Here is a 230,686-nt window from a genome sequence, read left to right on the forward strand (position 1 = left end):
TGGCCGGAGCGGCTCAACCTGAAGATCCTCGCCAAGGACCCCGTCGTGGCGAACCCGCTCGGCGCGGAGTTCGACTACGCCGCGGCGTTCGAGGCTCTCGACCTGGCGGCCGTCAAGCAGGACATCGCCGAGGTGCTGACCAACTCGCAGGACTGGTGGCCCGCCGACTTCGGCAACTACGGCCCGCTGATGATCCGCATGGCCTGGCACAGCGCCGGCACCTACCGCATCAGCGACGGCCGGGGCGGCGGCGGCCGCGGACAGCAGCGCTTCGCGCCGCTGAACAGCTGGCCGGACAACGGCAACCTCGACAAGGCCCGCCGTCTGCTGTGGCCGGTCAAGAAGAAGTACGGCCAGTCCATCTCCTGGGCCGACCTCATGATCCTCACGGGCAACGTCGCGCTGGAGACGATGGGCTTCGAGACCTTCGGCTTCGGCGGCGGCCGCGCGGACGTCTGGGAGGCCGACGAGGACGTGTACTGGGGTCCCGAGACCACCTGGCTCGACGACCAGCGCTACACCGGCGACCGCGAGCTGGAGAACCCGCTCGGCGCCGTCCAGATGGGCCTCATCTACGTCAACCCCGAGGGCCCCAACGGCAACCCGGACCCGCTGGCCGCGGCCCGCGACATCCGTGAGACGTTCCGCCGGATGGCGATGAACGACGAGGAGACCGTCGCGCTGATCGCCGGTGGCCACACCTTCGGCAAGACCCACGGCGCGGGCCCGGCGGACAACGTCGGCGACGACCCCGAGGCCGCCTCCCTGGAGCAGCAGGGCCTCGGCTGGAAGTCCACCTACGGCACCGGCAAGGGCGGCGACGCCATCACCAGTGGTCTGGAGGTCACCTGGACCACCAAGCCCACCCAGTGGAGCAACGACTTCTTCGACATCCTCTTCGGCTACGAGTGGGAGCTGACCGAGTCCCCGGCCGGCGCCAAGCAGTGGGTGGCCAAGGACGCCGAGGCGATCGTCCCCGACGCCCACGACCCGTCGAAGAAGCGTCTGCCCACGATGCTCACCACCGACCTCTCGCTGCGCTTCGACCCGATCTACGGTGAGATCTCGCGCCGCTTCCACGAGAACCCGGCCGAGTTCGCGGACGCCTTCGCCCGCGCCTGGTACAAGCTGACCCACCGTGACCTGGGCCCGAAGTCCCTGTACCTCGGCCCGGAGGTCCCGGCGGAGACCCTGCTGTGGCAGGACCCGCTGCCGGAGGCCACGGGCGAGGTCATCGGCGCCGAGGACATCGCGGCCCTCAAGGCCAAGCTCCTCGACTCGGGTCTGACCGTCGCGCAGCTGGTGTCCACGGCGTGGGCGTCGGCATCCTCCTTCCGCGGCAGCGACAAGCGCGGCGGCGCCAACGGCGCCCGCATCCGCCTGGAGCCGCAGCGCGGCTGGGAGGTCAACAACCCCGACGATCTGGCGCAGGTGCTGCGCGTCCTGGAGGGCGTCCAGGCCGAGTTCAACTCCGGTGGCAAGCAGGTCTCCCTGGCCGACCTGATCGTCCTCGGTGGCGCCGCCGCCGTGGAGAAGGCCGCCAAGGACGCCGGTCACGACGTGGAGGTCCCCTTCACCCCGGGCCGCGTCGACGCCTCGCAGGAGCAGACGGACGTCGAGTCGTTCGCCGCGCTCGAGCCGACCGCCGACGGGTTCCGCAACTACCTCGGCAAGGGCAACCGTCTGCCGGCCGAGTTCCTGCTGCTCGACAAGGCCAACCTGCTGAACCTGAGCGCGCCGGAGCTGACGGTCCTCGTCGGCGGCCTGCGCGTCCTGGGCGCGAACCACGCCCAGTCCTCGCACGGCGTCTTCACCGACGCCCCGGGCACGCTGACGAACGACTTCTTCGTCAACCTGCTCGACCTGGGGACGACCTGGTCGTCGACGTCCTCGGACCAGAGCACCTTCGAGGGCCGCGACGCCTCCGGCGAGGTCAAGTGGACCGGCACCCGCGCCGACCTGGTCTTCGGCTCGAACTCCGAGCTGCGCGCAGTCGCCGAGGTCTACGCGAGCGACGACGCGAAGGAGAAGTTCGTGAACGACTTCGTCGCCGCGTGGGTCAAGGTCTCCAACCTCGACCGGTTCGACCTGATCTGAGCCCGACCGGTCGGCTCACGCCTCGCGTGATCCGGCCGGCGCACCCAGCACCGTCCGGGGCGTCCGGCCCGGCCTGCACAGGCCGAGCCGGGCGCCCCGGCGCGTTCCCCACCGGAACGGCTCGGGGTGGTTCGGCACCGTGTTCGTCGTCCTAGACGCGCGCCGCCAGCCGGGGCAGCCGGGGCGCCGTCCCCGGGATGGTCGTGCGCTCAGCACGTCGTCGGCGGGCTCCCGGCGCCGCTCTGTCCAGCAGGCGCAGGACGGTGTCGACCACGGCCGGCGAGGACTCCCGCAGCCGGCCGGGTTCCATCACCAGGATGTCGTCTGTGATGTCGGCACCATGGGCGGCCTGACGACAGCGTGGCAGCGGCACGACACCGGGACTATACATAGCGCGTATACGCTCTATGTATAGTCTTGGCATGCCTACTCTGACCAGGAAGATGAAGAACACGGGGGCCTGGTTGCGTGCCGCCGCCATCTCCACGGCGGCCGCTTGCCTGACGGTCACGCTGACCGGCTGCGGCGGTGCCGACACCACCCACCCGAGCGCCGCCCGCGCCCATCCCGCGGCCACCACCCAGGCCGCCCGCTTCGGCACCGTTGACTGCCGGGAGGCGAAGTGCATCGCGCTCACCTTCGACGCGGGCCCCAGCGAGAACTCAGCCCGGCTGCTGGACATCCTGAAGGAGAAACAGGTTCCGGCGACCTTCTTCCTGCTGGGTGCGCGGCACATAGAGAAGTACCCGGAGCTCGTCAGACGCATGGCCGCCGAGGGACACGAGGTGGCCAGCCACACCTGGGACCACAAGATCCTCACGCAGATCACGCCGACGGAGATACGCGAGGAGCTGCAGCGCCCCAACGACGCGATAGAGCGCCTCACGGGGCGCCGTCCCACCCTGATGCGCCCGCCGCAGGGCCGCACGAACGAGACCGTGCACAAGATCTCCCGCGAGCTGGGCCTCGCCGAGGTGCTGTGGTCGGTGACCGCCAAGGACTACACGACGACCGACCCCGCGCTGATCCAGCGCCGGGTCCTCGCACAGGCCGACCGGGACGGCATCATCCTGCTGCACGACATCTACGACGGGACCGTACCGGCCGTGCCCGGGATCATCGACGCGCTGAAAGAGCGCGGATACGTTTTCGTGACGGTGCCCCAGCTGCTGGCGCCCGGGGCGGCTCAGCCGGGGCGGGTCTACCGCTGACCTGTGAGCCGGAGGGTCATCCTCCGCTGAACAGTCCTGACTGCCTACGATCTCCGCGTGGTCACTTTCCGGCTGGAACGCACGGTACCGCTCTCCCTGGACGACGCCTGGCGTCGACTGACCGAGTGGTCCCGGCACGGCGACGTGGTACCGCTCACCCGCGTGTCCGTGCTCACTGCCTCGCCGACCCGCGAGGGCACGGTCTTCGTGGCGCGAACGGGTTTCGGCCCGGTCGCCTTCGCCGACCGGATGGAGGTGACCGTCTGGCAGCCGCCGACCCACGACGAGCCGGGCCGGTGCCGGCTGGAGAAGCAGGGCCGGGTCGTCCTGGGCTGGGCCGAGATCGAGGTACGGCCGGGGCCGGGCGGGCGGGCCCGCGTGTTCTGGCGCGAAGAGTTGCGGGTGCGGTTTCTGCCGGCTTTCGTCGATCCGCTGCTCGGGGCCACCGCCCGCACGGTGTTCGGCCGGGCGGTCAACCAGCTGCTCCGCAGACCATGACTGTTCGGGTGCCCCGCGCCCATGTCAGGGTGAGGGCAGGTCGGGAGCGGACCAGGTCGAGCCGATGCTCTACCGGCCGGACCAGCCGGCCGTGCGCGAGGCGGTGACTCAGGCCACCGAGCCGATCCGCCGTGCGGGCTCCGACGTCACGTCGTGATGGATCGGCGTGCGCGCCCCGGTGAGGGAGACCCCGCTGCCGCCCCGGCGGTTGGCGACGATCTCCGCGGCGATCGACAGCGCCGTCTCCTCAGGCGTACGGGCTCCCAGGTCGAGGCCGATGGGTGAGCGCAGGCGTGCCAACTCCAGCTCGGTGACGCCCACTTCGCGCAGCCGGTCGTTGCGGTCGAGGTGGGTGCGGCGGGAGCCCATCGCGCCGACATAGGCGACCGGGAGGCGCAGCGCCAACCGGAGCAGGGGGACGTCGAACTTGGCGTCGTGCGTGAGGACGCACAGGACGGTCCGCGCATCCACCTCGGTGCGCTCCAGGTACCGGTGCGGCCACTCGACGACGATCTCGTCGGCCTCCGGGAAGCGGGCTTCCGTCGCGAAGACGGGTCGCGCGTCGCACACCGTCACGTGGTAGTTCAGGAACTTGCCGACCCGTACCAGCGCCGACGCGAAGTCGATCGCGCCGAACACGATCATCCGGGGCGCGGGCACGGACGACTCGACGAGGACGGTGAGCGGGGCCCCGCAGCGGGAGCCCCGCTCGTCGATCTCCAGGGTGCCGGTGCGACCGGCGTCGAGGAAGGCGGCGGCCTCGGCCGCGACCGTGCGGTCCAGCTCGGGATGGGCCCCGAAGCCACCGGTGCAGTCACCGCTGTCGTAGGAGACGTTGTCGTAGGAGATGTTGTCGTCGCTTTCGTCGGTGCGGACGAGCAGTGCGCGGCCGACCAGGTCCGCCGGGCCGGTCACGATCCGTGCCAGCGCGGCCGCCCGGCCGGAGGCGGCCGCCTGGAGGGCGGCCGTGATCACCGGGCGGCCGGGGTCGCCGGCCCGCACCGGCGTGACGAGGATGTCGATGATCCCGCCGCAGGTGAGCCCGACGGCGAAGGCGTCGTCGTCGCTGTAGCCGAAGCGTTCGAGGACCGGCTTCCCGTCCTGAAGGGCCTGCCGGCACAGCTCGTAGACCGCGCCCTCCACGCAGCCGCCGGACACCGAGCCGATCGCCGTGCCGTCGGCGTCCACCGCGAGGGCGGCGCCCGGCCGGCGGGGCGCGCTGCCGCCGACGGCCACCACGGTGGCGACGGCGAAGTCACGGCCCTGCTCGACCCACCGGTTCAGTTCCTCGGCGATGTCCAGCATCTCTCGGTCTCCTTGACTGCGGTTGCGTGGAGGGGCGTTGCTCGTTCAACGGAGCGGCTGGGACCTGTGCTAGTGCACGCCCAGCCAGCTCTCGATGGGGTGGAGGGCGAAGTACACGAGGAAGATCACCGTCAGGCCCCACATGAAGGCCCCGATCTCCCGCGCCCTGCCCTGCGCGGCCTTGATGGCGACGTAGGAGATGACGCCCGCGGCGACACCGGTGGTGATGGTGTACGTGAACGGCATCAGGACGACGGTCAGGAACACGGGGACTGCGGTTGCCCGGTCGGCCCAGTCGACGTGGCGGGCGTTCATCAGCATCATCGCGCCGATGACGACGAGGGCGGCGGAGGCGACCTCCTGCGGCACGATCGCGGTGAGCGGGGTGAAGAACCGACAGGCCGCGAAGAAGATACCGGTGACGACCGAGGCGAGGCCGGTACGGGCGCCCTCGCCCACGCCCGTCGCCGACTCGATGAACACGGTCTGGCCGGAGCCGCCCGCCACCCCGCCGATCGCTCCGCCGGCGCCGTCGATGAACAGGGCCTTGGACAGGCCCGGCATCCGGCCCTTGTCGTCGGCGAGTCCGGCCTCGGTGCCGACGCCGATGATGGTGGCCATCGCGTCGAAGAACCCGGCGAGGACGAGCGTGAAGACGATCACGCCGACGGTCATCACGCCGACGTCGCCCCAGCCGCCGAACCGCACGTCCCCGCAGAGCGAGAAGTCGGGCATCGAGACGGCGCTGCCGTGCAGTTCGGGGGCGCCGCCCGCCCACTGCTTCGGGTCGACGACCCCGGCGGCGTTGAGGACGGCGGCGACGACTGTGCCGCCGACGATGCCGATGAGGATGGCGCTGTGTGGCCAGGTCGCACAGGGAACTGGCCTCCTGGGACCGGAGCACGCACGGGATGCGTGTCGCCGCCCCGGGGTCGAGTACGCCGGGGACCAGTGCGCCCAAAACCGTTCGGGGCGTGCCAGTGGGCGGCCTCATCCCCGTCCACTGCCAAGGAACGGTTGAGCAGAAGGGTGTACACCATCGCCATGAAGATGGTGACACCGCTGCATACCTCGCGCCCAACGGTGGATCCGGGTCGAGCGAGGTGGAAGTAGCGGTCGGACCAAGACCGTCCAGCCGGGGCGCGGGCCCCCGCGCCCGCGCCCCCGGCGAGAGGCTTCGGCTCCAGTGACTGCTGGGTCATGTGCGCCTCCTCCCAACGTTCATAGGACACCCGTGCGCTGCCTGCGGCGAGCCCGCGGGATTTGGGAATGGACGACCCGGGGGACGGCCCGAGACGAACAGTTGAGGGTCCGGGGGCGGCGCCCCCGGACGTCAGCGGCTCAGACCCCGTGGGGTCACGTTCCGGTGAGGTGTTCCGGACGTACCGGAGTGCGGTTGAGCTCCAGCCCGGTCGCGTTGCGGATCGCCGCGAGGACGGCCGGGGTCGAGGACAGGGTGGGCGCCTCGCCGACGCCACGGAGCCCGTAGGGGGCGTGCTCGTCGGCGAGTTCGAGCACGTCGACGGGGATGGTCGGCGTGTCGAGAATCGTGGGGATCAGATAGTCCGTGAAGGACGGGTTCCTGACCTTCGCCGTCTTCGGGTCGACGATGATCTCCTCCATAACCGCCACGCCCAGCCCCTGGGCCGTGCCGCCCTGGATCTGACCGATCACGGAAAGCGGATTCAGCGCTTTTCCGACGTCCTGCGCGCAGGCCAGCTCGATGACCTTGACCAGGCCGAGCTCGGTGTCGACCTCGACGACGGCGCGGTGCGCGGCGAAGGAGTACTGGACATGTCCGAAGCCCTGTCCGGTGCGCAGGTCGAAGGGTTCGGTCGGCCGGTGCCGCCATTCCGCCTCGACCTCGACGGCCTCCCCCTCGAGCACGTCGACCAGGCCGGCGAGAACCTCACCGCCGTCGGTGACGACCTTGCCGCCCTCCAGGAGCAGTTCGGCGGTGGCCCAGGCCGGGTGGTAGGAGCCGAACTTGCGGCGCCCGAGCTCCAGGACCTTCTCCCGGACGAGCTCGCAGGAGTTCTTGACCGCACCGCCGGTGACGTACGTCTGCCGGGAGGCCGACGTCGAGCCGGCGCTGCCCACCCGGGTGTCCGCCGGGTGGATGGTCACCTGCGCGACGCCCAGCTCGGTGCGGGCGATCTGCGCGTGGACGGTGACACCCCCCTGGCCGACCTCGGCCATGGCCGTGTGGACGGTCGCGACGGGCTCGCCCGCGATGACCTCTATGCGGACCTTGGCGGTCGAGTAGTCGTCGAAGCCCTCGGAGAAGCCGACGTTCTTGATGCCGACGGCGTAACCGATTCCGCGAACGACACCCTCGCCGTGCGTGGTGTTGGACAGACCGCCGGGCAGCTGCCGGACGTCCGCTCCCTCGCTGCTCTCCCACTGGCGCTCCGGCGGCAGCGGCATCGCCTTGACGCGGCGCAGGAGTTCGGCGACCGGCGCCGGGGAGTCGACCGCCTGCCCGGTCGGCAGCAGACTGCCCTGCTCCATCGCGTTGAGCCGACGGAACTCGACCGGGTCCATGCCGAGTTCCGCCGCCACCTTGTCCATCTGTGCCTCGTAGGCGAAGCACGCCTGGACCGCGCCGAAGCCGCGCATCGCGCCGCAGGGCGGGTTGTTGGTGTAGAGGGCGATGGCCTCGATCTCGACGTCGTCGACGACGTACGGGCCGATACCGAGCGAGGAGGCGTTTCCCACGACGGCCGGGCTGGCGGAGGCGTACGCGCCGCCGTCCAGGACGATCCGGCACTTCACATGGGTCAGCTTGCCCTCGCGGGTGGCCCCGTGCTCGTAGTACAGCTTGGCCGGGTGGCGGTGGACGTGGCCGAAGAAGGACTCGAAACGGTTGTAAACGATTTTGACGGGTTTGCCGGTGCGCAGGGCCAGCAGGCAGGCGTGGATCTGCATGGACAGGTCCTCGCGGCCGCCGAACGCGCCGCCGACGCCGGCCAGCGTCATCCGCACCTTGCTCTCGGGCAGGCCGAGGACGGGTGCGATCTGGCGCAGGTCGGAATGGAGCCACTGGGTGGCGATGTAGAGGTGGACGCCGCCGTCCTCCTCCGGCACGGCGAGGCCGGACTCCGGGCCGAGGAAGGCCTGGTCCTGCATGCCGAAGGTGTACTCGCCCTTGACGATCACATCGGCGCGCCCGGCCGCCTCGCTCGCGTCGCCGCGGATGATCGGCTGGCGGTGGAGGATGTTCGGGTGCGGGACGTGACCGATGTGGTGGTCGTCGCGGCCTTCGTGGACGAGGATCGCGTCCGGGGCGGTCGCGGAGGCCTCGTCCGTGATGACCGGCAGTTCCCGGTACTCCACCTTGATCTTGGCGGCGGCGCGGCGGGCGGTCTCGGGGTGGTCGGCGGCGACGATCGCGACGGGTTCGCCGTGGTGGCGCACCTTGCCGTGGGCCAGGACCGGCGTGTCCTGGATCTCCAGACCGTAGTTCTTCACGTCGGAGGGCAGGTCGTCGTACGTCATCACGGCGTAGACGCCGGGGGTCGCGAGGGCCTCTGACGTGTCGATGGACACGATCTCGGCGTGGGCGACCGTGGAGCGCAGGATCTGACCCCAGAGCATGTCCTCGTGCCACATGTCGGAGGAGTACGCGAACTCTCCGGTGACCTTGAGGGTGCCGTCGGGGCGGAGCGTGGATTCCCCGATGCCGCCCTTGGTCCGTGACCCCTGGGTGATCTTGGTGGGAGCGCCGTTGGCCGGCATCGTCAGACCACCTCTCCCTGCCGGGCGGCCGCCAGGCGGACCGCGTCCATGATCTTCTCGTACCCGGTGCAGCGGCACAGGTTGCCGGAGAGCGCCTCGCGGATGTCCGCGTCGGTCGGGTTCGGGTTGCGTTCCAGCATCTCGTCGGCGGCGACCAGCAGCCCCGGGGTGCAGAAGCCGCACTGGACGGCACCGGCGTCGATGAACGCCTGCTGGATCGGGGCGAGTTCGGTGCCCTCCCCGGTCTGGGAGTCGTGGCCCTTGGGCTGCCATCCCCTGGCCTCGTCGAGCGAGGTCCCCGAGACACCCGACGCGCCCGCCTCGACCGGTCCGCCCGCCGTTCCACAGGAACCGGTTCCACAACCGCCGTGTTCGGCACGCTGCTTGGCGTACTCGGCGAGCCCTTCGACGGTGACCACGTCACGCCCCTCCGCCTGACCGGCGGCGACCAGGCAGGAGCAGACCGGGACGCCGTCGAGCCGGACCGTGCACGAGCCGCACTCGCCCTGCTCGCAGGCGTTCTTGGAACCGGGAAGGCCGAGCCGCTCCCGCAGCACGTACAGCAGGCTCTCGCCCTCCCATACGTCGTCGGCTTCCTGCGGACGTCCGTTGACAGTGAAGTTGACGCGCATCACGCAGCTCCCTCGGTGGTGCGGCGGGCGCCGCGGTACGACTCCCAGGTCCAGGTCAGCGTGCGGCGGGCCATCACGCCCACCGCGTGCCGGCGGTAACTGGCCGTTCCCCGTACGTCGTCGATCGGGTTGCAGGCGGCGGAACACAGGTCCGCGAACTGCTTGGCGACCGACGGGGCGATGATTTTCCCGTTGTCCCAGAAACCGCCTTCTTCGAGCGCCGCGTTGAGGAAGTCCTCCGCGGCTGCGGCCCGGACGGGGGTGGGCGCGGCGGAACCGATGCCGGTGCGGACGGTCCGGGTCTCGGGGTGCAACGCCAGACCGAAGGCGCAGACGGCGATGACCATGGCGTTGCGGGTGCCGACCTTGGAGTACTGCTGCGGTCCGTCGGCCTTCTTGATGTGGACGGCGCGGATCAGTTCGTCGGGGGCGAGGGCGTTGCGCTTGACGCCGGTGTAGAACGCGTCGATCGGGATCCGGCGTGAGCCGCGCACCGACTCGGCCTCGACCTCGGCACCGGCCGCCAGCAGGGCGGGGTGGGCGTCGCCGGCCGGGGAGGCGGTGCCGAGGTTGCCGCCGACGCCGCCGCGGTTGCGGATCTGCGGAGAGGCCACGGTGTGCGAGGCGAGGGCGAGGCCCGGCAGTTCGGCGCGCAGGTTCTCCATGATCCGGGTGTACGGGACGGAGGCGCCCAGCCGCACACTCTCCTCGCCGACCTCCCACTCGTAGAGGTCACCGACACGGTTGAGGTCGAGCAGGTACTCGGGCCTCCGGTGGTCGAAGTTGATCTCGACCATCACATCGGTGCCACCCGCAATAGGCACAGCGGTGGGGTGCTCGGCCTTGGCGGCGAGCGCCTCCTCCCAGCTGGCGGGGCGAAGGAAGTCCATGACCGGCTCTCTTCTTCGTCTCGTGCGTCTCGGAGTCGTATCGGCTGTCGGTGGCGACCGACGGCCGAATCGATCGAGCCAGAATCGGGTGCGGCGGGCCCGGCTCGTTCATGTGCTGTTCACGTGGAGTGAGGCCAGTACACAGCGCCTTGCTCCAGCCCGGTCAGTCACCGAAACCATGAAGGAGTTGGCTGGTCGACCGGGGCATCTTGTAGATTCGTATGAACGGAGGTCATCAGTAACCTCCTCGTTTTCCTGTGGAAACGTAGGAAACAGCCTGGCAATCAAAGAATGCGGTGCGTGACTGTCCGCCGCAGCGGTCCGGCCCCGGTGGGCAGGACCGGCGGCGGGTGCCTTCCCGCCACATCCTTCAAGATTCATCGTAGATTTCGAGACACAGAACGGCGGCGACGAGATGCGGCTGCGCGCCCTGCTGGACACCGATGCGCTGGGCCTGAGGCTCCTCGGCGGCGAGGACGAGCTGGACCGCGCGGTGCGGGGTGTCATGACCACCGACCTGCGGGACCCCAGCCGCTACCTCTCCGGCGGTGAGCTGGTGCTGACGGGCCTGGCGTGGCGCCGGGACGCGGCGGACTCCGAGCCGTTCGTGCGGATCCTGGTGCAGGCCGGGGTGGCCGCGCTCGCGGCGGGTGAGGCGGAACTGGGCGACATCCCGGAGGACCTGGTCGTGGCCTGTGCCCGGCACCGTCTGCCGCTGTTCGCGGTGCACGAGTCGGTGGCCTTCGCGACGATCACCGAGCACGTGGTGCGGCAGGTGTCCGGCGAGCGCGCCGGGGATCTCGCGGCCGTCGTGGACCGGCACCGCCGGATGATGACCTCGGGCCCGGCGGGCGGCGGCCCGGACGTGGTCCTGGACCTGCTCGGCTCGGACCTGGACCTGCGCGCCTGGGTGCTGTCCCCCACCGGTCGGCTGATCGCGGGCCCGAAGGGGGCGGGCCCCGGCCTGCCCGCCGAGGTGTGCGCGAAGCTCGCGGCGGAGCAGCTGGCGGCCGTCCGAACGGGCCGGCGCGGACCGCACCGGGTGCTGGTCGGCCAGGCGACGTACTCGCTGTTCCCGATCCGCAGCAGTGGCCGCGCCCCGCAGACCGCCCAGGGCCCGAAGGCCGGCCGGGACGTGCGCGAGAGCGTGCTGTCGGACTGGCTGCTGGCCGTCGAGGCCGACGCCGGGGACTGGGCGGACGAGCGCCTCGACCTGCTGCAGGGCGTCACCCAGCTGATCGCGGTGGAGCGGGACCGCCGGGACGCCGCGCGCACGGTGCGCAGGCGCCTGGCGCAGGAGGTGCTGGAGCTGGTCCAGACGGGCGCGGCCCCGGCGGAGATCGCGGCCCGGCTGCGGGTGGCCGCGCCGGTGCTGCTGCCGGGACTGGGGGCCGCGCCGCAGTGGCAGGTGGTCGTGGCCCGCGTCGAGTGGGAGGACGGCGGCCCGCAGGCCGGCCCGGTCGCCCAGTCGCTCCTGGAGGAGATCCTGGTCGACCCGCTCGCCACCGGCCCGGAGCCCTCCGACCGCATCGCCGTCGCCCACACAGGTGCGGAGGCCATCGCCCTCGTGCCGCTGCCTGCGGTGTCGAGCGAGCACGACGGCTCCGAGAGCGGCGTCCTCGCCGACGCGCTGCTGACGACCGTACGGGAACCGTTGTCGGCGGGTCTCGACGGCGACGGCCGGCTCACGCTGGGCGTCAGCGCGGCCGTGCATTCGGCGGAGGGGCTGCGCGGGGCGCTGGAGGAGGCGCGGCACGCGCGACGGGTGGCCGCCGCCCGGCCGGGGCGGGTGTGCGCGGCCGGGCACCAGGAACTGGCCTCGCACGTGCTGCTGCTCCCGTTCGTCCCGGACGACGTCCGCAGAGCGTTCACCGCGCGTCTCCTGGATCCCCTGCGCGACTACGACCGACGCCACCGCGCCGAGCTGATCCCGACGCTGGAGGCGTTCCTCGACTGCGACGGCTCATGGACCCGTTGCGCCTCCCGCCTGCATCTGCATGTCAACACATTGCGTTACCGAGTGGGGCGGATCGAGCAGTTGACGAGCCGTGACCTTTCGCGCCTGGAGGACAAGCTGGACTTCTTCCTGGCCCTGCGCATGAGCTGACAACAAGCAGACAAGAAACAGAGGCCGGTTACCGCCCGTCTTGCTGTCCTTCGGCCGGCCGTCCGTCGAAACCTTCGGGGACGGAGAGTCCCACGACTTTGTGAAATCTTTCACCCGCCCCCTTGGCTCGGTGCCGCGATTCGTGCTGAGATGCGGCCACCACTCAAAGCTCGACGGCGCGCTCGGGGAGGGCAACGTGGCGTACACCGCCATGTCCGGTACCGGAACGACCTCAGGTGACGACCCCCTCCAGACGGCGGTATGGCGGCTGCGCTCGCGGGCCTGCTGGTCCGACGCGGCGGCTCTGATCCCGCCCGAAACGGCGCAGGGCGCCATCCAGCGGGCCGCACTGCTCGTGGAGCGGTGCCTGTACACCGAGCAGGGCTGGCAGGACGCCGAGGACGCACTGCGGGCGGCGGAGGCGCTGGCCCACGACGACGAGGAGCGGGGCGCCGCCGCTTGTGAACGGGGGCACCTTGCGTACGCCGCCACGGTGCACGGGGTGCGCGACCGGGTGGACGAGGCGCGGGCCGCGCTCGGCCGGGCGGCGGCGCTGATCCCGCCGGACGCGGTCGGCCGGGCGCTGCTGGACTTCCGCCGGGGCCTGCTCGCGGAGAACATCGCCCGTTCCCCGCAGGCCGCGAGGGCCGCCTACCGCCGCGCCCACACGGCGGCCGCGACGCACTCGGACTCGCTGCTGCTGTCCTTCACCTGGCGCCACCTCGCCGGACTCGCCCTGCGCGACGGCGAGATGGCGGAGGCCCGCCACGGCTTCGCCGAATCCCTGCGCATCCGGGAGGAGTTGGGCTACTTGGTGGGCACAGCACCGGCGCTCGCCTCACTCGCGGACGCGGAAACCGAACCGGAGGCCTCCCGACTACGCGAGGAGGCACGACGCCTGTTCCGCCTCCTCGGAGGCGTCCCCACCTGGCTGGCAAGACAGTTGACACCCCCGGCAGCGACGGCGTAGGGACGAGGGGCTCAGGGGGGCCGAGAGCCGCCAGGCTTGTCAGTGGCGGGCGGCGGCTTCAGCCCGTCCGGCGTTTGAGGACGAGGCCCTTTCGGGGCCGAAGCGGGGGTCCGGGGGCGGCAGCCCCCAGCAGGCCGGCACGCACACGGCACGCACCACGAACCGTCCGCTCAGGCCGCGCCGGCGAAGTGCTCTCGCACCACCGCCTGCACCACGTCCAGATCCCGTGCCGTCAACGCCTCCAGCAGCGTCAGGTGCTCCGTCGCGTCCGCCATGAGGTCGGCCCGTGCGCGCGAGACGGGCCCGCCGACCAACGGCCACTGCGAGCGCCGGTGCAGATCCTCGGCGACCCCGACCAACTGCTCGTTGCCGGTGAGGGTGAGCATCGCCCGGTGGAAGACCCGGTCGGCCTCCGCGTACGTGACCCGGCAGCCGGAGGCCGCCGCGCGCACGCCCGCCTCGGCGAGGGGCCGCAGCTCCGCCCACCGCTCGGCAGGCACCGTACGGGCGAGTCGCAGCATCACGGGAATCTCGATCAGCGCCCGCACCTCGGCCAGCTCGGCGAGCTCGCGCGTACCCCGCACGATCACCCGGAACCCCCGGTTGGGAACGACCTCGACGGCGCCCTCCATCGCGAGCTGCTGCATCGCCTCCCGGACCGGCGTCGCGGAGACCCCGAAACGTTCCCCGAGGACCGGCGCCGAGTACACCTCGCCCGGCCGCAGGTCCCCGGCGACCAGCGCGGTGCGCAGCGCGTCGAGGATCTGGCCGCGCACCGAGGCTCGCTGGACAACCGGGCGGGGACGCGGGATCGGGGTCTCGCTGTGCGTGTGCTCACCGCGCGCGGCGCCCGCCGGGCCGCACGGCTCACGGCCCGCGCCCTCGCCGAACTCACCCGTCTCACCGAACTGTCCGTACTCGGCAGCCGCTCCGCGCGACTGCGCCGGCACCCGAGCCCGGTCCTCGGCCTCCTGCGCGGCCGGATTTCCGGTACCGATGGAGCCCTGCGCACTCTGCTCCACGGGGCCTCCTCCGGCGTTGTCGGTACTTGGGGTCATTGCGGCGGGTTGTTACTCGTCCGTCAAGCACCTTAGGCGCACTGGCCGCCAGTTCAAATCCTAACGATACCGGATAAGGTAAGGCTTACCTTTAATCACTCTCAAAACGGAGGCCTCCAGAGCCTGCCCCCTGGTTCCCGCACCGCCGAGCGCCTCTGCCGGACCGGGCGACAGCCACACCTTCTGCACGGTGCGCCCCGAGGACACCTGCGACGCCTGCCCGAGCATCTGCGACACCCGCCCGCGCGCCCACGACGCCGACAGCGCCCCCAAGCTCACCGGCACCCCAGCGAGTTGAGGCACGCTCAGGCATACTCGCCACCCCCCGGCGACGGGACACGCCCGCAGGTCCCGTAAGATCACCCGGACGAGACTCCCTTTCGGTTACAGGCGATTCACAACTTTCTCACTTGTCACGGGAACTTTCCGTGGAACCACCCGTACGGGTAGTCTTATTCGAACTCAACTCCCGCCCCTCAAGCGGCAGTTCGAGCAGAACGTCGCCCTGGGCATCCCCTTGCACCTCCTTGGCGGCCTCTTGCCCCGAAACCCCCTGAGGGACGGCGGGATTGGGCCACTATGGCGGGCGTTACGCCCTATCCCAATGCAAGGGACCCCCAGATGAGACTGACCGACATATCGCTGAATTGGCTGCTTCCCGGCGCCGTACTGCTCCTGGGCATGCTGGCGGCGGTTGCGGTGCTCGCGCGCGGCAAGCGCTCCTCCGGGGCCAACGCGAGCGCGGACGACTCGTGGGAGCGCACCGAAGAGCGCCGCAGGCGCAAGGAAGCCATATATGGAACCGCTTCCTATGTGCTTCTGTTCTGCTGTGCGGCCGTCGCCGCCGCACTCTCCTTCCACGGCCTGGTCGGCTTCGGCCAGCAGAACCTCGGCCTCACCAACGGCTGGGAGTACCTCGTCCCGTTCGGCCTGGACGGCGCGGCGATGTTCTGCTCCGTGCTCGCGGTGCGCGAGGCCAGCCACGGTGACGCGGCGCTCGGCTCCCGGATACTCGTGTGGACGTTCGCGGGCGCCGCGGCCTGGTTCAACTGGGTGCACGCGCCCAGGGGCCTCGGCCACGACGGCGCACCGCAGTTCTTCTCCGGCATGTCTCTGTCGGCGGCCGTTCTCTTCGACCGGGCCCTGAAGCAGACCCGCCGGGCCGCGCTGCGCGAGCAGGGGCTGGTGCCCCGTCCGCTGCCGCAGATCCGCGTCGTGCGCTGGCTGCGGGCTCCTCGTGAGACCTACAAGGCGTGGTCGCTGATGCTCCTGGAAAACGTGCGCAGCCTGGACGAGGCCGTCGAGGAGGTCCGCGACGACAAGGTCCGCAAGGAGGAGACCAAGCTGCGCCGTCGCGAGCAGCAGCGGGTCGAGCGGGCCCAGTTGAAGGCGATCAGCCGAGGTCACGGTCGTTTCCCCGGCCGCGGTGGCGGCGGTGGCCGTCAGGTGGAGGCCCAGGCCGCCCTGGAGCGCGCGACGGCCGAGCGAGTTTCCGCGGAGCCTGCCATAGCGAACTCTGCGGAGCAGCTGCCCGTACGGTCACGGCCCTCCCTGCAGCCCGTTCGCCACGGCTCCGACTCGTCGATCACCGTCGATCTCACCGCGGAGGACGACACGATGGCCCTGCCGCGTCTTGACTCCCTGGAGCGCAAGCTCAAGGACCTGGAGCAGCAGTTCGGCTGACGGACAGGTAGGCACCACCGGGAAGGGGGCGCGACCACGACGGTCGCGCCCCCTTCCCGTTGCGTATCGCCCCTCGCCCATGGCCGGTCTTTCAGGCGGCTTCGGCTCCCAGCTCGAACCAGACGACCTTTCCGCCGCCCTGCGCCCGCACGCCCCAGGTGTCCGCGAGGGACTCCACCAGGACCAGGCCCCGACCGTGCGTGCCCTCGTCGGGGCTGGGCATGCTCGGCCGGGGGTGGCGGGCCACGAAGTCCCGTACCTCCACCCGCAGGCCGGACGGTGAGACGGTGGCCGTCAGCACCGCGTCGTCGTCGGTGTGCACGAGTGCGTTGGTGACGAGCTCGCTGGTGAGCAGTTCCGCCGTCTCCGACCGGCCGGGCCTTCCCCAGCCCCGCAGCAGTTCCCGCAAGGCCCGGCGCGCCTCGGGCACCGCCCGCAGGTCCGCCCGTCCGAGCCTGCGGCTGAGCTGCGACGCCCCGTCCTGCTCCGCCACGTCCTCGGCCGTGCCCTCCCCTGTCCGTCTCGTCGCCGAGGTGCCCGCGATCGCCGTCGGACCGCTTCCCCAAGCCTGCCTCTCCATGACCCCCGCCCGCGTGTCGATGTCGGTTCCCCTCCTGCTCGAACACGTTCACGGGGATCCTTGCCCGGTCGACACCGGGCCAGTCATGTCGAATCATCAACGACCGGGTGTTCGGCCATGTTCGGGCGGGCCACGGGGTCGCTCCCCCACGCTCCCGGGCCCTCCCCAAGTCCCCCTGAGTCCTCCCCGAGTTTTCCCACGGGCTGCCCAGGGACCGGCGACGCCCGTCCGAAGCACCGAGGAGGCGCGTCGAGACAACCGACCGGACCCTGTTTCCAGTGCGTGCGGAGCGCGCGATGCGACGGTTCGTGTGTCGTGCGCCGCAAGGGGTCTGTGTGCCGTCGGCCCGGTCCGTCGGGCACACGCCGGGCGAACCGGTGCCGGGAGATCGGGACCCGCGGGCCCCGTACGAGCCGTCCGATACCGGCACCGGGCGGGAAAGGCCCTGCTCGACAAGGTGATTCCGGTTGGCGGGGCGGGCCCCCGAGGAGCGGGCGGGCGGCTGCGGAAAGGCGGTGATCGGCCCCGGGCCCGGCGGCGACGAACTCGGCTTCCAGGCCGAGGGGACGGCGTACGACGGCGCGGTCGTACCCCTGGAGGGCGCGCGCCGGCGCAACCGGCACCCGACGATCGCCTCCCCGGTGAGCGGAGGTGAGCCGGGGCATCCGCTCTGCGAGGCGGACGCCGACCCGGCCGCCCTCGCCCCCTTCCCACCTACGCACCCGAGCGACCTGCTGACCGTCCGGGCTCGCACCGACTACGGATTCGTCCCTGCCGACCTGGCCGTACCCGAGGAAGGGGTGGGGCAGCTGATGCCGGACGGCCGACGCGCTTTCCCGTTGCCGACGACATTGGCCGGAATGCACTGCCCCTCACACGGAAACGCAACGGAAACCGTGTCCGCTGTTTGCCCACGCATACTCGAACTGCCGCAGCACGAGGCCCAAGGGCCTTTCGCACTACGGCAGTTCGAGATCCGACCGATACCCGGCTGCGGTGCCCGGGCAAGAATGCCCCCCGTGACCGAGCGCCTGACTACGCAGCAGCCCTAACTGCCTGCGACTCCCGTCGTGCCGATGTGGAAGATCTTGTGGCCGCGGGTCATGTCGACGACCAGCTTGGTCGCTGTGTTGCTGCTCCAGGTGAGGGTGACGACCGCCTCCGTGTAGTTCGCCGTGCCGTTGTCGGTGACCTTCCATGCGAGCGGCACGTTCTGGGCCCGCAGGACACCGTTGGCGTGGTTCTTGTCCTCCCAGGCGTTCAGTTCCTTCTGGAAGGCCGGGGTGAGGTAGTGCTTGCGGAGTTCGTCCGCGAGCTTTCCGCCGCCCTCGTCGGTCACCGCGTCGATGTAGGCACCGTAGAAGTCGGCGATGCGGGTGATGTTGTCGGACGACTTGCCGCTGACGCTGCGCGGGCTGCCGGCGGAGGCCTGGGCCGTCACGCCCAGACCGAGCGTCAGGGCGAGGGCCGCGGCCACGGCGGCCCGGCGGCGAGTGGTACGAAGGCGGCTCGTGCTCTTGCCGGCCTTGCCGGCCTTGCCGGTCTCGCTGGGCTTGCCGGTCTCGCTGGGCTTGCCGGTCAAGCTGATCATGCTCATCATGTGCGTGTTCCCCGTATGTCTCGTGCGTCGGATCTGGCTGGACTTGTGGTCTGTCCGGTGACCAAGTGGTCGTACGGGGCCGCCGCCCTCCCGACCCCCGTGACAGGAGGACGGCGGCCCCGGCTCTTCTCAGTGGTCGTACGGCTGTGGGGGTCGTGCGGTCAGCGAAGCTTGTTGACGGCCGTGACGGTCGTCCTCTTGAAGGCCTTCACCGGCGCGTCGTCGAAGTCGCCCAGCTGGCCCCAGTCCACGACCGTCACCCGCGTGCCGTCCCGGCCCACGGAGAGGAGGCGGATGTCGGTCGCGCCCCAGGACGTCTCGGTGTGCAGTCCGTAGACATGGGCGCCCTCCTCCACGTTCAGCTTCCCGTAGTCCTTGAGCGTGGCCGTGACCTCCGGGTCGGCCTGCTCGATCCGCGTGGCGCAGGACTTGATGTGCTCGTTGACCAACGAGAACCGCCACTTCGCCGCGCTGACGCTCGACAGTTCGAGGCTGACCTGACGGGCGCTGGTGTCGAGGTCGGTCCGGAAGTCCCGGTACCAGGAGTCCCATCCGTCGCCCAGCACCGTGCCGAGACAGCGGTCCGCCTCCACCTCCGGCGATGCGCCGGCGGTGATCTCACCGGCCGTCCAGGACGAGCTGGGGTGCGGCGGAAGGTCGGCGGCGGAGAGGAAGCCGGGCGGCTGCGGCGCGGCCGCACCCACCGGTGCGGCACTGGCGGGTACGGCGAGCAGGGTGCCGAGGGCGAGGCCCACGGCCGTGAGTGCGGTGAGCCCGGTGAGCGTGGCGGCTCGGATGCGCTTGGGCATGGGTGTCCCCCGTGAGTGAGTGCATGGGTGTGGATCGTCGCCGCGACGCCGGTTGGTCGATCCGGCCCTGGTCGGGGCGGCACCAAGAGCATCGGCCGACGGAGCGGCCCGGTGCAACGGTCTTCGCCCGATCTGCCGTGGTGGAACCATCCCAGCCCATGTGACGTGCAGGTATATGGGTGCCTGGGATGACCGCCCGGGCCGGACGAGCACGGGGGAACGGTGTCGACCGACGACGGTGTGGGCGATGTGACGGAGTTCGCGGCGCTGCTGACGGAACTGAAGGGGCGCACGGAGCGCAGCTACGGCTCTCTCGCACGCCGACTGGGCATGAACACCTCGACGCTGCACCGGTACTGCGCGGGGGAAGCGGTTCCGCAGGATTTCGCCCCGGTGGAACGGCTCGCGGAGTTCTGCGGAGCGGCATCCGAGGAACGCCTCGAACTGCACCGGCGGTGGCTGCGCGCAGTGGCGGCCCGTCAGCAGCGGGCGGCGCGGAGCGTTAGTGCCCCGGACGCACCGGACGCACCGGACGCACCGGACGCACGGAAAGCACCGACGCTCCGGGAGACGCGCAGGACCTCAGAAGCCTTAGAAACACTCGTAACGCCGGAACCGCCGGGCGCATCGCCGGAAGCAGACACCCGGCCTTCGGCGGAAACAGAGCCTCGGCAACCCGGCGGACCACAGGCACCGTCTCGCCGTTGGTACCGCCGTCGGCGCGTCACAGTCCTCGTCGGTGTCGCCTGCGCGGTCCTCGCCACCCTGGGCAGCCTGTCCGCACTGCCCGGCGGCAACCACCCGTCGGCTTCCGGCGACGCCGCCCGGGCCCCCGGATCCACCGCCGACCCGTACCGGACGGCGTCCCCGCACCCTTCCCCCACGCCCACCACCAGCACGACCGCCTCCCCCACGCCCCGCTCCGCCACGCCCTCCCTTTCGACCGGCCCCAGCAGGACCTCCCCCTCCGCGGACAGCGCCCCGGCCGGCGGCAGGGCCTCGGCCCCCGCGACGGGCGTACCGCTGCTGTGGACCGCCGACTCCCAGGTCTGGGCGCTCGGCTGCGGTCACGACTACGTCATCGACAAACCTCCGGCGCAGGTTCCACCGCCACCGGCTGAGCAGGACGCCGGTCAGTGGGCGTCGGCCCAGGGCGCCCTGCACGGGCGGGAGACCAACGTGGAGATCTCGGTGCAGGGCCGCGACTCGACGGCCGTCGTCCTGACGGCGTTGCGTGTGCGGGTCGTCGGCCGCGCCTCACCCGCGCAGGGCACTGTGTACGCCATGGACCAGGGCTGCGGCGGCTCGCTCAGCAAGCGCTACTTCGCGGTCGACCTGGACAAGGACCGTCCCGTCGCGCACTCGGTCGCCGGGAACGACGCGGGCACTCCGATCCCGGCGGTGAGCCTGCCCTACCGCGTGTCCAGCACGGACCCGGAGGTTCTGCTGGTCACGGCACGGACCGAGAGCTGCGACTGCAACTGGTACCTCGAACTCGACTGGTCGTCCGAGGGGCGTACCGGCACGGTCCGCGTCGACGATCACGGCCGCCCGTTCCGCACGAGCGGCATCAAGGGCCTGCCCCGCTACTGGTACGGCTCGGACAACGGCGAGCGCCAGTGGGTCCCCGCCACCACCTGACCGCAGGCTGGCCACGGCCTGGCGGCCCACTGTCCACCCGGGCTGACCGACGCCGACCCGCGGGACCAGCGGTGACCGGCCGGGCTCCCGGCGTCCTCACGGGCGAGGCACGTTGCGCAGGTTGGAGCGGGCCATCTGCAGCATCCGGCGGCAACGTACTCGGGGTGGACAGGAACGTGTTTCTTCACGTTCCGCGTGTACGCCTTCACCACCCCCTCCAGCGCGTCGGCGTGTTTCTTCAGCATCCGGTCGAGGAAACGCCGGTTGTCCTTGGCCGCGGGGGCCCTGTCACTCCTCCCAGACGGCCGCCGCCGTGCGGTCGTCGGAGTAACCCTTCACCCTCACCCGGGTGTCGGCGAGGAAGGCGGCGAGCCCGGGCGGAGTGCGACCCGACCAGCGTCCCGTCAGGTACGCGGACAGTTCCGGCTCGCCGCGCAGCGGTTCGGCCAGGCCGCCGGTGCACATCAGGAGCGTGTCACCCGGGCGGGCTACGGAGGCACGGAAGCGGAAGGGATCGCGGGGCGGCTCGGGGGCCGGGTCGTAGGGGTTCGGCGGGGTCGTGATGCCGAGGTCCATGGTGAGGCGGTCGCCCTCGGGCGTCTCGGCCGGCAGGGACCCGAACCCGACGACCGGCTCCCCGGCGACCTCGCCCACCTGCGGCTCGATGTCTTGCCACACGCCGCCGCGCAGCCGGAACAGTCCGCCGGAGCCGACACCGAAGAAGACGCGCGTGCGGCAGTCGGGGTCGGCGGGCAGGAGCAGACAGCGCAGGGTGGCCGCGTACTCCTCCGGTGCCAGGCCTTGTTCCGCGGCGCTGGCGCGGAGCCGGCCGAGGCTGCGGTCGGTGAGCCGGTGCAGGCCGGACTTCAGGTCGCCACGCCGGGCCGCCCTTATGTCCTCGGCGAGCCGGACGTGACTGCGGCCCACGGCCCGTCCGATCCACCGGCACGCCTCGGCGGCCGCCCGGTGGGCTCCCGGGGTCGCCCGGGCGCCGGTCGCCATCGCGACGAGGATCAGCGCATGCTCGCCCGCGCCGAAACGGGCGGTGAGCAGTGAGTCACGGCGCGGCTCGCCCCGGTACCGCGCTGAGTCCCCCCGCACGGAAACGGCCCGCAACGCCCAGGCCCCGTACCGGGCCCCGTCCAGCACGGTGTCGGCGACGAGATCGTCCAACTCGTCCGGGTCAGCGAGCGGGAGGGCGGTGGGCTCGGCGTCGTAGGTGGGCGGCCCGGAACCGACGTAGTCCTTTTGAGGGTCGGGAGCACCCTCAGGTGCCGGTGAAGGCGCCGGAGATGCTGGAGATGCCGGGGAGTTGGGGGCGTGCGCCGGGAGTGGAGCGAGAGGGGCTGCCGTGCCGCTGGCGGAGACGGTGGGGGCCGAGGGCGCGGTTGGGACGGTAGGGGCGGTCGGAGGTGGCGGCGCGTGGGCCGGAATGGGCGGCAGCGCGGGCGGGGGCGGCGGCACAGTTGGCGCGGCTGGTGCGGTGGACGGCGCAGGTGGGGAGGGCGGTGCCGGGGGTGCGAAGGGGGCGGACGGTGTCTCCGCCGGCGTAGGGCCGTCGGGCTTGGAGGATGCGGGACCGTGGGGCGCCCGCTCGTCGAATCCGGGCGGCAGCGGGCCGGGCAGGAAGTTCGCGGGACCTGGAGGTGTGGCCGAGGGCGGTTCCCAGGGAGCGCGGTACCGCTCGGGGGGACGGGTGCCCGGAGCGGCCTCGACCCCGCGTGCGCCGACGTCGGCGCCTTGACCGGCGGCCGAAGAGGCGTTCGGATCAGCGGCCCAGCCGACGCCTCGGCCCGCGTGGCGGCCGACGTCCCGACCGGTGCCGCGGCCCGCATCGTCCCGGGCGTCACGCTCATCGGCGAGCCCGCTGTCGGGGTACCGGGCGGCGTCGGAGTCGGCCATGTGGCCGCGCCGGGGCGGCGGAACAGTGGCCTCCGGTGAGGGCGGCGGCCCTGTCGGCGTCCCGACCTGCGAGGCCCACCAATCGGTCCGGCCGCGAGGACCGGGCCGCTCGGCCCGTGGTGCCGGCACCGAGCCGACGGGACCCGAAGGGTCGGCGCCGTCCACGCCGTCCACGTGTTCCAAGTCGTCCGAGTCGTCCGAGTGTTCCGCGTGGTCCGAGTCGTCCGCGTGGTCCGCGAGGTGCGTCTCGTCGTCCGCACCGCTCGCCGGGGCGCGCGGGCCCGCCGCAGTCCCCGTGCCGGCCGTCGCACCCTCGGAGTGCGCCGCCGTACCCGCGGAGCGGACCGCTCCGGAGGCCGAGGCGAAGCGGTCGTCCAGGGAGTCGGCGGCGGGCGTGGGCCCCGTGTCCTCGGCGAAGTCGTCGTACAACTGCCCCCACCAGTCGTCCTCGTGACCGGTGGACCTTCCCCCCTGCTGGCTCATGCCCCCAATTGTCCACCGCACGGGCCGTATGAAAACGGGGCATCCGGAAAATGCTTCACCGCACGGGTGTCGAACAGTATGTCGAGCGACGTCCGGAACAGCAGTGCGACGGAAGTGCTTCCTGAGGCGACAGAGGTCGCCGGGCGGTTCCACCCCCACCGGCGGTACGGCGATGATGTGCGGCGGCGGGTTTACGCCGTGGCTGTTTCCCGCCACGCACCGGACACGACGTGGGCGGGCGGGACATCGGATGGAGGGACGACACCCGATGCTGGGAGCGACAGGGCTCGACGACACGCACGAGTCGGCGTACCGGGCGCTGGTGTCGGTGGGCGCCGCCGACGTGCCCGATCTCGCGCGCCGGCTGCCCCTCGGCGAGCACGACACGGAACGCGCGCTGCGTCGGCTGGAACGGCACGGCCTCGCCGAGGAGTACCAGGCCGCCGCGGCCGAGCCGGCGGTGCACGAACTGGTCGAGGTCGTGACGGGCGCCGCCGCCGTCGCCCAGCGTTTCCTGCAGATCCAGCTCGGGGCGAGCGAGGAGGTGTGCGCGCTGGTCACCGGCACCCCGGTGACCGTGACCGGCGGCGAGAACGACGCGGAGGAACGAGCCGCCGCCCGCGGGGTGCGCTACCGCGCCGTACTGGAGCGGGCGGTGTTCGACCAGCCGCACGGCATGGCGGAGCTGACCGCCGCACTGGGCCGGGACGAGCAGGTCCGGGTGGTGGATGAGGTGCCGACGCAGCTGGTCGTCGCCGACCGTTCACTCGCCCTGGTGCCGCTGACGGGACGTTCGGCGGAGCCCGCCGCGTTGGTGGTGCAGGCCGGCGGGCTGTTGGAGCTGCTGTGCGGCCTGTTCGAGTCGGTGTGGCGGGAAGCTCTGCCCCTGCGCCTCGGTACAGCCGGTGTCGTCGAGCAGGCGCCGGCCGCTCCCGACGCGGTCGACCTGGAGATCCTGTCCCTGCTGCTGGCCGGGATGACCGACGCGAGCGTGGCCAAGCAACTCGACCTGGGGCTGCGCACCGTGCAGCGCCGGGTGAAGGGACTGATGGAGCTGGCCGGGGTGACGACCCGGCTGCAGCTGGGCTGGCACGCGTACGAGCGCGGCTGGGTGACGCGAGACCGGTGAGCCCGCCTTGACCTGCGTCTTCTTCTCGATTCGGGCACCCTGAGCAGATGGGAGTGTGGGAACTCCTGCTGGTCGGACTGGTCATTCTGCTCGGCCTGTGCGGAGTGCTGGTGCCCGGTGTACCGGGATCGTGGCTGGTGTGGGCCGCGGTCCTGTGGTGGGCACTGGAGGACCCGCAGCCGGTCGCCTGGGCCGTGCTGATGGGAGCCACGCTGGCGCTGTTCCTGTCCCACGTGGTGCGCTGGGCCCTGCCGCCCCGTCGGCTGCGCGCGAGCGGCGCGACACCCCGGATGGCGGTGTACGCGGGACTCGGCGCGTTCCTCGGCTTCTTCCTGCTTCCCGTGCTCGGCGCGATCCCCGGATTCATGGGCGGCATCTACCTCTGCGAACGGCTCCGCCTGGGCCGCCACGGCGAGGCACGGGCGGCCCTGCGCACCGCGATGCGCTCCGGCGGCTCCAGCATCCTCGCCGAGCTGTTCACCTGTCTGCTCATCATGGGCGCGTGGCTGGGTACGGTGCTGTGGGGATGAAGCACCACCAGGGTGGCCCTAGACCGGTGCCGGGAAGGAACCCTCCAGCGTGAGCAGCCGAACCTTGCGCTCCAGTCCGCCCGCGTATCCCGTCAGCGAGCCGTCGGCGCCGATCACCCGATGGCAGGGCCGCAGGATCAGCAGCGGATTCGCCCCGATCGCTCCGCCGACCGCTCGTACGGCCATCCGCGAGGCACCGACGCGGGCGGCGATCTCGCCGTACGTCGTGGTCGCCCCGTAGGGGACGGAGTCGAGGGCGGCCCACACCCGCTCACGGAACTCGGTGCCGTCGCCACGCAGGGGAAGCCGGAACTCCTTCAGTTCGGCGGCGAAGTAGGCGGCGAGTTGTTCCCCGGCGGAGCGGAACGGCCCGGGGTCGTGCCGCCAGCCGTCCTGGACCGTCCGCCCGCCCTTCTGTCCGGGCACGGAGAGGGACGTCAGCACGCCGGACGGGTCGGCGGTGAGGAGCAGGGGGCCGAGCGGGCTGTCCACGCTGGTGTAGTACGTCAGGTCGGTCGGGGTGTTCATCGTTCCTCCGCGGCGCGCAGGTGGTGCAGGGCGTAGGTGCGCCAGGGGCGCCAGCTGTCGGGCACGTCCGCGCCGGGCGGCGCGACGTCGGGATCGCCGAGAGCGCGGGCGCGGATCGCCGCCACCGTACGGGCGTCCAGGCCGGGCAGCGCGAGCAGCGCCTCCTGGGCGTCGTCCCGGTCGATGCCCGGGTCGAGGCGTACGGTGCCGTCCGCGAGGGCGGCGGCGAGAGCGCCGAGGGGCCCGCCGACATCGGATCCGGTCGGGGACTCGGCCCCGGATCCGGACTCATGTTTGACTCCGGAGTCGGCGTCGGCGTCGGCCAGGACGGCCGGTTCGGGGAAGAGGTGGGTGAGGGTTCCGCAGGGTGCGTCGAGGACCTTGCCGTAGGCGCGGACCAGGCGTTCCGCTGCCGTCCGCCCCACCAGCGCCCGTACGGCGTACTCCTCGGGGTCGGCGGCCCCCGGCGCGCGTAGTCCGGGCCGGGCGGCGACCAGCGGAGCGAGCCGTGGATCGGCGCCGAGCCTGTCGTCCACGGCGAACGGGTCGGCGTCGAGGTCGAACAGCCGCCGCAGCCGCTGGACGGCGGTGGTGAGGTCGCGCAGGTCGGTGAGGTGCAGCCGGGCGTCGAGCCAGCCGCCGGGATGGACGGCCGTGGCCTGGCCGGTGTCGCCCGGCCGCTCGTCCACGGCGACGATCCCGGTGCCGTAGGGCAGCCGCAGCGTACGACGGTACGTGCGTGCGCCGAGCGGCCCGCTCACCTCCTCCACGCCGGCCACGGCCTCTCGTTCCAGCAGGTCGAACACGGTGCCCGCGTGATACGGGCCGCGGTGGGCGAGCCGCAGCGGGATCCCTGCGGACGGGGTGGCGCTGCGGCGACTCGCGCGGACGGTGGCCCGCAGCTCGGTCGGGGTGGCCGCGTACACGGCCCGGACGGTGTCGTTGAACTGCCGCACGCTGGCGAACCCGGACGCGAAGGCGATCTCGGTGACCGGCAGGCCGGTCGTCTGCAGCAGGACCCGCGCGGTGTGGGCGCGCTGCGCCCGGGCGAGGGCGACCGGACCCGCGCCGAGTTCGGCGGTGAGCTGGCGCTGTACCTGGCGGGAGCTGTAGCCGAGTCGGTCGGCCAGCCCGGTGACGCCCTCGCGGTCGACGACGCCGTCGCCGATCAGCCGCATGGCGCGGCCTACGACGTCGGCGCGCACGTTCCAGTCGGCCGATCCGGGGACAGCGTCCGGGCGGCACCGCCGGCAGGCCCGGAAGCCGGAGCCCTGCGCGGCGGCGGCCGTCGCGAAGAAACGCACGTTGTGGCGTTTCGGTGTCACGGCGGGGCAGCTGGGCCTGCAGTAGATGCCGGTCGTCTCGACGGCGAAGAAGAACTCGCCGTCGAACCGGGCGTCCCTGCTGCGGACCGCCTCGTAGCGGGTTTCCTGGTCCGTCATGGGTTCCAGTCTTAGCCCACGACGGAAACCGTGCTAGCGGAAATCGGACGTGACGTTACGGCGGCGCAGGCCAGTAACCGGACACGTGCACGCCTAGCTGGTTCAGCGAGGCGGAGCAGGTCGCCATGACGCCCGCCCGCGTTTCGCCTCCCACGCCGCCCGGCCCTCGGCCTGCTTGCGCTTCCAGTCCTGGCGGACGTCGGCACGCCTGCGGGCGTCGGACTTGGCGACGATCCACTGGTTCTCCCGGACGAGCTTGCGATAGCTCTCCAGGCGTCGCAGGGGCAGCTCCCCGTCGTCGACGGCCGCCCGCACCGCGCACCCCGGCTCGACCTCGTGGGTGCAGTCGTGGAACCGGCAGCCCCGGGCGAACTCCTCGATCTCCGAGAAGACCTGGCCCACCCCGCCGCCCGCGTCCCAGAGGCCGACGCCGCGCAGCCCGGGCGTGTCGATGAGGACGCCTCCGCCGGGCAGCGGCAGCAGGTTACGCGTGGTGGTGGTGTGCCGCCCCTTGCCGTCCATGTCGCGGGTGGCCTGAACGTCCATCACGTCCTCGCCGACGAGCGCGTTCGCGAGCGTCGACTTGCCCGCTCCGGACGCCCCGAGCAGCACGGAGGTGCCCCGGCCGAGGAGTGCGGCGAGTTCCTCGACGCCCTCGCCGTCGCGGGCGCGGACGGTGAGCACGGGCACGCCGGGCGCACTGGTCTCCACGTCCTTCACGAAGTAGGAGAGCGCGACCGGGTCGGGCACCAGGTCGGCCTTGGTGAGCACGACGACGGGCTGCGCGCCGGACTCCCAGGCCAGGGCCAGGAACCGCTCGACTCGACCGAGGTCCAGTTCGACGGCCAGGGACATCGCGACGACGGCGTGGTCGACGTTGGCCGCGAGGATCTGCCCCTCGGACCGCTTGGAAGAGGTGGAACGCACGAAGGCGGTTCGGCGGGGCAGGAGTGTCCGCACATACCGGGGGTCGCTGCCGTCGGGATCGACGGCGACCCAGTCCCCCGTGCACACGACCTTCATCGGGTCACGGGGAACGACGAACTCGGTGTCGGCGCGGACCGTGCCGGTCGGGGTGACGACGTCGCACAGTCCGCGGTCGACCCGTACGACACGGCCGGGCACGAGGCCCTGCTCGGCATGCGGAGCGAACTCTGCTTCCCAGCCCTCGTCCCAGCCGATGGAAGTGAGGGGGCGCGACGAACCCGAAGGACGAGAAGAAGGAGAAGAAGGAGAAGAAGGAGAAGGTGAGGGAGAAGGAGAAGAGAGAGTCAAGGGAAACCCTTCACAGGGCGGCCCCGGCCACGCGCACTCGCGATGGGGTGTGCGACGTGAGAAAGGTCAGCCGGAGGCCACGGAGGTGGAGTGGATGATCTTCTGGTTGCGGGCAACGGCCCTCGCGAAGACAGTCATCGGTCACACCTCCCGTTTCTCACTCGGCCGACCACGGCAGCCGACGGCTGCCGTGTGAAGCGATCCTCACCTTAGATGCGGCCCGCATCCCGGTGCCACCTGTTTTCCATCCCGAATCAGTGACGGTACGTCAGGACGCCGTGCATGGCTTCCCGTTGAGGGCGAACGCGTACGGGGCGCTGTTCTTGTCGTGCCAGGAGGCGAGGAAGCCGAAGCTGAGGGTGCCGTTGGCCGCGACGGACCGGTTGTAGTCCGCCGCGGTCGCGGTGACCCGGGAGCCGTTCTGGGCGAGGCTCGCGTCCCACATCTGGTCGACCCGCTGGCCGTCGCGGAAGGACCAGGCCACCCGCCAGTCGTCGAGGGTGGCGGAGGTCGTGACGGTGACGGTGGCCTGGAAGCCGTCCGGCCACTGGTTGACGAGGTCGTAGCGGACCTCGCAGGCCGCCTTGTCCGCACTCCCCCCGGCGCCCGCGCCGGTACCGGCGGTGGCCGAGGAGGTGCCCTGGGGCTCCGGGTCGGGCCTGCCGGTGTCGTCGCCGTCCGTCGCCGACGCCGTACTGCCGGCGGGCGGCTTGGGGGCGGACGAGGACGGCGGGGCGGAGGTGTCGGGCGTGGCGGACGGCAGGGAGGGGCCGGGTCCGGCCACCGGGCTGCTGTCCGTGGGCCCGCCCTGGGCAACGCTGTCACCGCCGCTGTCGCCGGGCATCATCGACACGGCGAGCGCCAGCCCGGAGACGAGGACGGCGGCGACGAGAAGCGCGTTGCGCCGCACGCGCGCCCTGCCGGCAGCGGCCCGTACGGCCGCGCCCTCGGGGTCGGGTGTCTCGGGGCGCCCGGGGCCGAGGCGCACCTCGGAGGCGCGGCGGCGGCGCTCCAGGTAGGCGAGGCCGCCCCAACCGATGACGCCCTGGGCGAGCGCCGCGGGCAGCCCGCCGCCGTGCAGCCGCAGACAGGCCGCGGCTTCGGCGCATTCGACGCAGGTGGCGAGGTGCCGGGAGAGGTCCGGCGGCGTGTCGGCCGCGGGCGAGCGGGTGACCGCGTCCAGGAGCCGGACGTAACTGCGGCACTCCGCGTCCATCGGCGTGTCGAGGTGGTTGCGGTGGCAGCGGTCCCGGAACAGGCCGCGGACCTGGTTCAGCTCCTCCACCGCGGCGGTCGGGTCCAGGCCCTGCCGGCGGACCACGGCGTGCAGCGGAAGCGCCTCCACCTCCGCCAGCCACAGCAGGGCGGCGTCCGCTTCCTGCATGTCCCGCAGGCCGCGTAGGGCGATGGGACGGCTCAGGGGCGGTCCGACGTACCGCGCCGCCTTGCCGGAGTTCAGCCACAGGCGCAGGTCCGGGTCGAGTTTGTGGCCGTGGCCCTGGGCCTCCCAGTGGGCCGCCGTGGCACGTACGGCGGTCAGCAGCAGGGGGATCCGGGGCAGCCGGGACGAGCGTCGGCCGGCGCCTCGCGCGGTCCCGTCCTCGGCGGCGCGGGCCTCGCGTATGCCCAGCGCGAACGCCTCACGGGCCAACTGGTTCGCCGCGGTCGAGCCGGACGTGCACAGGTCGGCGTACGACAGGACGGCGTCCCAGCACTCGGAGAACAGCGCGGCCTCGGCGGCGTCCTTCGGGGTCGGCAGGTCGGGCATGGGTCTCCTGCATCCACAAGCGAGGTCAACTCACCATGACGGCAATGGAGTTGGGGGGAACCTCGCGGCAGAGGCAGAGCTTTTCACGTTTCCAACACAACTGACAAGCGCCCTGTTCAGATGTCATGTCAGGACACCAGGACAGGACAGCAGAGGGCGGCCGCGCCCGTTACTCCGACCTGTTGTACGGACGCGAACCGCCGTGTGCTCAATGCCGGCGCCAAGTTTCGACACCGATTTCGGGGACTATACGGTCGCCGCGTCCTGCGCCGGAAGACTGTCCATGAAGGAACTCACGGAGAACACCGCACGGCCGGGTCCGGGCGGGCCGTAGCCGGGAGGCGAGGAGAGCCCGAACTCGTCCATGGTGGCGCGGTAGGCCTCCAGCAACCGGATGTGGTACTCGAGCGGCGCGCCCTGCGGGTTGGCCTTGCCGAGCGGGGTCGTGGGCTCCGGGCACCAGGTGGTGAAGCGCGGCGTGATGCCCTGCGACATGAAGAAACGCAGCCCCTCCGTGGTGGAGGCGATGGCCTCGTCAACGGTGGTGAAACCGAACGGCTCCGCCATCTCGACTCCCGCGACGAAGTTGGGGATGACGTTGCGCGCGCCGAAGATCTCCGCCGAGTCGAGGATCCGCTTGTGCCACTCGTCGCGGCCGACGTAGCGCTCCTTGCCCGGGCAGTACAGCTCGAACAGCCGGCGGTCCCACACCTCGTAGTTGGGGTGGTAGATCTGCACCCCGTAGTCCTTGAAGCGCTGCACGTCGTCGCGGGGCAGTGCCTGGGCCACGACCTTGCCGATCCAGCGGCCCGGGAAGCGCTCCTCGATGGCCTTGGCGTAGTGGCCGTAGAAGTCGGCCTCGTCGCGCCCGGCAACCGTTTTCGTGATCGCGCCGCCGGTGAGCGTGTAGGCGGTGGACGTCTTCTGGGTGTCATAGCGGTCGATGATCTCGAGGGCCTCCAGGACCTCCTCCACGTCCTTGACGCCCGTGTACGGCCGGCCGGCCGCCTTGTGCTGGCGCCAGTTGTGGTTGATGTCGCAGTACTGGCACTCCTCCTTGGCGCCGAAGTACTGACACACCCGGAAAACGGTCAGATAGATGAGGTAGCCCCACTGGATGGTGGGGGCGACCTCCATGACGGACTTCCCGTTGGAGAGCTTGTGCCGGTAGTACTCCGGCATCGGCGGCACCCCGACGTCGGCGATGCGCGTTCCGTCGAGGTAGAGCCCGAGCAGGCCGTCGTCGTCAGCCGCGACACGGTACGGCGAGGCCGGGTTCACGCGCACCGACACGACGGTCCGCCGCAGGTCGTACGGTCCACCGGTGAGGATGATCTCCTCCGGCGGGCGGCGCAGCGCGGCCTCGCCGAGCTCGGGCAGCGTGCCGTGGTCGAACGAGAAGATGAAGTACGACTTCGGCTTGACCTCGCCCGACTCGTTGTCACTCAGGGCGGAGGGGTCGAAGGCCACGCCTCCGCGCAGCAGGTCTTCCTTGAAGACGGCCTCCCGCGGAACATGCGGAAACCGCTCCATCAGATCCTCGACCAGCGCGGTACGGCTGCCCATCCGTCTCTCCTCCCGGCTCAGGCGTACGAATTCCTCACGGTATGCCCCCGCCCTCCCGGCCGTCGTACCGGGGCCCCGCTCCGCGCGCCGAAGGGGTCGGCGTCGGCGTCGAAGGTCGGGATCCGGCATATCGGTTATACGTACCGGATCTACCTAATTGCGGCTGCGGCTTCCCGATTTCCGTTTCCTCAGGAAGGATCACGGCATGACCGAAACCGTTACCAACTGGGCCGGCAACATCACCTTCGCCGCCGGTGAGCTGCACCGCCCCGACTCCCTCGAGGCGCTCCGCTCGCTCGTGGCGAAGAGCGAGCGGGTGCGGGTGCTGGGCAGTGGGCACTCGTTCAACGAGATCGCCGAGCCGGGCGGCGACGGAGTGCTCCTGTCACTGGACACCCTGGCCGGAGAGGTCGAGGTCGACACCGCGGCCCGGACCGTACGGGTCGGGGGCGGGGTCCGGTACGCGGAACTGGCGCGCCGGGTGCACGAGCACGGGCTGGCGCTGGCGAACATGGCCTCCTTGCCGCACATCTCGGTCGCGGGGTCGGTCGCGACCGGTACGCACGGGTCCGGGATCCGTAACGGCCCGCTCGCCGCCGCCGTACGGGAGGTGGAGATCGTCACCGCCGACGGGTCCACCGTCGTCATCGGGCGTGGCGACCGGCGCTTCGGCGGAGCCGTCACCTCGCTGGGCGCCCTCGGGGTGGTCACCGCGCTCGTCCTCGACCTGGAGCCCGGCTACGAGGTCGAGCAGCATCTGTTCACCGAACTGCCCCTGGAGGGGCTGGACTTCGAGACGGTGGCGGGGGCGGCGTACAGCGTCAGCCTGTTCACCGACTGGGGTGCGCCCGGCTTCCGGCAGGTGTGGGTGAAGCGGCGCACGGACGAGCCCCTGGCCGACTTCCCGTGGGCGACGCCCGCTGTCCGGGCGTTGCACCCGGTGCCGGGTATGCCGGCGATCAACTGCACCGAGCAGTTCGGGGTGCCGGGGCCGTGGCACGAGCGGCTGCCGCACTTCCGGGCGGAGTTCACTCCGAGCAGCGGAAGCGAGTTGCAGAGCGAGTATCTGCTGCCGCGCGGACATGCCGTCGAGGCTCTGCACGCGATCGACGGGATACGGCAGACGGTCGCCCCCGTGCTGCAGACCTGCGAGGTGCGGACCGTGGCCGCCGACGAACAGTGGCTGAGCCCCTCCTACGGCCGGGACACCGTGGCGTTCCACTTCACCTGGATCGAGGACACGAGGGCCGTGCTGCCGGTGGTGCGGGCGGTGGAAACCGCGCTGGATCCCTTTGAGCCGAGGCCGCACTGGGGCAAGGTGTTTCAGCTGCCGGCCGGCGTGGTGCGCGGCCGGTACGCCCGGGCAGCCGACTTCACGGCCCTGGCCCGGGTACTGGATCCGGCCGGGAAGTTCACCAACGCCTTCGTACGGGACGTCCTGGAAGGCTGACTTCCGGCTGACTTCCACCGACTTAATAAAGCCCCTTTCCTAACCCCTTGTCGAACCGTGGGGCACCCCATAACCTGACGCGGCGCCGGTGCCGTCGCCGTACCGGCCCGGCCGGCACGGAAGGGGACGGAAGGGATGAGAGGGCACGTTCCATGAAGCGCGGCACATCACGTGACATCCGCACCGCGAACCGCTACGAGGTGCTGCGTCAGATCATCGCCGCCTCACCCACCTCCCGGCAGGAGCTCGCGGCCGCGACCGGTCTCTCGCTCGCCACCGTCGCCACTCTCGTCGGCGAACTGCTCGACCTCCGCATGATCACGGAGGTCGGGTTCGAGGACTCGGCGGGTGGCCGCCCCCGGGGCCTCGTGGCCGTCAACGCGTCGGGGGGCGCGTTGATCGGCGTGGACATCGCGGAAACGTACGTCCATGTCGAGCTGTTCGACCTCGCGCTGAACGTGCTGGCGCGCGCCGAGGAGAACATGCGGCCCGGCGAGAGCCGCCCGCACCAGGTGGTCGGCCATGTCGCCGCGGCCGCCGGCTCGGTGGTCGCGCAGGCCGGGGTCGAGGCCGCCCGGGTGCTCGGCGTCGGGGTGAGCGTGCCGGGGCAGGTGGACCGCGCCACCGGCATCTCCGAGTACGCGCCCAACTGGGACTGGCACGACGTGCCGTTGCTCGACCTGCTCTCCGAACACATCGCGTATCCGCTGTACTTGGACAATCCGCTGCGTGCCGGGGCGGTCGCCGAACTGTGGTTCGGGGCAGCGCGCGGGCACGGGGACGCCGTGGTGGTCAACCTCGGCACCGGCGTCGGCGCCGGACTGGTGCTGGGCGGCGCGCTGCACCGGGGGGTCAGCAACAGCGCCGGCGAGTGGGGGCACACGACGCTCGTGCTCGACGGCCGGCTGTGCCGGTGCGGCAACCACGGCTGCGTGGAGACCTACGTCGGCGCGCCCGGGATCATGCAGAACCTGCGTGAACTCAGCCCGCAGAGCCCGCTGTTGCATCCCGAGGACCAGACCGCCACCGTCGACGCCCTGGCTGCCGGGGTCGCCGCGGGCGATCCGATCGCCGTCAAGGTCGTGCGCGACACCGCCCGTTACCTCGGCGCCGGCATCGCCAACCTGGTCAATGTCCTCAACCCCGAGGTGGTCGTGCTGAGCAGCTGGGTCGCCGCCCGGCTCGGCGAACCCCTCCTCGACGAGGTCCGCGAGGCCGTCGCCCGGCACGCGCTGAAACGGCCGCTGGCCGCCAACCGGATCGTCCTCTCCACGATCCCCAGCGACCCGGCCTGTCTGGGTGCGGCGACGTTCGCGCTCGAAGGGGCGTTGCAGTCCGTCGGCCAGCGGAACGCGAAGCGAACCGTCCCCACCCGAGCCAGGAGCCGTATCGCACCCTCTGCATGAGCAGCCGCCTCAGCGGAAGCGGTCACGGGGGCCCTTCCGGCTGCCCCGGCGAGGCCCACGCCCGCCTGGGCCGGGCGGTGATCCGGCGACAGCCAAAACGGCAGCTGTAGGGGAAAACCACCCACTGACCGAGGGCCGCCGGCCCTGACACCGGCGGCCCTCAACCCCCCTTCGGACCAGCCGCGTTACCCGTTCCGGATCCGCCCCACACCCACCTTTCCCACCCCACCGTTCGCCATTCCGAACCGATCACAACGCTTCGAACAGGCTTCGTCCAACCCCTTGCCGAAGCCTTAGCCGAAGGTTAACGTCCCGCTCCGCAACGCCATTCGAGCCATCTGGCGCTGAAGCCGTTGAGCCGCAGCCGTACTCGAGACAAGGACGTCACCATGTCGGCAATGAGCAACAGCAACTGGTCCCGCCGATCACTCTTCCGGGCCGCCGCGGGCATGGCGGCGGCCGGCACGCTCGCCGCGTGCGGCAGCAACAACGGCAGAAGCGGCGGATCCGGTTCGGGCGTCGATCTGACGCAGTTCTTCCACGCGTACGGCGAGCAGGGCACCGAGCAGGCCATCAAGAAGTACGCGAAGGCCTACGACAAGGCCAACGTGTCCACGCAGTGGATCACCAGCGCCGACTTCGAGAGCAAGCTCTTCGCCACGCTGCTCACCAAGAGCGCGCCCGACCTCTTCGAGTTCCACCCGCAGATCCAGATGATCAAGAGCGGGCAGGTGGCGGACCTGACCGACATCATCGACCCGGTCAAGAGCGACTTCAACCCGGCTGACATCAAGTCGCACACGGTCGACGGCAAGATCTACGGCGTCCGGATGATCGACGACCCGCAGTTCTTCTTCTACCGCAAGTCGATGCTGGAGAAGGCCAAGGTCCAGGTGCCGACCACGCTGGACGAGCTGGCGGAGGCCGCCGCCAAGCTCACCACCGGCAAGGTCAAGGGCCTGTACATGGGCGACGACCTGCACAGTGTCATCAACCCGATGATCTGGTCGGCCGGTGCGGACACCCTGAACGAGAAGAACGAGATCGCCTACCACACCCCGGGTGTCATCGAGGGCATCAAGAAGATGCGCAAGCTGTTCACCAGCGGCCACCTTCTCCTCGGCGCGCCGACCGCGTCCTGGGACCCCTCCTCGCTCAACCAGGGCCTGTGCGCCATCCAGTTCTGCGGCATGTGGGCGATGCCGGCGATCCAGAAGGCGCTCGGTGACGACTGGGGAGTCTTCCCCTTCCCGAAGACCATCGACTCCGGCAAGCAGTCGGTGTACAACGGCGGTTGGTCGATGTTCGTGAACGCCAAGGGCAAGAACGTCGAGGCCGCCAAGGAGTACGTCAAGTGGCTGTGGATCGACCAGAAGGAGTACCAGGAGGAGTGGGCCACGTCCTTCGGCTTCCACATTCCGCCGCGTACCTCGATCGCGCAGACCGCCACCAAGCTCAAGTCGGGCAACGCCGCTGAGGGCGTCCGGCTCTTCAACGAGTTCGGCCACTTCGACAACATCGGCTGGACCCAGGCCATGATCACCTCGCTCGAGGACGTCTTCGCCAACTCCGTCCGCAAGGACATGGACCCGGAGGCCGCGCTCGACAAGGCCGACGCGGCTGTCAACCGCGAGCTCAAGAAGCTGTTCGGATAGGCCGCGGGACGGACCACGACATGTCGACGACCAAGACGCGCGACCTCGCGCGCCCCGCCCCGGCAAAGGCCTCACCGGCCAAACCGCGGCGGGGTCTGCGGGGCAGCCCCACCTTCAACTTCTGGCTCTTCTGCGGGCCGTTCCTCATCGGTCTGGCGATCTTCGTCTACGCGCCGATCCTGTGGAGCCTCTGGCTGAGCTTCTTCGAGGCCCGCTTCACCGTCACACCCGACAAGTTCGTCGGCTTCGAGAACTACAAGTACATGCTGACGAACGACGACTTCGTCGGCTCGCTCGGCACCTTCACCGCTTTCGCCGCGTTCATCGTGCCCACCACCTGGGCGCTCTCGCTGGGCCTGGCCCTGCTGGTGAACCGGCTGCGCTTCATGCGGGCCTTCTTCCGCTCGGTCTTCTTCCTGCCGACCGCGTGCAGCTACGTGGCCGCCTCGCTGATCTGGAAGATGTCCATCTTCAGCGGAGTCCGCTTCGGCCTGATGAACACGGTCCTCGGCTGGTTCGGGATCGAGAACATCGCCTGGCTGGTCGACCCCAACCCGCCCTGGTACTGGGTGGTCATCGTCTCCGCGCGCCTGTGGCTGCAGTCCGGTTTCTACATGATCCTCTTCCTGGCGGCGCTGCAGAACATCCCGGGCGAGCTGTACGAGGCCGCCGCCATCGACGGCGCCAAGCCGGGCTGGCAGACCTTCCGTTACATCACGTTGCCCCAACTGCGTGCCACGTCCACCGCGGTGATCCTGCTGCTGCTCATCGCGGCGTATCAAGCCTTCGACGAGTTCTTCAACCTCCTGTCGAAGACCACCTGGGGTCGTCCGCCCCTCGTCGAGCTGTACTACAAGGCCCTGGGCGAGAGTCAGGACTACGGTTCCGGCAGCGCCGGCGCGGTCATCCTGACCGTGTTGATCTGCGCCGTGACCCTGCTCCAGGGCAAGTTCCTGGGCTTCGGAAGGGGGGATGAGTCCAAGTGACCACCACGATGCCCGAGGTGCAGGAACCCGTTCCGTCCACGGACAAGCCCCGTCGCACCAGGCGCGGTGGCGGCGTGATGAGCTCCACCGGCCTCTACATCGCCACCGGGACCGCCGCCTTCTTCTTCCTGGTGCCGTTCTATCTCCTGCTGCGCAACGCCCTCTCCACCGACGCCGAGATCACCGGAGAGAACTGGAAGTTCTTCCCCACGGACATCCAGTGGGGAAACATCAGCGAACTGTTCACCGACGAGACGGTGCCGTTCGGCCAGTCCCTGTGGAACTCGGCGGTCGTGGCCACCCTGCACACCATCGGCGTCCTGCTGGTGTGCTCGCTGGCGGGTTACGCTCTCGCCCGTATCCCGTACAAGCACGCCAACAAGGTCTTCTACGCCGTCCTGGGCACCCTGATGGTGCCGACGGCGGTCACCTTCGTCCCGAGCTTCGTGCTGGTGTCGTCGCTCGGCTGGGTGGACACCTACCGGGGTCTCATCATCCCGGGCCTGTTCAGTGGTTTCACCTGCTTCCTGTTCCGGCAGTACTTCCTGGGGTTCCCCAAGGAGCTGGAGGAGGCGGCGCGCGTGGACGGACTGGGCTACTGGGGTGCGTACTGGCGCATCGTGGTGCCCAACTCGCTGAACTTCTTCGCGGCGATGGCGACCATCACCTTCATCAACGGCTGGAACTCCTTCCTGTGGCCGCTGGTCATCGGCCAGGACCCGGGGTCGTGGACCGTGCAGGTCGCGCTCTCCAACTACATGACCAACCAGACCGTGATCTTCCATTTGATCTTCATGGCCACCGCCTTTTCCATCCTGCCCCTGGTGTTCGTGTTCCTCTTCCTCCAGCGCTGGCTGGTGCAGGGGATCGCACAGACCGGCATCAAGGGCTGAGCTAGGAGACAGATGTCTTTCCGCACCACCACTGACATCAGTTACGTAGAGGACGTCTCGCCGGGCGCCGGGGCCCTTCCGCCCCGCGCCTGGTACGCGTCCTCGGACGCGAAGTCGCTGTCGCTGAACGGGCGTTGGCGACTTCGTGTGTCGGCGACGGCCGACGCCGAGGACGACTCGTTCGCCGAGGAGGGGTACGACGCCGGGGACTGGGCCGAGGTCACGGTCCCGGGACACTGGGTGCTGCAGGGCGAAGGCGCTTTCGGCTCGCCCGTCTACACCAACCACCTCTACCCCTTCCCGGTGGACCCGCCCCGCGTCCCGACCGAGAACCCGACCGGCGACCACCTGCGGGTCTTCGATCTGCCGGAGGGGTGGCCCGATGTTTCCGAAGGCGGTTTCGTTCTCCGTTTCGACGGTGTCGAGTCCTGCGCCCGCATCTGGCTGAACGGCACGGACATCGGCGAGTTCAAGGGCTCGCGGCTGGCGCACGAGTTCGCGGTCGGGCATCTGCTCAGGCCGAGCGGGAACGTCCTCGCCGTCCGGGTCCACCAGTGGTCGGCGGGCTCGTATCTGGAGGACCAGGATCAGTGGTGGCTGCCGGGCATCTTCCGTGATGTCACGCTGCTGCACCGCCCGGCGGGCAGCGTGCTCGACTTCTTCGTGCACGCCTCCTACGACCACGTCTCGGCCGAGGGCACCCTGCGTGTCGAGTCCGACGTCGACGGGCGGGTGACCGTCCCCGCGCTGGGCATCGACGTCCCGACGGGGGAAGCGGTCACGGTACCGGTTCAGCCGTGGACGGCGGAGACGCCCACGCTGTACGACGGCGAGCTGGTGACTGAGAGCGAGCGGGTTCCGCTGCGCATCGGTTTCCGTACGGTCGAGCTGGCGGACGGCCTGATCAAGGTCAACGGCCGGCCGATCCTCTTCAAAGGCGTCAACCGGCACGAGTGGCACCCGGAAACGGGCCGCGCCCTCGATCTGGAGACGATGCGCGAGGACGTGCTGCTGATGAAGCGGCACAACGTCAACGCCGTGCGCACCTCGCACTACCCGCCCCACCCGGCCTTCCTCGACCTGTGCGACGAGTACGGGCTGTGGGTGATCGACGAGTGCGACCTGGAGACCCACGGCTTCGTCGAGCAGGACTGGCGGGACAACCCGGTCGACGACGACCGTTGGACGCCTGCCCTCCTCGACCGTGCCGCCCGCATGGTCGAACGGGACAAGAACCATCCGTCGGTGGTCATCTGGTCCCTCGGCAACGAGGCCGGCACCGGGCGCGGTCTGACCGCGATGGCCGACTGGATCCACGGCCGCGACGCCTCACGCCTCGTGCACTACGAGGGTGACCTCAACTGCCGTGACACGGACGTCTATTCACGCATGTACGCCTTCCACGAGGAGGTGGAGCGGATAGGCCGTGGGCTGGACGGCGGCGCCCTGCGTCGACGCCAACTGCCCTTCATCCTCTGCGAGTACGCCCACGCCATGGGCAACGGTCCCGGTGGACTGGCCGATTACCAGCGGATCTTCGAGGCGCACGACAGGCTCCAGGGCGCGTTCGTCTGGGAGTGGATCGACCACGGCATCAAGCACCCCGAGCTGGGTTACGCCTACGGCGGGGACTTCGGCGAGGAACTGCACGACGGAAACTTCGTCTGCGACGGCCTGGTCCTGCCCGATCGCACTCCGTCTCCCGGCCTCGTCGAGTTCAAGAAGGTGATCGAGCCGGTCGCCCTCACCGGGTCCGAGGACGGCACCTTCCGCGTCACCAACAAGCAGGACTTTGCCGACCTGTCGGCCCTGGCCTTCACCTGGGCGTTCCAGGTGGACGGCGAGACCGTCGCGTCGGGCGACCTGACGGTGCCGGCGCTGGCGGCGGGCGAGTCGGCCGACGTCAAGCTGCCGCAGCCGCCCGCCGACACCCCGGCCGACGCGGAGACGGGCTGGACCGTCCGGGCGCTGCTGGCCGAGGACACCCCTTGGGCGTCCGAAGGGCATGTGGTGGCGTGGGGCCAAGTCCCCGTCACGGCACGCCCATCGCCGTCGGTCACCGCGACCGCCGCGCCGGTGGTCGGCGAACGGCTCATCACCGTGGGCCCGGCCTCGTTCGACGCCCGCACCGGCGAGCTGCGGACCATCGGCTCGGTGGAGGTGACCGGGCTGCGTCTGGACGTGTGGCGGGCGACCACCGACAACGACGACGGCGCGCCCTGGCAGTCGGACGTCCGGCACGGCGTGCTGTGGCGCAAGCTGGGTCTGCACCGGATGCGGCACCGGCTGGACGCGGTCGAGGTCGGCCCGGACGCGCTGACGGTACGGACCCGGGTGGCGCCGGCCGGCTGGGAGGTAGGCCTGGCGACGGTGTACAGATGGTCGTCGGACGGCGACCGTGTCCAGCTGACCGTATCCCTGGCCCCCGAAGGCGACTGGACGGTGCCGCTGCCCCGCCTCGGAGTCCGCTTCGGGCTCTCCGAGGCCGACCGGGTGACGTGGTTCGGCGGCGGCCCCGGCGAGGCGTATCCGGACAGCAGGGCAGCGTCGACGGTCGGCCGCTGGCAGTCGACGGTCGACGGTATGCAGACGCCGTATGTCCGCCCCCAGGAGAACGGTGCCCGCGGCGACGTCCGCTGGGCGGAGCTCGGCGGACTGCGCGTCGAAGGCGACCCGGAGTTCTGGTTCACGGCACGACGCTGGACGAGCGAGCAGCTGGACGCCGCCCGGCATCGGTCCGACCTCGTGCCGGGCGGAACGGTGTGGGTCAACCTCGACCACGGTCAGCACGGTCTCGGCTCCCAGTCCTGCGGGCCGGGCCCGCTGCCCCGGTACTTCCTGAACGCGGCGCCCGCCGAGTTCTCGTTCGTCTTCACGGCGACCGGCTGACCGGCCGGCCGATCGACACCGATCGGCCGAATAGATCGATTAATCGATTGACCTTTTGATCCAGATTCCGACACGGTGATGACGTCTCCCGCGGCCGGCCGGCTCCCAGTCGGCCGGCCGCGCTTCATTGGAGGTTGAACGAGTGATCGGCAGCATCGAGGTGCGCGGCCTGTCCCGCACCTTCCACACCACCGTCCGCCGGCCAGGCCTCGTGGGAGGCCTGCGTTCCCTGGTCAACCCGGAGCGGGTCGCCAAGCACGCCGTCTGCGACATCACCTTCGACGTGGCCGCGGGCGAGCTCCTCGCCCTGCTCGGCCCGAACGGCGCCGGAAAGTCCACCACCATCAAGATGCTCACCGGCATCCTCACCCCCACGTCCGGCGAGGCACGCGTCGCGGGCGTGGCGCCGTACCGGGAGCGGGAACGCAACGCCCGAAACATCGGGGCCGTGTTCGGGCAGCGCACCCAGTTGTGGTGGGACCTGCCGGTGCGCGAGTCGTTCGCGATCCTGCGCGACATCTACGAGGTGCCGAAGGCCGAACACGCCGCGCGCCTCAAGGAGTTCGACGACCTTCTGGAGCTCTCCTCCTTCTGGGACACCCGGGTGCGCCACCTCTCCCTCGGCCAGCGCGTGCGCTGCGACCTCGCCGCGGCGCTGCTGCACGACCCGCCGGTCGTCTTCCTCGACGAGCCGACGATCGGGATGGACGTGGTGGTGAAGGAGCAGGTCCGCGAGTTTCTTCGGCATCAGGTCGAACAGCGCGGCCGCACCGTCCTGTTGACCACGCACGACATGACGGAGGTGGAACGGCTCGCCGAGCGCGTGGTGCTGATCAACCACGGACGGCTGGTTCTGGACGGCACCCTGGACGAGATCCGCCGCACGTTCGGCTCCACCTGGCAGGTGCGGGCCACCCTTGCCGACCCGCACGCCGAGGTCGTGGCGCTGCCGGGGATCACGGTTGTGCGGCACGAGGGCTCACGGGTGGTCTTCGGCCCGGACGGATCCGGTGCGCCGACCGTGCACCAGGCGCTGAAGTCGGTCATCGAGCGGTACGAGGTGACGGACGTCGCCCTGGACGAGGCCGAGTTGGAGGACGTGATGCGGGCCGCGTACGTGCAGGCCGGGGACATGTGATGGCGGTCCTGCACGCCTGGCGTGCCGCGCGGGTCACCCCGCTGGGTGAGCTGCACACCCCGCCCCGGATGACCGCCGTCCTGCTCCGTCTGGCCGTCCAGGTGGTGCTGGTGGCGTCCCTGTGGCACGGTCTGTACGCCCACACCGGCACCACCGCCGGAATGACCCGCGACCAGGCCGTCACCTACGCCGTACTGGCCGTACTCGCCTCCCGGCTTCGGGAGTTGGACCAGTACGCGGGCCGGGACAGCGTGATCCAGCACATGCACTTCGGCACCATCGTCTACTGGTACCTGCGCCCGCTGTCACCCCAGCGCTACTACGCCCTGCGTGCCCTCGGCGAGCAACTGTACGGTCTGGCCTGGGCGTTGACCGGGTATGCGGTCTGCCTCGCGGCCAAAGCGGTGGAACCGCCCGGGTCGGCCGCCGTGGCGGGGGTGTTCGCGCTGAGTCTGCTGCTCGGCCAGTGGATCCTGTACTACGTCATGCTGGTCATCGACCAGCTGTGCTTCTTCACCCTGCGCAACAGCGCCGCGATGCTCATCCTGATCTTCGCGCAGAACCTGTTGTCGGGGGTGTACGCGCCGTTGTGGTTCTTCCCCGACTGGTTCGTCACGCTGAGCGGTTTCCTGCCGTTCCAGGCCACGCTGAGCGTGCCGTTGTCGCTCTACGTGGGCCGCATCCCGCTGTCGGACGCCGGGGCCGCCCTGCTGGTGCAGGCCGCGTGGGCGGTGGCGCTGGCCCTGTTCACCCGGCTGGTGTGGCGACTCGCCGCCCGGCAGGTCATCTCGCAAGGGGGTTGACGCGCTTGAAAGCCATACGTCTCGCGTGGCGGATCACGCGTCTCAACTTCCGCGCTCAGCTGGAGTACCGTTCCGAGTTTCTGATGATGGTCGCGATCGGCGCCGTCTGGCAGGTCTCGGTGATCGTTTTCGCAACCGTGCTGCTGACCCGTTTCAGCGGGATGGGCGGCTGGGACAGCTCGGACGTGCTGCTCATCCCGGCGACCCGGATGCTCGCCCACGGTCTGTTCGTCCTCTTCCTGGGACGGATGCACGGAATCGGTCACTTCATCCAGGAAGGCAGGATCGACGTCTGCCTGGTGCGGCCCATGCCGGTACATCTCCAGGTGCAGTTGCGCGTGTTTCCCACCAATGCCATCGGTGATCTGACCGTTGCGGTGGCCCTGATGGTGGGCGCGCTCAGTCGCAGTCACCTCGACTGGACGGCGGGCCGGACCTCTTACCTGATCGTGGCCGTGCTCGGCGGCATGCTCCTGGAGGCCGCCTTGTTCACGGCGGTGGCCTCCGCCGCCCTGCGCTTCCCGGCCGCCGACTACTGGGGCGGTTGGCTCGAGGAACTGCTCGGCACGTTCGGCAGCTACCCGCTCAACGTGCTGCCCAAGGCAGTGGGCGGCTTGCTGACCTACGGCCTTCCCCTCGCCTTCGTCGCGTACTTCCCGGCCGCCATCCTGACCGGCCACGGCCACGACACCGGCGTCCCCTACTGGCTGGCGGCGGCATCCCCGCTGGTGGGCCTGCTGGCGTACATCGGCTCACGGCTGCTGTGGCGGTGGAGCCTCGGCCACTACACGGGGGTGAACGGATGACGCCCGCGGCAGGAAGGTCCGCGGGCCACTGATGATCCCGCTCCTCGTCCGTACCGCTTGGATCACGTGGCACGGTACGCCCGCAGAAAAGCCGCGACACCGCCACTCATCAAACGCTCGGTCTCCTCCTTCGGCAGTGGCACCACCCCGTAGTGGGAGCGCTCCGTGATCGCGTGGGAGACCAACGCCGTGAAGTGCGTCGCCGCGAGGGTCGCGTCGCCGTGCACGTCGAGCAGACCGGCGGCGGCGAGGCTCTCCATGGCCTCGGCCAGGGCGCGGCCGACGGGGCCCGGCCCCGCGTCCCGCCAGGCGTCGAGCACCTCGCGTGGGACGTGGTCGGCCTCGGCGTGGATGTGGCGGACGAGGGCGAAGTGATTCGGGTACTCCGCCATGAGGCCGACGAAGCCGCGGGCGAGGGTGACGAGGTCATGCTCCAGATCCTGCGGCCGAGGTGGCCGATCCGGGTCCAACACGCCGTGCAGGCAGGCGAGTTGGGCGTCCTTTACCTCGCCTGACGTCCAGGTGACGACCGCACCGAAGAGCTGCGCCTTGCCGCCGGGGAAGTGGTTGTAGAGCGTGCGCGTCGAGACGCCGGCCTCGGCCGCGAGGGCATCCACGGAGGCGCGCGCGTACCCCTCTCGACCGAAGACGGTGCAGGCCGTGCTTGCGATCGCCATCTGCTTTTCCAGTTTGCGGGGCGAGACCGAGCGCCGCGCCTCGTCAACCCAGCTCTCGTTGGTTGTGCCCACCCTCGACCCCTCGCCGATTACAACGAGCGTTGTACTTTTTACAACGCTCGTTGTAGCTTACCGAAGGTGAGGCCGCATCGCGCGGCCGTCCCGCCCCGCAAGGGCCGTGAGGAAGAAACAGGGGGACACCCATGCCTGCCGGTAACCCGCCCACCGCCGAAACAGCCGTCACAACCGCTGTCGAGAACGACGCCCCGCTGCGCGTGGCCGTCGTCATCGGCAGCGTCCGCGAGGGTCGTCAGGGCCGCGCCGTAGCGGACTGGTTCCTCGACACCGCCACCGGACACGACAGCCTGGACCTGGACGTCATCGACCTCGCCGACACCGACCTGCCCCTGGTCATGCCCGGCTGGGGCGGCTCGCCGAGCCCCGAGACCGCGGCCGTACTGGCGGACGTCTCACCACGGCTGGCCGCCGCGGACGCCTTCGTCGTCGTCACCCCCGAGTACAACCACAGCTTCCCTGCCGCACTGAAGAACTTCATCGACTGGCACCACTCGCAGTGGCAGGCCAAGCCGGTCGGATTCGTCTCCTACGGCGGTCTCGCCGGCGGCATCCGAGCGGTGGAGCAACTGCGGCTGGTATTCGCCGAGTTGCACGCCATGACCGTGCGGGACGCCGTGAGCCTGCACGGCCCTTGGTCAGGGCTCGGGGAGGACGGCACACCGCGCGACGCGGCCGTCTGCGAGGGCGCCGCAAAGGGCATGATCGGCCAACTCACTTGGTGGGGGCGGACGTTGCGGAGCGCCCGCGCGAGCCACCCCTACCAGGGCTGAGGTCGCGATCACCGGCTCGGTGATATCGGTCCTCGACATCACGACGTGAACGCCGCTCCGCACTGGAGCGCCCAAGCACCGCAAACAGCACAAGCAGAACAAGCGGCGGTAAGCGTTTTCCCCCCGGCACTCACTGTTTCCTCAACAGACCTTGTGTGTCACACCGGTCGGCCTCAATCTGAGCTCTGTTCACCTTCTCGCCGCCACCTCCCCGACCGGAGACACCCCCACATGAGACGACTCATCGGCACCCTGGCAGCCGGCGTCCTGGCCATCACCGGCCTCACCGCGACCGCCGCCCTGCCCGCCCAGGCCGCGCCCGCCGCCGCGTCCGGCAGCTTCAACGTCCTGACGTACAACGTCGCGGGCCTGCCCGAGGGACTCAGCTCCGGCCACCCGGCCACCAACACCCCGCTGATCTCACCGAAGTTGGCGGCGTACGACATCGTCAACGTGCAGGAGGACTTCAACTATCACGCCGCGCTCTACGCGGGCGACAACCACCCGTACCGCACCGCGACGAGTGGCGGCGCGGCCATAGGCGACGGCCTCAACACCCTCTCGAACTACGCCTTCGAGGACTTCGAGCGGGTGCGGTGGAACAACTGCACCGGGACCAACTGCCTTACGCCGAAGGGCTTCACGCTGTCCCGGGTCCGCCTGGCCGAGGGCGTCTTCGTGGACCTCTACAACGTCCACACCAACGCCGACGACTCCGCTGACGCGCTGGCCGCCCGACGCGCCAACATCAAGCAACTGTCGGACTTCATCCAGGCGAACTCGTCAGGCAACGCGGTGCTCGTGATGGGCGACACCAACACGCGCTACACCCGAGCCGGAGACAACATCCGCACCCTCGCCGACGAGAACGGCCTGACCGACGCGTGGGTGAAGCTGGTGAAGGGCGGCACCCGGCCCACCCAGGGCGCCGACCCGCTGCTGTGCCCGACGACCGCGCCGACGAACGACTGCGAGGTCGTGGACAAGGTCTTGTACCGGAGCAGCAAGCTCCTGACCCTGAACGCGACCCGTTACAAGAACGAATGGGCGTCGTTCCTGGACTCCGCGGGAGGCAACCTCTCGGACCACTTCCCGCACACGGTCGACTTCTCCTACACCCTCAACCCGAGCGTGCGCGCGAGTGACTTCTTCGGCGGTCCGCACGGCACGGCGTTCAACGACGCGGACGACCTGCCCGCCGCCCCGGCCCCGCGGGCGCTGACCCTGCGTGGCAGCGCCCGCTTGGACGCGGTGGCGCTGACGTACGACGGTGGTACGACGGTCACCCACGGAGGCACGGGCGGTACGGCGACGTCGCTGACGCTGGCGACGGGCGAGCACCTCACCTCGGTGAAGCTGACGCAGGGCCAGAAGGACGGCCGTACAAGGATCTTCTCCGCGGCGTTCACCACGGACAAGGGCCGCACGCTGTCCTCGGGCACCGCGACGGCCGACACGACCACGTTCACGGCCCCGTCCGGCTGGCAGATCGTCGGCTTCACGGGCCGCGCGGGCGACGAGATGGACAAGCTGGGCGTGCTGTACGCGCCGATCAGCTGAACCTCGTCACGCCAGGACGCTTCCGCCGAGGACCCCGCCCAGGCTCCGCCAGGCCTGCGGCGGGCCGGCCGTCCCCTCGCGTGGAAGCGTCCGGGTAGGCGGTTTCGGGCGCGCGGGACCTTTAAGATCCTGCCCAGTAGCCCTAGGCCCGAGCGCACACAAGGCGGTCCCCTCCATGCCACGAGTCGGCCTCACCACCGACCGCCTCGTCGAAGGCGCCGCCGAGCTGGCCGACGAGGTCGGCTTCGACAACGTCAGCATCTCGGCGCTGGCCCGGCGCTTCGGGGTCAAGGACGCGAGCCTGTACTCGCACGTCAAGAACCTCCGGGAGCTGCGAACCAGGCTCGCGCTGCTCGTCGGCGGCGAGATGATCGACCAGATCGCCGCAGCCGTCGTAGGACTCGCCGGCAAGGACGCGTTGGTCGCTTTCGCGGGGGCCTATCGGGAGTACGCCCTGCGGCACCCGGGACGGTACGCCGCCACCCAGATCCGTATCGACGACGAACTCGACCAGGAGCTGGCCGCCGAATCCCCCGTCCTGCGCCGCACCGTCGACATCACCTACGGGATGCTCCGCGCCTACCGCCTTGACGAACCCGACATCACCGACGCGGTCCGCCTGTTGCGCAGCACGTTTCACGGGTACTGCGTGCTGGAGGCCGGCGGAGGCTTCGGTGCACCCCGGGATGTGCAGCGGTCATGGAACAAGGCGATCGACGCCCTGCACCTGGCACTCACCCACTGGCCGCGGGAGGACGCCACCGTAGGCTGACGTCGCGTCAGTCTCCCTGCCCGGAGACCGCCTTCTCAGCCGGCGGCCCGCTCTCCCTCACTGCGCTCCACGCAGAACTCGTTCCCTTCCGGGTCCACGAGGACCGCCCACCCGGTGCCGTCGGGCCGGCGGCGGTCGTCGACCAGGGTGGCGCCGAGGGCCAGCAGCCGCTCGACCTCCTCCTCACGGGTGCGGTCCTGCGGCTGGAGGTCGAAGTGGACGCGGTTCTTCTTGCTCTTGGGCTCCGGGACGGTGACGAAGAGCAGGCCCGCGCCCTCGATCAGCACCTCGGGGTCACCCGGCTCGTCGTCCTCGGCGAGGGGCTGGCCGAGAACCTCGGCCCAGAAACTCCCGAGGGCGTAGGCGTCGGAACTGTCGATCGTCACATGGTGGATGGCAGAAGTCATGCGCGGATTCTTGTGGACACCGCTTGTCCGCGACAACGGAGTTTTCCTGGCACGGCAACCGATTCCTCCCCCGCGGCCACCACGGGCCATGACAGTTGCACGACACACGATACCTACGCGACGGCTCTCAACGGGGCTTCACCGACCACGACGACGCTTCGGATCGCTCGCTTGAAACCGTGAAGGAGAACCGGTTCTCCGAGCCCGTCGGCCAGCGGACGATCAGGTCGTATGTCCCATGGGGCCGGCCGGTGCCCGCCCCCCGCACCTCCACGGCCACCAGTTCCCGGAGGGGCAGGGGGGCGGGCTCGGCAGTGAGGCGGGCCAGCGCGACGAAGAGAGTCCCGGGGCCGTCCCCCAGCACGCCCGACAGCACCGACGTGCCCGTCAGGCCGTGCACGGGAACCAGGTCGGCTCGCTCACCCGCGCCCTCCACCGGCGCCCAGCCCGTGACCTGCACCTGCGTCCCCGGCGCCGCGCCGGCCACCAGATGGACCCGCACCTCCAGCGCGCCGTCGGCCACCACCAGACTGGTGACCTCGGCGCCGGAGTCCAGCACGTACCTGGAGGCCGCCCAGCCCTCTCCCACCCCGAGCGGGACGATGCCCTCACGGTGCGCGTCACCGCCGACCACGACGACGTTGTCCGGTGGCGAGTCAAGCGGCCGGGTGACCGTGGAGTACGCGAACCGTGTGTAGTAGGGGTCGTAGCGGACGTCCTCGCTGCCGTGGTTGTGCAGGCGCACCAGGCCGTCCGAACTCGTCGACTGCACCAGCCAGTTGGGGGCAGAAAGTGGGGTGACCGCGTCTCCTTGTTCCACCGGTCCGGCCGCTTCCCGCGCCGTCCACACCTCGTGTTCCGGTGGAAGCAGCAGACCGAGGAAACCCTTGCTCGCCCAGTAGGGGGAGGCGGGTCCCGAATAGCCCTGCAGGACCGACTCGTCGGGGCCGTGCCAGCCGAGGGTCAGCAGGCCGCGCTCGTCGACCGCGTCCCGTTCCAGAAAGTACTTCAGCGTGCCCGAGGCAAGGCGGCGGGTCTCTCCGGGGGGCAGCGGGGTATGGCCGGTCAGGGCGCCCAGCCACAGGGGGGCGGTGGTGGCGAAGCGGTAGGTGAGGGAGCGGCCCTGGTGCATCGGCGCCCCGTCGCCGCCGAACAGGCGGGCGTAGTCGGCGAGATGGGCCCTGAGCCGTCCGCCGTAGAGGGCGAGGAGGTCCGGGTCGTCGGCCAGCCAGGCGTGCAGGACCGGGTAGAGGTGCATCGCCCAGCCGTTGTAGTAGTCGAAGGCGCGGCCGGGTCCGTCGGTGTACCAGCCGTCGCCGACGTACCACTGCTCGATGCGTTCCAGGCCGCGGTCGACGGCCTTGCGGGAGGCCTCCGGCTCGTGGCCGATCGACTCCAGGAAGCCGCCCACGGTGACCGGGAACAGTTCCCAGTTGCAGGGCCAGGGTTCGGCGGTCAGCGCGTCGCCGAGCCAGGCCGCCGCGCGCTGTCGGACGCCGTCGTCGAGGCGGTCCCAGAGCAGCGGACGGGTCAGTCGCAGCGCGAGGGCGATCGACGCGGCCTCGACGAGCGGCTGGCTCCGGTCTGCGATGCTGGGCCAGACGCCGAGGACTCCGGCTTCGAGACCGGTCGCGTAACGCTCCAGCGCGTTCTCGTCGCGGCGGAAGGCGGCCAGCAGCAGGGTGCGGGCGTAGCCCTCCAGGCCGTCGGAGAGGCGGCCCGACCAGCTCTCTCGGCTGCCGGGAAAGTGGTAGAGGGCGCGATCTTCGGTGGCGTACGGCTCCACTGCGGCGAGCAGGGCGTCCGCGGCCGCCTCCCAGTGGGCGCGGGTGTAGCCCGTTCGGGGGCTGCGGGCGGGGTCGGGCGGGGGCAGGTGCATGTGCTGTTTCTTTCCTTCGCGGCCGGGTCGGGACCCAGGTCGTGGCCTGGGGATGCCAGGACCTGGGGGCGTCCCGGTTCCGGTCGGGGCGCCCCCAGGCGTTCATCCCGCCCGCACGGTGCCCCTCGGCACCAGATGCCGGGCGACGAGTTCGTCGCGGACCAGGCCCGCGTAGACCGTGGCTCCGTGCACGGAGGTGTGCGTGTTGTCGCGTCTTTCGTTGTAGAGGTAGAGCGCCTTGGAGCCCTCGACGCCGAGGGACTCCACGAGAGCCTTGGTCTTGGCGGTGAGGTCGATCAGCGGAATGTCCTGCGCGGCCGCGACCGAGCGGATCACCGCCGGGTGATCGACGCCAAGTCCGTTGACCAGCAGGGCTGTTCCATTGTTCAGAGTGCCGTCGGCGCTGAACCAGCGGCGCACGATGGGGGTGACGAGGACCGGCCGGCCGCCCTTCTCCCGCGCTCCCGCCACCAGTGTCTCGAGGTTCGCCCGGTACGTCGCCTCGTCGGTCGTCTTGTCGTTGTGGGCGAGCTGGACCAGGACGAGGTCGCCGGGGCGGATCAGCGGCTGGACCGTGGCCCACAGCTGCGGGTTCCCCAGATAGGTGACCGTACTCTCCCCGGAATCGGCGTAGTTGGCGACCGAGACGCCCTTGCGCAGATACTGCGGCAGCTGCTGGCCCCAGCCGGTGTACGGGTCGGCGGGTTGGTCGCAGACCGTGGAGTCGCCGATGAGGAAGATCTGCCGGGCGTGCCGGGAGGGGGTGACCCTGATGTCGGCCAGGGCCGGCGCCGAGCCGCCGAGTGTCAGGTCCAGGCCGGGAGTTCCGTCGGCGCCGGTGGGCTCGCCCTCGGGGGTGCGGACGTCGACCGTGAAACTGCGGGAGACGCGTTCACCGGCGGGGGCAGCGGTTTCGGGGAGGAGGGCGCGCCGCGTCTCTCCGGTGATGGCGGTGCTCGAGTCGATGTCGCCGCCGAGGACGACCTTCACGTCGTAGGTGCCGGGCGGGACGTCGAAGTGACATGCGGTGGCGGTGCAGTTGTCGATGCCGAGGGGTGCGCGGCCGCCGTGGGCGTGGGCGGCGGGTGCGGCCGTCAGACCCGCGGTCAGGGTGAGCGCCGCCAGCACGGCCATGTTGAAACGTCTCACTTGCAGCTCCTCCGGCGCGGCAACAGGGTTGGCGGCAGGACCGTACCGCCTCTGGCAAGCGCTTTCTAGACCTTGGACCGATTTCACAAGATTGCCAACCTCACACCAGCGAAAGCCCTTTCGCGAAATCGATTCAACTGTCACTCTCTCAGGCACCCGCACCCCACACCTCCCGAAGGAGGCACCCCCATGTCCGGATCCGAGAGCCACAGGCCGGTCCGACGCCGCACCTTCGTCCTCGGCACCGCGGCCGCCGCCGGCTCGGCCGCCCTCACCGGCCCGCTCGCCCTCCCGGCCGCCGCGGCGGCCTTCGGCTACACCGACGACGGCTCGAACTACGTCGTCGACACCGGCGCCAACCTGGTCTTCAAGGTCAGCAAGACGACCGGCGACCTGACCTCCCTGGTCTACCGGGGCACCGAGTACCAGGGCTACGGCGGCATGAACTCGCACATTGAGTCGGGGCTCGGCAGCTCCACCGTGACGATTCGGCAGTCCGGCTCGACGATCCTGATCTCGGTCACCCACGGCACGCTCAGGCACTACTACGCGGCCCGCAGCGGCGAGAACAACGTCTATCTGTGGACCAACAAGGCCGACACGTCCGTTTCGGCAACCCGCTACATCGTGCGCGTCAAGGCCGGCCTGTTCCTCAACGACGAGCCCGACTCCTACACGTACACGACCAGGACCATCGAGGCCTCCGACGTCTTCGCGAAGTCCGACGGTCAGACCCGCTCCAAGCACTACTCCAGGCTGCGCGTCATGGACTACAGCCACATCGGCTGGACGACGGGCAGCAGGGGCCTGTGGATCGTGCGCAGCAACCACGAGAAGGCCTCCGGCGGCCCCTTCTACCGCTCTCTCCTTCGCCACCAGAGCGCCGACGGCGGCGGCCTCTACGAGATCCTCTACTACGGCCAGAACCAGACGGAGGAACAGCGCTTCGGCCTCCAGGGCCCGTACGTCATCGCCTTCACGGACGGCGGCGCCCCCTCCTCGTCGCTGTTCCCGGGCACCCTGACCACGCCCTGGGCCGACTCGCTCGGCATCGCCGGATACGTCGGGGCGAGCGGCCGGGGCCGGGTCGCCGGGGTGGGCATCACCGGGCGCGACACGGCGTACCCGTACACGGTCGGACTCGCCAACTCGGCTGCCCAGTACTGGGGTCCGGCGCGCTCCTCCGACGGCTACTTCTCGATCACGGGTGTGCTGCCGGGGACGTACACGCTGACCGTTCACAAGGCCGAGCTCGCCGTGTACAGCACCCAGGTGACGGTGTCCGCGGGCGGGACGACCACCCTCAACTCGATCGCGATCCCGTCCTCGAACGACCCGAGCAACGCGAGCGCGATCTGGCGGATCAACGACTGGACCGGTACGCCGAGCGGCTTCAAGAACGCCGACCTCATGACGTACGCGCATCCGTCGGACGTACGGGCCGGCGCCTGGACCGGCAACGTGGTGATCGGCAGCGGCAGCGAGACCTCGGCGTTCCCCTGCTATCTCTGGAAGGACGTCAACAGCGGTCTGCTCGTCTACTTCAAACTGACCCCCGCCCAGGCCGCCGCCGCGCACACCCTGCGCATCGGCGTGACGACGGCCTACGCCAACGGCCGGCCGCAGGTCGTCGTGAACGACACCTGGACCTCGGCCATCCCCTCCCCGCCCACCCAGCCGAGCACCCGGTCCCTGACCAACGGGTCCTACCGGGGCAACAACCACACATTCACCTACAGCATCCCGGCGAGTGCGTGGCTCACGGACACCGGCCAGTACAACGTACTGAAGATCAACGTGGTGAGCGGTTCGGGGACGACCTCCTACCTCAGTGCGGGCACCTCGATCGACGCGATCGACCTGCTTGCCTGACCTGACGTCAGGTTCCACGCGTCCACTGCTGGTTGGTCCCACCGTTGCACGTGTAGGTGATGACGGCGGCCGAGTTGGCGGTGGACGCGCCGTTCACGTCCAGGCACTTGCCGCTCGCCCGGGAGGTGACGTTGACGTAGCTGCCCGAGGTCGTCAGCGACCACTGCTGGCCGGCGGCCGTCGCGTTGCAGTTCTCCTGGCTGACCGTGCTCGCGTTCTCCTGCACGCACAGGGAACTGTTTCTGACGACCAACTGGTAGTAACCGCTTCCGACGGACTTGAACCAGTATTTCTGGTTGTTGCCGCCGTTGCAGTCGTACTGCTTGATCTGGGCCCCGGCCCAGAGGGACTGGCTCGTGACATCCGCGCACTTGCCGCTGTGCCGGGCGATCAGCGTGTTGTACGTGGCGCTCGTGCCGGTAACCGTTCCCGCGGCCGTGTCGACGGTGACCTCGGGGGACCAGGACATCGACAGCGAGGTGGATGTGGGGAAGGTCAGCGGCAGCCAGACGTAACGGGAGTCATTGACGGTCCCGCCGAAGGAGTTGCCCCAGCGATCGCCCAGGTAGAGGTAGGAGGTGCCCGACGTGCCCTGGACGGGAAGGACGTACGCGGTCTGCGAGCCGTACGCCGTGGAGTCGCCGACGTTCGTCATCGCCGTCCAGGGCCCGGCGAGGGAGGTCGCCGTGGCGTACTGCTGCTGGTTGGGGTTCCAGCCCGTCGCGGCCGAGGTGAGCATGAAGTAGACGCCGCCCCGCTTGAACAGCGCCGGGGCCTCGCGGTGGCCGTCGTGCCAGGGGTCGGCGACGAGGCTCGCGATGCCGGTGTAGTCGGCCGTGAGCCGGTAGATCTGCAGGTCGTAGTTCTCACGGGCGGCCGAGACCATGTAGCCGGCGCCGTCGCTGTCCACGAAGACCGTGATGTCCCGGGACATGTACTGGCCGAGCGGGCGGAAACTGCCCTGCCAGGTGTAGTTTCCGTCGACGGTGTCCGACACGGCCACGGCGGCCCGCGCCTCGCTGTAGTCGGTGCCGTTCTCCTTGTGCATCCACATGACGAACTTGCCGGTGGACGCGTTGTACATGACCTTCGGACGTTCGATGTTGGCGGTGGCCAGCTCGGAATCGCTCGACTGGGTCAGGACGTGGTTACGGAACTCCCAGTTCTTCAGGTCGGTGGAGCGGTAGGCGTCCACGTACCGAAACGTGTTGTCGGCGTTGCGGTCCTCGCCGAACCAGTAGTAGTAGGAGCCGACCTTGAGGACCCCGCCGCCGTGGGCGTGCACGGGAGCGCCCGAAGTGTCGGTGAACTGTGTGCCGTTGGCGATCGTCTGCGGCGCCGCCTGAGCCGTTCCCGCGGTGGCGAAGGCTCCGATCAGCGCCAGACAGAGGGCGAGCAGGGTCGCGTACGCACGTCTCATCGGGGCTCCTTCATAGGCCTCTCGAAAGAGGGGCGTTCGGAACTGCGAACGGCATGTGGAATGGCGAACGCCGAAAAGGTAAGGGTGTGTTACGAGCAGGTCAACGGGTCGGACGAGACTTGATGGAAAGCCCTTTCCGGAGGTTTCCGGGCAGGACATCGGTTTTCCGGCCCGGCGGCCCGAGCCATCCTTCGAGGCGAGCAAGTTTCTGTTATCGCTCTCGCTCCACCGCGTCTCCGATCCGTGCACAGCCCTCTCCACACCTCAAGCGCGATCGCCGGCGCCCTCGCGGCCGTCGCGGCCCTCCTGGCCGCCGCTCCCCCGGCCGTGGCCGCCGGCGCCCGTGACGTCACCGCCGACGTCCTGGCGAACCGGGACGTGACGCTCACCGGCGACACAGTGGTCACGGTGCCCTCGGGGACGACCACGTACGACGGCGTTTTCCGCGGCCAGGGAAGCCTCACGGTGCGCGGTGGCGGCACGCTCGTGCTGAGCAAGGACAGCGACTTCACGCTGCCCGAGGCACGCCGTCGACAGGTGGTGCGCACACAGGGTGGAAACCACCCGTTCACGACCGTCAGCAACCCCGACCCGCCCGCGATCACGGTGGAGCGCGGAACGACCCTGCAGTACGGCACCGGTGGGGGCACGGGTCTGATCGGGCACTTCCCCTACGACACCCCCGGGTACCGGCTCAACCAGCTCAACGTCCGCGTCGACGGCACGCTCCGGCTGTCGCTGACCCGCACCTTCAACATCGGCACCATCAGCGGATCGGGCCTGGTCACCCAGCCCCGCAACATGTGGGGCACCCTCGATCTCGCGGGCACGCACCCCTTCTCCGGGGTCATCGACAACGGCACCGGGATGGCCGTCGGGCGCCCCGAGTATCCGGTTTCGCTGCCCGATGCCCGGGCGATCCTCAACCAGGGTTCCTGGATCATCGACACCCCGCTGTACCAGACGATCACGCTGCGGCAGAACTTCTACCAGCGGGAGTACGGAAGTGACGTCAACGTGCACACCCGGCCGGGCAGCAAGGTCGTCCTCACGGGGCAGTACAGCTACAGCGACCAGGGCGGCGATACCAACCCCTCGCTCAGCGACCCGGGCATCAACTGGCGGCCGATAGCGCACCAGTTGAACAAGCGCGGCACCAACGTCGAGGGCGCGAACGTGCAGTGGGGCGACGGCACCACGCACACGATCTTCATGCCGGGAACGAAGGACACCGTCTACATCAATCTGCACGAGGCGAGCGGACGGCGCTCCCTGCTGACGTTCGACTACAACGGCCCGGTCACCCTGGGCGCACCGATCGGCGGCGGCAGGTACCACGACACCCTTGCCGCACCCGGCGCCGGGGACCTCGTCATCGCCGGGACCAAGGGAAACGACGTCACCTTCGCGGCCGCGCAGTACTACGACGGTTCGACCACCGTGGAGAAGGGGGCGGTCCTGCGACTGGGATCGCCGCAGGGCGACGGCTCCCTGCTCACCGGCACCGACCGGCGGCGGATCGTGAACGACGGCACGCTCGTCGTGCGCAACACGAAGACCGCGATCTCCCTGTCCCGGCTCGGTGGCAGCGGATCGCTCGTGCAGTCAGGTACGGCGACGACGACGCTCACGGGCCCCTCCGTGACGTACACCGGGACGACGACGGTCAAGCAGGGCACCCTCGCGCTCAAGGGCGGGGCGACCCTCGTCAACAGCAGGGCGATCCGGCTGACGGCCGCGGGAGCACGGCTGGACACCGGCGGCTCGGCTCTGCGCGTGACGAGCACGCTCAGCGGCACGGGCATCGTGACGGGCGCCGTGGCGAACGAGGGCGTGGTCACGAGCGGGCTGACAGTGACCGGCGCCTACACGCAGCGCGACAAGGGCCAACTGGTGCTGGGAGGAACCCCCTTGAAGGTGGCGGGCAAGGTCTCGCTGGGTGGCGGCCTCGACCTGTCCGCCGCGACCGGCACGACGCCCCGCCGGGAGATCACCGTCCTGAGCAACACCGGTAGGGCCGCCACCTCCGGCACCTTCGAGGGGCTGCGGGAAGGAGCCGACGTGAAACTCGGCGACACCGTTTACCGGATCAGTTACAAGGGCGGCGACGGCAATGACGTCGTCCTCGCTGCCACGGCCGCGAGCCCCTCGGCGAGCGCGCGCGGACGGGCGTCGTCGGGCGCCGTGACGGCCGGGCCGCGCAGCGCGAGCGCGGCCGACAGCGGCGCGTTCGGCTGGTGGCCGTATGTCCTGGCGGCCGGGCTGCTCGGCGCCCTCCTCATCCCGGCGAGCAAGCGCACGCGGGGCGGCGGTCGACGTCGGGGCGGACGGCACTCGGCGCAGGGACGATGAGCCCTCGCGTGACCTCGTCGAGGGCATCCCGCATTGTGGGCAAGCTGTTCATGTATTGGACGGACCGAGCTGTCCGGCGTCCCTTCGACTAGCGTCGTGACATGACCAGCGACACCCCTTCCCCTCGCGCGCAGACGTCCCTCACCGCGGCTCTCGCCGCCGGAACCGTCGTCCTGGACGGCGGTATGTCCAATCAGCTGGAGTCCGCCGGGCACGACCTGAGCGACGAGCTGTGGTCGGCGCGGCTGCTCGCCGAGCGGCCCGAGGCGATCACTCAGGCGCATCTCGCGTACTTCGAGGCGGGCGCGAACGTGGCGATCACCTCCAGTTACCAGGCCACGTTCGAGGGTTTCGCGAAGCGTGGCATCGACCACGAGGAGGCCGCCCGGCTGCTCGCGCAGAGCGTGGACCTGGCCCGGGAAGCGGCCCGGCAGGCGCGGAGCAACGGGGTGGCCCACCCACTGTGGGTGGCCGCGTCGGTCGGCCCGTACGGGGCGATGCTCGCCGACGGCTCCGAGTACCGGGGGCGCTACGGGCTGAGCGTCGCGGAGCTGGAGCGTTTCCATCGTCCTCGACTCGAAGTGCTGGCCGCCGCGGAGCCCGACGTGTTGGCGCTGGAAACGGTCCCCGACGCCGACGAGGCCGAGGCGCTGCTGCGCGCCGTGCGCGGTCTCGGCGTGCCGGCCTGGCTGTCGTACTCGATCGCCGACGACCGTACCCGCGCCGGGCAGCCGCTGGAGGAGGCGTTCGCCCTGGCTGCCGACGTGGACGAGGTGATCGCGGTCGGTGTGAACTGCTGTGCCCCTGAGGACGTCGAGGCCGCCGTGGCGACCGCGGCGCGGGTGACGGGCAAGCCGGTGGTCGTCTACCCGAACAGCGGCGAGGCCTGGGACGCCGAGGCCCGCGCCTGGAACGGCCGCTCCACGTTCACCCCCGAGCAGGTCCTGGGCTGGCGGGAGTCGGGGGCACGGCTCATCGGCGGCTGCTGCCGGGTCGGCCCGGAGGCGGTCGCCTCGATCGCCCGCACGCTGACCTCGGTATAGAAGGGCCGGCGCGGAGACCACCCGAGGCCTCTTCTCTCAGCGGCCCCGCACTCCCCCTGCGCGGCGCAGCCTGCGCACTGCAGACCTGAGCTCCGAGCCGCGCAGGGGCCTGCTGAGCAGCGGGTCCGGCGCTGCCGTGCCGTCGGCGGATTCTCCCGGTGCGGCGGTCGCGCCCGCCGTCCACAGGGCCAGCTCACGGTCGCGCGGACCGTATGCGGTGTACGCCATGCCGTGCGCCATGTCGTCGCCTGTGTACGGTCCGCCGTCGACCTCGCCAAAGATCCGCACGGGGTGGGCCGCGTCCCAGGCCTCCCAGCCGGGGTCGCCCGTCGCCGCGAACCGTGTCCATGCCCCGTGCATCGCGTCGGCGAGCTCCTGCGGCGCGTCGTCCCCCGCGAGCTTCGCGGACTCGGACGTATGTCCGGTGTCGAAGACGAACCCGAGTTCGAGCGCGTGGCAGGCGCCGAGGGCGGGCCTGAGCGACGGCCAGGCGAACTCGTACACGTACGACGAGCCGGGGCGGGCGTCGGCGAGCCGTTGCAGGGGCAGGCGCAGCAGGTTGTCGGTGACCATCTGGCCCACGATCTCGGCGATGCCGGCCTCGGGGTGCAGGGCCCGGTAGCCGCGCGGCACCTCGTGGCCGCAGCGACAGCGGGCCATGGCGCCGGCGAGGGCGACGGGGCCCATTCGGTCGACGCGCTCCAGCAGACCGCCCGGGGCCAGCCACAGTCGGTACTCGTCGCGGGTCCAGCCGAGAAGGAGATCGATGCCGCAGGCCGCTGCCCCGTCGACGAGGGCCCGCAGGGGGTCGCGTGGGACGAGGTCGCCGTCGACGACGATGCCGAAGGCGGGCCCGCCCAGGACGGGGCTGCTGAGCCTGCCGACCTCGGCCTGGGTACGCAGCAGCAGGTCCCGGTCGACGGCGGCGAAGGCCTCGGCGGTGGCGGGGACCTTCAGCCTGGCGGCCATACGGCGCACCATGCGCCGGACCTTGTCCCGTTCGAAGGCCTCCGGCGGTCCGCTCTGCAGAACGGCCCGGTGGAACAGGCCCTGCGCCTGCGGGGCCGCGATCAGGGCGCCGGCGCTGATCGCTCCGGCGGACTGTCCGGCCAGGGTGACCCGGTCGGGGTCGCCGCCGAAGGCCCTGATGGAGCGATGGACCCATGCCAGCGCGGCGAGCTGGTCGCGCAGTCCGCGGTTGGCGGGGGCGTCCGGGAACAGTCCGTAGCCCTCGACTCCGAGCCGGTAGTTGACCGAGACGAGGACGACGCCGTCGCGGGCGAAGGCGTGCCCGTCGTACACGGGCACGGCCGACGAGCCACGGGTCAGGGCGCCGCCGTGCAGCCACACCATGACCGGGAGCCGGGCGCCCGGTCCCGGCGTCCACACGTTGAGGTTGAGACAGTCGTCACCGGGCAGGTCCGGGTCGGACAGGTACTGCGCGAAGGCGTCGGAGTACGGCGGTTTCGGCGCCGTGGGCCCGAAGGCGCCCGCGTCGCGCACGCCCTCCCAGGGCTCCGGCGGCGCGGGGGACCGAAAGCGCCCGGGACCGAACGGCGGGGCGGCGTACGGGATGCCCCTGAAGACCGCGACGCCGTTCTCGTACCTGCCGCGTACGGCCCCGTACGGCGTCCTGACCACGGGGTTCGCCTGGTCTGCTGTCATGTGCCCACCAGCCCTTCGCGTGCTCGCGCACCGGTAGTACCAGAGCACCACAAGGTCGCGTGGTATTCCGGTGCACGAGCCTGCGGCAGGCTATTTGGCGTACATCAGGGTGCCGAAACCGAGCTGGTCGTAGCCGCCGCTGGTGGACCCGTAGTCCCCGCCGCCGCCCTCGGGGGCCACCGACCGGGCGGACCTGGCCGCGGGAACCGGAGCCGATCACCGTCTGCGACTGCCGGCTGCAGGTGGGTGGTGCCGGTGCCCCAGGTGTAGGTGGTGTAGGGGACGTCCTGGCCCAGGTTGTACTTGGCGACGTACTGGGCGGCCTTCATGAAGCGGCGGCTGTCGTAGAGTCGGTGTACAGGTACGGGACCGCGTGCGCGATGGAGCCGTTGCCTGCGCCGGTCTTGAAGTAGTTCACGGCCTGGTCGTACGTGGCCGCGTTGTCGGTGAGGATCCCGAGGGCCATGAGGCGGCCGCCCGCAGGTGCCCGCCGAGCGGGCCCGGCGAGCACCGAGGCCATGTTGCACAGGTCCCAGTTCGCCCAGTAGTTGGTGATGCAGGCGCCGTTGTGCTGGGTGAGGAACTGGTTGTTGAGCGGGTAGAAGACGTTGAGCATCATCTGCTGGAACTTCGCCAGGTCGAACCCGGCGTAGCCGCGCATGAGTTCGGCGGCCTGGTCGAACGGTGACAGCGACTTGGCCATCAGCAGGCCCACCCGGTCGGCGGTGGCTCCGCTGCGGGAGACCGGCCGGGCGGTGACGGAAGCGGGTAGGTGACCAGCTTCGGCGCGGCGTTGTCGTCGTCGGCGTGGGCGGCCGTCGCGGTCAGACCGCCGGACAGCCCGGCGGCGAGCACCGTGGCACCGGCCGCCTGCAGGGCGGTACGGCGGGACAAGGCCGTGATCATCGGGTCTCCTTCGTGGATACCCCGGCCTTCAGGCCGGGGTGGGGGTACCTCCCACTTGCGGGGGAGAAAGGAAGCTCCCGCGTCGCGGGGCACGGAAAGGCGAATCGCCTCCAGGGCGATTCGGCGTCTGCGGCCACCGGCCGACTCCCGCCGCTCACACGGAATCCGCGAACACGGGATCGCGACAGACTCGCCGTAGTAACAGGTAGCAACCGGTTACTACGAGCGGATCGCCAGAGCTTGTGCCGGTCTCGATGGCGCGTCAAGAGCCTGCGCAGACTTTCGAAAACTCTGCGCACGGCTCGACAGCCGCCGCGCAGTCACCGCAGAGCGATCGCGATCAACCAGAAATTCCCGCCTGACCTGCGGTGATACGCAAATCGGCATCGAGGTCCGCACCGGGGAGGGACCCTTCGAAGATTTCGCCGACTCGCATCCGCGAACGCCGCCTCCGCGCACCTTCGGCACCGGTGGTGCCCGCGGCTCCGCCTTCGCGCCTCACTTCCCGCCTTCACACCGGAAACATGTTTCACACTCCCGCGGAGCCGACCCGCACGCCCCGCCGCGCCCCACGAACTCCCGCTCTGAAGTGCGTCTTTACTCCAAAAGCGCGGCCCGAAAGGATTTCCGCTTCGGCGATCCGCCCCACTGATTGACCGTGACTCCGGAGCAGACCTACCGTAGAAGGCGCTTTCGGAAAATGTTTCCTACGCACTCAGGAGTGTCATGCCCAGCGCCCAGCCGCCCAGGGCCGTGTTCGCCATGGATCCGGTGCATCTCCCCCTGCTGTTCCCCGCGCCGCTCCTGGCTCGCCTGCGGCAAACGGCCGACCTCGACCCCACGCTCGTCGTCCGGGACTTCGCCGATCCGGCCGCCGCGCCCGCACTGGCCGGCGCCGAGGTCCTGATCACCGGATGGGGCTGCCCCCACCTCGACGCGGACGCGCTCACCGCGGCACCGGGGCTGCGCGCGGTCCTGCATGCGGCTGGCTCGGTCCGCTCCCTCGTCGGCGACGCCCTGTGGCAGCACGGCGTCGCCGTCTCCAGCGCGGTCACCGGCAACGCGGTACCCGTCGCCGAATACACCCTGGCCATGATCCTGCTCGCCGGAAAGGACGCCTTCGCCCACCGCGAGCGCTTCCGCCGCACCCACGCCTACCCCACGCCCGCCGAGACCGCGACCACCGGCAACCTCGGCCGCCGCGTCGGCGTCATCGGCGCCTCACGGGTGGGCCGCCGCCTGCTGGAACTGTTGCGCCCGTACGACTTCGAGGCCTTCCTCCACGATCCGTACGTCGACGCGGCCGAGGCCGCCGAGCTCGGCGCCCAGCTCCTCTCCCTGGAGGATCTGCTGCGCCACAGCGACATCGTCAGCCTGCACGCGCCCGACATCCCCGAGACCCACCACATGCTCGACCGCGCCCGGCTCGCGCTGGTCCGGGACGGCGGCCTGCTGATCAACACCTCCCGGGGCGCCCTGGTGGACCACGCCGCCCTCACCGAAGAGCTGCTCTCCGGTCGGCTGAACGCGGTCCTGGACGTCACCGAGCCCGAACCGCTGCCCGCCGACTCCCCCCTGTACCGGCTGCCCAACGTCTTCCTCACCCCGCACATCGCGGGCTCCCTCGGCAACGAGCTGGAGCGGCTCGGCCGCATCGTCGTCGAGGAACTGGAGCGCCTGGCGCAGGGCCTGCCCCTGGCCCACGAGGTACGGCACGCGGACCTGGCCCGGGTCGCGTGATGCCGGTGCCGGCCGGGCGCCCCGGCCCGCGTCGCGACGGGCCCGCCCCTTCGGCCCACCGATGGCCCGCGGGTGGGGAAAAGCCCTGTTCAGCGGCGCTCGCCGTACCCTGTCCACAGGCTCCCCCACCTGGGGGAACGATGGGATACCGTTTCCGCACCGACGAGGAGCCCGGCGGCCCGGGCATCCCCCGCGGGCGGACCACGACGGCGAAGGAGCCAGCACCGTGAGTCAGCGCAGGACGAGCTCGGGCGCCGGACGGTCGACCATCCGTGACGTGGCGGAGCGCGCGGGCGTGTCCGTGGCGAGCGTGTCGCGCGTGCTGTCCGGCAACTACCCGGTCTCGGAAGAGCTGCGCCGCCGGGTGATGAAGGTGGTCCGGGACCTGGACTACGTCACCAACGCCCATGCCCGCTCCCTGGCCGGCGGCGGCACGCCGACGGTCGCGATCCTCCTCAACAACATCACCGGCGCCGCCTTCGTCCACGTGGCCAAGGGCGTCGAGGGCGCCGCCACGATGCGCGGATGGCTCTCCCTGGTGGGCACCACCGGCGACGACCCGGAACGCGAGCTCGCCCTGGTGAACATGATGCGCCAGCAGGGTGTCGCCGCAGTGGTCCTGCTCGGCGGCGCCTACGACTACGAGGAGTACCAGCTGCGCATGGCCCGCTTCGCCCGCTCCCTGGACGCGGCCGGCTCGCACCTGGTCCTGGTCGGCAGGCCGCCGCTGGAGGGCGACGTACCGGCCACGACCGTCGACTACGACAACGAGTCCGGCGCCTACGCCATGGCCAGCCATCTGCTGTCCGCGGGCCACCGACGGGTCCTGATCCTGCCCGGCCCCGCCCCTCTCACCACGGCGCAGAGCAGGCTGAAGGGCGCCCGGCGGGCCTTCGAGGCGTACGGGGCGCCGTTCGACCCGGGCCTGGTGCGGCACGGTCCGTACGACGACGAGCACGGGTACTCGGCCGTCGAGACGGCCCTGCGCGAGACGCCCGACTTCACCGCCGTGCTCGCCGGGACCGACATCGTCGCGGCCGGAGCCATGCAGGCGCTGCGCTCGGCGGGCCTGCGCGTCCCGGAGGACGTGTCGATCGTCGGCTACGACGACATCCCGCTGGCCTCCCAGCTCACCCCGCAGCTGACCACCGTGCACGTCCCGTACGAGGAGATGGGCCGCGTCGCGCTGCGGGCGGTCGCCGACCGGCGCGAAGGCGGCGCGGGCGGCCGCAAGGGCGGCGACGGGGAGCACCTCGTACTGGGCACCCATGTCGTCGTACGCGACTCGGTGCGGCCTCCGTCTCGCCGGTGAGCGAGTGCGTTGTGACCACGTTACGAAACCGTTTACCGAAGGTTTCTGCCGACCTCGCCGAGCTCTTGAGTCATGCCTTCCGGGAGTCCTGAAAACCTCCGCTCAGCACCTCTGACCTGCACTCCCCGTGTGGTGGCTGATCGTCGCCGCCACCAAGGACCGCGTCGGCCTCTACCAAAGCAACGGACTGTGGTTCTCCGGCTGGCACCTCTGGGACAACCTGCACCAGCTGTTCACGTAACGCTGAACGGGTTGATCAGGACCCGCCTGAGCTCCGGCGGGTTTCGAAAGTCACCGCCACAAGATCCCGTGTTTCCCGGTGTCTTCACGTCAGGCCTGTGACACACCTAGGATAGCAAGCGCTTTCTGCGAGCCGCCTGTTGCCGGATCGGCTCCGAAAGGGTGCTGGTCGAACTTTCGCTGACCCTCGGGCGGGCCGGAGAGGTGGTTCCCAATGGTGCACACGGCGAGCGCGAGCGTGACCGCCGGGCCGACCCTGGCGGTCGTGGCCCGCGAGGCGGGGGTGTCCGTACCGACCGCTTCCAAGGTGGTCAACGGCCGGGAGGACGTCGCCCCCGAGACCCGACGCCGGGTCACGGAGGCGCTGGACCGGCTCGGCTATGTACGCAGACCGCGCTTCGACGCGACGAAGCCGCCCCGGCTGGTCGACCTCGTCGTGCACTCGCTGGACAGTTCCTGGTCGGGTGCGGTGCTGCACGGCGTGGAGGAGGCGGCGTACGACGCGGGTCTGGACGTGGTCGTCTCGGCCGCCTTGTCCCGCACCCGCGCCGGCCGCCCGCAGCGCGGCTGGCTGGACAAGCTGACCGTGCGAGGTTCGGCTGGAGTCCTGTTCAATCTCGCCGAGTTGACGGGCTCTCAGTTCGCCTGGCTGGAGCAGCACCGCACACCGTTCGTGATGATCGACCCGGTGGTCGAGCCGCCGCCCGGGGCGGTGTCGGTGGGGGCGGCGAACTGGCAGGGCGGAGTGACGGCGACCGAGCATCTGCTGGCGCTCGGCCACGAACACATCGCCGTGATCGCCGGCCCGCGCCGCAGGATGTGCAGCAGCGCCCGGGTCGCCGGCTACCGCTCGGCGCTGGCCTCGGCCGGGCTCGCACAGCGCCCCGAATACCTGCGCAACGGAGACTTCGACGAGTCCGTCGCGCACCGACGCATGCATGAACTGCTCGATCTGCCCGAGCCGCCGACGGCCGTCTTCGTCTGCTCCGACCGCATGGCCCTCGGGGTCTACCAGGCCCTGGCGGAACGGGGGTTGAGGATTCCGTACGACGTCAGCGTGGTCGGGTTCGACGACCTGCCGGAGTCCCGGTGGACCACGCCCGCCCTCACCACCGTCCGTCAGCCGTTGGCGGAGATGGCGGCGACGGCCCTGCGGCTGCTGGTGCGGATGATGGACGGAGAGCGTCCGGAGGGAACGCGGACGGAGCTGTCGACGCGGCTCGTACAGCGGGCGAGCACGGCACCACCGCGGAGCTGACGACCTGTGAGAGCCCAATGCCCTTGTGGGAAAGCCGAGTTCGGTCAGAGTCTCTGAGTCTCCGTTTCCATGCGGTTTCACAGCCGTACAGGGACGCAAAGGGCAGCGGCACCGGCCGGGCGCGTACGCTCGGACGGGATGAACACCATTCCGGCACACCTCGATCACATCGTCCTCGCAACGCCCGACCTGGCGACGACGGTCGCCGAGTTCGCCCGGCGCACGGGACTGACCCCGGCGCCGGGCGGAGTGCACGTCGGGCTGGGCACCCGCAACTACCTGGTGGGGCTGGGTGGTTGCGCCTACCTGGAGATCATCGGCCCGGATCCGGAGCAGCCCGTGCCGTCCCATGCGCGCCCCTTCGGGGTCGACGTGTTGGCGGCGGCACGGACGACCACCTGGGCGATCAGCCCACCCGATCTGGACGCGGCAGTCGCGACCGCCCGCGCCCGGGGCTACGACACCGGCGAGGTACGGGAGATGAGCCGACGCCGTCCGGACGGCACCCTGCTTCGATGGCGGCTGACCGACGGCGGCTCCCCGCACCCGTCCGGTGTGGTGCCCTTCCTCATCGACTGGGGCGCCACGCCCCACCCTTCCACATCGGGCCTGCCCGTCAGTCCCCTGCTGGAGCTGACCGCGACCGCCCCGGACCCCGAGGACGTACGCCCTCTGCTGAGCGCCGTCGGCACCGACCTCACCCTCACCGAGGGCCCGGCGGGTTTCTCGTTCACGGTGGACACGCCCAACGGCCCGGTGACATTCACCTGACCTGCGAGGCCGCTCTTTTCCGGGCCGGACGTCCGTTTCCTTCAAGACCGGCTGCGCCGGTCCTGCCTACCGTGGCCGTATGAGTCCACGATTCGATGCCATCGGCCTGGTCGTCTCCGACATGGCCGCCTCCGTTTCCTTCTACCGTCGGCTCGGGTTCGCCTTCCCTGAAGGTGCGGAGCGAGCGCCGCACACCGAGGCCGAACTGCCCGGCGGGCTGCGGCTGTTGCTGGACACCGAAGAAACCGTCCGTTCGTTCCACCCGACGTGGCGGCCGCCGTCCGGAGGCGGCCGGGCGTCGCTCGCGCTGCGCTGCGCCACACCCGAGGAGGTGGACGCCGTGTACGAGGAGCTGGTGAGCGCCGGCCACCCGGGCGAGCTGAAGCCGTGGGACGCCTTCTGGGGCCAGCGGTACGCCGTCGTGCACGATCCCGACGGCAACGGCGTCGACCTCTTCGCGCCGCTGGCCCAGTAGGTCGGGGCCCTGACGCGGCACGTCGCCGTCAGGACGCCGCGGGTGCCCTTCCTCGCGTGCTGGACAGGTCGGCCCCTTGACGCAGCAGGTCGCCCAGTGTCCGGCCGGTGAACTCCCGTACGTCTCGGGAGAGATGGGCCTGGTCGGCGTAACCGGCGCGGGCCGCCGTGTCCGCGTACGGCACGCCCTTGCGGACCAGTGCGAGTGCGCGCTGCAGGCGCAGGATCCGGGCCAGCGTCTTGGGCCCGTAGCCGAAGCATGCCAGCGAGCGGCGGTGCAACTGGCGGGCGCCGAGGCCGAGTTCGTCCGCTGTGGCGGCCACCGGACGGCCCGCCGCGAGCGCGGCGACCAGTCGACGCAGTGCGGGGTCGGGCGCAGCGGCCCGCTCCAGCGCCAGTGCCTCCAGTGCCGTCGCCGGGTGCGCCGCCGCAGCGACTCGGGCACTCAGGCGCCGTACCTCCGACGCCGGCCAGAGATCGGCCAACTCCACGCGGCGGTCGCGCAGTTCGTGGGCGGGTACGCCGAGGAGGGTAGGCGCCGTGCCGGGGTAGAGGCGGATGCCCGCCCAGGGCGCGGGCGGGCCGTCGGGGGTGTGAGCCCGGGTGTCCGGTCCGGCGACCAGTAGCCTGCCCTCGCTCCACAACAGGTCCATGCACCCATCGGGCAGTACGGGAAGCATGAGGAACGCCGCCGACGGCGTGTTCGTCCACACCACCGCCCCGGCCAGCCGGGAGGCCCTCTCCTCGTACACGTGCGCCAGGTTACGCCGCCACGAACCGAGCCCACGGTACGAAGTCACACCTCCTCCCACACAGCGGGAAAGCGCTTACCCCTCCGGGGGCTGTTCCTGCCCGTTACCGCTGTTTCCAGTGCCCCCGCTGTTACTGCCGTTTCCGCCGCTGCCAGTGCTGCCACCGTGCTCTCCGTGGCCCCCGTGCCCCCCGTGGCCTTTCAAAGAGCTCTTCACATGTGTCCGGAACCGTCCCGTCACGTCCTCCGGCGGAAGGAAACGGGACCATCTTTCGGGGAACTCGGACGGCATGTCGGGGTCGTCGGGGTCGTCCTCCTCGTGAGAGCGGATCGCCGCCATGCGGGCGACGTACTCCTCTGCCTCCTCCTGCCGCAGCCGTTCGTTGGCGGCGCGGGCCGCGGCCGTCGCGGCGGCCGGCCAGACGCGGTCGATCGCGGCGTTGACGGCGGCGCCGACCAGCACGGCGAAGGCGGACACCCCGATCCACAGCAGTACGGCGACGGCGGCGGCGAGGGAGCCGTAGATGGTGGCACCCTCGATCGTGTTCGTCAGGTAGATGCGCAGCAGGAAACTGCCCAGCACCCACATGGCGAGGGCGACGAGGGCGCCGGGCACATCCTCGATCCACGGGGAGCGCACCGGCACGGAGACGTGGTAGAGCGTGGTCAGGAACGCGACGGACAGGACGATCACGACCGGCCAGTACAGGACCTGCACCACGGTCGTCGACCAGGGCACGATCCCCACCACCGCGTCCGGGCCTGCCACCATCAGCGGCAGCGCGATGGAGCCGATCAGCAGGGCCGCCACGAACAGCAGGAACGCCACCAGCCGCGTCTTGACGATGCCGCGCACGCCGTCGAGGCCGTACATCACGGTGATCGTGTCGATGAAAACGTTTACCGCACGCGAGCCCGACCACAGTGCGAACAGGAACCCGATGGAGATGACGTCGGGACGGCCGCCCTTCATCACGTCGTCGAGGATCGGCTGGGCGATCTGTCGGACGCCCTTGTCGGACAGGACCGTGCGCGAGGCCTCGAGGAGGTTGTTCTCCAGGCTGCTGATGCTGTCGGTGCCGGTCCAGTCGTCGACGTAGCCGAGCAGACCGATGAGGCTGAGCAGCAGGGGCGGCACGGACAGCAACGTGAAGAAGGCTGCTTCGGCGGCGAGGCCGAGGATGCGGTACTCGATGCAGGAGTTGACGGTGTCCTTCAACAGCAGCCAGGCGGTCCGGCGCTTGGAAACGTTCCGGTAAAGGGCGCGCGCCCGGTGGAGACGCCCGGTGGGGCTCCCGGGTTGCTCGGGTGACTGACTTGCTGGCTGCACGCCCTAAAGGTATCCGCCGTTCGGGGCTGCACTCACCTCCGGCAAGGCCGCGTCCCGGGTCGGGAAGCGGCCGCGCGGGCTCCGGATGGCCATGACCGTCGTACCCGGGGGTTCTGAACTGCTGGCGATTGGGTGCGCACGGGGGTGTTCTGGCGCGCATGGGTGAGTCTTGCTGCCGCGGCAGGTCCGGTGACCTTGGAGGGGAACAGGAGTTTCCCTGTCGAATGGGTGACCTTTGCCGGTGGTGGTCGTTGGGTGCGGTGAGGGGTTCTCAGGACGACGTGGGGAGGGGGCGAAAGGGATGGGCGGGTTGCGGAAGACGGCGGCGCCGTTCGTCGCCCTGGGGGCCTTCGGGTGTGGCGGTCCGTGACCGGCACCGAGGTGAGCAGTGGCGCGACCGGGTGGCCGCGAACCGGGCCGTCGCCCACCGCATCCACGAAGACGTCCAGCGGGGTCGCTGGTGCCTGACCGCGTCGTGGACGATCGCCCCGGTCCGAACCGTCCCCCTGGCCACGGCCCGCGCGAACGGCGTGGTCGGCGTGGTCGGCGTGGACACCAACGCCGACCACCTGGCGGCCTGGCGCCCGGACCGACACGGCAACCCCGTCGGCGAGCCCCGCCGGTTCGGCTACGACCTCACCGGCACCGCCGAATACCGCGACGCCCAGTTCCGCCACGCCCTCATCCGCCTGCTGCTCCCCCACTCTCGGCTTCGCTCGAGCGGGAGGTGCCCCCATGGCGAAACGCCACGGCCTGGCGATCGCGGTCGAGGACCTGGACTTCACCGCCGAGACCACCCGCGAGAAGCACGGCCGCCGCAAACAGTTCCGCAAGCTGATCTCCGGCATGCCCGTGGCCGGACTCCGCGCCCGCCTCGTCGCCATGGCCGTCGAACTCGGCATCACGGTCGTCGCCGTGGACCCGGCCTACACCAGCCGATGGGGCGCCCAGCACTGGCAGAAACCCCTCACCACCACGACCAGGAAGACCACCCGCCACAACGCGGCCGCCGTGGCGATCGAAAGGCGCGCCCTGGGACACCCGATCCGGCGACGGACGCCACCGCCCCCACAGCACCGGAGTGATGCTGTGGGGCATCGGAGCGTCCAGGCCCGACCGGGAGCCCTGGGGCGTGAGGAAAGCCGCCCCCGCATTCCCGGACCACGGACACGATCCGTGCGCGCCGGACGCGGAGCGAACACGGCAGACCAGGACGCCCAACACCGTTCGGGGCGCCCGGCTGAGCACAAGCCCTGGCAACAGGACGTGACGACCCGCTCAGTCTCCAGGAACGGTAGGTTCGGGCTATGGCAGGCAGCACGCACACCGTGACCAACCAGCCCCCGCCCCTGACCGGGTACGACGTCTACGGCACCGACCAGGCACTGGTGGCTGCCGTGGAGCGGCACCTGGATCCGGAGCTGCTCGACGAGGCGCGCGGCGAGTTGTCGGCGCTCGGGCGGGCGGCCGGATCGGCGCAGTTGCAGGAGTGGGCGGTGCAGGCCAACGAGTATCCGCCGAAACTGCGCACGCACGACCGTTACGGCCATCGCGTCGACGAGGTCGACTTTCATCCGGCGTGGCACCGGCTGCTCGGCAAGGGTGTCGGGGCGGAGCTGACGAATGCCTGGGGGCGGCCGGGCGGGCATGTGCGGCGGGCGGCGGGGTTCCTGGTGTGGACGCAGGTCGAGGCGGGCAACGGCTGTCCGTTGTCGATGACCCATGCGGCGGTGCCCGCGCTGCGCACCGATCCGGAGCTGGCGGCCGAGTGGGAGCCCCGGCTGACGTCCACGATCTACGACCGTGAGCTGCGCCCGGCGCGTCTGAAGGCGGGGGCGCTGTTCGGGATGGGGATGACGGAGAAACAGGGTGGCAGCGACGTACGGGCGAGCACGACCCTCGCCACTCCTCTCGCCGAGGACGGGACGTACGAGCTGACCGGGCACAAGTGGTTCTGTTCGGCGCCGATGTCGGACGGTTTCCTGGTTCTTGCCCGGACGGCGCCGGTCCGGGAGGGAGGCGGGCTCACGTGTTTCCTTGTGCCGCGCGTTCTCGAAGACGGTACCCGTAACGTTTTCCGCCTCCAGCGGCTCAAGGAGAAGCTGGGGAACCGGTCCAACGCCTCCAGTGAGGTCGAGTTCGACGGGACGTGGGCGCGACGGGTCGGTGAGGAGGGGCGCGGGGTGCGCACGATCATCGACATGGTCGCGGCGACGCGGCTGGACTGTGTGCTGGGTTCGGCGGGGTTGATGCGGCAGGCGGTGGCGCAGGCGATCCATCACTGCACCTACCGTGAGGCGTTCGGCGGGAAACTCGTCGACAAACCGTTGATGCGCAATGTCCTGGCCGACCTCGCGCTGGAGTCGGAAGCGGCGACCGCGCTCGCGCTGCGGCTGGCGGCGGCCTACGACGACGGGGGTGAGCAGGAGCGGGCGCTGTTGCGGATCGCGGTTCCGGCGGCCAAGTACTGGGTGACCAAGCGCTGTGCGCCGGTGGCGGTGGAGGCGTCGGAATGCCTGGGTGGAAACGGTTACGTGGAGGAGTCGGGGATGCCCCGGCTGGTGCGTGAGTCGCCGCTCAACTCGGTGTGGGAGGGCGCCGGCAATGTCCAGGCGCTGGATGTCCTGCGGGCGCTGCAGCGGGAGCCGCAGGCGCTGAACGCGTATCTCCAGGAGGTGGGCCGGGCGCGTGGGGCCGATCACCGGCTGGACGGGGCGATCAAGGGCCTGCTGACGGAACTGGCGGATCTGGACGGCGTCGAGGGGCGGGCCCGGCGGCTGGCGGAGCGTTTCGCTCTGGTGCTTCAGGGTGCGCTGCTCGTTCGATTCGCGCCGCCGGAGGTCGCCGACGCGTTCTGCGCCTCGCGGCTGGGCGGGGATGGGGGTGCGGCCTTCGGTACGCTGCCCCACAGCCTGGACCTGGCGGCGGTCGTCGATCGGGCACAGCCCCGGCTTTGACCGCTCCGGGCTGAGGAAACGTGGGGAAACAGGAAGCGGGGGTGGTGCTGCGCCGACACGGCACCACCCCCGCCGCAATGGCCCTGCGAGGCCAGAATCGCCGCTCGGGGCGACGTGGCTCAAGTTTCAAACACCCCGTGGATGTCCACCAGGGTTGCAGGGGGTTGCAACGTGTCGGTGGTTGTGTCCGGACTCTGCCCCTCGGTCCCGCGTGAGCGGCAAGATGGGGGCCTTCACCAAGACCGGAAACAGGCGGTTGCACAAGCTTGACATCCGGTTGTCCGCCTGTGTGCTCCCCGGGAGGCCCAGTGGCGATGCCACCGATGAACATGCCGCAGCTCGCGGCCGTCGACGCCGCGCGGGCGGCGCGGGTGCTCAACGAGGTGCGCGACGCCCGGCTGGCCGGTCAGCCGGCGCGCCTCGCGCCGCGCCCCGTGATCGAGCAGTCCTGGGAGCGGCTGCTGCGCAGCGGTGTCGATCCCGAACATGATGTCAGAGCGGGGCTGCTCAGCACCGACGAGGTGCGGCGACGGCGGGAGGAGTCGCCGTTGCGGGAAGTGTTGCCGGTGTTGCGGGAAGGGTTGCTGTCGGTCGCGGACGCCGCCCACCACATCATGGTCGTCGCCGATGACGAGGGCCGGGTGCTGTGGCGCGAGGGCTGCAACCCGGTGCTGCGCAAGGCCGACGGGCTCGGTTTCGAACTGGGCGCGGACTGGGGCGAGGCCGTGGTCGGCACCAACGGGGTGGGCACGCCGGCAGTGGTGCGCCGGCCCGTACAGGTGTTCGCCGCCGAGCACTTCGTGCGCTCGCACGCGGCCTGGACCTGCGCGGGCGCCCCGATCACCGACCCGCGCAACGGCCGGCTCCTCGGCGTGGTCGATGTCAGCGGGCCGCTGGAAACGATGCATCCGGCCACCCTCGCCTGGGTCGACTCGGTGGCGAAGCTCGCCGAGTCCAGGCTGCGGGAGAAGCACCTGGACTCGCTGGAACGGCTGCGCGCGGTGGCGGCGCCGGTGCTGGCCCGGCTCGGCGGCCGGGCGGCGGCGGTGGACGGGGACGGCTGGACGGCCGCGGTGACCGGGATGCCGTATGCGAGCCGGATCGCACTGCCCAAGTCGCCGTCCCCGGGCCGCCGCTGGTTGCCGACGCTGGGGTTGTGCTCGATCGAGCCGCTGGCCGGGGGTTGGCTGGTGCGGTCCGTGGCCGATGCCACCGAGCCGCTGCCGGGCGGCGCGACGCGGATCGTGCTGGACCTGACCCGGCCCCGGCGCTGGTCGGTGACGGTGTCGGGGGGTGCGGGGTCGTGGTCGCACGAGCTGAGTCCCCGACACGCCGAGTTGCTCTACCTGCTGGCGACGCACCGTGGCGGGCGCAGCGCGGCGGGCCTGGCCGAGGACGTGTTCGGCGACTCGGGCCGTACGGTGACGGTACGGGCCGAGATGTCTCGGGTGCGGCGGTATCTGGGGGGTTTTCTGGAACACCAACCGTATCGTTTCTGCGAGGATGCCGAGGTCGAGGTGCTCCTTCCGGCCGATCCGATGGGCCTGTTGCCCCATTCGACCGCGCCCGCCGTGGTGAGGAACCGGGCGTCGGCCCCGTAGGGCCTGTCCGGCCCTGGCACTATGGCCCACCGGAGTTCTTCCGATGGCATCTTCCGCATATTTGCGGGGTCTTCGTCCTACACGGTGGCCGACTGCCGTAGCATCCCTCTACGGGTCACCCCACCTGCTCCTCGGTCAACGTACGGATCATCAGGCGCAGTTGGCCCGCCTCGGGAGGACGAATGAAGCATCGCGGCCGACACCGCCGGCGCAGGCGAGGCAGGGCACTGCGCGCGTTCCTGTCCGGAACGGCTCTCGCGCTCACCGCTGCCGCCACCATGATCAGTGCTTCCCAGGCGACGGTGACCGCCGACGGTCCCGGCGCTCTGAAACCGCTTACCGCCACGGCCGACACGGGGAAACTGCGGCTGACGGAGAACCTGGTGTCGCAGGCTTCCCTGAACCGCCTCGCCGCGGGAATGGGCCGGCCGGTCGGCGTCAGCGCGGTGCTTGAGGGTGCCGACCGCACGTTGCGGGACGCGATCGACTGCTCGCCCGCCGAACGCAGGGCCCTGCCGGTCTCCCCCGTGGCCACCCGTGCGTACTGCTGGAACACGGACGACACCGAGGGCTGGCAGCCGGGCGCGGTCACCACGTCGGGGGACGCGGACGACGACGGCACCTGGGGTGCGAACCGGGTGATCCTCTCCGGCTGGTCGCGCAGCGCCGGCACGGCTGCCGACCGGGGCCTGGCCCGGGTCGGTTTCGTGAACGCGGGAGACCTCAACCACCTCTCCTACAACTGGGCCCTGCTCGCCGTCCCGGTCGCCGACGGGCGCGACTACCGAGGTCTGGTCTCCCATGTCTCCGGGATGGTCTGGTACCAGGACAAGTTGCTGGTCACGGCCGACGACGGGCAGCGGACCGCGCTGTACGTCTACGACATGAACCGCGTCCAGCGCGCCACCGTCGTGAGCGATGCGGTCGGCCGGGTCCCGGGCGGCTGGTCGGCAAACGGTTACCGCTTCGTCCTGCCGGCCATCGGCTCCTATGAGCTGAGCGGCGGTTCCGGGGCCCCGCACCCCGCAACCGTTTCCCTCGACCGCAGCACGGCGCCGGACAGCCTGGTGGCCGGGGAGTGGACCCTGGACGACGGCGACCGGGGCGCCCGCCTGTGGCGCTACCCCTTCAGCACCGCCCCTGGGCACGCGGGGCTGCTCGCCGTCGGCGCCACGGGGCGGGTAGGGGCCTCGGAGGCGTACGAGACGAAGGTGACGGGCGTACGGGGGGTGCTGTCGTACGGATCCCAGTGGTACGTGACCCGCGCCGCCGGCCCGCAGGACGAACACGGGACGCTGTGGCGGCAGACCGCCGGCAGGGCGCACGGCGAGGTGGACAGCAAGGCGGACCGGGCACGGGCCGCGAAGTGCGGTACCGCGGAAACACACAGCTGCTGGAGTCCCCACCCGGAATCCCTTTCCTACTGGGCGGAGACCGGTGAGGTCTGGACCCAGTCGGGGCGGGTGCTCTTCGCGCTGCCCTTGGCCTCGATCGACAGAACAAGCAGGTAGATGATTCCCTGGCGGGCATGACCAACATTCCCGTGACCACATGGTCCCTGGAGCAGACCGACCCGACCGACCGCCTCCCGGCCGCCGCGCCCGAGGACGACGTCCGGATCGTCCGCTCCGAGGTCCCCTCCCCCGAGTTCAGCCGTTTCCTTTACGCGTCCGTCGGCGGGGACATCCGCTGGATCGACCGGCTGCGCTGGACGTACGCGCAGTGGCAGGAGCATCTGGCGCGCCCGGGGGTCGAGACATGGGTCGCGTACGACCGGGGCACTCCGGCCGGATACGTGGAGTTGGAGCCGCAGGACGACGGAGTCGTGGAGATCGTCTACTTCGGTCTGATCCCGGCTTTCCGGGGGCGGCGGATCGGCGGCCATCTGCTGGCGTACGGCGCCGCCCGCGCATGGGAGCTCGCGGACCGCTGGCCCGGACTACCGCAGACCAAGCGGGTGTGGCTGCATACGTGCAGCCTGGACGGTGAGCACGCCATGGACAACTACCAGCGGCGCGGTTTCAAACTGTTCGACACCAGGGTCGAGGAGAAGCCCGAGGCGTCCGCGCCGGGCCCCTGGCCGGGCGCGTTCCCGGCCTGACCTGCCGCTCATACCCGCTGCGACCTGCGCGGACAAGAGCTCGCGCACGGCATGTGATCGACGCCACCCTTGTCTCACACTTCGGGACAAGGGTGTCCGCATCGCGGACGAAGCTGGACTGTGTCCAGATCGCCGTGACACGCTTTCGTCATGTCCGGAACTGGAATTGCCTTGGTGAGTCGGCGACACGTCGACCTCGGCCGCATGTCCAGCGCCATCTGTCCGGCGAGCTGAGCCGCACCGCCGCCGCTTTCCGCACGTTTTACGCCTCCTCCCTGCGCAATGACGCGCACGTATGTCTTCGTGCGCCCGTACGCGCAGGTCAGAGACCCTCCCGCCTGTCCCGAAGGACGTATCAACCATGGCCGCCACCCCGCAGAACCCTGCCGCCGCGACTCCCCGCCGCAAGGTGAGCCGTCACCGCGGTGAGGGCCAGTGGGCCGCGGGGCACCACACCCCGCTGAACGGCAACGAGCAGTTCAAGAAGGACGACGACGGTCTCAATGTGCGGACACGCATTGAGACGATCTACTCCAAGCGGGGCTTCGACTCGATCGACCCCAACGACCTTCGTGGACGTATGCGCTGGTGGGGCCTGTACACCCAGCGCAAGCCCGGGATCGACGGCGGCAAGACCGCGATCCTGGAGCCGGAGGAGCTGGACGACAAGTACTTCATGCTGCGGGTGCGGATCGACGGCGGACGCCTCACCACCCAGCAGCTGCGCGTGATCGGCGAGATCTCGCAGGAGTTCGCGCGCGGCAGCGCGGACGTCACCGACCGGCAGAACATCCAGCTGCACTGGATCCGCATCGAGGACGTGCCGGAGATCTGGAACCGGCTGGAGGCCGTCGGGCTGTCCACCACCGAGGCCTGCGGCGACTGCCCGCGTGTGGTCATCGGCTCGCCGGTCGCCGGCATCGCCGAGGACGAGATCATCGACGGCACGTCCGCCATCGACGAGATCCACGAGCGGTACATCGGCAGCAAGGAGTTCTCCAACCTGCCGCGCAAGTTCAAGACGGCGATCTCCGGCTCCCCGCTCCTGGACGTCGTCCACGAGATCAACGACATCGCGTTCGTCGGCGTCGAGCACCCCGAGCACGGCCCCGGCTTCGACCTGTGGGTCGGCGGCGGCCTGTCCACCAACCCGAAGCTCGGCGTCCGGCTCGGCGCCTGGGTGCCGCTGGACGAGGTGCCCGAGGTGTGGGCCGGTGTGGTCGGCATCTTCCGCGACTGGGGCTACCGCCGCCTGCGTACCCGCGCCCGTTTGAAGTTCCTGGTCGCCGACTGGGGCGCGGAGAAGTTCCGCCAGGTCCTGGAGGACGACTACCTGAAGCGGAAGCTGGTCGACGGCCCCGCGCCCGCCGAGCCCGCGGGCCGCTGGCGCGACCACGTCGGCGTGCACCGCCAGAAGGACGGCCGGTTCTACGTCGGTTTCGCCCCGCGCGTCGGCCGCGTCGACGGCGCCACGCTCACGAAGATCGCCGAGGTCGCGGAGGCCCACGGCTCGGGCCGGGTCCGTACCACCGTCGAGCAGAAGATGATCGTCCTCGATGTCGAGGAGGCGCAGGTCGAGCCGCTGGTCGAGGCGCTGGAGGCGCTGGACCTGACGGCCAAGCCGTCCCCCTTCAGGCGCGGCACCATGGCCTGCACCGGCATCGAGTACTGCAAGCTCGCCATCGTCGAGACCAAGGCGCGGGGCTCCCAGCTGATCGACGAACTGGAGCGCCGCATCCCGGAGTTCGACGAGCCGATCACCATCAACCTCAACGGCTGCCCGAACGCCTGCGCCCGTATCCAGGTCGCGGACATCGGTCTCAAGGGCCAGCTGGTCCTCAACGACCAGGGCGAGCAGGTCGAGGGCTATCAGGTGCACCTGGGCGGCGCGCTCGGCCTGGAGGCCGGGTTCGGCCGCAAGGTGCGTGGCCTGAAGGTCACCTCCGCGGAGCTGCCCGACTACGTCGAGCGCGTCCTCAAGCGGTTCCAGGCCGAGCGCACGGAGGGCGAGCGGTTCGCCGCCTGGGCCTCGCGTGCCAGCGAGGAGGCCCTCTCATGAGCGAGCGGGCCGCCCCCTTCTACTGCCCCTACTGCGGCGACGAGGACCTGCGTCCGTCCGAGCAGGGCCACGGCGCGTGGGAATGCGCCGCGTGCAACCGGGCCTTTCAGCTGAAGTTCCTCGGGCTGCTCGCCCGGGGTCTTCAGCACTCCGAAGCAGGGGGAGACACGATATGACCGCGGTTCAGGAAGAGAAGGCGACCGAGGACCTCAAGGCGCTCGCCGAGCAGGCCGGCCGTGACCTGGAGGACGCCTCCGCGCTGGAGATCCTCCAGTGGGCGGCCGAGACCTTCGGCAAGCGTTTCTGCGTGACCTCGTCCATGGAGGACGCGGTGGTCGCCCACCTCGCCTCGCGCGCCATGCCCGGCGTGGACGTGGTGTTCCTCGACACCGGCTACCACTTCCCCGAGACCATCGGCACCCGCGACGCGGTCGAGGCCGTGATGGACGTCAACGTCATCACGCTCACCCCGCGTCAGACGGTCGCCGAGCAGGACGCCGAGTACGGGCCGAAGCTGCACGACCGCGACCCCGACCTGTGCTGCAAGCTGCGCAAGGTGCAGCCGCTGGAACAGGGGCTGACCAACTACGTGGCCTGGGCGACCGGCCTGCGTCGCGACGAGTCCCCGACCCGGGCGAACACTGCGGTCGTCGGCTGGGACGAGAAGCGCCAGAAGGTCAAGATCTCCCCCATCGCCCGCTGGACCCAGGACGACGTGGACGCGTACGTCACCGAGCACGGCGTGCTGACCAACCCCCTGCTGATGGACGGTTACGCGTCCGTCGGGTGCGCCCCCTGCACCCGACGGGTCCTGGAGGGCGAGGACGCGCGCGCCGGCCGCTGGGCGGGCCGCGCCAAGACCGAGTGCGGGCTGCACGGATGACGACGACGATTCAGGAGACGAACGTGACGACCGGAGCCACCGTCTGGCTCACGGGTCTGCCGAGTGCCGGCAAGACCACCATCGCGCAGGAGCTGGCCGGCCGGCTGCGCGAGGAGGGCCACCTCGTCGAGGTGCTCGACGGCGACGAGATCCGCGAGTTCATCTCCGCGGGCCTCGGCTTCAGCCGCGAGGACCGGCACACCAACGTGCAGCGCATCGGCTTCCTCGCCGAACTGCTCGCCCGCAACGGCGTCAAGGCGCTCGTCCCGGTGATCGCGCCCTACGCGGACAGCCGAGAGGCGGTGCGCAAGCGCCACCAGGAGGGCGGGGCGGCGTACATCGAGGTCCACGTGGCGACCCCGGTCGAGGTGTGCTCCGTGCGTGATGTGAAGGGTCTGTACGCCAAGCAGGCGGCGGGCGAGCTGTCCGGGCTCACCGGGGTCGACGACCCCTACGAGGAGCCGGAGACGCCCGATCTGCGCATCGAGTCGCAGCACCAGAGTGTCCAGGAGTCCGCGGCCGCGGTCCACGCGCTGCTCACCGAAAGGGGACTGGCATGACGACGACCGTCGCTGCGGTCGAGGAGGGTACGGCCACCCCGTACGCCCTCTCGCACCTGGACGCGCTGGAGTCCGAGGCGGTGCACATCTTCCGCGAGGTGGCGGGCGAGTTCGAACGGCCGGTGATCCTGTTCTCCGGCGGCAAGGACTCCATCGTCATGCTGCACCTGGCGCTGAAGGCCTTCGCGCCGGCCGCGGTTCCCTTCTCGCTGCTGCACGTGGACACCGGGCACAACTTCCCCGAGGTCCTGGAGTACCGCGACCGGACGGTGGCGGAGCACGGGCTGCGGCTGCACGTGGCCTCCGTGCAGGACTACATCGACCGCGGCGTGCTCAAGGAGCGCCCGGACGGGACCCGCAACCCGCTGCAGACGCTGCCGCTGACGGAGAAGATCCAGGCGGAGAAGTTCGACGCGGTCTTCGGCGGAGGACGCCGGGACGAGGAGAAGGCCCGCGCCAAGGAGCGGGTGTTCTCCCTCCGGGACGAGTTCTCGCAGTGGGACCCGCGCCGCCAGCGCCCCGAGCTGTGGAACCTGTACAACGGCCGCCACGCACCCGGCGAGCACGTCCGCGTCTTCCCGCTGTCCAACTGGACCGAGCTGGACGTGTGGCAGTACATCGCCCGCGAGGGCATCGAGCTGCCGGAGATCTACTTCGCGCACGAGCGCGAGGTGTTCGCCCGCAGCGGCATGTGGCTCACCGCGGGCGAGTGGGGCGGACCCAAGGCCGGCGAGACCGTCGAGAAGCGGCTCGTGCGGTACCGGACCGTCGGTGACATGTCCTGCACGGGTGCCGTCGACTCGGACGCCGTGACGCTGGAGCAGGTCATCACGGAGATCGCCGCCTCCCGGCTCACCGAGCGCGGCGCCACCCGCGCCGACGACAAGATGTCCGAGGCCGCGATGGAAGACCGTAAGCGCGAGGGGTACTTCTAAGCATGAGCACGACCACGGAACTCTCCGAGACGACCCTTCTGCGGTTCGCGACCGCCGGTTCGGTCGACGACGGCAAGTCCACGCTCGTCGGCCGGCTGCTGCACGACTCCAAGTCGGTGCTCGTCGACCAGCTGGAGGCCGTCGAGCGTGCCTCCGCGAGCCGCGGCCAGGAGGCCCCCGACCTGGCGCTGCTGACGGACGGTCTGCGCGCCGAGCGCGAGCAGGGCATCACCATCGACGTGGCGTACCGCTACTTCGCCACGCCTCAGCGGCGGTTCATCCTCGCCGACACCCCCGGCCATGTGCAGTACACCCGCAACATGGTGACGGGTGCCTCCACGGCCGAGCTGACGGTGATCCTGGTCGACGCCCGCAACGGCGTGGTCGAGCAGACCCGCCGGCACGCCGCGATCGCCGCGCTGCTGCGCGTCCCGCACGTGGTCCTCGCCGTCAACAAGATGGACCTGGTCGAGTACCGGGAGTCCGTCTTCGCCGCGATCGCCGAGGAGTTCACGGCGTACGCGCTGGAGCTGGGCGTCCCGGAGATCACCGCGATCCCGATCTCGGCGCTGGCCGGCGACAACGTGGTGGAACCCTCCGCGAACATGGACTGGTACGGCGGCCCGACCTTCCTGGAGCACCTGGAGACGGTCCCGGTCACCCACGACCTGAGCCACTGCCACGCGCGGCTTCCCGTGCAGTACGTGATCCGCCCGCAGACCGCCGAGCACCCGGACTACCGGGGTTACGCGGGCCAGATCGCCGCGGGTTCGTTCCGCGTCGGCGAGGCAGTGACCGTGCTGCCGTCCGGCCGCACGTCGAAGATCTCCGGCATCGACCTGCTCGGCGAGCCGGTCGACGTCGCCTGGACCACCCAGTCGGTGACCGTCCTCCTGGAGGACGACATCGACATCTCACGCGGCGACCTGATCGTGCCGACCAAGGACGCGCCGCCCACCACGCAGGACGTCGAGGCGACCGTGTGTCATGTGGCCGACCAGCCGCTGACGGTGGGGCACCGGGTGCTGATCAAGCACGGCACCCGTACCGTCAAGGCGATCGTCAGGGACATCCCGTCCCGTCTCACGCTCGACGACCTGTCCCTGCACCCGCACCCGGGACAGCTCGTCGCCAATGACATCGGCCGGGTGAAGATCCGCACGGCACAGCCGCTTCCGGTGGACTCCTACGCGGACTCGCGCCGTACGGGCTCGTTCATCCTGATCGACCCGGCCGACGGCACCACGCTCACCGCGGGCATGGTCGGCGAGTCGTTCGCGTCGCCGGTGCCGGTCAAGGACGAGTCCGACGACGACGGTTGGGACTTCTGAAGCCATGAACTCCACCGATTTCTACTCGACGTTCGCGAAGGAGGGCGGCCGCATCGGCAGCGGCGCCCTCGGCAGCGGGCAGGGCGGAGTGGCGCGATGTGCGGGCTGACGTACGCGCACTGCCTGCGCGCCCTCTCCCCCCACCCGACGTCCCGGAAGCGACGAAGACCCTTTGCCGATTTCCCGGCCACGACCTGAAAGACCGTGACCGCCGGGCCAACGAGAGGAACCCCTCCCGTGCCTGCCAACCGCTCAATGTTCCTCCGCCGCGGCGCCGCCGTGGCCGCCGCACTCCCCCTTCTCGCCCTCGCCGCCTGCGGTTACGGTTCCGAGGCCAAGGACGACAACAGCAACGAGAAGGTCGCCGCCGGGGCGGAGAAGATCGACGGGCTCGACACCGTCAAGATCGGCTATTTCGGCAACCTGACGCACGGGACCGCGCTGGTCGGCCGTGAGCAGGGCATCTTCCAGAAGGCGCTGGGCGCCACCAAGGCGTCGTACGCGACCTTCAACGCCGGTCCTTCCGAGATCGAGGCGTTGAACGCCGGTTCCATCGACATCGGCTGGATCGGTCCCTCGCCGGCGATCAACGGTTACACGAAGTCCGACGGAAAGAGCCTGCGCATCATCAGCGGTTCGGCGTCCGGCGGGGTGAAGCTCGTCGTCAACCCGGACAAGGTCAAGTCCCTGAAGGACGTCAAGGGCAAGAAGATCGCGACCCCTCAGCTCGGAAACACGCAGGACGTGGCGTTTCTGAACTGGATCGCGGAGCAGGGCTGGAAGGTCGACGCGCAGAGCGGCAAGGGTGATGTCACCGTTGTGCGCAGTGACAACAAGGTGACTCCGGACGCCTTCAAGGCCGGTTCGATCGACGGCGCCTGGGTGCCGGAGCCGACCGCGTCCAAGCTGGTCGCCGAGGGCGGCAAGGTGCTGCTCGACGAGGCGTCGCTGTGGCCCGACAAGAAGTTCGTGATCACGAACATCATCGTGTCGCAGAAGTTCCTCACGGCGCACCCGAAGGTCGTCGAGGCCGTGCTGAAGGGCTCGGTCGAGACCAACAAGTGGATCAACGCCAACCCGGCGGAGGCCAAGGCCGCGGCGAACAAGCAGCTGGAGGCGGACTCCGGCAAGGCGCTGCCCACCAAGGTCCTGGACCCGGCGTGGACGTCGATCCAGTTCATCAACGACCCGCTGGCCTCCACCCTCAACACCGAGGCGACGCACGCGGTCAAGGCAGGCCTGCTGAAGCAGCCCGACCTCAAGGGCATCTACGACCTGACGATCCTGAACAAGGTCCTCAAGGCCGAGGGCGAGCCCGCGGTCGACGACGCTGGTCTCGGCGTCGGCTGATCGAGTCCGATGAGTTCCCAGGAGGTGACGACCATGGCCACGACCCTCGCCAAGGCCGCAGAGTCCACCGAGTCCGTGGAGTACGCGGCACGCCTTGAGCACGTCTCGAAGTCCTTCGCGGGACCGGGTGGGCAGCAGCTCGTCCTGGACGACATCACCCTCGATGTCGCTCCCGGCGAGTTCGTCACCCTCCTGGGGGCCTCGGGCTGCGGCAAGTCCACGCTGCTGAACCTGGTGGCGGGGCTCGACGAGCCCACCGCCGGGTCCATCACGACCGACGGCCGCCCGGCGCTGATGTTCCAGGAGCACGCCCTCTTCCCGTGGCTGACCGCGGGCAAGAACATCGAACTCGCCCTGAAGCTCAGGGGGGTCGCGAAGCCCGAGCGGCGCGGCAAGGCCGAGGAGCTGCTGGAACTGGTCCGGTTGAAGGGCGCGTACAGCAAGCGTGTACACGAGCTTTCCGGCGGTATGCGGCAGCGGGTGGCGATGGCCCGCGCGCTCGCGCAGGAGAGCCAACTGCTGTTGATGGACGAGCCGTTCGCGGCGCTGGACGCCATCACGCGGGATGTGCTGCACGACGAGCTGACCCGGATCTGGGAGGAGACCGGGCTGTCCGTCATGTTCGTCACGCACAACGTGCGCGAGGCGGTACGGCTCGCACAGCGTGTCGTTCTGCTGTCCTCCCGGCCCGGCCGGGTGGCGCGCGAGTGGACGGTCGACATCCCGCAGCCGCGCCGGATCGAGGACGCCCCCGTGGCGGAACTGTCCATCGAGATCACCGAAGTCCTGCGTGGGGAGATCCGCCGTCATGGCCAGCACTGAGACGAGGACGACGGTGACGAAGACGGTTTCCACCGAGCTGGCCGGGGTGGAGGCGGGCCTCGACGCGCTCGACGTGGTCGCGCCGACCGGCCGTACGCCCTTCCGGCGGACCTTCGTCGACAAGATCCTGCCGCCGATCATCGCGACCGCGCTGCTGTTGGTCGTCTGGCAGATCACCTTCAAGGTGGTCGACGACCCGACGAAGCTGGTCTCGCCGCTGGACGTCTGGCACACGCTCCGGGACGCCTGGCTCGAGGGCAAGCTGCTCGGTTACATCTGGACCAGTGTGTCGCGCGGTCTGCTCGGCTTCCTCTTCGCGCTGGCGATCGGCACCCCGCTGGGTCTGCTGGTGGCGCGGGTGAAGTTCGTGCGGGCGGCGATCGGCCCGATCCTGTCCGGTCTGCAGTCGCTGCCGTCGGTGGCGTGGGTGCCGCCGGCCGTGCTGTGGCTGGGTCTGAACAACTCCATGATGTACGCGGTGATCCTGCTCGGGGCGGTGCCCTCCATCGCGAACGGGCTGGTGTCGGGCGTCGACCAGGTGCCGCCGCTGTTCCTGCGGGCGGGCCGCACGATGGGCGCCACGGGTCTGCGGGGAACCGTTTACATCACGTTGCCGGCCGCGCTGCCGGGCTATGTGGCGGGTCTGAAGCAGGGCTGGGCGTTCTCGTGGCGCTCACTGATGGCGGCGGAGATCATCGCGTCCTTCCCGGATCTCGGCGTCGGTCTCGGTCAGCTGCTGGAGAACGGCCGCAACGCCAGTGACATGTCGATGGTGTTCGAGGCGATCCTGCTCATCCTGTTCGTCGGCATCGCCATCGACCTGCTGATCTTCAGCCCGCTGGAGCGGTGGGTGCTGCGCAGCCGCGGTCTGCTGGTGAAGGGCTGAGCCGAAGTCCCATGCACAGGAAACCGTTTCCCCCCGCGCTGGTGGTGATCGCCCACGGCAGCCGCGATCCGCGGCATGCCAAGGCCGTCCATGCCCTGGTGCGGCGGGTACGGTCGCTGCGGCCGGGGCTGCGGGCGGAGACCGGTTTCCTGGACTTCACCCTCCCGTCCGTGCACGGGGTGCTGGAGTCGCTTGCGGCGCAGGGCGTGCGGGACGTCGTGGCGCTGCCGCTGCTGCTGACCCGCGCGTTCCATGCCAAGGCGGACATCCCGGCGGTCCTGCGCGAGGCGCCGGCGCAGCTGCGCATCAGGCAGGCCGAGGTCCTCGGTCCCTCGCCGCTGCTGCTCGCCGCCCTGGAACGGCGGTTGTACGAGGCGGGGTTGACGCCCGCCGACAAGTCCTCGACCGGGGTCGTACTGGCCTCGGCGGGGTCCACGGACCCGGAGGCGATCGCAGTGATCGCAGAAATCGCGCGGGAGTGGCGGCGCACCGGTTGGTGTGCCGTGCGGCCTGCGTTCGCCTCCGCGTCTCTCCCGCGCACCGAGGACGCGGTCCGCGAACTGCGGGCACTGGGCTGCTCGCGGGTCGCCGTCGCACCGTACGTCCTGGCCCCCGGCTTTCTGCCGGACCGCATCGCGCGCGGCGCGGCGGAGGCGGACGTCCTGGCCGAGGTGCTGGGCCCGGCGCCGGAGGTGGCGCGGGTGCTGCTGGAGCGGTACGACGCGGCACGGACGCCGGCGCTGACGGCCGTCGGCGCCTGACCGGCGGCGGAACGCCGTCAGCAACGCGGGCCCCCGCCGGCCCTCCCTGCAGCAGAGGTTCCGATCAGGGGCATGCCGCCGTTCCGGTATCACCCGGCCGTGCGGCGGCGTCCGTCTCGTCGACCAGTCGGATCAGCTCCCCCACCGGCAGTGACCCCGGTGCCCGGCGTTCCCGTGCGAACCTGTTCGCAAGCCGTTGCAGCAACTCGTTCAACGGGGTCGGCACGCCGTGCAGGCGGCCGAGAAGCGCGATCTCGCCGTTGAGGTGGTCGGCCTTGATGCTGCCGGCGCCGCGGCTGAGGGACTGCCAGGACGAGCCGCCGCCGCGCGGGGCGCCGTCGAGCGGGACGAGGGTGACCTTGTCTCCGCGTACCGCCTGCTGTTCCTCGGCGCCCGCGTACGCGATCCCGGCGGCGTGCAGCACGGCCTCGCCCTCGGCCCGCACGCGTTCGAACAGGGCCAGGGCCTCGGGGTCGCCGATCGGGCCGCTCACCGCTTCCAGGGCGTTGCCGAGGTTGGACAGCAGTTTCGCGTACTGCCAGCGGGAGACGTCCGCTACGACCGGCGCCTCGAAGCGCGCCTTCTCCAGGTCGGCGGCGATACGGCGGGCCGTGTCGTCGGTGCCGTGCGGATACCGGCCGAGGTGGAGGATGCCGGTGAGCGGGGTGTCGGCGGCGGAGACGACGCCGGGTTCGACATGAGTGGCAGGCAGCCAGACGCAGACGCCGTAGACGTGCCGGAAGCGCCGGAGGGCCAGGCGCGGGCTCTCCACGCCGTTCTGCGCACAGACCAGCGGCAGCCGCTCGGCGGCCGTGCCGCCGCCCGCCGAACGTGCCCCCGACCGCCCCTGCTCCGATGATGATTTGACGCCCTCGCCTGCGTGCACGCAGACGATTCCGGTCCGCACCTCCCCCAACTCTCGGCTTCGCTCGAGCCGGGGGGACCCCCATCGCGGTGCCACCGTGGGTTCCTGCTTCACAGGCCCTTGCCCGCTCCCTGCGGGAGCTGGTCTTACATGGGCCTCCACAAGCGTTACTTTCCACCCGTCCGGCGGTAGGTCGGACAACTCCGTTGTCCGACAAGGCGTTCCTAGCCCTGGTGCCGCGCCCCTCCGGGCCGCTATGGCGAGGATGCCCTACACCTCCACCCTGAAGGGTGGAGCACTGGGCAAGCGTTCGGTAGCGCATGGGACGAGCCTCGCACAGTCGTGCGCGGGGTCAGGCTCGGGTCATCTCCACCAGTTTGACAACGGTGTTCCAGTTCCGGGTCGTGGCGATGAGCCCCTTGGTGAGGCGGGGCCTGGACAGTTGCTCGGCGAGCTTGGAGCGGCCGAGACCGTCGGGGGCGTACAGGTACAGGACGCGGTCGCCGAGGCGGAACTCCTCGGGGAGATGGGCGTCGCGGTCGATGCCGGCGTAGCGCTCCTCGTCGACGGGGGCGGAGAAGTAGGTGACGTGAAGCTGCTTGGCCTCGAGTTCGGCGGCCGGGAACGGACAGGCGTCGACAACCGCTTTCAGGAACGTGTGGTCGCGCACGACGACGTCGACACCGAACCCGAAGTGTTTCTCGATGGCTGCCGTGATCTCGGCGGCGAGGCTTTCCTCGTTTCCGTGGGCGCTGGAGAAGACGGCCTGGCCGCTCTGGAGGTAGGTGCGCACATCGCCGAGGTCGAGGCCCTCCAGCAGGGTGCGCAGTTCGGCCATCGGGACCTTCTTGCTGCCGCCCACGTTGATGCCGCGCAGCAGGGCCGCGTACGTCGTCGTCATCCGCACACGATAAACGGCCGTGGCGCCCCATGGGGGTGGGCGCCTTCGCCGTCGGCCGGGACCCTGATCAGCAGCCCCGAGATCTCCGGATAGATGTAGGGGGCCACTGTCCTCCCCAGCGGTGAGACGGCGGGGTCCGACGGGAGGAGTCGGGGGACCTGCAGGTCACCGGGCAGTACGACGAGAAGGCCTTATCCAGCCCATACCTTCGAATCAAAAGGTGGCGGCAGGGGGCTGTCACCGCATCACAAGGGGGCAGGCCCGTCATGGGGAACGGAGACACACGGGTGCGGGGCATCGCCGCGCGGGCCGGCGGCTGGAGCGCCCGGCACCGATGGGCCGCCGTCGGGATCTGGGTACTGTTCGTCGTCCTGGCCATGGGGATCGGCTCGGCGGCGGGCACGGTCAAGGTCAAGGACAGTGACCAGTTGTCGGGCGAGACCCACACGGCCGCCCGGATCATCGAGGACGCCGGGATCGAGGAGCCGGCCAGTGAGACCGTCCTCATCCAGTCGAAGGACGGTTCCGTCAAGGCCACGGACGCCGAGTTCAAGGCGGCCGTCGCCGCAGTCGTCAAGGCCGTCGACGGGACGGGCGCGGTCACCGACGTGACCTCGCCGTACGACTCGCACACGATCTCCAAGGACGGCCGCAGTGCGCTCGTCCAGTTCGACATGCGGGGCGACTCCGACACCGCGGGCGACCGGGTCGAGCCGGTGCTCAAGGCCGTCGAGGGTGTCGGGAAGGAGCACTCCTCGCTGCGGATCGAGGAGATCGGCGGCGCCAGCATGATGAAGACCTTCAACGACGCGTTCGGCGACGACTTCCAGCAGGCCGAGTACTCCGCCGTGCCGGTGGCGCTGGGCATCCTGCTGATCGCCTTCGGCGCGCTGGTGGCGGCGCTGCTGCCGGTGGCGCTCGCGATGACCGCGATCATGGCGACGATGGGTCTGATGAGCATCGTCAGCCACATCCAGCCGATGGACGACCAGGCGAGCTCCGTGATGCTGCTGGTCGGTCTGGCCGTGGGCGTCGACTACTGCCTGTTCTACCTGCGCCGGGAGCGCGAGGAGCGGGCCGCGGGACGTGATCCGGAAACCGCTCTCAGGATCGCCGCGGCGACCAGCGGCCGGGCTGTGATCGTCTCCGGTGTCACAGTGTGCGTGGCCATGGCGGGCATGATGTTCACCGGGCTCGCCACGTTCCAGGCGATGGGTCTGGCCTCTTTGATGGTGGTCGCCGTCGCCATGGTCGGTTCGGTGACCGTTCTCCCGGCGTTGCTGTCGCTGCTCGGCGAGCGGGTGGAGAAGGGGCGCATTCCGTTTCTGCACCCGGACAAGCGCCGCAAGAAGGCGGGTGGCCGGCGGGCCGCGGAGGGCAGCCGGTTCTGGAGCGCCGTCCTCAAGGTCGTCCTCGCCAAGCCGGCCGTCTCGCTGGTCGTCGCGGCCGGTGCGTTGCTCGCGATCGCCGCTCCGGCAGTGGGCATGAAGACGCAGAACCTGACGCTGGACCAGGAGTTCGGCGACTCGCTGCCCATCGTGCAGACCTACAACCGGGTCAACGACGCCTTCCCGGGCGGTTCCGAGCCCGCCGAAGTGATCGTCAAGGCGGCCGACATCAACGCCGCCGAGGTGAAGACCGCGCTGGAACAGTTCAAGGAGCAGGCGGTCAGCTCGGGCGCCTCCCGGGGCCCCGTCGAGATCAAGCTGCACGACGCGCAGAACGTCGCCTACGTGTACGTTCCGCTGGTCGGCGGCTCCGACCTGGACAAGGCGGGTGCCAGCCTGGACAAGTTGCGCGACGAGGTGCGGCCCGCGACGCTCGGCAAGGTCGAGGGCCTGCAGGCGCCGATCACCGGACAGGTGGCGGGTTCGCAGGACTTCAACGACCAGTTGGGCGGAGCCGTCGCCCCCGTCTTCGCGTTCGTCGTGGTCTTCGCCTTCCTGCTGATGCTGCTGTCGTTCAGGTCGCTGACGATCGCGGTCACCTCGATCGCGCTCAACCTGCTGTCGGTGGGCGCGGCGTACGGCATCCTCGTGGCCGTCTTCCAGCACGGCTGGGGCGCGTCGCTGGTGGGCGCGGAGGGCGTCGGCGCCATCATCACCTGGCTGCCGCTCTTCCTCTTCGTGATCCTGTTCGGCCTGTCGATGGACTACCACGTGTTCGTCGTCTCGCGGATCCGCGAGGCGCGGATGCGGGGCCGTACGACGAACGAGGCCATCGAGCACGGTGTCGTGACCACGGCGGGTGTGGTGACCAGTGCCGCCGTCATCATGGTGGCCGTGTTCGCGATCTTCGGGACGCTGTCCATGCAGTCCATGAAGCAGATGGGTGTCGGTCTGGCGGCCGCGGTCCTGATCGACGCGACGATCATTCGGGGTGTGCTGCTCCCGGCCGTCATGGCACTGCTCGGCGAGCGCAACTGGTACCTGCCGAAGTGGCTGCATCGGATGCCCGACCTCACGCACGACGAGTCGCCGGAGACGCTCACGCCGGTGGCCCGGGACGACGAGGGCGAGCCGCTGAGGGTCTGACGGTCAGAGAACCAACCCGCTTGATCGATCGCCAGCGGCAGCCGAACCGCCTGGAACCGAGGGCCCGTTGACTATTGGGGTAGTCGACGGGCCCTCATTTTCCATTCTCAGCCGGGCAGTTCGGCCTCGATGAGGTCCGCCGCCCGACAGGTGCCGCCCTCGTCGGCCATCTCCGCCCGGATCCCCTGGAGCCGGACGGTGACCTCCGGGTCGTCGACGAGGGCGAGGGCGGCCTCCCGCAGGGTCTCGGCCGTCGCGTCCGAGGTGGCGATGTGCCGGGCCACCCCGAGCCCCTGCAGCACGTCCGCGTTGCCGAACTGGTCGACGGCCTGCGGTACGGCGATCATCGGTGTGGCCGTGGCGAGCCCCTCCTGACTGCCGCCGGCGCCGGCGTGCGTGACGAACAGGTCGGCCTGCCTCAGCACCGCCAACTGCGGTACCCAGGACCGTACTTCGACGTTGTCGGGTACGACGCCCAGCGCGGCGGGGTCGACGTGCCGGCCGATCTGGAGCACGAGGTGCCAGCCGGGCAGTCCGCCGAAGGCCCGCACGCACTCCCGGTAGAAGTCCGGCCGGTCGGTGAAGGTCGAGCCCAGCGAGACGAGTACGACCTTCTCCGCGCCGGCGGGCCGGGGCCAGTCGCCCTCGGACACGCGGTCGCCCTGGCAGGCGCCGACGAACGTGTACACGCTTTCGTCGACCCGATCGGCGTGCGGCTGCAACGCTCGGGGGATCAGCACGAGGGAGCGGGCGGGGTGGCCGGCGAAGTCGTCGGGGTGCTCGGTGATCCCGTTCTCCTCCAGCCAGGCGTGGAAACGGGCGTAGTAAGCCTTTCCGCGCTCTGTCTTCCTCGGCTCGGCCCACAGCGGTTCGGCGACCTCCTTCTCATAGCCCTTCCAGGCGACGAGGTTGGGCGAGAGGGAGATCGCCGGGACGTCCCAGCGGCGGGCGAGGACGCGGGCCGGGTAGGAGGTGATGTCGTACAGGACGAGGTCCGGCTCGTCCCCGTCGTAGGTCTCGATCAGCTGGGGCAGTGCCTGGATCGCGTCGGCGAGGAAGGGTTCCACGTTGTCCAGGAGGGTGTCTCCCCAGGCGGAGGGGTCGTCGTCGGGTGAGGGCAGGGTCGAGTGCCACGGCTTGACCTCGGCACCGGTTCCGGCGACCTTGTCGGCGAGGACGGGCGGGATCGCGTACGTCACCCGGTGCCCACGCGCGACGAGTTCGCGGATCACCTCGAGGCTCGGGTTCACGTGACCGTGGGCGGCGATGGAGAACATGGCGATATGGGCGGGGCGACTGGTCATGTCGACGACCGTAGGCGAGACGATACGTCTCGTGCAATTCAATTGAGCGGGTCGGCGACCTGCCCGGTCGAGAGGCCGGGGCAAGGGGCGCGGTTCACAGGCCGGGGCAACCCGCGCCGGATCCCTCGACGCTGTGGCCGGCCGCGGTCGTCACGGTCACGGTCACCGTCTTGATCTCGGGGCCGACGGTGCGGCGGGCGTCGACGGCCGTGCAGATCAGCTGTGCCGCGGCGAGTTCGGTCAACTCGTCGGTGACGGAGGTCAGTTGGATCGCCACTTTGTCCTCACGCGTGGTCACCCGCACGGAGGCCGACTCCGCGCCCTCGGTGGCGGGGGCCACGGACGGATCCGTGGTGGGTACTCCGGGCTGCTCGGTGGCAGGGGCAGCATTCAGGAAGCCCGACCAGGAGTACATCTGTGGCAGCAGCGTGGTCAGGCTCTTCGCCCGTTCCACGTCCGTCGGTCCCGAAAGGAGCGCCTCCACGGCCGACTCGACGTCGACCTGTCCGGCGACCTTGCGGGGGACGGCGACCAGGGCGCCGTCGGCGACGAGGTAGACCCGTACCGTCGGCACGATCCCGTGGGCGGGTCCGCCCGCCTCCACCACGCCGGTCGAGGGAATGCCGCAGGAGACCAGCGTGCACAGGCCCGGGACGCACAGGAGCACGGCTCGGGACACCACTCGGGACGCAGCTCGGCGTACGGCTCTCACGGTCGCGCCTCCTCGGTCGACTCGTCCCGCCGCAGCGGGAGTTCCACGATGAAGACGGCGCCGCCCTCCGGCCGGTTCGCCGCCCGGACGGTGCCGCCGTGCATCCGGACGTTCTCCTCGGTGATCGCCAGTCCCAGGCCGCTGCCCTCGGTCCGGGAGCGTGCGGCGTCCGACTTGTAGAAGCGTTCGAAGACATACGGCAGCACGCTGTCGGGGATGCCGGGCCCGCTGTCCGCCACCTCGATGACTGCCCGCCGCCCGCCCCCGGGCACCTCGTCCCCGGACAGGCGCAACCGGACCGGCCGGGCGCCGTGCCGCAGGGCGTTGCCGACCAGGTTGGCGACGACGACGTCGAGGCGGCGCGGGTCGACGCGTCCGCGCAGCGCGTCCGGCGCCGGCAGCACGGCGTCCACCGTGTCGGTCCAGCCGCGGGAGGCGAGGGTGCGCCGGAGGGATTCGGCGAGGTCGATCTCGTCCAGGTGCAGGACCGCCGCGCCCGCGTCGAAGCGGGAGATCTCCATCAGGTCGTCGACCAGTCGGGCCAGTTTCACGGTCTCCTCGCTGATCAGCCGGACCGCGGTGGCGGTGTCCGGGTCGAGGCGGACGGCGTCCTCGTCGAGGACGTCGGTGACGGCCGACATGGCGGCCAGCGGAGTGCGCAACTCGTGCGAGACGTCGGCGGCGAAACGACGGGCCCGGGCTTCCATGCCGCGCAGTTCGGCCACCGACTCCTCCAGGGCGGCGGCCGTCTCGTTGAACGTGTACGACAGTTCGGCGAGTTCGTCGGAGCCGTCGACGGCGAGCCGGGTGTCCAGCCGGCCCTCGGCGATGCTGCGGGTGGCGTGCCGCAGCGCGCGCACCGGCCGCAGCACCCCGCGGGCAGCGAGCAGCGCGAGCAGGACGGCGAGGACCAGCGCGGGGACGGCGGCCCGCTCCACGGCGGTGACCAGGGCGTCGACGTAGGCCTTTTCGGTGGTCTGCGGCACCGTCAGGAACACCTTCACGCCGGAGAGGGGAGCTGCGCCCGAGGGGTCGGCGTGGGCGAAGGCGACCGACATGCCGACGAGGAGCGCCGTGTGGTCCGCGCGGTTGACGCGCTGGAAGACGGTGGCCGAGCTGGAGTTCACGGCCTCCCGCACGGCGGGCGTCAGCTCCTCGAACGGGTCGTCGGGCACGGAGGTGGCCTGAAGGCCACGGTAGGCGACCAGCACCCGCCAGGAACCCGACTGTTCGGCGCCGGCCACGTCGGCCGCGAACCGACGCAGTTCGGCCTTGTCGGGCGGGAAGGCGAGGTCGGGGGCGAGCCGGGTCACCTGGGTGCGCAGCAGTTTGATCACGGTGTCCTGGCTCTGCTGGAGCACGCCGGTGCGCGCCTCCCTGAAGGTGAGCGCGCCGGTGGTGGTGGCGCTGACGGCGGCCACGAGCGCGAACGCCACCACCAACCGCACCCGCAGGCCGCGCAGTCGGTGGGTGCGGAAACGTGTTCCCAGGGCTCTCACCGGGCGGCGAACCGGTAGCCGAAACCGCGTACGGTCTGGATGTGCCGGGGCTCGCGCGGGGGTTCGCCCAGCTTGGCGCGCAGTCGCTTCACGCAGGCGTCCACCAGCCGCGCGTCGCCGTGGTAGCTGTGTTGCCAGACGGCTTCCAGGAGCTGCTGCCTGCTGAACACCTGGCCGGGCGAGGCGGACAGGGTCAGCAACAGCCGCAGTTCGGAGGGGGCGAGGGCGACCGGCGTCCCCTGCCAGGTGACCGACAGTCCGGCGCGGTCGATGGCGAGGTCGCCGTAGGTGTCGATCTTCGGGATGCCGGCCTCGGCGGGTGCGCCGCCGCCCGCCCGGCGCAGGACGGCGCGGATACGGGCCTGGAGCACCTGGGCCCGCACGGGCTTGACCACATAGTCGTCGGCCCCCGCCTCCAGACCGACAACGATGTCCTCGTCGTCGCCCCGCGCGGTCGCCATGATGATCGGCAGCGTCTGGTCCAGGTCGCGCATCCGCCGGCACACGTCCAGGCCGGTCATGCCGGGCAGCATCAGGTCCAGCACCACGACGTCCGGCCGGAAGGAGCGCAGCCGGTTCAGGCCGTCCTCCCCGGTCTCGGCGGCGGCGACCTCGTGGCCCTGACGGCGCAGCGCGAGGCCGACGCCGTTCCGCACGGCGCGGTCGTCCTCGATCAGCAGTACTCGTGGCATGAGCACAGTATCGATAGACCGTCGGCCCCTTCGGGCCACTGTTACCGGATGATCACATAAACCCATGCCGGTCACGTCGTTATCTTTTCGTTATCTCTTGCGCCAGATCCGATCACATTGCGATCACAATCTGAACAACCATGAGCGTGCACCGAGCAGATTCCTCCTCCGCCCGTCGTCGTCGGAGCGGCCCCGCGCACTCCGCCGGGCCCGGGCGGAGAAGACCGCTGTGGGGAGGGCTCGCCGCGCTGGCCCTCCTGGGCGCGGCCGGTTTCGCGGCCGTGGGATGGACGTCCGCGGGGGCGGGCGGCACGTCGGCCGAGGGCCGATCGACCACGTCCGCCGAGCCCGGCGCGTCCGGCGAGTCCGGCGAGTCCGGCGGGGCGGCGGGATCCGGTTCGGCGCCCCCGCGGACGGCGACGCCGAGCTCAACGGCCTCGCCCCGCACCTCCGCCGGCCCGTCGGGCGGTTCGTCGGCGGGTTCGTCCGACGGTTCCGGCGGTAAGTCCGCGGGGACGTCCGAGGGCAACATCCCGGCCTCGGGACCGGGCACGTTCACGACCGCGTCCGGTTCGAGTGCCAAGGTCGGCAAGGGCACCGCCCTGCGCTACCGGGTGGACGTCGAGGACGGCATCGAGCTGTCCGCCACGGACGTGGCCCGGCAGGTGGAGCTGATCCTGGCCGACCGGCGCGGCTGGACGGCGGACGGTCGATCGGCGTTCCGGCGGGTCTCCGTCGGTGCCGTCGACTTCGTCGTACGGGTCGCGACGCCCCTCACCGTGGACAAGATCTGCGGTCAGTACGGGCTGGACACCGGCGGCGAGGTCAACTGCAACGTCGACGACAACGTCATGGTGAACCTCAAACGCTGGCTGCTGGCCACCCCCGTCTACGCCAAGGACGTCACCGCCTACCGCGCGCTGATCATCAATCACGAGGTCGGCCACTTCCTCCATCACAACCACGTCGGCTGCCCCGGTCCCGGCCGACCGGCCCCGGCGATGATGCAGCAGATCAAGGGCATGAACGGCTGTGTCCCCAACGTCTGGCCGTACGACGAGCAGGGACGGCTCATCACCGGTCCGTCCGTCCCCTGAACCGGCCGGCGGTGGTGCGCGCTGTACGCCGTCAAGTCACCATGCGCATGCTCCGATCTGTGCGAATGCGACACTGACCGTCGGATGGCCGGATCCCGGCGCCGTGCGGTGGGGCCGGGCGGGGCAACGCGCATAACGACACGGAGGCGGGCGATGGACGAGGCACGGGCGCGGGACGTACTGGCCGCGGCGGGGGCCCTGCCCGGCCCGGCGGCGGATGCGCGGCTGCTCGCCCTGGGCGAGAACGCGGTGTTCGCGGCCGGTGACCTGGTGGTGAAGGTGGGCCGGGACGCCGAACTCCTCGACCGGGCCCGGCGCGAGCTGGACGTCGCTGCCTGGCTCGCGGAGGCGGGCGTGCCCGCGGTGCGGGCGGCCGAGCCGAAGCCGCTGCTGGTGGAGGGGCACCCGGTGACCGTGTGGCAGCGGCTGCCCGATCCGATACGGCCTGCCGAGCCGCGGGATCTGGCCGAACTCCTGCGCCTCGTGCACGCCCTGCCCGTCCCCTCCTTCGGTCTGCCCCCGCGCGACCTGCTGTCGGGAGTGGAACGCTGGCTGCGGCTCGCGGGCGACGCGATCGACCCGGCGGACGCGGCGTTTCTGCGTGAGCGCCGCGACGGCTTCACCGCGGCCGCCGCCGCGCTCACCCCGCAGCTGCCGCCCGGCCCGATCCACGGCGACGCGCTGCCCCGCAATGTGCACATAGGCCCCGAAGGGCCGGTCCTGGTCGACCTGGAGACCGTCTCCGCCGATCTGCGCGAGCACGACCTGGTGGTCATGGCGCTCTCGCGTGACCGCTACGGCCTGCCCGCCGAGGCGTACGACTCCTTCACCGCGGCGTACGGCTGGGACGTGCGGGAGTGGGCAGGCTGCGCGGTCCTGCGGGGCGCCCGTGAGACCGCGAGCTGCGCCTGGGTCGCCCAGCACGCGCCCACCAGTGCGCCTGCGCTGGTGGAGTTCCGGCGCCGGGTGGCGTCGCTGCGGGACGGGGACGAGGAGGTGCGGTGGTATCCGTTCTGATCCGGCTGCTGCGGGCATGGCGGGCCGAGGCCCGGCTGGAGAGAGACGCCGGCGTATCCCCCGGGCGGTGAAGCCGACGGGCGCGACGCCCCGGCCGATGACGACGAGCGGGTGAATGCGGGCAGAGAGCGAGGTGCTCGCGGCGACGGTGGCGAGCTTCGTCAGGCCTGGTTCCTCAAGGGCGGGGTGGACGGGCGCCGTTCCGCATCCTCCTCACCCACAAGGACGTCACACGGTCTCTCCCGCGACCTCTCGTACGGGCCAGGCCCCGTCGATCACCGCGTCCGCCTCTCCCTTGCGGCGCAGGAAGTTCTGGAAGTCCGCCGCCCACTCGGCGTACCACTCGATCTGGCGGCGGTGCAGCTCCGCCGGGCCGAGGGCCGCGACCTTGGGGTGGCGGGCGGCTATCGCGCAGGCCAGTCGCGCCGCGGCGAGGGCGTCGGCGGAGGCGTCGTGGGCGGAGTCGAGCGGGACGCCGTATTCGGCGCAGACCGCTTCGAGGTTGCGCTTGCCGCGCCGGTAGCGGTCGACCGAGCGGTCGATGGTGTACGGGTCGACGACCGGCGCCGGATCCACGCCGCCCAGACGCTCGCGCAGCGACGGCAGGCCGTGGCGGCGCAGTTCGGCGGAGAGGAGGGTGAGATCGAAGGCGGCGTTGTAGGCGACGACCGGGACGCCGGTGCGCCAGTACCCCACGAGGACCTCGGCGATCGCGTCCGCGACCCGGTCGGCGGGGGCGCCCTCGGCGGCCGCCCGCTCGTTGCTGATCCCGTGCACCGCCACCGCGTCCGCCGGGATCTGGACGCCCGGGTCCGCCAGCCACTCGCGGTGCCCCAGGACCTGCCCGTCCCTGACCTCGATCACGGCTGCCGTGACGATGCGCGCCTCGCGCGGGTCCGTCCCGGTCGTCTCCAGGTCGAAGCCGATCAGCAGCTCCCGGTACCAGGCCATGATGGCCCCCCTTCTTGGCGGTGCTTCCCCCAGTGGTCTCCACCCTCGCATGCGCCACTGACAATCAGAGGACCGCGTTCCGCTTACCGGCGGGCGCAAAGGGATCATTCAGGACACGGGTCGTGAATCCGCCCAGGCCAGCTCGAACTCCTCGCGATAGGCCGGGAAAAGACCGCTTTCGTCCACCTCGCCCGACTTGACCACCCGGTTGCCTCCTCGCAGCACCAGCACCGGCGCCTCCATGCCGCGCATGCGCCGCAGATAGGACTGGATCACCGCGATGCCGTCGGTGCCGTCACCGTCGACGAGGTAGGCGGTGAAGCGGGGCGTCTCGTCGTAGACCTGGATCTGGAAGGCGCCGGGATCGCGCAGCCGGGCGCGCACCCGGCGCATGTGCAGGATGTTCATCTCCACCGCCCGGCTCAACTCGCCCCGCTTCATGCCGAGTTCACGCTCACGGCGCTTGACGGCGCTGGAGGCGGGGTTGAGGAACAGCAGCCGGACACGGGCCCCGGCCTCGGCGAGGCGGACCAGCCGTCGGCCGGAGAAGTTCTGCACGAGCAGATTGAGGCCGATGCCGATGGCGTCGAGGCGGCGGGCGCCGTCGAAGATGTCCTCGGCGGGAAACTGGCGCAGCAGCCGCACCCGGTCGGTGTGGACGGCGACCACGTCCGCGTACCGGTCGCCGACGAGGTCCTCGACGGCGTCGACGGGCAGCCGGCGCGCCGAGGGGACGTCGCCGCCGGTGCCGAGCATCTCCAGCAGGCGTGCGGAGGCCCGTTCGGCCTGGTTCAGGACGGCCTCGGACAGGGCCCGGTTGCGGGAGACGACGTTGCGGGTCACCTCCAGCTCGTCCAGGGCGAGTTCGACGTCGCGGCGGTCGTCGAAGTATGGCTCGAAGCAGGGCCAGTGCTGCACCATCAACTCGCGCAGCTGCGGCAGTGTGAGGAAGGAGATCACGTTGTCGTCGGCCGGGTCGAGCAGATAGCCCTTGCGGCGGCTGACCTCGCGGACGGCGACCGCCCGCTGCACCCACTCCTGTCCGGCGGGTCCGGCCGCGGCGACCACCCACTCGTCGCCGTGGACGGGCTCATAGATGGGCCGCAGCACGGCGGCCACCACGGCGCGCAGCCGCTGTTCCACGAGGTTCAGCCAGATGTAGGCCCGGCCGGCCCGCTGGGCGCGGGTGCGTACCTCCCGCCAGGCGTCGGCGTCCCAGTCCAGCTCCGGTCCGATGGCGTTCGTCTCCATCGGCCGGGCCAGGGACACCGTGCCGGGCGGGACGTCTGCGGAGCCCCCCTCGTGACCCTCGTCACCAGGGGGCAGCTCCAGCCCTCCCGAGCCCACCCAAGCACCGCCTTCCGCTCCCCCGAGCACTCCCCGTCCCAACGATCAAGGAAGGGTACTCCGGGAGCGGCGGGCGGTGCAGCCGGATGGGCAGGTCGTTTCTCAACTACCGCTGTTCGTCTGTCCGTTCTCCCCCGCGAGGGCGGGCGGAGTGAGCGGATTCATAGCGGTGACGTCCCGGGGGACGAGGGAGAAGCCCTGCCAGTGGACCGGCATGGGCTGCTGGTCCTCGTCCCGGGCGATGTGGTGGAAGCCCACGTTCACCCAGGCCACGGGGTGGGTGAGGGTCTGCCCGTTCACCCACTTGTCGACGGATGTGCCGTGCAGCGGACTGCCGCAGCTGCGCACGTTGTTGCTGGCGTACTGCTCGCACTTGTTGTACTGCGTGAAGTAGATGTCGTGCTGGGTGAAGGGGCGCCCGCCGTACTTCGTGGTGGCGCCGGGGACGAACTCGTAGGAGCGCGCGTGGCCGTCCTTGTTCTTGCCGGTGGCGCTGACCACCCGCCACCAGCGCATGTTCTTGGCGTCGCCCGCGAGTTCCTTGGTGACGGGCGTGCGGGTGGTCTTGGCGGTCGGGCCCTGCTCTCCGCCGGCGGGCGGGCTGACCACCGAGTCGTACTGCTCCACCTTGGTGTTCGAGGAGCCGTCGAGGCCGAAGTCGAGCCGCCAGAAGACGTTGTGGCTGTGGCTGGTGGCGTAGGACTTGGCGCCCTTGCCTATGGGCCAGCCGCGGCCGTCGCCGGCGTCGTAGTCGAAGGGCGAGAGGCTGCCGGTGGCGCCGACGTTCATGTTGATCGCGCCGTCGTCGGAGAAGCGCCACTCGGTGATGTACTCGTACCAGCCGACCTTGTTGACGGTGTAGATCAGCAGGTCCTTGCCCTGGGTCTGGAAGACCTTGTTGCCGTCGGCCTGCATGCGGTAGGCGTGACCCCGCGCGCGGGTCGTGGTGCACAGGCCCTTGACGTTGGGGTTCTCGGACGTGAACGGGTCGGGGACCTTCACCGACTTGATGGTGCCGCCGGGGCACTCGGCGGGCGCCAGGTTGACCAGGCCCGAGCCGAAGTTGTAGTCGGTGATGTCGTTGTACTCGTTCTTGCCGTCGTCGTACGGCACATGGATCTGGGCGAGCTTGGCGCTGTTGAGGACTCTGATCGGCTTGGTCTCGCCGGGCGGCTGGTAGGAGACCTTCTCCAGGACGAGACCGGACTTGGCCTCGAAGCGCCAGCACATGCGCCAGGTCGTGCCCGTGGAGAGCTTCTGTTCGATGCGGTAGGCAGCGCTGCAGTCGGCGGCCGGCGCGGGGGCCGCCTTGGGCCGGGCGACGGCCGGACCGGCGCCCGCGGTCACACCGGCGGCCAGCGCGGCCACGGAGACCCCGAGGACCGCCCCTTTGCGGGCGCGGCTCATTCCCCGCGGCCGGACGTCGCTTTTCAGATACGGAACGCGCATGACGACATGACTCCCTTTGCGTCCCTCTACGGGAGGCAAGTTGGAAAAACGGACTGAGGGGAGGACGTGCGAGACGGTTCAGCCGGCGAGCCGGGCGACCTTGCGGGCGCTGAGGTCGATGACCAGGGACCGGGCGTCGATCCATGGACCGTTCTTGGCCTTCGGCAGCAGCCGTACGCAGCGGTGCTCGCCGCACTTGTCGAGGACGGCGGGCTCGGCGCCCGGCACCGCCCGGTACACCATGGCGGCGAGCTGCAGCTGGTCCGGGGAGGTGAGCTGCTTGCCGGTGGCGTCCTTGAAGTCGGCCTTGAGGCCCGCGCCCAGCGGGTCGGCGATCAGCAGCCTGGCCGCCTCGGTCTGCTCGGCGGCGCTGAGCGGCGGCTGGACGCCGTGCTCGGTGCCGGTGGCCTCGACCTTTCCGGTGTCGAGGTTGACGGTCTTGGTGACGAGCGAGTCGGTCCCGTAGTCGTAGAACGACACCTCCGCGCGGCGGGGCGCGTCGGGGTCGTCCACCTCGTCGGCCTCGGGCTCGGCGAGGTCCACGCCGAGGCGCTGCGGACCGCGGTCGCCGTCCACGTCCTTCCCGGCGGTGAGCATCTGCCGGTTGAGCGCGATCTTCTCGACGCGCTTGATCTCGTCGTCGGTCAGCGGGTCGCGGCCCTGGCCCTTCGCGCCCTCGGCCGGCGCGTCCTCGACGACGCCGGGCTGCACGGCCGCCGCGGCGTCACCCTGTTGCTGCCCGGCCGCCTGCCCGGTGCTCCGGCCGGCCTTGCCGCCTGACGTGTCGTCCGCCCCCGCCGTCCCCGGCAGCGTGATCCCCACCATCACGGCCGTCGCGGCCACCGCGATGGCCGTACCTGCCACCACCTTGCCCAGGTGGCGGCGCACTGTCGTGCGCACAATCTCCCCCTGCTCCCCCTGTTGACGGGAGTACGTGTCTTCCCCCACTGGTTCGGCATACGACGAACTGCGAGGTACTGCGAGGTACCGCGAGGTACCACTGCAGATGTCGTCGTATGCGCTGGTCGCATGGTAAGAGGGACGTAAGTCACTGGTGGTTCCCTCACTTTCCGGGAGACTCGACGCCAAGGCGCCCCCGACGGGGCGGCACACCTGGAAGAGTCGTGTCCATGCAGGTCTGGCCTGGAGAGGCGTATCCCCTCGGTGCCACGTACGACGGCGCCGGCACGAACTTCGCGGTCTTCACGGAGGCCGCGGACCGAGTAGAGCTGTGTCTGCTGCACGACGACGGCTCGGAGACGGCGGTGGAACTGCGGGAGAGCGACGCGTTCGTGCGGCACGCGTACGTGCCGGGCATCATGCCGGGGCAGCGCTACGGCTTCCGGATGCACGGCCCGTACGATCCCGCGCGCGGGCTGCGCTGCAACTCGGCGAAGCTGCTCCTCGACCCGTACGCGAAGGCGATCAGCGGTGCGGTCCGGTGGGGCGAGGAGGTGTACGGCTACCACTTCGACGCCCCCGAGCGGCGCAACGACCTCGACTCGGCGCCGCACACGATGACGTCGGTCGTGGTCAACCCCTACTTCGACTGGGGCGATGATCGCAGGCCACGCACCGAATACCACCACACGGTGATCTACGAGGCCCATGTGAAGGGCCTGACGATGCGCCACCCGGGGCTGCCGGAGGAGCTGCGCGGCACCTACGCGGCCCTGGCGCACCCGGCGCTCATCGAGCATCTGACGGAGCTCGGGGTGACAGCCCTGGAGCTGATGCCGGTGCACCAGTTCGTCAACGACCACCGGCTGGTCGACATGGGCCTGAACAACTACTGGGGCTACAACACGATCGGCTTCTTCGCCCCGCACAACGCCTACGCCTCCTGGGGCGACCGCGGTCAGCAGGTGCTGGAGTTCAAGTCGGCGGTGCGGGCGCTGCACGAGGCGGGCATCGAGGTCATCCTCGACGTGGTCTACAACCACACCGCAGAGGGCAACCACCTGGGCCCGACGCTGTCCTTCCGAGGGATCGACAACCAGTCGTACTACCGGCTGACGGACGACCCCCGCTACTACATGGACACCACGGGCACCGGCAACTCCCTGCTCATGCGATCCCCGCACGTCCTACAGATGATCATGGACTCGTTGCGGTACTGGGTCCTGGAGATGCATGTCGACGGGTTCCGGTTCGACCTCGCGGCGACGCTGGCCCGTCAGTTCCACGAGGTGGACCGGCTGTCGTCGTTCTTCGACCTGGTCCAGCAGGACCCGGTGGTGTCCCAGGTGAAGCTGATCGCGGAGCCCTGGGACGTCGGCGAGGGCGGCTACCAGGTCGGGAACTTCCCGCCGCTGTGGACCGAGTGGAACGGCAAGTACCGCGACACCGTGCGGGATGTGTGGCGGGGGGAGTCGCGCGCGGTCGGCGAGTTCGCCTCCCGGCTGACCGGCTCCTCCGACCTCTACCAGGACGACGGCCGCCGGCCGCTGGCCTCCATCAACTTCGTGACCTGCCACGACGGGTTCACCCTGCACGACCTGGTCTCCTACGACACCAAGCACAACCAGGCCAACGGGGAGGACAACCGGGACGGCGAGAGCCACAACCGGTCGTGGAACTGCGGCGCGGAGGGCGAGAGCGACGACCCGGAGGTGCTGCGGCTGCGGGCGCGGCAGATGCGCAATTTCGTCGCCACGCTGATGCTGTCCCAGGGCGTGCCCATGATCAGCCATGGGGATGAGTTCGGCCGCACCCAGAAGGGCAACAACAACGCCTACTGCCAGGACAGCGAGCTGTCCTGGGTCGAGTGGCCCGAGGCCGACGAAGGCGGAGCGGGGGAAGCCGGAGCAGGGGGAACCGGAGCGGACCTGCTGGAGTTCACGCGCGCGTTGGTGTGGCTGCGCAAGGAGCACCCCGTCTTCCGGCGGCGCCGCTTCTTCCACGGCCGGCCCGTGGAGGGCACCCACGACGAGCTGTCGGACATCGCCTGGTTCACGCCCGAGGGGACGGAGATGACACCGCGGGACTGGGACCGGGCGCAGGCGTCCGCTCTGTCGGTGTTCCTCAACGGCAACGCGATCTCCGAGCCGGGCGCGCGCGGCGAACGGATCACCGACGACTCCTTCCTGCTGATGTTCAACGCCTCGGCCAAACCACTGGAGTTCGTGGTTCCGGTCGACCACGGCCGTCAGTGGCAGGTCGTCGTGGACACGGCGAACCCGGAGGCGGTGGCGCAGGGTGCGGGCACGAAGGTGCAGGCCGGGGCACGGCTGACACTGGTCGACCGCAGCATGACGGTGCTGCAACGGCCCACCCGGCCCCTGTGAGGGGCTCTGAAGGGCTCTGAGGAGGGATCTGAAGAGGGGTGACCCGACTCGCCCGGAGGGGGTGTGACAGGAAACGCGGCGGGGCGGGTACGTAGGTGGTCATGACCCCTGAGCGACGTGCCGCCCCTGTTCCCGTGCCGCCCACGGCGACCTACCGGCTGCAGCTGCAGCCCGCGTTCCCGTTCCGGGCCGCCGCGGCGGCCGTGCCGTACCTGGCCTCGCTCGGCGTCTCACATCTGCATCTGTCCCCCGTCCTGGAGGCCGTGCCCGGATCCCCGCACGGCTACGACGTCGTCGACCCCACGCGCGTGCGTACGGAACTGGGCGGCGAGGAGGGGCTGCGGGAGCTGGCGCGCACCGCGCGCGAGCACGGGCTCGGCCTGGTGGTGGACATCGTGCCCAACCACATGGCGATGGCCCCGCGCCACAACCGCGCCCTGTGGGAGGTGCTGCGCGAGGGGCCGGGCTCGCCGTACGCGCGCTGGTTCGACATCGACTGGGAGGCGCAGGGCGGCCAGGTGCTGCTGCCGGTGCTGGGCGGTCCGGTGGGGGCGGAGCTGGCGCACCTGCGGGTGGACGGCGACGTCCTGCGCTACCACGACCACGTCTTCCCGCTGCGCGAGGGCACCGCGGACCTGCCGCTGCCGCGGCTGCTGGACGCCCAGTGGTACCGGCCGGCGTGGTGGCGGCTGGCCCGCACCGAACTGAACTACCGGCGCTTCTTCAGCATCTCGGAGCTCATCGGGGTGCGGGTGGAGGATCCGGAGGTGTTCGAGGCCACCCACGGCACGATCCTGCGGCTGCTGCACGAGGGCGTGGTGGACGGGCTGCGCGTCGACCACCCCGACGGCCTCGCCGACCCCGACGGCTACCTGGAGCGGCTGCACGGGGCGAGCCGCGGCCGCTGGACGGTCGTCGAGAAGATCCTGGCCGACGGGGAGCGGCTGCCGGACTCCTGGCCGGTCGCCGGCACCACCGGCTACGACGCCCTGCGCCGCGTCGACGGCCTCTTCACCGACCCCGCGGGCGCCGGGGAGCTCCTGGGCCACTACCGGCGCTTCGCGGCCCCGCAGACGGACCGGGGCGGCGACTGGGCGGCGACGGTGCGGCGGGCGGCGTACGGGGTGCTCGGCCACGAGTTGGCGGCCGAGACGGAGCGGCTGACCCGGGCGGCGTCCCGGGTGTGCGCCACGTCGGCCGACCCCGCGCTGCGGGACCGGGCGCCCTGGGCCCTGCGCACGGCCCTGGAGGAACTGCTCGTCCGTCTGGAGGTGTACCGGCCGTACGCCTCGGGCGACCCGGCGGCTGTCGTCACCGAGGAGGCCGCCGAAGCGGCCCGGCAGGCGTTCGTGGTGCCGCAGGAGGCGGGCGCTGTCGACGTGGTGCGGGGCCTGGTGCTGGGCGGGGAGGGGCCGTCGGGGGCGGAGTTCCGGGCGCGGTTCGCGCAGACGTCGTCCGCGCTGCGGGCCAAGTCGGTGGAGGACACGGCGTTCTACCGGTATGTGCCGCTGCTGTCGGCGAACGAGGTGGGCGGCGACCCGGGTGCCCCGGGTGTGTCCCCGGCCGGCTTCCACACGTACTGCGCGCGCGTGCAGCGCGACTGGCCGGCCACCGGGACGGTCGTGTCGACGCACGACACCAAGCGCAGCGCCGACGTGCGCGCCGCGCTCGCCGTGCTCACCGAGTGCCCGCAGCGCTGGGCGGACGTCCTGGAGCAGGCCATGCGCACGCGGGAGGACGCGACGGACGGCGCGGCGGACGGCCCGGCGGACGCCATGGCGGACGCGCAGCTGGCGTGGGCGGCCTGGCAGACGGTCTTCGGGCTCGGCCCGGCGGCCCCGGAGCGCGTCCAGGAGGCACTGCTGAAGCATGTGCGCGAGGCGGGGCTGTACACGAGCTGGACGGAGCAGGAGCCGCCGTACGAGGAGGCGGTGGCCGCGTTCGTGGCGGCGGGGCCGTGCGGGGCGCCGGGCGAGGGGGTGGCCGCGCTGCGCGCCGCCCTGGAGCCGTACGTCCGGGCGAACGTGCTCGGCACGGCGCTGGTGCATCTGACGATGCCGGGGGTGCCGGACCTCTACCAGGGCACGGAGAGCGAGTACCGGGCGCTGGTGGACCCGGACAACCGGCGCCCGGTGCGGTTCCCTCCGGCGGATCCCGGCGTCAAGGACGCGGTCACGGCGGCCGCGCTGCGGCTGCGCCGACGGCGGCCGGACGCCTTCGGGGAGAGGGCGACCTACGAGCCGCTGCCGGCCGAGGGAGCGGCCGCGGAGCACTGTCTGGCGTTCGCGCGCTCCGGCCGGGTCGTCACGGCCGTGACGCGGCTGTCGCTGCGGCTGGCGGGGACGGGGGGCTGGCGCGAGACCCGGCTGACGCTGCCGCCGGGGCGATGGGTCGACGTCCTGGCCGAGGAACGGGAGCCCGCCCGCGCGTTCACGGGGCACGCGCGCGTGGCGGACCTCTTCGAGCGGCTGCCGGTGGCGCTGCTGGAGCGGGCGGACTGAGCGGGTACGCGCATCCGAGCGCCCCCCGGAGCCTCCCGAAGGCTCCCGAAGGCTCCCCCCGGGCGTCCTTGACAGTTCACAGAGACCGTGGGGTACTGCGGATGCGAAGGCCGGGCGGACGAATACGGGGGTGAGTCTCCTGCCGGAGCTGCGCTACCCCACGGTGACCGAACTGACCACTTTTGCCCGGATGTTGGCCACACACCAGCCCGGTATGTGCGCGCTGCGGCAGGTGGGGGTCTCCCGGGCGGGCCGGCCACTGCACCTGTTGTCCGTGGGACATGCCCGGCGGGCCGTGCTCGTCGTGGCGGGCGCCCACGCCAACGAGCCGACCGGGGGTTCGACGCTGCTGGCGCTCGCCGAACGGGTGCTGTACGAGCGGGAGTTGCGGGACGGGACGTCGTGGCACTTTCTGCTCTGCGCGGACCCCGACGGGGCGAGTCTGCATGTGACCCCGGCGCCGCGCAGTCTGCTGGAGTACCACCTCGGCTTCTTCCGGCCCGCCGGTCCGGAACAGCCGGAGTGGTCCCCCGCCGTGCTGCCGCCGGACCGGCTGCCGCCCGAGACGCGCGCGTTGACCCAGGTCATCGACGAGGTGCGGCCCTATCTCCAGGTGACCCTGCACGGCACCGATCTGGGCGGCAGCTGGGTGCAGTTGACGAAGGACATCCCCGGACTCGCCGAGCCCTTCGCCAAGTCCGCGGCCCAACTGCACATCCCGGTGGAGACGGGCGCCTCCGACGCGGCGGGCTGGCCGGCGTCGGGGCCCGGGGTGCATGTGATGCCGGCCGCCGGGGCGGACGCGGCGTACCCGAGCATGCCGGACGACGCACGGCACAGCACCTGGTACCACGCCCACCGCTACGGCGGTCTGACCGCGGTGGTGGAGGTGCCGATGTGGGCGAGCGACATGGTGGACGACCCCGCCCCGCATCCCGCCCCGGCCGCGGCGATCCGGCGGTTGGCGCGGCGGCTGCTGCGGGACACGACGGAGGTCGAGCGGGTCCTCGTAGAGGCGCTGCCGCGGCTCGAGGGCGTCGACGGGCCTCTGCTGCGGGCGGCCAGATGGTCGCTGGAGCTGGTGCCGGGGCTGGCCGCGGACTGGACTGACACCCCGCCCGCGGCCACGACGATGGCGTACGTCGGCAGCGTCGACGCCTTCGCCCGCCGGCTGCCGTTGCGGGCGGCGGCGATGCTGTGGCGGGTGTTGCAGGAGAGCGACGACTGTGCGGCCCCGCGCCTGCAGCAGCTCGTTCAGCTGTGGAGCGACGCCTTCGCCGACCGCTTCCGGGCCCGCTGGGTGCCGTTGGAGCACCAGGTCGAGCACCAGTCCCGCACGGTCGTCGCGGCGGCCCTGCACGCCCGGGAGCGGGCGGCGTAGGGCCGCCCGCGCCCGTCCGGGTCAGACCTCGGGGGTCTGGTCGTCGTCCAGGGCGAACACCGCTCCCGTCATGGCCTCCCGTTCGCAGTCGTTGCCGAAGGTGTGCCGGTAGTCGACCGGGCGTCCGTTCCACCGCCCCTGCGCGCGGACGGTCACCGGGGCGTACATGAGCGTGCAGACGCGGCTGCTGTCCCCGGCGACGGCGTTCATGTCCCCGCCGGCCCGGGCCAGGACGTCGCAGGCCTCGGCGGCGCGGGAGTGGCCCTGCGGCGGGTCGCACAGCAGCAGGGTGCCGCGGGTGTCGCTGGAGCGGGAGTCGCCCCGGGTGACGGTGAGCTCGAGCCAGTTGCCCGGCAGGGAGTCGGCGGCGTCGCGGGAGGCCGCCAGGGCGGGGGCGGCGCCGACGGCGAGGAGGAGGGCGGCCGCGGCCGGCAGGGCGCGTCGGACGGCTTTCGCTGGACAGAGATCGTTGAGGAAGTGCGTCATTCCCGGTGCATCGGCACGGCGGGACGGCTACCCCAGTCCGACTCACCCGAACGGCCAGGGGCGGGTTCGGCGGCGCGCCGGCCGGCCAGCTCGAACGCGGCGAGCACGACCCGCGCCTGGTACTCCGCCTGGCGGGCGACGGGGATCCAGCGCGCCCCGCAGTCCTCCTGGTAGCCGGCGCACCAGGCGTCGATGAGCCGGTCCAGCTCGGGCAGCACGCCCGAGGGGTCGCGGCCGGCGCCGCGGACGAGCTGGTGCAGCAGGCCCGCCGTCCGCACGGCGATCCGGCGGCCGGCGATGCGCAGCGCGGTCAGATGGCCGGTGCTGAGCGGCGGGAGCGGGCGAGCGGGGTCGGCGGTGTCGGGGTCCCAGGCGTTCGCGAGGCCGGGGCAGACCAGGAGGTGGTCGTTCACCGGGGCGAGCAGCCGCGCCGTGTCCGGGGTGCCGGCGAGGTGGGGCCGCACGCGCGCGAGGATGCGTTCCAGCACCTGGACGTCGTGGCGCAGGGCGCCGCTCACGGCCCGCAGCACCGCGTCCCGGGCGGCGGGCGGCGAGCCGTCCTCGACGGCGGCGACGCCCCACATGGGGGCCTCGACGACCGCGGTGAGCGTGCCGTGCCGGTGCGGGTGGTACCAGGTCGACTCGACGGCGGCCTCGGTGATGGCGGCGGCCAGATCGCGCGGGCGCGGCGGCGGGATTTGGTAGACGGCGGGACCCAGCCGCGACCAGTACAGGGTGTCGTAGGGGCCGAGTTCTCGGGGGATGCCGAGGCGGGCGGCGGCGTGGGCGACCCGCTGGGCGAGTAAGGGCAGGTCACGGGTGAGTTCCACAAAGGCGCCGCCGATGTCGACGCCGTGCAGCGAGCACTGGAAGAAAGGTTTCAGCTCGTCCTGGAGGCGGAGCAGCGCACGGGTCTCCGGCAGTGTGGCGGCGGCCGCGCCGTCGGGCAGCCACTCGGGCTGTTCCAGGAAACCGGGCCGGAAGAAGTTCCGGAAGTATCGGCCGAGGCTGTAGGGGCCGGTCAGCCAGCCCTCGTTGCGGCGCAGACCGTCGGGGTCGAGGCAGAGCAGCAGGTTCCAGGTGGCGTCGGCGCCGACGGTGAGCCGCGGGTCGGCGAGGACGCGGTCGGCCAGCCGCAGCACGGTGGCGCCGCCGACCGGCTCGTTGGCGTGCGGTCCGGCGACGACGAGCGCCTGGCGGGCGCCCCGGCCGAGAGAGAGCAGCCACAGGGGCGTGCCCGCGCGGGAGACCCCGACGCGGCGCAGCCGGACGTCCCCGGGGCTGCGGACGGTGAGCGCGGCCGCGCGGGCCGCGAGTTCGTCCACGGTCGGGTAGCGGAGGAGGGGCGGCAGGGCACACCTCCACAGGGCGGTGCCGTCGGTTCACCTGGCGTGTCTGGAGTACGACAGTGGGTCATGGGTCGGGGGTACGTCAACACCGCGACGGGTGAGGGGACTTGAGCGGGTTCAACTCACCGAGAGACGGAACGCCATGCGCCCGAAGGCGACCTGGTCGCCCTCGCGGACCACGGCCGCGCCGATGACGCGGCGGCCGTTGACGGTCGTGCCGTTGGTCGAGCCGAGGTCGCGCAGCACCCACATGCCGCTCTGCCGGGAGAGTTCGGCGTGCACCCGCGAGACGCTGTCGTGGGTCAGCCTGAGGCCGCTCGCCGGGTCGCGGCCGATGCGCAGCGCGCGGTCGGTGCCCGGGTGCGGCAGCAACAGCTTGGGCAGCCGCTCGGCCTGCCAGGCCCGGCGCAGCCGGACCGTGAAGCCGGAGACCGCCTCGACGGCGCCGAAGACCACCCGGGAGAAGCGGCTCTCCGCGGGCAGATCGGCGGTGAGGACGGCGAGCTCGTCCGAGCGGCGGGCGGCGAGGGCCAGCTCCATGCGCCGGATGAACGTGTCGTGCGACAGACGCCCCAGGGCGACGCCGTCACGCAGCACCTTCAGCGCCCGGTCGCGCTCCGCGTCCGACAACCGCGCGGGGTACGTGTTGAACTCGAAAGACGACGTCACGTTGGTGATTGTCGGTCAGTGAACCCTGGGTGTCCAGAAAACGGGAAAGAGGGTGTCCGCGGAGCGCACGGCTCCCGGTTGGAGGACGATGGAGGCGCTACATCACGGTGAGCAGACGAAGGGGACGTCCGTGCAGTTCGAGGTGTGGGCACCGCAGGCCGACCGTGTGACGCTCCGGTGCGACGGCGCCACGCGCGCGTTGGAGCGCGATCCGGGGCGGGCGGGATGGTGGACCGGTGAGGCGCAGGCCGCGGACGGCACGCGATACGGCTTCGCGGTGGACGACGGCCCCGTGCGCCCCGACCCGCGCTCGCGCCGCCAGCCGGACGGCCCCGAGGGGCTGAGCGCGGTCGTCGACCACGGCCGCTACGCGTGGCGTACGCCGTGGTCGGGGCGCCCGCTGCCGGGCGCGGTCCTGTACGAGCTGCACGTGGGCACGTACACCCCCGCCGGCACCCTGGACGCGGCCGCCGAACGCCTGGAGCACCTCGCCGAACTCGGCGTCACCCACGTCGAGTTGATGCCCCTGTGCTCCTTCCCCGGCCGACACGGCTGGGGGTACGACGGGGTGTCGCCGTGGGCGGTGCACGAGCCGTACGGCGGTCCCGAGGCGCTGAAGCGGTTCGTCGACCGGGCCCACGAGCTCGGGCTGGGCGTCGTGCTGGACGTGGTGCACAACCATCTGGGCCCGTCCGGCAACCATCTGCCCGAGTTCGGCCCTTACTTCACCGACACGCACCACACGCCGTGGGGCACGGCCGTCAACCTGGACGCGCCCGGCTCGGACGAGGTGCGCGCCTATCTGCTGGGCAGCGCGCTGGCCTGGCTGCGCGACTACCGGCTCGACGGGCTGCGCCTGGACGCGGTGCACGCGCTCGCGGACACGCGCGCGTACCCCTTCCTGGAGGAGCTGGCCGCGGCCGTTGACGCCCTCCGGGCGGAGACGGGCCGGCCGCTGTTCCTGATCGCCGAGTCCGACCTCAACGACCCGCGGCTGATCACGCCGCGTCGGCAGGGCGGCGTCGGCCTGCACGCGCAGTGGAACGACGACTTCCACCACGCCCTGCACACCGCGCTCACCGGCGAGTCCCAGGGCTACTACGGCGACTTCGCGCGCGACCCGTTCGCCGCGCTCGCCAAGACCCTCACCGGCGGCTACTTCCACGACGGCACGTACTCCGGTTTCCGGGGCCGCCGGCACGGCCGGCCGCTGGACCGCTCCCGGGTGCCCGCGCACCGGCTCCTCGGGTACGCCCAGACCCACGACCAGGTCGGCAACCGCGCCCAGGGCGACCGCCTCTCGGCGTCCCTCTCCCCGGGCCTGCTGGCGTGCGCGGCCGCGCTGACGCTGACCGCCCCGTTCACGCCGATGCTGTTCATGGGCGAGGAGTGGGCGGCGGGCACCCCCTGGCAGTACTTCACCGACCACACCGACCCGGAGCTCGCCGAGGCCGTACGGCGGGGCAGGCGGCGGGAGTTCGCGGCGCACGGCTGGGCCGAGGAGGACGTGCCCGACCCGCAGGACCCGGCGACGCGCGAGCGCTCCTGCCTGGACTGGTCCGAGCCGCGGCGCGAACCGCACGCGCGCGTGCTGGCCTGGTACCGCGAGCTGATCGCGCTGCGGCACGCGCAGCCCGACCTCACCGATCCCGACCTGGCCGACACCAAGGTCGCCCATGACGCGCAGGCGCGCTGGCTGGCCTTCCGGCGCGGCGACGTCCGGGTGGCCGTCAACCTCGGCAAAGCGCCGGCCGCGATCCCCCTGGGCCCGCGCCCCGCCCGTGTCCTCGCCGCATGGGAGCCGGTGGCCGCCCCGGGTGCTGACGGCCTGTTGCATGTGCCCGGGGAGGCGTGCGTCGTCCTGGAGCAGGAGTGAGCGCCGCTACTCCCACCCCTCCTCGTCCGCCCCGCCCTCGCCGCGTTCCCCGTCCTCGCGGAACTCGGTGACCCGTTCCAGCAGGATCGCCTCCCAGGCGCGCCGCAGCCGCGTGCGCGGGAGGGTGAGCGCCTCGACGGCGCGTGGGCCCGTGTCGTGGGCGTCGAGGTGCTGTGCGAGGTGGACGACGGTGTCGCAGCGGGCGAGCCACAGGCCGCGCAGGCAGGGGCGGGCGCCGTATCCGGCGAGGGTGGCGGCGCGGACGGCGGCGCCGGAGCCGACGGCGAGGGCCAGACCGGCGATGTCCTCGGCGGGGTCCCCGATGACCGCGTCGGTCCAGTCGAGGACGCCGCGTACCCGGCCGTCGGCGCTCACCACGAGGTGTTCGCCCCGCAGGGCGTGGTGGACGAGCACGGCGGTGGCGGGCTGCGCGGCGAGTTGGGCCGCGCCGGCGGGGGTGAGCTGGTGGAGGCGGGCGGCGTCGAACTCGTCGGCGCGGGCTAGGCGTTCGGCGGCGGTTACGGCCATCCGGCGCAGCGCCTCCAGGGAGCGTGGGGCGGTCCGCGGCACGCCGAGCGTCTCGGCCTGCCGGGGCGGCACCTCGCGCAGTCCCCTGAGCAGTCCGGCGAGGTCGGCCTCGCCGACGGCCGACACGTCGTGCTCCTCGGCCGTGCTTCCGGGCAGCCTGGTGTCGAGGGTGTAGGCGAGCCCCGGTGACCACTCACCGTGCGCGACGCTGGTCGGCACGGCGACCGGGATGTGCGGGCGGACGAGGTCGCGCAGTCGCAGTTCACGGCGGCGGCGCAGGGCCGCCTCGCGGTCGGCGGCGAGGCGCAGCACGTGGCGGGAGCCGACCCACCAGGTGGTGTGCGCGCCGCCCTCGGCGACGGGCCGTACCTCCGGCCCGATGCCGCGGGCGCCGCCCTCCTCGAGGAGCGCGCGGACCAGTCGGCGGACGGTGTCCGCGGTGGGTGTCGGTGCCTGGGTCATGGTCGCGCCGCTGCCGTTCGGGGTGGGTGCCGGGGACTCCTGAAGGGTGGATCAGTCCACTATGACCAGCTCACGGGTGGTGTTGTTGAGACGGCGTCCGCCGTCCTCGGTGACGGTGACGATGTCCTCGATGCGTACCCCGAACCGGCCCGGCAGGTACACGCCGGGCTCCACGGAGAAGCACATGCCGGGCACCAGGGGCCGCTCCTCGCCCTCGATCATGTAGGGCGGCTCATGGGTGGTGACGCCGATGCCGTGCCCGGTGCGGTGGATGAAGTACGCGCCGTAACCGGCGTCGGCGATGACGGCGCGGGCGGCCCGGTCGACCTCCTGACAGGCGACGCCGGGCCGGACCGCACGAAAGCCCGCCTCCTGGGCCTCGCGCACGACGTCGTGGACGCGGCGCTCCTCGTCGGTGGGCTCACCGACGTGGACGGTGCGGGAGGTGTCGGAGCCGTAACCGTCCTTGAGGCCGCCGAAGTCGAGGACGACCATGTCGCCGCGCTCGATGACCCGGTCGCCGACCTCGTGGTGCGGGTTGGCGCCGTTGGGCCCGGAGGCGACGATGGTGAAGTCGACCTGGGAGTGCCCGAACCGGCGCAGCAGGTCGGCGAGGTCGGCGCCGACCTCCGTCTCCCGGCGTCCAGCGAAGGGAACCTTCCGGATCTCCTCGTACGTTGCGTCTGCGGCCGCTCCCGCGGCCGCCATGAGCTCCAGCTCGGCCGCGTCCTTGACGGCGCGAAGCATGGGCAGGGCCTCGGTGAGGGAGGCGTAGGAGGTGGCGGGCAGGGTCTTCTGCAGGCCCAGCAGGTGCATCGCCCAGGCGTTGTCGCTGATCCCGAACCGGCCGCCCGTGTCGAGGAGGCCCGAGGTGAGGGCGTAGGGGTCCTTGCCGTCGGTCCAGTCCCGCAGGGTGAGTGCCGGGGCGCCGACCGCCTTCGCGGCGTCGGGGGCCTCCAGGGTCGGCACGACGAGGACGGGGTCTTGGCCGGCGGCCAGGACGAGCAGGGTGAGCCGTTCGGTGGCGGCGGTGGGCGCATACCCGGTGAGCCAGACGAGATCGGGTCCGGGCGCCACGAGCAGTCCGGCGAGTCCGGCGTCGGCGGCCTCGCGCGCCGCCCGCTCCATGCGGGCCCGGTAGTCGTCGGCGGTGAAGGGCGCGGGGGCGGTGCCGGTCATCCGGGCCTCCCAATGAAGAACGTAGTGAAAAACGTGGCGACTGAGGTGTGACGGACGTGGTGACACCGGTGTGGTGACCACGGGCAGCATCCTGCCCGTACGGCGGGGGTCGCGCGAGCCGATTGCGGGGGGTTTCGCACGGGTGGGCGGCCCGGATCAGGCGTCCAGGGCCATGCGCAGGCCGAGGAGCAGCAGCACACCGCCGGACACCTGCTCCAGGCGACGGCGCACCCCGGCCCGGGACAGGACGGTCTTCAGCCGGCCCACGCACCACACGTACAGGCCGTAGTAGCCGACCTCGTAGAGCGCCCAGAGCGCGGCGAGTACCACCATGGTCGGCAGATGCGGGGCGTCTTTCGGTACGAACTGCGGCAGGAAGGACAGGGCGAACACGGCCGCCTTGGGGTTGGCGAGGTTCAGCAGCAGTCCGCCCCGGTAGGAGGCCCAGCCGCGCTGTTCGACGCCCTCCCAGTCACCGTCGCCCCGCTCGCCGCCCTGCTCCGTCCGGCGGGCCTGCCACAGCGCTCGGCCGCCGAGCCAGACGAGCACGACGGCGCCGACGACCCGCAGCACGTCGTACGCCACCTGGGAGGCCGTCAGCAGGGCGCTCAGGCCGAACGCGGCGACGACGCCCCAGACGAACACCCCGGTCTCGTTGCCGAGGACGGTCAGGAAGCCGGAGCGGCGGCTGCGCAGCGACTGCTTGACGATCAGCACGGTGCTGGGTCCGGGCGAGGCGGCGACCAGGGTGCAGGCGCCCAGGAACGCCAGGCGTGAGGTCAGCATGGCGTTCATGGTGGCGTGCCGGGGCTGCGGGGGCCAGTGGTTTGCTTCCGGGTCGTCTCAGGTGACGACGCCGGGGATCGCCGTCAGCTGCTGGTAGCCGCCGCTTGCGTGGCGCACGGTCAGTTTCACCGCCCGGCCCGGCCGGGCTTCGTCGACCGCCCGGGCGAGGTCGGTCGCCGAGTCGATCCTGGTGCTGCCAAAGGTCAGCAGGACGTCGCCGCGGACCAGGCCCGCCGTGTAGCCGGGGCCGGGAATGTGGACGGCGACGACCTTGGCGCCCGCTTTCTCGGCGTCCACGACCTCCAGCCCCAGCGTGGCCTCGGCGGGGCGCGGTGAGGCGGTGGCCGACTCGGCAGCCCCGGAAGCCCCCGACGCCCCGGACGCCCCGGACGGTACGGGAGGGCCGCCGCGGCCCGGGGCGGTCCCGGCGCCCGGCATGCCCTGCCCTTGCAGTTCGGCCAGTCTGCTCATGCCGATCACGGTCGCCCCCACGGTGCCGAGTCCGATGCCGGACAGGACCAGGACGGTGCCGGCGGACAGGCCGAGAAGCAGGGTCGTCAGCCGTCGGCCGCGGCGGCGCGCGGCGTGCGGACGCCGGCCCCGGTCGTCCTGCCCGGCTCCGCCGCCCGGCTCCTGCCCCGGCATGGGCTTGGGACGCAACGCTGTCTGTTCCATGGATCGCCTCCGGCAGGTGCTCTACCCGGCGCAACGGCGCACCACGAGCCACGAACGAGTGAGACTGACCCGCGCCGCGGCCGTAACAGGGTCAGGAGATCGACAGGCGTGCAGCGGGTGGCGCGGCCGGCGCGAGGTCCGGCAGGAAACCGTGCGTGCGGCGGGCCAGGTACGCGGACTTGTAGCGGTCGACCTCGCGGTGCCAGTGCAGGATCCCCGACAGCCAGTTCCGCAGGTCGGCGACGTACTCCCCCATGGCCTCGCGGGCCTCGGACGAGAGGTCGAAGTCGTCGCAGAGGACGGGCAGGTCGTGCGCGATGATGTGCTCGAACTGCTGCATGCGCTGCGTCATCAGGTCGTGCACGATGCCCAGCGCGGTCGGGTAGTCGCAGCCGAAGAAGTTCTGCACGACGAGGATCGCGTTGTGCATCTCGCCCTCGTACTCGATCTCCTTCTGGTACGAGAAGACGTCGTTGGTGAGGCATGCGTAGTCCGCGGCGGCGTTCTCCAGCGCGCGCACGACGCCGCTGCGGTAGACCTCCGACGGGACTGCGGGGCTCTGGCCCATCCGGCACAGGCTCAGGGTGAGGTCGGAGCCGAAGGTGGCGCGGCGCATCTCCAGGTAGTCGACGGGGTCGGGGACGCGGTTCTGGAGCTGGTTTGACAGCTCCCACACCCAGCTCTCGGTCATGACGTCGACCGCGTCGCGCAGGGTGCGCCGCTGGTCGGGGGTCATGTCGGCGGTGGTGCGCGCCCACAGGTCGATCAGGCCGCGTTCCATGCCGTTGGCGGGGACGAGGGGCGTCTGAGCGCCGTCGACTGGCATGCAGGCCGACAGCCGGGCCGTGGTGATTCGGGCGGCGGCCAGGTCGCGGCGGCCGCCGAAGACCAGCGGGTAGTAGTCGTCGCCGTAGGTGCCCCAGGCGAGCCACTGGGCGCTGAGGTCGAGGGCTTCGGGGGTGGCGTCCGGGTCGAGGCCGGCCGAGCACAGGGGGAGGTCGTAGGCGACGAGTTTGTCCTCGTCCCAGACACCCTCCCGCAGCATGCCCATGCGGTGCATCCAGGCGGTCAGGCGCGGACGGCACGCCGGAAGATGCGGGCTGAGCTGGACCTGGAACGGCATGTGGAAGTCGGGCAGCAGGGACGGGCCGACCTTCTGGAACGGCACGTGCGCGTACGCGCGCAGGCGTTCGGCGGCGGCCGAGGCGAGCAACGCGCCGACGTCGGCGGCGGAGGTGCCGGGGCCGGTCAGCCGCTGCCAGGGCGCCTCGGACCTGGCGCCCTTGTTCATGTAGCGGCTGGAGCGCAGATGCCATTCATGACCGCCCGACTGCCAGTCCTGCAATCCCTTGGCATAGGCGGCGACCGCGAGGACCTCCTCGGGCGTGAGGCCCTTGTCCAGGGCGAGCGCCGGCACTTCGGTGAAGGCGGTGTGCTCGAACTGGTGGAGGCGGGAGGTGAGGATGTCGTTGACGGTGTCGGCGGCCTCCTGGGTGGTGCAGCCGAAGAACTTCTCCAGGACGAGCACCCCGTTGCTGTTCTCGCCCTCGTCCTCGACCTCGCGCTGGTAGGAGAACAGGTCGTTGCGCAGGTGCACGGCGTCGGAGAAGGTCTCCATCAGCACCCTGAGCGGCCGCGACCCGGCGACGGCGCCGGGCACTTCGGCGGCCGCGTACTCCACGAGCCCCGCCGACCAGGGAGCACCGCCCACCTTGCGGCGCATCTCGATGTACTCGACAGGGTTGGCGATCCGCCCCTCGTCGATGTTGGACAGCTCCCACATCGACTCGTTGAGCAGATGCTCCGTCGCCACGGCGAACCGGCGGCGCCAGTCCTCGGACATGGCCGGCACGGTGCGCGCCCACAGATCCTTCAGTCCCGCCTCGACCGGGTTGCGCGGCTCGGGCACGGGCGTCGACAGGTCCAGCGGCATGAACAGCGGCAGCCGGTCCAGGTGGGCCTTGCCGGCGGCGCGGTCGGGAGTGCGCTTGAACATGTCGAGGAAGTGGTCGTCGAAGAAGAACACCCACACATACCAGTCGGTGATCAACGACAGCGCGGGACCGTCACAGTCGGGGTGGGTGTAGGCGCAGAGCAGGCCGTAGTCGTGCGCCTCCAGGTCGGCCTGCTCCCAGATACCGGACCCCTCCAGCATGCCCATGTCGCGCGCCCACTGCGTCGAGTGGGCGCGCGCCTGGTCGACGTGCGGGTTCAGGCGCGCGGGATGCGGCATGTAGAAGTGCGGGAGTTCGAACGGTTGCGTCATGGCCGGGCCCTACCCGGGGGTGCGAACCGCCATCCTCCGAGAGGCACATGATCACACCATCGCGTGAATCGGGCGGGAAGTAGTGACCGTTCGAGAGCCGGCGCTCCCGTCAGCGGGTCCCCCGCACCACCTGCCCGATCCCGGTGCGCTGTGCCAGGAAGTCGGGCAGGCTCCGGGTGGCGATCCGGTCACGTTCGTCCAGGAGTTCGACCATGCCCTGATGCAGCGCGGTGTCATTCCCACCGGTCCATGCGGGGGGGGCCGCCCCGTATGCGCGGCCCACCCCTCACTCGCGCAACTGGATCAGCGCATGCGTTCCGCCGGTGCGCCAGCGTTGCCCCTCGGCGGCGACCAAGGCGGCCTCGGTGTCGGCGTCCAGGCCTGTGATCACCTCGGACTTCAGCGTGCGCAAGGCCGCGACCGGGCCGGGGAAATAGGCGGTGACGTCGGCGAAAGAGGTGGTCGGGGCCCAGCGGCTGTCGCCCACCAGACGGCGGTAGTTGAGGTCGCCCTTCACGATCGTCAGGGTGGCCGCCGCGAACTCGGCCCGCAGGTCGTCCGGCATGTCCGCGTACGGCAGCGGGGCCGCGGAGAACGCATGGGCGCGGACCGCCAGACTGCCGTCCGCCATGGCCGCCCACAGACGCCGTCCGTGGTCGGCGGCCGCTCCCCGCGCGCCCGTCAGCTTCCGCAGCGCGTCGACGACATCGGCCGTCGTTGCGTCGGAGACGTAGTACGGGTACGGCTTGACGTGCAGCACCACGCGGTCGCAGCGCCGGTGGGCGAGCAAGTGCGCCGCCAGGAGGAGATCGGGGATCAGCTCACGACCCGCGTTGTCGGCGACCAGGCACAAGGTGCGGACAGGGGTAGCGGTGTCGGTACGGGTACGGGTACCCGTACCCGACTCCGCGTCCACGTTCACCGCCGGCTCCGACTCCGTTCCCGGCAGCAGGGACCACAGTGTCTCGCTGTCGTCGGCGAGGAGTCCGGGTACGGCCTCCCGCTCCTCGGCCTCGGCGTCGGACAGCCGGAAGCCGAGGTCGGCGCGGTTGCCCCAGAGGGAGCCGTGCAGGAGGGCCCGGGACCGCTCCTCGACCGGGCGGCCCTCGAGGGTGTCGAGCACGTCCAGTTCCTCGCCGGTCTCGGGCGCGTCGAGCTCGGCGAGCTTGAAGGGACGGAAGGGGTCGATGCCCTGCCAGGGACCCGGTCCGAAATAGCCCACTGCGCCGAGGAGTTGACGGTAAAAGTAGCTTTCCGACCACAGCCAGGGCACATCGAACCAGGAGCGGCCGACGTACGCGTCGAGACCCCAGGTCCGCCACCGGTCCCGGTCGTGCGCGTCGTCGGGGAGCGGTTCGATCACGCCCTTGGTACAGCTGGCCAGCAGCGCGTCGAGACCCTGGTGGACCTCAGGGCCGTAGGGGAACGCGTCCCGCACCTGCCGGATGATCGCCGGATGCCGTTCGGCCAGGACGCTGTGGGGGAACGAGGCGGGCTCGTTGCCGAGGATCACGGGCGGGGCGGGGATGTCGGGCATGCCGATCACCGTATCGCGGGGCCGCCCGGCGACGGCCGCACGCGCACCCGCACGCACTGCGCGGCCACCGGCCACCGGCCACCGGGGGCAACCCTCTCGGCGCCCCCGGTCGCGCGGCCCCGGCGCCGTGCGCTGCCTACCCTCACACCGTCGCCATGATCTCCCGCTCCAGCCGCGCCGCGAGGCTCAGATAGCGGGGTCGGCGCGGTACGGGTACCAGGCCTCGGATGAGGACGTGCCACATCTCGGCCATCCGGCGCGGGAGTCGGCCCGCGGGTTCGCGGGAGCGGCCGACCACTCGGGTGCCCACGAAGAAGCAGACGAGGGAGTGGGCCACGGCGTCGACGTCGACGTCCGGGTGGATGTCGGACTCCTTGACCGCGCCGCCGAGCCGCCGGGAGATCAGGTCCAGCAACTCTGCGAAGGGATGCGGCAGGGGCGGCCGTACCGCCACTCCCCCGGTGGCGAGTCGCAGGCCGGCCCGGGCGATCGGACCCTCGACCGACAGCCGCGTCAGCCCGAACGTCAGGCGTATCAGCGCCTCCAGGGAGCAGTAGCCCCGGTCGTCGATCTCGCCGGCGACCCGGCGTGCGGCCTGGGACTGCAACTCCATGATGGCGTGGGCCAGGTCCTCCTTCGCCGCGAAATGGAAGTAGAGGGCGCCCTTGGTGACATGGGCGTGCTCAACGATGTCACTGAGGCTTGTCGACTCGTAGCCATGCCGGTCGAACAGGTCGGCGGCGGCCGTGATGATCGTCGTGCGGGTCTGTTCGGCGCGTAACTGCCTCGCCATCGATTGGTACTCTCCCGGGCCGGTAAAGAACGGGTCATGCCGTTTTTTCTTACCCCGCGTACACAATAGCTCACCGTACGAGGATACTGACCATGTATGCGAAGACCGCCGACTCCCCCTGCGATCCCCCGACTTGCCCGTGGATCACGGGCCTGTCGAGCGGCAACCTCCCATGACAAACGTACCTCGGGCATAGTCGAAGTGACCACAGAAAAAGACGGGATGCGCGGTTTCTACGCGCAACCGCCGAACGGTGAGGCCTTGGAGAGATGTGGTGACACGTGCCACTGAGCGCTGACGCGCCCGGCGAACGGTCCCTGAAACAGACGTAAGGCGGGCCGGCCGGTGTCCATCCACACCGGCCGGCCCGCCCGTTCATCGCACGCGGCGACTGTTCAGGAGTCCGCTCAGAAGGTCAGCTTCCAGCTGTTGAGGGTGCCCGTGTCCTGCGCGGCCGTGTCCTGGACGCGCAGCTTCCAGGTGCCGTTGGCGGCTTCGCCGGACGCGTCCACCGAGTAGGTGGTGCTCACGTTGTCCGCGGAGTCGGAGGAGCTGGCCGCCTTCAGCCGGTAGGCGGTTCCGTCGGGGGCCATCAGGTCGATCACCAGGTCGCCTCGGTAGGTGTGGGTGATGTCGACGCCGACCTGCAGGGCGCTCGGCGCGTTGCCGGTGCGGCCGCTGACGGCGATGGAGGACTCGATCGCGGAACCGTTGTCCGGGATGGCGACCGCGGTGGTGTTGGAGAAGGTGGTGCCCCCCGTGGAGCCGCCGGAGCCGCTCACCGCCTGCACCGTCCTGGCCGCGTCCGCCAGGCCCGCGCCACAGCCGCCGGAGCAGGAACCGGGCAGGGCACGGGCGTTGTTCTTGATGGCCGTCTCGATCTGCGCCGGGGTCAGCGAGGAGTTCGCCGACTTCATCAGTGCGACCAGGCCCGCGATGTGCGGGGTGGCCATGCTGGTGCCCTGGTAGTAGGCGTACGACTCGCTGGACGGCGTCTTGGTGCCGGCGTTCAGCGTGGACAGGATGCCGTTCGCGGTGCCGGTGCTGGTCTGGCCGCCGGGCGCCGAGATGTCCACGAGGGAACCGTAGTTGGAGTAGGAAGCCTTGGCGCCGGTGCGGTTGGTCGCCGCGACCGAGATGACGTTGTTGCAGTTGCCCGGCGAGTGGTTCGCGACGTTGTCGTTCTCGTTGCCGGCGGCGACGACGACGGTCGTGCCGCGGTTCACGGCGGCGGTGATCGCGCTCTGGGTCGCCGAGGTGCACGCCCCGTCGCCGCCCAGGCTCATGTTGATGACCTTGGCGACGTTGGAGTTGGCGGGAACACCGGAGACGGATCCGCCGGACGCCCAGGTGATGGCGTCGATGATGTCGGAGTCGTAACCGCCGCACTTGCCGAGGACCCGGACCGGCGAGATCTTCGCGCCGTACGCGAGGCCCGCGACGCCCTTGTTGTTGTTCGTGACGGCGGCGATGGTGCCGGCGACGTGGGTGCCGTGCCAGGAGGAGTTGCTGGCCGGGATGCCGGAGCCGCACTCGTTGGCGGCGTAGTAGTCGCCGGGGTCGGCCGGGTTGCTGTCGCGGCCGTCGCCGTCGACGGAGACCGCGGTGTCGGCGATGAAGTCGTAACCGCCGACGATGTTCGCGGCGAGGTCGGAATGCGCGACGTAACCGGTGTCGATGACGGCGACCGTGACGCCGGTGCCGGTCGAAGTGGCCCAGGCACCCGGCACGTTCATGCCGGCGGTGGACTCGAAGAGGTCCCACTGCTTGGCGTACTCGGTGTCGTTGGGGTCGGCCTTCGGCTTGTTCAGCCGGTCCGGGACGACGTAGGCGACCTGGGGGTCGGCCTGGTACCGGGCGACGACGTCGGCGACGTCCGCCTTCGTGAGGTCGTCACCCAGGTCGACCAGGGCGGCGCCGGTGCCGAGCCGGCGCTGGAAGTCGACGTCCTCGCCGGTCTCCTTGCCCTTGGCGGCGGCGTCGGCCTCGGCGGCCGGGTTGGACTTCGCCTCGGCGGCGCCGGACTTGTAGCCGACGATGAGACGCTCGGCCGGGGTGCCGGGCGCGGCCTCGGTCTGGACGGCGGGAACGGCGGAACCCTGGGAAACGGTTTCCTGGGCGGCGACGGCCGAGGCGGTGGAGGCGGCGGTGAGCAGGGCCGCGGAGAGCGCGGCGGCGGATATCAGTTTCCGTCTCAGGGCGGGTGACGTGCGCATGGGCGTGCCTTTCGGGGCCGGCTCCGGGCAGCGTGGAGCAGCGGTCGATTCGCTTCGGTGCCGAAGCGGCGGGGGGTGCATCGAAGAGCAGCGCGGAAGGCCGGCCAAGGCGCGGGCGCCGACCCCGTCGGGGTTACCTGTGGGTCGGCTGTGGTGGAACGATAGGCAAAGGATCAGTCATGCCGATACAGGGGAAACCCTCGATCCGGCCGGAAACCCACCCTCGACGGGCACGACCGGTCAGACATCGCCCGTTTTGATCCACCGTTCACTTCACGGCTGGTCCGCCGCCGATCCGCGGCCGATCCGCGGCTGGTCCGCGGCCGATCCGCGGCCGATCCGCGGCTGATTCGCGGCTGATTCGCGGCCGATCCCCCTGTGCACTGCGAGGGCCGCAGGGTGCGCACTGAACGCGCCGGGCCGGTTTTCCGTACTGAGGACAGTCCGTTCCCGCGTCGGCCGAGGAGACGTCCCCGATGCCCCGCACCACCGCACACCGCACCGCAGCACTGGCGGTCGCCACCGTGAGCCCGCTCCTGCTGGGCCTGTGGGCCGCCGGACCGGCCCAGGCGCACGGCGCCCCCACGGATCCGGTCAGCCGGGTGTACGCCTGCTCCCCCGAGGGCGGCGCCGACGCGAGGACCGCGGCCTGCCGCGCGGCCGTCGACGCCAACGGCACGTCCTTCGCCGCCTGGGACAATCTGCGGGTCGCGAACGTGAACGGTCGCGACCGGCAGACCATCCCCGACGGGCAGTTGTGCAGTGGCGGTCTGGCGGCGTACAAGGGCCTGGACCTCGCCCGCGCCGACTGGCCGTCGACCCGGCTGACGCCGGGCGGGACGCTGCGGATGACGTATGCGTCGACGATCGCGCACACCGGCACGTTCAAGCTGTATCTGACGAAGCCTGGATACGACCCGTCGAAACCGCTTACCTGGTCCGATCTTCCGGAGCGTCCGTTCGCCGAGGTCAAGGATCCGGCGCTGACGGACGGCGCCTACCACCTCACGGCGAAGCTGCCCGCCGATCGAACCGGACGTCAGATGCTCTACACGATCTGGCAGAACACCAGCACGCCCGACACGTACTACTCGTGCTCGGACGTGGTGTTCTCGGAAGCGGTTTCACAGAACAAGCCGGAGAGCGGCGCGGCGACCGAGGCGCCCGCCGCGGCCACGCCGAAGCCCTCCGCGAGTCCGACGCCGGCCCGGGCGTCCACGGTGTCCGGCAGCCCGTCGGCGTCTGCGGCGCCCGACGCCGCGGGCGCGCAGGCCGCCGTGGCCACTCCGCAGAGCACCCCGGTGGCGGCCGACAGCGCGCCGGGCTCCGGGCCGTCCGCGCCCATGCTGGCGGGCGGCGCCGCGGCGGTGTTGGTGCTCACCGGCGGCGCCGCCCTGGTGGTACGTGTGCGTCGGCGCTGACCGGCGTACGGACGGCGTCAGCTTGTCCGTCCGTGCACCGGCCGCCTATGTCCGCGGACGCTGCCGCTCCAACGCTGGGGCGATGATGAGTCAGTTGACGGTGACGGCCGAGGATCCGTCGGTCACCGGGGCGTACTTCGCGGTGAAGTAGCCGTTGGCGAAGCAGAGCGACGAGCCGGACGACTTGGCGAACTGCTGGCTGGTGAAGTTGATGCTGTTGTCGGTGTTGCTCGTCGTGCCGGTCAGGCTGGCCGCCTGGTAGACGCAGTTGATGCTGCCCAGCAGTGTGCGCAGCACGACCGTGGTCTGGATGGTGGAGCCGCTCGCCGGGGTCACGGTGATGGTGCCGTTCGACCCCACGCTGGCGGTGTACGGCAGGTTGTTGACCGTGACGCTGGTGACGCCGAGCACGCCGACCACGTTCGCGGTGCAGTTGTTGAAGGTGTGCGCGGTCAGCGACTCGGTGGCGGTACCGGGCGCCGTCGGGTTGTCGGTGACGGTGGCCTTGAACGCGGACGTGCCACAGGAGACGCCGCTGGTGCCGGTCGCGCTGGAGTACAGCGTGGCGGCGGTGCCGCTGGCCAGCGACGCGTTGAGGACGTCACCGACGGCGACGTCGCCGTTCGCGGTCGTCAGCACCGCACCGGCCGCGGAGGCCGGGGTGACTGCCGTCAGGGAGAGGGCGGCGACAGTTCCAGCGAGGGCGAGGAGGGAGCGGGAGCGGGTGCGCATGCGGGTGCCTCTTTCTCAAGTGGGGCGTTTTTCGGGGGAGTTGGGAGGTTCGAGAGAGTAGGGGGTGTGCGAGGTGAACCGGCGCGTTGCCTTTCGAGCAACATGGGGGACGCGGGTCGGCGTCCGCCGTTGCCGGCCCGTGACGCCTTCTCCGTACGTGACGGACCGGCAACGGCAGCCGGCCGGTGACCGGCCGGAGGCACTGGCGAGTGCTCCGGCCGGGCCGGGCGGAAGGGGCGACCGGTCGCGGCCCGCAGGGGGAAGCGGCCGTGCCGGTGCCGTGAAGGGACGAGCTCGGGACCGAGGGCCCGTACTGGCTGAAAGGAGTCCGGGGGTGCGGACGATGTCCGCCGCACTACGGATCCGGCGCCACGGATCCGGGCTCAGCCAGGGAGAGTTGTAGACCTGAGGATCAGTCAACGTCAAGGCTCGGCACGGAAGTTGATGATCCAACAGATAAATGCGAAGGCCGGGGACAACGAGTGATCCACAAGCGGTACATGATGAACACTCTTTTTCCACATCTCCCTTGACCCGCTGATGTAACCATCGGTAACTTCCAGGGTGGCTACTGCCGCGTAACCAGAAAGCCCTTGCGATTTCCGGGAGTCGCGAGGACGGGTGCACGGCAGCCGCTGTCCGCGCCAGGGCAACGTGCCACTGAAGCCCGACCCGCATGACTTAGCGCATGGGAGCAGACATGGCCTCGTCCCCGGACGTCACGTCGTCCGTAGACAACACCCCCGAGAACCCCGACAGCGGTTCCGCAGAGAGACGTGGCCGGGTCCGGCTGCGCCGGGCCGCCGTGATGGCGGTGCCCGCCACCTTCGTCGCCGCAGGGCTCGCGGTCCTCACCGCGCAGGGCGCTCTGGGCGTGCAGTTCGCCATCTCCGGCATGCCGTTCGTGGTCACCGCCGACAGGCTCGACGGCGAAGGGTTCGCACAGTTCGGCGGACTGGACAACATGATCGAGAACAGCCCCAACCAGGGGGACACCGGCGGCCAGGTCCTGGTCGTCACCTCGGTCGTGAAGAACGGCAAGATCACCAATATGTGCCAGAGCGTCGACCTCGGTGGCATCCAGCTCGTCCTCAGGGCCGGCGGCGGGTCCAACCCGGTGAGCGTGAAGAACCTGGCGATCGACTCCGACCAGATCACGGGCGACGCCGAGTTCAACAACATCGAGATCGGCCGTGACTCCAGCACCTTCGACAAGGTCCCGATCCAGGGCCCCGCGGGTGTCTACGGTCAGCAGGCCGACACGGTCGTCATCAAGAACCTGTACCAGCACAACTACGCGGCCACCGCCGCCGTCTTCAAGCTTCCCGGCCTGAAGATGAGCTTCTCGAGCGAGGGCTGCAAGTAATGACCTTCACCCAGTGGCGGGACCGCTTCCGCGGGTGGAGAGGCCACCGGCCCTTCGCAGGCGGCGTGCTGCTCGTCCTGGGCGGCGCCGAGATCCTGGTGACCATGAAGGCACCGCTTCCGGTCATCCTGCATGTCGGCATGCAGGGCCTGGCGGGCTACCTCCTGCCGACCCTCATGGTCCTCTGCGGCCTGCTGATCCTCTTCAACCCGGCTCAGCGGCTGTTCTACTCGATCATCGCCATCATGCTCTCCCTGGGCACCTGGCTCACCTCCAACATCGGCGGCTTCGTCGTCGGCCTGTTGTTCGGCGCCGTGGGCAGTTGCCTCGCCTTCGGGTGGGTGCCCGACCAGGAGCCGCGCCAGAGCCGCCGCAAGCAACGCAAGGAGACCCAGGCCGACCGGGCCGCCGAGACCATCCGGCAGAGCAACCCCCTGCCCGGGGCGGGGAAGCCCGCCTGACACACGGCGCCGCTCGCGGACCCGATTCCGCGCCCGGACCCGACCCGCGCCCGGACAGGACACACGTCCTACGTCCGTACGCCGCTTCAGCACTTCACCGGCGGGGCCGGGAGTACCTGCGCACAGCGGGCCACTCCCGGCCCCGCCGGTCTCGTCGCCCCCCCCTCGCTCCAGCCCGCCCCTCCTTCGTCTCTTCCTCACCTCTCTTGTCTCTCTTTCGCGCCCTCCGCCGCTCGTCATCCGAACAGGTGACTTGGGAACTTGTTTGCCGTCGCGGGGAGTTCTGCGGACGATCACTGCAATGGGTTCGAGGTGAAGGAGCGACACCGGCATGGTGTTCAAACGGCTGCTCGGGGCGATCGGCGTAGGCGGCCCCTCGGTGGACACGGTGCTCGACAGCGGGGCGGTGCTGCCCGGCGGTGTGCTGTCGGGGCAGGTCCGCCTGCGGGGCGGCGATGCGGCCGTGGAGATCAAGGAAATCGGCCTGGAGTTGATCGCGCGCGTCGAGGCGGAGCACGAAGAGGGCGAGAGCGAGGGCACCGTCGGCTTCGATCGGTATGTCGTCGGCGGCGGGTTTCGGCTCGGCGAGGGCGAGGAGCTCAGCGTGCCGTTCACGGTCATGGTGCCCTGGGAGACACCGGTCACCGAGCTGTACGGACAGCCGCTGGGCGTCGTTCTGGGGGTGCGCACCGAACTCGCCGTGGTCGGCGCCCGTGACCGGGGCGACCTCGATCCGCTCACCGTCCGTCCGCTGCCCGTGCAGGAAGCCGTCCTCGAAGCGCTCGGGCAGCTCGGGTTCGGCTTCCGCTCCGCCGACCTGGAGTACGGCCGCATCGGCGGCACGGGGCAACGGCTGCCGTTCTACCAGGAGATCGAGCTCACCCCTGCCCCGCAGTACGCGCACGCGGTGACCGAGATCGAGCTGACCTTCCTCGCCACCCCGTCCGACCTGGAGGTCGTGCTGGAGGCCGACAAGCGCGGCGGCCCGCTCACCCCCGGCCATGACGCGCTGAGCCGCTTCACGGTGCGCCACGACGACGTCCCCGTCCTCGACTGGAACAGCGAGGTCGACGGCTGGATCCGCCGGCTGACCGAACACCGCGAGGCGTACGGCGCGCAGGCATACGTCCACGCCGCGCCGCACACCGACCACCGCACGGAACACGGCTCCGGCCCGGGTGTGGGTACGGCGGTCGCCGCGGGCGCGGCCGGCCTGGCCGTTGGGGTCGTCGGCGGGATGGTGGCGGCCGAAGTGGTGGACGAGATCGGCGACTTCTTCGAGGGAGAGGACGACGAAGCGGACGCGGACGAGGAGGGTGGCGAGGACTGACGCGGACGGCGAGGGCTGGGGCGGACGGCGAGGGCTGACGCGGACGGCGGATTTTCTTCCCTCGGGCCGCCGAGGGTGAAGAATTGGCACATCGCCTTTCACCACGTTGTCGGCAGTGGGAGGTTGATCGCATGGACAGCGACGAGAACGACGCCATCGACACCGGGACGGCACACTCCGCGCGCATCTACGACTACATCATCGGCGGCAAGGACCACTTCCCGGCGGACCGCGAGGCCGGCGACACGATGGTCCGGGAATGGCCCGCGCTCCCCGTGCACAGGCGCGCCAATCGCGACTTCATGAACCGCGCCGTGCGCCACCTCGCCCGGGAGGCGGGGATACGCCAGTTCGTCGACATCGGCAGCGGCATCCCCACCTCGCCCAACCTTCACGAGATCGTCCAGGCGGCGGCCCCGGACGCCCGGGTGGTGTATCGACTTCTCGACCCGCTGCCGCCGGGCAGTCATCTGGCGATGTCCATCGGCACCGCGGACTTCGCGCCGGCGGAGGTCGGCCGGGTCGCCCGCGAGTACGCGGCCCGTGGCATGCCGATGCGGTTGCGCACCCGCGCGGAGGCGGCGGAGTTCTTCACGGGCCTCGACCTCGTGGACCCCGGCATCGTCCAGGTCCACCGATGGCGCCCCGACGGCATCGGCACCGAGGTGGTGCGTGACGAGGACATCGCGATGTACGGGGCGGTGGCGCGCAAACCCTGAGCCCGCCACGGCCGCTCAGGATTGACGAACAGTCAACTCACCTGCGGACATGCTCCCCCAGCGCTGTCGTCCACGTCGTAGATCACAATGCGGCAGCGGCATCTCACCCCATGTGGTTGCTCACTTGACTACCACCGGTCACACACGGTTGGCTCCGAGCCAACGAAAGTCGTCAGCCGGGGCACGCCCCCTCGCTCCGGCGCCGCTCGCCCCGTCCTCCTGCTCTGCCGCACAGCGAGGTGCAGCCCCCCATGAACACTCCCCTCCCCGCTCCCCCGTCTTCGGGGTCCCCCAGATCCGTGCGCCTCGTCGTCCTGGCCGCGGCCTGCTGTCTTCTCCTGGCCGGCTGCTCCGGCGTCCCCTCGTCCGGCTCGGACGCGGACGCGGCGGGCCGCTCGGCCAACCGGATCAAGCTCGCCCTGGTCACCCACGGCGCCAAGAGCGACGCCTTCTGGGAACTGGTACGCAAGGGCGCCGAGGCGGCGGCCGCCAAGGACGGCGTCGACCTGACCTACGCCAGCGACTCCGACGGCGCCGGACAGGCCGAGCTGATGCGGGACGCGATCGCCGACCGCGTCGACGGCATCGCGGTGACGCTGGCCAAGCCGCAGGCCATGAAGAGCCCGGTGGCCGCGGCCAAGGCGGCCGGCATACCCGTGGTCGGTCTCAACTCCGGTATCGACGCCTGGCGTTCGGTGGGACTGCTGGAGTACTTCGGCCAGGACGAGAGCGTCGCGGGCCGTGCCGTCGGCGACAAGCTCGACGGCCTCGGCGCGAAGCACGCCCTCTGCGTCATCCACGAGCGGGGCAACATCGCCTTGGAGGCGCGCTGCGCGGGCGTGAAGAAGACGTTTACCGGCGACACGGAGATGCTCTACGTCGACGGAACGGACATGGACGCGGTGACCGCCGCCGTGACGACACGTCTCCAGCAGAACCCCGACATCGACGAAGTCATCGCCAACGGCGCGCAGTTCGCGCTCGCCGCGGTGCAGGCGGCCGGGAAGGCGGACAGCAAGGCCAAGGTCGCCACGTTCGACCTCAACAAGGACCTGGTCTCGGCCGTCCGTGACGGCAGTGTGCAGTTCGCGGTGGACCAACAGCCGTATCTCCAGGGATACCTGGCCGTGGACGCACTCTGGCTCTACAGGACCAACGGCAACGTCAGCGGCGGCGGTGTGGCCCCTGTGCTGACGGGCCCGGCCTTCGTCACGAAGACCAACGTAGCCGACGTCACCCGCTTCGCCTCCGCCGGAACGCGCTGACCTGGCAGTTCTCGCGCTTTCCCTCCGTTTCCTCTGTTTTCTCCGTTCTCTCTTCGTATCCCCACTCCCCCGTTGATCGCCCTAGGACGACTATGTCTCCACGGACAGGTGCCCGGCGCCGCCGTCTCGGCTCCATACGTCTCTCCCTGATTCTCCTGGCGCTGGTGCCCAGCGTCACCCTCGCCGCCATGTGGGGTGTGACGACGACCCAGATGTTCACGGAGGGGCTGCGGCTGCGTGCGCAGACCGAACTGAGCCGGGCGACCGGCGCCATGGGCACCGAGGCGACGCTCTCACTGCAGCGGGAACGCAGTCTCTCGGCCGTGTGGCTGGCCTCGCCGGCCGGTTCCCGGGCCGCGCTGGACGCACAGCGCAAGCAGACGGACGCGGCGGCCGCGAAGCTGACCGCCCGACGGGACGACATCCAGCGGGCGCCCGCTCGTGTCAGGGACCGGTTGTACTCGGTCGTCGCCTCCGTGAGCAGCCTGGAGTACTACCGGGGCCAGGTGGACGATCCCACCGACATCACCGCCGCGCAGGCGCTCGACCAGTACACCTCGATCATCGACGACCAGATCCACGCCTTCCAGGAGCTCTCCCAGGTCGACGACGGCGACCTCACCTCGCAGGCCGGCCCGCTCGTCGCCCTGGAGCACGCGGCGGAACTGGTCTCCGAGGAGGATCTGCAGCTCACCCTGGCCGGGCCGAAGAAGCGGATGGACGAGAAGACGTGGGCCGAGTTCGCGCAGCTGGTGAACACGCGGCGCTGGCTCGTGCAGGACCAGATCGTCCCCTCGCTCACCGGCGCCGCGAAGGTGCAGACCGAGAAGATCCTGACGAGCTTCCAGTGGCAGACCCTGCAGGCCATCGAGGACAAGGTGCTCGCGGCCCGGGCGAAACAGAGCGAAAACGGTGACATCGTGTTGCCGGACGTGCAGAAGCAGTGGCGTGCCGCACTCATCGACGTCTCCGACCAGTACCAGGCACTCATCCAGCGACAGACCACCAAGCTGCTGCAGAACAGCGCGGACGACTCGCGCGGCCTGCTCATCAAGGCCGCCTCGCTGAGCGCCGGCGGTCTCGTCGCCCTGTTGGTGTGCGTCGGCATGTCCTGGCGGATCACCCGCTCGCTGTCCAGGCGGCTGCGCGGGCTGCGGGAGGCCACGCTGAGCCTGGCGCACGAACGGCTCCCGGACGTGGTGACCCGGCTGGACCGGGGGGAGACCGTCGACGTGGACTCGGCGACCCCGCCGCTGGACTACGGCGACGACGAACTCGGCGAGGTGGCCAAGGCGTTCAACACGGCACAGCGCACCGCCGTGCACACCGCGGTCGAACTCGCCGACACCCGGCGGGGTTTCCAGAAGGTCATCCTCGGCATCGCCCGGCAGAGCCAGAACCTGGTCAACCTCCAGCTCAGCAAGCTCGACGCGCTGGAACGGCGTCACCAGGACCCCGACATCCTGGCCGGTCTGTACGAACTGGACTCCACGGCCAGCCAGTTGCGCCGCTACGAGGAGAACCTTGTCATCATCAGCGGCGGCCGGCCGGGACGCAGCTGGTCGGAGCCGGTGGCGCTGATCGACATCCTGCGCAGCGCCGTCGGGGAGGTGGCCGAGTACCGGCGGGTGGAGGTGCACACCGAGGAGGAGGTGTGCATCGCGCCGCCCGCCGTGGCCGACGTGATCCATCTCCTTGCCGAGCTCATCGACAACGCGACGTCCTACTCGCCGGCGCCCGGTCCGGTCGGGGTACGGGCCGCTCTGGTGGCCAAGGGTCTGGCGATCGAGGTCGAGGACCGTGGCCTCGGCATGTCCGAGGAGGACTACGCCTCGTTCAACGCGCAGTTGGCGGTCCCTCCGCAGTTCGACGTGGTGGCGCTCGCCGACGACCTGCGGCTGGGCATGTTCGTGATCGCCCGGCTCGCGACCCGGCACGGCATCGCCGTGACCCTGCGCTCCTCGCCGTACGGCGGCACCACCGCCATCGTCCTGGTCCCGCACGACATCGTGGTCCGCGAGACCCTCGGCTCCGAAACACCGGTGGCGGGCGGTGCGGTGGACGCCCCGGACCGAGCCACGTCCAGCCGGGAGCAGGAGCCCAGCGCTTCCGGCCCCGAGCGGGACCGGTCGTCCTTCGCGGCGCAAGACACCCCCCACCGGACGCCGGACTCCCCGTCCCCGTCCCCGTCCCCGTCCCCGTCGGACGGTGCGGCGCCGGTGGACGGTGCGGCGCCGGTGGGCCACTCGCCGCTGCCGAGGCGCAGGACGTCGAACTCGGCGGACCCCTCTCGCGGGGCGGCGACGGCGACGGTCCGGGCCCCGCAGGAGGCCCCTGCCCGCCCCGCAGGCCTCGCCCCGCTGCCCCGCCGAGTGCCGCAGACCAGCCTCGCCACCGAGCTGCGCGAGGACTCCGCGGCGGCCGCCGCCGCGTCCGTCGAGGAAGACGGTTTCCCGGACGACTTCACCGCGGAGCGGGCCGCCTCTTCCCTCGCCGGCTTCCAGCGCGGCACGCTGCGGGCCCAGGCCGACACGGACACCGATACCGAAGCCGACTCCAGCTCCGGCCCCGACTCCGGCTCCAGCTCCAGCTCCAGCTCCAGCCCACGCTTCGACACCCCACTGTCGGGCTTGCAGGAGACGTCCGCCGAGGAGGCCGCTCCCGGACCACCGGTCGCCGCAGGCACCGCCCAGACCCCGACACCTCCCACCGACCGCTCATGAAGGACACCGCGATGACACACTCCGTCCCCGCCACGAACACCCAACTCGACCAGCTGCTCACCGGGCTCGTGGACCGGGTCGCCGATGTGAACCAGGCCGTCGTGCTCTCCGAGGACGGGCTTGTGGTCAGCAAGTCCACCGGTTTCCTGCGGGAGGACGCCGAGCGGCTGGCGGCGACCGCGTCCGGTCTGATGAGCCTCAGCAAGGGCGTCAGCATGGACTTCCGCGGCGGCCCGGTGCGTCAGGCGCTCATCGAGATGGCCCACACGTATCTGATTCTCACCTCGGCCGGCCCGGGCGCCCATCTCGTCGTGCTGGCCGGGAAGAACGCGGACGTCGGCGTGGTCGCGTACCAGATGAACATGCTGGTGAAGAAGATCGGCGAGCACCTCAGCGCGGCGCCGCGGGCCCATGTCGGTCCCGCCGTCCGCACCAACGGCGGGTGAGGTGAGCGTAGGCGACGAAGCGGGCCGGCTCGTCAGACCGTTCACCCTCACCGGCGGGCGGACCCGGCCCAGCCGCGCCGACTTCACGCTCATCACGACGGTGACCGCGGTCGACCCGCCACCCGAGGCGGCTGCCCGCCCGCAGCCCGAACACGCCCGGATTCTGCGGCTGTGCGCCCGGCCGGTCGCCGTGGCGGAGCTCGCGGCCCACCTCGACCTGCCGGTCAGCGTGGTCGTCATCATGCTCTGCGACCTGCTGGAGGCGGGCCTGATCACCGCCCGTCCGCCTCGTCCCGTCGCCGGCGCCCGGGACTTGGACCTGCTGCAGAAAGTGAGGGACGGCCTTGGCCGGATCTGATCCCACCACTCTCCCCACTCCCACCACTCTCACCACCCCCTCCGCCGGGTCGGCCGCGGCGCCCGACGCGGTGAAGATCCTCATCGCGGGCGGTTTCGGCGTCGGCAAGACCACCATGGTCGGGGCGGTCAGTGAGATCGCGCCGCTGCGCACGGAGGAACCGCTGACCGTAGCGGGGCTGGAGGTCGACGACCTGAAGGGCATCGAGGAGAAACGGTCCACCACCGTGGCCCTCGACTTCGGGCGGATCACCATCGGTGCCGACCTGGTGCTGTACCTCTTCGGTACGCCGGGCCAGCAGCGGTTCTGGTTCATGTGGAACGACCTGGCGATCGGCGCCCTGGGGGCGGTGGTCCTCATCGACGTGCGCAGGCCGGAGTCCAGCTTCGCCGCGATCGACTTCTTCGAGCGCCGGGGCATCCCCTTCGTCGTTGCGGTAAACGGTTTCCACGGGTTGCATCCCTATGCGACGGACGAGATCAGGGATTCCCTGGCACTGCCGCAACACGTCCCGGTCCTGTTGTGCGACGCCCGGGAACGGGAGTCGTGCCGAGACGTCCTGATCGCCCTGATCGACCGCCTGATCGACGACGCCGACGAGGCCGAACTCCGGCCGAGCCCGACGCACTGATTCCGGCCCGCGGACCGGTGACCGCGCCCCCGGAAACGCCGTCAGTGGGCTCCCGCGGCGCGCAGTACGTCAACGGTCTCCGGGTGGGGTCCGGCGCTCGCCCACTTCAGGGGCGTCAATCCGGTGCCGTGGTCCTCGCGGAGGTTGGGGTCGGCGCCGTGAGCCAGCAGGATGCGGACCGTCTCGGTGTGCCCCCAACAGGCCGCCGCACACAGGGGGGTTCCCTCGGCACCGAGTCCAGCGCTCTCGGCGTCGACCGGCGCACCGGCCTCCAGCAGCCTACGAGCCGTGTCGGCGGCGCCATGAACGCTGGCCGCGTACAACGGCGTCGTTCCGTCGGCGTTGGCCACCGCCGGGTCGGCGCCGGCCCGGAGCAGTCGGTCGACCTGAGCCCCCCGCCCCAGCATCGACGCAGCAACCAGTCGCGTCGTCAGTTTCTTCTGCCGTCTCCGGTTCACGGTCGCCGACACTAGTAGGGCTTGGTCAGGTGCGGTCCGTGATGGCGTGTCTTCTTGATCGGTCGTGTCGTTGATCGGGTGTGCTGGGTGGGGAGTTGGCTGCGGTCCGGTGTGATCTGGAGGACTTCGCGGCGGAGATGTTCGAGCAGTTCGCGCGGGCAGATCAGCGACGGTGGGGCGAGGTATATCTGCGGGGCCTGCTGCTGGACGGCGGGCGCAAGTCGGTGGAGCCGATGGCCGCCCGCCTGGGCGAAGACGGGAACCGGCAGGCCCTGGCCCACTTCGTCACTTCCAGCCCGTGGGATGCGGCACATGTTCGGGCCCGTTTGGCCTGGCGTATGCAGCCGGTCATCAAGCCCACCGCGTTGATCATCGATGACACTGGGTTCCTCAAGGACGGTGACGCGTCCGCGTGCGTGACCCGGCAGTACACCGGCACCGCGGGCAAGGTCACCAACTGCCAGGCCGGGGTCTCGCTGCACCTGGCTTCCAGCGGCGCCTCGGCGGCGGTGAACTGGCGTCTGTTCCTGCCCGAGAGCTGGGATCCCGCCTCGCCGAAGGCCGATCCGGTCAAAGTGGTCCGCCGTGACAAGTGCGCCGTCCCTGCGCAGGTGGGCCATGTCGAGAAGTGGCAGCTGGCCCTCGACATGATCGACGAGACGCGCTCCTGGGGCATCGAGGTGCCCCAGGTCATCGCCGACGGCGGCTATGGGGACACCGCCGCCTTCCGGCTCGGCCTGGAAGAACGCGGTCTCGACTACGTGGTGGGCATCTCGACCACGACCACCGCGCAACCCGAGGACGCACAGCCGTGCACCCCGGCCTACTCCGGCCGGGGCCGACAGCCGGTTCCTGCCTACCCTGGTCCGGCGCAGAGGGTGAAGAGCCTGGTCATCGCGGCCGGCAAATCTTCCGCACGGCCAGTGCAGTGGAGGGAGGGATCGCGACCGGGCAGTGGCCGCAGCGGGCACAAGCGCATGTACTCGCGCTTCGTGGCCCTGCGGATCAGGCCCGCCGGCCGCGAGATCCGCAAAGCAACGACCGGTGCCGAACTGCCTCTTCGCTGGCTGCTGGCCGAGTGGCCCGTCACCGAGGACGAGCCCGTGCAGTTCTGGCTCTCCAACCTGCCCGAGACCACCCCGTTGCCCGTCCTCGTGCGCACCGCGAAGCTTCGCTGGCGCATCCAGAACGACTACCGCGAGATGAAACAGGCCCTGGGCCTGGCCCACTTCGAAGGCCGAACCTGGCCCGGCTGGCACCACCACGTCACCCTCGTCTCGGTCGCCCACGCCTTCTGCACCCTGCAGCGACTGAGCCGATCCCCAAAAGAGACGGCGTCGGCCTGAGCCTCTACCGAGTCGTTCGCGAGCTGCAGTTACTCCTCGTGATCTGGACCGGCGCCTGCCCCACCTGTCACCGCGACATGCCGGACCTCGCACCAACATGACCAAGCCCTACTAGTACCTGTCCGTCGGTGGGATCGTCGGATTTTCCATCGGCCGCACACAGAAACAAGGCGGGAAACCGCCAAGCGTGTCCCAGTGATTGACCTGCTCCTCTCGCGCCCCTACCTTCTGACCGACTTGCCGAACTTAGTTCGATATATCGAATGAAGGATCGGTGTCAGTCCGCAGCAAAGGGCACCCCGCATACCCTGGAGCGCACATGACCCCCAACCCGTCCCGCCGCCTCTTCCTCGGCGCGGCCGCCTCCGTCCCCCTGGCCCTCACCATGGGCGTCCCCACCGCCCAAGCGGCCGACTCGGCGTACGTGATGGGCTACTTCACCGAGGCGAACGACCTCGGGGCCGGCACCGACTACGGTCTCCATCTCGCCGTCAGCACCGACGGGTTGCGCTGGATGCCGCTGAACCAGAACAACCCCGTGGTCACACCCACCGAGGGCGCCGGCGGGCTGCGCGACCCGTTCATCCTGCGCAAGCAGGACGGCACCTTCGTGGTGCTCGCCACCGACCTCAAGGGCACCGACTGGAATTACGTCAGCCAGTACGTCCACGTGTGGAACTCGACCGACCTGCGCACCTTCACCGGCTACCACCGGCTGAAGCTGCACGACATGAACACCCACAGCTGGGCGCCGGAGGCGTTCTGGGACGCGAGCCGGGGGCAGTACGCGCTCATCTACTCCGCGGTCAACTCCAGCGGCCACAACGTGATCATGGTGAACTACACGACCGACTTCGTCACGGCCTCAGCCCCCCAGGTCTTCTTCGACCCCGGCTACGACGTGATCGACGGTGACATGGCCGTCGGCGTGAACGGCGTGAACTACCTCTACTTCAAGAAGGACCAGACGCTCGTGGGCGCGCGGTCCACCTCCCTCGATCCGGGGAGCTTCACGGTCTTCAACACGGGGGTCGCACACGGCGGAACCGAGGCACCGACCCTGGTCAAGTCCCTCACGTCCAACACCTGGTGGCTCTGGGGCGACACGTACACCCCCAACGGCGTGTTCTACGCCTGGCAGTCCACCGACCTTTCGGCGGGCACCTGGACCGCGCTGGACCAGAGAACGTACACCCAGCCGCTCAACTCCAAGCACTGCGGCATCACGACGATCACCAGCACCCAGTACGACAACCTGGTCGCCAAGTGGGGCGCGCCCACGTGGAACCGGCTCAAGTCCTACAACTTCCCGGACCGTTACGTCCGCCACTCCAACTACGTCGGCCGCATCGACACGTACCCGTTCGTTCCGTACACCGACTCGCTGTGGAAGCTCGTCCCCGGCCTGGCCGACAGCTCCGGGGTCTCCTTCCAGTCGGTGAACTACCCGACCCGCTACCTGCGGCACTACAACTACCAGCTCCAACTCGACGTCAACGACGGCACGTCGACGTTCGCCGGGGACGCGACGTTCTACCGTACGGCCGGCCTGGCGGACGCCGGATGGTCTTCGTTCCGCTCGTACAACAACCCGACCCGCTACATCCGGCACTCGAACTACGTGCTGCGCATCGACCCGATCTCGACGACCACGGAGAAGCAGGACGCGACGTTCTACGTGGGCTACTGAGTTCCGCTCCCGCTCACAACTCGGCGAGGACCGGCAGCAGTTGGGCCGCCGCCGTCACATCGCCGGTCAGCGGGCGGTCCTCCGTGCCGGCGGGAAGGGCGGCCGCAGCCACTGCGAAGACTTCCGCCGGCGGCATCGAGTGCGGGGACGGGTGCGGGTGCATCCTCAACGCCCGTACCGATGCTACGAGTTCGCAGGCCAGGACGGTGGCGTAGGCGTCCGTGGCGCGCAGGGCCTGACGGGCGGCCTGTCCGGCGAAGCTGGCGGCCTCCTCCAGGCCCCGCGAGAGGACCGCGTGGCCGGCCGAGGCGGGGGTCGTACAGGAACGCAGCTCCGCCAGCGCGGAGTTGGCGGTGTATTCCAGGATCATCGTGCCCGAACTGCTCGCGGGCCCCGCCCCGAGGAACGCGGGCAGGCCGGTGAGCCCGGGGTCGCCGAGCGCGGCCAGGCGGGCGGCGGAGAGCTGCGCGGTCTGCAACAGCGCGAGGTTGGCGGCGTCCAGGGCGAGACCCAGGGGCGCGGCGAAGAAGCCGCCGTGGTGGTAGGCGGCGGCGCCTTCGGGATCCATGAGGGGGTTCTCCGAGGGGCAGTTGACCTCCACCTCCAGAATCTCGCGCAGCCGCTCACAGGCGTCCAGGGCACAGCCGTGCGCCTGGGGGAAGGCGCGGAACCCGAACGGATCCTGGACACGGCCGCCCGGGTGGTGCGCCGGCCGGTCGGGCAGTCCGAGCAGCCGCCGCACCTCACCGGCCGCGCGGGCGGCACCGGCATAGGGCCGTAGGGCGTGCACGGGTGCGGCGTACGCCTCCGGCGATCCGGACACCGCGACGAGGGACAGTGCGGCGACGGCATGCGTGGCCCGCAACAGCGTGTCCAACGCGTTCTGAGCGAGCGCGGCCTGCCCGAGCGCGAGGGCATTGCTGCTGAGCAGCGCCAGGGCATCGCCGGGCTGGAGCGTGACGGGTGCGGGGAGTCCGGTGGAGGTGGTGGCGGGAGCGGACGCAGGGCCGGGAGTGGCGTCGAAGGCCGGGGCGGGCGCGGGGGTCGGAGCTGAGCCGGAAACAGAGGTGGCGACGGCAACCGGAGCGGCCCCGGGAGCAAGGGCAGAGGAAGGGACCGGCCCGCGGACGGAAACAGAAGCAGAGACAGACACGGGCGCGGGGGTGGGCCCGGGGACGGAAACAGGAACAGGAATCGGAACCGGGTCAGGAACCGGGCCGGACGCGGGAGTGGGGGCGGTCGGAGCGCCGAGCCCTGGCAGGAGCCGCGCGGACGCCGCCGGCTCGGGATCCCTCGCCAGGCTGCCGGGGGCCTCGCCGTCCGGCTGAGGATCTCCCGTCGAACCGCCCGGCTCCTCACCCGCCCACGGCCGTTCGCCGATGAGTGTGAGGCCGGTCTGGGCCAGGGCCGTCAGGTCGCCGGTGCCGACTCCGCCGTACTCGTTGACGGCCGGGAGGACGCCGAGCCGTAGAGCGGCGGTGAGGGCGTCGATGAAGTCCGGTTGGATGCCGGAGCCGCCGGCGAGGAGTTGGTTGGCGCGTACCGCGAGCATCGCGCGAACCTGACGGGCCGGGAGCAGGGCGCCCGCCCCTCCGGCATGGCTGCGCAGCAGGCGCAGGCCGTGCGCGGCCTCGTCGGCTTCGTCGACCGGCACCGAGCGCTGGGCGCCGACGCCGGTGCCGCGGCCGTACAGCCGGCCGGTGGCGGCGAGCCGTCGCGCGGTCCGCCTGGAGCGCACGGCCCGTTCGCGCGCCTCGGGGGCCACCGTGGGAACGGCCTCACCGTCGGCGAGCGCGATCAGCTCGCCGACGGTGAGGGTGGTTCCGTTCAGGACGACCCGGGCGTTGTTTGCTGTTGTGTCCAACGATTCAATCGTTCAACGATGCAAGGGTTCAACTGGATGACGAGGGAACGTCAGCCCAGGCCCGCCGACTTCAGCCAGGCCTTGGCGACGTCCAGCGGGTCCTTGCTCTCCAGCTGCACCTGGTAGTCCAGGTCGAGCAGGGTCTTCGTGTCGAGCTTGGCGGAGACGGCGTTGAGCGCGTCGACGCCCTCCTGGGAGAGTCCGCTCTTGTAGACCAGCGGCGTCACGTTCGCGAATCCGAAGAGGTTCTTCGGGTCCTGAAGGACGACGAACTTCTCCTTGGTGATGGTCGGGTCCGTGGTGAAGATGTCCGCGGCCTGCACGGTGTTCTTCTTCAGCGCGGCCTGGGTCAGCGGGCCGCCCGCGTCGAGGGCCTTGAAGGACTTGAACTTCAGCCCGTACACCGACTCCAGACCGAGCATGCCCTGCTGACGGGTCTGGAACTCGGGCGAACCGCCGAGAACCAGGTCGGGCGCGACGTCCTTGAGGTCGGCGAGGGTGGACGCCGCGGTGAGGTTGTACTTCTTCGCGGTGTCCGCGTTGACCGTGACGGAGTCCTTGTCCTCGGCCGGCGACGACTCCAGCAGCGTCAGCTTGGAGTCGAGCTTGGCCTTCGCCGCGGCGTTCACGGTCGCGAGCGAGGTCTGCGGGGCCTTCGCGTCCAGGTAGGCCAGCAGGGAGCCGTTGTACTCCGGCAGGACGGTGATGGAACCGTTCTTGAGCAGGCCGTACGTGGTCTCACGGCTGCCGATGTTGGGCTTGTAGGACACCTTGATGCCCTTGGCCTTCAGGGCCTCGCCGTAGATGTCGGCGATCAGGATGCTCTCGGCGAAGTTGTTGGATCCGACGACCACCGTGTCGCCGGCCGCCTTGTCGCCTGCGAGCGGGTTGTCGGAGGTGTCGTCGGAGGAGGAGCATCCCGCCAGCAGGGCCGTCATGGCGGCGAGGGCGACGGCCGCCGCACCGGGGTGGTTCCTGAGGGACCTGCTGCTGTGGGCGTTGGAAGTCACGGTTCCCGTTCCGAACTGGGGGGTTGATGAAAACTCAAACACTCTGGCCTGATCCAATCCACCGGCTTCTTGATCAGTCAAGAGCAGCTGGGTTACCGATTGGCTTCGATCCGTGATCACTTGCGTACGGATCGGGAGACCTGTCTACCCCTCCCGAGGCCCCGGGAAGGCTGTTGTACACGGCTTCGTAATGGATTCTTGACGTAGAGCCACACGCTCGACCGTTCGAAGAGGCGGTAGTGTCGCCGAAGTTGGCGTCCGCCACAGCAGTCGGCGTCGGCCACAGCGGTGTACGGGGGCCGCTTCCGTATCGTTCACATTCGGACACGGACACCGCGTGCGGTATGACGGCACGCATGCAGCACCCCCCTTGCACGCCTGCAACACCCCCTTGAAGGAGGCCCGGTGTCCACGAAAGAGGTGGACGCGCCCGCCCGGTCGGCATCCTCGGCATCGTCGTCGTCCGTGCGCCGGGGACTGCGGGGCTTCGCCGACCGGTGGCCCTTCCAGCGCAAGTTGAACGTACTCGTCGGTATCCCGCTGACGGTGATCGCCCTGCTGCTGACGTACCTCATCGTCGACCTGGTGCAGGAGTCCAACCGCGCGGAGGACGCCGCACATCTGGTGCGCGACAGCACCCAAGTCGCCCAGCTCGTCGCCGACCTGCAGAACGAGCACCAGCAGGCGATCCTGCTCTCCGTACGGCACGAGGCGTCCTTCGACGGCGGCACGCCCTCCAGCGACGGCTACCGGCAGGCGCAGCTCGCCGTGGACGCGCAGGTGCAGAAGGTGGTCGACGCCTTCGGCGACCGGCTGCCGGACACCGAGGCGCGGGCGCTACGGGAGGTCCAGGGCCTGACCGGCCTGCGGGCCACCATCGAGCAGGGCTATCTGCCCGCCGACAACATCGACCCCGCGTACTCGGGTGCGGCCGACGGCCTCATCGACGGACTGGGACTGGACCGCAACTCCGCCCTCGCGACCACCTTCACCGGCAACCTTCTCGACTCGCTGCTGCGCGCCGACGCCGCACACGGCGCCTACGAGACCGGCGTGTTCTCCGCGCGGACCGGCGACAGCAACGCGCTCATCGAGTTCACCGGCGCGGTCGGCTCCTACCAGCTGTTCACCTACCAGGCCGAGCGGTTCGACCGGTTCGCCAGCCAGGCGCAGTCCGACGAGTTCGGCGGCATCGAGCACAACGCCTCGCAGGCCTCGATCAGCCAGCACTACGCCGAACTGGCCGTGGACCCCAGCGCGTTGCAGGCCGAGTCGCAGGGCGAGATCCGGGCGGCGTTCAAAGCGGCCATCGCGTCCTACCCCGACTACAGCACGCAGGCCAAGACCCGGCTGAAGATCACCTCGTCGCTCATCGACCAGATCGCCGACCGGGCCGACGAGACCTCCTCCAGCGCCCAGTGGCGCGCGGGTCTGCTGCTGAGCCTGGCGCTGATCTGCTTCGCCCTGTGGATCGCCTTCTCGATCCTGGTCCGCCGCTCCGTGGTCCGTCCGGTGCTGGCGCTGACGGGGGCCGCCCAGGAGGTCGCCGACGTCGCGGGCCGCGAGCTCGCCCGGGTCGCCGACGACGACGCCGAGGAGACCGGTTCCCCGCGATTGCGGGAGCTGCCGGTCACCGCGGACGACGAGATCGGTGAACTCGCCGAAGCCTTCAACAACGTGCAGACCACCGCGGCCGCGCTGCTGGAGCGCCAGGTGCTCAGCCGGCGCAATGTCGCCGAGATGTTCGGCAACGTCGGCCGGCGCGTCAGCAACCTGACGACTCGTCAGCTTGCGTTGATCGATGCGGTGGAGCGTGGTGAGACCGACCCCGCGCTGCTGGCACGCCTCTACTCCATCGACCACATCGCCGTCCGTCTGCGCCGCAACGCCGACAGCCTGATGCTGCTGGCCGGCATCCGCGAGACCGTCCTGGACGCCGGTCCGACCGAGCTCACCAACGTCGTACGTGCCGCGCTGGGCCAGATCGAGGGCTTCCAGCGGGTACGGCTGCGGGCGGCGACCGAGACCATGGTGGAGCCCGACATCATCGGCGACCTGACGCTGATGATCGCCGAACTCCTGGAGAACGCCGTGTCGTTCTCCCCCGAGGGCAGCCCCGTCGAGGTGGTGGTCGGCTCCCACGACGACGGCGCGTCCATCACCGTCGCCGACCACGGCCTGGGCATGAGCGCCGAGCGTCTCGCCGAGGAGAACGCCCGCCTGGTACGCCGCGAACGCCTCGACCTCGTCCCGACGAAGGTGCTCGGCCTGTTCGTGGTCGGCGCGCTGGCACGCCGCTGGGACGTCGACGTCACCCTGTCCCGCACTCCGGGCGGCGGTGTGACGGCCGAGGTGCTGATCCCGGCGACCCTCCTCCTGACGATGAGCGAACTGGGTTCGGTGGGGCGGCCCGGCCCCGCGGAAACGCCTGTTTCCCAGGCCTCCGCCGCCCTGGCCACTCCGTCGGCCCCCGCGGCGGGCCCCTCCCCGTCCTCCTCCGTCCCGTCCTGGGCCACCGATGAGGACGACCCGATCACGCTCCCCCGCCGGGTGCCGCGCCGCGACCCGGCCCCCGCCGAGCACGAGCCGGAAACCCCGGCAATCGCTGCCGAAACCCCGCTCACTCCGACGGCCGACACCGGCGCCGCGCCCCGGGAGACAGCCGGGGTCGGAGCAGCGACGCACGAGACGGTCGGAACCGGGGCCGGTGCTTCGGCGCCTGCGTCCGTGACCGGTGTCTCTCATCGAACGGTCGGGGCCGGTGCCGAGCACGGTGTCCCTGGCCGTCCGGCCGAGTCCGGCACGTCCGCGGCCCGCGCCCACACACCCGGACCCGAGGACTCGGCCGACCCCGCGCCGCGCATCCACCCGGCGGAGCCCGGGCTCCACCCCCACCGGACCGGCCCGGGAATCCCGGCGCCCCGCGAGGCGGAGCCGACGTCCCACCCCCGGGCGCAAGCGGAAGGGGCGACCGAGCCCCACGCCCGCACGGCCGACGCCCAGCCTTCCGGCACCGGTGCCGGCACCGGGATCGACGGACCCGCCGTCGGTGCCGACGGCTCCCGTCCCCTGCGGCGGCGGGTGCGCGGCGCCACGCTGCGGACGACCGTCGACGCCGCCGCCCAGCAGGCCGCGCGGCGAGCCGCCCGCCCGGCCGACGCGGACGCCGTGCGCGACGCGCTGGATGAGTTCGAGGCGGCCGTGGCCCGCGCGCACCGCGACACCGGTGGGGACACGGGTGAGTACCCGCGTCCCGTCGAAAACCATCCGGACAGCCGCACCGGCACCGGCACCACCCACGCCGACGCGTCCGCCGTCACCCCCACCGAAGACCCGATCGCTCGCCGGAACGACCGCCGGCACGACCACCGTCCCGACGTATCGCCCGACCGGACCGACCGGACAGAGCCGTCCGACGCGCCCGACCGGACCGAACCGATCACTGACCCGATCAGCGGCCGGGACACCACGCACCACCAGAACCACCTTCCGGAAGGAGCCGAGCAGTGAGCATGTCGACAGGTGAGACTCCCGCCGGAGACGCCAAGCCGACCGATCTGCGGGCCGCCGCAGCCGACTTCACCTGGCTGCTCAACCGTTTCGCCACCGAGACCGCGGGAGTCGTGGACGCCATCGCGGTGTCCTCCGACGGGCTGCTGATCGCCGTGTCGGAGCTGCGCGAGCACGCCGACTCCGAACGGCTGGCGGCGATCGTCTCGGGCATCACCAGCCTGGCCGCGGGCGCCTCCGGCAACTACGGTCTGGGCGGCCTGAACAAGGTCATCATCGATCTGGAGGGCGGCCATGTCCTGGTCTCCGCGATCGGCAGCGGCGCCGTCCTCGGCGTGGTCACCGACAAGGAGGCCAAGCTGGGCAACATCGCCTACGAGATGACGGTGTTCGCCAACCGCGCCGGCACCGCGCTCAATCCGCAGCTCGTCCTGGAACTGAAGAACAGCGTCGGCGCCACGCGTACGCGCTGACGCGCGTGCCACCGTAGAGAAAGCGAACACCGATGGCGGACGGCCGCACACCGCGCGAGGCCGGCGAGGAGGGCGTCGCGCCCGTCGGCCCCGCGCCCGCCGTCCGGCCCTTCCTGGTCACCGCCGGCCGGGTGGCGGGCGCGGGCGAGGCGTCGTCCAGCCGGACGATGCCCGTGGAGACCCAGCTGGTGGCCACCACCGACGGGCTCGACTCGCTCGACCGGCTCTCCTTCGAACAGCACGACATCGTCGCCGCCTGCCGGGTTCCGCAGTCCATCGCGGAAATCGCGGCCCGGCTGCGGCTGCACCTGAACGTGGTGCGGGTCCTCGCCGAGGACCTGCGGGCGGCGGGGCAGCTGTCGGTGCACGTGCCCGACTCCGGCGTCACCCACGACGCATCCGTTCTGCGCAGGGTTATCGATGGCCTGCGGGCCATCCCCGACTCCCGGGGGGTACTCCGTGACACCGACTGAACCGCTGGTCCGCACCTCGGCCGGCCGGGATGCCGTACGGCCCCCGCTGCCGGTGAAACTGGTGATCGCGGGCGGCTTCGGCGTGGGCAAGACCACCGCCGTCGGCTCGATCTCCGAGATCGAGCCGCTGACCACCGAGGCGGCCATCACCGAGGTCGCGGCGGGCGTGGACGACCTCAGCCACACCCCGCGCAAGACCACCACCACGGTCGCGATGGACTTCGGCTGCATCACCATCGACCCGACCCTGAAGCTGTACCTGTTCGGCACGCCCGGACAGGAACGGTTCGGCTTCATGTGGGACGACATCGTGGAGGGCGCGGTCGGCGGGCTGGTCATCGTCGACACCCGCCGTCTCGACGACTGCTACGCCGCCGTCGACTACTTCGAACACAAGCAGATCCCCTTCGCCGTGGCGGTAAACGCTTTCGACGGTCACGTCGCGCACACGCTGGAGGAGGTCCGCTGGGCCCTCGACGTGTCGGACGGCGTCCCGCTGCTGGTCTTCGACGCGCGCGAGCGGGGCTCGGTGCGCGACGCCCTCCTCGTCGTACTGGAACAGGCACTGGCCCGTTCGGAAGGCTGACGGGGGCGGGCGAAAAACTCCGGTGCGCGGGAATGACCTTGCCCCGCACCGGAGTTGTCCGGGTCATGAGCCATGACGACAGTCACGACGACCGTACGATCACCAACCCGCCCGCGCTGCACGACCCCACGCCCTTCGGCTACAGCCATGCCGTGTCGGCGCCCGGTGAACTCGTCTTCCTCGCGGGGCAGTACGCGTCGGACGCGTCCGGCGCCCCCGTGCGCGGCGACTTCGCCGCCCAGGTGGAACTGGCCTTCGACCGGCTGGAGTCGGCCCTGGCCGGGGTGGGTCTCGGGCTCCAGCACGTCGTACGGCTGGGTACGTTCGTCGTCGACCACGACCCCGGCAAGCTGGAGGCACTGGGCAAGGCGCTGCACGCCCGGTTCGGCGAGCGCCTGCCGGCGCAGACCCTCAGCGGAGTCGCCTCGCTGGCCCTGCCGGGCATGCTGTTCGAAGTCGACGCGATCGCCGTACGAGCACCCTCTTCGAGCCAGGACCTGTCCTAGTTGCTTCTGCGCACCCCCGGGGAGACCGCCGTCTTGGTCGCCGCCCAGAACACCGCGAGGGTCACGAGGGCCAGGCCGGCGACCAGGGTGGCGCCGCCCACGACCTTCTCGTAGTCGTGCTGGTAGAGGCCGTCGACGATGTAGCGGCCGAGGCCGCCGAGGCTGACGTACGCGGCGATGGTGGCCGTGGAGACGATCTGGATGGCCGCCGAGCGCAGGCCGCCGAGGATCAGCGGGAGCGCCACGGGCAGTTCGACGCGCAGCAGGACGTCGGACTCGCGCATGCCCATGCCTCGCGCGGCGTCCACGGGGGACGGATCGACGGAGCGCACCGCTTCGTAGGTGGTGACCAGGATCGGCGGCACGGCGAGGACGACCAGCGGGATCATCACGGGCAGCATGCCGAACCCGAGGACGATGGTCGTCACCACCAGCAGGCCGAAGGTGGGCAGCGCGCGGCCGGCCGTGGCGACGAGGGAAAGGACGTTTCCGCCGCGTCCGTAGTGACCAGTCACCAGGCCGATCGGCAGCCCGATCACCGCGGCAAGGGCGAGGGCTTCGACGGAGTACTGGATGTGTTCCCACAGGCGGGTGGGGATTCCGTCGTAGCCGTGCCAGTGCGCGCTGTCGCCGAAGAAGGCGTTCACGAAATTGAGTACGTTCACCGGGCTGCGTCCTTAAGGGCGGGCACGGCCGGATCGGGCCGGACGCCGGTGGTCTTGGACTTTCCGGCGCGCACACCACTCGGCATCCAGGGGGTGAGCAGGACGCGCACCACGACCAGCAGGGCGTCCGCGAGGACCGCAAGGGCGGCGCTGGTGATCACGGAGTTCCAGGCGAGTTCCGGCCGGTTGTAGATCTGCGCGTCGTGCAGCAGGTTGCCGAGCGCGCCCTGGTTGCCGATCAGCATGCCGACGCTGACGAGGCTGATGCTCGACACGGTCGCCACCCGCAGACCGGCGATGATGGCGGGCACCGCGATCGGCAACTGGACCTGGATGTAACGGCGTACGGGCCCGAAGCCCATGGCGGTGGCGGCGGCGAGGGTCTCCTGCGGCACCGAGCGGACGCCGTCGACGATCGCCGGGACGAGTACGACCAGGGTGTAGACGGTGAGCGGGATCATCACCGTCAGTTCGGTCTGCCCCGTGTAGTCGATGAGGACGACGAAGAAGGCCAGGGACGGGATGGCGTAGAGCACGGTCGTCACCCAGAGGACGGGCGGGTACAGCCAGCGCAGCCGCACGCACAGCTGGGCCAGCGGGAGCGCGAGGAGCAGCCCGCCGAGCACCGGCAGCAGCGCCTCGCGCAGATGCAGCCCGATGAGGCCGAACCAGTCGTGCTGGAGGTCGCTGGGAATGTCGAAGAAGCGGTTCACCGGATAACTTTCTGGACTGTTTCCGTGGTGGTCCGCCGCTCCTCGCGCCCTGCCGCGTGGGCGCCGCGGATGGCCTCGCCGATGGTCGCCTGCGAGACGACTCCGGCGGCCCGGCCCTCGGCGTCCACGGCGAGGGCCCAGCCGGTGGGCGACAGGACGGCACAGTCGAGCGCGGCGCGCAGCGAGTCCCGTCCGGCGACGAACGGCCGCCCGTACGGCAGCAGTCGGCCGACGTCGATCTTTCCGGCCGTCAGTCCGGCGGGCTCGCTCCAGCCAAGCGGACGCCCGTCCACTCCGGTGACGAGGAGGTAGGGGGTGTCGGCCGTGCTGCGGGCGGCGATCTGCTCGGCGGTGGCGTCGACCGCGACGATCGGCGCGGTGAGCAGCTCCAGGCCCTCGGAGGAGAAGAATGACAGGCGCCGGATGCCGCGGTCGGCGCCGAGGAAGTCCTCGACGAACGCGTCCGCGGGGTCGGACAGCAGCTCGGCGGGCGGCGCGAACTGGGCGAGCCGACCTCCGGTGCGCAGCACGGCGACCATCGTGCCGAGCTTGACGGCCTCGTCGATGTCATGCGTGACGAAGACGATGGTCTTGCCCAATTCGGCCTGGATGCGCAGGAGTTCGTCCTGCAGCCCCTTGCGGACGACGGGGTCGACGGCGGAGAACGGCTCGTCCATGAGCAGCACCGGCGGGTCGGCGGCGAGCGCCCGTGCCACGCCGACGCGCTGCTGCTGGCCGCCGGAGAGCTGGTAGGGGTAGCGCTTGGCGAACGAGGAGTCGAGCCCCACCCGTTCCATCAGCTCGCGGGCCCTGGCGCGGGCCTTGTCCTTGCTCCAGCCGAGCATCCGGGGCACCGTGGCGATGTTGTCGACGATCGTGCGGTGCTGGAAGAGACCGGCGTTCTGGATGACGTAACCCATGGACCGGCGCAGGGTGTTGACGGGTTGCTGACGGCTGTCGACGCCGTCGATGAGGATCGTGCCCTCGCTGGGTTCGACCATCCGGTTGATCATCCGCAAAGTGGTCGTCTTGCCGCAGCCCGAGGGGCCGACGAGCACGGTGATCGAACGGTCCGGTATGTCGAGAGAGAGCCGGTCGACCGCCACCGTGCCGTCCGGGTATCGCTTGGTGACTGAATCTATCCGTATCAAAGCGCCGAATACCCTTCGGGTCTGGCATTTTCTGCCCGCTCTCGACCACGCGAGTTCGGGCCGTTGCGGGGAGAGTCTAGACCGACTACCAGATCAGCTGTCCGCCGCCGACCCGTTGGACGTACCGGGCGCTCGCCTCGATGCCGTCGAGGCGGCCGGAAGGTCATCGGCTACACCGGTTTCGGCCGTGTTCGGGGCGAGTTCAGCGGTGGGCGCGCAGGGCAACGGCGCGAGCGCCGAGGGCACCTTCCACCCCTACTCCGGTGAGGCGCCGAGCGGTTCGGGCGACGGCCAGGAGACGGGCCGGGACGACGGGGCCGGGTACGAAGAACCAGGACGGCGCGACCCGGCTGGTGGCGGTGGCCACCGACCAGTCGGCCTCCGGGGGGCGTACACGCAGACGGGCGGGCCTCCGGTAGCACCGACGGCCCGCCCATCCATTCGCCCGGGACCCGCCGAGACCGGTCAGCGGCACCGCCGTTGGTCCGGTTGGGATCGGTTTCCTCGTCCCGATGTCCACGCGAGGACCGCCGCGCTCCACCCGAGGAGCCACACGGCCGCTCCCAGCGCCCCCGCCTCGACGCTCACGCCGCCGCCGCGCCCGCCGTCGGGAATCCTGCCGTGCGCAGCACGCGACCGCCGGGCAGTACGGCGTACACCTCGCAGCCGTCGCGCTCCGCCGCCCACTCGACGCCCTCCGCGCCCATGGCGAAGGCGGCCGTGGCGACGGAGTCTGCCTCGGTCAGGGTCGGGGCCACCACGGTGAGGCTGTCGAGGCCGACGGCGGGGCGACCGGTGCGGCCGTCGAGGATGTGGTCGCCGCGCTCGTAGCGCGCGGAGGTCGCGACCGCCGCGTCGGTGAGGTCGAGGACGGTGCACAGTTTGTCGGCGATCTCGGGGTGCCGTACGCCGACCCGCCACGGCCCGCCCGACACGACCACGTCGCCCCCGGCGTTGAGGCAGAACCGGCCGAGCCCGGCGCCGGTCAGCAGTGCGGCCGCCCGCTGCACGGACCAGCCCTTGACGACCGCGCAGGGGTCGAGGCCGCGGCCGGGCAGCCGGACGTCGAAGGCGCCGCCGGTGGCCACCCGATACCGTTCGCAGATATCGAGGACCTCCACCAGGTCGGCGCTCAGCTCGTCGGCCAACAGCTCGCCCCGGTCGTACCGGGACACCTCGCTGTCGGCCTTGAACGGGCTGAACCGGGCGTCGACCTCGCGCAGCCAGGCGAACACGGCGTCCCCGGCCTCGTCGGGGACGACGGTGTCGTCGACCCGCAGCGAGACCGGAAACCCCATGACGTGTTCGACGCGGTGCACGTCAGGCACCCTTCGCGTCGATCGCGGCCTGGAGGGACTCCCGGTAACCGTCGCTCGTGATGGTCGCGCCGGAAACGGTGTCGATGTCCGCGCTCTGAGCCGTCAGCGTCTCCGCGATCAGCTTCGGCACCGCCGCCGTCGTCTGCGGATGGTTCGGCTGCTTCAGCATCTTCACAGCCGTGATCCGGCCGCCCGCGTAGGTCACCTGGACCTGCACGTCGCCCTTCTCCGTCGTGACGGTCGAACCCGCCACGGTCTGCGAGGTCGCGGCCGAGGCCGCGGGGGACGCCGAGGCGGCCGCGGCCTGCGCGTCGATGGCCGCCTGGAGGGACTCCTTGTAACCGTTGCTGGTGAGCGTCGCGCCGGAAACGGTGTCGATGTCCGCGCTCTGAGCCGTCAGCGTCTCCGCGATCAGCTTCGGCACCGCCGCCGTCGTCTGCGGATGGTTCGGCTGCTTCAGCATCTTCACAGCCGTGATCCGGCCGCCCGCGTAGGTCACCTGGACCTGCACGTCGCCCTTCTCCGTCGTGACGGTCGTACCGGTGATGGTGGTCGAGCCCGAGGAGGAGGTGGAGGAGGACACGGAGGGCGTCGAGGCGGCCCCGGTGGTGGACGTCGTACCGGTCGACGGCTCGTAGCGCCAGACCGGGATCAGGCCCGCGACGGACAGGACCAGGACAGGTATTGCTCGCTTCACGTCGTCTCTCTCATCCCGCCAGGCTGAAGCGCTCGAAATGGATCTGCGTCTTGGGCACGTCGAGCTCGCGCAGGGTGCCGAGGACCGCGTTCATCATCGGCGGCGGCCCGCACAGGAAGACGTCCCGCTCGGCGATGTCCGGCACGAGGGCGGCGAGTTCGCGCGGCGCCAGCCGGTCGGGCACCGGCGGCCCGGTGACCAGGTGCAGTTCGGCGCCCTTGGCGACGGCGAGGTCGCGCAGCTCGTCGTAGAGGACAGCGTCGCGCTCGCCGGCCACCCGGTAGATGACCACGGCGTGCCCGTGGATCTCCTCCAGCAGCGCCCGGATCGGAGTGACGCCGACGCCGCCGGCGATGAGCAGGGACTCCGGACGGGTGCGGTGCATCGCGGTGAAGGCGCCGTAGGGGCCCTCGGCGAAGACCCGGGTGCCGGGCTTGATGTGGCGCAGTCCCGCGGAGCCGTCGCCGGCGGCCTTCGCGGTCAGCCGCAGCCGGGTGCCGTCGGGGGCGGCCGACAGGGAGAAGGGGTTCGCCTGCCACCAGCGGTCCTTGGTCACGAACCGCCACAGGAAGAACTGGCCGGCCCGGGCGGGCAGCCGGTCCAGATCGCGCCCGGTGATGTACACGCTCACGACGTTGTCGGCCTCGGGGACGACCGCCTCGACGCGCAGTTGGTGACGCCAGTTGCGCCACAGCGGCAGGGCCAGCCGGCCCAGGAACACCGAGCCGAGGGCGACGGTCCACACGGTGTACCAGTACGCCGTGGCAGCGGAGGACGCGGTGAACGTGGTGCCGACCGCGACCTGGTGGGTGAAGGCCAGCACCACGGCGACGTAGGTGTACAGGTGGATGAAGTGCCAGGTCTCGTAGGCGAGGCGACGACGGGCCCAGCGGGCGGAGACGCCGCCGATGACCAGGATCAGCACCAGGGCGACCACCGCGCGGAAAACGCCTTCGACGGTTTCCGCGAGGTCCACCAGCTGGCTCACCGGGTTCATCGAGGAGGACTGGGCGTAGCCGAAGGTGATGAACACCACATGCCCGACCAGCGTCCACAGCAGGCCGAAGCCGGTCCAGCGGTGCCAGTTGGTCAGCCGGTCCATGCCGATGCGGCGGTCCAGCCAGGGCAGCCGGGCCACCAGCAGCAGCTGGAACGCCATCAGCAGGGCGCCGTACAGGCCGGCGAAGCGGCCGATCACGACCAGCGCGTTGGAGGCGAAGCCTGCCTGGACGGCGAAGAGGGTCACGACGGCCGCGTTCGCGGCCAGCACGGCGTACAGACCCGTGCGGGCCACTACTTTGGGGCGTATCGCCGTGGGGGGAACGGGAGGCGATTGGACGGTCGTCACGGACGGAAACTCCTAGATCGGGTCCTCAGAACACAGAGCTTGTCCGTGCTTCGCTGTCGTTTTGCTGTCGTACAACTTTCAAGATCTTATCGATCGGGGTGTGAGTGAGACGCGGGTCTGGCGCCGGGGGGTGGGTGGCGCACTATGTGGAGGTGGAAAAAGTACGACTCCTCGTCGTGGACGACGACCCGCCGATCGCCGATCTCGTGGCGACGGTCGCCCGCTACGAGGGCTGGGACGCGGTCACCGCGAACTCGGGTGAGGAGGCGCTGCGCCGCGCCGCCGACTTCCATCCCGACATCGTGGTGCTCGACCTGATGCTGCCCGACATCGACGGTTTCGGCGTGCTCGACCGACTGCGGAACACCGGGACGATGGTGCCGGTCGTGTTTCTCACGGCCCGCGACGGGGTCGCCGACCGGGTCGCGGGGCTAACCCGGGGCGGCGACGACTACCTGGTGAAACCGTTTGCCGTGGAGGAGCTGATGGCCCGGCTGCGGACCGTGCTGCGGCGCAGCACCGGCCCCGGTTTCCAGCGTTCCGTGCTGCGGGTGTCGGATCTCACGATGGACGAGGACACCCGGGAGGTCCGCCGCGGCGGAAAGTTGCTGACGCTCACCCCGACCGAGTACGAGGTGCTGCGCTACCTGATGCGCAAGTCCCCGACCGTGCTCACCAAGGCGCAGATCCTCGATCATGTCTGGGAATACGGTTTCGGCGGCCGCTCCAACGTCGTCGAGCTGGTCGTCAGCCGACTGCGCCGCAAGCTCGACGCGACGGGCGACGACCCGCTGATCCAGACGGTACGCGGTTTCGGATACGTGATCCGGCAGGCGGCCGAGTGATCGGCCGACTCTGGCAGTCGTACCGCAGACTGCGGCTCGGCACCCGGCTGGCGCTGGGGCTCGGCGCACTGTCGCTGGTGGTGTTCGCGGTGGTCGGCACGGCCATGACGACCTATATGCGGGACTATCTGTCGGCCCAGCTCAACGATCAGCTCGCGATCGCCCAGGTCGCGCAGTCCAAGAGCATCGTGGACTCCGGCTCGCTGACCGGGAAGAAGTACTGGGGCTGGTACTACGCCGTATACGACGTGCGGGACGGCGAGCCGGTGCTGCGCAAGCCCGAGGACCCCGGTGACGTGCCCGAGGACGTCGCCGACCTCACCGCCCTGGCCAAGGCGCAGACCGTCGCCGACACCGAGCTGGTGCGCACCGCGCACCTCACGGGCAAGGGCGAGTACCGGCTGCGCGCCTGCGAGGTGGAGCCCGGCGTGCTGCTGGTCAGCGGCGCGCCGATGGACGAGCTCGAGGACACCGTCCGGCAGTTGATCACGATCCAGGTCGTCACCTTCGGCCTGGCGCTGCTGGCCCTCGTGGTGTTCGGCCGGGCGCTGCTGCGGCGCGGCCTGAAACCGCTGAGCGACATGGCGCACACCGCGCACGGCATCGCCTCGCACGACCTCAGCGAGTCGGCGTCGCGGCTCCCCCTGCGGGCGGACGCGCCGGGCGGCGGCCCCGAGGTGGAGGAGCTGCGCACGGCCTTCAACACGATGCTGGAGCACATCGACGACGCACTCGCCGTGCGCGCGGAGGCCGAACAGCGGCTGCGCCGTTTCGTCGCCGACGCCTCGCACGAGCTGCGCACACCGCTGATGTCGGTACGCGGTTACGCAGACCTTTTCCAGTACGCGGCCGCCAACGCGCCCGAGGAACGGGACAAGCACCTGGCCCGGCTGCGCGCCGAGGCCGCCCGGATGGGCTTCCTCCTCGACGACCTCCTGCTGCTGGCCCGCCTGGACGCGGCCGAGGTGGAGACGCCCCTGCGGATGGAGAACGCGGACCTGGTCGAGCTGGTCGAGCAGGCGACCGACGCGTTCCGCGCGAGCCACCCCGGGCATCCGCTGACGGTGTCCCCGGGACCGGCGGCCGTGCCACTGCGGATGGACCCGCACCGCATCCGCCAGGTCCTGGACAACCTCCTCACCAACGCGGCCGTGCACACCCCGGCCGGAACCCCGGTCCGCGTCGAGGTGACCCTCGCTCCGGAGACGGCACAGGTTCATGTGACCGACAAGGGCCCGGGCATTCCGGCCGGTGACCGTGGACGCGTTTTCGACCGTTTCTACCGCGTCGACAAAGCCCGCAGCCGCGACCGCGGCGGCAGCGGCCTCGGCCTGTCGGTCGCCCGCTCCCTGGTGCGGGCCCACGGCGGCTCGCTGGAGCTGGGTGACGCGCCGGGGGCGACGGTGTTCACGATGACCCTGCCGAGGGCACCGGACGCGGATCGGCCGACGAGCGCCGGCCCGGCAGCCCTGCGCACGCAACGCCCCGGCGGCTGAACGGCAACCGCGGTCGTAAGCGGTTCCGGCAACCGCCGTCGTAAGCGGTTCCGGCAACCAGCGACCGCCGCGCCCGCGGCGAGGGCCGGGGGTCGGGTGGGAAGGGCGGGCGGTGCTGCGGGCCGGGTGAACCTCGGGGGAGAGCCGGGATGAACTCGTGGGGGTTCGGGCAGAAATCCCACAGCCTCACCGCGCCTCCCCCGCCTCACCGCACCGCGGTCGCCCTTCGGCCCGCACTCCGTCGGCTTCCGGACACCGCACCGTCACACCGAAGGGGAACGACACCCCCGTCCCCTCCCCAGACAGGCCCAACCCCGATCCGTCAAGCCGCCGCGCGCGGTCACGACGCGAAAGGACGACGTGCGCCGTGTCCCTGCTGCCCCTCGACGATCCCTCGACCCCGCCCCCGCTCCCCGTCGCGGACGACCGCCCCCGCCCCCTGACCTCCACCGCCACCCGCCGCGCCCTCAGCCTGCTCCCGCTGCTGCTCCTCGCGGTGTGGGCGGCGGTCGACTGGCACGCCGTGCGCGACGGCACCACCCGCCTGGCCACCGCCGACCCCTGGTGGCTGCTGGCCGGGCTCCTCTTCACCTACCTGGGCGCGGTCGCCGCGGCCTGTGTCCGCCAGGGCGCGGTCCTGGACCGGTTGCCGCCCGGCCTGCTGGTGGCGTCCCAGATCGCCGCGGGCGCCGCGAACCATGTGCTGCCCGCGAGCATAGGCGCGCACGCGGTCACCCTCCGCTTTCTGCAGCGCCAGGGCGTCCCACTTCCCCGCGCCAGCGCCTCGATCGGCCTGTACTCCCTGGTCAGGGCCGTGGCGAAGACGCCTGTGGTGCTGGTGTTCCTGCTCGCCGCGCCCGACACCGTACCCGCTGCCCGACTCCTGCCCGAGGGCAGGACGTTGCTCCTGGCCGCCGTGGGCCTGTTGCTGGCCCCCACGGCGGCAGCGCTGCTGCTCGCTCTCGTACGGCCGCTGCGCCGTCCGGCCCTGGACTTCGTGCGTACGGGCCTGACCGACGTCCGCCGGCTGCACACCCGCCCCTCCCGTTTCCTGCCCCTGTGGGGCGGAGCCCTCGCGGCGCCGCTGCTCCAGGCGAGTGTGGTGGCCTCCGTGGGGACGGCGCTGGGCGTCCCTCTCTCCTGGCCGCAGTTACTCTTCGTGTACCTCGCCGCGAGCACCGCGGCGGGAGCCGTCCCCGCGCCGGGCGGGATCGGCCCGGTCGACGCGGCCCTCGTCCTCACCCTGGCCGGCTACGGCACCCCGCTGAGCCTGGCCACGGCGACGGTCCTCGGCTACCGGATGCTCACGGTCTGGCTGCCCCTGCTGCCGGGCATGCTGGTGCTGTCGGCGCTGGTGCAGCGCAAGCACCTGTGAGCCGCGCCGGTCGGCCCCTGGTCAGCTCTCGTCCGCCGCCAGCCGCAGCGAGATGCTGTTGATGCAGTACCGCTGGTCGGTCGGGGTCGGATACCCCTCCCCGGCGAACACATGCCCGAGGTGCGATCCGCACCGGGCGCACCGCACCTCGGTGCGCACCATGCCGTGCGTGCGGTCCTCGATCAGCTCCACCGCGTCGGTGTCCTTCGGGTCGAAGAAGGACGGCCAGCCGCAGTGCGACTCGAACTTGGTCTCGGAAGTGAACAGTTCGGCGCCGCAGGCCCGACAGGAGTAGACACCCGTCGTCTTCGTGTCGGTGTACTCACCGGTGAACGCGGGCTCCGTCCCGGCCTGGCGCAGCACGGCGTACTCCGCCGGGGTCAGCTCCGCCCGCCACTGCTCGTCCGGCTTTTCGACGTCGTACGACATGAGCTCAGCCCCTCAACTTCACAGACGGTCCAGAATGCGCGGGCCCAGGTCCGTCACGTCGCCCGCGCCCATGGTGAGAACGAGATCACCGGCCTTCGCCATTCCCGCGATCACGGCGGGCGTCTCGTCCTTGTCGTGCACGGCGGTGACGTCCGCGCCCGCCGCCCGGGCCGCGTCGATGATCAGCGCGCTGGTCACGCCCGGGATCGGGTCCTCGCGGGCGGGGTAGATGTCGAGGACGACGCAGGCGTCGGCCAGCGCCAGGGCGTGGCCCATCTCCTTGCCGAGCTCCTGCGTCCTGGAGAACAGGTGCGGCTGGAAGACGACGAGGATGCGGGCGTCGCCGACCGCCGCGCGCATCGCCTCCAGGTCGGCCGTCATCTCGGTCGGGTGGTGGGCGTAGGAGTCGATGACCTGGACGCCCGCCGCCTCGCCCTTGAGCTGCAGCCGCCGCTTGACGCCGGTGTACGCGGCCAGGGCGGGGGCGAGTTCGGCGGCGGGGACGCCCAGGGCGACGCCCGCGGCCAGCGCAGCGACGGCGTTGTGCGCGTAGTGCCGGCCGGGCACCGACACCGTGAAGGTGAGCTCCTCGCCGTCCAGCAGGACGCTCACCTCGCTCTTCAGCCCCTGCGGGACGACGGACAGGACCCGCACGTCGGCGTCCTCGGACTCCCCGTACGTCACCACGCGTACGCCCTCGACGCGCCGCGTCAGTTCCCGGGCGCCCTCGTGGTCGGCGGTGATCACCAGGGTGCCGCCGGGGACGATCTTCCCGGCGAAGGTCTCGAAGGACTCGTAGATCTCCTCCATCGAGGCGTAGTTCGCGTGGTGGTCGAGCTCGACGTTGAGGACGATGGCGACCTCGGGGGCGTACTTGTGGAAGCTGCGGTCCGATTCGTCCGCCTCGGCGACGAAGATCTCGCCCTCACCGTGCAGCGCGTTGGAGCCGGGCGCGTCCAGGTCGCCGCCGATCGCGTACGACGGGTTCAGCCCCAGCTCGGACAGCGACACCGCCAGCATGGACGTGGTGGTCGTCTTGCCGTGCGTGCCGGCGACGGCGATCGGACGCAGCCCGTCCATCAGCCGGGCGAGGGCGTCCGAGCGGTGGACCACCGGGATGCCCAGCTCGGCCGCGCGGGCCAGCTCCGGGTTGTCCGCACGGATCGCCGACGACACGACGACACAGCTCGCGTCGTCGGCGAGGTGTTCGGCGGCATGCCCGATGTGCACAGTCACGCCGAGCGCCCGCAGCGCCGCGGCGGTCCCGGATTCCTTGGCGTCGCTGCCGGCCACCTTCGCCCCGCGCTGAGCCAGGATCTTCGCGATCCCCGACATCCCGGCCCCGCCGATGCCGATGAAGTGCGGTCGGTCCATGGCGGTAGGAAGGCCGGGTGCCATGAGTTGTCTCCCAGGGTGCGTTACGGCGAAGAGTGCGCCCCCACCCTATTCCGCACGGGCCGTCCCGGCCGACTCAGGGGTTTGCTGCCTACGCCTTGCTGTGTGAGAAGAGTTTCAGCACCGGCACCCCGACCCGGTGCCGAGCCCGGGACGCCCAGTCCCGGTGGAAGAACTCCTCCACGTAGTGGGGATCGGTCAGGACGATCACCTCGTCCGCCCCCACCTCCCCGACCAGGGACTTCAGCGCGTCCAGCGGATGGTCCTCGACCAGGCTGCCCACCGCCTCGTTGCCGGCCGCGTGCAACGCCTGCAGGGACACCGCGAGCGCCCGCTCGCCGAACCCCTTCGCCGCTTCCCCCTCCGGCGTCTCGCGCTCCCGCGCCGCCTCGTCCAGCTCGCCGAGGGCCACGTCGTCGATGGCCCGCAGCAACCGGTCCGCCTGGTCGCCCCGCGGCTGGAGCAGTACGTGGAAGGAGACCGGCTCGTCCCCGTGCAAGGTGCTGACGAACTCCACGTCGGCGGACGTCAGGGCCTTCTCGATCATCAAAACGCTTGTGAACACCAGCGCCCCATTCTCCTTCGAGGACCCCCGTGGCCCTCTCTCCTCCGTGGGCCGTTCGCGACCCTGCGGAAACCATCCTTCCCCGTGCTCGCACGGGGACTGCGAGATTCAGTGTGCCCTTCGGAAGCTAAACGGAACGGCCGATTCCGCCGATTTCAGGACCATCGGTGATGATCGAACGTGTTTCCGTCATCACGGCTTTCGATACCTGCTGAACAGGAAACCCTCCTCCTCCAGGAGGGATGCCAGTACGAACCGCTGCGGAACCGCGACCGACGGCCCGCCCGCGATCCGCTGAGCGTCGCCGACGGTGAGCATCGGGGAGACGGTCAGGCAGAGTTCGTCGAGAACCCCGGAGGCGACGAACTGCCCCAGCAACCGGGGCCCGCCCTCCGTCAGCAGCCGGGTGTGCCCGAGTCCGGCGAGGCCCTCCACGGCCCGGGCCGGGTCCACGCCCATGCCGTCACCGGCGATCACCACCTGCGCGCCGGCCCGCTGCGCGGCCGCGACCCGGTCGGGGGCAGCGGCGGCGCCCGTCAGAATCAGGGTGGGCACCAGTGGCGAGGTGAAGAGCGGGAGCGAGAAGTCCAGGTCGAGGCTGGCGGTGACCACCGCGACGGCCGGGGCGGGCCCCTGCCCGGCCGCCTCACGCCGCCCCGCGAACTCGGCACGCGCGCGTGCGGGCCGGTAGCCCTCCAGGCGTACCGTTTCCGCGCCGACGACCACCACGTCCGCGAGCCCCCGCAGCGTGCCGAAGATCCGCATGTCGGTGGCGGTGGAGATGGGCTGCGAGCGCCCGTCGTGCTGGGCGGCGCCGTCGAGCGTGGACACCATGTTGGCGCGCAGCCAGGGCCGCGGCTCCCCGGGGCCGGGCTCGGGGTAGGCGTAGGCGTCGGCGAGCTCGTCGAGGCTCCACTCGCGGTCCTCCGCCGCGTGGCCGCCCGCCCCGGCGGTCCCGGGCTCGCCGGGAGCCCCGGGCGGCCTCCCGCCGGAGTCGGTCGTCGCTGTCTGGTCGGTCACAGGGAACAGCCGTCGCATGCCAGGCAGTCTGGCACGCCCCGTAGCATGGGGAACCGTGTCGTCCTCTTCCCTCGCCCCCGGCATCGGCCCGATAGCCGACGCGGCCCCGGCCTCCCTCTGCACCCGTCAGCCGCACGTTCCCGCGGACCGGCTGGTCGCCGAGATGGTGCCGCCGCCGCGCTTCGACTCGGTGCGTTTCAGCACGTACATCCCGGATCCGAACCAGCCCAGCCAGACCGAGGCGGTCGGCGTCCTGGAGGGCTTCGCGGCCGGACTCGGCGGGGCGCATGCCACGGGTACCGCCAAACGGGGGTTGTTCGGCTTCGGCAGGGCGAAGGCGGCCAAGGCGCCCGCCGGCCCACGCGGCGTCTACCTCGACGGCGGCTACGGCGTCGGCAAGACGCACCTCCTGGCATCCCTGTGGCACGCCACCCCCGCCGCGCCGACCCTCAAGGCGTTCGGCACCTTCGTCGAGCTCACCAACCTCGTCGGCGCCCTCGGCTTCCAGCAGACGGTGCGCACACTCTCCGGGCACCGGCTGCTGTGCATCGACGAGTTCGAGCTGGACGACCCCGGCGACACCGTTCTCGTCTCCACCCTGCTCGGGAAGCTGGTCGACGCGGGCGTCGCGCTCGCCGCCACCTCCAACACCCTGCCCGGCAAGCTCGGCGAGGGCCGGTTCGCGGCCGCCGACTTCCTGCGCGAGATCCAGGGCCTGTCGGCGCACTTCCGGGCACTGCGCATCGACGGCGAGGACTACCGCCACCGCGGGCTGCCCAAGGCGCCGGCGCCGTACTCCGACGAACAGGTGGCGAAGGCGGCGTACGCCACCGAGGGCTCCTCACTCGACGACTTCCCGCATCTGCTGGAGCACCTCGCCAAGGTCCACCCGAGCCGTTACGGCGCGCTCACGGATGGCCTGAAGGCGGTCTGCCTCACGGACGTGCAGCCGGTGCCCGACCAGTCCACGGCCCTCAGGCTCGTCGTACTGGCCGACCGGCTCTACGACCGCGAGGTCCCGGTCCTGGCCTCCGGACTGCCCTTCGACCGGCTGTTCAGTGAGGAGATGCTGAACGGGGGGTACCGCAAGAAGTACTTCCGCGCGATCTCCCGGCTCACCGCCCTGGCCCGCGACGCGGGGCGACTCATAGAGGCCCATTAGTCGATCTTGACCATCAGGTCAAGAGCCGGTTCGCGCCAACCACCCCTCACTTTTGAGGCGCACCTCATCTCGAAACGCTCAGTTAACCCTGCAAACAACTTCGCAGGGTTAACGTGTTTCTTGACCAGTCGTTGACCAATCATTGGCCTGGACTGGAAGAGCGAATCGCTGGGAGGGAGGCGCATGTTCCGAGGTACGACGGCCCGAGCCGTGATCGCGGTCCTCGCCGCCGTCCTGCTCGCCTTCCCCTTCTTCGCTCCCACGTCATCCTTCGCACACGCGCACACGGTGCGTCAGGCCGAGGCCAAGACCCAGCCCGGAATCAAGCTCTCCGCCAAGGCGAAGCGCGACGAGATCACCACGCTACGCGACTGCCACCTCCCCACCGGTGGCCCCGCCGACCCCCTGCGCACCCGCGAACGTCACCGCGCCGCCACCTCCGCCTCCGCCGCCTCGGCCCCCCAGGAGCCCGAGCGCGCGCTGCTGGCGCAGGATCCCGCGGCCGAGCATCAGCCGGCCCGGCCCGGCGACCCCTATCACCGCTCGTCGAGATCCTCGACGGCCCACTCTCCGGCGGCACTTCAGGTCTTCCGCTGCTGAGAGAGCAGAGCGCAGCAGCAGTTCCCCCACCTGTCCTGTGTCCTGCACATCCGACGCGCCCCACAGCGCGCCAGGAGGAGTCACCACGTCATGCAGCCCCTCATCGACAACGCCCGTACGTTCGGACAGCGCCCTGAGGAGTTCGCCAAGCTCGCCGAAGGCCAGTCCCCGCAGGTGCTCTTCATCACCTGCTCCGATTCGCGGGTCGTTCCCGCCCTGATCACGGGCGCCCGCCCCGGCGAGCTCTTCGAGCTGCGCACCGCGGGCAACATCGTGCCCCCGTACGTCTCCGACCGCCCCACCGGCGAGGCGGCCACCATCGAGTACGCCGTGGAGGTCCTCGGCGTCCAGGACGTCGTGGTCTGCGGCCACTCGCACTGCGGCGCCGTCGGCGCGCTGGTGCGTGGCGACGACCTCGACGGCGTCCCCGCCGTCCGCGACTGGCTCGCGCACGCCGCGGACGAGCCGGGTTCCACCGACCCCGACGACCCGACGGTCATGCGGGCGGTACAGCACCACGTGCTCGCCCAGCTGCTGCGGCTGCGCTCCTACCCGTGCGTGGAGAAGCGGCTGGCCGACGGCCGGCTGCGGGTGCGCGGCTGGTACTACGAGGTGCACACCGGTGCCGTACGCGAACACCGCGTGGACACCGACGGCTTCGAGGCCCTGTGAGCGCCGCGATGACCAACGAAACCCCCCAGCGAATATCCAGGTTCCCCCACCTCAAGCAGGACTTCGCCGCTTCACTCGTCGTGTTCCTGGTGGCGCTCCCGCTGTGCGTGGGCGTGGCCGTGGCCTCCGGCGTTCCGGCCGAGCTCGGGCTCGTCACCGGCATCGTCGGCGGCCTCGTCACCGGGCTGATGCGGGGCAGCAGCCTGCAGGTGTCCGGTCCTGCGGCCGGACTGACCGTGCTGGTCTTCGAGGCGGTGCAGGAGTTCGGCCTGCCCGCCCTCGGAGTGATCGTCCTCGCGACCGGCGTTCTACAGATCGCCATGGGCGCCCTGAAGCTGGGGCGCTACTTCCGGGCCATCTCGGTCTCGGTCGTCGAGGGCATGCTGGCCGGAATCGGCCTGGTGCTGATAGCCGGTCAGCTGTACTCGGTGGTCGGCGCCAAGGCACCGGAGTCCGGCCTGGGGAAGATCGCCGGGCTGCCCGAGGCGCTCGTGGACGCGGTCGGCAACGCCGACGCGTCGGCCTCGCTCGCGCTCGGCGCCGGCACCATCGCGGTACTGGTGTTGTGGAAGCGAATGCCGGCAAAGGTCCGGACGGTGCCCGGTCCGCTCGCCGCGGTGGGCCTGGCGACGCTCGCCGCGCTGCTGCTGAACCTGCCCGTGGCCACCGTCGAGGTACAGGGCCTGCTCGGTTCCATCCAGCCGCCGCCCCTGTCCGCCTTCGGTGATCTGGCAGCGGTCGCTCTGCTCGGCACGATCGTCGCATTCACCCTGATCGCGTCCGCCGAGTCGCTGTTCAGCGCGGCGGCGGTGGACCGGCTGCACGACGGCCCGCGCACCGAGTACGACAAGGAGTTGATGGCGCAGGGCGCGGGCAACGCCCTGTGCGGAGTGCTCGGCGCGCTGCCCATGACCGCGGTGATCGTGCGCAGCGCGGCCAACGTGCAGGCGGGCGCGCGGACGAAGGCGTCCCGCGTGCTGCATGGCCTGTGGCTGCTGCTGTTCGCGGCCCTGCTGCCGGACGTGCTGGCGTACATCCCCATCCCGGCGCTGGCCGGCATCCTCGTGCACGCGGGCGCCAAGCTCGTGCCCGTGCGGGCGCTCGTCGGGCTGTGGCGCGAGCACCGCGGCGAGGCGCTGATCCTGGTCGTCACGGCCGTGTCGATCGTCGCGGTCAGCATGTTCGAGGGCGTCCTCATCGGTCTCGCGCTGGCCGTCGCCAAGACCGCATGGGAGGCCTCGCACCTGCGGATGGAGGTCGTCGACAAGGGCGCTGGACCCGTCCAGGCGTATCTGTCGGGCAACGCGACGTTCCTGCGCCTGCCGAAGATCCTCGACAGCCTGGAGTCCCTCCCGCAGGACCGCCCCGTGGAGCTGGACCTCTCCGGCCTGCACCACCTCGACCACGCCTGCCGTACGGCTCTGGAGACCTGGGCCGAGCGTCACAGCGCGGTCGGCACAGAGCCGGTGAAGGTCACGGAACCGGTAAAGGTCACGGAACCGGTTACGACCGGCTAGCGCACGAAGCGGCTCGCAGCGCCCTGGCGCTCGCCGTCCGGCCCGGAGCCCATCGCGTGGCCCCGGGCCGGACACCGGGCATATCGTTGCAGAAGCAGGCAGAACTGCTGTTACTGACCTCTTGCTGAGGAGGTCGTCATGCTCGAGGAGTTGCTGGGCGCGGCCGCGGTGGTCGCCGCCGGGGGCCTTGTGTACCTGGGGGCGGCCGCCCGGGTCGTCAAGCAGTACGAGCGCGGAGTGGTCCTGCGGCTCGGCCGACTGCGCGGCGACATCCGACCGCCGGGGTTCACGCTGGTCGTCCCGGCCGTGGACCGGCTGCGCAAGGTCAACATGCAGATCGTGACGATGCCCATTCCCGCCCAGGAGGGCATCACCCGCGACAACGTGACCGTGCGGGTCGACGCGGTCGTCTACTTCCGGGTGGTGGACGCGGCGGCCGCGATCATCAACGTCGAGGACTACCGCTTCGCCGTCTCTCAGATGGCGCAGACCTCCCTGCGGTCGATCATCGGCAAGAGCGAGCTGGACGACCTGCTGTCGAACCGGGAGAAGCTCAACGAGGGCCTGGAACTGATGATCGACAGCCCGGCCATCGGGTGGGGCGTACAGATCGACCGCGTCGAGATCAAGGACGTGTCCCTGCCGGACACCATGAAGCGCTCGATGGCCCGCCAGGCGGAGGCCGACCGTGAGCGACGGGCGCGGATCATCAACGCGGACGCCGAACTCCAGGCGTCGAAGAAACTCGCCGAGGCGGCGAAGGAGATGTCCGACCAGCCCGCCGCGCTCCAGCTGCGGTTGCTCCAGACGGTCGTGGCGGTGGCCGCCGAGAAGAACTCCACGCTCGTCCTGCCGTTCCCGGTGGAACTGCTGCGCTTCCTGGAAAAGGCCCAGCAACCGCTCCCACAACCTCCCCAGCGGCAACAGCCCCTGCCTCCTGCCCCACCACCGCCTCCCCCGAAAGCCGTCGACGAGTAGAGACGGGTCGAGTAGAGACGGGTAACGGGTGTCTTCGGCTGAGCACGCGAGAGCCGGGCGGGTGACGCGATCGCAGACGCGGTCATATATCCGCACAGCCCGCGGCACACTCCTCCTACATTCATACGATGATCACTCCGGTACGTCGCTTCGCCGCCCTCTGCGTCCTCGGCACCGCCCTCGGCAGCCTCGCCGCCTGCGGCACCGCCGCCCAGGAACCGCCTGCCGCCCACCCGGCCGCCCCCGCCCACACCTCCCCCACCGCCACCACGGCCTCCCCCGCCCCCCGCACCCCTGCTGCCCCCGGCAAGACCGACGCCCCCTCCCGGCCCCCCACACTGGCCCCCGGACCGGCCGGTCTCACCCCCGTCTTCCGCAACGCCCCCCGCACCGCCGGCAAGACCGTCGCCCTCACCTTCGACGCCGACATGACCGCCGACCAGGGGGCCAGAGCGGCGTCCGGCGAGCACTTCGACAACCCCGGGCTGATCGCGGCGCTGCGCACGCTGAAGGTGCCGGCCACCGTCTTCATGACCGGCCGCTGGGCCGAGGAGTACCCGGACCAGGCCCGCTCGATCGGCCGCGATCCGCAGTTCGAGCTCGCCAACCACTCCTACAGTCACTACGCGTTCACCGCTGACTGCTACGGCCTGCCCACCGTCCCCGCGGACCGGATGCGGGCGGACGTGGAACGGGCGTACGCGGCGTTCCGCAAGGCCGGGGTGCCGAACGCGATGCCCTACTTCCGTTTCCCCGGCGGCTGCTACGACCAGCGGGCGCTGCGCGCGGTGAGCGGCACGGGCGTGACCGCGGTGCAGTGGGACGTGGTCAGCGGGGACGCGTTCGCGACGGACGCGGACGCGGTGGCCAGGCAGGTGCTGGAGGGCGTGAAGCCGGGCTCCGTCGTCGTCATGCACTGCACCCGCAGCGCCGCGCCTACGACCGAGCGGGCGGTGCGCACGATCGTGCCGGAGCTGCGCCGACGGGGATACCGGTTCGTGAAGGTCTCGGAGCTGATCGGGTCGGCGCGGGAGCGGTCGTAGGGCCTCGTACGCTGGAGAGGCGGGTGCGTATGGGTCCAGTAGCCTGCGCCTGTGAGTGAGAGTCCTTTTCAGGCCGAGTCCAACCCCCGTGATCAGGCCCCCCAGTTCGTCCTGCCCCTTGTCGTGCGGATAGAGAAGGGCGCGCCGCCTTCCCGCACCGACGCCCTCGAGACCGCTGCCCGGGCCGTGCTCGTCATGCTGAGTGATGATCGGGCGGTCGGGGAGGGGGAGTGGGCGCAGGCCGTGCGGGACTGGCAGGACGCCCGGATCCGGAAGGTCGTGCGGCGGGCCCGGGGGGCCGAGTGGCGGCGGGCCGAGGCGCTGCCCGGGATCACCGTCACCGGCAAGACGGCCGAGGTGCGGGTGTTTCCGCCGGTGCCCCTGGACGGCTGGCCGAAGGAGCTGGCGAAGCTCCAGGTCTCCGGGACCGACCTCGACGACCCGGAGCCGCCGGTCGACGCCGCCGTGACGGCCCCGGTGATCTGGCTGAACCCGGAGCTCGACATGTCCGCGGGCAAGGCGATGGCGCAGGCCGGGCACGGGGCCCAGCTCGCCTGGTGGGAACTCTCCGAGGAGGAGCGCGGCGCCTGGCGGGAGACCGGTTTCGCACTGGCCGTACGGACCGCCGAACCGCAACGGTGGCGGGAGCTGACGGGGAGCGGACTGCCGTTGGTCCGGGACGCCGGGTTCACGGAGATCGCCCCGGGCAGCTCCACGGTCGTCGCGGAGCACCCCGCGCTTCGCTGAACCGCTTCCCGGCCGAGAAAGCTCAAGAATTCCTCTGAAGGTGGGCCGGGCGTGGTTCGGTGGTCGGGGGCGGGGTCATACCTCCGGCACCGGTAGGGGCGGGTCGAGGAGGCGGGGGCCATGATGCGACTGGGGACGGGGATCGGCTGGCGGCCGGAGATCGCGGACGCCGTGGAGCGGATGCCGGGCATCGACTGGGTGGAGACCGTCGCCGAGAACGTGTGTCCCGGTCATCTGCCCGACTCCCTGCTGCGGCTGCGCGAGCGGGGGGTCACCGTGATCCCGCACGGCGTCTCGCTCGGGCTCGGCGACGCGGAGCGGCCCGACGAGGGGCGGCTCGCGGCCCTCGCCGAGCGGGCCGAGGCGCTGGGGTCGCCGCTGGTCACCGAACACATCGCGTTCGTCCGTGCGGGCGGGCCCCTGACGGCGTCCCCGCGGCTGGAGGCCGGGCATCTGCTGCCCGTGCCGCGCACCCGCGACGCCCTCGACGTGCTGTGCGAGAACGTGCGCATCGCGCAGCAGGCGCTGCCCGTGCCACTCGCCGTCGAGAACATCGCCGCGCTCGTCTCATGGCCGGGCGAGGAGATGACCGAGGGGCAGTTCCTGTACGAGCTGGCCGACCGCACGGGCGTGCGGCTGCTCATCGACGTGGCCAACCTGCACACCAACCACGTCAACCGTGGCGAGGACCCCGCCAAGGCGCTCGCCGAACTGCCCCTGGAGGCCATCGCCTACGTCCATGTCGCGGGCGGTTTCGAACGGGACGGCGTCTGGCACGACAGCCACGCCCATCCGGTGCCCCGGCCGGTCCTCGACATCCTGACCGACCTGGCGTCCCGGGTGTCGCCGCCGGGTGTACTGCTGGAGCGGGACGAGAACTTCCCCGAACCGGCCGAGCTGGAGCGGGAATTGGACGCGATCCGGAAGGCCGTCGAGCGCGGCGCGCAGGAACGCCGTGCGCAGGAGCGCGGGGCGCGGGAGCACAGTGCGCAGGAGAGCGGGGCGCGGGAGCACAGTGCGCAGGAGAGCGCCTTCGCGCGGGTCTGGTCGAGCGGGGGGAAGCGTGCCACGACGGCGGCGGACGAACCCTCGCCGCCCACCAGGGAGACGGCACCGACCGCCTCCGACGACGAGGCGGCGGCTGCCCGCCAGCGCCTCGGCCTCGCCCAGACGGCTCTGCTGTCCGCGCTCGTGGCCGGTACGCCGGTGCCCGAGGGCTTCGACCGGGTGCGGCTCGGTGTACAGGCCAGGGCGCTGGCGGCGAAGCGGGCGGACGTGGTGGGGAAGGTGGCCCCGGAGCTGCCGCTCATCCTCGGAAACGGTTACCGAACCGCGTTCGTCGCGTACGCCCAGGGGCATCCGATGCGCGGCGGCTACCGGCAGGACGCCCTCGACTTCGTCGAGGAACTGCTGCTGGGCGGACGGCTGGCGGAGGGCCGGTCCCGCCGCGAGCTGCGCCGCTGGTGGCTGGACCGCTCGGGACCGGCACCACGACCGACGTCACGGTTGGCTCAGGTGGGACGGGTGGGGCGGTCGTTGATCCGACGGTGACGGATGTGCCGGGGTTAACACCGCCCACCGCGCTGGAGACACTCGACGCCCTCGCCACGTATCCCAACCGTTTACCACCCGTTTCTACCGCTTTGCCACCTCATTCCACTCTCCCATTTCACCCGATTTTTCCGTGATGCAATTATTCACCCCTGTACGGCAGTTGACGGAACCGGCGAAGTAATATGCCAGTCCCCGCAACCGAAGCGCACTAGCGTGCAGTGCCGCGAGCAGGAGGCACCATGCGCCCGCGACCCCCGATCAAGGGCAGAGGCATCTTCAGTGGTACCGGGCTCATCCTCACGGGCCTGGCGGCGACCCTCGCGGCGCTGGTCTTCCCGATCTGGTCGTACACCGACCGCTCGGGCACGGGAGTGGACGTACTGAACGCGCAGAGCGTGTCGACGCAGTACGGGCCGCTGTCCGCGCTGGACCGGGAGTTCGTCACCAAGGTCCGGCTGGCGGGGCTGTGGGAGCTGCCCGCCGGCCGGCAGGCGCAGACGAAGGGCACGACCGAGGCCGTGCGGACGGCGGGCCGACACCTCGTCGAGGGGCACACCTTCCTGGACGAGCGGGTACGCTCCGTCGCCTCCCGACTGGGCCTCGCATTGCCGAACGAGCCCAACGAACAGCAGAAGGGCTGGCTGCGCGAACTCGACGCGGCGCAGGGCGAGCAGTACGACTGGAAGTTCGCCAACCTTCTGCGCCTCGCGCACGGCCGGGTGTTCTCCGTCGTCGCCCAGGTGCGGGCCAGTACCCGCAACTCGCTGGTGCGCGACCTCGCCGACGACGCCAATACCACCGTGCTGGACCACATCAAGATCCTTGAGGCCACCGGGTACGTCGACTTCGACGCCCTCGCCCGGGACATGGCCACCGGCAGCACACCGCCGCTCACCACCTCATCCGGCCCGCCCGGCCCGACGACCGGTCCGGGGTGGGCCGTACCGGCCGCGCCGTCGCCGTATCCCACGTACACACTGCCGCCGGCCGCGGCCAGTCCACCGCCCGGTTCCTGAACCCACCTCCGACCCCGGGTCCGGACGAAGGCATGCGGAACGTCACATACCCACCACGCTCGGTCCGGATAGTGAACAAGGCATGGCGTTTCCTGGGGCATCCGGCATAGAAACACGGCATGGTCTGGGTGCTTCTCCTGCTGCTGGCATGGGCCGTCGCGGGCGCGGCGTGCACACGCCTGTGTCTGGCCGCCGTCCGGGCGGCGACCGTCGACGAGAACGCCGGCCTCGGACATGACCTGACGCTCTACGAGGCGGCCTTCCTGTCCGGCGGCCCCGGCCGGGTCGCCGACCTCACCATGGTCTCCATGGCACGGCAGCAGCGGTTGCTGCTCGCGCACACCGGCTGGGCGACCGTCGTGGACCCGCGCGGGCGCGACGACATGGAACGGTCGGTCATCGGAGCCATCGGCCCGCAGGGGCAGTCCCGTATCGCGCCGGTGCGGGCCGCCGCGTCGGCCGCGGACGCGGTGCGCGGTCTCGCCGACCGGCTCGTCAGCGCCGGCCTGGCGGTGCCCGACGGGGCCCGCACGACGGTCGCGGCCGGGGTACGGCAGGTGCGGTTCGCCGCCGTGGTCGTCCTCGGGCTGGGCGCGACCGCGCTGCTGGTCCCCGCGACCCCCGACATGCCCCGCACCCTCGTCGCACTCTGGTTCGCGCTCCCCCTCGCCCTCGCCCTGAGCTGTCTGGCCATAGCGCGGGTCGAGGTGCACCCGTACTCGCGCTGGGCCTCCCCGGCCGGGCAGCGGCTGCTGGGCGCGCTGGCCCGGCGCGCCGGGAGCGCGGGGGACGACCGTACGTATCTGACCTCGGTCGCCGTGCGCGGGATCCGTGCGGTCGGTGAGCCGGATCTGCGGGCGGCGTTCGCGCATCGCGAGCAGTTCGGGCGGGACTGAGACCGGGCGCGCTCGACCACCAGGGTGCGCACAAGGGGCATTGGCGCCGACACCCGCCGGTGGTGCTTGCCTTCCCCCACGACCGAACCAAACATCCCTTTTGTCGCCGCCGCGCACCGAAGGGACACCCGATGAGAGCCGCCGCCCTCCACTCGGCCGCAGGAGCCCTGCTGCTGACCGCACTCTCCGCCGTCCCGGCGGCCGGCGTCCCGGCGGCCGGCGTCCCGGCGGCCGGCGTCCCGGCGGCCGGCGTCCGGAACTCTCCCGGCCTGCCCGTCGCCGCCCCCGGCATCGCCACGGGTGTCGCGCTCGCCGCCGCGCGGGCCGCGGCGAAGGGCGTCGACTTCGGGAACTGCTCCGACGCGCAGGACCTGCCCGGCAGCATGCAGTGCGGCACGGTCGTCGTCCCGCTGGACTACGCCCGCCCCAACGGCAGGCAGATCAAACTGACCGTCAGCCGGGTGCGGGCCACACACCGGGACCCGCACAACAGCAAGCTCCGGGTGCCCCGGCAGGGCGCGCTGGTCTTCAACCCGGGCGGTCCCGGCGGCTCCGGGCTGTACTTCCCGCTGATCGGGCTGCTGCCGGAGTGGAAGCGGATCGGGGCGGCCTACGACCTCGTCGGCTACGACCCGCGCGGAGTCGGCCGTTCGGCGCCCCTGTCCTGCCAGGATCCCAAACGTTTCTTCAAGGGCCCCTCCCCCGCCCCGGTGCATCCCTCGGAGTCGTACAAGCGGGAGCGCATCGCGCAGGCGAAGGCCTACGCGCAGGGCTGTGGGAAGCGGGCGGGCAGCGCCCTGCGGCACTACAACTCGCTCAACAACGCCCGTGACCTGGACGTGCTGCGCGCCGCGCTGGGCGAGGAACGGCTGACGTTCATGGGCGCGTCGTACGGCACGTACTTCGGGGCGCTCTACGCGACCCTGTTCCCCTCCCATGTGCGGCGGATGGTGTTCGACGCGGCCGTGAACCCGGACCCGGCGCAGATCTGGTACCGCAACAACCTCGACCAGTCGGCGGCCTTCGAGAGCCGCTGGACGGACTTCCGGGAGTGGATCGCCGAGCACGACGACGTGTACGGCCTGGGCCGAACGGCGCAGGCGGTGCTGGCCGGCTACGAGCGGGCCCGGGCCCGGCTGGCCGCGGAACCGGCCGGCGGGACGGTGGGGCCGGGCCAGCTCCAGGGCGCGTTCTTGCAGGCCGGGTACTACGACGACTACTGGCCGGCCCGGGCGCAGGCCCTGTCGGAGTACCTGAAGGGCGACCCGAGGCAGCTGATCGCGCAGGCCGGGCCGGTGCGGGAGGCCGCCGCGGAGGCGGAGAACGCCAATGCCGTGTACACGGCCGTGGAGTGCAACGACGCGTCCTGGCCGACGGACTGGAGGGTGTGGGACCGCGACAACACGCGGCTCGCGCGCGTCGCGCCGTTCGAGACGTGGGACAACGTGTGGGCGAACCTGCCGTGTGCGTTCTGGCCGGTGCCCCGGCAGCAGCCGCTCGACGTGCGGACCGGTCCGGGTGAGCTGCCGCCGACGCTGATCCTGGCCGCCGAGCGGGATGCCGCCGCGCCGTACGCCGGCGCCCTGGAGATGCACCGGCGGCTGACGGGCTCGGTGCTGGTGACCGAGCGGGACTCCGGCACCCATGGCATCGCGGGCGGTCCGAACGCCTGCGTCAACGGCTACCTGGACGCCTATCTGCTCCAGGGCCGGCTCCCGGTGCGGCGCGCGGCCTGCGCACCGCACCCGGAACCGCGACCGGCGGCGCCGTCCAAGGAGCAGGCCGACCGGCCCAGGAGCTGATCAGGCGAGCCCTGCAACCAGTTCGGCCACCGACTTGCGGCGGCCCGTGTAGAACGGGACCTCCTCGCGGACGTGCATACGGGCCTCGGAGGCGCGCAGGTGGCGCATCAGGTCGACGATGCGGTACAGCTCGTCGGCCTCGAAGGCCAGGATCCACTCGTAGTCGCCGAGCGAGAACGAGGCGACCGTGTTGGCGCGGACGTCCGGGTAGCCGCGGGCCATCTTGCCGTGGTCGGCGAGCATGCGGCGCCGGTCCTCGTCGGGCAGCAGGTACCAGTCGTAGGAGCGCACGAAGGGGTAGACGCTCACGTAGTCGCGGGGCGTCTCGTCGGCGAGGAACGCCGGGATGTGCGAGCGGTTGAACTCGGCGGGGCGGTGCAGCGCCATGTTCGACCAGACCGGCTCCAGGGCGCGGCCGAGCCTCGTGCGACGGAAGAGGTTGTACGCCTCCTGGAGCTGGTCGGCGGTCTCGGCGTGCCACCAGATCATGACGTCGGCGTCGGCACGCAGACCGGACACGTCGTACGTGCCGCGGATCGTCACGTCCTTGGCGGCGAGCTGGTCGAACAGCTCCTGGACCTCGTCGGCGTAGCCCGCGCGGTCCTCGGGGAGCACGTCCTTCAGCCTGAAGACGGACCACAGGGTGTAGCGGATGACCTCGTTGAGGTCCTTGGCCAGCTTGCCCTTGTTGGGGATCCTGCCGGCCTCGGTGGTGGGGGCGTCGTCACTCATGGTTCTCATTCTCCCGCTCCGCCGTGCAGACTTTGCACCGGGTTGGCCGTGAGCTCCCGGACGGCGCTCAGGTCGCCGCGGAGCTGGTCCACCGCGGCGTACGCGCTCGCGATGCAGGCCGGGATGCCGACGCCGTCGTACTGCGCGCCGCACACGGCGAGGCCGGCGAGTTTCGCGACGTGCTCGCGGATGCGGGCCACGCGCGCGTGGTGGCCGACCGGGTACTGGGGCAGGCCGTCCGTCCAACGGGTGACGCGGGTTTCGAGGGGCGTCGCCTCCAGGCCGGTGGCCTCGCGCAGGTCGTGCCGGGAGACGTCGACGAGTTCGGCGTCGTCCTTCTGGAGGATCGCCGTCTCGCCGTACCGCCCCACTGAGGTGCGCAGCACGACCGTGTCGGGGTCCTGGTCGGCGATCCAGCCCCACTTCTGGGAGGCGAAGGTGGAGGCCTTGATCGTGCGGCCGTCGACGGGCGGGACGAGAAAGCCGCTGCCGTCGGGCAGGGCGGCCTCGGTGCGCCGGTAGGCGAGCGTGACCAGGGCCATGGAGGCGTACTCCACCGTCCGTAGTTCGGCGGCGGCCCCGGGGGACTCGGCGGCCAGCAGTGCGGCGGCGGCCGGTGCGGGAACGGCGACGACCACGGCGTCGGCGCGCAGCACCTGCTCCCCCGCGGTGACCTGCCAGCCGCCCGCCGGCTCCCGGCGCAGCCCGCTCACCGGCACGCGCGTGTGGATCTCGCCGCCGCGCGCCCGGACGGACTCGGCGACCGCGAGCGGCAGGGAACCCACGCCGCCATCGATGCCCATGAACACGGGCCCGGTCTGCCGGCCGGCCGCCGCCTTGGCCTGGATCTCGCGGACGGCCTGCGTCAACGACGTGTGCGTGCGCGCCGCCTGGAAGAGCTGCGGGACGGCCGAGCGCATCGAGATCCGGTAGGCGTCTCCGGCGTACACCCCGCCCAGGAGGGGTTCGATGAGGCGGTCGACGACCTCGCGGCCCAGGCGGGCCGCCACGTACTCCCCCACCGCCACGTCCTCGCCGACCTCCGTGCGGGGCAGGTCGGCGTCGCACTCGATGCGGGCGAGGCCCTCGTCGGACAGGACGCCGGAGAGGGCGTCCGCGGTGCCGGGGACGCCCATGACGTGGCCTTTGGGCATGGGGCGCAGGGCGCCGCGGGTCCAGATCGAGGCCGTGGCGGTGGCCGGCGGCCGCAGGCGGTCGCCGAGGTCCACCTCGCGCGCGAGGGCGACCGCCTCGGGCCGGCGGGCCAGCATCGACTCGGCGCCGAAGTCCACGCGCACGCCCGCGATCTCGCCGGGCAGCAGCTTGCCGCCCACCCGGTCGGACGCCTCCAGCACGGTCACCCGCGCGCCGTGTGCCAGCAGTCGGTGGGCCGCGGCCAGCCCGGCGATTCCGGCGCCGATGACGACGACGTGCTGCCCCGTGCCCGTACCCGTTGCGCTCATGTACTTACTCTCTCAGACCTCGCCGACACTCCCGCCGCGCCCCGGGTGTCCTCCCCGCGTCCCGACCGTGACCTCTTCGGAACCGATCCCCGCCAACGTCTGGGCCCATCCGGACGTCGAAGGAGCGTCAGTCGCCACGACCCTCGGGGGCACCCACATGAGCACACGACGATCCGTACGACCCGCCCACGTCCTGCCCGGGCTCCTGCTGGCCGGCGCGCTCGCGCTCACCGGATGCAGCGCCGCGGACGACGCGGGCTCGGGCGCCAAGGCCGACAGGGCTGCCGTCGGAGAGGCCGCCACCGGGAACGCAGCCGCCCAGGACGCCAAGGAGGGCGGGGGCGCGGGCGCCTCGAAGGCCACCGGCGCGCCGAAGCTCACGGCGAACCGCATCATCCGCACGGCCTCCCTGACCGTGCAGGTCAAGGACGTGCCGAAGGCTCTCGACGAGGCCCGCGCGACCACCGAGAACGCGGGCGGCTACGTCGGCGACGAGACGACCGTCCGGGACCAGGACGGCGCCGAGCGGACCCGGGTGGTGCTGCGGGTGCCCGTCGAGAAGTACGACGACGTCCTCGCCGCCCTTCAGGGCGCGGGCAAGCTACTGGAGCGCACGGCGAAGGCCCAGGACGTCACCGACCAGGTCGTCGACGTCGACAGCCGCATCGCCTCGCAGCGCGCCAGCGTCGCCCGGGTCCGCGAGCTGATGGACCGGGCCACCAAGCTGAGCGACGTGGTCACCCTGGAGGGCGAGTTGAGCAGCCGGGAGGCCGATCTGGAGGCGCTGCTCGCCGAGCAGGCCTCCCTGAAGGACCGCACGAACCTGGCGACCGTCACCCTGACGCTGTCCCAGAAGCAGGTCGCCCCGGCCGCCGAGGACGACGATCCGGGGTTCGTGGACGCGCTGGCCGGCGGCTGGGACGCCTTCGTGACGATGCTGCGCTGGATCGCCGTCGCGTTCGGCGCGGTGCTGCCCTTCCTCGCGGTGGCCGCCCTGCTCCTGCTGGCGTGGCTGCGGCTGGTACGACCGCGGCGGCGGGCGGCGCGGGCGGGCGAGCCCGGGAGCTACGGCACGGCGGCCGGCGGCGCGGGGGCGAGCGTGCCGCCGGCGGGCGAGCCCGAGCAGGACTGAACTGCGAGCCCCCCGTAGCGTGTTCGTATGAGCATCGAGCGACTGGTCGTGATCGGCGGTGACGCCGCGGGCATGTCCGCGGCGTCCCAGGCCCGCCGGCTGAAGGGGCCCGAGGAGCTGGAGATCGTCGCCTTCGAACGCGGCCACTTCACGTCCTTCTCGGCGTGCGGGATCCCCTACTGGGTGGGCGGTGACGTCACCGAACGGGACGATCTGATCGCCCGCACGCCCGAGGAGCACCGCGCGCGCGGGATCGACCTGCGGCTGCGCACCGAGGTCACCGAGATCGACGTGGCCGGACGACGGGTACGCGCGCGTGACGTCGATTCCGGGGCGGGGTCCTGGACGTCGTACGACAAGCTCGTCATCGCGACCGGGGCCCGCCCGATCCGGCCGGACATGCCGGGGGCGGACGCGCCGGGCGTGCACGGGGTGCAGACGCTCGACGACGGGCAGGCACTGCTCGACACGCTGGCACGCGCGCGTGGGAAGCGGGCCGTGGTCGTGGGAGCCGGGTACATCGGCGTGGAGATGGCCGAGGCGCTCATCAACCGCGGCTACGAGGTGACGGTCGTCAACCGGGGCAGCGAGCCGATGTCGACCCTGGACCCGGACATGGGCCGGCTGGTGCACCGGGCCATGGAGGGCATGGGCATCACCATGGTGAACGACGCCGAGGTCACCGAACTGCGTACGGCCGGGGACGGTCGGGTGCGGGCGGTGGTGACCGAGGACGACGAGTACCCGGCGGACGTGGTGGTGCTGGGCATAGGCGTCCGCCCGGAGACCGGTCTCGCGAAGGCCGCCGGGCTGCCTCTCGGCGCGCACGGCGGGCTGCTCACGGACCTCGCGATGCGGGTGCGCGGCCCCCTCGCCGACGGGTCGATCTGGGCCGGGGGCGACTGCGTCGAGGTCCTCGACCTGGTCTCCGGCCAGGAACGCCACATCGCCCTCGGCACGCATGCCAACAAGCACGGCCAGGTCATCGGAACCAACGTCGGAGGCGGTTACGCAACGTTTCCGGGCGTGGTCGGCACGGCCGTCAGCAAGGTCTGCGACCTGGAGATCGCCCGCACGGGTCTGCGCGAGAAGGACGCGCGCAGGGTCGGCCTCCAGTTTGAGACCGTCACCATCGAGTCCACCAGCCGCGCCGGTTACTACCCCGGCGCCTCCCCCATGACGGTCAAGATGCTCGCCGAGCGAAGGACGGGCCGTCTGCTGGGCGTCCAGATCGTCGGCAGGGAGGGCGCGGGCAAGCGCGTCGACATCGCGGCGGTGGCCCTGACGGCCGGAATGACGGTGGAACAGATGACGGCCCTGGACCTGGGGTACGCGCCGCCGTTCTCACCGGTGTGGGACCCCGTCCTGGTGGCGGCAAGAAAGGCGTCGGCAAAAGTACGAAACGTCTAGGGCAACTGGCCCAGGGTGCGCGGGGAACTGCGCGACCGGTCCCCGCGCACCCGCCCTCACGCGCCTGCCCCGCAACGCTCCTTAAGCGGTTCCGGTCAGTCGCGGCAGCGCGGAGACCTGCGCGGTGGCGGGCTGTTCCGCCGGCTTGGCGTGCGCCGCGACCGCCGGCCGTGTCCGCAACCGGTTGCTGACAGCCTCGTCCAACGTCACCGGCCGCTGCATCTGTGAAGCGAGCCGCCCGGCCTCCTGGCCGAGCCGTGCCACGTCCTCCCAGGGCAGCCGGATCACCAGGGAGATCTCCGCCTCGCCGTCGGGCGTGGCGTGCATCGTGGGAGTAAGTCCGTCGTTCATTCGCCTGTTCCTCACGTCGTCCCCGCGGCCCGCCTTCCTCGTGCCGCGAGCGGTTGCCGGTTCATACGCACCCGTGGGGACCCGCGTTCACCGGTTCGTCGAACGGATCGGGGGCAGTACTTCCTTGTGGTCATCCCCGTCCATGACGTGAACCCCGTGCGACGCACCCCCGTGGTGACGTACGCGCTGATCGCGGTCAACGTCTTCGTCTTCTGGTTCATGCCCGGCCTGTCGGGCTCCGTGGCGGGCGACAGCACCCTGGCCCAGACGTGCCATCTGCACGCCTTCCTGGAGCACTACGCGGCCGTGCCGCGCGAGTTGATCCACCATCAGCTGCCGCAGCTCGTCCCCACCGGTGAGACCATGGGCGCGACCTGTCAGCTGGGGCCGCCGGGCTACGACAAGTCGCCGGCGCTGAGCGTCCTCACCGCGATGTTCCTGCACGGCGGCTGGCTGCACCTGCTGGGCAACATGCTGTTCCTGCTGATCTTCGGAAACAACATCGAGGACCGCATGGGGCACGTCCGCTTCGCGCTCTTCTACGTCGCCTGCGGCTACGCGGCGTCCTACGGCTTCGCCGTCCTCAACGCCGACTCGACCGATCCGTTGATCGGCGCGTCGGGGGCGATCGCGGGGGTGCTGGGCGCCTATCTGGTGCTGTATCCGAAGGCCAGGGTGTGGGTGCTCGTCCCGTTCCTGGTGTTTCTGCCGTTGCGCCTGCCCGCCTGGCTGGTGCTGGGTTTCTGGTTCGTGCTGCAGGCGGTGTACTCCTCGGGCGAGGGCGTCTCCGGCGCGGGCACCGTGGCGTACGCGGCGCATGTCGTGGGTTTCCTCGCGGGCATGCTGATGGCCTGGCCGCTCAAGCCGGGCACACCGCCACCACCGGAGCCGCGCGGCCTGCTGTTCGGCAGACGGGCCCGGCCCCGGCACACATGGTGAGACCGGTTACCGGACGGTCTGCGTGTGGACGTAGTCGACCAGGCGGGTCAGGGCGTCCGGGTCGGTGGACGGCATGACGCCGTGGCCCAGGTTGAAGACGTGGCCCTCCAGGCCGGCGGCCGCGTCGAGGACCTCTCGGGTCTTGGTCTCGACGGCCTCGGCGCCGGCGAACAGCACGGTGGGGTCGAGGTTGCCCTGCAGTGCCTTGCCGGGGCCGATCCGGCGGACGGCCTCGTCGAGCGGGACGCGCCAGTCGACGCCGACGACGTCCGCGCCGGCCTCGCCCATGAGCTTCAGCAGCTCGCCGGTGCCCACGCCGAAGTGGATGCGCGGGACGCCGTAGCCCTCGACGGCGCGGAAGACCTTCGCGGAGGCGGGCAGCACCGAACGACGGTAGTCGGCCGGGGCGAGCGCGCCGGCCCAGGAGTCGAAGAGCTGGACGGCGCTCGCGCCCGCCTCGATCTGCACCTTCAGGAAGGCGGCCGTGATCTCCGCGAGGCGGTCCAGCAGGTCGGCCCAGAGCTCCGGGTCGCCGTACATCATCGCCTTGGCGTTCTCGTACGTGCGCGACGGGCCGCCCTCGACGAGGTAGCTCGCCAGGGTGAAAGGCGCCCCCGCGAAGCCGATCAGCGGGGTGGCGCCGAGCTCGGCGGTCAGCTGGCCGATGGCCTCGGTGACGTAGGAGACGTCCTCGGGAGTGAGGTCGCGCAGCTGGGCGAGGTCGGCGCGGGTGCGGATCGGCTTCTCGACGACCGGGCCGACGCCGGGCTTGATGTCGAGGTCGACGCCGATCGCCTTGAGCGGGACGACGATGTCGCTGAAGTAGATCGCCGCGTCCACGTTGTGCCGGCGGACCGGCTGGAGGGTGATCTCGGTGACCAGGTCGGGCCGCATGCAGGAGTCGAGCATGCCGACGCCCTCGCGGACCTTGCGGTACTCCGGCAGCGAGCGCCCGGCCTGCCGCATGAACCACACGGGCGTGTGCGGCACGGGCTCACGCCTGCACGCCTTCAGAAAGGCACTGTCGTACGTCGCTGTCGGCTGCCGGCCCGCAGGGCTCTCGTTCACGCTCACGACGGCAAGTCTCGCACGCCCCCAAACCCCCCGACCCGGCCCCCCGCCCGCACCTCATCCACACCCCCGCCGCGCCTCCAGGGGGCCCTGGCCGACCCTCGGTGCACCTCGCCGCGCCCCGGCCGGGTCCCGTCGGTGTCTCCGGCAGGTGTGTTCGAGGAGGGTGGGCCGTGTGTTTGTTCGCCCAGCGCGCATCCGTCCGCGAGCAGCGCAGGGGTGTCTTGCCCTGCGCGAAGGCCCCGTTCCCCTTAATCTTCCCCGCATGGCTGCGGCTCAGGGACGACTGTCGGACGGCGCTGGCGGGATGGATGACGCGAACGAGGGGGACCGGGATGGGAGCACGTCGGCTCCGCTGCCTTTCCGGGCCGCCGTCGACGCGCTGAGGGCGACGCGACTGCGGCCGCAGATCGAGGTCGAGCCGACACCGGCTCCCAAGCGGCTCGCCCCGTTCGCGTACGCGCTGGAGGCGGCGGTCGTGGACGGTGAGCAGGATCTGGCCGACGGTCGGCTGGTGCTGCTGCACGACCCGGCGGGGCACGACGCCTGGCGGGGAACGTTCCGGCTGGTGACCCTCATCCGGGCCGAGCTGGAACCCGAGATGGCCGCCGACCCGCTGCTGCCGGAGGTGTGCTGGTCGTGGCTGACCGGCGCGCTCCAGGCGCGCGGGCTGACGTACGGGGAGCCGAGCGGGACCGTCACGCGCGCGAGCTCGCACTACTTCGGCGGGCTGGCGGAACGCCCGGCGGCCTCGCAGATCGAGATCCGGGCCTCCTGGACGCCGCGCGAGGGCGTGGGCGGGGTGCCGGACGCGGCGGCGCACCTGGCGTCCTGGTGCGACTTGCTGGCGCAGGTCGCGGGGCTGCCGCCGGCCGGACCGGGGGACGCGTCGGTGGTGACGCTTCCGCAGCGCAGGGGGCCACACTCACGTTGACCATCTCTTTGTCGATACGGCCATTTTCGGTCCCGTAAGAGGCCCACTTAAACCGACTCGATCTTCGGATGATCGATCGCATGTCCGAGTCGCACAGATTGTTACTCACTAGATCGTGATCATTCTCTAAAGGACCCCGGGTTCGCTGCCGAAGACGACTGTGACCTTGAAAGCACGGTTCGTCCCGGCTTCCTCCCCACAAGCCCCCACGAGCCGGCCCCCCGTCCCCCATCCAGGAGGCCTGGTGTCCGTTCTCCTCGAGCAGCCCGCAAGCCTGGTCGCCTACCGCCCGAACAAGCCCACCGCCATGGTGGTCGTGGCCGACCCGCGCGTCCGCTCCACCGTCACCCGTCATCTCTGGGCGCTCGGTGTGCGCGACGTCATCGAGGCCTCGTCCATCGCGGAGGCTCGTCCCCGCATCGGCAACCCCCGCGACATCTGCGTCGCCGACGTCCACCTGCCCGACGGCTCCGGCCTCACCCTTCTGTCGGAGACCCGGGCCGCGGGCTGGCCCAACGGGCTGGCCCTCTCCGCCGCCGACGACATCGGCGCCGTGCGCAACGCCCTCGCGGGCGGTGTCAAGGGCTACGTCGTCACCGGTACCCGCACCAACCTCGGTCTCCCCAACCGACCCGGTGCCGCCCCCCTCGGCTCGGCCGCCCGCCTGCACCGCCGTCCCCCGGGTGCCCCGAGTCACCCGGGTGGCTACCGCGAGCTCTCCGGCCGTGAGGTCGAGGTGCTGCGGCTGGTCGCGGAGGGCCAGTCGAACAAGGCGATCGGCGTCTCGATGGGCCTGTCGGCGCTGACCGTCAAGAGCCACCTGGCCCGCATCGCCCGCAAGCTCGGCACGGGCGACCGCGCCGGCATGGTCGCGGTGGCCCTGCGGACCGGCATCATCCACTGACCTTCCGGCAGTACCGCAAGCCCCACGAGCAGGCCCCCGTCACCCCGATCATTCACCGACCTGACTGGTTTACGACCCTCTCACGTCCGCCGACGGAACGTTCCGTCGGCGGACGCCGTCCATACACAGATACCCTTGACAGGTGACCGACGCCCAAGAAACCGCAGCAGCCAGTTCACTGCGAACCACCGGAGGCGCCCCTCCGGACGACGGCGGATCTACTGATTCCGGGGCGCCGACACCGTTGCTCGAACCACGCGAGGGCATCCCTCCCGTGATCGCCGACGAAGCCTCCCTCGCCGAGGTGATCGCCGCCCTCGCCGCCGGCTCCGGCCCCGTCGCCGTGGACGCCGAGCGGGCTTCCGGCTACCGCTACGGCCAGCGCGCCTATCTGGTCCAGCTGCGTCGCGAGGGCGCCGGCAGTGCGCTGATCGACCCCGTGGCCTGCCCCGACCTGTCAGCGCTCGGCGACGCCCTCTCCGACGTCGAGTGGGTCCTGCACGCGGCCACCCAGGACCTGCCGTGTCTGCGCGAGATAGGCATGGTGCCGACGCGGCTGTTCGACACCGAGCTGGCCGGACGGCTCGCCGGGTTCCCGCGGGTCGGCCTCGGCGCGATGGTCGAGAGCGTGCTGGGCTTCGTCCTCGAGAAGGGCCACTCCGCGGTGGACTGGTCCACGAGGCCGCTGCCCGAGCCGTGGCTGCGCTACGCGGCCCTCGACGTCGAGCTCCTGGTCGACCTGCGCGACGCGCTGGAGAAGGAGCTGGACCGGCAGGGCAAGCTGGAGTGGGCCCGCCAGGAGTTCGACGCGATCGCGTCCGCCCCGCCGCCCGAGCCCCGCAAGGACCCGTGGCGTCGCACGTCCGGCATGCACAAGGTGCGCCGGCGACGGCAGCTGGGGGTCGTGCGCGAGCTGTGGCAGACCCGGGACAAGATCGCGCAGCGGCGGGACGTGTCACCGGGCAAGGTGCTGTCGGACGCGGCCATCGTGGAGGCCGCGCTCGCCCTTCCGGCGAACGTGCACGCGCTGGCCGCGCTGAACGGGTACGGGCACCGGATGGGGCGGCGGCAGCTGGAGCAGTGGCAGGCAGCGGTCGACCGGGCGAAGGAGCTGAGCGAGTCCCAGCTGCCCCAGCCGGGGCAGCCGGTGGCGGGGCCTCCCCCGCCGCGGGCCTGGGCCGACAAGGACCCGGCGGCGGCCGCGCGGCTCAGTGCGGCGAGAGCGGCCGTCTCGGCGTTGGCCGAGGAGCTGAACATGCCCCAGGAGAACCTCGTGGCTCCCGACGCGGTGCGACGGGTGTGCTGGGAGCCGCCGAAGGCGCTGGACCAGGAAACGGTTGCGGAAGCACTTGCCTCGTACGGGGCGCGGCCCTGGCAGGTGGAGCAGGTTACGCCTGTCCTGGTCGCCGGGCTGGCCGGCCAGAACGGCCAGGATGCCTAGGACCTGTCCCGGCCGCCGTAGAACCTTGTGTCGTACGGCGGCCGCGGGGGCCGTTTCGCAAGCGGTTACCTCGTCGCTCCTCTCATGAAACCGTTGTAGATGTATTTCTGGAGGGCCAGGAAGACGATCAGTGTCGGCAGGATGACCAGGACCGCTCCTGCCGAGATCGTTTCCCAGTGGGCGGCGTAGGGGCCCTTGAAGCGGAACAGGGACGTCGAGATCACGCCAAGATCCTGTGAGGGCATATAGAGGAAGGGGATGTAGAAGTCGTTGTAGACGGCTATCCCCTTCACGATCACGACCGTCGCGATCGCCGGCTTCAGCAACGGAAAGATGATCTTTCGGTAGATCGTGAAGGCATTGGCGCCGTCGAGGCGGGCGGCCTCGTCCAGGGAGATCGGGATCGACCGCACGAACTGCAGGAAAATGTAGATCGAGACGATGTCCGTGCCCATGTAGAGGGCGATCGGCGCCCAGCGCGTGTCGAACATGCCGAGGCTGTGGACGATCTGGAAAGTGGCCACCTGGGTGGTCACCCCGGGGACCAGCGCGGCGACCAGGAACAGGGCGATCACCAGTTTCCGGAAACGGAAGGTGAACCGGTCGATCGCGTAGGCCGTCATCGAGCCGATCAGGACCGTTCCGCCGACGGAGACGACAAGGATGAAGGCGGTGTTTCCGAACGCCGTGAGCATCCCGCCGTCCTGGAACGCCGTCACGTAGTTGTGGAAGTTGAGCAGGTCGTGCGGGAGTGTGAGCGCCCCGCCGCCGTTCGCCGTCTCCTTCTCGGTCTTCAGGGACGTCAGCAGGACGACGCCCAGCGGGAGCAGGACGACCAGCGTCGCGGCGATCAGCGACAGGTACACGAGGGCGCGGGCAACGGCTCGGCGCGTCATACGAGGTCCACCCTGTCGTCGGGGACGAGGCGGCGCTGCACCCAGGTCACCAGCAGGATGATCAGCAGCAGCACGACGGCCGCCGCCGAGGCGAGCCCCGTCTTGTTGAACTGGAAGGCCAGTTTCACGGTCTGGATCACGAAGGTCTCGGTGCCGGTCGCGCCGCCGGTCATGATGTACGGGATCTCGAAGGCGGAGAGCGAGCCGGAGACGGAGAGGATCACCGTCAGGGTCAGCACCGGCTTGATGCCGGGCAGGATGATGTAGCGGAACTGCTGCCGGCGCCCGGCGCCGTCCAGTTCGGCCGCCTCGTACAGCTCCCCCGGGATGGACTGGATCGCCCCGAGGAAAAGGACGAAGTTCATGCCGAGGTAGCGCCAGATCGAGACGCCGGCGAGGGAGACGTTCGCCGAGGTCGGGGTCCCCAGCCAGGCGTGGTCGGTGTGATAGCCGAAGACGGAGAGGACGGTGTCGAGGGTGCCGCGGTCCTGGAAGAAGTAGAGGAAGACGAAACCGATGGCCACGCCGTTGACCAGGGACGGGAAGAAGAGCACGCCCTTGAAGAAGTTCCGGAAACGGATGTTGAAACTCAGGATGGTCGCGAAGTAGAGCGCGGCGACGATCTGGATCACCGAGGCGGCCAGGTAGTAGCCGCTCACCCAGAAGACCTGGAAGAGGTCCTCCCTGGTGAAGATCTCCGTGTAGTTCTCGGCGCCCGTGTAGTGCAGTTCGGGGCTCACGCCGTCCCAGTCGGTGAAGCTGTAGGCGACCATGTTGGCGATCGGCGCGTAGGTGAAGGTGATCAGCAGGGCGAGCGGGGCCAGCAGGAACAGCCAGGGGGTGAGCAGTCGCCAGGCACGGGCCCGGCGCGGGGCGGGAGCGGGGGCGGGGGCGGGGGCGGCGCGCTTCGAGGCCGGCGCCGTGGCCTCGAAGGTCGCCTTCTGGGTGCCGGGCTCGGGGGTGTGCGTGTGCGCGTGCGTCATCAGTGGCCCACGTTCGCTTGCGCCCCGGTCCACTTCTTGCCGAGGCCGCCGAGGAAGTCGTCCAGGCTGCCCTTCTTGGCGCCGCGGGCGAGGTCGACCAGGTCCTGGCGGTACTCGGGCTTGTAGATGCCCACCTCGGACTCGTCGTCGATCAGCTTGACCCTGGCGCCCGCTGTGTCGTCCAGTTCGATGAGCTTGACGCCCGCCGCCTCGTAGGGCTTCAGCACTTCGGGCATGGCCGCGTCCTTGAGCGGGGAGATCGCCAGGTTGTCCTTGTCGTAGCCGGACTTGTCGGTGAACCAGTCGATCCAGGCGCGGGCCGCCTCCTTGTGCGGGGAGTGGACGTTGACGGCCTGGTTGTAGTCGGGGCCGACGGTCGCGCAGAACGCGCCGCCCGTCTGGGCGGGAAACGGCATGAAACCGATGTCGTCCGGGTTCACGCCGGCCTTCTTCGCGGCGTCCTGGAACTGGATGATCGCCCAGGTGCCGAGCCACTGGGTGGCGATCTCGCCCTTGGCCGTGCGGGGCTTGGACTCCTCCCAGTTGCTGGTCGTGGGGTCCTTCTCGGCGAGTCCCTGCTTCACGATGTCGTACAGCAGGGTGTCGCCGACGCGCAGGTCGGAGCCTTCGGCCCAGGGGTCGCCCGCGGCGAGTTTCGTGGTCGCCCGCGGATCGCAGTGGACCGCGCCGTCGACGTACGTCCACGAGGTCAGCGGCCACTGCGCGGCGAAGTTGGTGTAGTAGGGGATCGCGTCGGTCTTGGCCTTGATCGCCTTCAGGTCGGTAAGGAACTCGGCCGGGGTGGTGGGCCATTCGGTGACCCCGGCCTCCTTCCAGACCCGCTTGTTGTAGACGAAGCCGGGCATCACACCGACCGGGCTCTGGCCGTAGACCTTGCCGTCGACGGCGGTGAATTCGGTGAAACGGTATTTCTCGCCGCGTTCGGCGGTGGTGCCGAGGGAGGCGAAGAACTTCGGGTAGTCGTTCTTCTTGATGACCGCGGGGATCAGCAGGACGTCGCCGTAGTCGTCCGTGTTCATCCGGATCTTGATCTCGGCCTCGTAGTTGGTGAGGGCCTGGAACTCCACCTTGACCTTGGGATAGGTCTTGTTGAACTCGGCGGCGTACTTTTTCATCGTGCCGTCCTGCACGAGGTCGGTCCGCACGGTGAGGACCGTGATGTCTCCGCTGACCTGCGACGGGTCGTCGGGCGCCGTCGCGTCCGCGCCTTTCGTGCTGCCTGAGGTGCCGGTGCAGCCCGGGAGCAGCAGGGCTGCTCCCGCGACCGTGGCGAGGACCTGGGCTGTACGACGGTTCACGTGCATCACTTCCGTTCTCGGGATGTTCGCGGGACGGACGAGCACTTGCGGGTTGGTCGAACACGAGCGGGTTGGCTGATTCGGCACTCTGACAGCGCTTTCTCAACCGGTAAAGTCCCATTCCCGCCAACGATGAAGAGATGGCGCTCAGTTATGGGCTTGACCGGTTTAGGGAGTGCGCATGCTGGAGGCCTCACCGCTCCACGACGGATGGCAGCTGTGGCACGAGGGGCGGGCGCTCCCGGCCGTGGTACCGGGCTGTGTGCACACCGATCTGCTCACCGCCGGGGTGATCCCGGACCCGTTCCTCGGCGTGGCCGAGAGCGAGGTCGCGTGGGTGGGGCGGCGCGAGTGGACGTACGGGACGGAGCTGCCGGCCGTGCCGTCCGGGCATGAGCAGACCGACCTGGTCTTCGACGGGCTCGACACGGTCGCGGAGATCACCCTGGGCGGTCAACTCCTGGGCCGGGTACGGAACATGCATCGTTCGTACCGCTTCGACGTGACCGGGCTCGGCGGGCCGCTGTCCGTCCGTTTCGTCTCGGCCTACGCCGAGGCGGAGGCCGTGCGCGGCAAGGTCGGTGATCGTCCCGCCGCCTACAGCGAGCCGTACCAGTACGTGCGCAAGATGGCCTGCTCGTTCGGCTGGGACTGGGGGCCCACGCTGGTGACGGCCGGGATCTGGCGGCCGGTACGGGTGGAGCGCTGGTCGACGGCCCGGCTGGCCCGGGTCCGCCCGCTGGTGAGCGTCGAACACGGCGTCGGGGTCGTCGAGTTGCATGTGGACGTGGAGCGCACCCGGGTGGAGGCCGGACTCACCCTTCAGGCCCGGGTGGGAGGGGCGCGGGCGCGGGCCGAGATGACGGGTACGAGCGGTGTCGTACGGGTGGAGGTGCCGCGAGCGGCGCTCTGGTGGCCGCGAGGCTACGGCGAACAACCGTTGTACGACGTCGAGTTGACGTTGCATCACGGGAACGCCCCGCTCGACGTCTGGCGGCGGCGCGTGGGTTTCCGCAGCGTCGAGCTGGACACCTCCGCGGACAGGCATGGAACCGGTTTCACGCTGGTCGTCAACGGGGAGCGGCTTTTCGCGCGGGGCGTCAACTGGATCCCGGACGACGTGTTTCCCTCGCGGGTGACCCGGGAGCGTTACCGCAAGCGGTTGCGGCAGGCGGCCGACGCGGGTGTCGACCTGGTCCGGGTGTGGGGCGGCGGGATCTATGAGAGCGAGGACTTCTACGACGCCTGCGACGAGCTGGGCCTGCTGGTGTGGCAGGACTTTCCGTTCGCGTGCGCGGCCTACCCCGAGGAGCAGCCGCTGCGGGGCGAGGTGGAGGCGGAGGCCCGCGAGAACGTCGTACGGCTGATGCCGCATCCGTCGCTGGTGTTGTGGAACGGGAACAACGAGAACCTGTGGGGGTTCAGGGACTGGGGGTGGCAGGAGCGGCTCGGCTCGGACTCCTGGGGTGAGGGGTACTACCTGGGGGTGCTCCCCCGCGTCGTGAGCGAGTTGGATCCGACGCGGCCGTACACGGCGGGGAGTCCCTGGTCGGGTTCGTGGGGGCGCCATCCGAACGACCCGGCGCACGGGACGCACCACTCGTGGGAGGTGTGGAACCGGGCGGACTACGCCGAGTACCGCAGTGAAGTGCCGCGGTTCGTCGCGGAGTTCGGCTGGCAGGCGCCGCCCGCCCAGGCGACGCTGCGGCGGGCGCTGCCGGGCGAGGAGCTCGCGGCGGACTCCCCCGGCATGCTGCACCACCAGAAGGCGGAGGACGGCAACGGCAAGCTGGAGCGCGGGCTCGCCCGCCATTTCGCCGTGCCGGCGGGGGACTTCGACCGGTGGCACTACCTCACGCAGGTCAACCAGGCGCGGGCGGTGGCGACGGGGGTCGAGCACTGGCGGTCGCACTGGCCGGTGTGCGCGGGCACGATTCTCTGGCAGCTCAACGACTGCTGGCCGGTGACGTCCTGGGCGGCGATCGACGGGGACGGGCGGGAGAAACCGCTGTACCACGAGTTGCGGCGGCTGTACGCGGACCGGTTGCTCACCTTTCAAGTGCGGGGCGAAAACCTGGTGTTGGCCGCCGTCAACCAGTCCGCCGAGCGGTGGACGGGCACGTTGTCGTTGCGGCGGATGTCCGTGGCGGGTGAGGTGGTCGCGGCGGCGCGGGTGGAACTGGAGGTCGGCGCGCGGGTGGTGGGCGAGGTGCGGGTGCCGGCGGAGCTGGAGCCGGCCGGGGCGAAGGAGTTCCTCGTGGCGGACTCGGACCCGGACGGGCTGCGGGCCGTGCGCTTTCCGGTGCCGGACCGTGAAATCGCTTACCCGACACCGGAGTTCGAGGTGAGCGTGACGCCGGGGGCCGTCACGGTCGCGGCCCACACCCTCGTACGGGATCTGCTGTTGCAGGCCGATCGGCTGGAGCCGGGGGCGCGGGCCGACCGGGGGCTCGTGACGTTGCTTCCCGGGGAGCGGGTGACCATACACGTCGCGGGCTGGGAGACTCCGGACGTCGCCGCCGCCCGGGCCGCGCTGTACTGCCAGGAGCCCGCTCGATGACAGCGTCCTCGTCGCCTCGCGTCACCATCAAGGACGTCGCCGCGCGCGCCGGTGTGTCCAAGGGGGCCGTGTCGCTGGCCTTCAACCGCAAGCCCGGGCTGTCGGAGGCGACCCGGGACCGGATCTTCGCGGCGGCGCGGGAGCTCGGCTGGGAACCGAACCTCACGGCCCGGTCGCTGTCGAGTTCGCGGGTGGACGTGGTGGGGCTCGCGATCTGCCGGCCGGCGCGGATGCTGGGGCTGGAGCCGTTCTACATGGAGTTCGTCTCCGGGGTGGAGAGCGTGCTGACCGAGCACTCCTGCTCGCTGCTGCTGCGGCTGGTGCGCACCGTCGAGGAGGAGGTGGGGCTGCAGGAGTCGTGGTGGCGGGGTCGGCAGATCGGCGGGGCGATCCTGGTGGACTTCCGGGCCGACGATCCCCGGGTGTCGGCGGCCGAGCGGCTCGGGATACCGGTGGTGGCGGTCGGGCATCCCTCGCTGACCGGGAGCCTGACGTCCGTGTGGACCGACGACGCGACGGCGGTGACGGAGGCCGTGCGGTATCTCGCGGCGCTCGGGCACCGGCGGATCGCCCGGGTCGGAGGCGCGGCCTCGCTCGGGCACACGATGATGCGGACGGCGGCCTTCGACGCGGCGGCGCGGAGTCTGGGGCTGGCCGGGGCGTGGCAGGTCGCCACGGACTACTCCGGCGAGGCGGGAGCACGGGCGACCCGGTCCATGCTGACCGCCGCCCCGCCGGACCGGCCGACGGCCATCGTCTACGACAACGACATCATGGCGGTGGCCGGACTGGCGGTGGCCGCCGAGATGGGGCTCGGGGTGCCGGGCGACGTCTCCCTGCTCGCCTGGGACGACTCCCAGCTGTGCCGGCTCACCCATCCGACGCTCTCCGCGATGAGCCATGACGTGCACGGATTCGGCGCGGAGGCGGCGCGGACCCTGTTCGGGGTGATCACCGGGACGGGCCCGGGATCCCATCCGGTGCCGACGCCGGTGCTGACGCCACGGGGGTCGACGGCGCCGCCGCGCGGCTGAGGGCCGACCGCGATCGCGGGATGCCTGCGGGGTTCTCGCGGGATGCTTGCGGGGTGATCGCCGACGCGTCCCGGGTGTGACCTTCGCCGCTTGGCCCTCCCGGACTGGGCAGCTACGTTACCCATAAGTAGCATGGGTCCTGAGCGCGCGCTCAGCGCTTGCGTGTCGCAGCAGTGCCATCCCGCACCTGGAGGAGAGCCATCGTGCCTCGTACCGTCAGGGACGTCGTCTTCGTCGACGGCGTCCGTACCCCGTTCGGCAAGGCGGGCCCGAAGGGCATCTACCACGAGACCCGCGCCGACGACCTCGTCGTGAAGGCGATCCGGGAGCTGCTGCGCCGCAACCCCGGTCTCGACCCCAAGAAGATCGACGAGGTCGCCATCGCGGCGACCACGCAGATCGGTGACCAGGGCCTGACCATCGGCCGCACGGCCGGCATCCTCGCCGGTCTGCCGCAGTCCGTGCCGGGTTACTCCATCGACCGGATGTGCGCGGGCGCCCTGACCGCCGTCACCACGGTCGCCGGCTCGGTCGCCTTCGGCGCGTACGACATCGCCATCGCCGGCGGTGTCGAGCACATGGGCCGTCACCCGATGGGCGAGGGCGTGGACCCGAACCCGCGGTTCGTCAGCGAGAAGCTGGTCGACGAGTCCGCCCTGTTCATGGGCATGACCGCGGAGAACCTGCACGACCGCTACCCGCACATCACCAAGCAGCGCGCCGACGAGTACGCCGTGCGCTCGCAGGAGAAGGCCGCCAAGGCGTACGCCAACGGCAAGATCCAGGCCGACCTGGTGCCGATCTCGGTGCGCCGCACCAACCCTGAGGCCGGTGAGACAGGCTGGGGCCTGGTCACCGCCGACGAGCCGATGCGGCCGGGCACCACCCTGGAGAACCTCTCCGGCCTCAAGACCCCGTTCCGTGTCCACGGCCGGGTCACCGCAGGCAACGCGGCCGGTCTGAACGACGGCGCCACCGCCTCCCTCATCGCGTCCGAGGACTTCGCGCGCGAGAACAACCTGCCGGTCAAGATGCGCCTCGTCGCGTACTCCTTCGCCGGCGTCGAGCCGGAGGTCATGGGCTACGGACCGATCCCGGCCACGGAGAAGGCCCTCGCGCAGGCGGGTCTGTCCATCTCCGACATCGGTCTGTTCGAGATCAACGAGGCCTTCGCCGTCCAGGTCCTGGCCTTCCTCGACCACTACGGCATCGCCGACGACGACGAGCGCGTCAACCAGTACGGCGGCGCGATCGCCTTCGGCCACCCGCTGGCCTCCTCCGGCGTCCGTCTGATGACGCAGCTGGCCCGCCAGTTCGAGGAGCAGCCGCAGGTCCGCTACGGCCTGACGACCATGTGCGTCGGCTTCGGCATGGGCGCGACGGTCATCTGGGAGAACCCGCACTTCGACGGAGGCGACAAGTGAGCACCACCGAACTCCTGAAGCGGGCGGCCGAGTTGTTCCCGGACGAGGTCGTCACCCAGGCGCACGTACGCCACCTGGACCTGCCGTTCGGCGCGGGGCGCTTCGCCCTGATCACGCTGGACAACGGTTTCGACCACACCAAGCCGACCACCTTCGGACCGCAGTCCCTCGCGAACCTCGACGTCGCGATCGACCAGGTCGAGCAGGAGGCGAAGGCGGGCGAGATCGTCGGCGCCGGCGTCACCGGCAAGCCGTTCATCTTCGCGGTCGGCGCGGACCTCAAGGGCGTCGAGCTCCTCAAGGAGCACAAGGACGCGCTCGCCATCGGCAAGGGCGGGCACGAGGTCTTCAAGCGTCTGGCAGGCCTCGCGGTCCCGACCTTCGCGTACTACAACGGCGCGGCGATGGGCGGCGGCGTCGAGGTCGGTCTGCACTGCGAGTACCGCACTGTCTCGAAGGCGCTTCCCGCGTTCTCCCTGCCCGAGGTCTTCCTCGGCCTGGTCCCCGGCTGGGGCGGCTGCACGCTGCTGCCGAACCTGATCGGCGCCGACAAGGCCGTCTCGGTGATCATCGAGAACAGCCTCAACCAGAACAAGCAGCTGAAGGGGCAGCAGGTCTTCGACCTCGGCATCGCCGACGCCCTCTTCGAGGGTGCGGACTTCCTGGAGCAGTCGCTGATCTGGACGGCGAACGTCCTCAACGGCGACGTCGAGGTCGAGCGTCCGGTGATCGACCGCGGTGAGGCCTGGGACCAGGCCGTCGCGCGCGGCCGGTTCGTCGCCGACTCCAAGGTGCACGCGGCGGCCCCGGCCGCGTACCGCGCGCTGGACATCATCGCCGCCGCGAAGAACGGCGACCTGCAGCAGGGCTACGACGCCGAGGACGTCGCGCTCGCCGACCTGATCATGGGCGGCGAACTGCGCTCCGGTATCTACGCGTTCAACCTGGTGCAGAAGCGCGGCAAGCGCCCGGCGGGCGCCCCGGACAAGAACCTGGCCCGCCCGGTCACCAAGGTCGGCGTCGTGGGCGCGGGTCTGATGGCCTCGCAGCTCGCGCTGCTGTTCCTGCGCCGCCTGGAGGTGCCGGTCGTGCTGACCGACATCGACCAGGAGCGCGTCGACAAGGGTGTGGGCTACGTCCACACCGAGATCGACAAGCTGCTCGGCAAGGGCCGGATCAACCAGGACAAGGCCAACCGTCTCAAGGCCCTGGTCACCGGTGTCCTCGACAAGGCCGAGGGCTTCTCCGACGCGGACTTCGTCATCGAGGCCGTCTTCGAGGAGATCGGCGTCAAGCAGCAGGTGTTCGCGGAGGTCGAGGCGGTCGCCCCGGCGCACGCGATCCTCGCCACCAACACCTCCTCGCTGTCGATCTCCGAGATGGCGTCGAAGCTGAAGAACCCCGAGCGGGTCGTGGGCTTCCACTTCTTCAACCCGGTCGCGATCCTGCCGCTGCTGGAGATCGTGCGGGGCGAGGCGACCGACGACGCCTCGCTGGCCACCGCGTTCGCCGTCGCCAAGAAGCTGAAGAAGACGGCGGTCCTGGTGAAGGACGCCCCGGCGTTCGTCGTGAACCGCATCCTGACCCGCTTCATGGGCGAGGTGCAGAACGTCATCGACGAGGGCACCCCCGTCGAGGTCGCGGAGAAGGCGGTGGAGCCGCTCGGCCTGCCGATGTCGCCGCTGGTCCTGCTGGAGCTGGTCGGTCCGGCGATCGGCCTGCATGTCTCGGAGACGCTCAACCGGGCGTTCCCGGACCGCTTCACGGTCTCCCCGAACCTCGCGGCCGTCGTCAAGGCGGGCAAGCGCGGTTTCTACGTCTACGACAGCGGCAAGCCCGAGCTGGACCCCGAGGTCGCCGCGCTCCTGAAGCAGGGCGACAACGCCCTGACCGAGGAGCAGGTGCGGGCGCGTGTCCTGGACGCGGTGGCGCAGGAGATCGGGCTCATGCTCGACGAGGGCGTCGTCGCCGAGGCGCAGGACATCGATCTCTGCCTGATCACGGGCGCCGGTTGGCCCTTCCACCTGGGCGGCATCACGCCGTACCTGGACCGCGAGGGTGTCTCCGAGCGCGTGAACGGCAAGAAGTTCCTGGCGCCGGGCGTCGCGTCGGTTCCGGCGTAACCTTCGTAACCGTTTGCACAACCGATGAAGAGGGCCTCCGCTGCTCGGCGGAGGCCCTCTGTCATGCGTCGGCCGTCATGCGTCGGCCGTCATGCGTCGGCCGTCATGCGTCGGTCTCCGGGGTCAGTTGCATCCTCGTTCTCCCTTACGCCGGCGCCGGCTCGGTGACCTCGCCACTCGAACTGCGCCACTTCAGCGCACCCTTGTCGGCGTAGAGGAGGCCGGGTTGGTCGACGTCACGTTCAGCGCCGCGCGATCGCCGGTCGTGGCCTTGTAGTGTCCTCGTCGCCCGCCGCCGCCCTGACCATCTCCACACAGCGGGCACAACGGAGTTCGCTCACACCGTTCGCCAGGCCGTCAGGGCCAGGCCCGGCTCGTCCTTGCGGCGGGTGAGCCGCAGGTCGCCGGTCGACAGGGACAGGGTCGCGGCGACGACCCGGTTCTCGTGGTCCTTGGCGAGCGCCACCACGGCGTCGGCGGGCAGCGCGGGGCCCGACTCGGCCCACCAGGCGCCGGCGGACTCCTGTTCGGTCGGGTACGCGGCGAAGGCGACGCGGCCGCTCGCGGAGCGCTGGGCGAGCAACGTGCAGTCGTGGCCGTCGAGTTCGGTGCGGATGGCGGCGACCGGGCCGGGTCCGGCGGCGGCGAGCACGGGGACGGGCTCGCCGCCGGGACGCCAGGCGCACACGTCGCCGGAGTCGTCGGTGTAGAAGAGGGTGGTGTGTTCCTGGGAGGTGGCCAGCGCCCGGAGCGTGCCCGGCCGGACCGGCGCCTTGAGGGGCTCCTGCAGCACCGGTTGGGCGCCCGGCGCCTCCTGCCGCCAGTGCAGGATCCCGTCGGCGACGGCCGCGTACGCGGCGACACGGCCGGACTCCGCCGTCACCGCGACGGGCGGTCCCTCGACGCCCTGTCCTTTCAGGTCGCGCCAAGGGTCCCAGCCGCCCTTCTCCTTCTGGGCGACCATGCACAGTCCCGTGCCGATGTTGCGCACGAAGACATGCGCGCGCCCCTGGGCGTCCACGGCGACGGCGGGCGTGCCGGTGCGGTCGCCCTTCTTGTTGGGATGGCCGATGGGCGCCCAGTCCAGGGCGGACAGCAGCGGCCGGTAGTGCGTGGAGTGCACGAGGGCCGCCTCGCCCTGCGCGGTGGGCCGCCAGGAGGCCAGATGGGCGTAGCCGTCGGCGCCGTGGCCGACGGCGAGCACCCGCTGCACCTTCTGGTCGCCGCCCACCGGGCGCGGGTCCTCCCAGGGCCCGCCGGGGAGGCGCTCGGCCCGGCACAGGACCGCGTCGTCCGACATCAGATAGACACCCAGCCGCCCATCGCGGCCACGTATGAGCCAGTCGCCGTTCACCCGGTCACCTTATGTCGGGGCCGGTGCGGCCACTGGGTGCGGGTCCGGCCGGCGGGGCCGCCCGTGCGACCCTGGGGTCCATGGACGGTTCCCTGGACGGCCCCCCGGACGACGGCGCCCGGCTGCTCGTGATCGTCGACGCGGCGAACGTCGTCGGGTCGGTACCCGACGGGTGGTGGCGGGACCGGCGGGGCGCGGCCGAGCGGCTGCGCGACCGGCTGGCCGCCGTCGGGCTGCCGGGGCACTCCGGGCCCGAGGAGATCGTCCTCGTCGTCGAAGGCGCGGCCCGCGGGGTGGAGCCGGTGCCCGGCGTACGGGTGGAGGCGGCGTCCGGCAGCGGGGACGACCGTATCGTCGAGCTGGTCGCCGAGGCCGGCGGGCGCTCCCGCCTGGTCGTCACGGCCGACCGTGAGCTGCGCCGCCGGGTGACGGAACTGGGCGCGGACGTCACCGGCCCGCGCTCGGTCCGGGGCTGAAGCGGTGGCGGGGCTGAAGCGGTACGGCGGCGGGGCCGGCCCCGGCGGGCGGTATGGGGCCGGCTGCGAAGCCGTCACACGGTGTCGTCGCGGCCGGGTCCGGTGACCTCGCCCGCGGATGTCTCCTCGCGGCGTCCGAGTCGGCTGTGGGAGCGGCCGTAGAGGAAGTACACGAAGAACCCGACGACCATCCAGATGCCGAACCGCAGCCAGGTCTCGGCGGGCAGGTTGAGCATCAGCCACAGTGAGGCGCACACCGACAGGATCGGGATGACGGGCACCCACGGAGTGCGGAAGGCGCGGTGCAGGTCGGGGCGGTTCCTGCGCAGGATGATCACGCCGATCGCGACGACCACGAAGGCGAACAGGGTGCCGATGTTCACCAGTTCGGCGAGTTCGCTGAGGCTGGTGAAGCCGGCCAGGATCGCGATGAGCACGCCGAGCAGGATGGTCGGCCGGTGCGGGGTCCTGAACCGCGGGTGGACGTGGGAGAAGAAGCGCGGCAGCAGTCCGTCGCGGCTCATCGCGAAGAAGACCCGGGTCTGGCCGAGGAGCAGGATCATGCAGACCGTCGTCAGGCCGACGGCGGCGCCGAAGCTGATGAAGCCGGCGAACCAGGGGTGGCCGGTGGCCTTGAAGGCGTCGGCGAGCGGGGCGCTCACGGACAGCTTGGTGTAGTGCTCCATCCCGGTGACGACGATCGACACGGCGACGTACAGGATCGTGCAGATGACGAGGGAGCCGAGGATGCCGCGGGGCATGTCGCGCTGCGGGTTCCTGGTCTCCTCGGCGGCGGTGGCGACGACGTCGAAGCCGATGAAGGCGAAGAAGACGACGGAGGCGGCGGTGAAGATGCCCATCACGCCGAAGTTGGAGGGCGCCCAGCCGAACATCAGCTGGATGAGCGGGGACTGCAGGCTGTCGCCGGCCGGGACCTTCTCCGCCTTGGGGATGAACGGGTGGTAGTTGTCGCCGTGGATGAAGAAGGCGCCGGCGACGATCACGGTCAGGACGACGGTCACCTTGACGGCGACCACGACGGAGGTGACCCGCGCGGAGAGCTTCGTGCCGACCACGAGGATGGCGGTGAGCACCAGGACGAGGGCGGCGGCGAGGATGTCGAAGCCGAAGCCGTGGGCTCCCTCTCTTCCGCTCAGCGCCGCCGGCAGGTGCCAGCCGGCGTTGTCCAGCAGCGAGGCGATGTACCCGGACCAGCCGACGGCGACCACCGCCGTGCCGAGCGCGAACTCCAGGACCAGGTCCCAGCCGATGGTCCAGGCGGGCAGTTCCCCGAGGGAAGCGTACGAGAAGGTGTACGCGGAGCCGGCCACCGGGACGGTGGAGGCGAACTCGGCGTAGCAGAGCGCGGCGAGCGCGCAGGCGACCCCGGCCGCCACGAAGGCCAGGGCGACGGCGGGTCCGGCGTTGTTCTTGGCGACGGTGCCGGTGAGGACGAAGATGCCGGTGCCGATGATGACACCGACGCCGAAGACGGTCAGATCGAGCGCGGACAAGGATTTCTTGAGCGCGTGCTCGGGCTCCTCGGTATCGAGGATGGACTGCTCGACCTTCTTCGTCCGGAAGAGGGTGCTGCTCACGGGGACCTCCCACGCTGTGTCGTCCTCGACATGATCGAGAGGGGGCGTGGTACGTATGCCCCGGCGCGAGTGGATTCACGCAAATGGGCCGGTTCCACCACCCTTCGCGGTGGTGGAACCGGCCCGTTCGCAAGCGGCCGGCGGGTCAGTCGCGGGCGGGCTCGACCGAGTCGACCTCGGCGGCGGCGCTGCCGTACCTGCCGTCGAGCCGGGAGACCAGGCCGGTGACCTGGCGGGCGATGTCGGGGGCGGTGAGGCCGATCTCCGTCATCACCTCGCCGCGGGAGGCGTGGTCGAGGAAGCGGGGCGGGATGCCGAAGTCGCGCAGCGGCACGTCGACGCCCGCGTCGCGCAGGGCCTGGGCGATCGCCGAGCCGACACCGCCGACGCGGGAGTTGTCCTCGACGGTGACGACCACACGGTGGCGCTCCGCGAGGGGCGCGAGGGCCTCGTCGACGGGCTTGACCCAGCGCGGGTCGACGACGGTGGTGGTGATGCCCTGCCGGTCGAGGAGGGTCGCGATCTCCAGGCACATCGGGGCGAGCGCGCCCACGGAGACCAGCAGCACGTCCGGGGCGCCGGTGCCGCTCTCACGCAGCACGTCCATGCCGCCGACACGTCCCACGGCGGGTACGGCGGGGCCGACGGCGCCCTTGGAGAAGCGGACGACGGTCGGCGCGTCCTCGACCGCGACGGCCTCGCGCAGCTGGGCGCGGACCTGGTCGGCGTCGCGCGGGGCGGCGAGCCTGAGGCCGGGGACGACCTGGAGGATCGACATGTCCCACATACCGTTGTGGGAGGCGCCGTCGGTGCCGGTGACACCGGCCCGGTCCAGGACGAACGTGACCCCGCACTTGTGGAGGGCGACGTCCATCAGGACCTGGTCGAAGGCGCGGTTGAGGAACGTGGCGTACACCGCGAACACCGGATGCAGTCCGCCGGTGGCGAGGCCCGCGGCGGAGACGGCGGCGTGCTGTTCCGCGATGCCGACGTCGTAGATGCGGTTCGGGAAGGTGTCCGCGAACTTCTTCAGGCCCACCGGCTGGAGCATCGCCGCCGTGATCGCGACGATGTCCTCGCGCTCCTTGCCGAGCTCGACCATCTCGTCGCCGAAGACGGACGTCCAGTCGGCGCCGGAGACCTTGACCGGCAGACCGGTGTCGGGGTGGATGGGGCCGATGCCGTGGAAGCGGTCGGCCTCGTCCTGGAGGGCGGGCTGGTAGCCGCGGCCCTTCTCGGTGAGACAGTGCACGATCACCGGGCCGCCGAAGCGTTTGGCGCGGGCCAGCGCGGACTCCAGGGCCTCGATGTCGTGGCCGTCGATCGGGCCCACGTACTTCAGGCCGAGGTCCTCGAACATGCCCTGGGGGGCGATGAAGTCCTTCAGGCCCTTCTTGGCGCCGTGCAGGGTCTCGTAGAGGGGCCTACCGACGACGGGGGTGCGCTCCAGCACCTCCCTGGTGCGGGCGAGGAAGCGCTCGTAGCCGTCCGTCGTGCGCAGGGTGGCGAGGTGGTTGGCGAGGCCGCCGATGGTCGGCGCGTAGGAGCGCTCGTTGTCGTTGACGACGATCACCAGCGGGCGGTCGCCGTCGGCGATGTTGTTCAGCGCCTCCCAGGCCATGCCGCCGGTGAGCGCCCCGTCGCCGATGACGGCGACGACGTGGTCGTCGCGGTCGAGGATCTGGTTGGCCTTCGCGAGGCCGTCGGCCCAACCGAGGACGGTGGAGGCGTGACTGTTCTCGATGACGTCGTGCTCGGACTCGCCCTGCGAGGGGTAGCCGGACAGGCCGCCCTTCATCTTCAGCCGGGAGAAGTCCTGTCGGCCCGTGAGCAGTTTGTGCACATAGGACTGGTGGCCCGTGTCCCACAGCACCTTGTCCTTGGGGGACTCGAAGACCCGGTGCAGGGCGATGGTGAGCTCGACCACGCCGAGGTTGGGACCGAGGTGGCCGCCGGTCTTGGACACGGCGTCGACGAGGAAGGTCCGGATCTCCTCCGCCAGCTGGTTCAGCTCCTCCGGGCTGAGCCGGTCAAGATCGCGCGGTCCCCTGATGCGGGTCAGCAGCGGCACCCGTGCCTCCTTGCAGTAAAAGCCGATCGAGCTGTTGCCGGGCTTGTCGAGTCTAATGTTCCGTCCGGGCGGACGGACTCCGGCCCGTGCGTCATAGGTCACGCGAACGGCCGTACCCACGATGAGGCCTTCCTATGACATGACTGTGCCCGGCATCTGCGGGGATGCCGGGCACAGCCAAGTCAACGGGCGAACTAGCCGCGGCCGGCGGCCTTCTGGCTCCGGCGGGAGACGGAGTCGATGACGACCGCGCCGAGCAGCACACCACCGGTGATCATGTACTGGATCGAGGTGTTCATGTTCAGCAGGTCGAGTCCGGTCTGGATGGACTGGATGACCAACATGCCCAGGAGGGCGGACCAGACGGTGCCGCGGCCGCCGAAGAGGCTGGTGCCACCGATGACGGCCGCCGCGATGGCGAGCATCAGGGTGTTGCCGCCGCCTGCGCTCAGCGACGCGCCCGCGGTCTGGCCGGCGAAGAACATGCCGCCGACCGCCGCGAAGCCGCCGGAGATGGCGAACACGGTGATCCGGATCATCGGCACGTTGATACCGGCACGGCGGGCGGCCTCGATGCCGCCGCCGACCGCGAACACCTTGCGGCCGTACGTCGTACGACGCAGCACGAAGTCCACGATCACCAGCGCCGCCAGGAAGATCACCAGCGAGTTGGAGACACCCGAGGCGTTGTTCAGCACGGCGGCGGACGCGAACGCGGCGACGGCGAGGGCGCCCACGCGCAGCAGGATCTCGCCGGTCGCGCGGAACGGCACGCCCGCGGCCCGGCGGCGGCGCTGCTCACCGAAGTTGCCCACCAGGGACAGCACGACGGCGAGTCCGGCCAGGATGTAGGCGCCGATGATGGCCTGGTCCATGAAGAAGGAGTTCTGGCCGAGCAGGTGGATCGGGCCGGAGTCCGACGGCAGGTTGATCGTGCCGCTGGAGCCGAGCAGCCACAGCATCAGACCGTTCCAGCCGAGGAAGCCGGCCAGGGTCACCACGAAGGCCGGTACGCCGATCTTCGCGAAGAACCATCCGTGCAGGGCGCCGATGCCGATGCCGGTGATGATCGTCAGGACCAGGGACAGCCATGGGTTCATGCTGTGGTCGGTCACGAACACGGCGAACAGCGCGGACGCCAGACCGCTGACGGAACCGACCGACAGGTCGATCTCGCCGAGCAGCAGCACGAACACCAGGCCGATGGCGAGCATGCCGGTGGCCGACAGGAAGTAGCTGACGTTGGAGAGGTTGTCGGCGCTGAGGAAGCGGTCGTTCTTCAACTGGAAGATGGTCCAGATGATGATCAGACCGAGGACGACCGGGATCTGGCCCAGCTCGCCGCCCTTGACCTTCCGCTTGAACTCGGTCAGATAGCCCTTGAGGCCCTCTTCACGGACCAGCAGACGCGGGTCGACGACGGTGACCGGCGCGGCGGTCGGGTCGTCGGCGGGGGCGACCGTGTTCTGGTCCTCGACGACACCGTCGGTCTTGGCGACCTTCGTCGCGGTGTCGGTCTTCTCCGTCTTCGCGGCCTTCTCGGGCTCGGTCTTGGACGTGTCGCTCACTTTGCCGCCTCCGCGGTGCGACGCCCCGCACGACGGGTCACGGCGTTGTCCGTGGCACCCGTGATCGCGGCGATGATCTCTTCGTGGCTGGTGTCCTTCACGGGGAAGGAGCCGTTGTTCTTGCCCAGGCGCAGGACGGCGACGGTGTCCGCGACCGCCTTGACGTCGGCCATGTTGTGGCTGATGAGGATGACGCCGAGGTCGCGCTCGCGCAGCCGCTCGACGAGGTCGAGGACCTGCGCGGTCTGCTCGACGCCGAGGGCGGCGGTGGGCTCGTCGAGGATGACGACCTTCGGGTCGCCGATCAGAGCGCGGGCGATGGCGACGACCTGGCGCTGACCGCCGGAGAGGCTCGCGATCGGGATGCGCACGCTCGGGATGCGGATGGAGAGCGTGGACAGCAGCTCCCGGGCGTTCTTCTCCATCGTCACCTCGTCGATGACGCCGCGGTGCAGCAGTTCGCGCCCGAGGTAGAGGTTGCCGACCACGTCGAGGTTGTCACACAGGGCGAGGTCCTGGTAGACGGTCGCGACGCCCAGTCCCTGGGCGTCGTGCGGCTTGTTGATGCTGACGGGCTTGCCCTCCCACTCGATGACGCCCTCATCGATGGGGTGAACACCCGCGATCGTCTTGACCAGGGTGGACTTTCCTGCGCCGTTGTCGCCCACCAGGGCGACCACTTCTCCGGCGTGGACCTCCAGTTCGACGTCGGTGAGTGCCTGCACCGCACCGAATCGCTTGGAGACTCCGCGCAACGCCAGCACGGGCGTAGCGGACACGTGAACCATCTCCTTCGCCGCCTGACCGGCGGGGATGCCGCGCGCAAAGACAAGGCGCGGAGGGATGTGGGTGCCGCCGCGTGGAAACGCGGCGGCACCGCACGAGGTTTACAAGATGAACATGCGCGAATCCGCCGCACTTGGCAACGGTTCCGTCCGACGCCCGTCCCGGCAGCGGGGTGTGAAGGTGGGACGGGCGTCGGAGGAGTCTCGCGGGACCGCCGGGACCGCCGGGACCGCCGGGGCGGTCGGCGGGACCCGAGGGCCGTTGCTGAGGCACGCCTTCGCGGGCGGCTCGCAAGGGCCCTCGGGACCGGGCGCCTACTGGATGCCGGCGGCCTTGCAGGCGGCGGCGTACTCGGCGGTGCAGATGTCCGCGGCGGTGTAGAAGCCGTCCTTGATCACGGTGTCCTTGATGTTGGCCTTGGTGACCGACACCGGGGTCAGCAGCTGCGAGGGCACCTTGTCACCGGAGCCGCTGGTCAGCGTGGTCGGGGCCAGGGACTTGATGTCCTTGCCCTCCAGCAGGTTGACCGCGATCTGGGCGGCGGTCTCCGCCTCGACCTTGTAGGTCTTCATGATCGTGGCGGACTGGGTGCCGGCCACGATCCGCTGGATGGCGGCGAGTTCGGCGTCCTGACCGGTCAGCGGGATGTTGCTGATCTTCGCACCCTTGAGGGTGTTGGCGATGCCGCCGGCCATGCCGTCGTTGGCGGAGTAGACGCCCGCGATGTTCTGGGCACCGAGCTGGGTGATGGCCGCGGCCATCTTCTGGGCGGCGACCGTGTCCTTCCAGAGGCCGGACTGCTCGTAGGCGATGTCGACCTTGCCGTTGAGGACCTTGTGCGCGCCTGCCTTGAACTGGGCGGCGTTGGGGTCGGCGTCGTCACCGTTGATCATGACGACCTTGGCCTTGGGGGTCGCCTTGGCGCCGAGGGCGTCGAGCAGGGCCTGACCCTGGAGCTCGCCGACCTTCTCATTGTCGAAGGAGACGTAGGCGCTGACCGGGCCCTGGGCGAGGCGGTCGTACGCGACGACCTTGACGCCCTTGGCCACGGCGGACTGGATCGAGGACTTGATCGCGGCGGAGTCCTGGGCGGAGATCACGATGACCTTCACGCCCTTGGTGACCATGTTGCTGACCTGCTGGGCCTGCTTGGCCGGGTCGGCCGCGGCGTTCGCGTACTCGAGCTTGCAGTCCGAGCAGAGCGCCTTGACCTTGGCGTCGAAGTACGGCTTGTCGAACTTCTCGTACCGCGCCGTGACGCTGTCGGGGAGCAGCAGGCCGACGGACTTGTCGCCCGAGCTGCTGCTGCCGGAGTCGCTCTTCTTGTCGTCGCCCGCCTTGCCGCAGGCGGCAATCGACAGCGCCATGGACACGGCGGTGGCGCCGATCACGACTCTACGCATCGTTGCGTTCATTGGGGTGTGCCTCCCTGACAGGGCCGCAACGCTGCGGCCGAGGTGGCTCGAAGTCAACTCGGCCGCAAGTTCGACGTCAAGAAGTAAATACTTAACGAGATGGCAACGGCGTCATGCGTTCTCTAAGTGAAGGCAGGTGTCGCCGCGTGCAGGGTGCTGTCCAAAAGGGTGGAATCGCCCATCTCGCTCAGCGCGAGAGCGAGGGCTCCGAGCACCTCCGCGCGGCCGCCAAGTGCCCCCGGGAGAACGGAGAGTTGACGCGCCGCACTCGGGATCGCGTAGCGGCCGACGGACTCTCTTATCGGCCCGAGCACCAGCTCACCGGCCTCGGCGAGATCACCGCCCAGGACCACCCGGCTCGGGTTCAGCAGGTTGCACAGATTGGCGACTCCACTGCCGACATGGCGGCCGACGTCGGCGATCACCCGACGGCAGCCCGGGTCTCCGTCCCTGGCCAGCCGCACGACGCCTTCCATCGTCAGGTCCGTGCCGTGACTGGACTGGAGCAGCGGCAGCACATAGCGCGCGGCCGCGAAGGTCTCCAGGCAGCCCCGGTTTCCGCAGCGGCAGACCGGGCCGGATTCATCCAGAGTAATATGTCCGATTTCCCCCGCCGTTCCGCCGGGGCCCCGGTAGATCTTCCCGTCGATCACCAGACCGGCGCCGACACCGCTCGCGACCTTGATGTAAGCAAGATCACGTACGCCTCTGCCGCTGCCCCAGACCATCTCGCCGAGGGCGCCCAGGTTGGCGTCGTTGTCCACGTGCACCGGGACCCCGAGTCGGCCTCGCATCTCCTCGGCGGGCCTAGTGCCGATCCAGCCGGGCAGGATGGCGGAGGAACCGAGCGAGCCGGACTCCAGATCGATCGGCCCGGGCACGCCGAGACCGACTCCCGCGACCTTCGTACGGTCCACCCCGGTGGCCTCGATCAGCCGGGTGACCAGCTGTTCCGCCCGGTCGAAGCCCTGGGTCGAGGAGGCGTCCACATCCAGCGGCTCGGACTCCTCGGCGAGGACCTGGTGGGCCAGGTTGCCCACGGCGACACGTAGGTGGGTATGGCCGAAATCGACCCCGATGACGATGCCCGCGTCGCCGCTCAGACTGACACTGCGGGCCCTGCGTCCGCCGGCCGAGGTGGGCGTCACCTCGACGGTGCCGCCTTCCTTCAACTCGCGCACGATGTTGGAGACGGTCGCGGCGGACAGGCCGGTCGTCCGGGCGATCTCCGCCTGCGTGAGGGACCCGGCCAGACGCACGGCGCGTACGACTCGCTCCAGGTTGGCTCGGTGCAGCGACGACTGCGACCCCGGAGTCTCCACGACGACCTCCTGCGCACGGGGCCGCTTCGATGAGGCCCCGTCTATGTCCAACTAGTGAACTCTAAGCTGAGCTGTTCGGGTCGCCTCCCGTCAAGAGGTTGAACAGTATCCGTGTGCTTGCGGAGGGACACGGAGGGTGGCGGGATGGGGGGTTGCGGGGCGTGTGGGAGCGGGTGCGGGGCGTGGCGGGCGGGGTCGGGTCGGGTCGGGTCCGGGTCGGGTGATCAAGGCGTAGTCGGTTGCCGCGTGTTCCCCAGCGGCGGCGCCTTGCGCGGACGCGGCGGGCAGTATCGGACGGCATGTCCGGAGTGGCCGGCGCTGACGGCGTGGTCGCGTGGACGGCGCGGGGAACGGAGGTGGGCCTGCGCGACAGTCCCGTGACAGGGATGTCCGCGCAGGCCCGAGGAACATGTGGACGGGCGGGTGGCGGCGCACGTGCTCAGGACCCGCGGCTACTTCAGCGCCCCCGCGGTCAGCCCCTGCACCACCTGCCGCTGGAAGACGATGTACGCGGCCAGCACCGGCAGCATCGCCATCACCAGCCCCGCGAAGAGGCCCGACCAGTCGCCCTTGTATCCCTGGCTGACGGCCAGTTGGACCAGTCCCTGGGTGAGGACGTGCTTGTCGGGGTCGGTGTTGAGGACCGTGGGCAGCATGTACTGGTTCCACTGGCCCAGGAAGTTGAAGATGCCGACGCTGATCAGGCCGGGCTTGGCCATGGGCAGCATGATCTGGAAGAAGGTACGGCTGTGCGAGGCGCCGTCCACGAAGGCCGCCTCCGCCACCGACGTCGGCAGGGTGCGGAAGAACGCCGTCAGGAAGAACACCGTGAACGGCAGCGAGTAGGCGATGTAGACGAGGATCAGGCCGTGGAGGGAGTTCAGCAGGCCCATGTTGTTCACGACGTAGAACAGCGGGACCAGGGCAAGCATGATCGGGAAGCTCATGCCGCCGATGAAGAGGTAGTAGATGAAACGGTTTCCGGGGAAGTCGAAGCGCGCGAGGACGTAGGCCGCCATGGAACCGAGGACCAGGGTTCCGATGAGTGAACCTCCCACGACCAGCACGGTGTTGAGGAAGTAGTCGCTCATGTTGGCCTCGGTCCAGGCCCGCGACCAGTTGTCGAAGTGCAGCTTGTCCGGCAGCGACCAGGGCGAGCCGAAGATGGAGCTGTCGTCCTTGAAGGAGGTCATCACCGCCCACAGCAACGGCAGCACGACCATGATCGCCCAGAGGACCAGGATGCCGTGGGAAAAGACGTTGAGGACCTTTCCCTCCGTCTTCTTCTCCGCGGGCGGTTTCCCGAAGGCCGGGTCGACCTTCGTGACCCAAACGCCGGAGCTGCCCGGCTCGGCCGGCCGGGACGCGGGGGTTTGTGTCGTCTTCAATTCAGTACTCCAGCCGCTCGCGCCGCCCCAGCCGCATCACGACCGCGGCGAAGGCCAGCGTCACGATGAGCAAGGCGACGCCGATGGTGGTGGCGTAGGCGGCCTGACCGTCCCGGAACGCCTTCTGGTACACGTACAGGACCATGACGGTGGTCGAGTAGTCGGGGCCGCCGGGCCCGGTCGTCATGATCTGCACGACCGCGAACGACTCGGCGCCGAGCGCGAGGATGCCCATGTAGACCCAGCCCGACCGCACCGTGTCCCAGAGCAGCGGCAGGGTGATCCGGAAGAACATCGCGGCCCGGCTCGCGCCGTCCAGCAGCGCGGCCTCGTACAGGTCCGCCGGGATGGAGGCCATGCCCGCCGAGAACAGGACCACGAAGAAACCGACCGTGGACCAGACGAGCACCGCCATCACACACCACAGCGCGAGGTCCGGATCGCCCAGCCAGAGAGGCTGGACGCCGTCCAGTCCGATCCCGCGCAGGAACGAGTTGATCGCACCGCTGTCCGGGTTGTACGCGAAGGCGAACAGCAGCGCCACGATGGCGATCGACAACACCTGCGGGAAAAAGTAAACGATCTTGTAGAAGGAAGAGCCCCGGACGCCGGAGATCACCGGGCCACCCTTCCTTCTGCGTCCGCCGACATTGATCATGAAGGCGAAGAACAGCGCCAGGCCGATCGTCACCACCGGCAGCACGATCGCGAACAGCAGACTGTGCTGCAAGGACTTCCAGAAGATCTCGTCGTCCAGCATCCTCCGGTAATTGTCCAGGCCGACCATCTTGAATTCGGGGCTCAGGCCGGTCCAGTCCGTGAACGAGTAGTAGATGGACTGGATGAACGGCCACACCACGAAGAGCCCGTACAGTCCCAGGGGCAGCGCCAGGAACCCCACGATGAACCGGTACTTGCCGTGCTGCATCGCCACTCCGGTGCTTTATGGATGCTTTTCGGTGATTCTCGCCTCACTGGTGCTTGTAATGCTTGACCGTCGTGTCCTTGGCGGTCGCGTCGGCGTATCCCTGGATCTTCTTGATCGCCTCGGCGGGGGTGAGTCGGCCGGCCATCATCTCGCCGAGACCGGACACGCCGATCTTCTCCTTCTGCAACTGGACATACCAGTCCTGCAGCCGCGGATTCACCACGTTGTCGCCGGCCTTCTCCAGAGCCGCGACACCCGACTTGAGACCTGGTGTGAGCGTGATTCCGTCGGTGCCCCCGTTGTACGCGGTCAGCGACTTGACCTTGGCGGTGAAGTTCTTGGCCGACGCCTCGCTGAGCATGATGCGCAGTTGTTCCATGCCGCCCGCCGCGTTCTTCGCCTTGACCGGTACGACGAACGGCTCTCCGCCGGAGGCCCAGATGGTGCCGAACGGCATCTTGTCGGAGGAGTCGATGCCGGTGGGCGCGGAAACTGCCAGATCGAAGTCCTTCGGGATGACGTCCGCCGACTCGTTCTCCACCCAGGAGCCGTTGGGGATGAAAAGTGCCTTGCCCTTGGCCCACGCGGTCTGCGACTGGGTGTGGTCCAGGCCGGGGGTGCCCTGGAGGATGTAACCCTTCTTGTAGAGCTCGTAGTAAGCGTCGAAACACGCCTTCACCGCAGGGTGTTTCCAGGCGTTCGGCTCCAGGTTGTCGATGGCGTCGAGGACTTCACGGCCGCCCACCTTGCCGATCATCGGGTAGAGCGAGAAGGGGAGGTAATACGGGTATTTGCCCGCATAAGTCCAGCCGGCCATGCCCTTCTTCTTGGCCTTCTCGCAGACCGCGAGCATCTGGTCCCAGGTCTCGGGGTACGTGGCGTCGAGCGAGTCCAGGGCCTTCTGCGAGTACCAGACGCCGTAAACGGTGTAGGCGTAGTACATGATCCAGACCGGGGCGCCGTCGAACTGGCCCATCTCGACGATGCCGGGTCGCAGGGTGTCGCGGACCTTCTTGTTCGGGTCGTCGTAGGAGGCGGCGTCGAGGAGCGGAGTGAGGTCGGCGAGCTGGTTCTTGCCGACCAGGACACCCATGTCCATCTGCTCGGCGCCGGAATTGTCGATCAGATCGGGCGGGGTGCCCTGGTTGAAACGGGGCTGGAGCGTCGTCTGGATCTTCTGTATGGCCGAGAACTTCACCTTCGCGCCGGGGAAGTTCTTCTCGTAGATCTTGACCGCGTCCTCGGCGTAGGCCTTGCCGAAACCGCCGTCGAACAGGACGAATTCCATCGGGACGGTTTCGTTGACCGCGAGAGGGTTCTTCGCGGTCTTCTTTCCGGCCTTCGCCTTCTCCTCGCCGCCGCCACCACTGCTGGCGCAGCCGGACAGAAAGCTCATCGTGGGGACGGAGAACAGGCCGAGGGCCGCCGACCTCTTGATCAGGTCTCGGCGGCCTACACTCGCGGAACCGTTGATCTCAGAGCCGCTGATCTCAGAGCCGCTGATCTCGGAGCCATTGTAGTCGGAGCCGCTGTTCTCGGAGTGGGATCCCATGCTCAAGTCCTCGCCTTCTCCAGGACTCAGGCGGTGCACCGGATCATTCCCGGCACCGCGGTCAGGTCAAGCAGGGTCGTGCGGATCGCGTGGTCCAACGGCGTCGACGGTAACGACCGTAACGGCTGTGTCGACGATGAATCGCCGACAGGTATAGTCCACTTCTTGCCGACGGAGCAAGATCGAATGCAAGGTTGACCGCCGGTCTTTTCCGAGTTGAGACCTCCCGGACATATGAACTACCTGCGGGCGCCTGGCCGGAAAAACGCATGACACGAACCCCGCCTGGCGCAATCAACATCCTTGACATCACCGTCCACTTGGCCCACTACTGATTTCTGCGTAACCACGAGGACAACGTTGTCCGGGGCGTTGTCCGGCGCGGGGAGGGTGCTCACGCATGCAGCGGTTCGGACGGTTACGGGCGGTCGTGGTCACGGCCGCTCTGGTCATGACGGTCGGTGCGCAGGGGACGGCGGTCGCACTGCCGTCGCCGGTCCCGTTCCCCGCCCGGGAGTTCGCCTCGTCCTTCGAGGCGGGTGACCACGCCCCCGACTGGCAGAGCACCGTCGACACCGCACCGGACGGCGGCAGGCAGGCCTCGGGGGTCGACGGCGGCTACGGCGGCGGGCTTCCCGGTGAGGTGACCGACCGGGTGACGCAGGTCCGGGCGAGCGCGGAGAACACGGCCGGCGGCGAGGTGAAGGAGAACCTCGTCGACGGCGAGGCGAGCACCAAGTGGCTGGCCTTCGCCGCCACCGGCTGGGTCGAGTTCGACCTCGACGAGCCTGCGCGGGTAACCGCTTACGCGCTCACTTCCGCCAATGACTTCGCCGACCGCGACCCCGCCGACTGGACCCTCTCCGGCTCGGCGGACGGCGTCTCCTGGACGCCCCTGGACACCCGCGCCGGGGAAACCTTTGCGGAGCGTTTCCAGACCCGTGCCTACAGCCTCGCGGCCCCCGCCGAGTACCGGCACTTCCGGCTGGAGATCACCAGGAACCATGGCGCCGGGCTCGTGCAGCTCGCCGACGTGCGGTTCGGCACGGGAGGGGGCGACGGGCCCGTCCCGCCGGACATGCTCACCGTCGTCGACCGGGGCCCGAGCGGCTCGCCGACCGCGAAGGCGGGCGCCGGCTTCACCGGGCGGCGGGCACTGCGTTACGCGGGTCGGCACACCGCTTCCGGCCGGGCGTACTCGTACAACAAGGTGTTCGACGTGAACGTCCGGGTCGGTTCGCGCACCCAGCTGGCGTACCGGATCTTCCCGTCGATGGCGGGCGGCGACCTGGACTATGCCGCGACCAACGTTTCCGTGGACCTTGCTTTCACGGACGGAACGTATCTGAGCGGCCTCGGGGCGAGCGATCAGTACGGTTTCCCGTTGTCGCCGCGCGGGCAGGGCGCGGCGAAGGTGCTGTACGTCAACCAGTGGAACGACGTGGTGTCGGGGATCGGGGCGGTGGCGGCCGGAAAGACGGTCGACCGGATCCTCGTCGCCTACGACTCCCCCGGCGGGCCGGCGCGGTTCCGGGGCTGGGTGGACGACATCGCGTTGCGCACGGCCGCCCCACAGGCGGCGAAGGCTCATCTGTCGGACTACGCGGTGACCACGCGCGGCACCAACTCCAGCGGGGGGTTCTCGCGCGGAAACACGTTTCCCGCGACGGCCGTGCCGCACGGCTTCAACTTCTGGACGCCGGTGACGAACGCGTCCTCGCTGGGCTGGCTCTATGACTACGCGCGGGCCAACAACGCGGACAACCGGCCCACGATCCAGGCGTTCAGCGCGAGTCACGAGCCGAGTCCGTGGATGGGTGACCGGCAGACGTTCCAGGTGATGCCGTCGGTGGCGCCCGGTGTCCCGGACACCGGGCGGTCGGCCCGGGCACTGGCGTTCCGGCACAGCGACGAGACCGCCCGCCCGTACTACTACGGGGTGCGTTTCGAGAACGCTCTCAGGGCGGAGATGGCGCCGACCGACCACGCGGCCGCCCTGCGCTTCACCTATCCCGGTCCGGACGCGAGCGTCGTCTTCGACAACGTCACCGACCAGGCGGGGCTGACGCTCGACAAGGAGACCGGGGTCGTCACCGGTTACTCGGACGTGAAGTCGGATCTGTCCACGGGGGCCACGCGACTCTTCGTGTACGGCGAGTTCGACGCGCCCGTGACGGACGGGGCATCGAGCGGGGTGAAGGGTTACCTGCGTTTCGACGCGGGCTCCGACCGCACCGTCACCCTGCGGCTGGCGACCTCCCTCATCGGCGTCGACCAGGCCCGCGACAACCTCCGCCAGGAAATCCCGGAGGGCACCGATTTCGAGACGGTCAAGTCGCGGGCCCAACGGCAGTGGGACGAGCTCCTGGGCAGGGTGGAGGTCGAGGGTGCGAGCCAGGACCAGCTGACGACGCTTTACTCCAGCCTGTACCGGCTGTACCTGTATCCCAACTCCGGTTTCGAGAAGGTCGGTGCCACGTACCGGTACGCGTCGCCCTTCTCGCCGATGCCCGGCCAGGACACCCCGACGCACACCGGCGCGAAGATCGTGGACGGGAAGGTGTACGTCAACAACGGTTTCTGGGACACCTACCGGACGACCTGGCCCGCCTACGCGCTGCTGACGCCCACGCAGGCGGGGGTGCTGACGGACGGGTTCGTGCAGCAGTACAAGGACGGCGGCTGGACCTCACGCTGGTCCTCTCCCGGGTACGCCGACCTGATGACCGGCACGTCGTCGGACGTCGCCTTCGCAGACGCGTTCGTGAAGGGCGTCGGCTTCGACGCGAAGGCGGCGTACGAGGCGGCCCTCAAGAACGCCACCGTCGTGCCCCCGGCATCGGGGGTGGGCCGCAAGGGCATGGCGACGTCCCCCTTCCTCGGCTACACCAGCACGGCCACGCACGAGGGCCTGTCGTGGGCGCTGGAGGGCTACCTCAACGACTACGGCATCGCCCGCATGGGCCAGGCGCTGTACCGGAAGACCGGGGAGCATCGCTATCAGGAGGAGGCGGACTACTTCCTCAACCGTGCGCAGGGCTACGTGCACCTCTTCGACACCAAGGCTGGGTTCTTCCAGGGGAAGGACGACAAGGGCGACTGGCGGGTGGCGTCGCAGAGCTACGACCCACGGGTGTGGGGCTACGACTACACCGAGACCAACGGCTGGGGCTATGCCTTCACCGCCCCACAGGACAGCCGGGGTCTGGCCAACCTGTACGGCGGCCGCGACGGGCTGGCGAAGAAACTCGATGCCTACTTCGCAACCCCGGAAACCGCTTCCCCCGAGTTCGTGGGCTCCTACGGCGGGGTCATCCATGAGATGACCGAGGCGCGGGACGTGCGGATGGGCATGTACGGGCACTCCAACCAGGTCGCGCATCACGCGATCTACATGTACGACGCGGCCGGGCAGCCCTGGAAGGCACAGGCAAAGGCCCGCGAGGTGCTCGCACGGCTCTACACCGGCAGTGCCATCGGTCAGGGCTACCACGGCGACGAGGACAACGGCGAGCAGTCGGCCTGGTACCTGTTCTCCGCGCTCGGTTTCTACCCGCTGGTGATGGGCAGCGGCGAATACGCCGTCGGCTCCCCCCTGTTCACCAAGGCGACCGTGCATCTGGAGAACGGCAAGGATCTCGTGGTCAAGGCCCCGAAGAACAGCGCGAAGAACGTGTATGTGCAAGGCCTGAAGGTCAACGGCCGCGCCTGGAAGTCGACTTCGCTTGCGCACTCGCTTCTCGCGAAGGGCGGGGTCCTGGAGTTCGAGATGGGACCGCGGCCCTCGACGTGGGGATCCGGAAAGAACGCGGCACCGGTTTCGATCACCCGGGACGACAAGGCGCCCGCACCACGCACCGACGTGCTGAAGGGCGCCGGCGCACTGTTCGACGACACCTCGGCAACCCAGGAAACGGTGTCGGGGACGCTCGCCCTGCCGGTGACGGCGGATACCAAGGCCGTGCAGTACACCTTGACCTCCGCCGATCACACCCAGGTGCCCGGGAGTTGGACCCTTCAGGGCTCCGCCGACGGACGGACGTGGACCGATCTGGACCGGCGCTCCGCCGAGACGTTCCCCTGGGACCGACAGACCCGGGCTTTCACGATCGCCCGACCGGGCGCATACGGGCACTACCGGCTGGTGTTCGCCGGCGAGACAAGCGGGGCAAGCGGAGAGGGCGGAGCGGGCTCGGTGACCCAAGTGCGCCTGGCGGAGGTCGAGTTGTTGTCTTGATCTGGTAACCGCCAGCGATCAACGGCTGTACCGGGCGTCACCCGTGTTCCAGAATGACCGGGCCGCCCGCGAGCGCCGGGCGGCCGGTCATGGAGGGGGAAGCGGTCATGGGCATCATCGGACGGTTCACGGGGCTGCTCGCCGGCGCGGCTCTCGGGGCGGGGGCCTTGTTCGCGACGGCGGCGCCGGCACAGGCGTACAGCCCGAACCCGCAGTTCCACGCCTACTACTACGACACCGACACCTGCCCGTGCAGCGGCGGCAACCTCACCGACCCGTTCGACAACACGACGTTCGCGCAAGACGCCGGCGGCTACGCCGTGAAGATGGAAATGATCAATTCGGGAGCGTTCGTCGGCAAGGTGGAGTTCCACCCGAACGACGAGAAGCTCTGGCTGTACGACACCGCGAACGACGGTGACACGTACTACGTCAAGGTCAGCTACACGTCCGGCGGCACCACCCACAACCTGGGCACCTTCAGCCCGCCCGGGACCACGGCGGTGCTGGACTACGAGGTCGAGGACTTCGACCTCCCCGAAGGCGCTTACGTCGACATTTCCGTCTACGACGACGCCGCGCTCACCGACCTCATCGGTGCCGCGCGTGGCACCGGCGCGGCCATCGCCTAGGCAGGCCGCGCCACCCGGTCCGCATCGCCACAGCCCCATCGCCACAGCCCCCATCGCCGACCCGCAGCGCCTCGGAGGGACCATGCCACTGACTGTGCCCGTCCTGCCCGACGGAATCGACCCCGCCTGGCTGCCACCGGAGGCGTTTCGACCGCTGGGGACCAGGCGGACACTGGTCCATGGCGCGGGGCCGCTGGTGGACACCGTGCACGGTGAAGTGGCTTACGCCTGCGAGCAGTTCGGCGGCGAGGTCGTACGGAACACCTCGGATGAGGAGTCGGGTGACTCGTACGACCTGGTGCTGCGCCTGGCGCGGCCGACAGCAGCTGATGCGGGTGTCCTCGGGAACATCGGGGATCTCGGTGACGAGGGGTTCGCCTACGAGCGTGCCGACGCGACGGCCACGGTCACGGCGGTCGGCCAACGCGGGCTGCTGTACGGCCTGTTCCACGTCGTAAGGCTCGGCGAGGGTGCCTTCCGGGGTGCCCGGGCACGCGAAGTGCACCGCCCTGCGTCGGCGCTGCGGATGCTGGACCACTGGGACAATGTGGCCGTGCACCCGGTCATGGGCCAGGTGGAACGCGGGTACGCGGGCGGCTCGCTGTTCTGGCGGGACGGAGGGGCCCGTGAAGAGTGGGAGCGCGTACGGGCGTACGGCAGGCTGCTGGCGGCCTGCGGGGTCAACGCCGTCTCGGTCAACAACGTCAACGTGCACAAGGCCGAGGCGCATCTTCTCACCGACCGGATCGACCAAGTCGCCCGGATCGCGGGGGTGTTGCGGCCGTACGGGATCCGGACGCACCTGTCGGTGACCTTCGCCGCGCCCGTCGTGCTCGGCGATCTGTCCACCGCGGACCCGTTCGAGGGGGCGGTGCGCGAGTGGTGGGCGGAGGCCGTGCGCGGGGTGTACTCGGCGATCCCGGACTTCGGCGGGTTCGTGGTGAAGGCCGACTCGGAGGGCCAGCCGGGGCCGTTCACCTACGGCCGCTCGCACGCGGACGGCGCGAACATGCTGGCTGCGGCTCTCGCACCGTTCGGCGGCACGGTCCATTGGCGGGCGTTCGTGTACAACCACCGGCAGGACTGGCGGGACCGCTCGACCGACCGCGCCCGGGCCGCGTATGACCATTTCGCCCCGCTCGACGGGGAGTTCGCCGACAACGCCGTCCTACAGGTGAAGCACGGCCCGATGGACTTCCAGGTGCGTGAACCCGTCTCACCCGTGCTCGGCGCGCTGCCGAGCACCCGGGTCGCCGTGGAGGTGCAGGCCACGCAGGAGTACACCGGACAGCAGAAGCACGTCTGTTGGCTCGGACCGATGTGGAGCGAGGTGCTGCGCTTCCGGCCGGACGGTGAACAGGGCGCGACTGTCGGGGAGTTGACGCGAGGCGGGTTGGTGGCGGTGTCCAATGCGGGCGACGATCCGTTCTGGACCGGGCATCCGCTGGCTCAGGCGAACCTCTACACCTTCGGCCGGCTCGCCTGGCAACCGGACGCCGACCCGCACGACCTCCTGGACGAGTGGATCGCGCTCACTTTCCCGCCCGCCTCCGACCCGACTGCCCATGAGCGGCTGGCCGCCGGGCTTCGCGCGGTGCTGCACGGCTCCTGGCGGACGTACGAGAAGTACACCGCGCCGCTCGGCGTCGGTTTCATGGTGCAGCCCGGGCACCACTACGGGCCCGGCGTCGACGGCTACGAGTACAGCCCCTGGGGCACGTACCACTTCGCGGACCGGGACGGGATCGGTGTCGACCGGAGCGCGGCGACCGGCACGGGCTACGCGGCGCAGTACGCCAAGCCGTGGGCCGAGCTGTACGAGTCGGTCGTTTCCTGCCCCGATGAGCTGTTGCTGTTCTTCCACCATGTGCCGTACGGGCATGTGCTGAAGAGCGGGAAAACGGTTGTCCAGCATATCTACGACACCCATTTCGAGGGCGTCGAGGAGGCAGAGGAGGCCCGCCGGGTGTGGGCGGGCCTCGCGGACCTGGTGGATCCGGCACGGCACGCGCGCGCAGCGGAACGGTACGAGGAGCAGGTGCGCTGCGCACGGGAGTGGCGGGACCAGGTGAACAGCTACTTCCTGCGCAAGTCCGGGGTCCCTGACGAGCGGGGCCGCGCGATCCACTGAAGCCGTGGGCCAGGAACGATCACTGGGACCGCAGGATCGCCACGCCCAGCGGGTCCAGGGTCAGGGCCTCGCCCCGGCCGAGTCGTTTGCCGGTGAGGAGGTCGGTGGCGGAGATGTGCGCGGTCAAGTGGGCAGGCTCCCTCGCGTGGTTGAGCAGGAAGAGGAGGCGCGTGCCGTCGGGGGCGACCCGGGTGGCGGTCTCCACGGCGCGGTGGTCGGCGTAGGGGCCGACCAGGTCGTGCCGGGCCAGGACGCGGCGGACTATGTGGTCGACGCCGGGCTGGTCGAGGGCGGTCGCCACGTACCAGGCCTCGCCGGCTTCGAAGGCGTTGCGGGTCACGGCCGGGGTGCCCGCGTAGAAGTCGGCGCCGTAGGTGGCGACCGGTTCGGCGCCGCGCAGCTGGACGATCTCGAAGACCAGACGGGCCTGCGTCGTGAACTCTCCCAGCTGGATGGGCTGTACGACGTCTTCGGGCCGTGCGTCCCACTCGTCGACGCGGATGCCCATGAGGGGGGCCAGTGGGCCGGGGACGTCGGCGAGGAAGGCGCGGTCGTGTTCGTCCGAGCGTGCGGTGAGAAACGTGGCGAGGACGGTGCCGCCGCGCCGGGCCACGGCCTCCAGGCGCTGCGCCAGGTCTTGCTTGACGAGGTGGAGCACCGGGGCGAGGACCACGTCGTACGGGGTGAGGTCGGCGGTCACCGCCACGACGTCCACGTCGGCGCCGGCCTCGCGGGCGGCCCGGTAGTAGGCGTGTACGACATCTGTGTAGCGGACGAGTCGGGAGGGGCCGTCGGAGATCTCCAGGGCCCACCAGCTGTCCCAGTCGAAGAGGAGAGCGGTCCGGGCGGGGGTCCGGGCGCCGAGGGGGACCGCTCCGACCTCGGTCAACTCCCGCCCCAGGGAAGCCACTTCGCCGAAGACGCGCGTGTCGTCGCGACCCGAGTGCCCGATGACCGCGCCGTGGTACTTCTCGCAGGCGCCGCGAGAGGCGCGCAGCTGGAAGTAGAGGGCGGCGTCCGCGCCGTGGGCGACGGCCTGCCAGGTGGCCAGGCGGAGTTCGCCGGGGCGACGCAGCGGGTTGACGTCGCGGCAGGCGGTTGTGGAAGGGGTCTGCTCCATCAGCCAGAACGGGGCGCCGTCCTTGAGGCCGCGCATCAGGTCGTGGGCGAGGGCCGGACGGGAGGGCGGGGCGTCGAGGGGCGGGTAGTTGTCCCAGGAGGCGAAGTCGAGATGGCGTGCCCAACGGTGGTAGTCGAGTGGGCGGTAGGCGCCCATGAAGTTGGTGGTGACGGGCGTGTCGGGGTCGTGGGCGCGGATGGCTTCCTTCTCCGCGGTGAAACAGCCGAGCAGGGCGTCGGTCATGAAGCGCTGGTAGTCGAGGGTGACGCCCTGGAAGGCGGTGTGGTCGGGGCCGCGCCAGTGCTCGGTGAGGGCGCTCGGCGGCTCGATCTCGTCCCAGTCGGTGTAGCGGTGCGACCAGAAGGTGGTCCACCAGGCGTCGTTGAGGGCGTCGAGGGTGCCGTGCCGGGCGCGCAGCCAGTCACGGAAGCCCTCGGCGCACAGATTGCAGTAACAGACGCCGCCGTACTCGTTGTTGATGTGCCAGGCCAGCAACGCGGAATGTTCCGCGTAGCGTTCGGCGAGGCGGTCGGCCACGGCCGTGGCCAGTCGGCGGTAGGCGGGCGAGCTGGGGCAGAAGTTGTGCCGTTGGCCGTAGCGGTGTCGTCGGCCCTCGAAGTCGGTGCGGTTGACGTCGGGGTGCTTCTTCGCGAGCCAGGGCGGGAGAGCGGCGGTTCCGGTGGCGAGGCAGACGTGCCGGCCCTCGGCGGCGGCGCGATCGAGGATGCCGTCGAGGGTCGTGAAGTCGTATATGTTCTCGGCTGGTTGGGTTAGTGACCAGCTGAAGACGCCGACCGTGAGGGTGTCGACGCCGGCCTGCGTGAACAGGCGGTGGTCCTCGTCCCAGACCTGCCGCGGCCACTGCTCGGGGTTGTAGTCGCCGCCGTACGGGATCTTGCCGGTGTGCGGGAGCCGGCTGTTGTCACCGGGGTCGGGGGCGGTCATGCGGTGAAGTCCTCCTGGGTCTCGACGATCACCGGACGGCTCGACTGCACGAGTGAGAGCAGCAGCGGTGCGGCCAGCAGGACGGGCAGGGCCTCCGAGAGCAGGGCGGTCAGGCCGCCGGTCAGGACGAGCAGAGAGGCCGCGGCGAGCGTGACGTGCCCCCGCCGGAACAGGAAGTACGCGGCCAGACGGGCACTGTCGCGGGCGCGGAACGTGAACAAGGAGGTGAGGACGACGACGTGCGCGCCCCAGAGCAGGGATGCCACGCCGATGCCCCCGAGAAGCACCGCCCACCAGCCGGGCAGCCCGGTGGCGGCGAAGTGGGTGAGGCTGAACGCGATCACGGTCAGCCAGGCCAGCAGGGGCGCCCAGAGCTTCAGCGCGGGCAGGGCGTTGAGCCGCCAGCCGCGGATGTAGACGCGGGCCGGGTGCAGGTCGGTGAGGTCACGGCTGCGGTGGTGCAGGGCGTACAACGCGGCGGAGGCCGCCGGGCCGAGCGGCAGCAGGCACCCGGCGGCGAGTGGCAGGTTGGCCGGGTCGGGGCCCAGGAAGAACAGGCCGGCCAGGCCTGGAGCGGTCGCCGCGAGGAACAGGGCCTCGACGGTGAGCAGGGTGTGCACCAGGGCGGCGGCGCGGGAGAGGGGCCCGGTGCCCAAACGGGAGGGAAGCGGTCTCGAAGCGCTCACCGGGATCATGTCGCCGGCCCGCCGAGGAGCCGCCGTTCGTCCCACCAGGGCGGGGTCTCGTCGACGACCGGGGTGAGCTCGACCAGAGTGATCTCGTGGCGGGCCAGGATGAGGTCCAGCTCGGCGCGCCCCTCCGGCGCGGGCAGCCTCCGGTGGCTGCGGGCGGGCTCGGCGGCGTCGTGCAGGACGTCCAGCTGTCCCGGCTTCGGCGAGCGGGGGCTGCCCACGTGCCGCCAGGCGGTGTAGGCGTTCCCGTGTTCCTCGTCGACGGTGGACCGGCGGACGAAGACCTCTCGCGCCGCGACCGGGAGGGAAAGACGCAGTACGTGCCGGTCAGGTCCGGGGTTCTCGCCGGTCGGGTCGACGGGCGCCCAGGCCAAAACCGTGACCCGGCCGTCGGGGTGGCGGGTGACGAGGTGGTCGTCACCGCGCGCCAGCAGGTCGGGCCCCATCCGGGCCATGAACGCGTACAGGTGGTAGGTCGGTTTTCTCACCTGCCGGTGGGTGAGCAGTCCGAAGCCGCCGTGGAAGAGGGCCGTGGGGACACCGGCCTCCTCGAACACGTCACTGAACGTCCAGTAGGAGAAGGAGTCGGCGAAGTCGCCGCCGTGTGCGAGAACCGGCGCCAGGTACGCGGCATGGAAAGCGGTGTCGTGGATCGGGTTGTTCGGACAGTAGGAGGAATTGAACTCCGTGATGTGGACCGGGAGTCCGGCCAGTCGGGTGCCCTTGAGGCGTTCGCGGGGGGTGGCGAACTGGTCGAGCAGAGAGGATGCCGGGGCCAGCGTCTGGTGGACACCGAACGGTACCTGGTCCGCGGGGCCGGAGGTGTAGGCGTGCTTCGACACGAAGTCGACGGGCACGTCCCGGCCTTCCGCGAACTCGGCGAACCGGTCCAGCCAGTCGTCGGCGCCCGGAGTGATCGCGGGGCCCCCGACCTGGAGAGCGGCGTCCACCTCCTTCACGGTGCGCGCGGTGACCTCGTACAGCCGGTGGTACGCCTTTTCGTCCGCGTCCTGCCAGAAGTCGGACAGGTTGGGCTCGTTCCACACCTCGATGGGCCAGGTGCGGACCTCGTCGAGGCCGTAGCGGTCGACGAGATGGGCCAGGGTCGCCCGGACCAGGTCGGCCCATTCCCTGTGCGAGCGGGGCGGGGTGACATTGCCCCGCCACCAGAAGACCGTCTGTGTGCCGACGGCCAACGCCTCGGGCATGAAGCCGAGTTCCAGGAAGGGGCGGATGCCGGCCGCCAGATACGCGTCGACGACCTGGTCGACGTAGGTGAAGGAATGGTGGACGTGGCGGGCGCCCTCGTGGTCGTACGGGCGGTACACACCCATGCCGTCGCTGAGCAGGCCATGACCACGGATGTATCGGAAACCGATGTCCCGCTGGAGCAGGGCGAGGGAGTCCTGGTAGTCGCGGCGCAGGGCGAGTTCAACTCGCCCCGTGCCGACGCAGAACCGCCAGGCGTCGGAGAGCCGGCCCGCCGCTTCGGCGGGAACGCTGATCACCCCTTCTCCTTCGCGAAACGCTCGCGCGCCTTGTTGTGCAGACCGACAAGCTGATCCATGTTCTTGGCCTTCAACTCGGTGACGTATTCGTCCCATTCGGACAGCGGGCGCTTGCCGAGGGCGAATTTGAGCATGTTCTGGGTGACGTGGTCCCTGAGCGGGGTCTCCCAGAGTGAGGCCTGTTCCTGCTCCACGGACTGCAGCGGGTGGGCCGGATCGATGGGCAGTTGTCTGTACTGGGCCATGGCGTCCTGGAACTTCTTCTCGTCCGGGCCGAAGGACGAGGAGACGAGCTCCCAGCTGCCACCGTAGGCGAAGACGCCGTTGTAGAAGCCGTAGTCCTTCTGGAGGTCCTTCGGGGCGTCCGGGTTCGCGCCCATGAACGAGATGCCGGGCTCGAGCCTGTACTGGCTGCCGGCCTGTGTGTAAGTGACGCCCTGGACGCCCCACTTGGAGAAGCGCTGACCCTCGTCGGAGTACCACAGCCAGTCGACGAACTGCATCATCGCCACGAACGTGTCGCTCTTGAGGGCCTTGGTGGAGATCATGACGCCGTTCTCCAGCCGGGCGCCGCCCATCACCACCGGACCGGCCGGGCCGAGTGGCACCGGCACCATCTCGATCTTCGCTCCCTTGACCTGTTTCTCCAGGTTGTAGCGGTAGTTCTGGACCAGCTCCTGCGGGTTGGCGCTGATGGCGAAGGATTTCTCACCCAGCAGTTTCTGCACGGCGTCGTCATCGGGCTGCGTGAAACTCTCCGGGTCCATCAGTTTCTCGGCGACCAGCTTTCTCAGGTACTCGACCACCTGGCGGTAGCCGTCCGTGGCGCCGGTGAAGACGAACTCCCCCGCCTTCGAGTCAAAACTGATGTTGTCGTAGGTCCAGCCGCCCTTCACTCCGTGCGCCTGGCCGAGGTAGCTGAGCAACGCCGCCGCCGGGAAAGGGGTGTTGGTGCTCCAACGGTCGGAGAAGGGGTATCGGTCCGGGTATTCGGCCTTGATCGCCTTGAAGACGTCGTACACCTGGTCCCAGGTGGTGGGCAGGCTCAGACCGAGCCTGTCGAGGACGTCCGTGCGCAAGGACAGCGAATAGCCGGACCTGACCCTCTCGTGCAGGCCGGGAAGGAGGTAGTACTTGCCGTCGGACTGCCGAATGGAGTCGAGCTCGGGCTCCAGCTTCCATTTTCTGACCTTGTCCTGGAAGTTGGGCATCAGATGCACGTACTCGCTGACCGGGAGGATCGCGCCCGATGAGACGAACGCGGCCTCGGACGGATGGTACGTCTTGGGGATCAGGAACGGGGCGTCGCCCGCACCGATCAGCACGCTGCGTTTCTTCTCATAGTCACTGAGCGGGACAGCGATCGGTTTCAGGGTGATACCGGTGCGCTTGGTGAGTTCCTTCCAGAACAGCCAGCTGTTCTTCATGGGGTAGTTCGGGTTGTTGTTGTGCAGAATCGAGAAGGACAGCGGTTTCGACGCCTTGAACTGCTGACCGGCCCGATGCTCCTTCATCGCGCCGTTCTGTTTCTTGGAGAGGTCCTTTGAATCCCCTCCGTCCTCGCCGCTGCCACAGCCGGTGAGGGTGGCAAGGCCGATGAACCCTGCCGCGGCCATGATCTGGCGCCTGGACAACTGTTTGCCATTCATCACTCAGAACCTCCTGGTACGACGGCTGATCAGAACCGTTGTTGCAGGCCTCTGACGGAGACCGGGGTGCTGGGTATGCGGCTCAGCCCTTGACCGCGCCGAGCATCACGCCCGAGACGAAGAAGCGTTGGACGAACGGATACACGCAGAGGATCGGCAGCGACGTCAGCACGATCGTGACCGCCTGGATGTTCGCCCCGACCTGGCTGAGCTGCTCCGTGCCGGCACCGGCGTTGCCGCCCGTGGTGGCGCCTGAGATGAGATTGCGCAGATAGACGGTGGCCGGCATGAGTTCCGTCCGGTCCATGTAGAGGAACGCCGAGAACCAGGAGTTCCAGAACGACACGGAGTAGAAGAGCACCATCGTCGCGATGACGGCTTTGGACAGCGGCAGCACGATCCTGAGCAGCACGCCGTAGGTGCTCAGCCCGTCGATCTCCGCGGCCTCCTCCAGTTCGGTCGGCAGGCTCTCGAAGAATGCTTTCATCACCAGCAGATTGAATACACTGATCGCGTTCGGCAGGGCGATCGCCCAAACCGAGTTCTTCAGGCCCATGCTGGTGACCAGGACGTAGTTGGGGATCAGCCCGCCGGTGAAGAACATGGTGAACACGGCGACGCCGACGAGAAAACCACGGCCTTTGAGATTTCGTTTCGACAGGACATAGGCGTAACACGTCGTCAGGACCATGGCTACGACGGTGGAGACGACCGTGTAGAGCACGGTGTTTCCGTAGTTTCGCCAGAACATCGAGTCCTGGAAGACGATTCTGTACGTGGTGAGGTTGAACCCCTTGGGCCACAGGCTCACTTCACCGGCGCGGATCTGCCGTTCGTCGCTGAACGAGCGGGCGATGATGTTGACGAACGGATAGAGCGTCACGAGCACGACGAGGGTGAGGACCACCCCGTTGACACCCTGGAAAACGCGGTAACCGCGCGTGGGCTGGTTCACGGAGGTACGCGGACGCGGGGCTCTGGGGGGCAGGAGGCTCACCACAGGCTCGTCCCCACCGTGCGTCGCGACACCTGGTTCGCGCCGGTGATCAGCACCAGGCCGATGATCGCTTCGAACAGGCCGATGGCGGCGGCGTAGCTGAAGCTGTTGGACTCGACCCCGGCGCGGTAGAGGTACGTGGAGACCACGTCGGCCGTCGGATAAGTCAGCGGGTTGTACAGCAGCAGGACCTTCTCGAAGCCGACCACCATGAACGTGCCGATGTTGAGGATCAGCAACGTGATCATGGTGGGCCGGATTCCGGGCAGGGTGACGTGCCAGATCTGCCGCCAGCGGTTCGCGCCGTCGATGCGGGCGGCCTCGTAGAGGTCCTCGTCGATCGTGGTGAGGGCCGCGAGGTAGAGGATCGTGCCCCAGCCGGCCGTCTGCCAGATCTCCGAGCCCACGTAGATCGTGCGGAACCAGCCGGGTTCCTGGATGAACCGCACCGGGTCGTGACCGAACCAGCCCAGCGCATGGTTGACCGGACCGTCCGTGGCCAACATCTGCATCGTGATACCCGCGACGATCACGATCGACAGGAAGTGCGGAAGATACGAAATCGATTGCACGATCCGTTTCAGAGAACGCCGGCGCACCTCGTTGAGCAGCAGTGCCAGGACGATCGGGATGGGAAAGCAGAACACCAGCGTCAGCCCGCCGAGCCACAGCGTGTTGCGGAAGACCTGCCAGAAGGTCGGGTCGGTCAGGAACATCCGCACATAGCGCAGCCCCACCCACTGCTCCCCCAGGATCGAACCGCCCGGTTCGTAGCGGCGGAAGGCGATCACGTTGCCGATCATCGGCAGATAGCGGAACACCAGGAAGAACAGCAGCGGCAGCACGGCCAGCGAGTACAGCTGCCAGTCCCGTCGCACTGCCCGCCGCCAGCCGCGGCGCGCGGTAGGCGGTGTGGGACCGTGCCGGGTCTCGGGCGGAGGGTCCTGGGTTCCTGGGGATGGGGCCGATGTGGTGGAGGTGCTCATGCTCGGGCCTCCCGGGGCGTGTTCGAAACGCTCGACTCGCAGCGCGTGATCTCGAAACTTTCGTGCCCTTACCGGTAACTCTGCGGCAACGTAAGGGGTCACGGAAAGCGCTGTCAATGGGTGCTGCACAGTGGGCTGGTGGGGCGCCGGATGGCGTTGGAATCCCTCGCGGGCGGGGTACAACGGGAGAGTCGGGTGCTACCGTCCTCCGCAAATTTCTGTACGCGTTACGCAACGATCGATCTCCCACAACCCCTGCGAGGTGCCCCTGTGCCCGCGTTCGACCTGCCAGTGCCCGAACTGGAACGCCACCGACCCGAGCCCGATGAACCCGCCGACTTCGATGCGTTCTGGAGCGAGACGTTGAAGGAGGCCGAGCAGCATGAGCCCCTTGTGTCGGTGGATCCCGTCGAGACCGGTCTGCGTCTGACGCGGACCTGGGACGTGACGTTCCGGGGTTTCGCGGGAGACCCGGTGCGGGCCTGGTTCAGCCTTCCCTCCGGCGCGCGGGAACCGCTTCCCGCGGTCGTCGAGTACGCCGGCTACGGGCGCGGCCGCGGTCTCCCCCACGAGCGCCTGACCTGGGTGAACGCCGGCTTTGCCCATCTGCTGATGGACAACCGTGGCCAGGGCGACCAGTACGGGAACGGGGGTGCCACCCCCGACCCGCACGCCTACGCGCCCGGCGGTCCCGGCCCGGCCGTCCGCGGCCTGCTCTCCCCGCGGGACTACCACTACCGCCGGCTGATCACGGACGCGGTGCGCGCGGTGACGGCGATCCGGGCACTGCCGGGCGTGGACCCCGCCCGCACGGTCGCCGTCGGCAACAGCCAGGGCGGCGGACTCGCCCTGGCCGTCGCGGGCCTGGTCCCCGACCTGGCCGCCGTCCTCGTCACGGCACCCCTGCTGTGCGGCATCCGGCGTGCCCTGGACCTCACCGACGCGGGGCCGTACGGCGAGATCGCCGCCTACCTCTCCGTTCACCGCGGCAGCGAAGAAGCCGCCTACCGAACGCTTTCCTACGTGGAAGGCCTTTCCTTCGCCCGCCGTGCCCAGGCACCCGCCCACTTCGGCACGGGCCTGCGCGACACGGTCTGTCCGCCGAGCGGGGCGTACGCCGCCTTCAACCGGTACGGGGAGCTGAGCCGCGGCGCGGATCCGCGGCGGGAGATCCACCCGTACCCGTACAACGGACACGAGGGGGGTGAAGCCGAACAGGTGCGACGCCAACTGCACTGGCTGGCGGAGCAGTTGGACGAGTGAGGTCAGCCGGTCGTCACCGCCTGCTCCCTACGGCACCCTCATCGAGCTCCAGCCGGGAACCGGTGAACCGCGCCCGCATCCGGCGGTCGTGCGTGACCAGCACCAGCGCACCCGCGTAACCGGTCAGCGCCTCCTCCAACTCCTCTACCAGGGAGGGCGACAGGTGGTTGGTGGGCTCGTCCAGCAGAAGCAGGTCCACCGGTTCGCTCACCAGCCGGGCGAGCTCGATCCGCCTTCGCTGCCCGTATGACAACTCACCGATTCGCAAACCGAGTTGGCGGGGCTCGAAGAGTCCGAGCGACAGCAGCCGGTCGGCGTGTTCGTCCCGGTCGCCGGGGCGGCCGTGGGCGAACGCCGCCAGCACGGTCAGCTCGGGCGGCCACGGCACCTCCTCCTGCCGCAGGTGCCCCACCCGGCCGGAAACCTTCACTGTTCCGGCGTCCGGTCGCAGTTCGCCGGCCAGGACGCGCAGCAAGGTGCTCTTGCCTGCTCCATTGGGGCCGGTGACCAGCAGCCGTTCGGTGGAGTCGAGGTGCAGCTCGGGCACGGTCAACCGGCCTTGCACGACCACGTCGTCGAGTCGGGCGGCCGGCCCGTCGTCCGTCCTGCCCGCGGTGTCGATGCGGGCGGTGAAGGTCAGCGGGTCCGGCGGCGGCGACACCGGGTTCGCGGTGAGCCGCTCGGTCCGTTCCTTGGCGTTACGGATCCGGCTCATCGCGCCGTGCGCGCGACCCCGGGCGCGGAAAGCGCCATGGCCGAACCCCGCCTTGGCCATCTTGCGTGGGATGCCGTCCAGACGAACCATGTTGGATTCGGCCAGCCGACGGCTGCGATCGAGTTCGGCACGCCACTCGTCGTACTGCTGCTGCCGCCGACGGCGTTCGGCGGCCTTGGCGGCGAGATAGCCGGCGTAACCGTTTCCGTGGCGGGTGACTCGGCCGCCGTCCACTTCCAGAACGGTGGTCGTAAGCCGTTCCAGGAACACCCGGTCGTGGGTGACCGCGACGACGGTGCCCCGGTGGGCCCGCAGCTGGTCCTCGAGCCAGCCGACGGCACGGTCGTCGAGGTCGTTGGTCGGTTCGTCGAGCAACAACAGCTCGGGCCGGGGCGCCAGCGTCGCGGCCAGGGCCAGCCGTGACCGCTCGCCGCCGGAGAGCGTGCCGAGCCTGCGGTCCCGGGAAAGCCCCGGCAGACCGAGCCCGTGCAGCGCGGCGTCGACGCGGGTGTCGGCGCCGTAGCCGTCGCGCGCTTCGTACTGTCCGGTCAGCCGGGCGTACGTGGAAAGGGTGGCATCCAGTTCCGCGCCCTCGGCCGCCTCCGCCAATTCGGCCTCGGTGCGCCGCAGTTCCGACTCCAACGCGCGGAGCTCCGACAGCGCCAGGTCGACGGCGTGCTGGACGGTGGCCTCTGGGGGCAGGTCGAGGGTCTGGGCGAGGTAACCGGTTCCGCCGGGTGCCACCACGGTGATCTCCCCCAGGTCGGGGCGCTCGTCGCCGGCGAGGAGACGGAGCAGCGTGGACTTCCCCGCACCGTTGTCGCCGATGACTCCGGCCTTCTCGCCGGTGGCGAGGTTGAAGGAGATCTGATTGAGCACCGTGTGGTCGTCGTAGCGCTTGGTGACGCCGTGCAGGGAGAGCTGGGAGGAGTGGGAGGACCGGGAATGCGATGAGGAGGGTGAGGATGTTGACGCACGCATGTGAGAGCCCCTGTTTCTCGGCCGTGCGGGAAGGCCGATGGAACGGATTCGATGAGGAATCAGCACGCCACGACGACGGAGCGGGGCTCTGCAGCAGCACTGTGTGCCGCTGCCGAAGCCGTACGCCACGGCAGAAACCGTGCGGTACGGCCGAGCAGTGCGCTACGCGGTCGGACGAGGGGCGATCACAGAGTTCCCATGCCGAAAAAACGTACGCGTGCGTCCGCATGCCGGGCAAGGCTTTTTCGGCCGACTGCCGGTCTGTGGCATCAACAGCCCGCACGACGTCCGGAGCGCGATGAACCGGATCTGAGCCGGAATCGACAGCAGCAAGGCCCAGCACCACTGCCCTGTACTCGACGAAGCGGCGAATTCATCGCATGACGTGGAACTCGTTCCCGCCGGCGTCGAGGAACTCGCCGGGTTCCCGGTCGCGGTGGGTGACCTCGAGCCGCAGCCTGTTCCTTGCCTCCTTCGGAGCAGCGGGCGGCCCCATCACCAGCGAGACCGTGCCGACGGGAGTGCGGCGCAGCCGGACGCCCCAGTCGTGGGACTCGACCGCGTGCCAATCGGCCTGGGACTGCCAGAAGGCCGACTGCGCGTGACGATCCTCCTCCGCGACGTCGAGGCAGATCGCGACGAGGCCGGAGTCGGCGAGCACACCAGGGTGACCGGGACGCAGCACGCAGAACTCGTTGCCCTCGGGATCGGCCAGCACGTCCCACGGGACGTCCCCCTGGCCGATGTCGACCCGCCGCGCACCGAGTGTGAGCAGGCGCGCCACCTCGGCCGCCCAGTCGGGCCCCCCGGCCAGGTCGAGGTGGAGTCGGTTCTTGTGCGCCGTCTTCGGCTTCGCGGCCGGCACGAACCGCAGTCGCAGGCCGCCCGTCAGGCCCCGCGTGGCGTCCGACCAGAAGCGGTTCATCCGGGCGACGTCCAGCGCGTCGATCACGATCCCGGTCAGCATTCCGTTCCCCCAAGCCGTCGAACCTGTCGCCTGTTCATGGCACCGTCCGGGCAGGGGCACTCCGGACCGCCCCATTCCCCCCGGTGCGGCAGGTCCGGCTCGCGGACCCGGTGGCACGCGGCTCGCCGCTCACCGGGTCCGCCCAGGGTCGCTGTGGCTCAGCCGACCCTACAGGGAAGGCTTGTGGCGCTGTCACCGCCCGAGCCCGACGCGACGTATCCGAACGTCGCACTCTGGCCGGGACTCAACGAGCCGTTCCAGTCGGCGTTGTGGACCATCACCGCCTGCCCGTTGTACGTCGCGTTGCCGCTCCAGAGGCTGACCACCGACTGACCGCCGGGCAGCGTCCAGTCGACCATCCAGCCGAGCATCGGGACATTGCCGGAGTTGGTGACGGTCACCTCGGACTGGTAGCCGCCGCTCCAGCTGTTGGTGGTCCTTCGCGTCGCGGTGCAGGTGCCGGGGACGGGCTCGCTGGGGTTGCCCGGTTCGTGGATACCGGTCACCTCGCCGTTTCCGCCGTCGAAGACGACGTCGGAGCAGGAGTAGAAGGTCTCGGCGCTGTCCGAGCGCTGCCAGACCATGTAGATGATGTGGCGCCCGGACTTGTTGGCGGGGAGTCGGCCGGTCCAGGAGTAGTTGGCCTCGACCGTGCCGGGGCTGCCGTTGAGCGGCGGGTGGTCGACGGAGAGGAACGGCTGGTCCTCCATGGCGTCCCAGGTGAGGGGCTTGGTGGGGTCGAAGCCGTCCTTGGTGACGTAGACGTAGAACCAACCCGGGTGTGCCGCCCAGGCGTTGTAGGAGAAATCGACGGACGCGCCCGAGGTGAGGTGGGTGAGCGGCCAGTCGTTGCGGGGCGCGTTGAAGCCGGTGAAGTTGGCGTTTCCACCGCTGCACAGCTGGCCGTCCGGCACGAAGCCGCGGGTGCGGCCCGCCCCGTCGGAGCGCAGCACCGAGAACCAGTTGTAGAACGGTGTGGTGCCGCTTACCTGTTGCGCGTTCCGGCAGGCCGGGTTGATCGGCTTGATCTCACCGGTGTCGGTCAGCCCGTCCTGCCAGCACAGGAAGGTGCGGCTGCCGGGTTTCATGGGGGTGCCGTGCGCCTCGGCCTTCCCGCCGGCCGTGACGATCAGACCGAGGGCGGGGACGGTGGCCAGCAGGGCCAGGAGGACGAGGAGGAGGGCTCGGGTACGTAACCGCGATTTCGTTTCTGACGTGATCATGACAGATTGCATGGCAAATGAGTCCGCCTTCCATGTACGGACCGCGCCGGCAAGGAAGCGCTGCGGGTGCGGGCGCAGGTGAGTACAGGTGGGTGCAGGGGTGCAGGGGTGCAGATGAATGCAGGAGTGCAGGTGGGTGCAGGTGGGTGCAGGTGGGTGCAGGTGGGTGCAGGTGGGTGCAGGTGGGTGCAGGTGAGCACAGGGGCGCGAAGCGGGAGCGTCCCGGACCCGGGCCCGACAGGTTCCGGTCCGCCGGGCACGAGCCTCTATGGGAGCGCTCCCACTTCACCTGTGGCGGAAGATAGCGCCGTACGGCCCAGTTGTAAACGGGCGCGCACGGCACTCCTGCGAGTAGTGCGGGATCGGCGGAGGGCCGCACCCCCGTAACCGGGGATGCGGCCCTCGAAAGCCGTGCCGTGACGCTTGCGATTCGGCTGCGGAACCGCTCGCTTGATCTCTACTTGCGGATCAGGCTGCGCAGCACGTACTGCATGATGCCGCCGTTGCGGTAGTAGTCGGCCTCACCGGGGGTGTCGATGCGGACGACCGCGTCGAACTCGACGCCCGTGTCGGTGGTGACCTTGACCGTGCGCGGAGTGGTGCCGTTGTTGAGCTCCTCGACGCCGGTGAAGGAGAAGGTCTCCTCGCCGGTCAGGCCGAGGGACTCGGCGTTCGCGCCCTCCGGGAACTGCAGCGGCAGAACGCCCATGCCGATGAGGTTCGAGCGGTGGATGCGCTCGTACGACTCGGCGATGACGGCCTTGACGCCGAGGAGCGCGGTGCCCTTGGCGGCCCAGTCGCGGGACGAGCCGGAGCCGTACTCCTTGCCGGCCAGGATGGCCAGCGGGACGCCCTGCTCGATGTAGTTGCGGGAGGCGTCGTAGATGAACGACACCGGGGCGTCGGCCTGGGTGAAGTCGCGGGTGTAGCCGCCCTCGGTGCCCGGCGCGATCTGGTTGCGCAGGCGGATGTTGGCGAACGTGCCGCGGATCATGACCTCGTGGTTGCCTCGGCGGGAGCCGTAGGAGTTGAAGTCACGACGCTCCACACCGTGCTCGGTGAGGTACTTGCCGGCCGGGGTGTCGGCCTTGATGGCGCCGGCGGGCGAGATGTGGTCGGTGGTGACCGAGTCGCCGAGCTTGGCGAGGACCCGGGCGCCGGTGATGTCGCTGACCGGCGTGGTCTCCATCGTCATGCCCTCGAAGTACGGGGGCTTGCGGACGTAGGTCGACTCGGCGTCCCACTCGAAGGTGTTGCCGGTCGGGATGGGCAGCGCCTGCCACTGGGCGTCACCGGCGAAGACGTCGGCGTAGGACTTGTTGAACATGTCCTCGCCGATGGCGTTGGCCACGACGTCGTTGACCTCGGCCTCGGAGGGCCAGATGTCCTTGAGGAAGACCGGGTTGCCGTCCTGGTCGGCGCCCAGGGCGTCACGCGTGATGTCCACCTTCATGGAGCCCGCGATGGCGTACGCGACGACCAGCGGCGGGGAGGCCAGGTAGTTCATCTTGACGTCGGGGTTGATCCGGCCCTCGAAGTTCCGGTTGCCGGAGAGGACCGAGGTGACCGCGAGGTCGTGGTCGTTGACGGCCTTGGAGACCTCCTCCGGCAGCGGGCCGGAGTTGCCGATGCAGGTGGTGCAGCCGTAACCGACGAGGTTGAAGCCGACCTTGTCGAGGTAGGGGGTGAGGCCCGCCTTGTCGAAGTAGTCGGTGACGACCTTCGAACCCGGGGCGAGGGTGGTCTTGACCCACGGCTTGCGGGTCAGGCCCTTCTCCACGGCCTTCTTCGCGACGAGCGCGGCGGCGACCATGACGTACGGGTTGGAGGTGTTGGTGCAGGAGGTGATGGCCGCGACCGTCACCGCGCCATGGTCGATCTCGTACGTCGAGCCGTCGGGGGCGGTCACGGTGACCGGGTTGGACGGAGCGCCGTTGGGGTGGATGGCCGGGGCGTCGGAGGCCGGGAAGGACTCCTGGCCCGCCTCGTCCACGGTGTCGACGTAGTTGCGGACGTCCTGCTTGAACTGCTCGGCGGCGTTCGCGAGGACGATGCGGTCCTGCGGGCGCTTCGGGCCGGCGATCGACGGGACGACGCTGGACAGGTCCAGCTCGAGCTTCTCGGAGAAGTCCGGCTCGGCCTTCGGGTCCAGCCACAGGCCCTGCTGCTTGGCGTACGCCTCGACGAGCGCGACCTGCTGCTCGGAGCGGCCGGTGAGCTTGAGGTAGTTCAGGGTCTCGTCGTCGATCGGGAAGATCGCGGCGGTGGAGCCGAACTCCGGGGACATGTTGCCGATGGTGGCGCGGTTCGCGAGGGAGGTGGCGGCGACGCCCTCACCGTAGAACTCGACGAACTTGCCGACGACGCCGTGCTTGCGCAGCATCTCGGTGATCGTGAGGACGAGGTCCGTGGCGGTGGTGCCGGCGGGCAGCTCGCCGGTGAGCTTGAAGCCGACGACGCGCGGGATCAGCATGGAGACCGGCTGGCCGAGCATCGCGGCCTCGGCCTCGATGCCGCCGACGCCCCAGCCGAGGACGCCGAGGCCGTTGACCATGGTGGTGTGCGAGTCGGTGCCGACGAGGGTGTCGGGGTAGGCCTGACCGTTACGGACCATGACCGTGCGCGCGAGGTGCTCGATGTTCACCTGGTGGACGATGCCGGTGCCCGGCGGGACGACCTTGAAGTCGTCGAACGCGGTCTGGCCCCAGCGCAGGAACTGGTAGCGCTCCTTGTTACGGCCGTACTCCAGCTCGACGTTCTGCGCGAACGCCTCGTTGGTGCCGAACTTGTCGGCGATGACGGAGTGGTCGATGACCAGCTCGGCCGGGGAGAGCGGGTTGACCTTCGCCGGGTCACCGCCGAGCTCCTTGACGGCCTCACGCATGGTGGCGAGGTCGACGACACAGGGCACGCCGGTGAAGTCCTGCATGATCACGCGGGCCGGCGTGAACTGGATCTCCTGGCTGGGCTGGGCCTGCGAGTCCCAGTTGCCGAGCGCACGGATGTGGTCGGCGGTGATGTTCGCGCCGTCCTCGGTACGGAGCAGGTTCTCCAGCAGCACCTTCAGGCTGTACGGAAGGCGAGCCGAGCCTTCCACCTTGTCCAGCCGGAAGATCTCGTACGACTCGTCGCCCACCTGCAGCGTGCTGCGGGCGTCGAAGCTGTTCGCCGACACGACAGTCTCCTTCATTGATGTGCGCGTACCACCGCATCCTGCCGTCACACGGGCTTGGCCCATCCGCTAAGGTCAGGCTAAGTTAGGTAACCCTTACCAGGGTGGCGACTGCGGTGCGCCTCGGCAGATATCTCGATGTCGAGATAACTCTAGTACATGGGGCCTGAATGGTCATGCCCGGGCTCGCTGTCCGCCGTCCCCTAATCGAGGCGTTTGGCAGCGAACCCAGTCGTTTCGCCTTCCTTGCCGGCGAACTTAGTCGTACGAGGTGACGTGCTGGGGGTGCTGGGTGGCCGTACCGGTCGGGGTGGATCCTGCGGAGCCGTACGTCGAGCTGTCGTACGTGGATGCTGTACGCGAGCGTCGGCGGCGTCCGCTGCTGGACTGCGTGACGGCTCGTTTCGAGGACGTGGCCGCGGTTCGGCCGTTTCGCTGGTCGCGTGGTGAGCGTCATTTCTCGGGTCCGCTCTCCTGGCCCGGAGCATCACCCCTGAGATGATGCGTCCTGGTGGTCGGACGCGCTTCGGATGTCGAGATCGGTGATGCCGCATCGGCGGCTGATGGCCTTGGACGGCATCACACTGGGACCGGACGGCGCAGTCTGGACGGCCCTGGAGATCGGAACGGTCGCCCGACTCACACCACGCTGAACCCCAACCTCCCGGGCCGGAGTGACCTCCATATCTCCGTCAGGACAGCCGCTTTGCCATCCAACCCAGTCCGCCCAGTTCAGCGCCTCCCTCCCGGACCAATTTGAGTGGCGAAGGACACTCGCCACACCCCCTACGCTTCTCCCTCGGCCCTCCGTCAACGGCCCCTCACGGGAGGGGCGCGGGACGGGCGCTGGAGGGCATGGGAGGGAGTCGGGATGCCTGAGGGATGGCAGTGGGACAGGACCCTGTTCCAGGGAAGCGCGGCCCACTACGAGCAGGGCCGGCTGCCGTACGCGCCGGGCTTCGCCGGAGCGCTGGCCACGGCTCTCGGTCTGGACGGCCGCGGCCGTCTCCTCGACGTCGGCTGCGGGCCCGGCATCGTGACACTCCCCCTGGCCGGGTTCTTCGCCGAGGCGATCGGAGTCGACCCGGACGAGGACATGCTGGCCGAGGCGGAGCGTCGAGCCGAGCGCCACCAGGTGACCAACACGCGATGGGTCGCCGCCCGCGCCGAGGACCTGCCGGCGGGCCTGGGCGAGTTCCGGGTCGTGGCGTTCGCCCAGTCCTTCCACTGGACGGAGCGCGACCGGGTCGCCGCCACCGTGCTGGAGATGCTGGAGCCGGGAGGCGCGTTCGTCCACATCAGCGACCACAAGGACCCGCCCGTCCCGTCGACGCCGCTGCCGCTGCCCGCTCCGCCCTACGCGCAGATCGGCGACCTGGTACGGCGGTACCTGGGCCCGGTCCGCCGCGCCGGGCAGGGAATGCTCGTCCACGGCACGCCGAACCGGGAGGACCTCGTCCTGGCGGGGGCCGGGTTCGAGGACTTCGAACGACTCGTCGTGCCAGCCGGGGACGTGGTGGTCCGCACCGCCGACGACATCGTGGCGTGGGCGTTCTCCCGGTCCGACTCCGCCCCTCATCTGTTCGGCGACAGGCTGGCGCGGTTCGACCGGGACCTGCGCGCCCTGCTCCGGCGGGCAGCGCCCGACGACCGCTTCGCGGAGCATCTTCCGCCGACCGAGATCATGACCTGGCGGAAACCGCGTCGCACGGGATGACGGCGTCCCGCCCCGCCCGAGGCGGAGTCCGTGCTCGGCGTCAAAGGCGGAGTCCGTATTCGGCCAGCCACTCCGACAGTTCCCGGCGGGACGCACGGACGAGCCGCCCGCCGGTGAAGCGCACATCGTCCGTGACCTCGGCCAGGCACTCCGCGGGCGGCACGAAGGCCAGCGCCTCCGCGTCGTCGTCGAACTCCGCCTCCGCCAGCACCAGCCCCTCCAGGCGCCCTTCGAAGACGTCGACGCCCAGCGGCGGCACACTCGACCGTGTCTTGGACAGCACCGCCGCCGGCAGCGAGGCCAGAAGGTCGTACTCGGCCCGGGACAGACAGGTGTTGGTGGTCAACCCCTGCACGGCGCCCGGCCGGTCCACGGGCACCTTCTGGGTGAGCTTGAACTCACGAGAGCCGAGGTCCGGGTAATCGGTCCGCCTGAGCCGCAGGCGCGTTCCCTCCAGGTACCGGTCCCGGATCAGCCGGGTGACGGTGACCGTCGAAGGCGCCGGAGGCCCTGCCATCAGAAACCGTCTCTCGCGCTCGACCCTCGCGTACTTCCCCTCTTTCATCCGCCCAGCTTCACGGCTGAACGGGCGTCATGGGTGCGCCGAGCCGGGGTAGACGGGAGCGGACAGGCACTTTGGACGTCACCCGAATGGACCCCCCAAGAGGCGCCATCTCATATCTGAGATAACCTCAGCCTCATGGCAGACGACTACCTCGTACGCATCGGCAAGCTCATCCGTGACGCCCGGCAGCACCGGGGCTGGACACAGGCACAGCTGGCCGAGGCGCTCGGAACCAGCCAGAGTGCGGTCAACCGCATCGAGCGAGGCAACCAAAACATCAGCCTTGAGATGATCGCTCGAATCGGTGAAGCACTGGACAGCGAAATCGTCTCTCTGGGCTACGCGGGACCGATGCACCTGCGCGTCGTGGGCGGCCGTCGGCTGTCCGGCGCGATCGACGTGAAAACCAGCAAGAACGCTTGCGTGGCGTTGCTGTGCGCCTCGCTGCTCAACCAGGGGCGCACGGTGCTGCGCCGGGTCGCCCGGATCGAGGAGGTCTACCGCCTCCTCGAGGTCCTCAACTCCATCGGGGTACGGACGCGTTGGATCAACGACGGCGTGGACCTGGAGATCGTGCCGCCGGCCGGGCTGGACATGGCGGCGATCGACGCCGAGGCCGCCGTACGCACCCGTTCCATCATCATGTTCCTCGGCCCGCTGCTGCACCGCATGGACCACTTCAAGCTGCCGTACGCCGGCGGCTGCGACCTCGGGACGCGGACCATCGAGCCGCACATGATCGCGCTGCGCCGGTTCGGGCTGGAGGTGGCGGCGACGGAGGGGCAGTACCACGCCGTCGTCGACCGTGCGGTCCGCCCGGACCGGCCGATCGTGCTGACCGAGCGCGGCGACACGGTGACCGAGAACGCGCTGCTCGCGGCCGCCCGGTACGACGGGGTGACCGTCATCCGCAACGCGTCTTCCAACTACATGGTCCAGGACCTGTGTTTCTTCCTGGAGGCGCTCGGCGTGAGGGTCGACGGCATCGGCACCACCACGCTCACCGTGCACGGCGTGCCGGACATCGACGTCGACGTGGACTACTCGCCGTCCGAGGACCCGGTCGAGGCGATGAGCCTGCTGGCCGCCGCCGTCGTCACGGAGTCGGAGCTCACGGTGCGCCGGGTGCCCATCGAGTTC

At 70.5% G+C, this 230,686-nt stretch carries 187 protein-coding genes and 5 pseudogenes (2 of these 192 cut by a window edge); 102 read left to right on the forward strand and 90 right to left on the reverse strand.

Annotated features, from left to right (window positions below):
• Positions 1-2,097 carry the 3' portion of a catalase/peroxidase HPI gene (katG, locus tag B5557_RS09970; RefSeq protein WP_079658777.1) on the forward strand. 117 nt of this gene lie to the left of the window's left edge, so 2,097 of the gene's 2,214 nt are visible here — the last part of the coding sequence; its start codon lies off the left edge, out of view; it ends in the stop codon at positions 2,095-2,097.
• 151 nt (positions 2,098-2,248) lie between these two features.
• Here the strand turns inward: katG and B5557_RS43605 are convergent, their stop codons facing one another.
• The gene (locus B5557_RS43605; RefSeq protein WP_143688161.1) at positions 2,249-2,470 is read right to left on the reverse strand and encodes a hypothetical protein; all 222 of its coding nucleotides are present in this window, start codon (positions 2,468-2,470) and stop codon (positions 2,249-2,251) included.
• Between the two features lie 70 nt (positions 2,471-2,540).
• On the opposite strand from B5557_RS43605, the gene B5557_RS09975 reads away from it, so the two are divergent.
• Both B5557_RS09975 and B5557_RS09980 read left to right on the forward strand, forming a co-directional pair.
• On the forward strand, positions 2,541-3,308 hold the full coding sequence (locus tag B5557_RS09975; protein WP_079658778.1) for a polysaccharide deacetylase family protein: 768 nt from the start codon (positions 2,541-2,543) through the stop codon (positions 3,306-3,308).
• 57 nt (positions 3,309-3,365) lie between these two features.
• Positions 3,366-3,806 (forward strand): Immediate-early protein 2, encoded by a 441-nt coding sequence (locus B5557_RS09980; RefSeq protein WP_079658779.1) that lies wholly within the window; start codon positions 3,366-3,368, stop codon positions 3,804-3,806.
• Between the two features lie 108 nt (positions 3,807-3,914).
• On the opposite strand, the gene B5557_RS09985 is transcribed toward B5557_RS09980, so the two are convergent.
• The 5 genes and pseudogenes from B5557_RS09985 to B5557_RS10010 all read right to left on the reverse strand — a co-directional run bounded on the left by B5557_RS09985 (position 3,915) and on the right by B5557_RS10010 (position 10,371).
• Complete coding sequence (locus tag B5557_RS09985; RefSeq protein ID WP_079658780.1) at positions 3,915-5,111, reverse strand: XdhC family protein; 1,197 nt, start codon at positions 5,109-5,111, stop codon at positions 3,915-3,917.
• Positions 5,112-5,180: 69 nt separating this feature from the next.
• Positions 5,181-6,313, reverse strand: a pseudogene (locus tag B5557_RS09990) (solute carrier family 23 protein).
• Positions 6,314-6,467: 154 nt separating this feature from the next.
• Positions 6,468-8,849 (reverse strand): xanthine dehydrogenase family protein molybdopterin-binding subunit, encoded by a 2,382-nt coding sequence (locus B5557_RS10000; protein WP_079658782.1) that lies wholly within the window; start codon positions 8,847-8,849, stop codon positions 6,468-6,470.
• Between the two features lie 2 nt (positions 8,850-8,851).
• On the reverse strand, positions 8,852-9,481 hold the full coding sequence (locus B5557_RS10005; RefSeq protein WP_079658783.1) for a (2Fe-2S)-binding protein: 630 nt from the start codon (positions 9,479-9,481) through the stop codon (positions 8,852-8,854).
• Complete coding sequence (locus tag B5557_RS10010; protein WP_079658784.1) at positions 9,481-10,371, reverse strand: FAD binding domain-containing protein; 891 nt, start codon at positions 10,369-10,371, stop codon at positions 9,481-9,483. The genes B5557_RS10005 and B5557_RS10010 overlap by 1 nt, the downstream gene beginning before the upstream one ends.
• Before the next feature lie 415 nt (positions 10,372-10,786).
• Between B5557_RS10010 and B5557_RS10020 the strand changes: the two genes are divergently transcribed.
• Together B5557_RS10020 and B5557_RS10025 are read left to right on the forward strand one after the other, a co-directional pair.
• Entirely contained in the window at positions 10,787-12,478 is a 1,692-nt protein-coding gene (locus B5557_RS10020) for a PucR family transcriptional regulator (protein WP_079658786.1), read from the forward strand.
• Positions 12,479-12,674: 196 nt separating this feature from the next.
• The gene (locus B5557_RS10025; protein WP_079658787.1) at positions 12,675-13,448 is read left to right on the forward strand and encodes a hypothetical protein; all 774 of its coding nucleotides are present in this window, start codon (positions 12,675-12,677) and stop codon (positions 13,446-13,448) included.
• A gap of 170 nt (positions 13,449-13,618) precedes the next feature.
• Here B5557_RS10025 and B5557_RS10030 read toward each other — a convergent pair whose 3' ends face one another.
• On the reverse strand, positions 13,619-14,470 hold the full coding sequence (locus tag B5557_RS10030) for a GntR family transcriptional regulator (protein WP_079658788.1): 852 nt from the start codon (positions 14,468-14,470) through the stop codon (positions 13,619-13,621).
• A gap of 657 nt (positions 14,471-15,127) precedes the next feature.
• Between B5557_RS10030 and B5557_RS10035 the strand changes: the two genes are divergently transcribed.
• Complete coding sequence (locus B5557_RS10035) at positions 15,128-16,189, forward strand: DUF2637 domain-containing protein (protein WP_079658789.1); 1,062 nt, start codon at positions 15,128-15,130, stop codon at positions 16,187-16,189.
• 91 nt (positions 16,190-16,280) lie between these two features.
• Here B5557_RS10035 and B5557_RS10040 read toward each other — a convergent pair whose 3' ends face one another.
• Positions 16,281-16,769, reverse strand: a complete 489-nt coding sequence (locus B5557_RS10040; RefSeq protein ID WP_079658790.1) for an ATP-binding protein — start codon at positions 16,767-16,769, stop codon at positions 16,281-16,283.
• A 467-nt stretch (positions 16,770-17,236) separates the two neighbouring features.
• On the opposite strand from B5557_RS10040, the gene B5557_RS10045 reads away from it, so the two are divergent.
• Positions 17,237-17,821 carry a hypothetical protein gene (locus B5557_RS10045; RefSeq protein ID WP_159424365.1) on the forward strand — a complete coding sequence of 195 codons (585 nt, stop codon included), beginning with the start codon at positions 17,237-17,239 and terminating at the stop codon, positions 17,819-17,821.
• On the opposite strand, the gene B5557_RS10050 is transcribed toward B5557_RS10045, so the two are convergent.
• Positions 17,818-18,360, reverse strand: a complete 543-nt coding sequence (locus B5557_RS10050) for a hypothetical protein (RefSeq protein WP_231976323.1) — start codon at positions 18,358-18,360, stop codon at positions 17,818-17,820. The genes B5557_RS10045 and B5557_RS10050 overlap by 4 nt on opposite strands.
• Before the next feature lie 170 nt (positions 18,361-18,530).
• Complete coding sequence (locus B5557_RS10055; RefSeq protein WP_079658792.1) at positions 18,531-19,178, reverse strand: hypothetical protein; 648 nt, start codon at positions 19,176-19,178, stop codon at positions 18,531-18,533.
• A 222-nt stretch (positions 19,179-19,400) separates the two neighbouring features.
• On the opposite strand from B5557_RS10055, the gene B5557_RS10060 reads away from it, so the two are divergent.
• Positions 19,401-20,819, forward strand: coding sequence for a helix-turn-helix domain-containing protein (locus B5557_RS10060; RefSeq protein WP_079658793.1), 1,419 nt, complete (start codon positions 19,401-19,403; stop codon positions 20,817-20,819).
• Positions 20,820-21,107: 288 nt separating this feature from the next.
• Here the strand turns inward: B5557_RS10060 and B5557_RS42735 are convergent, their stop codons facing one another.
• On the reverse strand, positions 21,108-23,204 hold the full coding sequence (locus B5557_RS42735; protein ID WP_107472577.1) for a protein phosphatase 2C domain-containing protein: 2,097 nt from the start codon (positions 23,202-23,204) through the stop codon (positions 21,108-21,110).
• A 268-nt stretch (positions 23,205-23,472) separates the two neighbouring features.
• Here B5557_RS42735 and B5557_RS10085 point away from each other — a divergent pair, with 268 nt between their 5' ends.
• Positions 23,473-24,333: a hypothetical protein gene (locus tag B5557_RS10085; RefSeq protein ID WP_079658797.1), complete on the forward strand. Its 861-nt coding sequence runs from the start codon at positions 23,473-23,475 to the stop codon at positions 24,331-24,333.
• 47 nt (positions 24,334-24,380) lie between these two features.
• Positions 24,381-24,863, forward strand: coding sequence for a DUF456 domain-containing protein (locus B5557_RS10090; RefSeq protein ID WP_079658798.1), 483 nt, complete (start codon positions 24,381-24,383; stop codon positions 24,861-24,863).
• Between the two features lie 18 nt (positions 24,864-24,881).
• Here B5557_RS10090 and B5557_RS10095 read toward each other — a convergent pair whose 3' ends face one another.
• The 5 genes from B5557_RS10095 to B5557_RS10115 all read right to left on the reverse strand — a co-directional run bounded on the left by B5557_RS10095 (position 24,882) and on the right by B5557_RS10115 (position 31,442).
• A complete protein-coding gene (locus tag B5557_RS10095; RefSeq protein ID WP_079658799.1) occupies positions 24,882-25,391 on the reverse strand; it encodes a methylated-DNA--[protein]-cysteine S-methyltransferase in 510 nt (169 codons plus the stop codon).
• Complete coding sequence (locus tag B5557_RS10100) at positions 25,388-26,833, reverse strand: bifunctional transcriptional activator/DNA repair enzyme AdaA (protein ID WP_079658800.1); 1,446 nt, start codon at positions 26,831-26,833, stop codon at positions 25,388-25,390. Before B5557_RS10100 ends, B5557_RS10095 begins: the two co-directional genes overlap by 4 nt.
• A gap of 102 nt (positions 26,834-26,935) precedes the next feature.
• Complete coding sequence (gene rsgA, locus B5557_RS10105; RefSeq protein ID WP_079664691.1) at positions 26,936-28,015, reverse strand: ribosome small subunit-dependent GTPase A; 1,080 nt, start codon at positions 28,013-28,015, stop codon at positions 26,936-26,938.
• A 361-nt stretch (positions 28,016-28,376) separates the two neighbouring features.
• Positions 28,377-29,876 carry a cellulose-binding domain-containing protein gene (locus tag B5557_RS10110; protein ID WP_079658801.1) on the reverse strand — a complete coding sequence of 500 codons (1,500 nt, stop codon included), beginning with the start codon at positions 29,874-29,876 and terminating at the stop codon, positions 28,377-28,379.
• 246 nt (positions 29,877-30,122) lie between these two features.
• Positions 30,123-31,442, reverse strand: a complete 1,320-nt coding sequence (locus B5557_RS10115) for a radical SAM protein (RefSeq protein ID WP_079658802.1) — start codon at positions 31,440-31,442, stop codon at positions 30,123-30,125.
• Positions 31,443-31,647: 205 nt separating this feature from the next.
• Here B5557_RS10115 and B5557_RS10120 point away from each other — a divergent pair, with 205 nt between their 5' ends.
• The 9 genes from B5557_RS10120 to B5557_RS10160 all read left to right on the forward strand — a co-directional run bounded on the left by B5557_RS10120 (position 31,648) and on the right by B5557_RS10160 (position 43,468).
• Positions 31,648-32,892: an FAD-binding protein gene (locus tag B5557_RS10120; protein ID WP_079658803.1), complete on the forward strand. Its 1,245-nt coding sequence runs from the start codon at positions 31,648-31,650 to the stop codon at positions 32,890-32,892.
• A gap of 152 nt (positions 32,893-33,044) precedes the next feature.
• Positions 33,045-34,298: an ROK family protein gene (locus B5557_RS10125; RefSeq protein ID WP_079658804.1), complete on the forward strand. Its 1,254-nt coding sequence runs from the start codon at positions 33,045-33,047 to the stop codon at positions 34,296-34,298.
• A gap of 398 nt (positions 34,299-34,696) precedes the next feature.
• Complete coding sequence (locus B5557_RS10130; RefSeq protein WP_079658805.1) at positions 34,697-35,953, forward strand: ABC transporter substrate-binding protein; 1,257 nt, start codon at positions 34,697-34,699, stop codon at positions 35,951-35,953.
• 20 nt (positions 35,954-35,973) lie between these two features.
• Complete coding sequence (locus B5557_RS10135; RefSeq protein WP_079658806.1) at positions 35,974-36,939, forward strand: carbohydrate ABC transporter permease; 966 nt, start codon at positions 35,974-35,976, stop codon at positions 36,937-36,939.
• Positions 36,936-37,832, forward strand: a complete 897-nt coding sequence (locus B5557_RS10140; RefSeq protein WP_079658807.1) for a carbohydrate ABC transporter permease — start codon at positions 36,936-36,938, stop codon at positions 37,830-37,832. The genes B5557_RS10135 and B5557_RS10140 overlap by 4 nt, the downstream gene beginning before the upstream one ends.
• Positions 37,833-37,844: 12 nt before the next feature.
• Positions 37,845-40,721 (forward strand): glycoside hydrolase family 2 TIM barrel-domain containing protein, encoded by a 2,877-nt coding sequence (locus B5557_RS10145; protein WP_079658808.1) that lies wholly within the window; start codon positions 37,845-37,847, stop codon positions 40,719-40,721.
• A 142-nt stretch (positions 40,722-40,863) separates the two neighbouring features.
• Positions 40,864-41,859: an ABC transporter ATP-binding protein gene (locus B5557_RS10150; RefSeq protein ID WP_079658809.1), complete on the forward strand. Its 996-nt coding sequence runs from the start codon at positions 40,864-40,866 to the stop codon at positions 41,857-41,859.
• Positions 41,859-42,662 (forward strand): ABC transporter permease, encoded by an 804-nt coding sequence (locus tag B5557_RS10155; protein ID WP_079658810.1) that lies wholly within the window; start codon positions 41,859-41,861, stop codon positions 42,660-42,662. Before B5557_RS10150 ends, B5557_RS10155 begins: the two co-directional genes overlap by 1 nt.
• Before the next feature lie 5 nt (positions 42,663-42,667).
• Positions 42,668-43,468, forward strand: a complete 801-nt coding sequence (locus B5557_RS10160) for an ABC transporter permease (RefSeq protein WP_079658811.1) — start codon at positions 42,668-42,670, stop codon at positions 43,466-43,468.
• 62 nt (positions 43,469-43,530) lie between these two features.
• On the opposite strand, the gene B5557_RS10165 is transcribed toward B5557_RS10160, so the two are convergent.
• Positions 43,531-44,217 carry a TetR/AcrR family transcriptional regulator gene (locus tag B5557_RS10165; protein ID WP_079658812.1) on the reverse strand — a complete coding sequence of 229 codons (687 nt, stop codon included), beginning with the start codon at positions 44,215-44,217 and terminating at the stop codon, positions 43,531-43,533.
• Positions 44,218-44,348: 131 nt separating this feature from the next.
• Between B5557_RS10165 and B5557_RS10170 the strand changes: the two genes are divergently transcribed.
• The 3 genes from B5557_RS10170 to B5557_RS10180 all read left to right on the forward strand — a co-directional run bounded on the left by B5557_RS10170 (position 44,349) and on the right by B5557_RS10180 (position 47,325).
• A complete protein-coding gene (locus B5557_RS10170; RefSeq protein WP_079658813.1) occupies positions 44,349-44,993 on the forward strand; it encodes an NADPH-dependent FMN reductase in 645 nt (214 codons plus the stop codon).
• A 231-nt stretch (positions 44,994-45,224) separates the two neighbouring features.
• Positions 45,225-46,553, forward strand: a complete 1,329-nt coding sequence (locus tag B5557_RS10175; RefSeq protein ID WP_079658814.1) for a jacalin-like lectin — start codon at positions 45,225-45,227, stop codon at positions 46,551-46,553.
• 175 nt (positions 46,554-46,728) lie between these two features.
• Entirely contained in the window at positions 46,729-47,325 is a 597-nt protein-coding gene (locus B5557_RS10180; RefSeq protein ID WP_079658815.1) for a TetR/AcrR family transcriptional regulator, read from the forward strand.
• A 35-nt stretch (positions 47,326-47,360) separates the two neighbouring features.
• Here the strand turns inward: B5557_RS10180 and B5557_RS43610 are convergent, their stop codons facing one another.
• The 3 genes from B5557_RS43610 to B5557_RS10195 all read right to left on the reverse strand — a co-directional run bounded on the left by B5557_RS43610 (position 47,361) and on the right by B5557_RS10195 (position 50,760).
• Positions 47,361-47,732 (reverse strand): VOC family protein, encoded by a 372-nt coding sequence (locus tag B5557_RS43610; protein WP_079658816.1) that lies wholly within the window; start codon positions 47,730-47,732, stop codon positions 47,361-47,363.
• 127 nt (positions 47,733-47,859) lie between these two features.
• Complete coding sequence (locus tag B5557_RS10190; RefSeq protein WP_079658817.1) at positions 47,860-49,611, reverse strand: DUF2264 domain-containing protein; 1,752 nt, start codon at positions 49,609-49,611, stop codon at positions 47,860-47,862.
• Between the two features lie 102 nt (positions 49,612-49,713).
• Positions 49,714-50,760, reverse strand: a complete 1,047-nt coding sequence (locus B5557_RS10195; RefSeq protein ID WP_079658818.1) for a rhamnogalacturonan acetylesterase — start codon at positions 50,758-50,760, stop codon at positions 49,714-49,716.
• A 189-nt stretch (positions 50,761-50,949) separates the two neighbouring features.
• Here B5557_RS10195 and B5557_RS10200 point away from each other — a divergent pair, with 189 nt between their 5' ends.
• Positions 50,950-52,632, forward strand: coding sequence for a rhamnogalacturonan lyase B N-terminal domain-containing protein (locus B5557_RS10200; RefSeq protein ID WP_079658819.1), 1,683 nt, complete (start codon positions 50,950-50,952; stop codon positions 52,630-52,632).
• A gap of 7 nt (positions 52,633-52,639) precedes the next feature.
• On the opposite strand, the gene B5557_RS10205 is transcribed toward B5557_RS10200, so the two are convergent.
• Entirely contained in the window at positions 52,640-54,052 is a 1,413-nt protein-coding gene (locus B5557_RS10205; RefSeq protein ID WP_079658820.1) for an RICIN domain-containing protein, read from the reverse strand.
• A 243-nt stretch (positions 54,053-54,295) separates the two neighbouring features.
• Here B5557_RS10205 and B5557_RS10210 point away from each other — a divergent pair, with 243 nt between their 5' ends.
• A complete protein-coding gene (locus B5557_RS10210) occupies positions 54,296-56,404 on the forward strand; it encodes an autotransporter (protein WP_079658821.1) in 2,109 nt (702 codons plus the stop codon).
• A gap of 101 nt (positions 56,405-56,505) precedes the next feature.
• Complete coding sequence (gene mmuM / locus B5557_RS10215) at positions 56,506-57,447, forward strand: homocysteine S-methyltransferase (RefSeq protein WP_079658822.1); 942 nt, start codon at positions 56,506-56,508, stop codon at positions 57,445-57,447.
• Between the two features lie 36 nt (positions 57,448-57,483).
• On the opposite strand, the gene B5557_RS10220 is transcribed toward mmuM, so the two are convergent.
• From B5557_RS10220 to B5557_RS10230, 3 genes and pseudogenes are all read right to left on the reverse strand, one after another.
• Entirely contained in the window at positions 57,484-59,112 is a 1,629-nt protein-coding gene (locus tag B5557_RS10220) for a carboxylesterase/lipase family protein (protein WP_079658823.1), read from the reverse strand.
• Between the two features lie 90 nt (positions 59,113-59,202).
• Positions 59,203-59,794 (reverse strand): annotated as a pseudogene (locus B5557_RS44465) (alginate lyase family protein); the annotation flags it as partial.
• 20 nt (positions 59,795-59,814) lie between these two features.
• Entirely contained in the window at positions 59,815-60,018 is a 204-nt protein-coding gene (locus B5557_RS10230; protein ID WP_079658824.1) for a hypothetical protein, read from the reverse strand.
• 726 nt (positions 60,019-60,744) lie between these two features.
• Between B5557_RS10230 and B5557_RS10235 the strand changes: the two genes are divergently transcribed.
• The 6 genes and pseudogenes from B5557_RS10235 (at position 60,745) to B5557_RS10260 (ending at position 65,814) form a co-directional block, all read left to right on the forward strand.
• Positions 60,745-61,758 (forward strand): hydroxyacid dehydrogenase, encoded by a 1,014-nt coding sequence (locus B5557_RS10235; protein WP_173877658.1) that lies wholly within the window; start codon positions 60,745-60,747, stop codon positions 61,756-61,758.
• A 226-nt stretch (positions 61,759-61,984) separates the two neighbouring features.
• On the forward strand, positions 61,985-63,070 hold the full coding sequence (locus B5557_RS10240) for a LacI family DNA-binding transcriptional regulator (RefSeq protein ID WP_079658825.1): 1,086 nt from the start codon (positions 61,985-61,987) through the stop codon (positions 63,068-63,070).
• Positions 63,071-63,194: 124 nt separating this feature from the next.
• Positions 63,195-63,308 (forward strand): annotated as a pseudogene (locus B5557_RS42745) (carbohydrate ABC transporter permease); the annotation flags it as partial.
• 216 nt (positions 63,309-63,524) lie between these two features.
• A complete protein-coding gene (locus B5557_RS10250; RefSeq protein WP_079658826.1) occupies positions 63,525-64,568 on the forward strand; it encodes a LacI family DNA-binding transcriptional regulator in 1,044 nt (347 codons plus the stop codon).
• Between the two features lie 138 nt (positions 64,569-64,706).
• The gene (locus tag B5557_RS10255; RefSeq protein ID WP_079658827.1) at positions 64,707-65,339 is read left to right on the forward strand and encodes a VOC family protein; all 633 of its coding nucleotides are present in this window, start codon (positions 64,707-64,709) and stop codon (positions 65,337-65,339) included.
• Between the two features lie 79 nt (positions 65,340-65,418).
• Positions 65,419-65,814: a VOC family protein gene (locus B5557_RS10260; RefSeq protein ID WP_173877659.1), complete on the forward strand. Its 396-nt coding sequence runs from the start codon at positions 65,419-65,421 to the stop codon at positions 65,812-65,814.
• 28 nt (positions 65,815-65,842) lie between these two features.
• On the opposite strand, the gene B5557_RS10265 is transcribed toward B5557_RS10260, so the two are convergent.
• Both B5557_RS10265 and B5557_RS10270 read right to left on the reverse strand, forming a co-directional pair.
• Positions 65,843-66,565, reverse strand: coding sequence for an AraC family transcriptional regulator (locus B5557_RS10265; protein WP_079664693.1), 723 nt, complete (start codon positions 66,563-66,565; stop codon positions 65,843-65,845).
• Between the two features lie 75 nt (positions 66,566-66,640).
• A complete protein-coding gene (locus tag B5557_RS10270) occupies positions 66,641-67,894 on the reverse strand; it encodes a YihY/virulence factor BrkB family protein (protein ID WP_231976324.1) in 1,254 nt (417 codons plus the stop codon).
• A 735-nt stretch (positions 67,895-68,629) separates the two neighbouring features.
• Here B5557_RS10270 and B5557_RS46220 point away from each other — a divergent pair.
• From B5557_RS46220 to B5557_RS10350, 16 genes and pseudogenes are all read left to right on the forward strand, one after another.
• On the forward strand, positions 68,630-69,226 hold the full coding sequence (locus B5557_RS46220) for a hypothetical protein (protein WP_443031342.1): 597 nt from the start codon (positions 68,630-68,632) through the stop codon (positions 69,224-69,226).
• Positions 69,202-70,851, forward strand: a complete 1,650-nt coding sequence (locus tag B5557_RS10280) for an acyl-CoA dehydrogenase family protein (RefSeq protein ID WP_079658829.1) — start codon at positions 69,202-69,204, stop codon at positions 70,849-70,851. Before B5557_RS46220 ends, B5557_RS10280 begins: the two co-directional genes overlap by 25 nt.
• Before the next feature lie 323 nt (positions 70,852-71,174).
• Positions 71,175-72,452, forward strand: a complete 1,278-nt coding sequence (locus tag B5557_RS10285) for a GAF domain-containing protein (protein ID WP_079658830.1) — start codon at positions 71,175-71,177, stop codon at positions 72,450-72,452.
• 182 nt (positions 72,453-72,634) lie between these two features.
• Positions 72,635-73,963, forward strand: coding sequence for a hypothetical protein (locus B5557_RS10290; RefSeq protein ID WP_079658831.1), 1,329 nt, complete (start codon positions 72,635-72,637; stop codon positions 73,961-73,963).
• 17 nt (positions 73,964-73,980) lie between these two features.
• Entirely contained in the window at positions 73,981-74,553 is a 573-nt protein-coding gene (locus tag B5557_RS10295; RefSeq protein WP_079658832.1) for a GNAT family N-acetyltransferase, read from the forward strand.
• A gap of 150 nt (positions 74,554-74,703) precedes the next feature.
• A complete protein-coding gene (locus tag B5557_RS45895; RefSeq protein ID WP_309486338.1) occupies positions 74,704-74,787 on the forward strand; it encodes a putative leader peptide in 84 nt (27 codons plus the stop codon).
• Positions 74,788-74,914: 127 nt separating this feature from the next.
• The gene (locus tag B5557_RS10300; protein WP_079658833.1) at positions 74,915-76,612 is read left to right on the forward strand and encodes a nitrite/sulfite reductase; all 1,698 of its coding nucleotides are present in this window, start codon (positions 74,915-74,917) and stop codon (positions 76,610-76,612) included.
• Positions 76,609-76,788, forward strand: coding sequence for a hypothetical protein (locus tag B5557_RS10305; protein WP_079658834.1), 180 nt, complete (start codon positions 76,609-76,611; stop codon positions 76,786-76,788). Before B5557_RS10300 ends, B5557_RS10305 begins: the two co-directional genes overlap by 4 nt.
• Positions 76,785-77,495, forward strand: coding sequence for a phosphoadenylyl-sulfate reductase (locus B5557_RS10310; protein WP_079658835.1), 711 nt, complete (start codon positions 76,785-76,787; stop codon positions 77,493-77,495). The genes B5557_RS10305 and B5557_RS10310 overlap by 4 nt, the downstream gene beginning before the upstream one ends.
• 23 nt (positions 77,496-77,518) lie before the next feature.
• Positions 77,519-78,055 carry an adenylyl-sulfate kinase gene (cysC, locus tag B5557_RS10315; protein WP_079664694.1) on the forward strand — a complete coding sequence of 179 codons (537 nt, stop codon included), beginning with the start codon at positions 77,519-77,521 and terminating at the stop codon, positions 78,053-78,055.
• Complete coding sequence (cysD, locus tag B5557_RS10320) at positions 78,052-78,990, forward strand: sulfate adenylyltransferase subunit CysD (protein ID WP_079658836.1); 939 nt, start codon at positions 78,052-78,054, stop codon at positions 78,988-78,990. The genes cysC and cysD overlap by 4 nt, the downstream gene beginning before the upstream one ends.
• A gap of 2 nt (positions 78,991-78,992) precedes the next feature.
• Entirely contained in the window at positions 78,993-80,321 is a 1,329-nt protein-coding gene (locus B5557_RS10325) for a sulfate adenylyltransferase subunit 1 (RefSeq protein ID WP_079658837.1), read from the forward strand.
• Positions 80,322-80,558: 237 nt separating this feature from the next.
• Positions 80,559-81,671 (forward strand): aliphatic sulfonate ABC transporter substrate-binding protein, encoded by a 1,113-nt coding sequence (locus B5557_RS10335; RefSeq protein ID WP_079658839.1) that lies wholly within the window; start codon positions 80,559-80,561, stop codon positions 81,669-81,671.
• 189 nt (positions 81,672-81,860) lie between these two features.
• Positions 81,861-82,493: pseudogene (locus tag B5557_RS10340) on the forward strand (ABC transporter ATP-binding protein); the annotation flags it as partial.
• Positions 82,480-83,379, forward strand: a complete 900-nt coding sequence (locus tag B5557_RS10345) for an ABC transporter permease (protein ID WP_079658840.1) — start codon at positions 82,480-82,482, stop codon at positions 83,377-83,379. The pseudogene B5557_RS10340 and the gene B5557_RS10345, both read left to right, overlap by 14 nt.
• An 11-nt stretch (positions 83,380-83,390) precedes the next feature.
• Positions 83,391-84,140: a sirohydrochlorin chelatase gene (locus tag B5557_RS10350; protein WP_079658841.1), complete on the forward strand. Its 750-nt coding sequence runs from the start codon at positions 83,391-83,393 to the stop codon at positions 84,138-84,140.
• Between the two features lie 64 nt (positions 84,141-84,204).
• On the opposite strand, the gene B5557_RS10355 is transcribed toward B5557_RS10350, so the two are convergent.
• On the reverse strand, positions 84,205-85,026 hold the full coding sequence (locus B5557_RS10355; protein ID WP_231976427.1) for a ketopantoate reductase family protein: 822 nt from the start codon (positions 85,024-85,026) through the stop codon (positions 84,205-84,207).
• Between the two features lie 331 nt (positions 85,027-85,357).
• The gene (locus B5557_RS10360; RefSeq protein ID WP_079658843.1) at positions 85,358-85,906 is read right to left on the reverse strand and encodes a DUF1697 domain-containing protein; all 549 of its coding nucleotides are present in this window, start codon (positions 85,904-85,906) and stop codon (positions 85,358-85,360) included.
• Between the two features lie 266 nt (positions 85,907-86,172).
• Between B5557_RS10360 and B5557_RS10365 the strand changes: the two genes are divergently transcribed.
• Positions 86,173-88,440 carry an MMPL family transporter gene (locus B5557_RS10365; RefSeq protein WP_079658844.1) on the forward strand — a complete coding sequence of 756 codons (2,268 nt, stop codon included), beginning with the start codon at positions 86,173-86,175 and terminating at the stop codon, positions 88,438-88,440.
• Positions 88,441-88,547: 107 nt separating this feature from the next.
• Here B5557_RS10365 and mgt read toward each other — a convergent pair.
• The 4 genes and pseudogenes from mgt to B5557_RS10385 form a co-directional block, all read right to left on the reverse strand.
• Positions 88,548-89,787: pseudogene (mgt, locus tag B5557_RS10370) on the reverse strand (macrolide-inactivating glycosyltransferase).
• Between the two features lie 51 nt (positions 89,788-89,838).
• Positions 89,839-90,456: a hypothetical protein gene (locus tag B5557_RS10375; RefSeq protein WP_143688163.1), complete on the reverse strand. Its 618-nt coding sequence runs from the start codon at positions 90,454-90,456 to the stop codon at positions 89,839-89,841.
• A complete protein-coding gene (locus tag B5557_RS10380) occupies positions 90,453-91,955 on the reverse strand; it encodes a sensor histidine kinase (protein ID WP_231976325.1) in 1,503 nt (500 codons plus the stop codon). Before B5557_RS10380 ends, B5557_RS10375 begins: the two co-directional genes overlap by 4 nt.
• Complete coding sequence (locus B5557_RS10385) at positions 91,952-92,647, reverse strand: response regulator transcription factor (protein WP_079658848.1); 696 nt, start codon at positions 92,645-92,647, stop codon at positions 91,952-91,954. The genes B5557_RS10380 and B5557_RS10385 overlap by 4 nt, the downstream gene beginning before the upstream one ends.
• A gap of 140 nt (positions 92,648-92,787) precedes the next feature.
• Here B5557_RS10385 and B5557_RS10390 point away from each other — a divergent pair, with 140 nt between their 5' ends.
• The gene (locus tag B5557_RS10390) at positions 92,788-93,744 is read left to right on the forward strand and encodes a DUF3152 domain-containing protein (RefSeq protein ID WP_107472578.1); all 957 of its coding nucleotides are present in this window, start codon (positions 92,788-92,790) and stop codon (positions 93,742-93,744) included.
• A 153-nt stretch (positions 93,745-93,897) separates the two neighbouring features.
• Positions 93,898-94,761, forward strand: coding sequence for a phosphotransferase enzyme family protein (locus B5557_RS10395; protein WP_079658849.1), 864 nt, complete (start codon positions 93,898-93,900; stop codon positions 94,759-94,761).
• 228 nt (positions 94,762-94,989) lie between these two features.
• Here B5557_RS10395 and B5557_RS10400 read toward each other — a convergent pair whose 3' ends face one another.
• From B5557_RS10400 to B5557_RS44470, 4 genes are all read right to left on the reverse strand, one after another.
• Positions 94,990-95,712 carry a 3'-5' exonuclease gene (locus B5557_RS10400; protein WP_079658850.1) on the reverse strand — a complete coding sequence of 241 codons (723 nt, stop codon included), beginning with the start codon at positions 95,710-95,712 and terminating at the stop codon, positions 94,990-94,992.
• A gap of 108 nt (positions 95,713-95,820) precedes the next feature.
• Positions 95,821-97,059, reverse strand: a complete 1,239-nt coding sequence (locus B5557_RS10405; protein ID WP_079658851.1) for an SAV2148 family HEPN domain-containing protein — start codon at positions 97,057-97,059, stop codon at positions 95,821-95,823.
• A gap of 102 nt (positions 97,060-97,161) precedes the next feature.
• Positions 97,162-98,508 (reverse strand): copper amine oxidase, encoded by a 1,347-nt coding sequence (locus tag B5557_RS10410; protein ID WP_079658852.1) that lies wholly within the window; start codon positions 98,506-98,508, stop codon positions 97,162-97,164.
• Between the two features lie 78 nt (positions 98,509-98,586).
• Positions 98,587-99,408, reverse strand: a complete 822-nt coding sequence (locus B5557_RS44470) for a Tat pathway signal sequence domain protein (RefSeq protein WP_079658853.1) — start codon at positions 99,406-99,408, stop codon at positions 98,587-98,589.
• A gap of 230 nt (positions 99,409-99,638) precedes the next feature.
• Here B5557_RS44470 and glgX point away from each other — a divergent pair, with 230 nt between their 5' ends.
• From glgX to B5557_RS10435, 3 genes are all read left to right on the forward strand, one after another.
• The gene (gene glgX, locus B5557_RS10425) at positions 99,639-101,795 is read left to right on the forward strand and encodes a glycogen debranching protein GlgX (protein WP_079664697.1); all 2,157 of its coding nucleotides are present in this window, start codon (positions 99,639-99,641) and stop codon (positions 101,793-101,795) included.
• 101 nt (positions 101,796-101,896) lie between these two features.
• A complete protein-coding gene (treY, locus tag B5557_RS10430; protein ID WP_079658854.1) occupies positions 101,897-104,296 on the forward strand; it encodes a malto-oligosyltrehalose synthase in 2,400 nt (799 codons plus the stop codon).
• A gap of 130 nt (positions 104,297-104,426) precedes the next feature.
• Positions 104,427-105,677: a M14 family zinc carboxypeptidase gene (locus tag B5557_RS10435; RefSeq protein WP_079658855.1), complete on the forward strand. Its 1,251-nt coding sequence runs from the start codon at positions 104,427-104,429 to the stop codon at positions 105,675-105,677.
• Positions 105,678-105,698: 21 nt separating this feature from the next.
• Here B5557_RS10435 and B5557_RS10440 read toward each other — a convergent pair whose 3' ends face one another.
• The 3 genes from B5557_RS10440 to B5557_RS10450 form a co-directional block, all read right to left on the reverse strand.
• Complete coding sequence (locus B5557_RS10440; RefSeq protein WP_079658856.1) at positions 105,699-106,163, reverse strand: SSI family serine proteinase inhibitor; 465 nt, start codon at positions 106,161-106,163, stop codon at positions 105,699-105,701.
• Positions 106,160-107,488 carry a M14 family zinc carboxypeptidase gene (locus B5557_RS10445; RefSeq protein ID WP_443031343.1) on the reverse strand — a complete coding sequence of 443 codons (1,329 nt, stop codon included), beginning with the start codon at positions 107,486-107,488 and terminating at the stop codon, positions 106,160-106,162. The genes B5557_RS10440 and B5557_RS10445 overlap by 4 nt, the downstream gene beginning before the upstream one ends.
• Before the next feature lie 141 nt (positions 107,489-107,629).
• On the reverse strand, positions 107,630-108,181 hold the full coding sequence (locus B5557_RS10450; protein ID WP_079658858.1) for a DUF1707 and FHA domain-containing protein: 552 nt from the start codon (positions 108,179-108,181) through the stop codon (positions 107,630-107,632).
• A 130-nt stretch (positions 108,182-108,311) separates the two neighbouring features.
• On the opposite strand from B5557_RS10450, the gene treZ reads away from it, so the two are divergent.
• Complete coding sequence (gene treZ / locus B5557_RS10455; protein WP_079664698.1) at positions 108,312-110,057, forward strand: malto-oligosyltrehalose trehalohydrolase; 1,746 nt, start codon at positions 108,312-108,314, stop codon at positions 110,055-110,057.
• 6 nt (positions 110,058-110,063) lie between these two features.
• Here the strand turns inward: treZ and B5557_RS10460 are convergent, their stop codons facing one another.
• From B5557_RS10460 to B5557_RS10495, 8 genes are all read right to left on the reverse strand, one after another.
• A complete protein-coding gene (locus B5557_RS10460; RefSeq protein ID WP_079658859.1) occupies positions 110,064-111,047 on the reverse strand; it encodes an aminoglycoside phosphotransferase family protein in 984 nt (327 codons plus the stop codon).
• 51 nt (positions 111,048-111,098) lie between these two features.
• The gene (locus tag B5557_RS10465) at positions 111,099-112,226 is read right to left on the reverse strand and encodes an aminopeptidase P family protein (protein ID WP_079658860.1); all 1,128 of its coding nucleotides are present in this window, start codon (positions 112,224-112,226) and stop codon (positions 111,099-111,101) included.
• A 156-nt stretch (positions 112,227-112,382) separates the two neighbouring features.
• A complete protein-coding gene (locus B5557_RS10470) occupies positions 112,383-113,012 on the reverse strand; it encodes a LysE family translocator (RefSeq protein WP_079658861.1) in 630 nt (209 codons plus the stop codon).
• A 57-nt stretch (positions 113,013-113,069) separates the two neighbouring features.
• Complete coding sequence (locus B5557_RS10475; protein ID WP_079658862.1) at positions 113,070-113,687, reverse strand: PDZ domain-containing protein; 618 nt, start codon at positions 113,685-113,687, stop codon at positions 113,070-113,072.
• A 91-nt stretch (positions 113,688-113,778) separates the two neighbouring features.
• A complete protein-coding gene (gene cyc2 / locus B5557_RS10480) occupies positions 113,779-115,953 on the reverse strand; it encodes a germacradienol/geosmin synthase Cyc2 (protein WP_079658863.1) in 2,175 nt (724 codons plus the stop codon).
• A gap of 286 nt (positions 115,954-116,239) precedes the next feature.
• On the reverse strand, positions 116,240-117,490 hold the full coding sequence (locus tag B5557_RS10485) for a damage-control phosphatase ARMT1 family protein (protein WP_079658864.1): 1,251 nt from the start codon (positions 117,488-117,490) through the stop codon (positions 116,240-116,242).
• A gap of 142 nt (positions 117,491-117,632) precedes the next feature.
• On the reverse strand, positions 117,633-118,283 hold the full coding sequence (locus tag B5557_RS10490) for a ScbR family autoregulator-binding transcription factor (protein ID WP_079658865.1): 651 nt from the start codon (positions 118,281-118,283) through the stop codon (positions 117,633-117,635).
• 407 nt (positions 118,284-118,690) lie between these two features.
• On the reverse strand, positions 118,691-120,499 hold the full coding sequence (locus B5557_RS10495) for a S8 family peptidase (protein WP_079658866.1): 1,809 nt from the start codon (positions 120,497-120,499) through the stop codon (positions 118,691-118,693).
• Between the two features lie 476 nt (positions 120,500-120,975).
• On the opposite strand from B5557_RS10495, the gene B5557_RS10500 reads away from it, so the two are divergent.
• The gene (locus B5557_RS10500; RefSeq protein ID WP_079658867.1) at positions 120,976-121,920 is read left to right on the forward strand and encodes a lytic polysaccharide monooxygenase auxiliary activity family 9 protein; all 945 of its coding nucleotides are present in this window, start codon (positions 120,976-120,978) and stop codon (positions 121,918-121,920) included.
• Between the two features lie 90 nt (positions 121,921-122,010).
• Here B5557_RS10500 and B5557_RS10505 read toward each other — a convergent pair whose 3' ends face one another.
• On the reverse strand, positions 122,011-122,652 hold the full coding sequence (locus B5557_RS10505) for a Tat pathway signal sequence domain protein (RefSeq protein ID WP_079658868.1): 642 nt from the start codon (positions 122,650-122,652) through the stop codon (positions 122,011-122,013).
• A gap of 700 nt (positions 122,653-123,352) precedes the next feature.
• Between B5557_RS10505 and B5557_RS10510 the strand changes: the two genes are divergently transcribed.
• From B5557_RS10510 to B5557_RS10550, 9 genes are all read left to right on the forward strand, one after another.
• Positions 123,353-124,018, forward strand: coding sequence for a DUF6230 family protein (locus tag B5557_RS10510; RefSeq protein WP_079658869.1), 666 nt, complete (start codon positions 123,353-123,355; stop codon positions 124,016-124,018).
• The gene (locus B5557_RS10515; protein WP_079658870.1) at positions 124,018-124,479 is read left to right on the forward strand and encodes a DUF6114 domain-containing protein; all 462 of its coding nucleotides are present in this window, start codon (positions 124,018-124,020) and stop codon (positions 124,477-124,479) included. Before B5557_RS10510 ends, B5557_RS10515 begins: the two co-directional genes overlap by 1 nt.
• Before the next feature lie 331 nt (positions 124,480-124,810).
• The gene (locus B5557_RS10520) at positions 124,811-125,809 is read left to right on the forward strand and encodes a sporulation protein (protein WP_079658871.1); all 999 of its coding nucleotides are present in this window, start codon (positions 124,811-124,813) and stop codon (positions 125,807-125,809) included.
• A gap of 131 nt (positions 125,810-125,940) precedes the next feature.
• A complete protein-coding gene (locus B5557_RS10525; protein ID WP_079658872.1) occupies positions 125,941-126,528 on the forward strand; it encodes an SAM-dependent methyltransferase in 588 nt (195 codons plus the stop codon).
• A gap of 251 nt (positions 126,529-126,779) precedes the next feature.
• The gene (locus B5557_RS10530; protein ID WP_079658873.1) at positions 126,780-127,793 is read left to right on the forward strand and encodes a substrate-binding domain-containing protein; all 1,014 of its coding nucleotides are present in this window, start codon (positions 126,780-126,782) and stop codon (positions 127,791-127,793) included.
• A 92-nt stretch (positions 127,794-127,885) separates the two neighbouring features.
• The gene (locus B5557_RS10535) at positions 127,886-130,516 is read left to right on the forward strand and encodes a sensor histidine kinase (RefSeq protein ID WP_079658874.1); all 2,631 of its coding nucleotides are present in this window, start codon (positions 127,886-127,888) and stop codon (positions 130,514-130,516) included.
• 11 nt (positions 130,517-130,527) lie between these two features.
• Positions 130,528-130,962: a roadblock/LC7 domain-containing protein gene (locus B5557_RS10540; protein WP_079664699.1), complete on the forward strand. Its 435-nt coding sequence runs from the start codon at positions 130,528-130,530 to the stop codon at positions 130,960-130,962.
• Position 130,963: 1 nt separating this feature from the next.
• Complete coding sequence (locus B5557_RS10545; protein WP_079658875.1) at positions 130,964-131,320, forward strand: DUF742 domain-containing protein; 357 nt, start codon at positions 130,964-130,966, stop codon at positions 131,318-131,320.
• Positions 131,307-131,951: a GTP-binding protein gene (locus B5557_RS10550; protein ID WP_079658876.1), complete on the forward strand. Its 645-nt coding sequence runs from the start codon at positions 131,307-131,309 to the stop codon at positions 131,949-131,951. The genes B5557_RS10545 and B5557_RS10550 overlap by 14 nt, the downstream gene beginning before the upstream one ends.
• 41 nt (positions 131,952-131,992) lie before the next feature.
• Here the strand turns inward: B5557_RS10550 and B5557_RS10555 are convergent, their stop codons facing one another.
• Positions 131,993-132,409 carry an ankyrin repeat domain-containing protein gene (locus B5557_RS10555; RefSeq protein WP_079664700.1) on the reverse strand — a complete coding sequence of 139 codons (417 nt, stop codon included), beginning with the start codon at positions 132,407-132,409 and terminating at the stop codon, positions 131,993-131,995.
• 80 nt (positions 132,410-132,489) lie between these two features.
• Here B5557_RS10555 and B5557_RS10560 point away from each other — a divergent pair, with 80 nt between their 5' ends.
• Complete coding sequence (locus B5557_RS10560) at positions 132,490-133,755, forward strand: IS701 family transposase (RefSeq protein WP_079658877.1); 1,266 nt, start codon at positions 132,490-132,492, stop codon at positions 133,753-133,755.
• 319 nt (positions 133,756-134,074) lie between these two features.
• Positions 134,075-135,445: a glycoside hydrolase family 43 protein gene (locus B5557_RS10570; protein WP_079658878.1), complete on the forward strand. Its 1,371-nt coding sequence runs from the start codon at positions 134,075-134,077 to the stop codon at positions 135,443-135,445.
• A 13-nt stretch (positions 135,446-135,458) separates the two neighbouring features.
• On the opposite strand, the gene B5557_RS10575 is transcribed toward B5557_RS10570, so the two are convergent.
• Together B5557_RS10575 and B5557_RS10580 are read right to left on the reverse strand one after the other, a co-directional pair.
• Entirely contained in the window at positions 135,459-137,309 is a 1,851-nt protein-coding gene (locus B5557_RS10575) for an aromatic amino acid lyase (RefSeq protein ID WP_079658879.1), read from the reverse strand.
• 50 nt (positions 137,310-137,359) lie between these two features.
• A complete protein-coding gene (locus tag B5557_RS10580; protein ID WP_079658880.1) occupies positions 137,360-138,319 on the reverse strand; it encodes an ABC transporter substrate-binding protein in 960 nt (319 codons plus the stop codon).
• Positions 138,320-138,724: 405 nt separating this feature from the next.
• Here B5557_RS10580 and B5557_RS10585 point away from each other — a divergent pair, with 405 nt between their 5' ends.
• The 5 genes from B5557_RS10585 (at position 138,725) to B5557_RS10605 (ending at position 143,867) form a co-directional block, all read left to right on the forward strand.
• On the forward strand, positions 138,725-141,829 hold the full coding sequence (locus B5557_RS10585) for a HAMP domain-containing sensor histidine kinase (protein WP_173877661.1): 3,105 nt from the start codon (positions 138,725-138,727) through the stop codon (positions 141,827-141,829).
• Positions 141,826-142,302 carry a roadblock/LC7 domain-containing protein gene (locus B5557_RS10590; RefSeq protein ID WP_079658881.1) on the forward strand — a complete coding sequence of 159 codons (477 nt, stop codon included), beginning with the start codon at positions 141,826-141,828 and terminating at the stop codon, positions 142,300-142,302. The genes B5557_RS10585 and B5557_RS10590 overlap by 4 nt, the downstream gene beginning before the upstream one ends.
• A gap of 32 nt (positions 142,303-142,334) precedes the next feature.
• The gene (locus B5557_RS10595) at positions 142,335-142,775 is read left to right on the forward strand and encodes a DUF742 domain-containing protein (protein ID WP_079658882.1); all 441 of its coding nucleotides are present in this window, start codon (positions 142,335-142,337) and stop codon (positions 142,773-142,775) included.
• Positions 142,762-143,361, forward strand: a complete 600-nt coding sequence (locus B5557_RS10600; RefSeq protein ID WP_079658883.1) for a GTP-binding protein — start codon at positions 142,762-142,764, stop codon at positions 143,359-143,361. Before B5557_RS10595 ends, B5557_RS10600 begins: the two co-directional genes overlap by 14 nt.
• Positions 143,362-143,426: 65 nt before the next feature.
• Positions 143,427-143,867, forward strand: a complete 441-nt coding sequence (locus B5557_RS10605; protein ID WP_079658884.1) for a RidA family protein — start codon at positions 143,427-143,429, stop codon at positions 143,865-143,867.
• On the opposite strand, the gene B5557_RS10610 is transcribed toward B5557_RS10605, so the two are convergent.
• The 7 genes from B5557_RS10610 to B5557_RS10635 form a co-directional block, all read right to left on the reverse strand.
• Positions 143,864-144,532, reverse strand: coding sequence for an ABC transporter permease (locus B5557_RS10610; RefSeq protein ID WP_079658885.1), 669 nt, complete (start codon positions 144,530-144,532; stop codon positions 143,864-143,866). The two genes, B5557_RS10605 and B5557_RS10610, sit on opposite strands and share 4 nt — an antisense overlap.
• On the reverse strand, positions 144,529-145,245 hold the full coding sequence (locus B5557_RS10615; RefSeq protein ID WP_079658886.1) for an ABC transporter permease: 717 nt from the start codon (positions 145,243-145,245) through the stop codon (positions 144,529-144,531). Before B5557_RS10615 ends, B5557_RS10610 begins: the two co-directional genes overlap by 4 nt.
• A complete protein-coding gene (locus B5557_RS10620) occupies positions 145,242-146,396 on the reverse strand; it encodes an ABC transporter ATP-binding protein (RefSeq protein ID WP_079658887.1) in 1,155 nt (384 codons plus the stop codon). Before B5557_RS10620 ends, B5557_RS10615 begins: the two co-directional genes overlap by 4 nt.
• Before the next feature lie 202 nt (positions 146,397-146,598).
• A complete protein-coding gene (locus tag B5557_RS43615; RefSeq protein WP_159424366.1) occupies positions 146,599-146,763 on the reverse strand; it encodes a hypothetical protein in 165 nt (54 codons plus the stop codon).
• Positions 146,764-146,980: 217 nt separating this feature from the next.
• A complete protein-coding gene (locus B5557_RS10625; protein ID WP_079664702.1) occupies positions 146,981-147,694 on the reverse strand; it encodes an FAD:protein FMN transferase in 714 nt (237 codons plus the stop codon).
• A 22-nt stretch (positions 147,695-147,716) separates the two neighbouring features.
• A complete protein-coding gene (locus B5557_RS10630; RefSeq protein WP_079658888.1) occupies positions 147,717-148,412 on the reverse strand; it encodes an FMN-binding protein in 696 nt (231 codons plus the stop codon).
• Between the two features lie 10 nt (positions 148,413-148,422).
• On the reverse strand, positions 148,423-149,760 hold the full coding sequence (locus B5557_RS10635) for a ferredoxin reductase family protein (protein WP_079658889.1): 1,338 nt from the start codon (positions 149,758-149,760) through the stop codon (positions 148,423-148,425).
• A 152-nt stretch (positions 149,761-149,912) separates the two neighbouring features.
• Here B5557_RS10635 and B5557_RS10640 point away from each other — a divergent pair, with 152 nt between their 5' ends.
• From B5557_RS10640 to B5557_RS10650, 3 genes are all read left to right on the forward strand, one after another.
• A complete protein-coding gene (locus B5557_RS10640; RefSeq protein ID WP_079664703.1) occupies positions 149,913-150,605 on the forward strand; it encodes a response regulator transcription factor in 693 nt (230 codons plus the stop codon).
• Complete coding sequence (locus B5557_RS10645; protein WP_079658890.1) at positions 150,602-152,101, forward strand: sensor histidine kinase; 1,500 nt, start codon at positions 150,602-150,604, stop codon at positions 152,099-152,101. The genes B5557_RS10640 and B5557_RS10645 overlap by 4 nt, the downstream gene beginning before the upstream one ends.
• Positions 152,102-152,468: 367 nt before the next feature.
• Entirely contained in the window at positions 152,469-153,476 is a 1,008-nt protein-coding gene (locus B5557_RS10650; RefSeq protein ID WP_079658891.1) for a lysylphosphatidylglycerol synthase transmembrane domain-containing protein, read from the forward strand.
• 21 nt (positions 153,477-153,497) lie between these two features.
• Here B5557_RS10650 and msrB read toward each other — a convergent pair whose 3' ends face one another.
• The 4 genes from msrB to B5557_RS10670 form a co-directional block, all read right to left on the reverse strand.
• The gene (gene msrB, locus B5557_RS10655) at positions 153,498-153,905 is read right to left on the reverse strand and encodes a peptide-methionine (R)-S-oxide reductase MsrB (RefSeq protein ID WP_079658892.1); all 408 of its coding nucleotides are present in this window, start codon (positions 153,903-153,905) and stop codon (positions 153,498-153,500) included.
• A gap of 18 nt (positions 153,906-153,923) precedes the next feature.
• Complete coding sequence (gene murC / locus B5557_RS10660; protein WP_079658893.1) at positions 153,924-155,303, reverse strand: UDP-N-acetylmuramate--L-alanine ligase; 1,380 nt, start codon at positions 155,301-155,303, stop codon at positions 153,924-153,926.
• 88 nt (positions 155,304-155,391) lie between these two features.
• Positions 155,392-155,865, reverse strand: coding sequence for an indole-3-glycerol phosphate synthase (locus tag B5557_RS10665; protein WP_173877663.1), 474 nt, complete (start codon positions 155,863-155,865; stop codon positions 155,392-155,394).
• Positions 155,866-156,057: 192 nt separating this feature from the next.
• Entirely contained in the window at positions 156,058-156,903 is an 846-nt protein-coding gene (locus tag B5557_RS10670; protein WP_231976326.1) for a pyrimidine reductase family protein, read from the reverse strand.
• A 37-nt stretch (positions 156,904-156,940) separates the two neighbouring features.
• Here B5557_RS10670 and zapE point away from each other — a divergent pair, with 37 nt between their 5' ends.
• The 11 genes from zapE (at position 156,941) to B5557_RS10725 (ending at position 168,872) form a co-directional block, all read left to right on the forward strand.
• Complete coding sequence (gene zapE / locus B5557_RS10675) at positions 156,941-158,047, forward strand: cell division protein ZapE (protein ID WP_079658895.1); 1,107 nt, start codon at positions 156,941-156,943, stop codon at positions 158,045-158,047.
• Positions 158,048-158,230: 183 nt separating this feature from the next.
• The gene (locus B5557_RS10680; RefSeq protein WP_079658896.1) at positions 158,231-158,647 is read left to right on the forward strand and encodes a hypothetical protein; all 417 of its coding nucleotides are present in this window, start codon (positions 158,231-158,233) and stop codon (positions 158,645-158,647) included.
• 90 nt (positions 158,648-158,737) lie between these two features.
• A complete protein-coding gene (locus tag B5557_RS10685; protein WP_079658897.1) occupies positions 158,738-159,319 on the forward strand; it encodes a carbonic anhydrase in 582 nt (193 codons plus the stop codon).
• A gap of 8 nt (positions 159,320-159,327) precedes the next feature.
• A complete protein-coding gene (locus tag B5557_RS10690) occupies positions 159,328-160,836 on the forward strand; it encodes a SulP family inorganic anion transporter (RefSeq protein WP_079664705.1) in 1,509 nt (502 codons plus the stop codon).
• A 138-nt stretch (positions 160,837-160,974) separates the two neighbouring features.
• Entirely contained in the window at positions 160,975-161,814 is an 840-nt protein-coding gene (locus tag B5557_RS10695) for a slipin family protein (RefSeq protein WP_079658898.1), read from the forward strand.
• 128 nt (positions 161,815-161,942) lie between these two features.
• Positions 161,943-162,857 (forward strand): polysaccharide deacetylase family protein, encoded by a 915-nt coding sequence (locus tag B5557_RS10700; protein WP_079658899.1) that lies wholly within the window; start codon positions 161,943-161,945, stop codon positions 162,855-162,857.
• Between the two features lie 51 nt (positions 162,858-162,908).
• Complete coding sequence (locus B5557_RS10705) at positions 162,909-163,604, forward strand: peptidyl-tRNA hydrolase (RefSeq protein WP_079658900.1); 696 nt, start codon at positions 162,909-162,911, stop codon at positions 163,602-163,604.
• 120 nt (positions 163,605-163,724) lie between these two features.
• Positions 163,725-165,155: a DUF692 domain-containing protein gene (locus B5557_RS10710; RefSeq protein ID WP_173877664.1), complete on the forward strand. Its 1,431-nt coding sequence runs from the start codon at positions 163,725-163,727 to the stop codon at positions 165,153-165,155.
• 242 nt (positions 165,156-165,397) lie between these two features.
• Positions 165,398-166,174, forward strand: a complete 777-nt coding sequence (locus B5557_RS10715) for a DUF4142 domain-containing protein (protein WP_079658901.1) — start codon at positions 165,398-165,400, stop codon at positions 166,172-166,174.
• Between the two features lie 119 nt (positions 166,175-166,293).
• Positions 166,294-167,070 (forward strand): TIGR04222 domain-containing membrane protein, encoded by a 777-nt coding sequence (locus B5557_RS10720; RefSeq protein ID WP_079658902.1) that lies wholly within the window; start codon positions 166,294-166,296, stop codon positions 167,068-167,070.
• 131 nt (positions 167,071-167,201) lie between these two features.
• Positions 167,202-168,872, forward strand: a complete 1,671-nt coding sequence (locus B5557_RS10725; RefSeq protein ID WP_079658903.1) for an alpha/beta hydrolase — start codon at positions 167,202-167,204, stop codon at positions 168,870-168,872.
• Here the strand turns inward: B5557_RS10725 and hemQ are convergent, their stop codons facing one another.
• Both hemQ and hemG read right to left on the reverse strand, forming a co-directional pair.
• On the reverse strand, positions 168,873-169,604 hold the full coding sequence (hemQ, locus tag B5557_RS10730) for a hydrogen peroxide-dependent heme synthase (protein WP_079658904.1): 732 nt from the start codon (positions 169,602-169,604) through the stop codon (positions 168,873-168,875).
• 5 nt (positions 169,605-169,609) lie between these two features.
• A complete protein-coding gene (gene hemG / locus B5557_RS10735) occupies positions 169,610-171,067 on the reverse strand; it encodes a protoporphyrinogen oxidase (protein ID WP_079658905.1) in 1,458 nt (485 codons plus the stop codon).
• A 157-nt stretch (positions 171,068-171,224) separates the two neighbouring features.
• Here hemG and B5557_RS10740 point away from each other — a divergent pair, with 157 nt between their 5' ends.
• Positions 171,225-172,199: a DUF4349 domain-containing protein gene (locus tag B5557_RS10740; protein WP_079658906.1), complete on the forward strand. Its 975-nt coding sequence runs from the start codon at positions 171,225-171,227 to the stop codon at positions 172,197-172,199.
• Between the two features lie 27 nt (positions 172,200-172,226).
• Positions 172,227-173,609, forward strand: coding sequence for an FAD-dependent oxidoreductase (locus B5557_RS10745; RefSeq protein WP_079658907.1), 1,383 nt, complete (start codon positions 172,227-172,229; stop codon positions 173,607-173,609).
• An 81-nt stretch (positions 173,610-173,690) separates the two neighbouring features.
• Here B5557_RS10745 and B5557_RS10750 read toward each other — a convergent pair whose 3' ends face one another.
• Positions 173,691-173,960 carry a hypothetical protein gene (locus tag B5557_RS10750; RefSeq protein ID WP_079658908.1) on the reverse strand — a complete coding sequence of 90 codons (270 nt, stop codon included), beginning with the start codon at positions 173,958-173,960 and terminating at the stop codon, positions 173,691-173,693.
• A 126-nt stretch (positions 173,961-174,086) separates the two neighbouring features.
• On the opposite strand from B5557_RS10750, the gene B5557_RS10755 reads away from it, so the two are divergent.
• Positions 174,087-174,899, forward strand: coding sequence for a rhomboid family intramembrane serine protease (locus tag B5557_RS10755; protein WP_079658909.1), 813 nt, complete (start codon positions 174,087-174,089; stop codon positions 174,897-174,899).
• Between the two features lie 6 nt (positions 174,900-174,905).
• Here the strand turns inward: B5557_RS10755 and hemE are convergent, their stop codons facing one another.
• A complete protein-coding gene (hemE, locus tag B5557_RS10760) occupies positions 174,906-175,973 on the reverse strand; it encodes a uroporphyrinogen decarboxylase (protein ID WP_079658910.1) in 1,068 nt (355 codons plus the stop codon).
• A 262-nt stretch (positions 175,974-176,235) separates the two neighbouring features.
• Here hemE and B5557_RS10765 point away from each other — a divergent pair, with 262 nt between their 5' ends.
• From B5557_RS10765 to B5557_RS10775, 3 genes are all read left to right on the forward strand, one after another.
• Positions 176,236-176,904 (forward strand): DUF3000 domain-containing protein, encoded by a 669-nt coding sequence (locus tag B5557_RS10765; protein ID WP_079658911.1) that lies wholly within the window; start codon positions 176,236-176,238, stop codon positions 176,902-176,904.
• A gap of 244 nt (positions 176,905-177,148) precedes the next feature.
• A complete protein-coding gene (locus B5557_RS10770) occupies positions 177,149-177,808 on the forward strand; it encodes a helix-turn-helix transcriptional regulator (RefSeq protein ID WP_079658912.1) in 660 nt (219 codons plus the stop codon).
• 142 nt (positions 177,809-177,950) lie between these two features.
• Positions 177,951-179,249, forward strand: a complete 1,299-nt coding sequence (locus B5557_RS10775; RefSeq protein WP_079658913.1) for a ribonuclease D — start codon at positions 177,951-177,953, stop codon at positions 179,247-179,249.
• 65 nt (positions 179,250-179,314) lie between these two features.
• Here B5557_RS10775 and B5557_RS10780 read toward each other — a convergent pair whose 3' ends face one another.
• The 3 genes from B5557_RS10780 to B5557_RS10790 are packed head-to-tail and all read right to left on the reverse strand — an operon-like array spanning position 179,315 to position 182,453.
• Positions 179,315-180,145 (reverse strand): carbohydrate ABC transporter permease, encoded by an 831-nt coding sequence (locus B5557_RS10780; RefSeq protein ID WP_079658914.1) that lies wholly within the window; start codon positions 180,143-180,145, stop codon positions 179,315-179,317.
• Entirely contained in the window at positions 180,142-181,128 is a 987-nt protein-coding gene (locus tag B5557_RS10785; RefSeq protein WP_079658915.1) for a carbohydrate ABC transporter permease, read from the reverse strand. The genes B5557_RS10780 and B5557_RS10785 overlap by 4 nt, the downstream gene beginning before the upstream one ends.
• On the reverse strand, positions 181,128-182,453 hold the full coding sequence (locus B5557_RS10790) for an ABC transporter substrate-binding protein (RefSeq protein ID WP_079658916.1): 1,326 nt from the start codon (positions 182,451-182,453) through the stop codon (positions 181,128-181,130). The genes B5557_RS10785 and B5557_RS10790 overlap by 1 nt, the downstream gene beginning before the upstream one ends.
• 175 nt (positions 182,454-182,628) lie before the next feature.
• Here B5557_RS10790 and B5557_RS10795 point away from each other — a divergent pair, with 175 nt between their 5' ends.
• The 4 genes from B5557_RS10795 to B5557_RS10810 all read left to right on the forward strand — a co-directional run bounded on the left by B5557_RS10795 (position 182,629) and on the right by B5557_RS10810 (position 189,588).
• Positions 182,629-185,007 carry a glycoside hydrolase family 2 protein gene (locus B5557_RS10795; protein WP_079658917.1) on the forward strand — a complete coding sequence of 793 codons (2,379 nt, stop codon included), beginning with the start codon at positions 182,629-182,631 and terminating at the stop codon, positions 185,005-185,007.
• Complete coding sequence (locus B5557_RS10800) at positions 185,004-186,041, forward strand: LacI family DNA-binding transcriptional regulator (RefSeq protein WP_079658918.1); 1,038 nt, start codon at positions 185,004-185,006, stop codon at positions 186,039-186,041. Before B5557_RS10795 ends, B5557_RS10800 begins: the two co-directional genes overlap by 4 nt.
• A 203-nt stretch (positions 186,042-186,244) precedes the next feature.
• Positions 186,245-187,465: a thiolase family protein gene (locus B5557_RS10805; RefSeq protein WP_079658919.1), complete on the forward strand. Its 1,221-nt coding sequence runs from the start codon at positions 186,245-186,247 to the stop codon at positions 187,463-187,465.
• Complete coding sequence (locus tag B5557_RS10810; RefSeq protein WP_079658920.1) at positions 187,462-189,588, forward strand: 3-hydroxyacyl-CoA dehydrogenase NAD-binding domain-containing protein; 2,127 nt, start codon at positions 187,462-187,464, stop codon at positions 189,586-189,588. The genes B5557_RS10805 and B5557_RS10810 overlap by 4 nt, the downstream gene beginning before the upstream one ends.
• A 337-nt stretch (positions 189,589-189,925) precedes the next feature.
• Here B5557_RS10810 and B5557_RS10815 read toward each other — a convergent pair whose 3' ends face one another.
• The gene (locus B5557_RS10815) at positions 189,926-190,942 is read right to left on the reverse strand and encodes a hypothetical protein (protein WP_079658921.1); all 1,017 of its coding nucleotides are present in this window, start codon (positions 190,940-190,942) and stop codon (positions 189,926-189,928) included.
• A gap of 80 nt (positions 190,943-191,022) precedes the next feature.
• On the opposite strand from B5557_RS10815, the gene B5557_RS10820 reads away from it, so the two are divergent.
• The gene (locus tag B5557_RS10820; protein WP_079664707.1) at positions 191,023-191,418 is read left to right on the forward strand and encodes an NTP pyrophosphohydrolase; all 396 of its coding nucleotides are present in this window, start codon (positions 191,023-191,025) and stop codon (positions 191,416-191,418) included.
• Positions 191,419-191,492: 74 nt separating this feature from the next.
• On the opposite strand, the gene B5557_RS10825 is transcribed toward B5557_RS10820, so the two are convergent.
• The 9 genes from B5557_RS10825 to ngcE all read right to left on the reverse strand — a co-directional run bounded on the left by B5557_RS10825 (position 191,493) and on the right by ngcE (position 204,046).
• Positions 191,493-193,016: an amino acid permease gene (locus B5557_RS10825; RefSeq protein WP_079658922.1), complete on the reverse strand. Its 1,524-nt coding sequence runs from the start codon at positions 193,014-193,016 to the stop codon at positions 191,493-191,495.
• Between the two features lie 145 nt (positions 193,017-193,161).
• A complete protein-coding gene (dxs, locus tag B5557_RS10830; RefSeq protein ID WP_079658923.1) occupies positions 193,162-195,087 on the reverse strand; it encodes a 1-deoxy-D-xylulose-5-phosphate synthase in 1,926 nt (641 codons plus the stop codon).
• Between the two features lie 194 nt (positions 195,088-195,281).
• Positions 195,282-196,655 (reverse strand): sugar ABC transporter permease, encoded by a 1,374-nt coding sequence (locus tag B5557_RS10835; protein WP_079658924.1) that lies wholly within the window; start codon positions 196,653-196,655, stop codon positions 195,282-195,284.
• On the reverse strand, positions 196,652-197,443 hold the full coding sequence (locus B5557_RS10840) for an ATP-binding cassette domain-containing protein (RefSeq protein ID WP_079658925.1): 792 nt from the start codon (positions 197,441-197,443) through the stop codon (positions 196,652-196,654). Before B5557_RS10840 ends, B5557_RS10835 begins: the two co-directional genes overlap by 4 nt.
• A 312-nt stretch (positions 197,444-197,755) precedes the next feature.
• Entirely contained in the window at positions 197,756-198,856 is a 1,101-nt protein-coding gene (locus B5557_RS10845) for a sugar ABC transporter substrate-binding protein (RefSeq protein ID WP_443031344.1), read from the reverse strand.
• 122 nt (positions 198,857-198,978) lie between these two features.
• A complete protein-coding gene (locus tag B5557_RS10850; protein ID WP_079658927.1) occupies positions 198,979-200,178 on the reverse strand; it encodes an ROK family transcriptional regulator in 1,200 nt (399 codons plus the stop codon).
• A gap of 452 nt (positions 200,179-200,630) precedes the next feature.
• Positions 200,631-201,566 carry a carbohydrate ABC transporter permease gene (locus tag B5557_RS10855; protein WP_079658928.1) on the reverse strand — a complete coding sequence of 312 codons (936 nt, stop codon included), beginning with the start codon at positions 201,564-201,566 and terminating at the stop codon, positions 200,631-200,633.
• A 1-nt stretch (position 201,567) separates the two neighbouring features.
• Positions 201,568-202,494, reverse strand: a complete 927-nt coding sequence (locus tag B5557_RS10860; RefSeq protein WP_079658929.1) for a carbohydrate ABC transporter permease — start codon at positions 202,492-202,494, stop codon at positions 201,568-201,570.
• A 43-nt stretch (positions 202,495-202,537) separates the two neighbouring features.
• Complete coding sequence (gene ngcE / locus B5557_RS10865; RefSeq protein ID WP_231976327.1) at positions 202,538-204,046, reverse strand: N-acetylglucosamine/diacetylchitobiose ABC transporter substrate-binding protein; 1,509 nt, start codon at positions 204,044-204,046, stop codon at positions 202,538-202,540.
• Between the two features lie 400 nt (positions 204,047-204,446).
• Here ngcE and B5557_RS10870 point away from each other — a divergent pair, with 400 nt between their 5' ends.
• The 3 genes from B5557_RS10870 (at position 204,447) to B5557_RS10880 (ending at position 211,046) form a co-directional block, all read left to right on the forward strand.
• Complete coding sequence (locus B5557_RS10870) at positions 204,447-208,283, forward strand: GH92 family glycosyl hydrolase (protein ID WP_231976328.1); 3,837 nt, start codon at positions 204,447-204,449, stop codon at positions 208,281-208,283.
• 107 nt (positions 208,284-208,390) lie between these two features.
• On the forward strand, positions 208,391-208,915 hold the full coding sequence (locus tag B5557_RS10875; protein ID WP_079664710.1) for a hypothetical protein: 525 nt from the start codon (positions 208,391-208,393) through the stop codon (positions 208,913-208,915).
• Positions 208,916-208,997: 82 nt separating this feature from the next.
• Positions 208,998-211,046: an alpha-glucuronidase gene (locus tag B5557_RS10880; protein ID WP_079658930.1), complete on the forward strand. Its 2,049-nt coding sequence runs from the start codon at positions 208,998-209,000 to the stop codon at positions 211,044-211,046.
• Positions 211,047-211,065: 19 nt separating this feature from the next.
• Here B5557_RS10880 and B5557_RS10885 read toward each other — a convergent pair whose 3' ends face one another.
• From B5557_RS10885 to B5557_RS10910, 6 genes are all read right to left on the reverse strand, one after another.
• Positions 211,066-213,111 carry a beta-galactosidase gene (locus B5557_RS10885; protein ID WP_079658931.1) on the reverse strand — a complete coding sequence of 682 codons (2,046 nt, stop codon included), beginning with the start codon at positions 213,109-213,111 and terminating at the stop codon, positions 211,066-211,068.
• On the reverse strand, positions 213,108-213,806 hold the full coding sequence (locus tag B5557_RS10890) for a hypothetical protein (protein ID WP_079658932.1): 699 nt from the start codon (positions 213,804-213,806) through the stop codon (positions 213,108-213,110). Before B5557_RS10890 ends, B5557_RS10885 begins: the two co-directional genes overlap by 4 nt.
• Complete coding sequence (locus B5557_RS10895; RefSeq protein ID WP_079658933.1) at positions 213,803-215,311, reverse strand: GH39 family glycosyl hydrolase; 1,509 nt, start codon at positions 215,309-215,311, stop codon at positions 213,803-213,805. The genes B5557_RS10890 and B5557_RS10895 overlap by 4 nt, the downstream gene beginning before the upstream one ends.
• A complete protein-coding gene (locus tag B5557_RS10900) occupies positions 215,308-216,927 on the reverse strand; it encodes an ABC transporter substrate-binding protein (RefSeq protein ID WP_443031345.1) in 1,620 nt (539 codons plus the stop codon). The genes B5557_RS10895 and B5557_RS10900 overlap by 4 nt, the downstream gene beginning before the upstream one ends.
• 115 nt (positions 216,928-217,042) lie before the next feature.
• Entirely contained in the window at positions 217,043-217,915 is an 873-nt protein-coding gene (locus B5557_RS10905) for a carbohydrate ABC transporter permease (protein WP_079664711.1), read from the reverse strand.
• Positions 217,916-217,953: 38 nt separating this feature from the next.
• The gene (locus B5557_RS10910; protein WP_079658935.1) at positions 217,954-218,943 is read right to left on the reverse strand and encodes an ABC transporter permease; all 990 of its coding nucleotides are present in this window, start codon (positions 218,941-218,943) and stop codon (positions 217,954-217,956) included.
• A gap of 270 nt (positions 218,944-219,213) precedes the next feature.
• Between B5557_RS10910 and B5557_RS10915 the strand changes: the two genes are divergently transcribed.
• Positions 219,214-220,206, forward strand: a complete 993-nt coding sequence (locus tag B5557_RS10915) for an acetylxylan esterase (RefSeq protein ID WP_079658936.1) — start codon at positions 219,214-219,216, stop codon at positions 220,204-220,206.
• Positions 220,207-220,219: 13 nt separating this feature from the next.
• On the opposite strand, the gene B5557_RS10920 is transcribed toward B5557_RS10915, so the two are convergent.
• The 4 genes from B5557_RS10920 to acnA all read right to left on the reverse strand — a co-directional run bounded on the left by B5557_RS10920 (position 220,220) and on the right by acnA (position 227,267).
• Positions 220,220-221,902: a TlrC/CarA/OleB/SrmB family ABC-F type ribosomal protection protein gene (locus B5557_RS10920; protein ID WP_079658937.1), complete on the reverse strand. Its 1,683-nt coding sequence runs from the start codon at positions 221,900-221,902 to the stop codon at positions 220,220-220,222.
• A 373-nt stretch (positions 221,903-222,275) separates the two neighbouring features.
• The gene (locus B5557_RS10925; protein WP_079658938.1) at positions 222,276-222,869 is read right to left on the reverse strand and encodes a VOC family protein; all 594 of its coding nucleotides are present in this window, start codon (positions 222,867-222,869) and stop codon (positions 222,276-222,278) included.
• A 158-nt stretch (positions 222,870-223,027) separates the two neighbouring features.
• Positions 223,028-224,092, reverse strand: coding sequence for a lytic polysaccharide monooxygenase auxiliary activity family 9 protein (locus B5557_RS10930; protein ID WP_079658939.1), 1,065 nt, complete (start codon positions 224,090-224,092; stop codon positions 223,028-223,030).
• A gap of 457 nt (positions 224,093-224,549) precedes the next feature.
• On the reverse strand, positions 224,550-227,267 hold the full coding sequence (gene acnA, locus B5557_RS10935) for an aconitate hydratase AcnA (RefSeq protein ID WP_079664712.1): 2,718 nt from the start codon (positions 227,265-227,267) through the stop codon (positions 224,550-224,552).
• Positions 227,268-228,135: 868 nt separating this feature from the next.
• Here acnA and B5557_RS10940 point away from each other — a divergent pair.
• Positions 228,136-228,981 (forward strand): class I SAM-dependent methyltransferase, encoded by an 846-nt coding sequence (locus B5557_RS10940; protein ID WP_079658940.1) that lies wholly within the window; start codon positions 228,136-228,138, stop codon positions 228,979-228,981.
• Between the two features lie 40 nt (positions 228,982-229,021).
• Here the strand turns inward: B5557_RS10940 and B5557_RS10945 are convergent, their stop codons facing one another.
• Entirely contained in the window at positions 229,022-229,498 is a 477-nt protein-coding gene (locus B5557_RS10945) for a hypothetical protein (RefSeq protein WP_231976329.1), read from the reverse strand.
• A 183-nt stretch (positions 229,499-229,681) separates the two neighbouring features.
• On the opposite strand from B5557_RS10945, the gene B5557_RS10950 reads away from it, so the two are divergent.
• Positions 229,682-230,686, forward strand: partial view of a helix-turn-helix domain-containing protein gene (locus B5557_RS10950; RefSeq protein ID WP_079658942.1) — the 5' portion only. 525 nt of this gene lie beyond the right edge of the window; 1,005 of the gene's 1,530 nt are visible here — the first part of the coding sequence; it begins with the start codon at positions 229,682-229,684; its stop codon lies off the right edge, out of view.

This window comes from Streptomyces sp. 3214.6 (assembly GCF_900129855.1).
Lineage (GTDB): Bacteria > Actinomycetota > Actinomycetes > Streptomycetales > Streptomycetaceae > Streptomyces > Streptomyces soliscabiei.

Excerpts from the sequence above, each read along its gene's own strand:
- B5557_RS10685 (WP_079658897.1), top strand. The coding sequence starts at position 158,738 with ATGCAGCCCCTCATCGACAACGCCCGTACGTTCGGACAGCGCCCTGAG.
- B5557_RS09975 (WP_079658778.1), top strand. The coding sequence starts at position 2,541 with ATGAAGAACACGGGGGCCTGGTTGCGTGCCGCCGCCATCTCCACGGCG.
- B5557_RS10010 (WP_079658784.1), bottom strand. The coding sequence starts at position 10,371 with ATGGACTTCCTTCGCCCCGCCAGCTGGGAGGAGGCGCTCGCCGCCAAG.
- B5557_RS46220 (WP_443031342.1), top strand. The coding sequence starts at position 68,630 with ATGGCGAAACGCCACGGCCTGGCGATCGCGGTCGAGGACCTGGACTTC.
- B5557_RS10800 (WP_079658918.1), top strand. The coding sequence starts at position 185,004 with ATGACAGCGTCCTCGTCGCCTCGCGTCACCATCAAGGACGTCGCCGCG.
- B5557_RS10930 (WP_079658939.1), bottom strand. The coding sequence starts at position 224,092 with ATGATCACGTCAGAAACGAAATCGCGGTTACGTACCCGAGCCCTCCTC.
- B5557_RS10485 (WP_079658864.1), bottom strand. The coding sequence starts at position 117,490 with ATGCCCGACATCCCCGCCCCGCCCGTGATCCTCGGCAACGAGCCCGCC.
- B5557_RS10525 (WP_079658872.1), top strand. The coding sequence starts at position 125,941 with ATGGACAGCGACGAGAACGACGCCATCGACACCGGGACGGCACACTCC.
- B5557_RS10510 (WP_079658869.1), top strand. The coding sequence starts at position 123,353 with ATGGCCTCGTCCCCGGACGTCACGTCGTCCGTAGACAACACCCCCGAG.
- B5557_RS10235 (WP_173877658.1), top strand. The coding sequence starts at position 60,745 with ATGCCCAGCGCCCAGCCGCCCAGGGCCGTGTTCGCCATGGATCCGGTG.
- B5557_RS10785 (WP_079658915.1), bottom strand. The coding sequence starts at position 181,128 with ATGACGCACGCGCACACGCACACCCCCGAGCCCGGCACCCAGAAGGCG.
- B5557_RS10790 (WP_079658916.1), bottom strand. The coding sequence starts at position 182,453 with ATGCACGTGAACCGTCGTACAGCCCAGGTCCTCGCCACGGTCGCGGGA.
- B5557_RS10200 (WP_079658819.1), top strand. The coding sequence starts at position 50,950 with ATGTCCGGATCCGAGAGCCACAGGCCGGTCCGACGCCGCACCTTCGTC.
- B5557_RS10465 (WP_079658860.1), bottom strand. The coding sequence starts at position 112,226 with ATGACCGGCACCGCCCCCGCGCCCTTCACCGCCGACGACTACCGGGCC.
- B5557_RS10595 (WP_079658882.1), top strand. The coding sequence starts at position 142,335 with ATGGCGGACGGCCGCACACCGCGCGAGGCCGGCGAGGAGGGCGTCGCG.
- B5557_RS10910 (WP_079658935.1), bottom strand. The coding sequence starts at position 218,943 with ATGAGCACCTCCACCACATCGGCCCCATCCCCAGGAACCCAGGACCCT.
- B5557_RS10040 (WP_079658790.1), bottom strand. The coding sequence starts at position 16,769 with ATGGAGAGGCAGGCTTGGGGAAGCGGTCCGACGGCGATCGCGGGCACC.
- B5557_RS10155 (WP_079658810.1), top strand. The coding sequence starts at position 41,859 with ATGGCGGTCCTGCACGCCTGGCGTGCCGCGCGGGTCACCCCGCTGGGT.
- B5557_RS10670 (WP_231976326.1), bottom strand. The coding sequence starts at position 156,903 with ATGCGACGGCTGTTCCCTGTGACCGACCAGACAGCGACGACCGACTCC.
- B5557_RS10280 (WP_079658829.1), top strand. The coding sequence starts at position 69,202 with ATGGCAGGCAGCACGCACACCGTGACCAACCAGCCCCCGCCCCTGACC.
- B5557_RS10495 (WP_079658866.1), bottom strand. The coding sequence starts at position 120,499 with ATGCGCACGTCACCCGCCCTGAGACGGAAACTGATATCCGCCGCCGCG.
- B5557_RS10310 (WP_079658835.1), top strand. The coding sequence starts at position 76,785 with ATGACCGCGGTTCAGGAAGAGAAGGCGACCGAGGACCTCAAGGCGCTC.
- B5557_RS10720 (WP_079658902.1), top strand. The coding sequence starts at position 166,294 with ATGGTCTGGGTGCTTCTCCTGCTGCTGGCATGGGCCGTCGCGGGCGCG.
- B5557_RS10940 (WP_079658940.1), top strand. The coding sequence starts at position 228,136 with ATGCCTGAGGGATGGCAGTGGGACAGGACCCTGTTCCAGGGAAGCGCG.
- B5557_RS10680 (WP_079658896.1), top strand. The coding sequence starts at position 158,231 with ATGTTCCGAGGTACGACGGCCCGAGCCGTGATCGCGGTCCTCGCCGCC.
- B5557_RS10795 (WP_079658917.1), top strand. The coding sequence starts at position 182,629 with ATGCTGGAGGCCTCACCGCTCCACGACGGATGGCAGCTGTGGCACGAG.
- glgX (WP_079664697.1), top strand. The coding sequence starts at position 99,639 with ATGCAGGTCTGGCCTGGAGAGGCGTATCCCCTCGGTGCCACGTACGAC.
- B5557_RS10695 (WP_079658898.1), top strand. The coding sequence starts at position 160,975 with ATGCTCGAGGAGTTGCTGGGCGCGGCCGCGGTGGTCGCCGCCGGGGGC.
- B5557_RS10845 (WP_443031344.1), bottom strand. The coding sequence starts at position 198,856 with ATGAACGCAACGATGCGTAGAGTCGTGATCGGCGCCACCGCCGTGTCC.
- B5557_RS10050 (WP_231976323.1), bottom strand. The coding sequence starts at position 18,360 with ATGATCAGCTTGACCGGCAAGCCCAGCGAGACCGGCAAGCCCAGCGAG.
- hemG (WP_079658905.1), bottom strand. The coding sequence starts at position 171,067 with ATGAGCGCAACGGGTACGGGCACGGGGCAGCACGTCGTCGTCATCGGC.
- B5557_RS10860 (WP_079658929.1), bottom strand. The coding sequence starts at position 202,494 with ATGCAGCACGGCAAGTACCGGTTCATCGTGGGGTTCCTGGCGCTGCCC.
- B5557_RS10285 (WP_079658830.1), top strand. The coding sequence starts at position 71,175 with ATGAACATGCCGCAGCTCGCGGCCGTCGACGCCGCGCGGGCGGCGCGG.
- B5557_RS10440 (WP_079658856.1), bottom strand. The coding sequence starts at position 106,163 with ATGACGCACTTCCTCAACGATCTCTGTCCAGCGAAAGCCGTCCGACGC.
- B5557_RS10390 (WP_107472578.1), top strand. The coding sequence starts at position 92,788 with ATGAGCGTGCACCGAGCAGATTCCTCCTCCGCCCGTCGTCGTCGGAGC.
- B5557_RS45895 (WP_309486338.1), top strand. The coding sequence starts at position 74,704 with ATGTCCGGAACTGGAATTGCCTTGGTGAGTCGGCGACACGTCGACCTC.
- B5557_RS10840 (WP_079658925.1), bottom strand. The coding sequence starts at position 197,443 with ATGGTTCACGTGTCCGCTACGCCCGTGCTGGCGTTGCGCGGAGTCTCC.
- B5557_RS10875 (WP_079664710.1), top strand. The coding sequence starts at position 208,391 with ATGGGCATCATCGGACGGTTCACGGGGCTGCTCGCCGGCGCGGCTCTC.
- B5557_RS10500 (WP_079658867.1), top strand. The coding sequence starts at position 120,976 with ATGCCCCGCACCACCGCACACCGCACCGCAGCACTGGCGGTCGCCACC.
- B5557_RS10395 (WP_079658849.1), top strand. The coding sequence starts at position 93,898 with ATGGACGAGGCACGGGCGCGGGACGTACTGGCCGCGGCGGGGGCCCTG.
- B5557_RS10700 (WP_079658899.1), top strand. The coding sequence starts at position 161,943 with ATGATCACTCCGGTACGTCGCTTCGCCGCCCTCTGCGTCCTCGGCACC.
- B5557_RS10490 (WP_079658865.1), bottom strand. The coding sequence starts at position 118,283 with ATGGCGAGGCAGTTACGCGCCGAACAGACCCGCACGACGATCATCACG.
- B5557_RS10190 (WP_079658817.1), bottom strand. The coding sequence starts at position 49,611 with ATGCACCTGCCCCCGCCCGACCCCGCCCGCAGCCCCCGAACGGGCTAC.
- B5557_RS10920 (WP_079658937.1), bottom strand. The coding sequence starts at position 221,902 with ATGCGTGCGTCAACATCCTCACCCTCCTCATCGCATTCCCGGTCCTCC.
- B5557_RS42735 (WP_107472577.1), bottom strand. The coding sequence starts at position 23,204 with ATGAGCCAGCAGGGGGGAAGGTCCACCGGTCACGAGGACGACTGGTGG.
- B5557_RS10515 (WP_079658870.1), top strand. The coding sequence starts at position 124,018 with ATGACCTTCACCCAGTGGCGGGACCGCTTCCGCGGGTGGAGAGGCCAC.
- B5557_RS10220 (WP_079658823.1), bottom strand. The coding sequence starts at position 59,112 with ATGACAGCAGACCAGGCGAACCCCGTGGTCAGGACGCCGTACGGGGCC.
- B5557_RS10625 (WP_079664702.1), bottom strand. The coding sequence starts at position 147,694 with ATGGGGTTTCCGGTCTCGCTGCGGGTCGACGACACCGTCGTCCCCGAC.
- B5557_RS10180 (WP_079658815.1), top strand. The coding sequence starts at position 46,729 with ATGCCACGAGTCGGCCTCACCACCGACCGCCTCGTCGAAGGCGCCGCC.
- B5557_RS10290 (WP_079658831.1), top strand. The coding sequence starts at position 72,635 with ATGAAGCATCGCGGCCGACACCGCCGGCGCAGGCGAGGCAGGGCACTG.
- B5557_RS10325 (WP_079658837.1), top strand. The coding sequence starts at position 78,993 with ATGAGCACGACCACGGAACTCTCCGAGACGACCCTTCTGCGGTTCGCG.
- B5557_RS10345 (WP_079658840.1), top strand. The coding sequence starts at position 82,480 with ATGGCCAGCACTGAGACGAGGACGACGGTGACGAAGACGGTTTCCACC.
- B5557_RS10130 (WP_079658805.1), top strand. The coding sequence starts at position 34,697 with ATGAGCAACAGCAACTGGTCCCGCCGATCACTCTTCCGGGCCGCCGCG.
- B5557_RS10385 (WP_079658848.1), bottom strand. The coding sequence starts at position 92,647 with ATGCCACGAGTACTGCTGATCGAGGACGACCGCGCCGTGCGGAACGGC.
- B5557_RS10365 (WP_079658844.1), top strand. The coding sequence starts at position 86,173 with ATGGGGAACGGAGACACACGGGTGCGGGGCATCGCCGCGCGGGCCGGC.
- B5557_RS10410 (WP_079658852.1), bottom strand. The coding sequence starts at position 98,508 with ATGCGCGTTCCGTATCTGAAAAGCGACGTCCGGCCGCGGGGAATGAGC.
- msrB (WP_079658892.1), bottom strand. The coding sequence starts at position 153,905 with ATGTCGTACGACGTCGAAAAGCCGGACGAGCAGTGGCGGGCGGAGCTG.
- B5557_RS10745 (WP_079658907.1), top strand. The coding sequence starts at position 172,227 with ATGAGCATCGAGCGACTGGTCGTGATCGGCGGTGACGCCGCGGGCATG.
- B5557_RS10710 (WP_173877664.1), top strand. The coding sequence starts at position 163,725 with ATGATGCGACTGGGGACGGGGATCGGCTGGCGGCCGGAGATCGCGGAC.
- B5557_RS10885 (WP_079658931.1), bottom strand. The coding sequence starts at position 213,111 with ATGACCGCCCCCGACCCCGGTGACAACAGCCGGCTCCCGCACACCGGC.
- B5557_RS10295 (WP_079658832.1), top strand. The coding sequence starts at position 73,981 with ATGACCAACATTCCCGTGACCACATGGTCCCTGGAGCAGACCGACCCG.
- B5557_RS10540 (WP_079664699.1), top strand. The coding sequence starts at position 130,528 with ATGACACACTCCGTCCCCGCCACGAACACCCAACTCGACCAGCTGCTC.
- treY (WP_079658854.1), top strand. The coding sequence starts at position 101,897 with ATGACCCCTGAGCGACGTGCCGCCCCTGTTCCCGTGCCGCCCACGGCG.
- B5557_RS10000 (WP_079658782.1), bottom strand. The coding sequence starts at position 8,849 with ATGCCGGCCAACGGCGCTCCCACCAAGATCACCCAGGGGTCACGGACC.
- B5557_RS10535 (WP_079658874.1), top strand. The coding sequence starts at position 127,886 with ATGTCTCCACGGACAGGTGCCCGGCGCCGCCGTCTCGGCTCCATACGT.
- B5557_RS10925 (WP_079658938.1), bottom strand. The coding sequence starts at position 222,869 with ATGCTGACCGGGATCGTGATCGACGCGCTGGACGTCGCCCGGATGAAC.
- B5557_RS10750 (WP_079658908.1), bottom strand. The coding sequence starts at position 173,960 with ATGAACGACGGACTTACTCCCACGATGCACGCCACGCCCGACGGCGAG.
- B5557_RS10095 (WP_079658799.1), bottom strand. The coding sequence starts at position 25,391 with ATGAACACCCCGACCGACCTGACGTACTACACCAGCGTGGACAGCCCG.
- B5557_RS10090 (WP_079658798.1), top strand. The coding sequence starts at position 24,381 with ATGGGAGTGTGGGAACTCCTGCTGGTCGGACTGGTCATTCTGCTCGGC.
- B5557_RS10780 (WP_079658914.1), bottom strand. The coding sequence starts at position 180,145 with ATGACGCGCCGAGCCGTTGCCCGCGCCCTCGTGTACCTGTCGCTGATC.
- B5557_RS09985 (WP_079658780.1), bottom strand. The coding sequence starts at position 5,111 with ATGCTGGACATCGCCGAGGAACTGAACCGGTGGGTCGAGCAGGGCCGT.
- B5557_RS10740 (WP_079658906.1), top strand. The coding sequence starts at position 171,225 with ATGAGCACACGACGATCCGTACGACCCGCCCACGTCCTGCCCGGGCTC.
- B5557_RS10100 (WP_079658800.1), bottom strand. The coding sequence starts at position 26,833 with ATGACGGACCAGGAAACCCGCTACGAGGCGGTCCGCAGCAGGGACGCC.
- B5557_RS10360 (WP_079658843.1), bottom strand. The coding sequence starts at position 85,906 with ATGACGACGACGTACGCGGCCCTGCTGCGCGGCATCAACGTGGGCGGC.
- B5557_RS10250 (WP_079658826.1), top strand. The coding sequence starts at position 63,525 with ATGGTGCACACGGCGAGCGCGAGCGTGACCGCCGGGCCGACCCTGGCG.
- B5557_RS10715 (WP_079658901.1), top strand. The coding sequence starts at position 165,398 with ATGCGCCCGCGACCCCCGATCAAGGGCAGAGGCATCTTCAGTGGTACC.
- B5557_RS10305 (WP_079658834.1), top strand. The coding sequence starts at position 76,609 with ATGAGCGAGCGGGCCGCCCCCTTCTACTGCCCCTACTGCGGCGACGAG.
- B5557_RS10175 (WP_079658814.1), top strand. The coding sequence starts at position 45,225 with ATGAGACGACTCATCGGCACCCTGGCAGCCGGCGTCCTGGCCATCACC.
- B5557_RS10870 (WP_231976328.1), top strand. The coding sequence starts at position 204,447 with ATGCAGCGGTTCGGACGGTTACGGGCGGTCGTGGTCACGGCCGCTCTG.
- B5557_RS10765 (WP_079658911.1), top strand. The coding sequence starts at position 176,236 with ATGGCTGCGGCTCAGGGACGACTGTCGGACGGCGCTGGCGGGATGGAT.
- B5557_RS10890 (WP_079658932.1), bottom strand. The coding sequence starts at position 213,806 with ATGATCCCGGTGAGCGCTTCGAGACCGCTTCCCTCCCGTTTGGGCACC.
- B5557_RS10230 (WP_079658824.1), bottom strand. The coding sequence starts at position 60,018 with ATGATCACGGCCTTGTCCCGCCGTACCGCCCTGCAGGCGGCCGGTGCC.
- B5557_RS10020 (WP_079658786.1), top strand. The coding sequence starts at position 10,787 with ATGCGGCTGCGCGCCCTGCTGGACACCGATGCGCTGGGCCTGAGGCTC.
- hemQ (WP_079658904.1), bottom strand. The coding sequence starts at position 169,604 with ATGAGTGACGACGCCCCCACCACCGAGGCCGGCAGGATCCCCAACAAG.
- B5557_RS10470 (WP_079658861.1), bottom strand. The coding sequence starts at position 113,012 with ATGCTGACCTCACGCCTGGCGTTCCTGGGCGCCTGCACCCTGGTCGCC.
- ngcE (WP_231976327.1), bottom strand. The coding sequence starts at position 204,046 with ATGGGATCCCACTCCGAGAACAGCGGCTCCGACTACAATGGCTCCGAG.
- B5557_RS10505 (WP_079658868.1), bottom strand. The coding sequence starts at position 122,652 with ATGCGCACCCGCTCCCGCTCCCTCCTCGCCCTCGCTGGAACTGTCGCC.
- B5557_RS10605 (WP_079658884.1), top strand. The coding sequence starts at position 143,427 with ATGAGCCATGACGACAGTCACGACGACCGTACGATCACCAACCCGCCC.
- B5557_RS10900 (WP_443031345.1), bottom strand. The coding sequence starts at position 216,927 with ATGGCCGCGGCAGGGTTCATCGGCCTTGCCACCCTCACCGGCTGTGGC.
- B5557_RS10570 (WP_079658878.1), top strand. The coding sequence starts at position 134,075 with ATGACCCCCAACCCGTCCCGCCGCCTCTTCCTCGGCGCGGCCGCCTCC.
- B5557_RS10170 (WP_079658813.1), top strand. The coding sequence starts at position 44,349 with ATGCCTGCCGGTAACCCGCCCACCGCCGAAACAGCCGTCACAACCGCT.
- B5557_RS10255 (WP_079658827.1), top strand. The coding sequence starts at position 64,707 with ATGAACACCATTCCGGCACACCTCGATCACATCGTCCTCGCAACGCCC.
- B5557_RS10035 (WP_079658789.1), top strand. The coding sequence starts at position 15,128 with ATGAGACTGACCGACATATCGCTGAATTGGCTGCTTCCCGGCGCCGTA.
- murC (WP_079658893.1), bottom strand. The coding sequence starts at position 155,303 with ATGGCACCCGGCCTTCCTACCGCCATGGACCGACCGCACTTCATCGGC.
- B5557_RS10055 (WP_079658792.1), bottom strand. The coding sequence starts at position 19,178 with ATGCCCAAGCGCATCCGAGCCGCCACGCTCACCGGGCTCACCGCACTC.
- B5557_RS10085 (WP_079658797.1), top strand. The coding sequence starts at position 23,473 with ATGCTGGGAGCGACAGGGCTCGACGACACGCACGAGTCGGCGTACCGG.
- cyc2 (WP_079658863.1), bottom strand. The coding sequence starts at position 115,953 with ATGACGCAACCGTTCGAACTCCCGCACTTCTACATGCCGCATCCCGCG.
- B5557_RS10300 (WP_079658833.1), top strand. The coding sequence starts at position 74,915 with ATGGCCGCCACCCCGCAGAACCCTGCCGCCGCGACTCCCCGCCGCAAG.
- cysD (WP_079658836.1), top strand. The coding sequence starts at position 78,052 with ATGACGACGACCGTCGCTGCGGTCGAGGAGGGTACGGCCACCCCGTAC.
- B5557_RS10530 (WP_079658873.1), top strand. The coding sequence starts at position 126,780 with ATGAACACTCCCCTCCCCGCTCCCCCGTCTTCGGGGTCCCCCAGATCC.
- B5557_RS10115 (WP_079658802.1), bottom strand. The coding sequence starts at position 31,442 with ATGGGCAGCCGTACCGCGCTGGTCGAGGATCTGATGGAGCGGTTTCCG.
- B5557_RS10945 (WP_231976329.1), bottom strand. The coding sequence starts at position 229,498 with ATGGCAGGGCCTCCGGCGCCTTCGACGGTCACCGTCACCCGGCTGATC.
- B5557_RS10350 (WP_079658841.1), top strand. The coding sequence starts at position 83,391 with ATGCACAGGAAACCGTTTCCCCCCGCGCTGGTGGTGATCGCCCACGGC.
- B5557_RS10880 (WP_079658930.1), top strand. The coding sequence starts at position 208,998 with ATGCCACTGACTGTGCCCGTCCTGCCCGACGGAATCGACCCCGCCTGG.
- B5557_RS10690 (WP_079664705.1), top strand. The coding sequence starts at position 159,328 with ATGACCAACGAAACCCCCCAGCGAATATCCAGGTTCCCCCACCTCAAG.
- B5557_RS10820 (WP_079664707.1), top strand. The coding sequence starts at position 191,023 with ATGGACGGTTCCCTGGACGGCCCCCCGGACGACGGCGCCCGGCTGCTC.
- B5557_RS10005 (WP_079658783.1), bottom strand. The coding sequence starts at position 9,481 with ATGCGCGTCAACTTCACTGTCAACGGACGTCCGCAGGAAGCCGACGAC.
- B5557_RS10120 (WP_079658803.1), top strand. The coding sequence starts at position 31,648 with ATGACCGAAACCGTTACCAACTGGGCCGGCAACATCACCTTCGCCGCC.
- B5557_RS10135 (WP_079658806.1), top strand. The coding sequence starts at position 35,974 with ATGTCGACGACCAAGACGCGCGACCTCGCGCGCCCCGCCCCGGCAAAG.
- B5557_RS43610 (WP_079658816.1), bottom strand. The coding sequence starts at position 47,732 with ATGACTTCTGCCATCCACCATGTGACGATCGACAGTTCCGACGCCTAC.
- B5557_RS10205 (WP_079658820.1), bottom strand. The coding sequence starts at position 54,052 with ATGAGACGTGCGTACGCGACCCTGCTCGCCCTCTGTCTGGCGCTGATC.
- B5557_RS10460 (WP_079658859.1), bottom strand. The coding sequence starts at position 111,047 with ATGACCCAGGCACCGACACCCACCGCGGACACCGTCCGCCGACTGGTC.
- B5557_RS10475 (WP_079658862.1), bottom strand. The coding sequence starts at position 113,687 with ATGGAACAGACAGCGTTGCGTCCCAAGCCCATGCCGGGGCAGGAGCCG.
- B5557_RS10260 (WP_173877659.1), top strand. The coding sequence starts at position 65,419 with ATGAGTCCACGATTCGATGCCATCGGCCTGGTCGTCTCCGACATGGCC.
- B5557_RS10520 (WP_079658871.1), top strand. The coding sequence starts at position 124,811 with ATGGTGTTCAAACGGCTGCTCGGGGCGATCGGCGTAGGCGGCCCCTCG.
- B5557_RS10145 (WP_079658808.1), top strand. The coding sequence starts at position 37,845 with ATGTCTTTCCGCACCACCACTGACATCAGTTACGTAGAGGACGTCTCG.
- B5557_RS10400 (WP_079658850.1), bottom strand. The coding sequence starts at position 95,712 with ATGGCCTGGTACCGGGAGCTGCTGATCGGCTTCGACCTGGAGACGACC.
- B5557_RS10725 (WP_079658903.1), top strand. The coding sequence starts at position 167,202 with ATGAGAGCCGCCGCCCTCCACTCGGCCGCAGGAGCCCTGCTGCTGACC.
- B5557_RS10110 (WP_079658801.1), bottom strand. The coding sequence starts at position 29,876 with ATGCCCGACCTGCCGACCCCGAAGGACGCCGCCGAGGCCGCGCTGTTC.
- mmuM (WP_079658822.1), top strand. The coding sequence starts at position 56,506 with ATGACCAGCGACACCCCTTCCCCTCGCGCGCAGACGTCCCTCACCGCG.
- B5557_RS10125 (WP_079658804.1), top strand. The coding sequence starts at position 33,045 with ATGAAGCGCGGCACATCACGTGACATCCGCACCGCGAACCGCTACGAG.